This is a genomic window from Pseudomonas sp. S3_A03, from assembly GCF_054668275.1.
In genome coordinates this window covers 1,324,193-1,552,922 of sequence record NZ_CP162753.1, presented here as the reverse complement: position 1 = coordinate 1,552,922, position 228,730 = coordinate 1,324,193, and the positions used below count along the sequence as shown (strand labels likewise).

The 228,730-nt window shown below is 61.5% G+C and carries 194 protein-coding genes, 15 pseudogenes and 2 riboswitches (2 of these 211 cut by a window edge); of the genes and pseudogenes, 113 read left to right on the top strand and 96 right to left on the bottom strand.

Features of this window, described 5'->3' with window-relative positions; translation table 11 throughout:
- From AB4O25_RS06845 to AB4O25_RS06800, 10 genes are all read left to right on the top strand, one after another.
- Positions 1-331, top strand: partial view of a mannose-1-phosphate guanylyltransferase/mannose-6-phosphate isomerase gene (locus AB4O25_RS06845; protein WP_460150685.1) — the final stretch only. Its footprint begins 1,076 nt before the window's first position; only the last 331 of its 1,407 coding nucleotides appear in the window; the start codon falls outside the window, past its left edge; it ends in the stop codon at positions 329-331.
- 68 nt (positions 332-399) lie between these two features.
- Positions 400-1,467, top strand: a complete 1,068-nt coding sequence (rfbB, locus tag AB4O25_RS06840) for a dTDP-glucose 4,6-dehydratase (RefSeq protein WP_017527338.1) — start codon at positions 400-402, stop codon at positions 1,465-1,467.
- A 51-nt stretch (positions 1,468-1,518) separates the two neighbouring features.
- The gene (rfbA, locus tag AB4O25_RS06835) at positions 1,519-2,397 is read left to right on the top strand and encodes a glucose-1-phosphate thymidylyltransferase RfbA (protein ID WP_116077930.1); all 879 of its coding nucleotides are present in this window, start codon (positions 1,519-1,521) and stop codon (positions 2,395-2,397) included.
- Positions 2,394-2,933: a dTDP-4-dehydrorhamnose 3,5-epimerase gene (gene rfbC, locus AB4O25_RS06830; protein ID WP_003173486.1), complete on the top strand. Its 540-nt coding sequence runs from the start codon at positions 2,394-2,396 to the stop codon at positions 2,931-2,933. Before rfbA ends, rfbC begins: the two co-directional genes overlap by 4 nt.
- A gap of 2 nt (positions 2,934-2,935) precedes the next feature.
- Positions 2,936-3,829, top strand: coding sequence for a dTDP-4-dehydrorhamnose reductase (gene rfbD, locus AB4O25_RS06825; RefSeq protein ID WP_460150684.1), 894 nt, complete (start codon positions 2,936-2,938; stop codon positions 3,827-3,829).
- 430 nt (positions 3,830-4,259) lie between these two features.
- Entirely contained in the window at positions 4,260-4,493 is a 234-nt protein-coding gene (locus AB4O25_RS06820) for a hypothetical protein (RefSeq protein WP_042944548.1), read from the top strand.
- An 87-nt stretch (positions 4,494-4,580) separates the two neighbouring features.
- A complete protein-coding gene (locus AB4O25_RS06815; protein WP_017527342.1) occupies positions 4,581-5,693 on the top strand; it encodes a polysaccharide biosynthesis/export family protein in 1,113 nt (370 codons plus the stop codon).
- Positions 5,694-5,707: 14 nt separating this feature from the next.
- Entirely contained in the window at positions 5,708-6,367 is a 660-nt protein-coding gene (locus AB4O25_RS06810) for a YjbF family lipoprotein (RefSeq protein WP_460150683.1), read from the top strand.
- Between the two features lie 32 nt (positions 6,368-6,399).
- Positions 6,400-7,131, top strand: a complete 732-nt coding sequence (locus tag AB4O25_RS06805) for a capsule biosynthesis GfcC family protein (RefSeq protein ID WP_263290948.1) — start codon at positions 6,400-6,402, stop codon at positions 7,129-7,131.
- On the top strand, positions 7,128-9,218 hold the full coding sequence (locus AB4O25_RS06800) for a YjbH domain-containing protein (protein ID WP_460150682.1): 2,091 nt from the start codon (positions 7,128-7,130) through the stop codon (positions 9,216-9,218). Before AB4O25_RS06805 ends, AB4O25_RS06800 begins: the two co-directional genes overlap by 4 nt.
- 88 nt (positions 9,219-9,306) lie before the next feature.
- Here the strand turns inward: AB4O25_RS06800 and AB4O25_RS06795 are convergent, their stop codons facing one another.
- The 5 genes from AB4O25_RS06795 to AB4O25_RS06775 all read right to left on the bottom strand — a co-directional run bounded on the left by AB4O25_RS06795 (position 9,307) and on the right by AB4O25_RS06775 (position 13,819).
- Positions 9,307-10,698 carry an undecaprenyl-phosphate glucose phosphotransferase gene (locus AB4O25_RS06795; protein ID WP_065878784.1) on the bottom strand — a complete coding sequence of 464 codons (1,392 nt, stop codon included), beginning with the start codon at positions 10,696-10,698 and terminating at the stop codon, positions 9,307-9,309.
- Between the two features lie 244 nt (positions 10,699-10,942).
- Positions 10,943-11,512, bottom strand: a complete 570-nt coding sequence (locus AB4O25_RS06790) for a winged helix-turn-helix domain-containing protein (protein ID WP_065878786.1) — start codon at positions 11,510-11,512, stop codon at positions 10,943-10,945.
- Positions 11,513-11,545: 33 nt separating this feature from the next.
- The gene (locus AB4O25_RS06785) at positions 11,546-12,238 is read right to left on the bottom strand and encodes a YuxH family protein (protein WP_223271476.1); all 693 of its coding nucleotides are present in this window, start codon (positions 12,236-12,238) and stop codon (positions 11,546-11,548) included.
- Positions 12,231-12,959: a winged helix-turn-helix domain-containing protein gene (locus tag AB4O25_RS06780; protein ID WP_026067229.1), complete on the bottom strand. Its 729-nt coding sequence runs from the start codon at positions 12,957-12,959 to the stop codon at positions 12,231-12,233. The genes AB4O25_RS06785 and AB4O25_RS06780 overlap by 8 nt, the downstream gene beginning before the upstream one ends.
- 317 nt (positions 12,960-13,276) lie before the next feature.
- Positions 13,277-13,819, bottom strand: coding sequence for a thioesterase family protein (locus tag AB4O25_RS06775; protein WP_460150681.1), 543 nt, complete (start codon positions 13,817-13,819; stop codon positions 13,277-13,279).
- Positions 13,820-13,930: 111 nt separating this feature from the next.
- On the opposite strand from AB4O25_RS06775, the gene AB4O25_RS06770 reads away from it, so the two are divergent.
- Positions 13,931-14,890 carry a GlxA family transcriptional regulator gene (locus AB4O25_RS06770; protein WP_460150680.1) on the top strand — a complete coding sequence of 320 codons (960 nt, stop codon included), beginning with the start codon at positions 13,931-13,933 and terminating at the stop codon, positions 14,888-14,890.
- A 1-nt stretch (position 14,891) separates the two neighbouring features.
- On the opposite strand, the gene AB4O25_RS06765 is transcribed toward AB4O25_RS06770, so the two are convergent.
- The gene (locus tag AB4O25_RS06765) at positions 14,892-15,755 is read right to left on the bottom strand and encodes a LysR family transcriptional regulator (protein ID WP_017527352.1); all 864 of its coding nucleotides are present in this window, start codon (positions 15,753-15,755) and stop codon (positions 14,892-14,894) included.
- 103 nt (positions 15,756-15,858) lie between these two features.
- Here AB4O25_RS06765 and AB4O25_RS06760 point away from each other — a divergent pair, with 103 nt between their 5' ends.
- Complete coding sequence (locus AB4O25_RS06760; RefSeq protein ID WP_460150679.1) at positions 15,859-16,863, top strand: quinone oxidoreductase family protein; 1,005 nt, start codon at positions 15,859-15,861, stop codon at positions 16,861-16,863.
- A gap of 62 nt (positions 16,864-16,925) precedes the next feature.
- Here AB4O25_RS06760 and AB4O25_RS06755 read toward each other — a convergent pair whose 3' ends face one another.
- Together AB4O25_RS06755 and AB4O25_RS06750 are read right to left on the bottom strand one after the other, a co-directional pair.
- Positions 16,926-17,273: a hypothetical protein gene (locus AB4O25_RS06755; protein WP_324256285.1), complete on the bottom strand. Its 348-nt coding sequence runs from the start codon at positions 17,271-17,273 to the stop codon at positions 16,926-16,928.
- A 145-nt stretch (positions 17,274-17,418) separates the two neighbouring features.
- Entirely contained in the window at positions 17,419-18,141 is a 723-nt protein-coding gene (locus AB4O25_RS06750; protein WP_460150678.1) for a pirin family protein, read from the bottom strand.
- Between the two features lie 180 nt (positions 18,142-18,321).
- Here AB4O25_RS06750 and AB4O25_RS06745 point away from each other — a divergent pair.
- A pseudogene (locus AB4O25_RS06745) lies at positions 18,322-19,273 on the top strand (GlxA family transcriptional regulator).
- Between the two features lie 149 nt (positions 19,274-19,422).
- On the top strand, positions 19,423-20,892 hold the full coding sequence (locus tag AB4O25_RS06740) for a winged helix-turn-helix domain-containing protein (protein ID WP_217855118.1): 1,470 nt from the start codon (positions 19,423-19,425) through the stop codon (positions 20,890-20,892).
- Here the strand turns inward: AB4O25_RS06740 and AB4O25_RS06735 are convergent.
- Complete coding sequence (locus tag AB4O25_RS06735; protein ID WP_460150677.1) at positions 20,839-23,607, bottom strand: ATP-binding protein; 2,769 nt, start codon at positions 23,605-23,607, stop codon at positions 20,839-20,841. The genes AB4O25_RS06740 and AB4O25_RS06735 overlap by 54 nt on opposite strands.
- A gap of 58 nt (positions 23,608-23,665) precedes the next feature.
- Entirely contained in the window at positions 23,666-24,064 is a 399-nt protein-coding gene (locus AB4O25_RS06730) for a helix-turn-helix domain-containing protein (RefSeq protein ID WP_065878795.1), read from the bottom strand.
- A 204-nt stretch (positions 24,065-24,268) separates the two neighbouring features.
- Here AB4O25_RS06730 and AB4O25_RS06725 point away from each other — a divergent pair, with 204 nt between their 5' ends.
- Positions 24,269-25,186 carry a LysR family transcriptional regulator gene (locus AB4O25_RS06725; protein WP_460150676.1) on the top strand — a complete coding sequence of 306 codons (918 nt, stop codon included), beginning with the start codon at positions 24,269-24,271 and terminating at the stop codon, positions 25,184-25,186.
- Between the two features lie 132 nt (positions 25,187-25,318).
- Here AB4O25_RS06725 and narL read toward each other — a convergent pair whose 3' ends face one another.
- Both narL and AB4O25_RS06715 read right to left on the bottom strand, forming a co-directional pair.
- Positions 25,319-25,966: a two-component system response regulator NarL gene (gene narL, locus AB4O25_RS06720; protein ID WP_017527361.1), complete on the bottom strand. Its 648-nt coding sequence runs from the start codon at positions 25,964-25,966 to the stop codon at positions 25,319-25,321.
- Entirely contained in the window at positions 25,963-27,765 is a 1,803-nt protein-coding gene (locus AB4O25_RS06715; RefSeq protein WP_460150675.1) for a HAMP domain-containing protein, read from the bottom strand. The genes narL and AB4O25_RS06715 overlap by 4 nt, the downstream gene beginning before the upstream one ends.
- A gap of 325 nt (positions 27,766-28,090) precedes the next feature.
- Between AB4O25_RS06715 and AB4O25_RS06710 the strand changes: the two genes are divergently transcribed.
- The 12 genes and pseudogenes from AB4O25_RS06710 to AB4O25_RS06655 all read left to right on the top strand — a co-directional run bounded on the left by AB4O25_RS06710 (position 28,091) and on the right by AB4O25_RS06655 (position 44,549).
- The gene (locus AB4O25_RS06710; RefSeq protein WP_017527363.1) at positions 28,091-29,332 is read left to right on the top strand and encodes an MFS transporter; all 1,242 of its coding nucleotides are present in this window, start codon (positions 28,091-28,093) and stop codon (positions 29,330-29,332) included.
- Between the two features lie 2 nt (positions 29,333-29,334).
- Positions 29,335-30,731, top strand: a pseudogene (locus tag AB4O25_RS06705) (NarK family nitrate/nitrite MFS transporter).
- 57 nt (positions 30,732-30,788) lie between these two features.
- The gene (locus tag AB4O25_RS06700; protein ID WP_460150674.1) at positions 30,789-34,562 is read left to right on the top strand and encodes a nitrate reductase subunit alpha; all 3,774 of its coding nucleotides are present in this window, start codon (positions 30,789-30,791) and stop codon (positions 34,560-34,562) included.
- 1 nt (position 34,563) lies between these two features.
- Positions 34,564-36,102, top strand: a complete 1,539-nt coding sequence (narH, locus tag AB4O25_RS06695; RefSeq protein ID WP_017527366.1) for a nitrate reductase subunit beta — start codon at positions 34,564-34,566, stop codon at positions 36,100-36,102.
- A gap of 3 nt (positions 36,103-36,105) precedes the next feature.
- Positions 36,106-36,861, top strand: a complete 756-nt coding sequence (gene narJ, locus AB4O25_RS06690; RefSeq protein WP_460150673.1) for a nitrate reductase molybdenum cofactor assembly chaperone — start codon at positions 36,106-36,108, stop codon at positions 36,859-36,861.
- Positions 36,854-37,531 (top strand): respiratory nitrate reductase subunit gamma, encoded by a 678-nt coding sequence (narI, locus tag AB4O25_RS06685; RefSeq protein ID WP_116077954.1) that lies wholly within the window; start codon positions 36,854-36,856, stop codon positions 37,529-37,531. Before narJ ends, narI begins: the two co-directional genes overlap by 8 nt.
- A gap of 10 nt (positions 37,532-37,541) precedes the next feature.
- Positions 37,542-38,447, top strand: coding sequence for a peptidylprolyl isomerase (locus AB4O25_RS06680; protein WP_460150672.1), 906 nt, complete (start codon positions 37,542-37,544; stop codon positions 38,445-38,447).
- Between the two features lies 1 nt (position 38,448).
- Positions 38,449-39,435, top strand: coding sequence for a GTP 3',8-cyclase MoaA (moaA, locus tag AB4O25_RS06675; protein WP_068935825.1), 987 nt, complete (start codon positions 38,449-38,451; stop codon positions 39,433-39,435).
- A gap of 546 nt (positions 39,436-39,981) precedes the next feature.
- A pseudogene (locus tag AB4O25_RS06670) lies at positions 39,982-42,168 on the top strand (ribonucleoside triphosphate reductase).
- Positions 42,165-42,860, top strand: coding sequence for an anaerobic ribonucleoside-triphosphate reductase activating protein (locus tag AB4O25_RS06665; protein WP_217855112.1), 696 nt, complete (start codon positions 42,165-42,167; stop codon positions 42,858-42,860). The pseudogene AB4O25_RS06670 and the gene AB4O25_RS06665 overlap by 4 nt, the downstream one beginning before the upstream one ends.
- 68 nt (positions 42,861-42,928) lie before the next feature.
- Positions 42,929-43,471, top strand: a complete 543-nt coding sequence (locus AB4O25_RS06660; protein WP_460150671.1) for an MCP four helix bundle domain-containing protein — start codon at positions 42,929-42,931, stop codon at positions 43,469-43,471.
- Complete coding sequence (locus AB4O25_RS06655) at positions 43,371-44,549, top strand: methyl-accepting chemotaxis protein (RefSeq protein ID WP_460150670.1); 1,179 nt, start codon at positions 43,371-43,373, stop codon at positions 44,547-44,549. Before AB4O25_RS06660 ends, AB4O25_RS06655 begins: the two co-directional genes overlap by 101 nt.
- Before the next feature lie 221 nt (positions 44,550-44,770).
- Here the strand turns inward: AB4O25_RS06655 and AB4O25_RS06650 are convergent, their stop codons facing one another.
- Genes AB4O25_RS06650 through AB4O25_RS06635 form a run of 4 tightly spaced genes read right to left on the bottom strand, consistent with a single transcriptional unit; the run spans position 44,771 to position 47,804 of the window.
- The gene (locus AB4O25_RS06650) at positions 44,771-46,111 is read right to left on the bottom strand and encodes a 4Fe-4S binding protein (RefSeq protein WP_017527375.1); all 1,341 of its coding nucleotides are present in this window, start codon (positions 46,109-46,111) and stop codon (positions 44,771-44,773) included.
- Complete coding sequence (locus tag AB4O25_RS06645) at positions 46,108-46,941, bottom strand: FTR1 family iron permease (protein ID WP_017527376.1); 834 nt, start codon at positions 46,939-46,941, stop codon at positions 46,108-46,110. Before AB4O25_RS06645 ends, AB4O25_RS06650 begins: the two co-directional genes overlap by 4 nt.
- A gap of 9 nt (positions 46,942-46,950) precedes the next feature.
- On the bottom strand, positions 46,951-47,274 hold the full coding sequence (locus AB4O25_RS06640; protein ID WP_065878812.1) for a cupredoxin domain-containing protein: 324 nt from the start codon (positions 47,272-47,274) through the stop codon (positions 46,951-46,953).
- Positions 47,274-47,804: an iron transporter gene (locus tag AB4O25_RS06635; RefSeq protein WP_068935829.1), complete on the bottom strand. Its 531-nt coding sequence runs from the start codon at positions 47,802-47,804 to the stop codon at positions 47,274-47,276. Before AB4O25_RS06635 ends, AB4O25_RS06640 begins: the two co-directional genes overlap by 1 nt.
- A 179-nt stretch (positions 47,805-47,983) precedes the next feature.
- Between AB4O25_RS06635 and AB4O25_RS06630 the strand changes: the two genes are divergently transcribed.
- A complete protein-coding gene (locus AB4O25_RS06630) occupies positions 47,984-48,193 on the top strand; it encodes a DUF3079 domain-containing protein (RefSeq protein WP_065878814.1) in 210 nt (69 codons plus the stop codon).
- Here the strand turns inward: AB4O25_RS06630 and AB4O25_RS06625 are convergent.
- Entirely contained in the window at positions 48,182-48,454 is a 273-nt protein-coding gene (locus tag AB4O25_RS06625) for a hypothetical protein (protein WP_065878815.1), read from the bottom strand. The genes AB4O25_RS06630 and AB4O25_RS06625 overlap by 12 nt on opposite strands.
- 82 nt (positions 48,455-48,536) lie before the next feature.
- A complete protein-coding gene (locus AB4O25_RS06620; RefSeq protein WP_065878816.1) occupies positions 48,537-49,013 on the bottom strand; it encodes a hemerythrin domain-containing protein in 477 nt (158 codons plus the stop codon).
- Positions 49,014-49,306: 293 nt separating this feature from the next.
- Here AB4O25_RS06620 and AB4O25_RS06615 point away from each other — a divergent pair, with 293 nt between their 5' ends.
- A complete protein-coding gene (locus AB4O25_RS06615; RefSeq protein ID WP_017527382.1) occupies positions 49,307-49,513 on the top strand; it encodes a PLDc N-terminal domain-containing protein in 207 nt (68 codons plus the stop codon).
- Between the two features lie 64 nt (positions 49,514-49,577).
- On the opposite strand, the gene AB4O25_RS06610 is transcribed toward AB4O25_RS06615, so the two are convergent.
- The gene (locus AB4O25_RS06610; RefSeq protein ID WP_017527383.1) at positions 49,578-50,138 is read right to left on the bottom strand and encodes a type 1 glutamine amidotransferase domain-containing protein; all 561 of its coding nucleotides are present in this window, start codon (positions 50,136-50,138) and stop codon (positions 49,578-49,580) included.
- 24 nt (positions 50,139-50,162) lie between these two features.
- Positions 50,163-50,666 (bottom strand): DUF4142 domain-containing protein, encoded by a 504-nt coding sequence (locus AB4O25_RS06605; protein ID WP_065878820.1) that lies wholly within the window; start codon positions 50,664-50,666, stop codon positions 50,163-50,165.
- 184 nt (positions 50,667-50,850) lie between these two features.
- Between AB4O25_RS06605 and AB4O25_RS06600 the strand changes: the two genes are divergently transcribed.
- Complete coding sequence (locus tag AB4O25_RS06600; protein ID WP_065878822.1) at positions 50,851-51,075, top strand: hypothetical protein; 225 nt, start codon at positions 50,851-50,853, stop codon at positions 51,073-51,075.
- Positions 51,076-51,103: 28 nt separating this feature from the next.
- On the opposite strand, the gene AB4O25_RS06595 is transcribed toward AB4O25_RS06600, so the two are convergent.
- Complete coding sequence (locus tag AB4O25_RS06595; protein ID WP_017527386.1) at positions 51,104-51,889, bottom strand: DeoR/GlpR family DNA-binding transcription regulator; 786 nt, start codon at positions 51,887-51,889, stop codon at positions 51,104-51,106.
- A 121-nt stretch (positions 51,890-52,010) separates the two neighbouring features.
- Here AB4O25_RS06595 and AB4O25_RS06590 point away from each other — a divergent pair, with 121 nt between their 5' ends.
- Positions 52,011-53,171 carry an alpha-hydroxy acid oxidase gene (locus tag AB4O25_RS06590; protein ID WP_017527387.1) on the top strand — a complete coding sequence of 387 codons (1,161 nt, stop codon included), beginning with the start codon at positions 52,011-52,013 and terminating at the stop codon, positions 53,169-53,171.
- Between the two features lie 191 nt (positions 53,172-53,362).
- On the opposite strand, the gene AB4O25_RS06585 is transcribed toward AB4O25_RS06590, so the two are convergent.
- A complete protein-coding gene (locus AB4O25_RS06585) occupies positions 53,363-54,289 on the bottom strand; it encodes an alpha/beta hydrolase (protein WP_017527388.1) in 927 nt (308 codons plus the stop codon).
- 143 nt (positions 54,290-54,432) lie between these two features.
- Between AB4O25_RS06585 and AB4O25_RS06580 the strand changes: the two genes are divergently transcribed.
- Entirely contained in the window at positions 54,433-55,020 is a 588-nt protein-coding gene (locus AB4O25_RS06580) for an NUDIX domain-containing protein (RefSeq protein ID WP_017527389.1), read from the top strand.
- A gap of 266 nt (positions 55,021-55,286) precedes the next feature.
- Here AB4O25_RS06580 and AB4O25_RS06575 read toward each other — a convergent pair whose 3' ends face one another.
- Positions 55,287-55,586 (bottom strand): hypothetical protein, encoded by a 300-nt coding sequence (locus AB4O25_RS06575; protein WP_017527390.1) that lies wholly within the window; start codon positions 55,584-55,586, stop codon positions 55,287-55,289.
- A 96-nt stretch (positions 55,587-55,682) separates the two neighbouring features.
- Between AB4O25_RS06575 and AB4O25_RS06570 the strand changes: the two genes are divergently transcribed.
- From AB4O25_RS06570 to AB4O25_RS06555, 4 genes and pseudogenes are all read left to right on the top strand, one after another.
- Positions 55,683-55,988, top strand: a complete 306-nt coding sequence (locus AB4O25_RS06570) for a hypothetical protein (protein WP_460150669.1) — start codon at positions 55,683-55,685, stop codon at positions 55,986-55,988.
- A gap of 27 nt (positions 55,989-56,015) precedes the next feature.
- Complete coding sequence (locus tag AB4O25_RS06565; RefSeq protein WP_116077970.1) at positions 56,016-58,517, top strand: TonB-dependent siderophore receptor; 2,502 nt, start codon at positions 56,016-56,018, stop codon at positions 58,515-58,517.
- A 91-nt stretch (positions 58,518-58,608) separates the two neighbouring features.
- A complete protein-coding gene (locus AB4O25_RS06560) occupies positions 58,609-58,938 on the top strand; it encodes a hypothetical protein (RefSeq protein WP_026067479.1) in 330 nt (109 codons plus the stop codon).
- Between the two features lie 304 nt (positions 58,939-59,242).
- Positions 59,243-59,344: pseudogene (locus AB4O25_RS06555) on the top strand (DUF1652 domain-containing protein); the annotation flags it as partial.
- Here AB4O25_RS06555 and AB4O25_RS06550 read toward each other — a convergent pair.
- On the bottom strand, positions 59,341-59,481 hold the full coding sequence (locus AB4O25_RS06550; RefSeq protein WP_017530580.1) for a hypothetical protein: 141 nt from the start codon (positions 59,479-59,481) through the stop codon (positions 59,341-59,343). The pseudogene AB4O25_RS06555 and the gene AB4O25_RS06550 overlap by 4 nt on opposite strands.
- Positions 59,482-59,705: 224 nt before the next feature.
- Here AB4O25_RS06550 and AB4O25_RS06545 point away from each other — a divergent pair, with 224 nt between their 5' ends.
- The 7 genes and pseudogenes from AB4O25_RS06545 to AB4O25_RS06515 all read left to right on the top strand — a co-directional run bounded on the left by AB4O25_RS06545 (position 59,706) and on the right by AB4O25_RS06515 (position 66,172).
- Positions 59,706-60,017, top strand: coding sequence for a YXWGXW repeat-containing protein (locus tag AB4O25_RS06545; protein ID WP_017530581.1), 312 nt, complete (start codon positions 59,706-59,708; stop codon positions 60,015-60,017).
- 17 nt (positions 60,018-60,034) lie between these two features.
- A complete protein-coding gene (locus tag AB4O25_RS06540) occupies positions 60,035-60,613 on the top strand; it encodes an RNA polymerase sigma factor (RefSeq protein ID WP_065878829.1) in 579 nt (192 codons plus the stop codon).
- Positions 60,610-61,041 carry a hypothetical protein gene (locus AB4O25_RS06535; RefSeq protein ID WP_065878831.1) on the top strand — a complete coding sequence of 144 codons (432 nt, stop codon included), beginning with the start codon at positions 60,610-60,612 and terminating at the stop codon, positions 61,039-61,041. Before AB4O25_RS06540 ends, AB4O25_RS06535 begins: the two co-directional genes overlap by 4 nt.
- Positions 61,038-61,520, top strand: a complete 483-nt coding sequence (locus tag AB4O25_RS06530) for a periplasmic heavy metal sensor (RefSeq protein WP_017530584.1) — start codon at positions 61,038-61,040, stop codon at positions 61,518-61,520. The genes AB4O25_RS06535 and AB4O25_RS06530 overlap by 4 nt, the downstream gene beginning before the upstream one ends.
- Positions 61,521-61,628: 108 nt before the next feature.
- The gene (locus tag AB4O25_RS06525) at positions 61,629-62,069 is read left to right on the top strand and encodes a c-type cytochrome (RefSeq protein ID WP_017530585.1); all 441 of its coding nucleotides are present in this window, start codon (positions 61,629-61,631) and stop codon (positions 62,067-62,069) included.
- A gap of 3 nt (positions 62,070-62,072) precedes the next feature.
- A pseudogene (locus AB4O25_RS06520) lies at positions 62,073-63,493 on the top strand (cbb3-type cytochrome c oxidase subunit I).
- A gap of 837 nt (positions 63,494-64,330) precedes the next feature.
- Positions 64,331-66,172 (top strand): VWA domain-containing protein, encoded by a 1,842-nt coding sequence (locus AB4O25_RS06515; RefSeq protein WP_460150668.1) that lies wholly within the window; start codon positions 64,331-64,333, stop codon positions 66,170-66,172.
- Here the strand turns inward: AB4O25_RS06515 and AB4O25_RS06510 are convergent.
- On the bottom strand, positions 66,166-66,357 hold the full coding sequence (locus tag AB4O25_RS06510) for a hypothetical protein (RefSeq protein WP_017530698.1): 192 nt from the start codon (positions 66,355-66,357) through the stop codon (positions 66,166-66,168). The two genes, AB4O25_RS06515 and AB4O25_RS06510, sit on opposite strands and share 7 nt — an antisense overlap.
- Positions 66,354-67,037, bottom strand: coding sequence for a Crp/Fnr family transcriptional regulator (locus tag AB4O25_RS06505; RefSeq protein WP_065879140.1), 684 nt, complete (start codon positions 67,035-67,037; stop codon positions 66,354-66,356). Before AB4O25_RS06505 ends, AB4O25_RS06510 begins: the two co-directional genes overlap by 4 nt.
- 134 nt (positions 67,038-67,171) lie before the next feature.
- Between AB4O25_RS06505 and AB4O25_RS06500 the strand changes: the two genes are divergently transcribed.
- The 9 genes from AB4O25_RS06500 to AB4O25_RS06460 all read left to right on the top strand — a co-directional run bounded on the left by AB4O25_RS06500 (position 67,172) and on the right by AB4O25_RS06460 (position 74,564).
- A complete protein-coding gene (locus AB4O25_RS06500; RefSeq protein ID WP_460150667.1) occupies positions 67,172-68,362 on the top strand; it encodes an NnrS family protein in 1,191 nt (396 codons plus the stop codon).
- Positions 68,363-68,371: 9 nt separating this feature from the next.
- Positions 68,372-68,791, top strand: a complete 420-nt coding sequence (locus AB4O25_RS06495) for a membrane protein (RefSeq protein ID WP_017530695.1) — start codon at positions 68,372-68,374, stop codon at positions 68,789-68,791.
- 100 nt (positions 68,792-68,891) lie between these two features.
- Positions 68,892-69,539 carry a pyridoxamine 5'-phosphate oxidase gene (gene pdxH / locus AB4O25_RS06490; RefSeq protein WP_017530694.1) on the top strand — a complete coding sequence of 216 codons (648 nt, stop codon included), beginning with the start codon at positions 68,892-68,894 and terminating at the stop codon, positions 69,537-69,539.
- Between the two features lie 84 nt (positions 69,540-69,623).
- The gene (moaB, locus tag AB4O25_RS06485; protein ID WP_017530693.1) at positions 69,624-70,178 is read left to right on the top strand and encodes a molybdenum cofactor biosynthesis protein B; all 555 of its coding nucleotides are present in this window, start codon (positions 69,624-69,626) and stop codon (positions 70,176-70,178) included.
- Positions 70,175-71,401, top strand: coding sequence for a molybdopterin molybdotransferase MoeA (locus tag AB4O25_RS06480; protein ID WP_017530692.1), 1,227 nt, complete (start codon positions 70,175-70,177; stop codon positions 71,399-71,401). The genes moaB and AB4O25_RS06480 overlap by 4 nt, the downstream gene beginning before the upstream one ends.
- Positions 71,402-71,410: 9 nt before the next feature.
- Positions 71,411-72,406: a ubiquinone anaerobic biosynthesis protein UbiU gene (ubiU, locus tag AB4O25_RS06475; protein WP_017530691.1), complete on the top strand. Its 996-nt coding sequence runs from the start codon at positions 71,411-71,413 to the stop codon at positions 72,404-72,406.
- A 10-nt stretch (positions 72,407-72,416) separates the two neighbouring features.
- The gene (locus AB4O25_RS06470; protein WP_017530690.1) at positions 72,417-73,307 is read left to right on the top strand and encodes a U32 family peptidase; all 891 of its coding nucleotides are present in this window, start codon (positions 72,417-72,419) and stop codon (positions 73,305-73,307) included.
- Positions 73,301-73,768, top strand: a complete 468-nt coding sequence (ubiT, locus tag AB4O25_RS06465; RefSeq protein WP_017530689.1) for a ubiquinone anaerobic biosynthesis accessory factor UbiT — start codon at positions 73,301-73,303, stop codon at positions 73,766-73,768. Before AB4O25_RS06470 ends, ubiT begins: the two co-directional genes overlap by 7 nt.
- Positions 73,769-73,850: 82 nt before the next feature.
- On the top strand, positions 73,851-74,564 hold the full coding sequence (locus tag AB4O25_RS06460; protein WP_017530688.1) for a transporter substrate-binding domain-containing protein: 714 nt from the start codon (positions 73,851-73,853) through the stop codon (positions 74,562-74,564).
- Here the strand turns inward: AB4O25_RS06460 and AB4O25_RS06455 are convergent.
- The gene (locus AB4O25_RS06455; RefSeq protein ID WP_017530687.1) at positions 74,550-74,912 is read right to left on the bottom strand and encodes an NUDIX hydrolase; all 363 of its coding nucleotides are present in this window, start codon (positions 74,910-74,912) and stop codon (positions 74,550-74,552) included. The two genes, AB4O25_RS06460 and AB4O25_RS06455, sit on opposite strands and share 15 nt — an antisense overlap.
- A gap of 127 nt (positions 74,913-75,039) precedes the next feature.
- Here AB4O25_RS06455 and AB4O25_RS06450 point away from each other — a divergent pair, with 127 nt between their 5' ends.
- The 3 genes from AB4O25_RS06450 to AB4O25_RS06440 all read left to right on the top strand — a co-directional run bounded on the left by AB4O25_RS06450 (position 75,040) and on the right by AB4O25_RS06440 (position 78,276).
- Positions 75,040-76,020 (top strand): Gfo/Idh/MocA family protein, encoded by a 981-nt coding sequence (locus AB4O25_RS06450; protein ID WP_460150666.1) that lies wholly within the window; start codon positions 75,040-75,042, stop codon positions 76,018-76,020.
- Between the two features lie 37 nt (positions 76,021-76,057).
- Positions 76,058-76,687: a ribonuclease T2 family protein gene (locus AB4O25_RS06445; protein ID WP_017530685.1), complete on the top strand. Its 630-nt coding sequence runs from the start codon at positions 76,058-76,060 to the stop codon at positions 76,685-76,687.
- A gap of 1,001 nt (positions 76,688-77,688) precedes the next feature.
- Complete coding sequence (locus tag AB4O25_RS06440) at positions 77,689-78,276, top strand: LysE family translocator (RefSeq protein WP_017528584.1); 588 nt, start codon at positions 77,689-77,691, stop codon at positions 78,274-78,276.
- Here AB4O25_RS06440 and AB4O25_RS06435 read toward each other — a convergent pair.
- From AB4O25_RS06435 to gloB, 10 genes and pseudogenes are all read right to left on the bottom strand, one after another.
- A complete protein-coding gene (locus tag AB4O25_RS06435) occupies positions 78,218-79,093 on the bottom strand; it encodes an AraC family transcriptional regulator (protein ID WP_065878841.1) in 876 nt (291 codons plus the stop codon). The two genes, AB4O25_RS06440 and AB4O25_RS06435, sit on opposite strands and share 59 nt — an antisense overlap.
- A 64-nt stretch (positions 79,094-79,157) precedes the next feature.
- Positions 79,158-79,748 carry a hypothetical protein gene (locus AB4O25_RS06430; RefSeq protein WP_217855101.1) on the bottom strand — a complete coding sequence of 197 codons (591 nt, stop codon included), beginning with the start codon at positions 79,746-79,748 and terminating at the stop codon, positions 79,158-79,160.
- A complete protein-coding gene (locus AB4O25_RS06425) occupies positions 79,720-80,517 on the bottom strand; it encodes a hypothetical protein (RefSeq protein ID WP_460150665.1) in 798 nt (265 codons plus the stop codon). Before AB4O25_RS06425 ends, AB4O25_RS06430 begins: the two co-directional genes overlap by 29 nt.
- 28 nt (positions 80,518-80,545) lie before the next feature.
- A complete protein-coding gene (locus AB4O25_RS06420) occupies positions 80,546-82,150 on the bottom strand; it encodes an ABC transporter ATP-binding protein (protein ID WP_017528581.1) in 1,605 nt (534 codons plus the stop codon).
- Position 82,151: 1 nt separating this feature from the next.
- Positions 82,152-83,171, bottom strand: coding sequence for an ABC transporter permease (locus tag AB4O25_RS06415; protein ID WP_065878847.1), 1,020 nt, complete (start codon positions 83,169-83,171; stop codon positions 82,152-82,154).
- A gap of 1 nt (position 83,172) precedes the next feature.
- Positions 83,173-84,246 carry a microcin C ABC transporter permease YejB gene (locus tag AB4O25_RS06410; RefSeq protein ID WP_017528579.1) on the bottom strand — a complete coding sequence of 358 codons (1,074 nt, stop codon included), beginning with the start codon at positions 84,244-84,246 and terminating at the stop codon, positions 83,173-83,175.
- Complete coding sequence (locus AB4O25_RS06405; protein WP_065878849.1) at positions 84,247-86,085, bottom strand: extracellular solute-binding protein; 1,839 nt, start codon at positions 86,083-86,085, stop codon at positions 84,247-84,249.
- Positions 86,082-87,911, bottom strand: coding sequence for an extracellular solute-binding protein (locus AB4O25_RS06400; RefSeq protein ID WP_460150664.1), 1,830 nt, complete (start codon positions 87,909-87,911; stop codon positions 86,082-86,084). Before AB4O25_RS06400 ends, AB4O25_RS06405 begins: the two co-directional genes overlap by 4 nt.
- 201 nt (positions 87,912-88,112) lie before the next feature.
- Positions 88,113-89,519: pseudogene (locus tag AB4O25_RS06395) on the bottom strand (lytic transglycosylase domain-containing protein).
- A 98-nt stretch (positions 89,520-89,617) separates the two neighbouring features.
- A complete protein-coding gene (gloB, locus tag AB4O25_RS06390) occupies positions 89,618-90,385 on the bottom strand; it encodes a hydroxyacylglutathione hydrolase (RefSeq protein ID WP_017528575.1) in 768 nt (255 codons plus the stop codon).
- Between the two features lie 65 nt (positions 90,386-90,450).
- Between gloB and AB4O25_RS06385 the strand changes: the two genes are divergently transcribed.
- From AB4O25_RS06385 to AB4O25_RS06365, 5 genes and pseudogenes are all read left to right on the top strand, one after another.
- Positions 90,451-91,209 carry a class I SAM-dependent methyltransferase gene (locus AB4O25_RS06385; RefSeq protein ID WP_017528574.1) on the top strand — a complete coding sequence of 253 codons (759 nt, stop codon included), beginning with the start codon at positions 90,451-90,453 and terminating at the stop codon, positions 91,207-91,209.
- A gap of 45 nt (positions 91,210-91,254) precedes the next feature.
- Positions 91,255-91,707, top strand: coding sequence for a ribonuclease HI (rnhA, locus tag AB4O25_RS06380; RefSeq protein ID WP_017528573.1), 453 nt, complete (start codon positions 91,255-91,257; stop codon positions 91,705-91,707).
- A gap of 82 nt (positions 91,708-91,789) precedes the next feature.
- Positions 91,790-92,530 carry a DNA polymerase III subunit epsilon gene (gene dnaQ / locus AB4O25_RS06375; RefSeq protein ID WP_175404218.1) on the top strand — a complete coding sequence of 247 codons (741 nt, stop codon included), beginning with the start codon at positions 91,790-91,792 and terminating at the stop codon, positions 92,528-92,530.
- Positions 92,531-92,664: 134 nt separating this feature from the next.
- Positions 92,665-94,919 (top strand): annotated as a pseudogene (locus AB4O25_RS06370) (Orn/Lys/Arg family decarboxylase).
- A 20-nt stretch (positions 94,920-94,939) separates the two neighbouring features.
- A complete protein-coding gene (locus AB4O25_RS06365) occupies positions 94,940-95,509 on the top strand; it encodes a GNAT family N-acetyltransferase (protein WP_460150948.1) in 570 nt (189 codons plus the stop codon).
- On the opposite strand, the gene AB4O25_RS06360 is transcribed toward AB4O25_RS06365, so the two are convergent.
- On the bottom strand, positions 95,506-96,399 hold the full coding sequence (locus AB4O25_RS06360) for a LysR substrate-binding domain-containing protein (RefSeq protein ID WP_460150663.1): 894 nt from the start codon (positions 96,397-96,399) through the stop codon (positions 95,506-95,508). The genes AB4O25_RS06365 and AB4O25_RS06360 overlap by 4 nt on opposite strands.
- A 195-nt stretch (positions 96,400-96,594) precedes the next feature.
- Here AB4O25_RS06360 and AB4O25_RS06355 point away from each other — a divergent pair, with 195 nt between their 5' ends.
- Positions 96,595-96,933 (top strand): hypothetical protein, encoded by a 339-nt coding sequence (locus AB4O25_RS06355; RefSeq protein WP_017528568.1) that lies wholly within the window; start codon positions 96,595-96,597, stop codon positions 96,931-96,933.
- Between the two features lie 61 nt (positions 96,934-96,994).
- Here the strand turns inward: AB4O25_RS06355 and AB4O25_RS06350 are convergent, their stop codons facing one another.
- Positions 96,995-97,231 (bottom strand): hypothetical protein, encoded by a 237-nt coding sequence (locus AB4O25_RS06350; RefSeq protein ID WP_068937269.1) that lies wholly within the window; start codon positions 97,229-97,231, stop codon positions 96,995-96,997.
- A gap of 228 nt (positions 97,232-97,459) precedes the next feature.
- Here AB4O25_RS06350 and AB4O25_RS06345 point away from each other — a divergent pair, with 228 nt between their 5' ends.
- Positions 97,460-98,017, top strand: a complete 558-nt coding sequence (locus AB4O25_RS06345; RefSeq protein WP_017528567.1) for an NADPH-dependent FMN reductase — start codon at positions 97,460-97,462, stop codon at positions 98,015-98,017.
- 54 nt (positions 98,018-98,071) lie between these two features.
- On the opposite strand, the pseudogene poxB reads toward AB4O25_RS06345, so the two are convergent.
- Positions 98,072-99,797: pseudogene (gene poxB / locus AB4O25_RS06340) on the bottom strand (ubiquinone-dependent pyruvate dehydrogenase).
- Positions 99,798-99,874: 77 nt separating this feature from the next.
- Positions 99,875-101,108: pseudogene (locus tag AB4O25_RS06335) on the bottom strand (NADH:flavin oxidoreductase/NADH oxidase family protein).
- Positions 101,109-101,179: 71 nt separating this feature from the next.
- On the opposite strand from AB4O25_RS06335, the gene AB4O25_RS06330 reads away from it, so the two are divergent.
- Positions 101,180-101,590 (top strand): MerR family transcriptional regulator, encoded by a 411-nt coding sequence (locus AB4O25_RS06330; RefSeq protein WP_068937270.1) that lies wholly within the window; start codon positions 101,180-101,182, stop codon positions 101,588-101,590.
- A gap of 114 nt (positions 101,591-101,704) precedes the next feature.
- Here the strand turns inward: AB4O25_RS06330 and AB4O25_RS06325 are convergent, their stop codons facing one another.
- Together AB4O25_RS06325 and AB4O25_RS06320 are read right to left on the bottom strand one after the other, a co-directional pair.
- Positions 101,705-102,199, bottom strand: a complete 495-nt coding sequence (locus tag AB4O25_RS06325) for a DUF934 domain-containing protein (RefSeq protein WP_017528563.1) — start codon at positions 102,197-102,199, stop codon at positions 101,705-101,707.
- Positions 102,183-103,839 (bottom strand): annotated as a pseudogene (locus tag AB4O25_RS06320) (nitrite/sulfite reductase). Before AB4O25_RS06320 ends, AB4O25_RS06325 begins: the two are co-directional and overlap by 17 nt.
- Before the next feature lie 422 nt (positions 103,840-104,261).
- Here AB4O25_RS06320 and AB4O25_RS06315 point away from each other — a divergent pair.
- A complete protein-coding gene (locus AB4O25_RS06315) occupies positions 104,262-105,341 on the top strand; it encodes an ABC transporter substrate-binding protein (RefSeq protein ID WP_460150662.1) in 1,080 nt (359 codons plus the stop codon).
- A gap of 17 nt (positions 105,342-105,358) precedes the next feature.
- Here AB4O25_RS06315 and AB4O25_RS06310 read toward each other — a convergent pair whose 3' ends face one another.
- Both AB4O25_RS06310 and metH read right to left on the bottom strand, forming a co-directional pair.
- Complete coding sequence (locus AB4O25_RS06310; protein ID WP_065878864.1) at positions 105,359-105,577, bottom strand: DUF2970 domain-containing protein; 219 nt, start codon at positions 105,575-105,577, stop codon at positions 105,359-105,361.
- Positions 105,578-105,629: 52 nt separating this feature from the next.
- On the bottom strand, positions 105,630-109,340 hold the full coding sequence (metH, locus tag AB4O25_RS06305; RefSeq protein ID WP_460150661.1) for a methionine synthase: 3,711 nt from the start codon (positions 109,338-109,340) through the stop codon (positions 105,630-105,632).
- Positions 109,341-109,505: 165 nt separating this feature from the next.
- On the opposite strand from metH, the gene AB4O25_RS06300 reads away from it, so the two are divergent.
- The gene (locus tag AB4O25_RS06300; protein WP_460150660.1) at positions 109,506-111,797 is read left to right on the top strand and encodes a fatty acid cis/trans isomerase; all 2,292 of its coding nucleotides are present in this window, start codon (positions 109,506-109,508) and stop codon (positions 111,795-111,797) included.
- Positions 111,798-111,891: 94 nt separating this feature from the next.
- Positions 111,892-112,476: a Fe-S biogenesis protein NfuA gene (nfuA, locus tag AB4O25_RS06295; RefSeq protein WP_017528557.1), complete on the top strand. Its 585-nt coding sequence runs from the start codon at positions 111,892-111,894 to the stop codon at positions 112,474-112,476.
- A 178-nt stretch (positions 112,477-112,654) separates the two neighbouring features.
- On the opposite strand, the gene cobM is transcribed toward nfuA, so the two are convergent.
- From cobM to AB4O25_RS06275, 4 genes are all read right to left on the bottom strand, one after another.
- A complete protein-coding gene (gene cobM, locus AB4O25_RS06290; protein ID WP_460150659.1) occupies positions 112,655-113,401 on the bottom strand; it encodes a precorrin-4 C(11)-methyltransferase in 747 nt (248 codons plus the stop codon).
- 70 nt (positions 113,402-113,471) lie between these two features.
- Positions 113,472-113,864, bottom strand: a complete 393-nt coding sequence (locus AB4O25_RS06285; protein WP_460148965.1) for a cobalamin biosynthesis protein — start codon at positions 113,862-113,864, stop codon at positions 113,472-113,474.
- Positions 113,861-114,565: a CbtA family protein gene (locus AB4O25_RS06280; RefSeq protein WP_068936625.1), complete on the bottom strand. Its 705-nt coding sequence runs from the start codon at positions 114,563-114,565 to the stop codon at positions 113,861-113,863. Before AB4O25_RS06280 ends, AB4O25_RS06285 begins: the two co-directional genes overlap by 4 nt.
- 11 nt (positions 114,566-114,576) lie before the next feature.
- Positions 114,577-114,765, bottom strand: coding sequence for a CbtB domain-containing protein (locus tag AB4O25_RS06275; RefSeq protein WP_017528553.1), 189 nt, complete (start codon positions 114,763-114,765; stop codon positions 114,577-114,579).
- Between the two features lie 97 nt (positions 114,766-114,862).
- A riboswitch (cobalamin riboswitch) is annotated at positions 114,863-115,067 on the bottom strand.
- A gap of 42 nt (positions 115,068-115,109) precedes the next feature.
- Positions 115,110-115,308: riboswitch (cobalamin riboswitch) on the top strand.
- Between the two features lie 94 nt (positions 115,309-115,402).
- On the opposite strand from AB4O25_RS06275, the gene cobW reads away from it, so the two are divergent.
- From cobW to AB4O25_RS06255, 4 genes are read left to right on the top strand one after another with little or no spacing between them, the layout of a single operon-like run.
- On the top strand, positions 115,403-116,464 hold the full coding sequence (cobW, locus tag AB4O25_RS06270; RefSeq protein ID WP_017528552.1) for a cobalamin biosynthesis protein CobW: 1,062 nt from the start codon (positions 115,403-115,405) through the stop codon (positions 116,462-116,464).
- A 3-nt stretch (positions 116,465-116,467) separates the two neighbouring features.
- Entirely contained in the window at positions 116,468-120,235 is a 3,768-nt protein-coding gene (gene cobN, locus AB4O25_RS06265) for a cobaltochelatase subunit CobN (RefSeq protein WP_065878872.1), read from the top strand.
- Complete coding sequence (locus tag AB4O25_RS06260; RefSeq protein WP_017528550.1) at positions 120,235-121,233, top strand: ATP-binding protein; 999 nt, start codon at positions 120,235-120,237, stop codon at positions 121,231-121,233. The genes cobN and AB4O25_RS06260 overlap by 1 nt, the downstream gene beginning before the upstream one ends.
- A gap of 53 nt (positions 121,234-121,286) precedes the next feature.
- Positions 121,287-121,889, top strand: a complete 603-nt coding sequence (locus tag AB4O25_RS06255; protein WP_116078531.1) for a vWA domain-containing protein — start codon at positions 121,287-121,289, stop codon at positions 121,887-121,889.
- Positions 121,890-121,929: 40 nt separating this feature from the next.
- On the opposite strand, the gene AB4O25_RS06250 is transcribed toward AB4O25_RS06255, so the two are convergent.
- Complete coding sequence (locus AB4O25_RS06250; protein ID WP_460150658.1) at positions 121,930-122,877, bottom strand: DUF1853 family protein; 948 nt, start codon at positions 122,875-122,877, stop codon at positions 121,930-121,932.
- 156 nt (positions 122,878-123,033) lie between these two features.
- Between AB4O25_RS06250 and AB4O25_RS06245 the strand changes: the two genes are divergently transcribed.
- The 10 genes and pseudogenes from AB4O25_RS06245 to AB4O25_RS06200 all read left to right on the top strand — a co-directional run bounded on the left by AB4O25_RS06245 (position 123,034) and on the right by AB4O25_RS06200 (position 132,765).
- Entirely contained in the window at positions 123,034-123,942 is a 909-nt protein-coding gene (locus AB4O25_RS06245; protein ID WP_016972754.1) for an NAD(+) kinase, read from the top strand.
- Positions 123,920-124,894: a metallophosphoesterase gene (locus AB4O25_RS06240; RefSeq protein WP_161979896.1), complete on the top strand. Its 975-nt coding sequence runs from the start codon at positions 123,920-123,922 to the stop codon at positions 124,892-124,894. Before AB4O25_RS06245 ends, AB4O25_RS06240 begins: the two co-directional genes overlap by 23 nt.
- Positions 124,891-125,760, top strand: a complete 870-nt coding sequence (locus tag AB4O25_RS06235; protein ID WP_017528546.1) for a rhomboid family intramembrane serine protease — start codon at positions 124,891-124,893, stop codon at positions 125,758-125,760. Before AB4O25_RS06240 ends, AB4O25_RS06235 begins: the two co-directional genes overlap by 4 nt.
- A gap of 14 nt (positions 125,761-125,774) precedes the next feature.
- Complete coding sequence (locus tag AB4O25_RS06230; RefSeq protein ID WP_017528545.1) at positions 125,775-126,035, top strand: YeaC family protein; 261 nt, start codon at positions 125,775-125,777, stop codon at positions 126,033-126,035.
- Positions 126,032-126,862 (top strand): DUF2797 domain-containing protein, encoded by an 831-nt coding sequence (locus tag AB4O25_RS06225; RefSeq protein ID WP_017528544.1) that lies wholly within the window; start codon positions 126,032-126,034, stop codon positions 126,860-126,862. Before AB4O25_RS06230 ends, AB4O25_RS06225 begins: the two co-directional genes overlap by 4 nt.
- A 13-nt stretch (positions 126,863-126,875) precedes the next feature.
- Positions 126,876-129,533: an aminopeptidase N gene (gene pepN, locus AB4O25_RS06220; protein ID WP_065878884.1), complete on the top strand. Its 2,658-nt coding sequence runs from the start codon at positions 126,876-126,878 to the stop codon at positions 129,531-129,533.
- Between the two features lie 344 nt (positions 129,534-129,877).
- Positions 129,878-130,594, top strand: coding sequence for a helix-turn-helix transcriptional regulator (locus AB4O25_RS06215; protein ID WP_068936633.1), 717 nt, complete (start codon positions 129,878-129,880; stop codon positions 130,592-130,594).
- 51 nt (positions 130,595-130,645) lie between these two features.
- Positions 130,646-130,981: a nuclear transport factor 2 family protein gene (locus AB4O25_RS06210; protein WP_017528541.1), complete on the top strand. Its 336-nt coding sequence runs from the start codon at positions 130,646-130,648 to the stop codon at positions 130,979-130,981.
- A 15-nt stretch (positions 130,982-130,996) separates the two neighbouring features.
- Positions 130,997-132,101 (top strand): annotated as a pseudogene (gene zapE / locus AB4O25_RS06205) (cell division protein ZapE).
- Between the two features lie 169 nt (positions 132,102-132,270).
- Entirely contained in the window at positions 132,271-132,765 is a 495-nt protein-coding gene (locus AB4O25_RS06200) for a GNAT family N-acetyltransferase (protein ID WP_017528539.1), read from the top strand.
- 99 nt (positions 132,766-132,864) lie between these two features.
- Here AB4O25_RS06200 and AB4O25_RS06195 read toward each other — a convergent pair whose 3' ends face one another.
- From AB4O25_RS06195 to AB4O25_RS06180, 4 genes are all read right to left on the bottom strand, one after another.
- Positions 132,865-133,074, bottom strand: coding sequence for a hypothetical protein (locus AB4O25_RS06195; RefSeq protein WP_116078537.1), 210 nt, complete (start codon positions 133,072-133,074; stop codon positions 132,865-132,867).
- Between the two features lie 142 nt (positions 133,075-133,216).
- Positions 133,217-135,439, bottom strand: coding sequence for a TonB-dependent siderophore receptor (locus AB4O25_RS06190; RefSeq protein ID WP_460150657.1), 2,223 nt, complete (start codon positions 135,437-135,439; stop codon positions 133,217-133,219).
- A gap of 114 nt (positions 135,440-135,553) precedes the next feature.
- Positions 135,554-137,311, bottom strand: a complete 1,758-nt coding sequence (locus tag AB4O25_RS06185) for a phosphoethanolamine transferase CptA (protein WP_017528536.1) — start codon at positions 137,309-137,311, stop codon at positions 135,554-135,556.
- Positions 137,312-137,471: 160 nt separating this feature from the next.
- Complete coding sequence (locus AB4O25_RS06180) at positions 137,472-137,636, bottom strand: DUF6026 family protein (protein ID WP_017528535.1); 165 nt, start codon at positions 137,634-137,636, stop codon at positions 137,472-137,474.
- 286 nt (positions 137,637-137,922) lie between these two features.
- Here AB4O25_RS06180 and gnd point away from each other — a divergent pair.
- The 3 genes and pseudogenes from gnd to AB4O25_RS06165 all read left to right on the top strand — a co-directional run.
- Positions 137,923-138,840: pseudogene (gnd, locus tag AB4O25_RS06175) on the top strand (phosphogluconate dehydrogenase (NAD(+)-dependent, decarboxylating)); the annotation flags it as partial.
- 63 nt (positions 138,841-138,903) lie between these two features.
- Complete coding sequence (zwf, locus tag AB4O25_RS06170; protein WP_017528533.1) at positions 138,904-140,427, top strand: glucose-6-phosphate dehydrogenase; 1,524 nt, start codon at positions 138,904-138,906, stop codon at positions 140,425-140,427.
- Complete coding sequence (locus AB4O25_RS06165; RefSeq protein WP_017528532.1) at positions 140,424-141,257, top strand: Cof-type HAD-IIB family hydrolase; 834 nt, start codon at positions 140,424-140,426, stop codon at positions 141,255-141,257. The genes zwf and AB4O25_RS06165 overlap by 4 nt, the downstream gene beginning before the upstream one ends.
- 58 nt (positions 141,258-141,315) lie before the next feature.
- Here AB4O25_RS06165 and AB4O25_RS06160 read toward each other — a convergent pair whose 3' ends face one another.
- The gene (locus AB4O25_RS06160; RefSeq protein ID WP_017528531.1) at positions 141,316-141,576 is read right to left on the bottom strand and encodes a hypothetical protein; all 261 of its coding nucleotides are present in this window, start codon (positions 141,574-141,576) and stop codon (positions 141,316-141,318) included.
- Between the two features lie 343 nt (positions 141,577-141,919).
- Here AB4O25_RS06160 and AB4O25_RS06155 point away from each other — a divergent pair, with 343 nt between their 5' ends.
- The gene (locus tag AB4O25_RS06155; protein ID WP_460150656.1) at positions 141,920-143,242 is read left to right on the top strand and encodes a sigma-54 dependent transcriptional regulator; all 1,323 of its coding nucleotides are present in this window, start codon (positions 141,920-141,922) and stop codon (positions 143,240-143,242) included.
- 69 nt (positions 143,243-143,311) lie between these two features.
- On the opposite strand, the gene AB4O25_RS06150 is transcribed toward AB4O25_RS06155, so the two are convergent.
- The 8 genes from AB4O25_RS06150 to AB4O25_RS06115 form a co-directional block, all read right to left on the bottom strand.
- A complete protein-coding gene (locus AB4O25_RS06150) occupies positions 143,312-144,613 on the bottom strand; it encodes a coiled-coil domain-containing protein (RefSeq protein WP_068936613.1) in 1,302 nt (433 codons plus the stop codon).
- Between the two features lie 49 nt (positions 144,614-144,662).
- Positions 144,663-145,406 (bottom strand): hypothetical protein, encoded by a 744-nt coding sequence (locus AB4O25_RS06145; protein WP_017528528.1) that lies wholly within the window; start codon positions 145,404-145,406, stop codon positions 144,663-144,665.
- 38 nt (positions 145,407-145,444) lie between these two features.
- On the bottom strand, positions 145,445-146,125 hold the full coding sequence (locus tag AB4O25_RS06140) for a C39 family peptidase (protein ID WP_017528527.1): 681 nt from the start codon (positions 146,123-146,125) through the stop codon (positions 145,445-145,447).
- Between the two features lie 61 nt (positions 146,126-146,186).
- Positions 146,187-146,930 carry a hypothetical protein gene (locus AB4O25_RS06135; protein ID WP_065878893.1) on the bottom strand — a complete coding sequence of 248 codons (744 nt, stop codon included), beginning with the start codon at positions 146,928-146,930 and terminating at the stop codon, positions 146,187-146,189.
- Between the two features lie 67 nt (positions 146,931-146,997).
- On the bottom strand, positions 146,998-147,546 hold the full coding sequence (locus AB4O25_RS06130; protein ID WP_017528525.1) for a hypothetical protein: 549 nt from the start codon (positions 147,544-147,546) through the stop codon (positions 146,998-147,000).
- Positions 147,546-147,995: a hypothetical protein gene (locus AB4O25_RS06125; RefSeq protein WP_026067309.1), complete on the bottom strand. Its 450-nt coding sequence runs from the start codon at positions 147,993-147,995 to the stop codon at positions 147,546-147,548. Before AB4O25_RS06125 ends, AB4O25_RS06130 begins: the two co-directional genes overlap by 1 nt.
- Positions 147,996-148,323: 328 nt before the next feature.
- A complete protein-coding gene (locus tag AB4O25_RS06120; protein WP_017528523.1) occupies positions 148,324-149,319 on the bottom strand; it encodes a FecR family protein in 996 nt (331 codons plus the stop codon).
- A 192-nt stretch (positions 149,320-149,511) separates the two neighbouring features.
- On the bottom strand, positions 149,512-149,916 hold the full coding sequence (locus AB4O25_RS06115) for a hypothetical protein (protein WP_460150655.1): 405 nt from the start codon (positions 149,914-149,916) through the stop codon (positions 149,512-149,514).
- 20 nt (positions 149,917-149,936) lie between these two features.
- Here AB4O25_RS06115 and AB4O25_RS06110 point away from each other — a divergent pair, with 20 nt between their 5' ends.
- Positions 149,937-150,434: a hypothetical protein gene (locus AB4O25_RS06110; protein WP_460150654.1), complete on the top strand. Its 498-nt coding sequence runs from the start codon at positions 149,937-149,939 to the stop codon at positions 150,432-150,434.
- A 31-nt stretch (positions 150,435-150,465) separates the two neighbouring features.
- On the opposite strand, the gene AB4O25_RS06105 is transcribed toward AB4O25_RS06110, so the two are convergent.
- Entirely contained in the window at positions 150,466-150,657 is a 192-nt protein-coding gene (locus AB4O25_RS06105; protein WP_147303896.1) for a hypothetical protein, read from the bottom strand.
- Positions 150,658-150,820: 163 nt separating this feature from the next.
- Here AB4O25_RS06105 and AB4O25_RS06100 point away from each other — a divergent pair, with 163 nt between their 5' ends.
- A complete protein-coding gene (locus AB4O25_RS06100; protein WP_065878899.1) occupies positions 150,821-151,855 on the top strand; it encodes an Ldh family oxidoreductase in 1,035 nt (344 codons plus the stop codon).
- Positions 151,856-151,872: 17 nt separating this feature from the next.
- On the opposite strand, the gene AB4O25_RS06095 is transcribed toward AB4O25_RS06100, so the two are convergent.
- Complete coding sequence (locus tag AB4O25_RS06095; protein ID WP_017528517.1) at positions 151,873-152,193, bottom strand: ElaB/YgaM/YqjD family protein; 321 nt, start codon at positions 152,191-152,193, stop codon at positions 151,873-151,875.
- Between the two features lie 164 nt (positions 152,194-152,357).
- Between AB4O25_RS06095 and AB4O25_RS06090 the strand changes: the two genes are divergently transcribed.
- Positions 152,358-152,612 carry a hypothetical protein gene (locus tag AB4O25_RS06090; RefSeq protein WP_003190904.1) on the top strand — a complete coding sequence of 85 codons (255 nt, stop codon included), beginning with the start codon at positions 152,358-152,360 and terminating at the stop codon, positions 152,610-152,612.
- Here the strand turns inward: AB4O25_RS06090 and AB4O25_RS06085 are convergent.
- Positions 152,584-153,504, bottom strand: a complete 921-nt coding sequence (locus AB4O25_RS06085) for a LysR family transcriptional regulator (protein WP_065878901.1) — start codon at positions 153,502-153,504, stop codon at positions 152,584-152,586. The genes AB4O25_RS06090 and AB4O25_RS06085 overlap by 29 nt on opposite strands.
- 91 nt (positions 153,505-153,595) lie before the next feature.
- Between AB4O25_RS06085 and AB4O25_RS06080 the strand changes: the two genes are divergently transcribed.
- Positions 153,596-154,522 (top strand): carbon-nitrogen hydrolase family protein, encoded by a 927-nt coding sequence (locus tag AB4O25_RS06080; protein WP_065878903.1) that lies wholly within the window; start codon positions 153,596-153,598, stop codon positions 154,520-154,522.
- Between the two features lie 49 nt (positions 154,523-154,571).
- Here AB4O25_RS06080 and AB4O25_RS06075 read toward each other — a convergent pair whose 3' ends face one another.
- Together AB4O25_RS06075 and AB4O25_RS06070 are read right to left on the bottom strand one after the other, a co-directional pair.
- Entirely contained in the window at positions 154,572-155,033 is a 462-nt protein-coding gene (locus tag AB4O25_RS06075; protein ID WP_460150653.1) for an LEA/WHy family protein, read from the bottom strand.
- A 13-nt stretch (positions 155,034-155,046) separates the two neighbouring features.
- Positions 155,047-156,474: a nucleobase:cation symporter-2 family protein gene (locus AB4O25_RS06070; protein WP_017528513.1), complete on the bottom strand. Its 1,428-nt coding sequence runs from the start codon at positions 156,472-156,474 to the stop codon at positions 155,047-155,049.
- An 80-nt stretch (positions 156,475-156,554) separates the two neighbouring features.
- On the opposite strand from AB4O25_RS06070, the gene AB4O25_RS06065 reads away from it, so the two are divergent.
- The gene (locus AB4O25_RS06065; RefSeq protein ID WP_460150652.1) at positions 156,555-158,333 is read left to right on the top strand and encodes a methyl-accepting chemotaxis protein; all 1,779 of its coding nucleotides are present in this window, start codon (positions 156,555-156,557) and stop codon (positions 158,331-158,333) included.
- Positions 158,334-158,396: 63 nt separating this feature from the next.
- On the opposite strand, the gene AB4O25_RS06060 is transcribed toward AB4O25_RS06065, so the two are convergent.
- From AB4O25_RS06060 to AB4O25_RS06040, 5 genes are read right to left on the bottom strand one after another with little or no spacing between them, the layout of a single operon-like run.
- On the bottom strand, positions 158,397-159,374 hold the full coding sequence (locus AB4O25_RS06060; RefSeq protein ID WP_017528511.1) for a bifunctional glyoxylate/hydroxypyruvate reductase B: 978 nt from the start codon (positions 159,372-159,374) through the stop codon (positions 158,397-158,399).
- Complete coding sequence (locus AB4O25_RS06055) at positions 159,371-160,663, bottom strand: MFS transporter (RefSeq protein WP_017528510.1); 1,293 nt, start codon at positions 160,661-160,663, stop codon at positions 159,371-159,373. Before AB4O25_RS06055 ends, AB4O25_RS06060 begins: the two co-directional genes overlap by 4 nt.
- A gap of 45 nt (positions 160,664-160,708) precedes the next feature.
- Positions 160,709-161,650, bottom strand: a complete 942-nt coding sequence (locus tag AB4O25_RS06050; RefSeq protein ID WP_460150651.1) for a sugar kinase — start codon at positions 161,648-161,650, stop codon at positions 160,709-160,711.
- Positions 161,643-162,425, bottom strand: coding sequence for a sugar phosphate isomerase/epimerase family protein (locus AB4O25_RS06045; RefSeq protein ID WP_065878915.1), 783 nt, complete (start codon positions 162,423-162,425; stop codon positions 161,643-161,645). Before AB4O25_RS06045 ends, AB4O25_RS06050 begins: the two co-directional genes overlap by 8 nt.
- 43 nt (positions 162,426-162,468) lie before the next feature.
- Complete coding sequence (locus AB4O25_RS06040) at positions 162,469-163,482, bottom strand: LacI family DNA-binding transcriptional regulator (RefSeq protein ID WP_065878918.1); 1,014 nt, start codon at positions 163,480-163,482, stop codon at positions 162,469-162,471.
- 234 nt (positions 163,483-163,716) lie between these two features.
- On the opposite strand from AB4O25_RS06040, the gene AB4O25_RS06035 reads away from it, so the two are divergent.
- The 3 genes from AB4O25_RS06035 (at position 163,717) to AB4O25_RS06025 (ending at position 170,357) form a co-directional block, all read left to right on the top strand.
- Positions 163,717-165,645, top strand: a complete 1,929-nt coding sequence (locus AB4O25_RS06035) for a hypothetical protein (protein WP_460150650.1) — start codon at positions 163,717-163,719, stop codon at positions 165,643-165,645.
- A gap of 169 nt (positions 165,646-165,814) precedes the next feature.
- On the top strand, positions 165,815-167,860 hold the full coding sequence (locus tag AB4O25_RS06030) for a hypothetical protein (protein ID WP_116078552.1): 2,046 nt from the start codon (positions 165,815-165,817) through the stop codon (positions 167,858-167,860).
- Between the two features lie 235 nt (positions 167,861-168,095).
- Positions 168,096-170,357: an autotransporter outer membrane beta-barrel domain-containing protein gene (locus AB4O25_RS06025; protein ID WP_460150649.1), complete on the top strand. Its 2,262-nt coding sequence runs from the start codon at positions 168,096-168,098 to the stop codon at positions 170,355-170,357.
- A gap of 121 nt (positions 170,358-170,478) precedes the next feature.
- On the opposite strand, the gene AB4O25_RS06020 is transcribed toward AB4O25_RS06025, so the two are convergent.
- The 3 genes from AB4O25_RS06020 to AB4O25_RS06010 all read right to left on the bottom strand — a co-directional run bounded on the left by AB4O25_RS06020 (position 170,479) and on the right by AB4O25_RS06010 (position 175,506).
- Positions 170,479-171,120 carry a DUF1345 domain-containing protein gene (locus tag AB4O25_RS06020; protein ID WP_065878924.1) on the bottom strand — a complete coding sequence of 214 codons (642 nt, stop codon included), beginning with the start codon at positions 171,118-171,120 and terminating at the stop codon, positions 170,479-170,481.
- A 126-nt stretch (positions 171,121-171,246) separates the two neighbouring features.
- Positions 171,247-174,345: an efflux RND transporter permease subunit gene (locus AB4O25_RS06015; RefSeq protein WP_017528502.1), complete on the bottom strand. Its 3,099-nt coding sequence runs from the start codon at positions 174,343-174,345 to the stop codon at positions 171,247-171,249.
- A gap of 6 nt (positions 174,346-174,351) precedes the next feature.
- Positions 174,352-175,506, bottom strand: a complete 1,155-nt coding sequence (locus AB4O25_RS06010) for an efflux RND transporter periplasmic adaptor subunit (RefSeq protein ID WP_017528501.1) — start codon at positions 175,504-175,506, stop codon at positions 174,352-174,354.
- 206 nt (positions 175,507-175,712) lie between these two features.
- On the opposite strand from AB4O25_RS06010, the gene AB4O25_RS06005 reads away from it, so the two are divergent.
- From AB4O25_RS06005 to AB4O25_RS05995, 3 genes are all read left to right on the top strand, one after another.
- Positions 175,713-176,414, top strand: a complete 702-nt coding sequence (locus AB4O25_RS06005; protein WP_017528500.1) for a response regulator — start codon at positions 175,713-175,715, stop codon at positions 176,412-176,414.
- Positions 176,415-176,417: 3 nt separating this feature from the next.
- Positions 176,418-177,722, top strand: coding sequence for an ATP-binding protein (locus AB4O25_RS06000; protein ID WP_017528499.1), 1,305 nt, complete (start codon positions 176,418-176,420; stop codon positions 177,720-177,722).
- A gap of 246 nt (positions 177,723-177,968) precedes the next feature.
- A complete protein-coding gene (locus AB4O25_RS05995) occupies positions 177,969-178,754 on the top strand; it encodes a sulfite exporter TauE/SafE family protein (RefSeq protein ID WP_017528498.1) in 786 nt (261 codons plus the stop codon).
- 73 nt (positions 178,755-178,827) lie between these two features.
- Here the strand turns inward: AB4O25_RS05995 and AB4O25_RS05990 are convergent, their stop codons facing one another.
- The gene (locus AB4O25_RS05990) at positions 178,828-180,066 is read right to left on the bottom strand and encodes an acyl-CoA dehydrogenase family protein (protein WP_116078557.1); all 1,239 of its coding nucleotides are present in this window, start codon (positions 180,064-180,066) and stop codon (positions 178,828-178,830) included.
- A 266-nt stretch (positions 180,067-180,332) separates the two neighbouring features.
- Between AB4O25_RS05990 and sfnG the strand changes: the two genes are divergently transcribed.
- Together sfnG and AB4O25_RS05980 are read left to right on the top strand one after the other, a co-directional pair.
- Positions 180,333-181,418, top strand: a complete 1,086-nt coding sequence (gene sfnG / locus AB4O25_RS05985) for a dimethylsulfone monooxygenase SfnG (RefSeq protein ID WP_017528496.1) — start codon at positions 180,333-180,335, stop codon at positions 181,416-181,418.
- A gap of 285 nt (positions 181,419-181,703) precedes the next feature.
- Positions 181,704-182,723, top strand: a complete 1,020-nt coding sequence (locus AB4O25_RS05980; RefSeq protein ID WP_017528495.1) for a 2-oxoglutarate and iron-dependent oxygenase domain-containing protein — start codon at positions 181,704-181,706, stop codon at positions 182,721-182,723.
- A gap of 59 nt (positions 182,724-182,782) precedes the next feature.
- Here the strand turns inward: AB4O25_RS05980 and map are convergent, their stop codons facing one another.
- Both map and AB4O25_RS05970 read right to left on the bottom strand, forming a co-directional pair.
- On the bottom strand, positions 182,783-183,535 hold the full coding sequence (gene map / locus AB4O25_RS05975; protein ID WP_017528494.1) for a type I methionyl aminopeptidase: 753 nt from the start codon (positions 183,533-183,535) through the stop codon (positions 182,783-182,785).
- Complete coding sequence (locus AB4O25_RS05970) at positions 183,535-183,735, bottom strand: ParD-like family protein (RefSeq protein WP_003190946.1); 201 nt, start codon at positions 183,733-183,735, stop codon at positions 183,535-183,537. The genes map and AB4O25_RS05970 overlap by 1 nt, the downstream gene beginning before the upstream one ends.
- 271 nt (positions 183,736-184,006) lie before the next feature.
- Between AB4O25_RS05970 and ilvA the strand changes: the two genes are divergently transcribed.
- Together ilvA and AB4O25_RS05960 are read left to right on the top strand one after the other, a co-directional pair.
- The gene (ilvA, locus tag AB4O25_RS05965) at positions 184,007-185,017 is read left to right on the top strand and encodes a threonine ammonia-lyase, biosynthetic (RefSeq protein WP_017528493.1); all 1,011 of its coding nucleotides are present in this window, start codon (positions 184,007-184,009) and stop codon (positions 185,015-185,017) included.
- A gap of 246 nt (positions 185,018-185,263) precedes the next feature.
- Positions 185,264-185,536 (top strand): DUF1652 domain-containing protein, encoded by a 273-nt coding sequence (locus AB4O25_RS05960; RefSeq protein WP_026067307.1) that lies wholly within the window; start codon positions 185,264-185,266, stop codon positions 185,534-185,536.
- Positions 185,537-185,595: 59 nt separating this feature from the next.
- Here AB4O25_RS05960 and AB4O25_RS05955 read toward each other — a convergent pair whose 3' ends face one another.
- From AB4O25_RS05955 to AB4O25_RS05910, 10 genes are all read right to left on the bottom strand, one after another.
- Positions 185,596-185,853 (bottom strand): DUF2790 domain-containing protein, encoded by a 258-nt coding sequence (locus AB4O25_RS05955; protein WP_017528491.1) that lies wholly within the window; start codon positions 185,851-185,853, stop codon positions 185,596-185,598.
- Positions 185,854-185,953: 100 nt separating this feature from the next.
- A complete protein-coding gene (locus AB4O25_RS05950) occupies positions 185,954-186,892 on the bottom strand; it encodes a carbohydrate kinase family protein (protein WP_017528490.1) in 939 nt (312 codons plus the stop codon).
- A 12-nt stretch (positions 186,893-186,904) separates the two neighbouring features.
- Positions 186,905-188,386 carry a xylulokinase gene (gene xylB, locus AB4O25_RS05945; protein ID WP_017528489.1) on the bottom strand — a complete coding sequence of 494 codons (1,482 nt, stop codon included), beginning with the start codon at positions 188,384-188,386 and terminating at the stop codon, positions 186,905-186,907.
- 56 nt (positions 188,387-188,442) lie between these two features.
- A complete protein-coding gene (locus AB4O25_RS05940) occupies positions 188,443-189,924 on the bottom strand; it encodes a mannitol dehydrogenase family protein (protein WP_017528488.1) in 1,482 nt (493 codons plus the stop codon).
- Between the two features lie 18 nt (positions 189,925-189,942).
- Positions 189,943-191,046, bottom strand: coding sequence for an ABC transporter ATP-binding protein (locus tag AB4O25_RS05935; protein ID WP_017528487.1), 1,104 nt, complete (start codon positions 191,044-191,046; stop codon positions 189,943-189,945).
- Between the two features lie 23 nt (positions 191,047-191,069).
- Positions 191,070-191,900: a carbohydrate ABC transporter permease gene (locus tag AB4O25_RS05930; protein ID WP_017528486.1), complete on the bottom strand. Its 831-nt coding sequence runs from the start codon at positions 191,898-191,900 to the stop codon at positions 191,070-191,072.
- A gap of 10 nt (positions 191,901-191,910) precedes the next feature.
- Positions 191,911-192,801, bottom strand: a complete 891-nt coding sequence (locus AB4O25_RS05925) for a carbohydrate ABC transporter permease (protein ID WP_460150648.1) — start codon at positions 192,799-192,801, stop codon at positions 191,911-191,913.
- A 94-nt stretch (positions 192,802-192,895) separates the two neighbouring features.
- Entirely contained in the window at positions 192,896-194,179 is a 1,284-nt protein-coding gene (locus AB4O25_RS05920; protein ID WP_370737729.1) for an ABC transporter substrate-binding protein, read from the bottom strand.
- 218 nt (positions 194,180-194,397) lie between these two features.
- Entirely contained in the window at positions 194,398-195,303 is a 906-nt protein-coding gene (locus AB4O25_RS05915) for an AraC family transcriptional regulator (RefSeq protein WP_017528483.1), read from the bottom strand.
- A gap of 72 nt (positions 195,304-195,375) precedes the next feature.
- Positions 195,376-196,665, bottom strand: a complete 1,290-nt coding sequence (locus AB4O25_RS05910; RefSeq protein WP_460150647.1) for a glycosyltransferase — start codon at positions 196,663-196,665, stop codon at positions 195,376-195,378.
- A 159-nt stretch (positions 196,666-196,824) separates the two neighbouring features.
- Between AB4O25_RS05910 and tpx the strand changes: the two genes are divergently transcribed.
- The 7 genes from tpx (at position 196,825) to AB4O25_RS05875 (ending at position 209,620) form a co-directional block, all read left to right on the top strand.
- Complete coding sequence (gene tpx / locus AB4O25_RS05905; RefSeq protein ID WP_017528481.1) at positions 196,825-197,325, top strand: thiol peroxidase; 501 nt, start codon at positions 196,825-196,827, stop codon at positions 197,323-197,325.
- A 232-nt stretch (positions 197,326-197,557) separates the two neighbouring features.
- A complete protein-coding gene (locus AB4O25_RS05900) occupies positions 197,558-198,856 on the top strand; it encodes an MdtA/MuxA family multidrug efflux RND transporter periplasmic adaptor subunit (protein ID WP_017528480.1) in 1,299 nt (432 codons plus the stop codon).
- Entirely contained in the window at positions 198,853-201,954 is a 3,102-nt protein-coding gene (locus AB4O25_RS05895; protein ID WP_460150646.1) for an MdtB/MuxB family multidrug efflux RND transporter permease subunit, read from the top strand. The genes AB4O25_RS05900 and AB4O25_RS05895 overlap by 4 nt, the downstream gene beginning before the upstream one ends.
- Entirely contained in the window at positions 201,951-205,058 is a 3,108-nt protein-coding gene (locus AB4O25_RS05890; RefSeq protein WP_017528478.1) for an efflux RND transporter permease subunit, read from the top strand. The genes AB4O25_RS05895 and AB4O25_RS05890 overlap by 4 nt, the downstream gene beginning before the upstream one ends.
- Positions 205,055-206,527, top strand: coding sequence for an efflux transporter outer membrane subunit (locus AB4O25_RS05885; RefSeq protein ID WP_017528477.1), 1,473 nt, complete (start codon positions 205,055-205,057; stop codon positions 206,525-206,527). The genes AB4O25_RS05890 and AB4O25_RS05885 overlap by 4 nt, the downstream gene beginning before the upstream one ends.
- A 193-nt stretch (positions 206,528-206,720) precedes the next feature.
- Entirely contained in the window at positions 206,721-208,817 is a 2,097-nt protein-coding gene (locus AB4O25_RS05880) for a putative bifunctional diguanylate cyclase/phosphodiesterase (protein ID WP_017528476.1), read from the top strand.
- Between the two features lie 56 nt (positions 208,818-208,873).
- Positions 208,874-209,620, top strand: coding sequence for an SDR family oxidoreductase (locus AB4O25_RS05875; protein WP_065878936.1), 747 nt, complete (start codon positions 208,874-208,876; stop codon positions 209,618-209,620).
- A gap of 60 nt (positions 209,621-209,680) precedes the next feature.
- On the opposite strand, the gene mapR is transcribed toward AB4O25_RS05875, so the two are convergent.
- The 3 genes from mapR to AB4O25_RS05860 form a co-directional block, all read right to left on the bottom strand.
- On the bottom strand, positions 209,681-211,090 hold the full coding sequence (gene mapR / locus AB4O25_RS05870; RefSeq protein WP_017528474.1) for a GntR family transcriptional regulator MpaR: 1,410 nt from the start codon (positions 211,088-211,090) through the stop codon (positions 209,681-209,683).
- Between the two features lie 155 nt (positions 211,091-211,245).
- Positions 211,246-212,655 (bottom strand): cytochrome c oxidase accessory protein CcoG, encoded by a 1,410-nt coding sequence (ccoG, locus tag AB4O25_RS05865; protein WP_460150645.1) that lies wholly within the window; start codon positions 212,653-212,655, stop codon positions 211,246-211,248.
- A gap of 184 nt (positions 212,656-212,839) precedes the next feature.
- Positions 212,840-213,079, bottom strand: a complete 240-nt coding sequence (locus tag AB4O25_RS05860) for a DUF3203 family protein (RefSeq protein ID WP_017528473.1) — start codon at positions 213,077-213,079, stop codon at positions 212,840-212,842.
- 120 nt (positions 213,080-213,199) lie between these two features.
- Here AB4O25_RS05860 and AB4O25_RS05855 point away from each other — a divergent pair, with 120 nt between their 5' ends.
- Positions 213,200-213,694 carry an MgtC/SapB family protein gene (locus AB4O25_RS05855; protein WP_017528472.1) on the top strand — a complete coding sequence of 165 codons (495 nt, stop codon included), beginning with the start codon at positions 213,200-213,202 and terminating at the stop codon, positions 213,692-213,694.
- Here the strand turns inward: AB4O25_RS05855 and AB4O25_RS05850 are convergent.
- On the bottom strand, positions 213,672-213,848 hold the full coding sequence (locus AB4O25_RS05850) for a hypothetical protein (RefSeq protein WP_177412870.1): 177 nt from the start codon (positions 213,846-213,848) through the stop codon (positions 213,672-213,674). The genes AB4O25_RS05855 and AB4O25_RS05850 overlap by 23 nt on opposite strands.
- A 203-nt stretch (positions 213,849-214,051) precedes the next feature.
- Between AB4O25_RS05850 and AB4O25_RS05845 the strand changes: the two genes are divergently transcribed.
- The 4 genes and pseudogenes from AB4O25_RS05845 (at position 214,052) to AB4O25_RS05830 (ending at position 222,922) form a co-directional block, all read left to right on the top strand.
- Positions 214,052-216,040: an alpha-1,4-glucan--maltose-1-phosphate maltosyltransferase gene (locus tag AB4O25_RS05845; RefSeq protein WP_460150644.1), complete on the top strand. Its 1,989-nt coding sequence runs from the start codon at positions 214,052-214,054 to the stop codon at positions 216,038-216,040.
- Positions 216,041-216,123: 83 nt separating this feature from the next.
- Positions 216,124-219,470 (top strand): annotated as a pseudogene (treS, locus tag AB4O25_RS05840) (maltose alpha-D-glucosyltransferase).
- Positions 219,467-221,704, top strand: coding sequence for a 1,4-alpha-glucan branching protein GlgB (glgB, locus tag AB4O25_RS05835; RefSeq protein WP_460150643.1), 2,238 nt, complete (start codon positions 219,467-219,469; stop codon positions 221,702-221,704). The pseudogene treS and the gene glgB overlap by 4 nt, the downstream one beginning before the upstream one ends.
- Before the next feature lie 51 nt (positions 221,705-221,755).
- Positions 221,756-222,922, top strand: coding sequence for a GGDEF domain-containing protein (locus AB4O25_RS05830; RefSeq protein ID WP_460150642.1), 1,167 nt, complete (start codon positions 221,756-221,758; stop codon positions 222,920-222,922).
- An 8-nt stretch (positions 222,923-222,930) separates the two neighbouring features.
- Here AB4O25_RS05830 and AB4O25_RS05825 read toward each other — a convergent pair.
- The 3 genes and pseudogenes from AB4O25_RS05825 to AB4O25_RS05815 all read right to left on the bottom strand — a co-directional run bounded on the left by AB4O25_RS05825 (position 222,931) and on the right by AB4O25_RS05815 (position 227,430).
- Positions 222,931-225,116, bottom strand: a pseudogene (locus tag AB4O25_RS05825) (GAF domain-containing protein).
- A gap of 166 nt (positions 225,117-225,282) precedes the next feature.
- Entirely contained in the window at positions 225,283-226,134 is an 852-nt protein-coding gene (locus tag AB4O25_RS05820) for a CAP domain-containing protein (RefSeq protein ID WP_017528466.1), read from the bottom strand.
- Positions 226,135-226,215: 81 nt separating this feature from the next.
- Positions 226,216-227,430, bottom strand: a complete 1,215-nt coding sequence (locus tag AB4O25_RS05815) for an MFS transporter (protein WP_460150641.1) — start codon at positions 227,428-227,430, stop codon at positions 226,216-226,218.
- A gap of 113 nt (positions 227,431-227,543) precedes the next feature.
- On the opposite strand from AB4O25_RS05815, the gene AB4O25_RS05810 reads away from it, so the two are divergent.
- Entirely contained in the window at positions 227,544-228,425 is an 882-nt protein-coding gene (locus AB4O25_RS05810; RefSeq protein ID WP_017528465.1) for a LysR family transcriptional regulator, read from the top strand.
- Positions 228,426-228,480: 55 nt separating this feature from the next.
- Positions 228,481-228,730, top strand: a pseudogene (locus AB4O25_RS05805) (GNAT family N-acetyltransferase) (it continues 427 nt past the right edge of the window).

The window sequence follows — 228,730 nt, the reverse complement described above, 5'->3', positions numbered from 1 at the left end:
CTATCGCCCCTGGGGCATGTATGACTCGATAGACAAAGGCCACCGCTACCAAGTCAAACGTATCACTGTGCAACCCGGCGCCAAGCTTTCGGTACAGATGCATCATCACCGGGCGGAACATTGGATCGTCGTGAGCGGTACGGCCAAGGTGACCAATGGAGAGAAGACCTACTTGGTCACTGAAAACCAGTCCACTTACATCCCTATCGGTCAGGTGCATGCGCTTGAAAACCCGGGCGTGATCCCGCTTGAACTGATCGAAGTACAGTCCGGTTCCTATCTGGGTGAGAACGACATCGTGCGCTTTGAAGATAAATATGGCCGAGCGTGAGCGCCGGCGATCCGCTGATCAATAACGGGGCTCGATCGAGTTTTATTCCACCCTCAGGATCTTCACTCATGTTTAAAAAAATCCTCGTTACCGGTGGCGCCGGTTTCATTGGATCAGCCGTGGTCCGCCACCTGATAAATGAAAACCATAGCGTCGCGAACCTCGACTTACTGACCTATGCGGGCAATACCGATTCACTCGCCAGTGTCGAAAACTCGTCGCGCTATCAGTTCTTTAAAACCGATATAGGGGACGGCCCGGCGCTGGACCAGATTTTCATGACATTTCGCCCGGATGCGGTAATGCATCTGGCGGCGGAATCCCATGTCGATCGTTCTATCGATGGCCCCGCTGACTTTATCCGGACCAACATTGTCGGGACATATACGTTGCTTGAAGCGGCCCGGCGCTACTGGAGTGCGTTGGCGCCTGACGCAAAAAACCGGTTTCGCTTCCACCACGTTTCGACAGACGAGGTCTATGGCGACCTGGACGGCCCCGATAGCCTGTTCACGGAAACCACGCCTTATGCGCCCAGCTCGCCCTATTCAGCGTCCAAGGCCAGTTCGGATCATTTGGTTCGGGCCTGGCAGCGTACGTATGGCTTACCCGTGCTGGTGACCAATTGTTCAAATAACTACGGTCCTTATCACTTCCCCGAAAAGTTGATCCCCCATGTGATTCTGAATGCCATTCATGGCCGGCCGCTGCCGGTATATGGCGATGGTTTGCAGGTGCGGGACTGGCTGTTTGTTGAAGATCATGCGCGTGCGCTGTGTGAAGTCCTGTGCCGGGGCGCGGTCGGCGAAACCTACAATATTGGCGGCCACAACGAGAAAACCAATATTGAAGTCGTGGAAACACTTTGCGCGCTGCTCGAAGAGTTGGCGCCCGACAAACCGGCCGGCGTGGAACGTTATCGTGACTTGATCACTTTTGTTAAAGATCGGCCAGGTCACGATCTTCGTTACGCCATCGATGCCGGCAAGATTGCGCGTGAGCTGGGATGGCAGCCTCACGAAACGTTTGAAAGCGGTATACGCAAAACCGTTGAGTGGTATTTGCAAAACAAGACGTGGTGGCAACGCGTACTCAATGGTCAGTACCGGCCGGAGCGCCTGGGTCAGAACGCTTGAACTGGTTAAACACTGCCTCACCCATCGACATTCTCAAAAAGGAAGCACTCCATGAAAGGCATTGTTCTGGCGGGCGGTTCCGGCACGCGCTTGCATCCCATTACCCGCGGCGTCTCCAAACAGCTGCTGCCCATCTACGATAAGCCGATGATCTATTACCCGTTGTCGGTTTTAATGCTGGCCGGTATCCGCGAGATATTAATTATCTCGACGCCGCAAGACTTACCCAGTTTTCGAAGCCTGCTGGGCGATGGTTCTTCTTTCGGCATTGAGCTCAGTTATGCCGAACAGCCGTCCCCGGATGGTTTGGCGCAAGCGTTTATCATCGGCGAAGACTTTATCGGCGACAGCAATGTTGCGCTGATATTGGGCGACAATATTTTCTATGGCTACGGCTTCAGCGCGTTGCTGCATAAAGCGTCCCAGCGCAAGAGCGGCGCTACCGTCTTTGGCTACCGTGTCAGCGACCCCGAGCGTTTTGGCGTGGTCGACTTCGACAGCCACGGCAAGGCGATCAGCATCGAAGAGAAGCCTGAGCGTCCCAAGTCCAATTACGCGGTCACGGGCCTGTACTTTTACGATAACGACGTGGTGAACATTGCCAGGCAGGTCAAGCCCTCAACGCGTGGCGAGCTGGAAATCACCGACGTGAACAACGCTTACATGCAGCGTGGGGATTTGCACGTCAGCGTGCTGGGGCGTGGGTTCGCGTGGCTCGACACCGGCACCCATGACTCCTTGATGGAGGCCGGGCATTTCGTTCAGACCGTGGAAGCACGCCAAGGGCTGAAAGTGGCTTGCCTTGAGGAAGTGGGCTACCGCCAGGGCTGGTTGTCGGCGGCGCAACTGGATAGACAAGCCACGGATTTACGCAAAACCGGTTATGGCCAATACCTGGCACAGGTACTCGCTTCGGAGCCTGCGAAATGAATGTCATCAAAACCAGGTTGCCCGGTGTGCTGATTATCGAACCCCGCGTTTATGGTGATGCCCGCGGGTTCTTCCTGGAGAGTTACCAGCAGCAGCGTTATCGCGACATTGGGATTGAACAGCCGTTCGTGCAAGATAACCACTCGCGCTCCGCACAGGGCGTGTTACGTGGGCTGCATTTCCAACGCAGCCGTCCTCAAGGCAAGTTAGTGCGGGTGACCCGAGGCGCGGTCTACGATGTGGTCGTAGACATCGACCCGGCGTCTGCGACCTGTGGTGAACACGTGGCGGTTGAATTGACCGCCGAGGACCATCTCCAATTGTGGGTACCGCCGGGGTATGCCCACGGTTTCTGCGTGTTGAGCGATACCGCCGACTTTCAATACAAATGCACCGATCTGTATGACCCGAAAGACGAGGGTGGGCTTCTTTGGAATGACCCGGACCTGGGCATCGCCTGGCCTCTGGGTTCGCCGTTGTTATCGGAAAAAGATCAGCGCCACCCGCGCTTGCGCGCCTTGCTGAGCGGAGAATGACCATGCGTGTAATCGTCACCGGAGCACAGGGGCAGGTCGGGCGCGAGCTGCTGCTCAGGGCACCCTCCGGGTTCAGCGTGATTGGCTATGGTTCGGGTGAGCTGGATATCAGTGACTCGGTTCAGGTCGAGGAGGTCCTGGCGCGGATCAAGCCGCAACTGTTGATCAATGCGGCGGCTTATACCGCTGTAGACAAGGCTGAGAGCGATATCGAGCGGGCTTATGCGGTGAACCGCGATGGCGTTGCGCACCTGGCGCGCGCAGCGCAGGCACAGGGTATTGCCGTGCTGCATATTTCTACCGATTACGTATTCGATGGCAACCACACGCTCCCCTATACACCGGGTGACGTCACCGCACCTTCAGGTGTTTATGGTTCCAGCAAGCTGGCGGGTGAGCAGCAGCTGCAGCAGCATTGTTCGCGCCATGTGATTTTGCGAACGAGTTGGGTGTTCGGCGCGCATGGCAACAACTTTGTTAAAACCATGCTTCGCCTTGGACGTGAACGCGATGAGCTGGCCGTCGTCGCAGACCAGCGTGGTTGCCCGACTTCCGCCGGCAGTATTGCCGACACCCTGTGGGCGCTGGCGACGATTTTTCGCCGCGACGGCATGCTCAAATGGGGCGTGTACCACTACAGCGGTGCGCCTGCTTGCACCTGGTATGACTTTGCCGATGAGATTTTCAACCAGGCGCGGTCCGAGGCGCTGCTTGAAAAGAAACCTCGGTTGAAGGCGATTACCTCCGCCGAGTTCCCGACGCAAGCCAAACGTCCGGGCTGGTCCGTGCTGGATTGCCAGACCCTCGAACAGGATTATGGGGTGTCGACGCGCAGTTGGAAGGTAGAGCTGCAACAGGTATTGCAACAACTGGGAAGTGCATCACTCGTTATCTAAACTGCCCGGTCAGGGCAGTGATACTTGCGCCTGTTAATACTGGGTTTTCACGGGCGAATGTTATTTTCTGTCGCGGTACGCGTGAATATCATTATTTAACAGAACGCCGTTTCGGTAAGGCTGACGAATAATAACAGTGGGGCGGTTGGCTCGGACGCTGGCGGCTGCAACATTGTGCGTAACATCGCTGTTATGGCGCTGAATGTCCGCAAATATCCTTAAACGTGTTCAATGTTCGCAACGAGTTTTGCGGCCTGTGCGTGACACATGGAAAGTGCTGTTGTATGGCATGCAGCACTTATAAATGACATGCTCCAAACGAGACTGGCGCTTAGCCGAGTGTGTTCGGCTGATACGCCTAAGTCTATATACCTGCTGTTCCATCACCGTCTCTTAATATCAACTTGTTGATGTTGAGGAGGAGTCTGCTATGAAGAAACTGTTTACCGCCAGCTTGCTGGTTTTAATGAGCACCACCGTATGGGCGGCTGAAGAGCCCCTAAGCTTGAGCACCCCGGTGGTAGGCGCTGTCACGGTCGGTGAGACCGTGGTGGCGGCGGTGGTGGTCGCCGGCGCCGTGGCGGCGGCATCAAGCTCCGGAGGAAGCTCCAATGGCGGAACCACAGGGACCTCGGGCACCACCGGAACTACGGGTACCCGTTGAACCCCCTGCGAAGTGTGTTGTTCAAGATCACTCAGAACCTTCTGGGTGATCTTGTTTGGACTTGTCCCCGACTAGTGTAGTGCCATTATGACCCGAAGGCTTTTTGCTGTGACGCTGGCAAGTATTACCTTGCACGGCTGTATGTTTTCCCCTGGCCAACATATGGACACCAGTCAATTGACACGTGACGGCTCTCCCGAGAGTAGCCGGGTGGAGCTTATACCCATCACGCCGAAGCTGATTGCCATGGATGCCGCCCTGCATGTTCGCGAGACGGTTGCCCCCGAACTGCTGTCGTATATTCCGGGCGGTTATCGCGTCGGCGCCAATGACTTGTTGTTTATTACGGTGTGGGATCACCCCGAGTTGACGGCGCCTTCCGGCCCGCAACAACAACTGGATGCCAACGGCCGTCTGGTGCGGCCGGATGGCACGCTGTTTTACCCCTATATCGGCAATGTCCCGGCCGCCGGTAAAACCATCGAAGAACTACGGGCGTATATCGCCGAGCGACTGTCACAGTTTGTAGAAAGCCCTCAGGTGGATGTCAGTGTCTTGCGCTTTGCCAGCCAGGTAGTGGTGGTTTCCGGTGCCGTGGCAAAAGCGGGTCAACAGTCGATCACTACCAATGCGCTGAGCGTGGTGGAAGCTATCGGCGCCGCTGGGGTAGACCCGATGAATGCTGACCTTTCGGGGCTGACGCTGACGCGCGATGGTCGCGAGTACACGCTGGACCTGGACACCCTCAACCGCCGGGACTCGCCACTGCATAAGGTCTACCTCAAAGGCGGTGACCAGTTGTACTTGCCTTACAACGACCTCAAACGGATCTACGTGATGGGGGAGGTCAACCAACCCCGGGCGTTGAGCTTCAAGAGCAAGTCGATGAACTTGTCTGATGCGTTGGGCACCGTGGGCGGTTTGAACCAGACCACCTCCAATGGCAACGCGGTGTACGTGATCCGAGGCGCGGGCAATCTGGAAACCGAGCCGGCCCAGGTGTTCCAACTGAATGCCGAGTCGCCGTCCGCCCTGGTATTGGCCACTCGTTTCGACCTGCAACCGCAAGATATCGTGTATGTCGGCCCGGCCGGCGTGACCCGCTGGAACCGCCTGATCAGCCAGCTTCTGCCTACGGCCAGTGTCCTCGGGACCGGGGCCAGCTCGGTCAACAATCTCAGTGAAGCCAACAGCAGATAAGGCTTAGTCAATCCGTGAAAACTTTGCATACCGGTGCCGTTCTGACGACGGCGCTACTGCTGTGTGGGTGCAACCCCTTGATGAAGGCTTCATGGGACACGTTCAAAGCGTCCGCCCAGGGGCCTGCCTCGCTGGAGTTGACTCCGGCCCAGGTAGCGGCCGTGCCGTATCCGCAAATTCTGGTGACGACCGTTACCAACGAGGGCGTGATGGCCATGGCGCGTCGACGTGGCGACCTGCAGTTCTGGCTCGCATCCGGCAACCAGGTGTTGCTGATGCGCGATGGCCTGGTGGTGCGCACGGTCGGGCTGGGGGTGTCGCTCGATGGCACGCGCTTTGATGGAGAGTCGCCGTTCAAGCGCGGTCTGCAGCATCTGCACGACGGGCATACCAGCACGCGCTGGATCGATATCTACCAAGGCTACCGCGTCGGCCTTAGCGTCAATAGCCGTTTCAGCAGGCACGACATCGAACCTATCCGGATTCTGAACAGGGACTACGCCTTGCTGCGAATCGACGAGCAGGTGGCGATACCCGATCTGGATTTTCGCGCGACCAATCGTTACTGGGTGGACCCCCAGGACGGTTTCATCATGCAAAGCGAGCAGCACCTGACGCCGCAGATTTTTCTGAAAATAGTGCAATTGCGCCCTGATCGGGAGGCTGTCCGGTGAAGTATCCAAGCCTTTTATTGCTCGGCGCGTGCATGTTCGCCACGGGGCTAAGCCAGGCCGACATCACCGTCAGCGGCGATGTCCGAAGCCCCGGCAACCTCGCCATCCAACCCGGCACACGTCTGCGGGACGTGATCCTTGCAACCCAGCCCAACGCCGAAAGTTACTGGTTGGGCGCCGCGTGGCTGCACCGTTCCCTGGAAGGCCCGCAGGCCCGCTTGAAGGCCGGGGTGTTGTTCGATCTGAAATTGCTGCAGCAAGTCGCCTTGCTGGAGGGGCGTGACACTCGCGCTGCATTGAGCGCGCGTTTGTATAAGCAAGTGGAGCGGTTGCCGGTTACCGGGCGCCAGGTTGCGGTGCTTGATCCGATCGCCCTGGAGGTAGGGTTTGCGCTTGATAGCCCGCTCGATGAGGGCGACCGCCTGATCTATCCGGCCCGGCCGTCCACCGTCGAAGTGTTGGGAGCGGTGGAGCAGACCTGTCAGGTGCCCTATGCCGCAGCGCAAGAAGCCTGGGTGTACGCCCGGCGCTGCGCGATTCTCAGCGACGCCCAAAGCGATTATGTGTGGTTGATTCAGCCCGATGGCCACGTGAGGCGCCTGGGCGTGGCGCCATGGAACCATGAGCAAGGTGTTATGCCTGCCCCCGGCAGCCGGATCCTGGTGCCCATCCGAAGTGATGATCTGCAATCGCCGACACCTGAACTCAATGAACAGTTGGCCGAGTTTCTCGCCACTCAACCCTTGGCTGAGGTGGCCCCTTGAAGCTACGTTTTGCTGCTGCATTGCTCTTGCCGTGTGGGCTGGTTCATGGCGAACCGCGCTACACCCAAAATGACTTTGGCGGTGTCGGTCTGTTGCAGACACCCACCGCGCGCATGGCGCCTGTCGGGGAATTAAGCGCTACCGCCAGTCGTACAGACCCCTATTCGCGCTACAGTTTTTCCTTCCAGCCCTTTGATTGGCTGGAGGGTTCGTTCCGCTATACCGCGATCACTAACCGGCAGTACGGCCCGGAGGCGTTGAGCGGCAATCAAAGCTTCAAGGACAAGGCCATCGATGTGAAAGCGCGGCTTTGGGAGGAGAGCCACTGGGCTCCGCAAGTTGCAATCGGCGCCCGTGACATCGGCGGGACAGGCTTGTTCTCCAGCGAATATTTCGTCGCCAACAAGCGTTACGGCGACCTTGATTTCAGCCTGGGTCTTGCCTGGGGTTACTTGGGCAACCGGGGCGATTTCAGCAACCCGCTGGCGATAGTGGGCAGCCAATTCAACGACCGGCCGCAAAGCGATGCGGATGTGGCCAGGGCGGGCGAAGTGAACACCAACGCTTACTTCAGGGGCCACCCCTCGTTGTTTGGCGGGATTGCCTATCAGACCCCCTGGGAGCCGCTGAGCCTGAAGCTCGAATACGAAGGCAATGATTACAAGAATGAGCCGCTGGATAACCCGATCAAGCAAGACCTGCCGATCAACGTCGGCGTCGTCTACAAGTTGGCCGACAGCGTCGACCTGAGTGCTGCTTGGGAACGCGGCAATACTGCGATGTTCGGTATTACGTTGCACACCAACTTTGTCAGCCGCAAGGCCCCCGTCAAAACTTATGACCCTCCTGCCGAACCGCTGCCGCCGCAGGTGCCGTCGACCCCGTTGGATCAGGTGAACTGGGCGAATGTGTCCAGCCGGTTGCAGCAAAACGCCGGCTACCAGGTCAAGCGCATTGCCCAGCGTGGTCCGGAGTTGTTGGTGTATGGCGAACAGTCCCGTTACTTCAACCCGGCCAAGGCGGTAGGGCGGGCTAGCCGAATTCTCGACAACAGCGTTAACCAGGACGTCGAATGGTTCACCCTGGTTGATCAGCGTTACGACATGTCGATAGAAGAGACCAGTGTGCCGCGTGGCACCTTCCGCGCGGTGCTCAAGAATGATCGGCCGCTGCAGGATCTGCACCGCGCAACTGAAGTCAATCCGGCGCTCGCCCATCGGGAGACCACCCTCTATACCCAGGCCCTGGACCCGTTCACTTATGGCGTTGGCCTGGGCTACAAACAGAACATCGGCGGCCCTGACGGGCTGCTCTATCAGTTCACCGCCGATGCCGACGCGCAGTACCGTTTTACCCGCGATATCTGGTGGAGCGGCATGCTCAGCGCGAACCTGTACAACAACTATGACAAGTTCACCTACGATGCGCCGAGCGGGCTGCCGCGCGTGCGCACCGACCTGCGTAAGTACCTGACCACCTCCGACGTAACGATGCCGACGTTCCAGCTCAACCATGCCGTGCAGTTGGATCAGAACCTGTATGGCATGGTCTACGGCGGTTACCTGGAATCCATGTTCGCCGGGGTCGGCGGCGAAGTGCTTTATCGGCCCTTGGGGCAAGGCTGGTCAGTGGGCGCCGACGTGAACGTGGTGCGCCAGCGTGATTTCAACCAGGGGTTCGGGCTGCGTGACTATCAAACGCTGACCGGCCATGTCACCAGCTACACCGAGCTGCCGGGTGATGTGCAGGCGGCAGTCAGTGTCGGGCGTTATCTGGCGCGTGATTGGGGCTCCACCGTGGATCTGTCGCGCGAGTTCAAGAACGGCGTGAGGTTTGGCGCATGGGTCACACTCACGACCGCCTCGAAGGCGGACTACGGCGAGGGCAGTTTCGACAAAGGGATCTATATTTCCATCCCGTTCGACGAATTCATGAGTACCTCGACGATGCGTCGCGCCAATATAGTCTGGTCACCGCTGACCCGCGATGGCGGGGCACGCCTCAACCGTGCCTACTCATTGCACACGATGACAGAGGGGCGTGACAGCGGGCGGTTCTACAACAACTTCGAGAAGATCACCGAGTAGACAGGCTGAAGCGAGCAAGCCTGCCGCGCGGATAACGCGGATAAAAAAAGGTGGGAGGGAGCACGCTCCCTCCCACCTTTGGCCGTTATCAGTAGATGTCTTTTGAAAGCAGCGTAAACGGCGTCTTCACCAGGATCTTGATATCCAGCCATAGCGACCAGTTGTTGATGTAGTGCAGGTCGATGTCGACGCGCCGCTGCATCTTCTCCAGGGTCTCGGTTTCGCCCCGGCAGCCATTGACCTGGGCCAGGCCGGTGATGCCGGGCTTGATCCGATGGCGGGCCATGTAGGCAAGAATTTTCCCCGAGTAGTAGTCGTTGTGCGCAATAGCGTGGGGCCGTGGGCCGACCAGCGCCATATGCCCCTGCAGCACGTTGAACAACTGCGGCAGCTCATCAATGGAGGTGCGGCGGATAAACCGGCCTACCGGGGTGATCCGCGAGTCATTGCGGCTGGCCTGGCGCACTTCATGGTCGTCATGCACGCGCATCGAGCGAAACTTCCACACCTTGATCACCTCCCCATTCCAGCCATGACGTTCCTGCTTGAAAATCACAGGGCCTGGCGAGGTGAGCTTGATCAGCAGGGCGAACAGCAACAGCACCGGGCTCAGCACGATGATCGCCAGCAAGGCGATGCTCTTGTCCAGCAGCGACTTGCTCAGGGCGGCGGTGGGGCGGCTGGTCAACGGGCTTTCATTGAGGAAAATCGCCGGCAGCCCATCCACTTCGGCCACGCAATGGTTGAGTAGCAGCATGTTATTGAGGTCGGGTACCCAGATCACATCCACGCTGATGTCGAGCAGGTTGAGGTACAACGCTTCGATGTGCGTGGCTTCCTGCAGCGAGTGGGTGATATAGAGCCGACGAATGCCGTGTTGCCGGATCAATTGCGGCAAGTGCGGCAGCTCGCCGAGTATCTGCGGTTGCGCGCCTTCGACCGCTTCGGCGCGGCTGCCGACCAACCCCACCAATGGCGAGCGTTTCTGGCGCGAGAGTGTTCGGGCCAAGTCCACGGCGAGTTTGCCGGTACCCACGATTAATGACCTTTGCCGTTCATGGAGTTGGCGATGGTAATAGCGGGACAGGCTGTGCAGGGGGATATAACACAGTGCCAATAATGGATAACTCAACGCTGCCCATAGTAATAACGTTTCCAACGGGAACAGTGCGCCGGCGTCACACACCACCCCCACGGCAAACAATATGCCCACCGTTAACAGCCAGCCCATGAACAGCCGTCCCAAGCCCACGGCATAATCATCTTTCTTACTGTAGACATCGCACAGGCTATACGCCGGAAGAGAGGCCAGTATGGTAAAAGCGGCGAGCACTCGATAGGTATGCTCAAGTTGGCCCGTTTTTAAAAATACCAACATAAACAACACGGCAACGACCAAACTTGACGCCAGCGTCCATTGGCCCCAGAACGTTAGACCCTTGGGGGTCAGGTTGCGATGCATTCTAGTATTGTTCAGCATAGTTCTGCTCCCGGTGGCGACCACGCACGTAGTGGCAGGCTTTAATCAAGTCGCGGTATAAGCCGCACTAAACGACAGGCACGCGCAAGCGCGTACCCATGGATAGTAATGAACGGCCGGGGGCATTGGCTGACGACTTATAACAAGGTGTCGGCGATGTTGTTAGGGTGATGTTATAAAAGGGCAGGTATAAAAGGCTGGTAATAGGCAGGGTGTGTGATAAGGCCTGGAGCTTATTATTATATTAACGACGCGCGGGGGTCAGCTCTAACGGCTTCTTGATTTTCTGCGTGAGGCAATAACCACGGTTTCTGACGGCACGGAACAAGCGTTCGCCCTCATTGGCGCGCTTGAACTTTTCCTGCAAACGACTGAGGCACATTTCCAGGCCACGGTAGTGGTCAGGCTCGCGGCCTATATTACGGATCAACTCTTCCTTACTGACCACGCGTTCTTCGTGGTGCAGCATTTTTTGTATTAACGCCGACTCAATACTGGTCAGTGAAATACGCAGATCACCTTTGACCAGTATTCGATCATGTTGGGTCAGCAGCCAGACGTCCTGGGCAGACGGGTGGGGTGTTTCGAGTTGGTTATCCGTAGGGCGAGTGTGGTTATGCGGCGGGCTATCAGCGATCTTGGGCGAAGGCATTCTTGATTCCTGGCGCGCACTGTTAAACGGCTGCGAAAAGGTGAGCACGTGAGTGGCCAGTGCGTTCAAGTCGTAGTGGAACAGCTCTGCATTGGGCGTGAAGTCATGCAGGGCAATAGCGGGAGGCGCCGGGGTGAAGGCGTGTTTTTTAAGGGAGCTCATAGTGTCCACCGATATCAGGGAAGAGGCAGGGTTTTATAAACGGTCGGCAGGTGAGTAATAGCCGCCCTGAAAGTATTCGAATGGCAAGTTTTTAGCCAACATTGCGCTATCGGAAAACTCGATATTTTCGGCAATGAAGCGCACTCGGGCGGCATTGATCAATTCCAGCATGCGCTCGTAGAGCCGATCGAACAGACCGGAGCGCGTATTCAGGCTCAGGCGCAGGGCTGAGTCCGGGAAGGGCATCTTGATGTAGTCGTAGAGTTTCAGGTCGATTAACAGGTCACCGGGTTTTGTATCAAGTGTGTAGTGGTTGTAGGCCAACTTGATACCGCTCTGGTCTTTGAGTTTATACAGCTGGCGCACCATGGCCCTACGCTCTACGGGACCTGGCAGCGCGTCGAGCGGGTTATCAATGCTGAGCGTTAAGGTGTGGCCTTGTTTTTCCAGTGCGTGCGCCACCTGAACGATGTTTTGAATGAGGGTATCGTTCATTAACGCAGCCTGATCGACTTTGACAAACCTGTGAGCGATCACCTGAAGTGTTTTACGGCGCGGTAAAGTGCGACGCAGCGCTTCGCCGTAGGCCCAGTCAAGTTGCTCGCGATCACCGCTGCCCACCACGCTGATTTCACTGCCCCACAGGGCTTGACTGCGTTCGACGATGGCCTGCCGGGTCATCGTGAGTTCCATAACGTCGGCGGCGGATAGTTGTTCACTATTCACGGTTCGAACTCTCCTCGATGGCGTGGCAATGGTTGGCGTGAATAAACCCTCGGCTGAGTTTGTAGCCATAGCCACGAATGTTCTGAATGATGTTATCGCCGTAGTGCGCCTTGATCTTACTGCGCAGGCGACTGATAGACTTTTCTAGAGCCCGGGAGTCGTAATACTTGGTATTAAGGCCCATGACTTCAGCGATTTCATTGTGACTCAGGAGTCTGTTCTGGATCAGCGCTTCGAGTACTTTCATTTCAACGAAGGATATTTCCAACTTTTTGCCGGCGCCATACAGGCACATACGATCTTGGTCGAGCATCAAACCGCAGCAATTCAGGCGCGCGCTTTCGCTTAGGAACGCATCAAACAGGCTTAGTTTTTTGTCGGGGGAGGTTTCTACTACCTTGACGCAATAATCAGCACCGGCCAGGTAGTATTTTGTCTTGCTCAGGGTGGAGGCAAACGTCACAACAACGAATATCGTGCAGGCCGGGTTGTCGCTCCGGGTCTTTCTTATAATGTCCAGCGTTTGATTTATCGCAGAGGGCGTATCAATTTCTATAATGACGGCACGGTAGTGTGCGTGATTTTCATGAGCCTCGATTAGTTGCCCGTAGCAACGTGTATCGACTTTTAAATCATTCGGTACAGTGCGAACTATCAGCGCCCGAAAGTCCTCCGATTTCGATTGAGTCCGTGCAATAGCAAGCACATTGGAAAAATGCATAACCTACTCCCTTTTCTGGCATGCAAGGCCACCAGTTCAATCGCTGCTAGCATTTAGATACTAATCGAATTGAATACGGTAAAACGTGACAAATTTTAACATTCGTCACGTTATTTTTGAGGGCGCGGCGGGGGAGTTGGGGGATGTTGCGAGGTTCTTTAGCTGAACTTAGACATAGGCTAGTGCAAATTCGTAAGGCTCGGTAAGTATTTTAGCCCCAACGATTTTTTTGGTATTGGGGCAAGGTTTAAAGCCTTGCCTCATCGCGGTGCAGGAATGGGAAGGGCGTGATGATCGACGCGAGGGTGGTGGCGCTCTCAGGTCTGCTCCTCTTTGCGTAAGTGCGCACTCATGTCCTCGCAACTTTGCGCCCAGTCCTTGAGCCACTGCGGCATCGGCGGTGACGTCGGGTCCAAGCCCAGTGCCCGTACAAACTCAGCAGGGGGCAGGGTGCCCTTGGCCGAGCGGAACAGCCCGCGCATCACGACGACGCCGACGACGCGGCCGCGACTGACAAAACGGTGTTCCATCAGGCTCCACTTGGCATCCCAGCCGAGCATGCGGGTGTGCACTTCGAACGCTTCGAACAGCTTCAATTCCCGACGGAACTTGCCCCAGGTGTCACCGACGATGGGCAGTGCCTTGTGGCGTAGCGCAACGCGAAAGGCCCCGGTACGCAAGACGAAATCCATCCGTGCGACATCGGCCAGGGAAAAATAGCGGCCATTGGTGACATGCCGGTTGATGTCCAGGTCCAGGGGCCAGACCCGCATGCGCACCACGGTGGTGGCCAGGCCATGGGCGGGTGTGCGCCATGGGCGACGGCACAGCATAGAAAGCAGACGAAACCAGAGGTTCATAAGGGGAGCGCCAAATGGATGATGAATGGCAGCACTGTAAGGACCGGGAATCCGCTAAGGTAGGTGCGCAAATGACTTATTTCATGCGAAAAGCGCAATCGGGTTCCTTTCATGCACATCACGTTGCTTCTGGCTGATCAATGTTCTGCCGCCAGCGCCACCCTGGCGGTGGAAATGCTCAGCGCGGCCAACCAGTTTGCCGAGCGCCCGCCGTTCGAAATCGTGCTCGCCTCCCTGGACGGCCAAGCAGTGGTGACCTGGGGCGGGCAGCGCATGCAAGTGGACTGCGCAGTCACGCAGATCGCGCAGACCGACCTGGTGCTCATCCCCGGCTTTCTTTTTACGCTCAAAGACGCATTGCCGGCGTTTCCCGCCTACGGCCCCTGGCTGCGCGAGCAACATGGGCGCGGCGCGGTGCTGGCGTCGATGTGCACCGCCGCCTTCCTGCTGGCCGAAACCGGGGTGTTGCAAGGCCTGCGCGCCACCACCCACTGGGCGTTTGCCGACCTGTTTCGCCGACGTTATGCGCAGGTTCACCTGGACGACGCGCAGATACTCTGCGAGGAAAACCGCGTGATCACCTGCGGGGGCGCCAGCGCGGCGATGGATTTGATGCTGCACCTGATTCGCCGCTTTGGCTCAGCCGAACTGGCCCATACCTGTGGCAAATACCTGTTGGTCGACGGCGTGCGCAGCGAGCAGTCGGTGTATGCCATGTGGTCATTGCCCAGGCATCACGGCGACGGCGAGATACTGCGGGTGCAGTACTGGCTGGAGCAGCACTTTGCCCAGTCACTGGTGATCGACGACGTAGCCCGGCGTTTTGGTTTTGGCGTGCGCAACTTCAAGCGCCGTTTCAAGGAGGCGACCGACTGCACGCCAATCGGTTATCTGCAAACCCTGCGCCTGGAACGGGCCAAACACCTGCTTGAGTCCACCCGCATGACGTTGGAGAGCATCACGTATGCGGTGGGCTATGAAGACAGCAACTCGTTCCGCCGCCTGTTCCAGCAGCGGGTGGGGCTGCTGCCGGCGGCGTATCGCAAGCGCTTCCTCGCCACGTCCAGTTGAGTCAGCGGCGTAACTGCGCCTGGCTCTCAAGGCAGTCGACTAGAAACTCCATCACCACCTTGACCAATGGCGAGCGGCGCATGTCGGGGTACACCGTCAGCCAGATATCGCGCAAAGGGCCTTCGGTGGCGGTGGGGAGCCGCACCAGCAGCGGGTCGTGATCGCCCACCAGGGTCGGCAGCACCACCGCGCCCATGGCCGACCGCGCCGCCATTTGCTGGGTACTCAAGTCGCTGGCGGCGAATGCAATTTCTCGATGGCCGCGCACCTGATGCATCCAGGCCTGCTGGGGCAAGTGATCGCGGCTGCTGTCGTAGGCAATGAAGGCCCACTGTTCGGCGGGCAGGTGCAGGAACGTTGCCGGGCCATACAGCCCAAAGCGCACGACGCCGACTTTGCGGCGCACCAGCGCTTCATCGTCGGGGCGTACGGTGCGCAGGGCAATGTCGGCCTCGCCTTTGTCCAGCGCCGCCAGTTGAGTGGAGGGCAGCAGCACCAGGTTCACTTGCGGGAACCGGGCGCGCAGGCGTGCCACTTGGGGCGCCACGCAATAGTTGGCGATGGACGGCGGGCAACTGATGCGCACCGTGCCCGCCATTTCAATGCAGGCCACGCGCGACAGGCGCATCACCTGCGTGGCCATATCACCCATGCCCGCCGCCAATTCGGCCAGTGCCAGGCCTTGGGCGGTCAGCGGGCGGCTGCGCGGCAGACGGTCCACCAGCTTTACGCCGAGGGCTTTTTCCAGGGCATCTACGCGCCGGCCTACCGTGGCGTGTTCCACCTGCAGCTCGCGGGCGGCGGCCGACAGGGATTGGGTACGGGCCAGTACGGTGAAGTAATACAGATCCTGCCAATCGAACATCGGGTTATTTCCGCACGGAGGGTGTGAAGTATTGGGGAATTTTCCTACTGAGCCCATGCTTTTACCATGGCCGCTTCCCAGTGCAAACGGAGTTGTTCCCTCGATGAAAGCCATCACGCTGCAAACCTACGGCGGCCCTGAAGTGGTCCACGTGCGCCATGACGTTCCCACGCCTCAGGTCACGGCGGGTCACGTGTTGATCAAAGTCGCCTGCGCCGGCATCAACTTCATAGATGTGCATACCCGCCAGGGCAAGTACGCCCATTCGGCCACCTACCCGGTACGCTTGCCCTGTACCTTGGGCATGGAAGGCGCAGGCGTGGTGGTGGAGGTGGGGGCGGGGGTCAGCCATTTGGCCGTCGGCGATCGCGTGGCCTGGTGCATCGCGTGGGGCGCTTACGCCGAATATGCCTCGGTGCCCGCCGACAAGGTTGCGCAGATTCCCAATGCCATCGCCTTCGATCAAGCCGCTGCGGCGATGTTCCAGGGCTGCACCGCGCATTACTTGATTGAAGATGTGGCGCGGTTGCAGGCGGGTAGCACCTGCCTGGTCCACGCTGCGTCCGGCAGCATCGGCCAACTGTTGGTACAGATGGCCAGGCACATCGGCGTCACGGTATTGGCCACCGGCAGTTCAGCGCAAAAATGTGCGATTGCCCGTGAGCGTGGCGCTCATCAGGCCTGGGTGTACGACGACGGCCGGTTTGCCGACCGCGTGCTGGAGGCTACCGCCGGGCAGGGGGTGGACGTGGTGTTTGATTCGCTCGGCAAAAGCACCTTGCGTGACAGCTTTCGTGCCTGTCGCCAGCGCGGCTTGATCGTCAACTATGGCAATGTCTCGGGCTCGCTGACCGACCTTGACCCGATTGAATTGGGGGAGGCCGGCTCATTGTTCCTCACCCGGCCGCGCCTGGCGGATCATATGGCTGACGGCCCGACGGTGCAGCGACGTGCCAATGCAGTCTTTGCCGCGATGCTGGAAGGGGCATTGGTGGTGGATACGCAGGAGCACTACACCCTGGACGCCGTGCAACAGGTGCATGCGCGCATCGAAGCGCGACAACAGATCGGCAAGGCGGTGGTGTGGCTGGACCGCGACCTGCATTAAATCCGAGACGAAAAAAAACCGGCTGATCAGGCCGGTTTGGGGTGCCCCGCGAACAGGGCGGGTTATGCGTGGTTGTCCAACAGACGATCCGCACCGCCTTCAGCCAGACCACGTTCCTGCAAGCGATCCGCGCCGCCTTCAGCCAGACCACGTTCCTGCAAGCGATCCGCGCCACCTTCAGCCAGACCACGTTCCTGCAAGCGATCCGCGCCGCCTTCAGCCAGGCCACGTTCTTGCAGACGATCCGCACCGCCTTCAGCTATACGGTTGCCTTGCAGGCGATCAGCCCCGCCTTCGGCAACACGACTTTCGATCAGGCGATCCGCGCCACCTTCTGCAACGACAGGGTGGGCAAATGCGTTGGCAGCGAGTACCGAGAAAGCAAGGCTAAGCAAGATTTGGCGTTTCATGAGGGTGTGCTCCAAGTGTTTTAAGTAGGTGTTGCCGGGTATGGGTTTGATGTTACGCGTTGCATTTTTTAAGAGAACTTCATTGCGCTGATGGTGACTATCGACGTCAGCGATGACCCATTTCGCGGGGCCATCGCGGCGCACTTCATGGCATCTGCGGCAGTTCTTGAGGGCGCAGGTCGAACACCAGCACCTCGGCATCGTCGCCGTGGCTGAGGCGGACCTGTTGTTCATCGCGAATGCGCGCACCGTCGCCTTCCTGCAAGCGTTGGCCGTTGACTTCCACGCTGCCCCGGGCCACATGCAGGTACACATGGCGATTGGGCGGCAGGTCGAGCGTGGCGGCCTCGTCACCGTTGAACAGCCCGGCATACACCCGAGCGTCCTGGCGCACGCTCAAGGAACCGTCGGCACCGTCCGGCGAGATGATCAATTGCAGGCGCCCGCGTTTTTGCGCCTCGCTGAAGTGCTCCTGTTGATAGCGCGGCTCGGCGCCGGCCGCGGCGGGCACGATCCAGATTTGCAGGAAGTGCACGCCACGGCTTTGGCTGTGGTTGAACTCGCTGTGGGCCACGCCGCTGCCGGCACTCATCAGTTGCACGTCACCTGGGCGGATCACCGAGCCGGTGCCCAGGGTGTCCTTGTGTTCCAGCGCGCCTTCCAGCACGTAGGAGAAAATCTCCATGTCGCGGTGCGGGTGCTGGCCGAAGCCTTTGCCGGCGGCGACGCGGTCATCGTTGATCACCAGCAGGTCGGAAAAGCCCTGTTCGGCAGGGTTCCAGTAGTTGGCGAACGAGAAGGTGTGGAACGACTTCAACCAACCGTGATTGGCGGCGCCGCGTTCGGAAGCTTTGCGAAGGGTCAGCATGGTGGTGTCCTCAAGTGAGCGTGGGCTGCGAAATGCAGGGCGCTTGCGTTGAGAAGAAGGTTACTGGTTATCGGGGTGTTCATTAAGAAGTTGGAATTTGAATAACTGTCTCCTTGAAGTTGACAGTGCTGGACGTGTCATACTGCCCGCCGCCTTCTTCCTTCCGATGGACTTCCCGCTATGAAAACCGTGGCCATGGCGCTGTTTCCGGACTTCCTGCTGCTCGACATGGCCGGGCCGCTCGAAGTGTTTTCCATTGCCAACCGCTACCTGCCGGCTGCGGCGCATTACCAGATCCTCATCATCGGCACCGAGCCCGGCCCACTGCGCGCATCCAATGGCGTACTGGTGCAGGCCGACCTGCTGCTGGAACAGGCCGACGGCGCCTATGACCTGCTGCTGGTGCCTGGCGGCCCGGGGGCCTATAACGAGTGCCACCCCGATCTCGCTGCCCTGGCTCAAAGCGGCCGCCCAGCGCGCGCGGCGCTTCGGTTCGATCTGTACCGGGGCGTTTGTGCTGGGGCATGCCGGGTTGCTTGACGATCACCGCGTCACCACCCATTGGCACTACACCGAGCGGCTGATCAAGGCGTTCCCCAAGGCCATCGTCGAGACCGATCGCATCTACTTGCAGGACGGGCGCTTGATCACCTCGGGCGGGGTCACTGCCGGTATCGATCTGGCGTTGTCCGTCGTGGCCCAGGACCACGGCAAGCAAGTCGCGGTGGACGTGGCCAAGGTGCTGCTGGTGGTGATGAAGCGCCAGGGCGGCCAGGCCCAGTTCAGCCCGATGACTGCGGCGGTGGCGCCCCAGGAAACCCCGATCACCCGCGTACAGACCCATGTGCTGGCCCATCTGGAACAGTCGTTCACCATCGAGTCCATGGCTGAACTTGCCGGCATGAGCGCACGCCATTTCGCCCGGTTGTTCGCCCGCGAGGTGCGGATGACGCCCATGGCCTTTTTGCAAGGCGCGCGTATCGACCGTGCGCGGCAATTGCTGGAAAGCACCGACCTGCCGCTCAAGACAGTGGCCTTCCATGCCGGCTTCGGCAGCGTGCGGTATATGCGTGCCCTGTTCAGTGAAAAGCTCGGCCTGAACCCCACTCAATACCGACAACAGTTCAGTTAGCGACAGGATGTCCGTCTCGCGCACTCGATTGTCCGTGTCGCTCCCCGTGCCAGCATTGCCCTGTCTTTGGTAACTGGCAAGATAACGGCGAGCCCACGGAAAAGGATGCGCGGACGCCCAAGACCGGGTGTTTCAGCGCGATTGCAGCCATGAACAACCCCCAGGCAACTGACGCTGAAGGCACGCTGCGTTTCGGGGCGTATGCCTTTCACCGCCAACAACGGCTGGTCAGCAAGGCGGGCTGGCCGGTGCCCTTGGGGGGACGGGCGTTGGATATCCTGGCGGTGCTGCTCGAAGCACCGGGACAATTTGTCGGCAAGGCCACCCTGATCGAACGGGTTTGGCCGTGCAGCGTGGTGGAGGAAGGCAATCTGCGCGTGCACATTGCCGCCTTGCGCCGTGCCCTTGGCGGGCAACGCTTCATCATCAACGACCCCCAGCGAGGGTATTGCTTCGCCGCATCCGTACACGGGCAGGTGCCGGTCGTGATACCGCCACACAATCTGACCGCGCGCCTCAGCCCGGTGCTCGGCCGCGACGAGCTGCTGGGCGTGCTGGTACGGCGTCTGTCCGGGCAACGGCTGATGACGCTTACCGGTTGCGCCGGCGTGGGCAAGAGCAGCCTGGCCCAGGCGCTGGCCGAGCGCGTATTGCCGCGTTATCGCGACGGTGTGTGGTGGGTCGATCTGGCCACCGTACATGCGCCGATTGCGATGTTGCGGCACGTTGCAAGCGCGCTGCAGTTGGCGCCATGCACCGACGCCACCGAACTGTGCCGCCAATTGGCCCCGCGCCAACTGTTGTTGATACTCGACGGTGCCGACCTGCTGCTCGCGGCCTGCCGGCATCTGCTGCGCGTGCTGCGCGAAAACGCCCCCCAGGTCACGGTGTTGCTCAGTAGCCGCGAAATCTTGCATGCGCCTGGCGAATGGGTGCAACGCGTACCGCGTTTGGCAGTACCGGCACCGTCGGCGTTGGGCAGCGTCGAGCACGCGCTGGCGTGCCCGTCCGTGCAACTTTTCGTGGCGCGGGCGCGTGCCGGGCAGCAGGGCTTTGTGTTGCGGCCCCAGGAGCTGGCGCCGTTGCGCGATATCTGTCGACGGCTGGATGGCATCCCCTTGGCCCTTGAGCTGGCGGCCGCCCAAGTTCACGCCTTGGGCGTGCATGGTTTGCAGGCACAACTGCGCCGAGGCCTGCAAGTGTTGACGAGGGGGCGGCGCACGGCGGTGGAGCGTCATCAATCGTTCACGGCGGCGCTGGATTGGAGCTACGAGCGCCTGAGCCTGCCGCAGCGCTGGCTGTTCCTGCAACTGGGCTTGTTCAAGATGGCGGTGACGTTGCCCACCTTGAGCCAACTGGTGGCGGGCACCGAGCTTGAGCATGCCGACTTGGCGCATGTGCTCGGGCGGCTGGTCGACATGTCGTTGCTGGCGGTGGAGCCTGGCCTTGGCCCCGAACGTTATCGCTTGCTGCATTGCATGCGCAGCTACGCCCTGGCGCAACTGCGTGACCCCCGGCAAGTGGCGCGCCTGCAGCAGGGCGACGGGCATTACCCGGGGCCGTTTTCAGGCCGGCCGTTTGTCCTGCAGCTCATCGAGCAGGCTGCGTACGCGGACTAGATCGCGCGTGGCAAAACCCTCGGTGTATCGCGCATACACCGCACTCAGCAGATCGCGCGCCGCCTGCACGCGACCCTGGGTTTGCCATAGCCTTGCCAATGAGTCCGCGCAGCGCAGCTCCCAGGCCAGCGCGCCTTGCTGGCGTGCCAGGTCCAGCGCTTCGAGCAGCAGTGCCTGCGCGCCGCTGGGGTCGTCCGCCAGAGCGTGTTCGGCATACACCCGCAGGACTTCCGGGGCGCACCAGCCGGCGTCACCCTGGCGAGCGCGTTCGACCCCGGCCATGTCAACTTCATGCACGCCCAACGTGATCAGGATGTCCTGGACAATCCCCATGCCCTGCAAATCGCGGTGGCCGAGGATGCCTGCGTAATGCCCCGCCCACGTCTGGAACAACTGCACCGAATGTTTGTGGGCATGTTCGAGCAGCAGCGCTTGCAAGGTGTGGGCAGTGTTGGCGTCGTCGTTGTAACGCGCGATCACCACGCCGGCCAGGGCCAGGGTGTAGCAGATGGACGTGCCGTGATTGATTTGCAGCGCCAGTTCCAGCGCCTGGTTGGCGGTGCGCGAAGCCTGTTCGGGAAAGCCTTGCAGCCACAGGATCCGCGCCAGCACTGTCAGCGAAGCCACGCTCTGGTCGTATTGCACGCCGATGCTGTGGCCAAACCGGTTGAGGTGGCCGCTCTGGGCCATGCGCTGGATCACCTGCTCGGCGTTCTGCCGGGCCAGCGTCTGATTGCCGGTGAAGTGCTGGGCCAGTACGCGCAGGCGCTGGGCGCTCAGGTCCAGCAGCGGATCGGTGCGCGGGTCGAGGTGATCGAATTGCAGGCTCTGTTCCAGCGCCTGGCGATAGAGGCCGGCACACAGGTTCACCGCCATGTGCCCGGAGACTGCGCGCAATTGTCCGGAAAGATCCTGGCGCTCATCGGCCAGGCGCCGGGCGTCGACAAACGCCGCGATGGTCTGCGCCGCGCCACCCACGGCGTGATAAGACAGGCTGCCCAGCGCCAACTGCAGTTGCATGTTCAAGCGCGGGCACGGCGCGATCACCGTGCCTAGCAGTGCCAGCGCCTTGCCCACATACAACCCGTGCTCCCTGAGCAATGACAGTTCTTGCCACAAAGGCATTGCGCTGACGGTCAGGCGGATCGCCAACAGGTGCTCGCCACCTTCGGCGAGGCCCCAGTCGAGCGCGGCGCGCACGTCTTCGCGTAACGGGGCATAGCGGTCGATCCAGGCTTGGGTGGCGGTCTGGTGCCAATCCTCCTGGGCTTGCTCCATCAACGCCAGGCAGCGCGCCGCGTGGCGCTCGCGGGTGGCGTCCAGCTCATCGGCAACGCTGAGTTTTTCCAGGGCGTAGGTGCGGGTGATGTCCAGCAGGCGGTACACCATGTCGTCATCGGCGGCCTCCACATTAAGCAAGGACTTGGCCACCAGTTGGGTGATCGAGCCGAGTACCTCGGCGGGCGCGATCTGCTCGCCGGCGATCACCGCCGCGGCGCTGGCCAGGCTGAACCCGCCGCGAAACACCGCCAGGCGGCGCAGGCAGACCTGCTCGCAGCCGGTGAGCAGGTCGAAGCTCCAATCCAGCGTGGCGCGCAAGGTCTGGTGGCGGGGCAGGGCGCTGCGTCGGCCCCGCGTCAGCAGGCGGAAATTGTCTTCCATCTGCACCAGCAGCCCGGGCAGGCCGAAACGTTCGATCTGCGCCGCCACCAGTTCGATCGCCAGGGGTATGCCGTCCAGGCGCTGGCAGATGTCAATCGCCAGGGGCAGTTCGGCTTCGCCGAGGGCGAAACTGTCCTGATGGGACATCGCCCGTTCGATCAGCAATTGCAGGGCCGGGTAACCCAGGGCCTGGGCGCGGTTGCCGGTGGTGGGCGGGCAGGCCAGCGGTTCCAGGCGCTGCACGTATTCGCCTTCGGCCCGCAATGCTTCGCGGCTGGTGGTCAGGATATGCACGCTGGGCGCATGCCGCAGCAGGGTTTCGCAGATCAGCGCAATGTCGTCCAGCAGGTGCTCGCAGTTGTCGATCACCAGCAGCAACTGGCGCTCGTGCAGGCTGCGGGCAAAGGTCACCAGCGGTGCGTGTTCGGTGTGGGTCAGGTCGAGCAGGCTGGCGAGGTTGGGCAGGATCATCGACGGCGTGCTCAGCGGCGCCAGGTCCAACAGGCGAATACCATCGCGGTAATTGCCGATCAGCAATTCCGCCACGCGCAATGCGACGGTGGTCTTGCCGATGCCGCCGGCGCCGGTCAGGGTAATGAAGCGTTGCGCGGGCAACTGCTGCACCAGGCTGTCGATCAGGGCCTGGCGGCCGATCATGCGGGTGCGCCGCAACGGCAGGTTATGGCTCGGGCGTTGCGGCACGCCTTCGGTGGGTAGCGTCATCGGTTCGATGCTCAGTGGTGCAACAAAACTGTAGCCGCGCTGGGCCACCGTGACGATATAGCGCTGCCCGGCCTGGCCATCGCCCAATGCCTTGCGCAGCGCCGCCATGTGCACGCGCAGGTTGCCGTCTTCCACCACGCTTCTGGGCCAGACTCGGGCGATCAGGTCCTGCTTGCTCACCACATTGCCGGCCTGTTCCAGCAGGACCAGCAGGATATCCACCGCCCGCCGCCCCAGGCGCAACGGGCGCCCGGCCTCCAGCACCAGGCGCTGGCGCGGATGCACACGGTAGGGGCCGAAATGCACGGCTTGGTCGCTGAGGTCACTCATGGGTGGCCATGCTCCGGGGACAGTAGGCGGCCAGCATATGCCAGGCGCATGCAGACCACTAGGCGGCGATCACTTGGGGCTTGTTGCGTAATTGGTGATTTCGCCAGGTCATCGGGTTGACGCCTTCGCTGCGGGTGAACATGTGGCAAAAGTGCGCCTGGTCGCAGAATCCACACTCCAGGCTGATTTGCGTCAGGCTCAGTTCGGAACCGGTAATCAGCTCCTTGGCCCGCTGGATACGCTGCTGGCGAATCCACTCTTGGGGCGACAGCCCGGTGGTGCACTTGAACGCGCGGGAAAAATGGCTGCGCGACAGCGCGCAGGCTTGGGCCAGGTCGGCAATGGCCAGGCTTTCGCCGAGGTTGGCCAGGATCAATTGCTTGGCAATGCGTTCGCGTCGGGGGCACAGCCCGCCGGTGGTGGGCAAACGGGGGGCACAGTACTCAAGTCGGGCCATGACAGATATCCGCAGTCGATGGGAGCGTTCCCGGTGAATGGATCCAGTGTAGAGCGTGCTTATCTTGTTGCCCGACCGTCCGGCTGACGAGTTAATCGTTGTTAATTTCGCCAGGTGCGGTGCAGGAAAAGACAGCACAGGCGTGCAATCGCCGCCGCGTCATGCGTGCTTATCTGGCGGCTTGATAACCGTTTGGATACCGCCATGAACCGCAACGACCTGCGCCGCGTCGACATGAACCTGTTGGTGATTTTCGAAGCCTTGATGTTCGAGAAGAACCTGACCCGGGTCGCCGAAAAGCTGTTCATGGGCCAACCGGCGGTGAGTGCGGCGCTGGGGCGCCTGCGCGATCTGTTCGACGACCCGTTGCTGTTGCGCAACGGGCGGGGCATGGAGCCCACGCCGCGTGCCGTGGCGATACTCAAGGAGTTGCAGCCGGCGATGGACACCATTTCAGGCGCGGTCAGCCGCGCCAAGGATTTCGACCCTTCTACCAGCTGTGCGGTATTTCGCATCGGCCTGTCCGATGACGCCGAATTCGGTCTGTTCCCGCCGTTGCTCAGCCAACTGCGCGAAGAAGCACCGGGGATCGTCGTGGTGGTGCGCCGCGCCAACTACCTGCTGATGTCGGCGTTGCTGGCCAGCGGCGAGATCTCGGTGGGGGTGAGCTACACCACTGAGCTGCCGGCGAATGCCAAGCGCAAGAAGCTGCGGGACATCCCGTGCAAGGTCCTGCGTGGCGATGACGGCGTCGAACCGCTGAGCCTGGACGATTACTGCGCGAGGCCCCACGCGATGGTGTCGTTCTCGGGCGATTTGAGCGGCAATATCGACCTCGACCTGGCGCGCATCGGCCGTGCGCGGCGCGTGGTGCTGGCCGTGCCGCAGTTCAGCGGGTTGCGGGCGCTGCTGGCCGGCACGCAGATCATCGCGACGGTGCCGGATTACGCGGCGTGTGCCTTGACCGAGGGCACGGCGTTGCGTGCCGAGGACCCGCCGTTTGCAATTGATGCGGCGGAGTTGTCGATGGTGTGGAGCGGGGTGCATGACAACGACCCGGCGGAGCGCTGGTTACGGGCGCGGATTTCCGAGCATATGGCCGGCGCAGTCAGTCATCTGTGACCGCAAGGGCCTTATCGGGAGCAAGCCCCCTCCCACATTTGCCTGTATTCACAAATCAACTGTGGGAGGGGGCTTGCTCCCGATAGGGCCAGTTCAAACACCGCACAACCCCAGTGAAATTTGCAAAAAGCCTCACCCCACCTGCCGCAAATGCTCCATCGCCCAAACCGCCGCTTCCACCCGCGAGCGCAACCCCAGCTTGTGCAGCAGGTTCTTCACATGCACCTTCACGGTGCCCTCGGTAATGCCCAGCTTATGCCCGATCACCTTATTGCTGTACCCACTGGCGATCGTGCGTAACACCTGGCGCTCGCGCTCCGTCAATTCCACCGCCGCATGGGGTTGCGGCGAACGCAGGGCCTGCGCCAGTACGCGGGTCAGCCCTGGGCTGATCACCAGGGCGCCGTGCAGCGCATCACGGATGAACTCCACCACCAACTCGGGCTCCATGTCCTTGAGCAGGTAACCGTTGGCATCCAGGCGCAGCGCATCACGGATGTCGTCCTCGGCATCGGAGACGGTAAAGAGCAGCACCTTGCCGCCATAGTGCATGGCGCGCAGGCGGCGCAGGGTTTCCAGGCCGTTCATGTGCGGCATGTTGTTGTCCAGCAGTACCAGGTCCGGTTGCAGGGCGTCGATCCGGTCCAGGGCTTCCTGGCCGTTGCCGGCTTCGCCGACGACCTGAAGGTCGTCTTCCAGTTCGAGGATCTGGCGCATGCCGTGGCGCATCATCGGGTGATCATCGACCAGCAGGATACGGTGGCGCGGGGCGGTGTTCATGGGGCGGTGCCTTGTAAGGAGTGGCCGAGAAATTCCGGCTGGAAACGCAATTGCACGCGAGTGCCCTGGGGCGCTCGTGGGTTGATCTCGAGGTCGCCGTGCAGGCTGCGCGCGCGTTCGTCCATGATGGTCAAGCCGTGGTGTTCGCGGCGGTCGACGTCGCCGCAGAAGCCGCGACCATCGTCTTCGATGCAAAGGCTCACGGTTTCGCCGACCTGGCGCAGTTGCAGCCAGGCGTTCTGCGCATGGGCATGGCGCAGGCAGTTGGACAAGGCCTCGCGGGTGATCTGCAACACATGGATCTGTTCGCTGGCCGACAGCTGGAAGGCCAGCGCCTCCACGTGCAAGTGCACCTGGAATTCGCCGCGTCGGGAGAACTCTTCGGCGGTGTCCGACAGCTCGTGTACCAGCCCGGCGTCGTGAATCTGCAGACGGAACGTGGTGAGCAATTCGCGCAGTTGGCGATAGGCGTTGTTCAGGCCATCGCGCAGTTCGCCGGTGACGGTGGCCAGGGTCTCCACCGGTTCGCCACGGCGGATCAGGGTTTGCATGCGGCTCACTTGCAGCTTCATGTACGACAGCGCCTGGGCCAGGGAGTCATGCAGCTCGCGAGCAATGATGGTGCGTTCGTCGAGCAGCAGCAGGCGGTGATCCTGCTCGCGTTGGCGCTTGAGCGACAGCGAGGTGCCGATCAGGTTGGCCAGGGCCTGGATCAACTGTTGTTCCCAATCCTGGGGCGCGTGGCCGTCGAGGAAGTGCGCCTTGAGTTCGCCCAGTTCGGCGCCCTGGTTGCTGATGCTGAACACCTGCGGCGGCGCAACGTGGTGACGCTCGCACGTCGCGCAATCGCCAATCGCGCAGATATTGCGGCTGTGCTCGCCGTGCAGGGCGAGCATCTGCTGCGCCGGTGCCAGGAAGTGGCCTTGCAGGCACAGCGACAGGCGCAGGCCCGGCAGGCGTGTCTGGAAGCGCCGGATCAGTTCATCCAGGCCTTCGGCGTTGGCCAGGCGCGTGGCCAGGCTGCTGCTGCTCTGGTAGAGCAATTCGAGGGCGGCGTTGGCTTGTTGCAGGTTGAGGGTCTTGAGTTGCACCTGGCTTTCCAGGGTGCGGTGGGACGCCTCGATGGTCTCGGCCATGGCATTGAAGCTCAGTGCCAACTGCCCCAGCTCATCTTCGGAGCGGTGGTTGACCCGGGTCTTGAGGTCGCCGTCACGGAAGCGCCGGGTGGCGTGCACCAGTTCTTCCAGGGGGTTGACTACGCCGTACTGCAATTCGTACAGGCCCAGCAGCAGGATGATCAAGGTGCTGAACAGCGCCAGGCCCTGGATGCCTTGCTGCCAGCTTTGCTTTTGTTCGCTGTGTTGCTGCAACAGGCTGACGAACCGGTTGAGCTGTTCGACGAAGGCCGGTGCATTGGCCTGGAACAGCTCACGGTTACCGCTTGCCAAGGCCGGGCGCAGATCGTCGTGCCAGTGTTGCTGGATCTGCTGGTAGCTCTGCAACAGGGCACTGCGCGGGCCGTCTTCAAGCACCGCCTTGAGGGACTGGCTGTCCAGGCGCCCTTGCAGGCTCTGGGTGATGGTCTCGATTTCTCCGGGCGGTGCGCCGGCGGCGAGTTTCCAACTGAGGTGGTAGGTTTCCATGCGCACCGAACCTGCGGTGTTGATCGCGGCCGCGTCGCCCTGGCTGAACCACGCGATCAGGCCGGCGCTCAGGGAACTGGCCAGGGCGAGGACGGCGATCAGAATAACGGCCAGGCCGGCGCGGGCCGGCAGGGAGCTGCGCAGCCAGTCAAGCATGGCGGCGTAATCGAAGGGGGCAGGCGAGCAGCATGGTTGTACCGGGCATGGGAAAAAGGGCTGAACACGGCCTTCCCTGGCGTCCTACCTCTAAAGAGTTGCCGGCGCACCCTCCCACGGATAAAAGCCGGCACAAGAGACCAATCCATTGATAAATAAAGGCTTTCTCTTGTTGTTGCGGCTACCTCCTTGGAGGTAGACGGGGCCAGCATAGCCCCATACCCCCAGGGTCGACGTTGATCTGGGTCAAGTTCCACGGGGGTGTCGCCCCTAACCTGCGCTCATGGAATCACTTTCTGGAGCGCATACCGTGACTCAACCCCGTATGAGACAGGGCCTGGTGCTGGGCATGAGCACCCTGGCGTTCACCGTCTGCTTTATGGTGTGGATGATGTTCGCCGTGCTGGGCGTGCCGATCAAAGAACTCTTGCAACTGAACGAAACCCAGTTCGGCCTGCTGGCCGCCACGCCGGTGCTGACCGGCTCACTGGTGCGCCTGCCCCTGGGCCTGCTCACCGACCGCTTCGGCGGGCGCATCGTGTTCTTTTTGCTGATGCTCGCCTGCGTGCTGCCGCTGTACCTGATCACCTACGCCACCGCTTATTGGCAGTTCCTGGTGCTGGGGTTGTTTGTCGGCTTGGCCGGCGGCTCGTTCTCGGTGGGCATCGCCTATGTCGCCAAGTGGTTCGACAAGGGCAACCAGGGCTTTGCCATGGGCGTGTTCGGCGCCGGCAATGCCGGGGCCGCGGTGACCAAGTTTCTGGCCCCGGCGCTGATCGCCCTGGGCACCTGGCACCTGGTGCCCAAGGTGTTTGGCGCGATCCTGTTTATCACCGCGTTGTTGTTCTGGTTTCTCACCAGCGAAGACAAAACCCACCGCAGCGCCGGCGGGGCCACCCTGCGCCAGCAGTTGCTGTGCCTCAAGGACCCGGCGGTGTGGCGCTACTGCCAGTACTACTCGATTGTGTTCGGCGGCTATGTGGCCCTGGCGCTGTGGATGACCAAGTACTACGTGCAGGAATACGGCTTCAGCCTGCAAAGCGCCGCGCTGCTGGCCGCCTGTTTCTCCCTGCCCGGCGGCGTATTGCGCGCGGTAGGCGGCTGGATGTCCGACCGTTGGGGCGCCCAGAGCGTGACCTGGTGGGTGCTGTGGGTGAGCTGGATCTGCCTGTTCCTGCTCAGCTACCCGCAGACCCAACTGCAGGTCATGACGGTCAACGGCCCCCTCGATTTTCATATCGGCCTCAACGCCACGCTGTTCACCGTGCTGCTGTTTGTGATGGGCATCGCCTTCGCGTTCGGCAAGGCCTCGGTGTTCAAGTACATCGCCAATGACTACCCGCAAAACATGGGCGCGGTGTCCGGCATCGTCGGCCTGGCCGGTGGCCTGGGCGGCTTTGTGCTGCCGATCCTGTTCGGCGCCCTGGTGGACCTCACCGGCGTGCGCTCTTCCTGCTTCATGTTGATGTACGGCGTGGTCTGGGTGTCCCTGGCCTGGATGTACTTCAGCGAAGTTCGCAAGCAACCGCTTATGGGCAAGACCGCCCAACCTCTCCAAGGAGAATGAACATGTCCATCGCGCAAAAGCCCGACTCGGGCCCGGTGATCCACGACTGGCGCCCTGAAGACCCGGCGTTCTGGGGTGCCAGCGGTAAAAAGACCGCGACCCGCAACCTGTGGATTTCGATTCCCGCGCTGCTGCTGGCCTTCTCCGTGTGGATGGTCTGGAGCACGGTGATCGTGCGTCTCAACGCCATCGGCTTCAGCTTCACCACCGACCAACTGTTCTGGCTGGCCGCGCTGCCGGGTTTGTCCGGCGCGACCTTGCGAGTGTTCTACTCGTTCATGGTGCCGATCTTCGGCGGGCGTCGCTGGACCGCGCTGAGCACCGCCTCCTTGCTGCTGCCGTCGCTGTGGATGGGCTTCGCGGTGCAAGACCCCAACACCCCGTACAGCGTGTTCGTGCTCATCGCCTTGTTGTGCGGTTTCGGTGGCGGCAACTTCGCTTCGAGCATGTCCAACATCAGCTTTTTTACCCCAAGGCCCAACAGGGCACCGCGCTGGGCCTGAATGCCGGCCTGGGTAACCTGGGCGTGTCCGTGATGCAGTTCTGCGTGCCGCTGGTGATCACGTTCGGCGTGTTCGGCTTGATGGGCGGGCAACCGCAGACGCTGGCCGATGGCAGCCAGTTGTGGTTGCAGAACGCCGGGTTTATCTGGGTGCCGTTCATTCTCACCGTTACCGTGGCGGCCTGGTTCGGCATGAACGACCTGTCCAGTGCGCGTGCCTCGTTCAGCGAACAGGCGGTGATCTTCAAGCGCAAACACAACTGGCTGATGTGCTGGCTATACCTGGCGACCTTCGGTTCGTTCATCGGCTTCTCGGCGGCGTTTCCGCTGCTGATCAAAACCTCGTTCCCGGATGTGGTAGCACTCAAGTTCGCCTTCCTCGGCCCGCTGGTCGGTGCGCTGGTACGCCCGCTGGGCGGCTGGCTGGCAGACAAACTGGGCGGTGCGCGGGTGACCTTGTGGAACTTCGTGCTGATGATCGTGATGGTGTTCGGCGTGCTGCACTTTCTGCCGCAGAACGGGCAGGGCGGCAGCTTCTACGGCTTCCTCGGCATGTTCATGCTGCTGTTCATCACCACCGGGGTGGGCAACGGTTCGACCTTTCGCATGATCCCGGTGATCTTCCGTACCCAGCATGAACAAGCCAGCGCCGGCAAACCTGCGGCGGTGCGCGAGCAAGCCCTGAAAGACGCCGGCAAGGAATCGGCCGCCGTGCTGGGTTTCAGCTCGGCCATGGGCGCGTTCGGCGCGTTCTTCATTCCCAAGTCCTTCGGCACGTCCATGGCCGCCACCGGCAGCCCGGCCATGGCGTTCTACATGTTTGTCGGTTTCTACCTGAGCTGCATTGTCGTGACCTGGTGGTGGTACGCCCGCAAAGGCTGCGCCACACCCTGCTGATCGACCACGAATTCGCGGGGCAACGCACCCCACGGCACGCCTGATGAGGAAAGCACCATGAGTCACTTACTGGATCAACTGCGGTTCTTCAACCGCAAGCAAAATGAATTCTCCGACGGTCACGGCGAGACCCGCAAAGAGTCCCGCGACTGGGAAAACGTCTACCGTTCGCGCTGGCAGTACGACAAGATCGTGCGCTCCACCCACGGCGTGAACTGCACCGGCTCGTGCTCGTGGAAGATCTACGTGAAAAACGGCCTGATCACCTGGGAGACCCAGCAGACCGACTACCCGCGCACCCGCAACGACCTGCCCAACCACGAGCCCCGTGGCTGCCCGCGCGGCGCCAGCTACAGCTGGTACATCTACAGCGCCAACCGGCTCAAGTACCCCAAGATCCGCAAACCGCTGCTCAAGTTGTGGCGTGAAGCGCGCCTGACCCTGCCGCCGGTGGAAGCGTGGGCGAGCATTGTCGAGGACAAGGTCAAGGCTGAGTCGTACAAGAGCAAGCGCGGCATGGGCGGTTTTATCCGCTCCAACTGGGAGGAGGTGAATGAGATCATCGCCGCCTCCAACGTCTACACCATCAAGCAATACGGCCCGGACCGCATCGTCGGCTTCTCGCCGATCCCGGCCATGTCCATGGTCAGCTACGCGGCGGGCTCGCGTTACCTGTCGCTGCTGGGCGGTGTGTGCCTGAGCTTCTACGACTGGTACTGCGACCTGCCACCGGCCTCGCCGATGGTGTGGGGCGAGCAGACCGACGTGCCGGAATCGGCCGACTGGTACAACTCCAACTACATCATCGCCTGGGGCTCCAACGTCCCGCAGACCCGCACCCCCGACGCACACTTCTTCACCGAGGTGCGCTACAAGGGCACCAAGACCGTGGCCATCACCCCCGACTATTCGGAAGTGGCCAAGCTCACCGACCTGTGGCTCAACCCCAAGCAGGGCACCGACGCCGCGTTGGCCCAGGCCTTCAACCATGTGATCTTCAAAGAGTTTCACCTGGATAAACCGAGCGCGTATTTCACCGATTACGCCAAGCGCTTCACCGACCTGCCGGTGCTGGTGATGCTCAAGCCCATGAGCGGCTTCGCACCGGGCGCCGGTTTCCAGCCCGACCGCTTCCTGCGCGCCTCGGACCTCACCGGCAACCTCGGCCAGGACAACAACCCGGAATGGAAAACCATCGCCCTCGATGAGAGCGGCGCGTTGGTCTCGCCACAAGGCTCCATCGGCTACCGCTGGGGCGAGAAGGGCAAGTGGAACATCCTCGCCAAGGAGGGCGGTGAAGGCCGCGCCATCGACCTCAAACTCAGCCTGATCGGTGACGACGTCGCCGAAGTGGCCTTCCCGTATTTTGCCGGTGAAGCCCACGAGCATTTCCAGCATGTGGCCGGCGATGCGGTGCAGTTCCGCCGCGTGCCGGTACACAGCGTGACCCTGGCCGACGGCACGGTGGCCAAGGTCGCCACGGTGTTCGACTTGTCTGCCGCGAACCTGGCCATCGACCGTGGCCTGGGCGGCAGCAACGTGGCCAGAGACTACGACGACGCCAGCGTGCCGGGTACCCCGGCGTGGCAGGAAGCGATCACCGGCGTCAGCCGCGAAAAAGCCATCCAGATCGCCCGTGAGTTCGCCGACAACGCCGACAAAACCCGTGGCCGTTCGATGATCATCGTCGGCGCGGCGATGAACCACTGGTACCACATGGACATGAACTACCGTGGGCTGATCAACATGCTCATGCTCTGCGGTTGCGTGGGCCAGACCGGCGGCGGCTGGGCCCACTACGTCGGCCAGGAGAAACTGCGCCCGCAATGCGGCTGGCTGCCCCTGGCCTTCGGCCTGGACTGGAGCCGCCCACCCCGCCAGATGAACGGCACCAGCTTCTTCTACGGCCACAGCTCCCAGTGGCGCCACGAGAAGATGAACATGCACGACGTGCTCTCGCCCCTGGCCGACAAGTCGCAGTTCCCCACCCATGCGCTGGACTACAACATCCGCGCCGAACGCGCCGGCTGGTTGCCCAGCGCGCCGCAACTCAACACCAACCCGCTGCATATCTGCCGTGATGCGGCAGCGGCGGGCATGGACCCCAAAGACTACGTGGTCAAGTCGTGGCAGGACGGCAGCCTGCGTTTCGCCTGCGAACAGCCGGACAGCCCGGTGAACTTCCCGCGCAACATGTTTATCTGGCGCTCCAACCTGCTTGGCTCCTCGGGCAAGGGCCACGAGTACATGCTCAAGTACCTGCTGGGCACCAAGAACGGGGTGATGAACGAAGACATCGGCTTTGGCGGCGAAAGCAAGCCCACCGAAGCCGAATGGGTCGACGACGGCGCCATCGGCAAGCTCGACCTGGTGACTACCCTGGACTTCCGCATGTCCTCCACCTGCGTGTATTCCGACATCGTCTTGCCGACCGCCACCTGGTACGAAAAAGACGACATGAATACCTCGGACATGCACCCATTCATCCACCCGTTGTCGGCGGCCATCGACCCGGCGTGGGAGTCGCGTTCGGACTGGGAAATCTACAAGGGCATCGCCAAGGCGTTCTCGGCCATGTCGGTCGGCCACCTGGGCGTGGAGCAAGACCTGGTCACCGTACCGTTGATGCACGACAGCGTCGGCGAACTGGCCCAGCCGTTCGGCGGCACCGATTGGAAAAGCGCCGGTGTGGCGCCGGTACCGGGCAAGAACGCGCCGAACATGGCAGTGGTGGAGCGCGACTACCCGAACATCTACAAGAAATTCACCTCGCTGGGCCCGATGCTGGAAAAACTCGGCAACGGCGGCAAGGGCATCAACTGGAACACCGATGAAGAAGTCGAGTTCCTCGGCGAGCTCAACCATCAGGAAAACGCTGCGGGCATCAGCCACGGCCGGCCGAAAATCGACAGCGCCATCGACGCCGCCGAAGTGATCCTGTCCCTGGCCCCGGAAACCAACGGCAAGGTCGCCTTGAAAGCCTGGGCCGCGCTGTCGGAATTCACCGGCATTGACCACAGCCACCTGGCGATCTCCAAGGCCCACGAAGCGATTCGTTTCCGCGACATCCAGGCGCAGCCGCGCAAGATCATCTCCAGCCCCACCTGGTCGGGGCTTGAGGATGAACACGTGAGCTACAACGCCGGCTACACCAACGTCCATGAAAACATCCCGTGGCGCACCATCACCGGCCGCCAGCAGTTCTACCAGGACCACCCGTGGATGCAGGCGTTCGGCGAGCAGTTGATGAGCTACCGGCCACCGGTCAACACCCGCACCATCGAAGGCGTGAAGGGCAAACGCAGCAATGGCGAGACCGAGATCGTGCTGAACTGGATCACCCCGCACCAGAAGTGGGGCATCCACAGCACCTACAGCGACAACCTGTTGATGCTCACCTTGAGCCGTGGCGGGCCGATTGTGTGGCTCTCGGAAATCGACGCCAAGCGCGCCGGCATCGAGGACAACGACTGGATCGAATGCTTCAACGTCAACGGCGCGCTCACCGCCCGCGCGGTGGTCAGCCAGCGTGTCAAGGAAGGCATGGTGATGATGTACCACGCCCAGGAACGCATCGTGAACGTACCCGGTTCGGAAACCACCAAGACCCGTGGCGGCCACCACAACTCGGTGACCCGCGTGGTGCTCAAGCCCACCCACATGATTGGCGGCTACGCCCAGCAGGCCTACGGTTTCAACTACTACGGCACGGTCGGTTGCAACCGCGACGAATTCGTCGTGGTGCGCAAGATGGCCAAGGTCGACTGGCTCGATGGCTCCAGCGGCGATGACTTGCCGCGCCCATTGCCGACCGATATCGAGGAGAACTGAGATGAAGATTCGCTCACAGATCGGCATGGTGCTGAACCTGGACAAATGCATCGGCTGCCACACCTGCTCGATCACCTGCAAAAACGTGTGGACCAGCCGCGAAGGCATGGAATACGCCTGGTTCAACAACGTCGAGTCCAAGCCGGGCATCGGCTACCCCAAAGAGTGGGAAAACCAGGACAAGTGGAAGGGCGGCTGGGTGCGCAACGCCAACGGCTCGATCAACCCGCGCATCGGCGGCAAATTCCGCGTGTTGGCGAACATCTTCGCCAACCCCGACCTGCCGAGCCTGGACGACTACTATGAGCCGTTCGACTTCGACTACCAGCACCTGCACACCGCGCCCCTGGGCGAGCACCAACCCACCGCCCGCCCGCGTTCGGTGGTGTCGGGCAAGCGCATGCAGAAAATCGAATGGGGCCCCAACTGGGAAGAAATCCTCGGCACCGAGTTCGCCAAGCGGCGCAAGGACAAGAACTTCGACCAGATCCAGGCCGACATCTACGGCGAGTACGAAAACACCTTCATGATGTACCTGCCACGCCTGTGCGAGCACTGCCTGAACCCGGCGTGCGCGGCCTCGTGCCCCAGTGGCGCGATCTACAAGCGCGAAGAAGACGGCATCGTGCTGATCGACCAGGAAAAATGCCGTGGCTGGCGCATGTGCATCAGCGGCTGCCCGTACAAGAAAATCTACTTCAACTGGAAAAGCGGCAAGTCCGAGAAGTGCATCTTCTGCTACCCGCGCATCGAAGCCGGCATGCCTACCGTGTGCGCCGAAACCTGCGTGGGGCGTATTCGTTATCTGGGCGTGTTGCTGTACGACGCCGACCGCATCAGCGAGGTGGCCAGTACCGCCAGTGAGCAGGACCTGTACGAGAAACAGCTGGAAATCTTCCTCGACCCGAACGACCCGGCGGTGATCCGCCAGGCCCTGGCCGATGGCGTACCGCAGTCGGTGATCGACTCGGCCCAGCGTTCGCCCGTCTACAAGATGGCGGTGGACTGGAAACTCGCACTGCCGTTGCACCCGGAATACCGCACCTTGCCGATGGTCTGGTACGTGCCGCCGCTTTCGCCGATCCAGAACGCTGCGGCCGCCGGCACCGTGGGCATGAACGGGGTAATCCCGGATGTCGACAGCCTGCGCATTCCGCTGCGTTACCTGGCGAATATGCTCACCGCCGGCGATGAAAAACCGGTCAAGCGAGCGCTCAAGCGCCTGCTGGCGATGCGGGCCTTCAAGCGCTCCCAGCAAGTGGACGGCGTCGAAGACCTGCAAGTGCTCGAAGACGTCGGCCTGAGTGTAGAACAGGTGGAAGAGATGTACCGCTACCTGGCCATCGCCAACTACGAAGACCGTTTTGTGGTGCCCAGCGCCCACCGTGAAGACGCCATGAGCGACGCGTTCGCCGAGCGCTCCGGTTGTGGGTTCAGCTTCGGCAGCGGTTGCAGCGGCAGCTCCGACACCAACATGTTCGGCGCCAAGAAGGCCAACCGCCGCGACGTGCTCAAAACCGTACAGATCTGGGAGGACTGAGCCATGCGCATTCTCAAAGTGATTTCGCTGCTGCTGGATTACCCCACCGAGACCCTGGTGAACGGCCGCGACGAATTGGAACAGGCGATCATCGAATCGCGGGAAATCAGCCCCAAGCAGCGCGGCGCGTTGTTTGAGCTGCTGGAGCTGATCTGCGCCAACGACCTGATGGACGGCCAGGAACACTACGGCGCGCTGTTTGGCCGGGGGCGTTCGTTGTCGCTGTTGTTGTTCGAACACGTGCACGGTGAGTCCCGCGATCGTGGCCAGGCCATGGTCGACATGATGGCCCAGTACGAAGCGGCCGGCTTTGCCATCGGCGTCAAGGAGCTGCCGGACTATATCCCGCTGTATCTGGAGTTTTTGTCCACCCGCGAAGACATCGAGGCCCGCGAGGGCCTGGCGGATGTGGCGCACCTGCTGGCATTGCTCGCCGCGCGTCTGGAAGAGCGTGAGAGCGCTTATGCCGGTTGCTTGCGTGCGCTGTTGCAGATCGCCGGTGCCGAGCCGCACCAGGCCGTGGCTGAAGTGCGCGCCCAGGTCGCCGCCGAACCGCGCGACGACTCCCTCGAAGCCCTGGACAAAATCTGGGAAGAGGAAGCGGTGGACTTTATGCATGCCGAACAGCAGGACCGCTGCAGTTCGCTACCGAGCGCGCCGGGCAAGGCCCGCGAAGAAAGCGCGGTGCCGTTGCATTGGGTGGATTTTCAGCGAGAAGGCCAGGCCAGCGTGCCGGCCGGGGAGGTGGGTAATGTCTAAGTGGAATTTGCTGGTATTCGGGGTGTATCCGTATGTGGCCCTGGCCATTTGTTTGTTGGGCAGTTGGGCGCGGTTCGACCTGTCGCAGTACACCTGGAAGGCCGGCTCCAGCCAGATGCTCAACAACCGTGGCATGCGCGTGGCGAGCAACTTCTTCCACATCGGCGTGCTGTTCGTACTGGCCGGGCATTTTGTCGGCCTGCTCACCCCGGCGTCGGTCTACCACCATGTGATCAGTACCGAAAACAAGCAACTGCTCGCGATGGTTTCCGGCGGCTTCTTCGGCCTGCTGTGCCTGGTGGGCTTGCTGATGCTGGTCAAGCGGCGCCTGAGCGACCCACGGGTGCGCGCGACATCGAGCCCGTCGGACATCCTGATCCTGCTGGTGCTGCTGGCGCAATTGCTGCTGGGCTTGCTGACCATCGTGGCCTCCACCGGCCATATGGACGGCTCGGTGATGGTGATGCTCGCCGACTGGGCACAGAACGTGGTGCTGTTGCGGCCGGTGCAGGCGGCCGAGTCGATCGCGCCGGTGTCGCTGATCTACAAGGCCCATGTGGCGCTGGGACTGACCCTGTTCGTGCTGTTCCCGTTTACCCGCCTGGTGCACATGGTCAGCGCACCGATCTGGTACCTGGGGCGTCGTTATCAAATCGTGCGGCAAAAGTGAGGAGAACAGCATGAGCAGTGGATGCGGATGTGGTGGCGGCAATGGCGGCAGCGGCGGTTGCGGTTCGTCGGCCAAAGAGGCGGTGGTTGAAGTCGCAGTGCCGCTTGAGCCTGAGTTGATCGCCAGCAGTGAGCAGGAATGGCCGATCATCAGCGTCAACGGCGTGCCGGTCACGCCCGAGGCGATGGCCCTGGAGTTGCAGTATCACCCGGCCGAAAGCCGCGAGGCGGCGGTGTACCTGGCCGCCCGTGCGCTGGTGATCCGCGAGCTGTTGCAGCAGCGGATTGCCGAGCTGGGCCTGGCGGGGGACATTGCCCCCGGCGAAAACCAAGAAGAAGCGGCCACGCGTTTGTTGCTGGAGCGCGAGGTCACGGTGCCCGAGTGCGACGAGGCCACCTGCTTGCGTTACTTCGATAACAACCGTGGGCGCTTTCACAGTGCGCCGTTGTTGGCGGTGCGGCACATCCTGCTCGAATGCGCGCCGGACGACATCGAGGCGCGCGATCTGGCGCACAGCCAGGCAGAAGTCTTGCTGCTGAGCCTGGAAGAGCAGCCAGGCCAGTTTGCCGAACTGGCCCTCAAGTATTCGGCGTGCCCGTCCAAGGCCCAGGGCGGTTCGCTGGGCCAGGTGAGCAAAGGCCAGACCGTGCCGGAGCTGGAGCGCCAGTTGTTCACCCTGGCGCCGGGCCTGGCCGGCAAACCGTTGGAGAGCCGTTATGGCTGGCATGTGATCAGCGTCGACCAGCGCATCGAAGGCCAGCCGTTGCCCTATGAAGCGGTGGCGGTGGCCATTCGCACGCAACTGCAACAGGGCGTGTGGCAGAAGGCCTTGGTGCAGTACCTGCAAACCCTGATCGGCGCGGCGGACATTCGCGGCATCGCGCTGCAGGGCGCCGACTCGCCGCTGGTGCAGTGACATGAGCCTGGTGGATGGTGTGGGCCGCTCCATCGATTACCTGCGCTTGTCGGTGACCGACCGCTGTGATTTTCGCTGTGTGTACTGCATGGCGAAAAACATGACCTTCCTGCCGCGCCAGCAGGTGTTGACGCTGGAAGAGCTGCAGCGCCTGGCTGCGTTGTTCGTCGGCCAGGGCGTGCGCAAGATCCGCCTTACCGGCGGCGAACCGCTGATCCGCCCGGGCATTGTCGGCTTGTGCCGCAACATCGCCGCGTTGCCGGGGCTGCGTGAACTGGTGATGACCAGCAATGGCTCGCAGTTGGCGCGATTGGCCCGGCCGTTGGTGGAGGCGGGGGTCAAGCGCATGAATATCAGCCTCGACAGCCTGGACGCCTCACGCTTTCGCGCGATCACCCGCAACGGTGATCTGCGCCAGGTGCTGGCCGGTATCGAGGCGGCCCGGGAGGCGGGGTTCGAACGGGTCAAGCTCAACTGCGTGGTGATGAAGGGGCGCAATTTTGATGAGGTGCCGGGGTTGGTGCGGTATGCCATCGATCAAGGTATCGACATCAGCTTTATCGAGGAAATGCCCTTGGGCGATGTGGGGCGCTCGCGCGGGGAGACGTTTTGTTCCAGCGATGAAGTGCGCGCGGTGATTGCCCGTGAACATGGTTTGGTGGACAGCACCGAGAACAGCGGCGGACCGGCGCGGTATGTGCGCTTGGCAAAGCACCCTGCAACGCGCATCGGGTTTATTTCGCCCAATTCCCACAACTTCTGCGGCAGTTGCAACCGCGTGCGCATGACGGTGGAGGGGCAGTTGTTGTTGTGTCTGGGGCAGGAGCAGGCGGTGGATTTTCGAGGGTTGTTGCGCCGCTATCCGCTGGACGATGGGCCGTTGGTCGAGGCGTTGGTTCGTGGGTTGAAGGGCAAGCCGTTGCGGCATGACTTTACCGGGGCGGGGGAGGTGCAGGTGGTGCGGTTTATGAACATGAGTGGGGGGTAGGGCGGTGCCTCAATGTAGGAGGGGGCTTGCTCCCGGTGAGGGCGTGTCACTTGATGCATCGGTTGCTGACCCACTGCCATCGGGAGCAAGCCCCCTACCACATTTTTGATCTCCATACATCAGATAGGCCTCAGTCTGCTTTGGTTTTTGATCTGGCTTTTGATCGTGATCTCAGGCGCCCCATTAAACACGCTGGCCGAACGCAGGCTTGAATCCGTGGGTAACCCGGCAGTACGCCGGGTTAGCCGCCCCGCGCCATGGATGGCGCGGGGCGGCGGCCCACGGATTCAAGCCTGCGTTCGGCACACCGAGCCTAAGCGAGGTGCCGAGTGTTGGGGCAAGAGCGTTTTGCTTACTTTTGCGCTGTTCAAAAGTGAGCCGCCGTAAGGGCGGAACCATAGGCGGCCGTTACCTAAATAACGGATATACCCCAATCAAAAAACCTTGACCCCAATCAAGGGGCGCTCACCCCGTTTTCCGTAATCTCACTGCATCTTGTGTCTACTCATTAATAAATCACTATATGTGGTGCCTGGAGCCCTGAAAATGCAACCCACGCTCACCCCGCTGGTCAGCACCCGCCTACACAAACGCGACGGCAGCATAGCCCCCTTCAACCCCGAAAAAATCCGCCAGGCGCTGATCGCCGCCGGCACCGCCACCGGCGAATATCAACCCACCGACGTCGACCTGCTGCTGGGCGCCGTCCTCGCGCGCCTTAAGGGCATCGAGCAGTTGGACGTCGAACAGATCCAGGACAGCGTCGAACGCGTACTGATGGACGCCGGCTACTTCCTCTCCATGCGCGCCTACATCGTCTACCGCGAACAACACGGGCGCCTGCGTCGCGACCGCAAGACCCTGGTGGAAGTCGCCACCTCGATGAACGAATACCTCGACCGAGAAGACTGGCGCGTACAGGCCAATGCCAACCAGGGCTATTCCCTCGGCGGGTTGGTGCTCAATGTGTCGGGCAAGGTCACCGCCAATTATTGGCTCGATGAGGTCTACAGCCAGCAGATCGGCCGCGCGCACCGTGAGGCGGATTTGCATATTCACGACCTCGACATGCTCGCCGGTTACTGCGCCGGCTGGTCGCTGCGTTCGTTGTTGCACGAGGGCCTCAATGGCGTTGCCGGGCGCGTCGAAGCGGGGCCGCCCAAGCATCTGAGCAGCGCCCTGGGGCAGATGGTCAACTTCCTCGGCACCCTGCAAAACGAATGGGCCGGCGCCCAGGCGTTCAGTTCGTTCGACACTTACCTGGCGCCCTATGTGCGCAAGGACCAACTGAGCTACGCCCAGGTGCGTCAGGCGGTGCAGGAGTTCATCTACAACCTCAACGTGCCGTCGCGCTGGGGCACCCAAACGCCGTTTACCAACCTGACCTTTGACTGGGTCTGCCCGGAGGATCTGCGTGAGCAAATCCCGGTGATCGGTGGTGAGGAAATGCCGTTTGCCTACGGCGACCTGCAGGCCGAAATGGAGCTGATCAACCGCGCCTATATCGAAGTGATGCAGGCCGGCGATGCCAAGGGGCGGGTGTTCACCTTTCCGATTCCCACCTACAACATCACCCACGATTTCCCCTGGGACAGCGACAACGCCGACCGCCTGTTCGAGATGACCGCGCGCTATGGCTTGCCGTATTTCCAGAACTTCCTCAATTCCGATATGCAGCCCAACCAGGTGCGCTCGATGTGCTGTCGCCTGCAACTGGATGTGCGTGAGTTGCTCAAGCGCGGCGGCGGGCTGTTCGGGTCGGCGGAGCAGACCGGCAGTCTGGGGGTGGTGACGATCAACTGCGCGCGCCTGGGCTATCTGTTCAAGGGGGACACCTCGGGCCTGCTGCAACGCCTGGACAGCCTGATGGACATGGCCATGGAAAGCCTGGAGGTCAAGCGCAAGGTGATCCAGCACCATATGGACGCCGGCCTCTACCCCTACACCAAGCGGTACCTGGGCACCCTGCGCAATCACTTCTCCACCATTGGCCTCAATGGCATGCACGAGATGCTGCGCAATTTCAGCGGCGATGAGCAGGGCATGCACACCGAGCAGGGCCGCGCGTTTGCCCTCAAGCTGCTCGACCATGTGCGTGCCACGTTGCTGCGGTTCCAGGAAGAAACCGGCCACCTCTACAACCTCGAAGCCACGCCGGCCGAAGGCACCACTTACCGCTTCGCCAAGGAAGACCGCAAGCGCTACCCCGACATCCTGCAGGCCGGCAGCGATGTCGCGCCGTATTACACCAACTCCTCGCAATTGCCGGTGGGCTTCACCCAGGACCCATTCGAAGCGCTGGAGCTGCAAGATGAACTGCAATGCAAATACACCGGCGGCACCGTATTGCACCTGTACATGGCCGAGCGGATTTCCTCGACCCAGGCGTGCAAGCAGTTGGTGCGCAAAGCCCTGGGACGTTTCCGCCTGCCGTACCTGACGATCACCCCGACGTTCTCGATCTGCCCGGTGCACGGCTACCTGGCCGGTGAACATGAGTTCTGCCCCAAGTGCGACGAAGTGCTCGCCCTGGCCGCTGCGCGATAAAGCGTTTTTCAACCCTCAAGGAGCTACACCATGCAAACATCCCAGCCACAACGTCAGCGCTGCGAAGTCTGGACCCGGGTGATGGGTTACCACCGGCCGGTGTCGGCCTTCAACCCCGGCAAACAGTCCGAGCACAAGGAGCGTGTGCATTTCACTGAAGCGGCCGCCGTGGCCGGGCGCCAATGAGTCGAGCGCTACGGGTCGGGGGCCTGGTGCCCCTGACCACCCTCGACTATCCCGGCATGCTTGCCTGCGTGCTGTTTTGCCAGGGCTGTGCCTGGCGCTGCCGTTACTGCCACAACCCGGACCTGATCCCGCCGCGCGCAAGCACTGAGGTGGATTGGCGCCGGGTGTTGCTGTTTTTGCAACGGCGTCAGGATTTGCTCGACGCCGTGGTGTTCAGCGGCGGCGAACCGACCTTGCAGGAAGGCTTGCCGGCGGCCATGGATGAAGTGCGCGCGATGGGGTTTCGGGTCGGCCTGCACAGCGCGGGGATCAAACCGACCGGTTTTGCCAACGCGCTGCGCCATGCCGATTGGGTCGGTTTTGATGTGAAGGCGCTGGCCGAAGACTGCCGCTCGATCACCCAGGTCAAGGGCAGCGGCGCCGCCAACTGGCGCAGCCTGGAGGCCTTGCTGGCCAGTGGCGTGGACTACGAATGCCGCACCACGGTGCACTGGCACCTGATCGACCCCGCCCGCCTGCTACTGCTGGCCCAGCGTTTGCAAGCCAGTGGCGTAACGCGTTTCGCCGTGCAGCTGGTGCGCACGGCCAGCATGCTCGACCCGCACTTGGCGCGCGCGCCGGTACAGGCGGCACTGCCCGAGCTATGGGGCCGACTGCGGGCGTTATTCCCCGCGTTTGTACTGCGAGGGTGATGCACGCCCTCAACAGGATTTTTATAGATGCTGCCCATGTTGGGCAGGCTTTCATCAGGGATATCAGAATGAAGCAATTAACCACGGCTCAACGCATTGTCATCGGTTTCGCGATTGCGCCGTTGGCCCTGGTCGGCTTGGTGTTTTACGCCCTGCACGACCTGGCAACCCTCAAGCAGCAATCGGAACAGATCGTGCAACAGGACTGGCCGAAAATCGCGCCGATCATGGTGATTGCCACCGGTGTGCGCGATAACGGGCGCAACACCCGCGACCTGCTGATCGACCAGGACAACCCACAGGCCCAGGCCGCCATCGGCACTACGCGCCAGCGCATCACCGACGCTTTCGGCGCCCTCGAACCGCTGCTCGATACCGCTGAAGGCAAGGCCGCGTATGCCACCTTGAAAACCCATCGTGAAGCCTACGTGGCCGCGTTTACCCAGGTGCAGGCGCTGATCGAGACAGGGCGCCCGCGAGCAGGGGCTGGCGCAGCTCAAGCAACAGGTGATGCCGGCCGAACTGGAAGTGTTCAAGAGCCTGGATGCCCTGATGACCCTGCAGGGCCAGGTGTTCGCCGAGCGCCGGCAGGCGGCGCAGAGCCTGTATGACGAGGCGCGGCGCAACATGCTCGGGCTGTTCGTGCTGTGCCTGGCGCTGGTGATAACGGCTGCGGTGATGGTTACCCGCAGCGTGCTCCGGCCCTTGGGCGGCGAGCCGTCTGAAGCGGCGCGGGTGTTGAACCATATCGCCGAGGGCGACCTGACCATTGTGGTGCCCGTGGGCAACAGTGCCGAGGGCAGCGTGATGCGCAACCTGCACCGGATGCAGCAGAACCTGAACCAGATGGTGCGGCACATCGCGGCGTCGGTGGACGGCGTGGCCAGCTCCTCCGAGGAGCTGAGCGCGGTCAGCGGCCAGACCAGCAGCAGCTTGCAGGCCCAGGGCCAAGAGATCGAACAGGCCGCCACGGCGGTGAATCAAATGACCGCCGCGGTCGATGAAGTGGCGCGCAATGCCGTGAGCACCAGCGAGGCCTCGCGTCTGTCCGAGCAGACCGCCCAGCGCGGCCAGGCCCAGGTGCAGCAAACCGTGGCGTCGATCAACACCCTGGCCAACGGCGTGGTGGAAACCTGCGAACGCATCCAGCAACTGGCCGTGCGCGTGCAGGACATCAGCGGCGTGCTGGAGGTGATCCGCAGCATTGCCGACCAGACCAACCTGCTGGCCCTCAACGCCGCCATCGAAGCGGCCCGCGCCGGGGACGCCGGGCGCGGTTTTGCCGTGGTCGCCGATGAGGTACGTGCGCTGGCCCATCGCACTCAAACCTCGACCCAGGAGATCGAGCAGATGATCGGCAATATTCGCCATGACACCGAACACGCGGTGGCGGCGATGCACAGCAGCAGTGAGCGGGTGCAGACCACCTTGGGCGTGGCGCAGCGTTCGGGGGAAGCGTTGGAGGAGATCACTCGGTCTATTTCGCAGATCAACGAGCGCAACATGCTAATTGCCAGCGCCACCGAAGAGCAGGCGCTGGTGGCGCGGGAGGTGGATCGTAACCTGGTGGGGATTCGTAGTTTGTCCCAGCAGGTATTGCAGGGCGCATTGCATACAGAGACGGCAGGGCACGACTTGGCGGGGATGGCGGGGGCGCTGCATCAGATGGTGGCGCGGTTCAAGGTCTAGTAACCGACCGGTATTGTTCGTCGATCACAGTTCCACTGTGGGAGGGGGCTTGCTCCCGATGGGGGAGTGTCAGTGAGTGCATCGTTTGCTGACCCACTGCCATCGGGAGCAAGTCGAATCGTCGCACCGCCCCTCCCACAGGTGGATCTGCCTACATCGGGTGGACCTCAGTCTGTTGCGCCGTTCAAACGCGAGCCGTTACCCAAACAACGGATGGGTACTCATCCCCAAAACTGCAACCACCATCCAAATCCCACCACCCCGTTACTCACCAGAACACACAACCAAGCCGCCCACCGCGATTGCACCCCACCCAGCTGCCGCCACCCCAACCACAAACACCAGCCCATCGCGCCGAGCAAAATCGCCGCGCGAACCGGCTGCACCCAGCCCAACACCCACCCCTCATAGCGCAACAACTTCACCGTGGTCGCCGACAAGCCCAGGAACAACCCCGCACCACCCAAGGGCGTCAAGGTCAGGGCCAGGGGCCGAAACAGTGCGCGATCACCCGCTACGCGCGCGGCCAGGCGCAGCAGCAGCCAGCATCCGCCACCGAGCAGCAATGAGCTGCCCGCCAGATACAGCACGATGCAAACACCGTCGAGCCAACTGAAACTGTCATTGAGCTGCGGATAATGGGTCAGCAGCCACCACGGTGCATTGTCTTGCAGCGGCCATAGCCAATCATGGCTCACCAGCCATTCGGCCAGGCCCTGCTTGAGGGCGATGAACCACGGGCTGATGGTCCAGTGGAACGCGCCCATGGCCAAGCCGATCACGCCAAACAGCAGCAGCCGTGCATCCCACACCGAGCCGGGTTGGCGCGGTGCCTGGAGGATTTCCTGGTTGCACGAGCGCGCGATCAGTTGGACCGCCCCCCGTTGCCCGCTGCAGCGCCCGCACGCGTGGCACTCGCTGGCGCCTTGCAGGCGGCGGATGTCCAGCAGTGGCGCGCAGTTGGGTAATGGCAGGCGCGGGGCGCTATTGGCTTTCCAGCGTTGTTCATCCACCGCAAAGTGCACGGGCGCCAGGCGGGCGAGCAGGGCGAATACGCCGCTGACCGGGCACAGGTAGCGGCACCACACGCGTTTGCCGCGTACGAACAGCAGGCCGACGATCACCGCCGCCACGGTCGAGCCACCGAGGATCAGCAACGCAGCCTGAGCGTAGTCATACACGCTGATCAACTGGCCGTAGAGGGTGGTCAGACCAAAACCTACTGTGGGCCAGCCACCCCAGCGCAGCCAGTGTGGAATGCCCAGGCCACGGCCATGCCGGCTGGCCCATTCGCTCAATGAGCCTTCCGGGCAGAGCACGCCGCACCACAGGCGCCCGAATAACACCATCGACAGCAATACGAACGGCCACCAGACACCCCAGAACAGAAATTGTGCGAGCCGCGTCAGGTTGTCCAGCAGGCGCGCCTGGCTGTCCGGTAGCGGCAGCAGGGCGGGCACCACCAACAGCACGGCGTAGGCCAGCACCACCACCCATTGCACGGCGCGGATCAACCGGGCATGGCGGCGCATACCATCGCCCAGGGGCTGCAGCCAGTTCATGGCCGTGACCGGCGCAAGCCGTTGCCCACCGCCAACCAGTAGCCCAGCAGCACCAGCAAGGTGATCAGGCTGGGTGCGGCGCGGTAGCCGGCAAAGTCGGCGAGCAGCGCGCCCAGGCCATGGCTGTCACTGAGCAGGGCGCTGCTGTCCCAGCGGCTTTCGCCGACAGCGCTGTAGACCCAGTCGGGCATGTCCATGGCCAGCAGTTGCCCGCTGATGCGGTCCACGGCGGCGACCAGCAAGGCACCGCCCAACAGCAGCAACAGCGCTTCGCTGAGGGCAAAAAAGTGCGACCACGAGATAAAACGCCGACTGCTGCGCAACAACACCACCGTGAGACCGGCCAACACCAGGCCCAGCACGCCGCCGATGGCGAACAAGCCCAGCGCCGTATCGTGCAGCCGTGCGCCGGCACCGTACAGGAACACCACGGTTTCGCTGCCTTCGCGGCTCACCGCCAACAGCGCCAGCAGCATCAGCCCCCAACCGCCCTGATGGGCCAGGCGCTGGTCGGCTTCGCGTAGCAGGCTGTGCTTGAGCGTGGGCGCGTGGCGGTGCATCCAGAACACCATCTGCACCATCAACCCGCTGGCCAGCAGCGTCATCAGCGCTTGCAGCCATTCACCCTCGGCGCCGGTCATGGTGTCGCCGGCCCACAGCATCAACCCGGCCAGGCCCGCCGAACCCAGCAACCCCGCCAACACCCCGGCCCAAAGGAAACGGGCCAGGCGCGAATGGCCGCTCTGGCGGCTGATCCAGGCCTGCAAAATGCCGATCACCAACAGCGCTTCGACGCTTTCGCGCCACACAATAAACATCGCTTGATTCATCAACGGCTCCTAATCGGCGCGGATGCTGCCTTCGGGCAGTTGTGGGTTGAATTCATCGAAAAACGGGTACACGCCGGGTTGCAGGGGATGGATCACCACAAACGTGGTCACGCCGGGTGACAGCACTTTCTCCACGCGCAGCGGTGTGCTCTCGAATTCGGCAGGCCCAAGGCCCGTGTTCTTGAGCACGATCTTGAAGCGCTCGCCGGCCTTGACCACCAATTGCGGCGGGGTGAAATGACCGTCTTGCAGGCTCAGCTCATAGGTGGGCAGCGCTGCCGCCCACGCCGCGCCGTTCAGCAAAAAGCCGCCCAACAGCAGGGCGCGGCGCATCAGTAGCCGCCTTTTTTACCGATACCGGCATAGACGAATTCGTACTGCACCTCGCAGCGTTCGAACCAGGGCGCCACGCCGGTTTCCTTGTCGGTATGACGGCCCAGGGCGTGGTGACCGGTGGGCGGCAGCACGCTGAAGGTAAGGGTGTATTTGCCGGGGCCTTGCAGCTTGACGTTATCGCCATAGTGCGGCCCATCGTTGGCGACCATGGCGTGAAAGTCACCGCTGATTGGCGTATTGCTGCCCTGTTTTTTCAGCGAGAACGACAGGTTCAGATAGGGCACGAAACTGCCTTCCTGAAAGCCCTGGGCATTGTCCGCCGTGGCCCGCACATCGGCTTCCAGGTGCACGTCGGAGTCGGCGGTGGCGCGCATCATGCCGGCCGGGGCCATTTCAATCGGTTGCAGGTACACCGCGCCGATTTCCAGGCCGGGGCACTGTTGCGGTTCGCCGATGGGGTACTCCTTGGCGAGCGCCGCAGAGGTGGATAACAGCAGGGCGATGGGGAGCAGGGGGAGGGTACGCATAGGGGCTTCCAGACGGGTAAGTAAAGAGAGCCCGAGTCTAGGAAGGTCTGGCGTAAACAATAATGATTCTTGTCAAGTTCGCACGATATTTCATGCGTGCCAGGCTTGATATCGGTCAAGGCTGGGGGCGGGTATCAGGGCTAGGGTGGTGAGGTCGCCCTTCGGTAAGGAGCACTGCAATGGCCAAGCCTTTTCCGCTGCACCCCAAACACCCCGAACGCATCTGCTGGGGCTGTGATCGCTACTGCGGCGCCGCCGACCTGGCGTGCGGCAATGGCGCCGACCGCACCATGCACCCGGCCGAGATGCTCGGCGACGACTGGTACGAACACGGCGACTGGGGGCTGGCGCCCGAGCCGCCGAGTGCGGATGAGCCGTCAGCTGCCTGAGCGCGGTTTTTTCTGGGGTTCTTTATCGGAATCGGCAGGTTTGGAGGTCTTTTCCTGTTGTTTGTCGGTGTCCTGGGTTTTTTTGTCGCTGTCGGAAGGGCTGCTCGGGTAAGTCCCCGGCGGCAGGGCAGAACCGGCAGCGCTGTCGCCGGCCAAGGTGTTGGCCGCGCGTGTGGGGTTGTCACCAAACGCGGCGAGGGCGGGTGGACCGGACAGGGCTGTGAGGCAAAGAGCAAGCAGCATCCTTTGCACGTACTTCATGGTTCAATCCTCTTCCTCTTGATCAAGAACCGGAGCCTTTCCAACAACCGGCCCCGGTGGCGGAACCAGGCGACAAGCAGCGTCAGGCCGCTATCGACTTGGCGCTCATGGTTTTTTTATACGCAGCTTTCATGGCTTCCATTTCGGCACCCAGCTCTTCGAGTTGCGCTTTGCCCAGCAGTTTTTTCGCTTGAGGGAACATCTCGGTTTCCTCTTCTTCGATGTGATGCTCCAGCAACTCCTTGACCACCTTGACTCGGCCGGAAAACTCGGTGGTGGACGGTTCGGTTTGTTTAAGGTCAGGCAGTACCAGGGTGTCGACGGTGCGGTGCTCTTCCTTGGCTTCGTGGTACATGATGTCCTGTTCCTTGCCACCGGCTTTACGGAAGGCGGGGTAGAGAATCTCTTCTTCAAGCTTGGTGTGCAGGGTGATTTCCATCTCCAGCTTGGCCAGCAGCTCGGTGCGCTTTTTCACACCGCGCTCGGTGGACTCGCTCAGTTGGGTCAGCAGCGCTTTTACACGTTCGTGGTCGGCTTTGAGAAGGTCGATGGCATTCATGATGAAACCTCACAGACTGGGTTCGGGCGCGTCGAAGTGCGCGCCTCGTCTGGTAGAAGATTGCATCAGCTGTACCAACTTGAGCGATTACATAAATCGTATGCTTATCAATTGGTTAAGTAGGGGCGGTGCGGGTTGGGATCGTGCAGCTTGCATGGTCGTGGCCGCAGCGGATTGCATTACACCCTGAGCGCTTGATGCCCTCGGTGGGCAGCCACCACGCCCCTTGGTAAATCCGATGGAACCCTTGGCGCGGATGCTTGACTTAACCCATAGACCTCAGGAGGTGAATCATGCAATTGGAATATGTCTGGATCGGGTTGGCGGTGGTTCTGCTGCTGTTGGAATTGTGGGCGATCAATGTGGTACTGCGCAGTACCGGCGGCTGGGAGACCAAAGGGTTATGGTTGGTGATTCTGATTTTCGTGCCGTTGTTGGGGCTGATCGCCTGGGCGATGTTCGGGCCCAAGCGCGAGATGGCGCAACAGCGTAAAAGCTGAGGGTTGAAGCCTTTGGCAAACAGGCGCCCCATGGGGCGCCTGTTTGCGTTCAGGAGCGCCGCAATCAGCCGGCCAGCGCCTGGGCAATCGCCGTGTTGAACGCAGGCAGATCATCCGGCGTGCGCGAGGTGATCAAGGTCCAGCCATTGGCTTTGCATTCCTTGACCTGAGCGTCGACCCAACCGGCGGCGCCGGCGTTTTCCAGGTCGATGCGCACGCTTTTATACGAGGTCAGCGTCTTGCCCTGGACCACGCCCGCGTCGATCAATGTCCAGGGGCCGTGACAGATGGCCGCGATGGTCTTGCCGGCGTCGGCGAACTCTTTGATCAAGCGCAGCGCCGCAGCGTCCTGGCGCAGTGTGTCGGCGTTGACGGTACCGCCGGGAATGACCAGCGCGTCAAAATCGCTGCTCAGCACATCCGACAGTTGCACGTCGGATTCCACGGTCTTGTCTTTTTCGGTATCACCGACAAAGGTCTGGGTGGTACCGCCCTTGCTCGAACCGTGGGTCACGGTCGCGCCAAACTCGCGCAGTGCTTGCAGCGGCTTGACCAGCTCATCGCGCTCGATGCCGGTGTTGGAGGTGATGATGAGGATTTTCTTACCGTTGAGTTGCGAGCTCATGGTCGAGGGTCTCCTGGTCGGGGATTAATGGTCGTATTTGGCCTGCAGCTCCTTGGCCATTTTCAGATGGGCTTCAAGGGTGGGCAGGGTCTTGGTGGCGAATGCTTTCAGCTCGGCGTTATCCGAGGAAGCGGCTTCTTTCTTGAACAGCTCGACGGTTTTTTCATGAGCCGCCACCTGGTTGTTGGCGTAAGCCTTATCGAACGACTCGTCGCGCATTTCCAGGATGGCTTTCTTGGCCTTGTCGGTCAGGGCGGCATCATCCGGCACTTGGATATCGAGCTTTTTCGCCAGTGTCATCAGTTCCTGATTGGCCTTGGTGTGGTCGGTGACCATGTGTTGGGCGAAGGTCTTCACGTCGCCAGCGCTGCTTTTTTCCAGGGCCAGTTTGCCGGCCTCGATTTCGGTGATGCCACCTTCGGCCGCGTTGTCGACGAAGTCGTTGGAGGTGGCGGCCATGGCGGTGGACATTGCGCCGGCGACCAGTGCGAAGGTCAGGCCCATCTGTTTGATCAGCAGAGTAGTCATGGTGGTTCTCCTTGAACGTGGTGGGAGGCCGTTACCTGACTGTTGAGCGGATGCCTGGGCAAAAGGTTTAAATTTTTTTTGCGTTGATTTCGCGGCTGCAATTTCCTTGAACTATCGAAATACCCCAGGGCTCTGCTGCACAACGGTGCATGTTTTTTTGCGCCTCATTGCCTGGAGAGACTTCGTGACCGATCACAGAACTGCCGACAAAACATCCAACCCCATCAGCTCGGAACAAGCCCAGAAAGGCGCCGGCACCCCCGACAAGGACCAGGCGCTGGAGCGTCCAGATCCGAACACTGAAAGCGTCGACAAGGTGCTGACGCCCACGTCGATCAAGGACGCTGAGCGCCAGGCCGGTGCGATCAAAGAGCAAGCCGCCAAGGCTGAGCGCAAGCTGGGCCACTGAGGGGGATCGGCGCCACCGCCACGTCTAGCTACTCGACCTCAACCCGCAGCACTTCCAGCCCCAACTGCTCATACGCCTGCACGTTCGGCACATGCCACTCGGTAATCAACGTGTGAATACGGCTGCACGGCGCCACCACAAACGGCTCTACCGCGCCGAGTTTGTCCGCCATGGTTACCGCCACCACGTGGGAGGCGCTATCGAGCAAAGCTTGCTTGACCGCCACTTCATCAAAATGCAGCGAGCTCATGCCTACCTGCGGGTGCAGCGCGCACACGCCGGTAAACAGCAGGTCGGCCTTGATGCTCTGGATCAGGCGTATGGCGTCATGGCCGCCGGTGGAGAGGGTGGCCGGGTTGAGTTGGCCGCCAGCCAGAATCACCTTCACGTCACGATGATCAGCCAGGGCGATGGCGATCATCGGCGAAGCGGTGACCACGGTCAGGCGTATGGAGTGCGGCAGTGACTGGGCGATCTGCAGCGTAGTGGAACCGGAATCGAACAGCACAATCTGGCCGTCTTCGACTCGGTTTGCCGCCAGTTGCGCGAGGTGGCGCTTGGCAGCGTTGGTCTCGCCGACGCGGGTGAAGAAGTCCTTGCCGGTATCTTTGGGCCGAGGCAAAGCGCCCCCGTGGACCCGTTGCAACAGGCCGGCGGCGGCAAGCTCGCCAAGGTCACGGCGGATGGTGTCCTGGGACACGGCAAAGTGCTCGACCAATTGTGCAGCGGTGACTTTGCCGTCGCGTTCCAGCAGCAACAAGATCTTCTGTTTGCGCAGGGAAGGCAGGTCAATGGCTTGATGGGAGTTGTGCATGTTTATGCGCTATTTTGCGGGTTTGTGCGAGGTTAGTCTGCCGTCGCTATAAACGCAATGGCTGGTTGGGCGACCGTTGGCCGGTTACTCTCTGGGCTCAGTTCAGGGAGAGGTGACCTAGATGTCGTTGATCACAACCATCGAAGACTTACGCAGGCTGGCGCAAAAACGTGTTCCAAGGATGTTCTACGATTACGCCGATTCCGGTTCCTGGACTGAGAGTACCTACCGGGCTAATGAAAGCGATTTTGCCGCGATCAAATTCCGCCAGCGGGTGGCGCGCAATATTGATGAACGCTCGATCCGCGCCAGCATGCTCGGCCAGGACATGGCCATGCCGGTGGCGCTGGCGCCCACCGGCCTTGCGGGCATGCAGCATGCCGACGGCGAGATTCTCACCGCCCGCGCCGCCGCCGCGTTTGGCCTGCGCTACACCTTGTCGACCATGAGCATTTGCTCGCTTGAAGACATTGCCGAACACGTCGGCCAGCCGTTCTGGTTCCAGTTGTACGTGATGCGCGACCGCGCGTTTATCGAACAGTTGATCGAACGGGCCAAGGCCGCAGGCGTGGATGCCTTGGTGCTGACCCTGGATTTGCAGATCCTCGGGCAACGGCACAAGGACTTGATCAACGGCCTGTCGGCACCGCCCAGACTGACCCTGCCGAACATCCTCAACATGGCGACCAAACCGCGCTGGGTGATGGGCATGCTCGGTACCCGACGCCGTGGTTTCGGCAATATCGTCGGGCATGTGAAGGGCGTTGCGGACATGAGTTCGCTGTCGGCGTGGACCGCCCAGCAATTCGACCCGCGCCTGAGCTGGGACGATGTGGAATGGATCAAAAAATGCTGGGGCGGCAAGCTGATCATCAAGGGCATCCTTGATGTGGAAGACGCGCGCCTGGCCGCCAATTGCGGCGCGGATGCGTTGGTGGTGAGCAACCACGGTGGCCGTCAGCTGGATGGCGCGCCGTCGAGCATCAGCCAGTTGCCGGCGATTGTCGACGCGGTGGGCGAGCGTATTGAAGTGTGGCTTGACGGTGGCATCCGCTCCGGCCAGGACGTGCTCAAGGCGATGGCCTTGGGGGCCAAGGGCACCATGATCGGTCGGCCGCATTTGTACGGTTTGGGTGCCTTGGGCGAGGCGGGCGTGACGAAGGCCCTGGAGATCATCGCTCGGGAGTTGGACGTGTCGATGGCGCTCTGTGGGTATAACGATATACGCGATGTGAATCGCCAGATTTTGTTGCCGGGGACATATCCAGAAAGCAACGGATGAGCAAAAAAATCGTAAAAAAATAAAAAGAGTTGTCCACGAAAACCGTGGGTATCTCTGTGGATAACTTTGCGAACGCCCGGCTGGCTTGGCGATTTAACCTACGGTTAATATTTGATCAACTTTCGATTTGGGCCAGCATGGGCAGGGTTTGCGCTTGACAGCCAAGCGCGAAGCCAGTGCCGAAAAGCACTTTATGAGTCGCCTTTACGGCCTGTGGAGTGCGTGACAACCTGCGCCGGCATCCTGGCCTGCATCAGGTGGTCGAGTGCCTGGCGATAGCTGCGACCGGCCAGGCTCATGCTGTTGTTATGGCTGGCGCCGGGCACCAATAACAACCGCTTGGGTTCCTCGGCGGCTTCAAACAATTGCTGGCTGAAACGCGGCGGCACATAGCGGTCATCAAGACCGTGTACCACCAACAACGGCATATGGATGTCGGCAATCTTGTCGATGGAGTCGAATTTCTGCGACAGCAGCCAACGGACCGGCAACGAGGTGTTGGCCACCGCCGTGGCCACATCCGCCAGGGACGTGAAGGTGGATTCGATCACCAGCCCGCGCACCGGCAGCGGCGTCTGCTGGCCCAGTTCAACGGCCAGGTCGATGGCCACCGCGCCACCCAGCGAGTGCCCGTAGATCAGGCGCTTGCTCGGGTCCGGCTGCAGCAGCTTGAAGCGTTCCCAAGCGATGCGCGCGTCTTCGTATACCGTCGTTTCCGAAGGCAGGTCACCTTGGCTTTGGCCAAAGCCGCGATAATCGATGGCCAGCACCGAATAGCCGAGTGCATGCAATTGCTCGATGCGAAACAACTGCCCGGTAAGGTTCCAACGCACGCCGTGCAGATAGAGCACTGCCGGTGCATCTTTGTTGCCCGCCGGGTACCACCAGCCGTGAATGTTCTGCCCCGACTTGAAACTGGCGGGCTTGAGTTCGAATTCCTGCACGGCCTTGGGCAAACCGCTGTACCAACTGGCGGTGCCCGGCTCGATGCGGAACACCAGCTCACGCTCCTTTTGTTGCAACACGCTGCAACCCACCGGCAGGCCGACGATCAACAACGCCATGCACAGTAAGGGCAGCCAGCGCAGGCGCAGGCGCGGCAGAAAACGAGAAGACATGAAGGTACCCAGGTGAAGGTGAAGCAGGGGTTTTACCAGATGGCCTACACCCACAGGTATAAATTCGACAGCCGTTGAGGGTGATTGCTTGCAAAGTGTTACAGCGTTGACAATGCTCCCCACTTTGAACAAAAGGCCTGACCATGGACAACAGCCCCGTTCGCATCACCGCCGAACAAACCCTCTCGGACAACTGGTACCTCCTCAAGAAATACAGCTTCGACCTGCGCCGCCGCGACGGCAGCTGGCAGGCCCAGACCCGTGAGGTCTACGACCGTGGCAATGGCGCGACCATCCTGTTGTACAACCGCGAGCAGCGTACGGTGTTGCTGATTCGCCAATTCCGCATGCCCACGTTCGTCAATGACTACCCCGGCTACCTGATCGAGACAGCGGCCGGGTTGCTGGACAATGCCAGCCCCGAGGAACGTATTCGCCTGGAGGCGGAAGAAGAAACGGGCTACCGCGTGGGGCATGTGGAAAAAATCTATGCCGCGTTCATGAGCCCGGGCTCGGTGACTGAGCGAATTCATTTTTTTATCGGCGAGTATCAGCCGGCGGATCGAGTTGGCAGCGGTGGTGGGCTGGAAGAAGAGGGCGAGGATATCGAAGTGTTGGAGCTGGGGTTTGAGCAGGCGCTGGGCATGGTGCAGAGCGGGGAGATTGTGGATGGGAAGACGATTATGTTGTTGCAGCATTTGGAGTTGCGGATGTTGAAAGAGGGGTGGTGAATCGGCAAATTCGGTTGATCGGGTTGTTGGCTTGTGGAGAGCGGGTTTGCGCTGTGTGGGGCTGCGAAGCAGCCCTTGAGTGGGTGGTTGTTGTTTGCACTGACTTGAGTGGCGTTCACATATGTGTGGGATAGAGCTGGATTCTTATTGGGCTTATCTCAACAAAACCTGCCTTTACAGCCATCATCGTGGTGCTTTTAAGCTCTGGTGTTCAGGTCTCCTCAGGGTAGTTTAAGGGGAGCGTGGGCTATAATTTTGGCGTTTTTTTAGCGCTGCATTAATTGAGATTGTGTGAGCAGAAGCTGCTTAATCAGAGCCCTAATTGATTGCGCGGTAAACTTTAAAACAGGGGAGTCCCAGTCATGGTTTTTGACGACTTTTATTTGAAAGTGTCCTTTTACATCGAATGAAGGAAACCAGCCTACGTCAAGTAATAGTCCGTCTGGGTACACCACCTGAAGCATATCCTCCTTCAAGTTGTGTACTTGATCTTCAATCGCGGAGTCTTCCAGCAAAGAAAGATCATCGTAGGTGATGTTGCCTTGTATGAAGTCTAATGAAATCACTTGGTTAATCTCCGGAATTCTTGCTCTGAAATGGGGTGGCCGTGAATCGTTTTCGAGCTTAGTTCTACCCGGATCCAGCGACTTGGAGCCCCTCGCTTGCGCCTTGTAATGCAGCTCGCTTTTATAGTCGAAATGATAGAGGCAATGTGGGAGGCGTGTGTCATCCGTGACGTCTCGGCAGAGGGCAAGGCGTCGGAGTCTGCCGCAGCAAAAAGCGGCTGGATGAACGGTGGGAAAAATCAGAATGAGCTGACCGACGACGGGGAAAAAACGCCTGAACCCGCCTCAACGAGCTACACGAAAAAAACGACCCGACTGATTGCAGCAAGGGCTGAAAAAACACTCTCAAATAAAAATCGCTCTCATCCTTACCCGATTTTCCGACCTGGCCGTCATGGTTAATAGAACCTCCCTTACGCAGGATTTCCCATGTCGCGCCTCGCTCGTCCCTTGCATCCACTGGCCCTGTCAGTGGCGATGGCTTTTGCTGTTGTGCCGTTGCTGACTGTTCAGACTTCCGTCGCCGAAGAAAGCACCCAGGCTGTGCACAGCTTTCAGGTCCCGGCCGGTGACTTGAGCCAGGCGCTCAATAGCCTGGCCGAGCAGGCGGGGTTGGTGTTGGCATTTGATGCACGTTTGACCCGAGGCAAACGCAGCGATGGCCTGAGCGGGGAATACGCCATTGATGTGGCCCTGAACCAGTTGCTGGCCGGCAGTGGCCTGCAGGCTTTGAAGATCTCCGCCGACCGCTATCGCCTGGAGGCCATTGCGGATAACGGCGGCGCCATGGAGTTGCAGGCCACTACCATCAGCGGCGCCTACCAGGCCGAAAGCCCCACTGGGCCGGTGTCCGGTTATGTGGCGACGCGCAGCCTGTCGGGTACCAAGACCGACACCGCGTTGATCGAAACCCCGCAGTCGATCTCTATTGTCACCAAAGACCAGATGCGCGCGCAGAACGCCGAGAGCCTCAACCAGATCCTGCGCTACAGCGCTGCCGTGGTCCCGGAAACCCGTGGCGCGACGGCTTCGCGCCTGGACCAACTGACCATCCGTGGTTTCTCCCCGGCCACCTACCTCGATGGCCTGCGCATGCCATCGAGCCGTGACGCGTTGCCGCAAAAAGACGCCTTCGACCTGGAGCGCGTTGAAGTCCTGCGCGGCCCGGCGTCGGTGCTGTACGGGCAGGGCACGCCGAGCGGGGTGATCAACATGGTCACCAAGCGCCCGTTGGACACGCCGTTTCATGAAGTGGGCGTCGAATACGGCACCTTTGACAAAAAGCGCACCACCTTCGATTTGAGTGGGCCGATTGACGATCAGGGTGTTTATTCCTACCGGGTTGCCGGGCTTTTCGATGATGCGGACGGCCAGGTCGAGCACACGCAGACCCGCCGCCAGTCGCTGTCCACCGCTTTCACTTGGCGCCCTGATGACGCCACCTCGCTGACCTTGCTCGGGCATTTCCAAAAAGACCCCAAGGGTGCGTCCTACGGTTCGGTGCCGGCCTGGGGCTCGGTATTGCGCAGCCCGACGGGGCGCAGCATCGATGTGGACTTTTACGACGGCGAAAAGAGCTTCGAGAAGAGTGACCGCGAGTATTACTCCCTGGGCTATGCCTTCGAACATCACTTCGATGAGGTCTGGACGGTGCGCCAGAATGCGCGTTACCTGCGCAGCGAAGGCCAGTACCGCAGCCTCTACAACAACTACCTGATGGCGGATTATCGGACCATCCGCCGCTCGACCATCGCCACCGACGTGGACATGGACGCCTACACCCTCGACAACCAGGTGCAGGCCACATTCGACACCGGCCCGCTGCAGCACACTGTGTTGATGGGGCTCGATTATCAGAACACCCGCACCGACACCCTGTCGGGCTCAGGCACTTACACCGCCGGGCCGACCCTGGATATTTTCAACCCGGTCTACGGCGCGGCCGTTGCGGTACCGGCGTACACCACCGACGGCACGTCGCGCAGCGAACAGACCGGCGTGTACCTGCAAGAACAGCTCAAATGGGACAAATGGGTGCTGCTGCTGGGAGGGCGTTATGACTGGGCCAGCACCGATAGCAGCACCAAGACCCTGCGCACCGGGGCCAAGAGCCAGTCCTCCCTGGACAGCAAGGCCTTTACCGGCCGGGTCGGTCTGGTCTATCTGTTCGATAACGGCCTGGCGCCTTATGCCAGCTACTCGGAGTCGTTCAACCCGCAGTCGGGTACGGGGTATGGCGGTTCGGTATTCAAACCGACCGAAGGCAAGCAGTATGAGGTCGGTATCAAGTACCAGCCGCCGGGCAGCAATAGCTTTATTACTGCCGCGATCTTCGACCTGCGCCAGACCAACGTGCTCACCACCGACCCGGACCCCACCCACCTGTGCGGCACCGGGCGCTGCCAGAGCCAGGACGGCGAGGTGCAATCGCGTGGCTTTGAGCTGGAAGGCAAGGCCAGCCTCAACGACAACCTGGATATCACCGCGGCGTACGCTTACCTCGATAACCGCATCAGCCAATCCAACAGTACCGTGAGCTATGCGCCCATCAGCGACATCGGCGTAGGCCCGGCGATCAATGCCGAGGGCACCACCACTTACGCGGTGCCACGCCACACGGCCTCGGCGTGGGCGGATTACACCTTCCATGACGGCAACCTCAAGGGCTTCGGCATGGGCGCCGGTGCGCGTTATATCGGCTCCTCGTGGGGCGACACGGCCAATACCTTGAAAGTACCGGGTTACACCTTGTTCGATGCGGCGGTGCACTACGACATCAAGCACCTCCTCAACCTCAAGGACAACCTGCGCCTGGCGCTCAATGCCAGCAACCTGGCGAATAAAGAGTACGTCGCGTCGTGTTACTCGTACTCGTGGTGCTGGTATGGCTCCCAGCGCACGGTGCAGGCGAGCGCGACCTACCAATGGTAATGACGCGCCGATAAGGCAATTTAATGGCCCCTTTGTAACAAAATCCTCGCCAGAATCGCGTTCATTTTCAGGTGGTTAGGTGGGGATGCAAATGCGTAATGTTGGAATCATGCTGATCGCCTGCTCCCTGGCCGGCGGCGCGGCCGGTGTGCAGGCAAGGGAGCTGCGCGAGGGCGACAAGTACATGTGCAGTTGGGGCGCCGGCACCGCCGCCAGGGCCCAGGAACTCAAGCTGTCGGGGGTGTCGCTGTACGCCGCCCGGCAGAAGATCCAGACCCTTAAGTTCAATAAATCGTGGATGCGCATGATGGCCATGGGCATCACCGAGCAGACGTACGACAGCCGTTCAAGACTCAAGCCCGAAGCGATCCGCCAGAGCTTCTATCAAGATTGCGTGCGCTACAAAGTGGCGCGTAAATAGCGCCTGGTTATTGAGTTAATAACCCTCATATGTAAGCGGGTATATAAGCGGTAGTTGCACCAAAAAGTGGCATAAATAGGTTTCACTACCTTAAAAAACATGTGGTTATTGAAGGACTTACAGCGTTTAGAATCCGACGAAAGGATCAAAATAATCTTGTTACACGTTATTGCAGTGGTTACTATAGCTCCGCGTTCACCTCCCACGGTTTATGCATTTTTAAATCCCAAGTTTCCATCAGCTACTTGGGATTTTTTTTGCCTGCGATTTGCGCTCCGGCACTTTTGCCGCTGCTGACCATGCAGCCCCCGAGGGGTTGGACGGCATCCATGCCATATCGAACCTCATTGGCGAACTGCGCACCGAGATCAAGGCCGGGCGCCACGGGTTTGCGGTGCTGAGCTAGCCGTTGACGGTGCTGGTGGGGGCATCGGTTGCGCCGTAGTAACGCCAGCAGCAATGGCGATGCTCGGGCACGATCACGCAGCCGCTGAGGCTGACGATCAACAGGGCGGCAACCAGCATGGATAGACGACGGGACATGGTATTTCCTCTTGGTGTGCGCGGCGTTATTCCTTGAACGCCGCCACGGGGGAAAATCCGTCGCGATCCTTTCAAATATTTCATCAAGTCCCGCCAACACCCAGGCAATACTGCCCTCGACCCCCTGCCCGAAGAAAAATCCATGCCGCCGCGACGGATTTTTCGCTACCCGCCGTTCAACCCTACAGAGGCGTGTACGGGTACACGTCGATGAAGGAGTTGCCATGAAAGTCCTGACGCTATTGCGCTATGCCTTGCTTGCTCCACTGGCCTTTGCCGCGTTTGTCAGCACGCCGGCCTTTGCCCAGACCGAGATCATCATTCGCCAGGCACCGCCACCGCAGCGTGTGGAAGTGGTCCCGGTCGAGCGACCCGGTTACGCCTGGGACCGGGGGCACTGGCGCTGGGAAGGGCAGGGGTATGCGTGGGTGCCGGGCCACTGGCAGCCGGTGATGCGAAACGCACGCTGGGAGCCTGGCCACTGGGAAGCCCATGGCCCCAATTGGTATTGGCGTGAAGGGCATTGGGTCCGCTGATTTTTGGAACTGCCCGATTGAAAGACATTGATCCGGACGTTGAGCTGCTGGCGCGTATCGGCAACAACGAACCTGCCGCCGTCAACGAGATGGTCACGCGCAAGCTCCCGCGTTTGCTGGCGCTCGCCAGCCGGTTGCTGGGGGATGCCGACGAGGCCAAGGACGTGGCCCAGGAAAGTTTCCTGCGCATCTGGCGGCACGCCGCCGGTTGGCGCAGCGGCGAGGCGCGTTTCGATACGTGGTTGCACAGGGTGGCGCTCAACCTGTGCCACGACCGTTTGCGTCGGCGCAAAGAGCGACCTCTGCACGATAAAGACGTGCTTGAGTTGCCGGACAGCGCGCCATCGGCCGATGAGCAACTCGAAACCGCCGAGCGCAGCGCGCGCATGGCTGCCGCCTTGGCCGCGTTGCCCGAGCGCCAGCGCGAAGCCATTGTGTTGCAGTACTACCAGGAGCTGTCGAACATCGACGCCGCAGCCCTGATGAATATCAGCGTCGAGGCACTGGAAAGCCTGCTGTCGCGGGCCCGCCGCCAGTTGCGCAGCCAACTTGCCGACACACCCGGGCTTGCCCGCCCAGGAAGGGGAACCACATGACACTTGAACGCTTTGCCTACCTGGCCGATGCCTACGGCGCCGATCTGCGGCGCTGGCCTGCCGCTGAACAGGACGCGGCCCAAGCCCTGCTGGACAGCGGCAACCTTCACGCGCGCCAGACCCTGGCGACGGCGGGTTGGCTGGATCGGCAACTGGACAGCCATCAACCGGCATGCGCCGACCCGGCGCTGGCCCGGCGGATTCGTCAGTCGGCAACCGTACGCCGCTCTTTCTGGTCGCGCTATGCCGATTGGCTCTCGCCCGCGAGCCTTGTTGGCGCGGGCATCGCAGGCGTCGTCACCGGGATGTTGGTGGCGTCCTTGAGCATGCCGTTGCCCAGCCTGCCAGCCGAGATATTGCCCAGTGTCTTTGATCAGGGCGATGCGCAGGTCGTCTTCAACGTCAACGCGCAGGAAGCCGAACAATGACAGCCAGATCCCTTAAGCCTTGGTTGTTCGTGTCGGTGTTGCTCAACGTGTTTTTGATCGGTGGGGTAGGGGGCGGCCTTTATCACTGGATGACCGTTGCCGAGCCGGCTGAAGCGATGGTCAACCAACATGGGTTGCGCCAGGCCATGTTCAAGTTGCCGCCGCAGCGCCGCAAGGAATTGCGTCAACTGCTGCGGCACAACCGTGCCGACAGCCAGCCGCTGGTCATGGCCGGGCGTGAGGCGCGCATGGGCGTGATCAGGCAACTGCAGGCGCCGACCCTGGACCGCGACGTACTGGTGGCCGAACTGGCCAAGGCGCGCGAGGCGGATGCGGCGCTCAGGGCGTTGGTGGACACGACGTTGGCGCAGTTTGCCAGCGGGTTGCCTCAGGATGAGCGGCAAAAGCTGGTGGAGGCGTTGTATCTGCGCGGGCAGGCCAAAGGCAAGGCGCAGCAAGCGCTTGAAGCGGTGCATTGAGCGGCGAAAATATCCCAGCGCTTCGATCAACAATTCTTGATCGCCATCAAGCAGCTTTGCCTCCCCACCTTCCTATCATGGCCACCGCCAAGCCATGAGGAAGCGAGCATGTCAGAGACCTTCACCAAAGGCATGGCCAGGAATATTTACTTTGGAGGAAGCGTGTTCTTCTTCCTGATTTTCCTGGCCCTGACCTATCACACCGAACAAACCTTTCCCGCCCGCAGCAACGTTGACCAACTGACCGACGCGGTGGTGCGCGGCAAAGGCGTATGGGAGCGCAACAACTGCGTCGGCTGCCACACCTTACTGGGCGAAGGCGCGTACTTTGCGCCGGAGCTGGGCAATGTGTTCAAGCGCCGGGGCGGTGAAGAGGGCTTCAAACCGTTCCTGCATGCCTGGATGAAGATGCAGCCTCTGGGTGTGCCAGGACGCCGGGCCATGCCGCAATTCAACCTCAGCGACCAGGAGGTGGACGACATGGCGGAGTTCCTCAAGTGGAGCTCGAAGATCGATACCAATAACTGGCCACCGAACAAGGAGGGCTGAGCCATGCGCAGCGCCAATCCCTATCTGAAATTCCAATCCCAGGCCGTGGCCAAACCCTATTTTGTGTTTGCCTTGATGCTGTTTGTCGGCCAAGTGCTGTTCGGCCTGATCATGGGCCTGCAATACGTCGTGGGTGACTTCCTGTTCCCGCTGATCCCCTTCAACGTGGCGCGGATGGTTCATACCAACCTGCTGATCGTGTGGCTGTTGTTTGGCTTCATGGGCGCGGCTTATTACCTGGTGCCTGAAGAGGCCGACCGCGAACTGCATAGCCCCAAACTGGCGATCCTGTTGTTCTGGGTATTTGCGGTGGCGGGCGTATTGACCATCCTTGGCTACCTGCTGGTGCCCTATGCGGCGCTGGCCAAGCTGACCCACAACGAACTGCTGCCGACCATGGGGCGTGAGTTCCTGGAGCAGCCGACGCTCACCAAGATGGGCATTGTGGTGGTGTGCCTGGGCTTTTTGTACAACATCGGCATGACCCTGCTCAAAGGCCGCAAGACCACCGTGAGCATGGTGATGATGACCGGGCTGATCGGCCTCGCGGTGTTCTTCCTGTTCTCCTTCTACAACCCCGGCAACCTGGCGCGGGACAAGTTCTACTGGTGGTGGGTGGTGCACCTGTGGGTGGAAGGTGTGTGGGAATTGATCATGGGTTCGATGCTGGCGTTCGTGTTGATCAAGGTCACCGGCGTCGACCGCGAGGTGGTGGAGAAATGGCTGTACGTGATCATCGCCATGGCCTTGATCACCGGCATCATCGGCACCGGCCACCACTTCTTCTGGATCGGTGCACCGCAGGTGTGGCTGTGGGTCGGTTCGATCTTCTCGGCCCTCGAACCATTGCCGTTCCTGGCGATGGTGATGTTCGCCTTCACTATGGTCAAACGCCGCCGGCGCCAGCCCCCAACCGTGCGGCCACGTTGTGGGCCAAGGGCACCACCGTCACGGCATTCTTCGGCGCGGGGGTTTGGGGCTTTCTGCATACCTTGGCACCGGTCAACTTTTACACCCACGGCACCCAACTTACGGCGGCTCACGGGCATCTGGCGTTCTTCGGTGCCTACGCGATGATCGTGATGACCCTGATCAGCTACGCCATGCCGCGTCTGCGGGGGCTGGGTGAAGCGCCGGATGCGCGTGCGCAGGCGCTTGAGGTGTGGGGCTTCTGGATGATGGTGTTGTCGATGGTGATGATTACCCTGTTCCTCACCGCCGCGGGTGCCGTGCAGGTGTGGTTGCAACGCTGGCCGGTGGACGGTGTGGCGCTGCCGTTTATGGCCACGATGGATCATCTGAAGCTGTTGTTCTGGGCGCGGTTGGGCAGTGGTGTGGTGTTTTTGGTGGGGTTGCTTTGTTACCTGTATAGCTTTCGGCAGCGTGGTCGGGCGGCTGAAGCAGCGGTGCGGATCGTTTACTGAGGGTGCTGCGATTCAGATGGGGTTGAGGGGGGCCGTGGCGGCCTTAGGGCCGACCAGGTTCTTTGGGTGTGAGTACATATCCGTTGCTGCGGTAACGGCGGCTATGGGTTCCGCCCTTACGGCGGGTCACTTTTGGAAAGAGCCCAAAAGTAACCAAAAGGCTCTTGCCCCAACACTCGGCACCTCGCTTAGGCTCGGTGTGCCCTCACTCCGGCTTGAATCCGTGGGCCGCCGCCACGCGCCATCCATGGCGCGGGGCGGCTAACCCGGCGTCCTGCCGGGTTACCCACGGATTCAAGCCTGCGTTCGGCCAGCGTGTTTAACGGGGCGCCTAAGATCAAAAGCAAAAGCAAAAGCCAGATCAAAAGATTGCTGACTTCGTCAGCGGTTAAGGAAGTAGAAGCTGCACCGCGTACGCTTCACTGATCAGGTCGGCTCTAAGGCCGCCTCGCTTTGTTTTTGATTTGGAGCGCCCCGTTAACCACGCTGGCCGGAATTCGATAGTGATTTGGGGGGTAAACCGGCAGGGATGCCGGTTTAGCCGCCCCGCGCCATGGATGGCGCGTGGCGGCGGCCCCCCAAATCCTGTCGGATTACGGGCACACCGAGCCTGGGCGAGGTGCCGAGTGGTGGGGCGAAGCGTTTTTGGTTACTTTTGGCGCTTTTCCAAAAGTGACCCGCTGTAAGAGCGGAACCCTAAGCAGCCGTTACCGCAGCAACGGATATGTACTCACACCCAAAGAACCTGGTCGGCCCTAAGGCCGCCACGCCCCTCCCAAGCCACCTTTGAATCACCGCGTCCCTGTTGTCACCCTCCCAACAATCGGAGCACACCCAATGGCCTTTACCCTGGAACTGGAAGAGTGGGTCGGCAGCGCCTGGCACCGCTTCATCACGCGCCGCGCCAGTGTGGCCTTCCCCGAAGCGCAGGTTCAATTGGCCGACCACCAGCGCAGCCTCGCCCTGCTGTTTCGCGCCCTCGGCGGTGCCGCCGGTATCACCCTGGAAGCCGCCGCCGAGCGCGATCTGCTGCTGCGGCGCAATGTGCTGATGCGCATCGCCGGCACCTGCAAGCAAGCACCGTTGGCCAGCTGTGACGGCAGTCGTCTGCGCCTGCCGGCGAGCCTCGCGGTGTTCCCCCAGGCCGCGCTGAACCGCGAACTCTACCGGTGGCTGGCGCTGCTGGCGGCGCAGTCGGGGCCGATGACACAGTGGGCACGCGACAACCAGCGCTGGACCTGGCTGCTGTTGCAGCGTTACCCGGCACTGCGGCCCAGCTACCGGCGCCTGGTGGACGCGCACATTGCCCTGCGCCCTGAACCCGCCAGCTTGCCCCCCGACGAAGCGGCCGTGGAAAAAGCCTTGCGCAAGGCCCTGCGCGAGCCCGGCAGCGTGCGCCATGTGCCGCGCAGCGAGCGGGCCGCCTGGCCGTTGCCCCTGTGGTTGTACCCGCCCTTGCAACTGGACACGCCCCAGGGCGGCGCCCTGGATGACGACGGCGAAGACCTGGCGACCCCGCCAGGCCAACAAACCGGCGCCCCCAAGCGCGCCACGCGCCTGGACGACAACAGCCGCGACGGCGGCCTATTGGTGGTGCGCCTGGAAAACCTGTTCAGTTGGACCGAGCACATCGACCTTGATCGCTGGTCCGACGACAGCCAGGACCCGGACGCCGCACGCGTCGCCGAAGACCTCGACCAGTTGAGCCTGTCGCGCCAGCGCGTGCGCAAGAGTGGCGGCCTGAAACTGCACCTGGACCTGCCACCGGCCGACGTCGACGATATCCCTCTGGGCGAGGGCATCAAATTGCCCGAGTGGGACTACCGTCAACAACGCCTGCAAGACGGCTTCGTCAACCTGCAACTGATGCAACCGCGCGACGCGCAACCCCAGCCGTTGCCGCAGCGTCTGGTTGCCCAGGCCCGGCGGCTGCGCCGGCAATTCCAGCACTTGCGCACTGACCGCCAGTGGCAACGCCAGCAACCCCAGGGCACGGAGCTCGACGTGCAAGCCTGGCTGGATTTTCATGTGCAGCGTCAGCACGGTGCCTGTGCCGAGCGCGGCCTGTTCATGGAGCAGCGCCACACCCACCGCGACCTGGCATGCCTGCTGCTGGCGGATCTGTCGATGTCCACCGATGCGCACTTGAACGATACGCAAAAGGTCATCGACGTGATTCGCGACAGCCTGCTGCTGTTCGCTGAAAGCCTGGCGGGGGCGGGGGATCGGTTTGCGCTGTACGGCTTCTCATCATTGCGCCGGCACCAGGTGCGCCTGCAGGCGCTCAAGGCATTCCAGCAACCTTACGATGATCAAATACGCGGGGCGATCCAAGGGCTGAAACCGGGTTATTACACCCGCATGGGCGCGGCGATTCGCCAGGCCACGAACCTGCTGGGCGCATGCCGGCAGCGGCGCAAATTGCTGTTGCTGCTCACCGACGGAAAACCCAATGACCTGGACCTGTACGAAGGCCGCTATGGCGTGGAAGACACCCGCCAGGCGGTGCTGGAGGCGCGGCGCCAAGGCTTGGTGCCGTTTTGCATCACCATCGACAAACAGGCCGGCGACTATGTGCCGTACATGTTCGGCGCCCACGGTTTTACCTTGATCCGCCAGCCCGAACAGTTACCGCAGCGCTTGCCGCAGCTGTACCGCCAACTCACCGAACGTCAGTAGAAACTGCGCGGCAGCCAGAAGAACATGGCGATGCAAAACAGCGTGAGGCCCAGGCAAAACCATTGGAAGCGACTCAGCCGCCGCGCCTGGGTGACGGCTTCGGAGGCGGGCAGGGGCATCGCGCAGCGTTCGCAGGTGTCGCGCTGCTCGGCATTGCGCTGTTGGCAATACAGGCACTTTTTCACTCAAATTGCTCCAGGCGCGGGCGGTCGAGTATGGCGATGTGGCGACCGTCCTGAGTGATGATCCGTTCGTCGATCAAGCGTCGGATAATCCGTGAGAACGTTTCCGGCTGGATCGACAAGTGCCCGGCGATCAATTGCTTGGCCATGGGCAACTCGAAGCGCGTCGCGTCGGCGTGCAGGTGCATCAGTTGGGTCAACAGGTAGCGCACCACGCGGTGGGTGGCATTTTTCAGCGACAGGGTTTCGATCTCATTGACGCGCTGATGCAGGCGCACGGACAACTTGGCCAGCAGGGCAAACGTGAGGCGGCTGTTGCTCTGCAGCAGGCGCATGTACGTGGCGTTGGACAGGCGATACAGCTGGGTGGGGCACACCGCTTCGGCACACGCCACGTAGTTGGGGGTGTCCATCAGCATCATCGCTTCGGCGAAGGTCTGGCGCTCGCCGATGACCTCGAACACTTTCTCCTGGCCGTCCGGGGTCAGACGGTAGATCTTCACCGCGCCGGCAATCACAAAATAGAACGCGTCGGCGGGCTCGCCCTGGCGAAACAACGGCTCGCCTTTGTCGACGCTGAGCAATTGGCTGCTGCTCATCAGCTCATTGAGTTGGGCCTCGTCCATGGGCTCGAACAGGTGATGGCTGCGCAGGATCTGGTGATGGACACGATGGAGCACCATCATTACCTCGGTACACAAGGGGGGAAGGGGCTCAAGGTTAATCCAGGGCGCCTTGGCGCAGCTTGATCTGCGACAAGGGCAACGCCCGCGCACCGGCGCAAAATTCGCGTAATGATGAGTGGAGGAGCCGTGGCATGCACGTACTGGATCGGCGCAAGGCAATGTCGATTACCCCGTTGTTTCGCTTGGCCTTCCGGCCATTTTTCCTCGGCGCGTGCCTGTTGGCGGCGCTGGCGATTCCCTTGTGGTTGCTGGCCCTGGGTGGCGCCACCGGCGGTTGGCAGCCGGCCGGCGGCTGGCTGGCGTGGCATCGGCATGAGTTGCTGTTTGGCTTTGGCGTGGCAACGATCGCCGGGTTCCTGCTCACGGCCGTGCAGACCTGGACCGGTCGCCCCGGCCTCAGCGGCGGGCCGTTGGCGGCGCTGGCCGGGCTGTGGCTGGCGGCGCGGCTGGGCTGGTTGCTGAACCTGCCATGGCCGTTGCTGGCGCTGCTGGAACTGAGTTTCCCGCTGGCCGTGGCCGGGGTGATGGGGTGGACACTGTGGCAGGTACGGCAGAAGCGTAACTACCCGATTGTGCTGGTGCTGGTACTGCTGGCCGTGGCGGATGGGATTTCGCTGTACGGGCTGTTGCGCCAGGACGATGGCTGGCAGCGCCAGTCGGTGCTCACCGGGTTATGGCTGGTGGCGGCGATGATGGGCCTGATCGGCGGCCGCGTGATTCCGTTTTTTACCCAGCGCGGGCTGGGCCGGGTCGAGGCGGTAAAACCCTGGCCCTGGCTTGATCACCTGTTATTGGGCGGCGCGATCCTGGTGGCGCTGGCCTATGCCGCAGGTCTGGCGGCTGCGCCCGGAGTGTGGCTTGGCGGCTTGTTCGCCGTCCTGGGCCTTGGCCATCTGTTGCGCCTGGCGCGTTGGCATGATCGTGGCCTGTGGCGCGTGCCGCTGCTGTGGTCGTTGCACCTGGCGTATGCCTGGCTGGCACTGGCGTGCCTGGGCATGGCGCTGTGGCACTTGGGGGCGCCGCTCAACCCGAGCCTGGCGGTGCATGCGCTGACCGTAGGCGCCATGGGCGGTTTGATCCTGGCGATGATCGCGCGGGTCAGCCTGGGCCACACCGGCCGGCCCTTGCAGCCGCCAAGCGGAATGACCCTGGCCTTTGTGCTGCTGAACCTGGCGTGTGTCTGCCGGGTGTTGATGGTGCCGGTGTGGCCGGTGGCGGCGTTGTGGTTGGCCGGCCTGTGCTGGTCCGTCGGCCTGGGGTTGTACCTGTGGCGTTATGGGCCGATGTTGTGGCAGGCGCGCGTCGACGGGCACCCCGGTTAGGAGAACCCCATGCTGTATTCGTGGCTGTTGATTGTGCATCTGCTGGCGGCCGTCGCCTTTATCGGCACGCTGTTTTTTGAAGTGGTGATTTGGCATAGCGCCCGGGAAGAACTGGCCTGGTCGGCGCAGTTCACCGCCGAGCAGGCAATTGCCCGGCGTTCACGCCAGGTACTGCATGGCGTGGTGGTGCTGCTGTACGGCGCGGGCATCGGTTTGGCCTGGCACTATTGGGGCATGCCGTGGACCGGACGTTTTGCGCTGCTGTTGAGCCTGAAAATCACCCTGGCCCTGAGCATCATCGGCCATTACGTGTTGCTGGCGTACTGGCTGACCCACCAACGCCTGAGCCCCCGGCGCGCGGTGTGGATCCGGCGCAGCATCCTGCTGCATATGGTGTTGATCGTGATCCTGGCCAAGTCGTTGTGGTAGCGGTTGTGCGGCGTCATGCCGCGCACGAATGTTGATCGCGATCAAGGGATAACGCAGCGGCAGTTCCCACACTGTGGCGAACTTTCTGGAGGACCGCGCCATGCCCCTGTCTCTTGCACAATTGCGCCGCAACTACACCCTGTATGGCTTGAGGGACGACCTGGTACAGGACGATCCCGTGGCACTGTTTGGCCAGTGGCTCGATCAGGCGCGCAAGACCGAAGTGCCCCCGGCCGAGGCCAACAGCATGGCCCTGGCCACGGTCGACCGTGACGGGCATGCCCATTGCCGCATCCTGTTGCTTAAGGGCTTTCGCGCTGACGGTTTTTTCTTCTTTGGCCATTATCAGAGCGCCAAGGGCCAGGAGCTGGCGAGCAATCCCCACGCCGCCATGACGTTTTTCTGGCCGGGGCTTGAGCGCCAGGTGCGCGTCGAAGGCCCGGTGGTACGGGCGGATGCGCAGCTGTCGGACGACTATTTCGACGCCCGTCCCGCCGCCAGCCAGTTGGGCGCCTGGGCCTCGCCGCAAAGCCAGCCGCTTGGCCATCGCAGCGAACTGGAAAGCCGCTTGCGCGAGGTCACCGAGCGTTTCGCCGGCCATCGCCCGCCACGGCCCGAGCATTGGGGTGGCTACTGCCTGCAACCGCGGCGCATCGAGTTCTGGCAAGGCCGCCCCGACCGCCTGCATGACCGTCTCGACTATCGCCTGCACGATGGCGCATGGCAGCGCACACGCCTCGCCCCCTAACGGCATACCTCCTCCGAGGAATAGGCCCTGCGCCCATTGCGGTGCAGGCTGACGACTACTTTTCTGACGTTTGGAGCCTCCATCATGGCCCATTTGAAACAACGGCATTTCGTCCCCCTGAACATCGCCGTACTGACCATCAGCGACACCCGCACCCTCGACACGGATACCTCCGGCCAGACCCTGGTGGACCGCTTGCTGGGCGCCGGGCATGTGTTGGTGGACCGTGGTTTGGTGACGGACGATATCTACCAGATCCGCGCGCAGGTCTCCCTGTGGATCGCCGACCCGGAGGTGCAAGTGGTGCTGATGACCGGCGGCACCGGCTTCACGGCGCGCGACAACACGCCTCAAGCGGTACTGGCGTTATTGGATAAACAGGTCGACGGCTTTGGCGAGCTGTTCCGCCAGGTGTCGCTGGCCGAGATCGGCATGTCGACCCTGCAATCGCGTGCCCTGGCCGGCATGAGCAACGGCGTGTTGGTGTGTTGCCTGCCCGGCTCGCCTGGCGCCTGTCGCACCGCGTGGGACCAGATCCTGCTCAGCCAACTGGACAGTCGCACCGGCCCGTGCAATTTCGTGCCGCACCTTAAACCGCAGGCCGCTCAAGTACTCGGCGTCTGCGAGGCGCGGTCATGAGCGTGTGCGACAGCGGCGACTTGCTGGCGGTGGACGCCGCCATCGAGCAGTTGCTGGCCCAGGCGCCGCCGCCACCGTCCACCGAAGTCATTGCGTTGGGCCAGGCCCTTGGCCGGGTGACCGCCGAAGAGGTGTTCTCGCCTCTGGACCTGCCGGGCTGGGACAACAGCGCCATGGACGGCTACGCCCTGCGTGCCTTTGATGTGCCGGAGCAGGGCGGTTACCTGATGCTGGCCGGGCGGATCGCCGCCGGTCACAGCAGCGATGTGCCGTTGCAAGCCGGGCAAACCGTGCGGATCTTTACCGGTGCGCCACTGCCGCCTGGTGCTGACAGTGTCGTGCCCCAAGAGCGTTGCCGTGTGTATGGCCAGCGCATCTGGTGCCCGCCGTTGCGCCTGGGTGAACACGTGCGCAAGCGTGGCGAAGAACTGCAACGCGGCCAGCGCGTGTTGAGTGCCGGAAGGCGTCTGCGCGCCCAGGAAATCGGCTTGTTGGCGGCGGCGGGCATCGGGCGGGTCAAGGTCTACCGGCCGCTGCGGGTGTGCCTGCTCAGCAGCGGCGATGAACTACGCGAACCTGGCCAGCCGCTGGCGCCGGGGCAGATTTACAACAGCAACCGTCACCTGGTCGCTGCGTTACTGCGCGGTTGGGGCGTGGAGGTGCATGACTACGGCGTGATGGCCGACGCCCTGGCGGCCAGCCGCGACGCCTTGGTGCTGGCGTCGTCCGAGTGCGACCTGCTGCTGACCACGGGCGGCGTGTCGGTGGGCGAGGAGGACCATCTCAAACAGGCGATTCAGGCATTGGGCAATGTGGATTTCTGGCGCCTGGCGATCCAGCCCGGCAAGCCCCTGGCCTTTGGCCGCGTGGCCGGCAAACCCTGGATCGGCCTGCCCGGCAACCCCACCGCCGCGCTGGTTACCGCGCTGGTGGTGGTGCGTCCGTTTTTGCTGCGCGCCCAAGGCGCGGAGCGGGTGCTGCCGGTGCCGGTCAACGTGATGGCCGGCTTTGAATGGCTTAAGCCCAACAAGCGTCGCCAATACCTGCGTGCCCGCTTGAAACCAGGCGTGGATGGGCAATTGCGCGCCATCCTTCACCCCCAGCAAAGCTCGGCGATGCTCACGGCGGCGTGTTGGGCCGATGGCCTGGTGATAATCGAGTGCGAGCAACAAGTGCTCAAGGGCGCGCCGGTCGCGTTCGTGTCGTTTGCCGATTTTGAATAAGGAGCTGTGATGCAACTGGTCTGCCCGGCAGGCAACCTGCCCGCCCTCAAAGCCGCTGTGCGCCAAGGTGCCGACGCGGTGTACGTGGGGTTTCGCGATGACACCAATGCCCGACATTTTGCCGGATTGAACATGGACGACAAGCAGTTCGACGCCGCCGTCGCGCATATCCGCCAACACCAGCGCAAGCTCTACGTGGCGGTCAACACTTACCCGCAACCGAAGATCTGGCCGCGCTGGCAACGTGCGGTGGACCGCGCCGCCGACCATGGCGTGGATGCGCTGATCGCCGCCGACCCCGGCGTGCTCGGCTACGCGGCCGAGCGCCATCCGCAGATGGCGTTGCACCTGTCGGTGCAGGGTTCGGCCACCCATGCGGCGGCGCTCAAATTCTACGCCGAGCGCTACGGTATTCGCCGCGCGGTGTTGCCACGGGTGCTGTCGCTGGCGCAGGTCAAGCAAGTGGCGGCCAGCAGCACGGTGCCCATCGAAGTCTTCGGCTTTGGCAGCCTGTGCATCATGGCGGAAGGGCGTTGCCACCTGTCTTCTTACATCACCGGCGAGTCGCCCAACCTGTGCGGCGTATGCTCGCCGGCCAAGGCGGTGCGCTGGAGCGACGACGCCGAGGGCCTCAGCGCACGTCTGAGCGAAGTGCTGATCGACCGCTACACCCCCACCGAACCCGCCGGCTACCCGACCCTGTGCAAGGGCCGCTTCCTGGTTGGCGGCAAGCGCTTTCATGCGTTGGAAGAACCCACCAGCCTCGACACTCTGGACCTGTTGCCCGAGCTCAGTGCGATTGGCGTGGCAGCGATAAAAATCGAGGGCCGCCAACGCAGCCCGGCCTATGTGGAGCAAGTCACCCGCGTGTGGCGCGCGGCGCTCGACGCGTACCGCGGCGCCCCGGCCAACTTTGTGGTGCAGGAGCCGTGGCGACGCGCGCTCGCCGGGCTTTCCGAAGGCAGCCAGACCACTCTGGGGGCTTACCACCGTGCATGGCAATGAGGAAAAATCGATGAAACTCAGCCTCGGACCGGTGCTGTTTTATTGGGATAAGGACCACCTGGGGCGCTTTTATGCCGACATGGCCGGCTTGCCCCTGGACGTGATCTACCTGGGCGAAACCGTGTGCTCCAAGCGCCGTGCGTTTTCCCTGGACCATTGGCTGGGCCTGGGCCGTGAGCTGCAGGCGTGCAGCTCGGCGCAAATCGTGCTGTCGAGCCTGACCCTGATCGAAGCCGCCTCGGAACTCTCCAGCCTGCGCCGCCTGTGCGACAACGGCCAATTGTTGGTGGAGGCCAACGACATGGGCGCGGTGCAATTGCTGATCGAACGCAACCTGCCCTTTGTCGGTGGCCCGGCGCTCAACCTCTACAACGGCCACGCCCTGGTGCAACTGCTCGATGCCGGCATGCAGCGCTGGGTGCCGCCGGTGGAATGTTCCCAAGGCCTGATCGCCGATGTGCTGGCGCAAGTGCGCGAACTGGGCCGGCCGTTGCCCGAGGTGGAAATCTTCGCCTACGGCCATCTACCCCTGGCCTACTCGGCGCGCTGCTTTACCGCCCGTGCCGAAAACCGCCCCAAGGACGATTGCCAGTTCTGCTGCCTCAACTACCCCGACGGCATGGCCCTGACCAGTCAGGAGGGGCAGCCGTTGTTTACCCTGAACGGCATACAGACCCTGTCCGCCGACGTCACCAACTTGCTGGCTGATTATCCCGCGTTGGTGCATTGCGGCGCCGACCTGCTGCGCCTGAGCCCGCGGGCCGAAGGCATGATCGAGGTGGTACGCGCCTTCGACCAGGTGCGCCAGGGCGCCACGCCGCCATTGTTTGTCGAAGGCTGCAACGGCTACTGGCATGGCCAGGCCGGCATGCTGCGGGTCGAGGAGGTGGGGCTGTGCTAAGTCGCAAACAATGGCTGCTCAAGGGGGCGGACCGCGTGTTGCCGCTGATCCGCCGTGTGCCGTTCGGCATGCAGCGGCTGGCCTTGCAACAGGCCCTCAACCGCTGCCTGGCCGAGCCGTTGCGCGAGGGCGGCTTCGACCTGCTACGTGGGCGCTGGCTGTGTTTACGCATTCCGGACCTGGGGTTGTGCTGGTACCTGACCCTCGGGCGTGACGGGCTGCGCATCGCGCAACAGGCTGAGGCGCAGGTGACTATCCGTGGCAACTGGCGCGAGTTTTTGTTGCTGGCCAGCCGGCAGGAGGATCCGGATACGTTGTTTTTTCGGCGACGCTTGGTGATCGAAGGCGACACGGAGCTGGGGCTGGGGTTGAAGAACCTGATTGATAGTCTGGACCCCGACGTGCTGCCCGGCTGGCTGTGGCGGGGGTTGGAAAGGGCTGGGCGAGGCGTGGCGGTTTGATCGGCTGGGTAGACGCTGCGTTGCAGGGCATAATCGGCCCGATCACCCAATGCCGCGCCACGAACCTGACAAGGAAGCCCCGATGATTGATCCCCAAGTCCTACACCAACTGGCCCCCAATGGCGTGCTGCGTGCCGCCATCAATTTCGGTAACCCGGTACTCGCCCAACGCGGTCCACATGGCGAGCCCCAGGGTGTCAGCGTGGTGCTCGCCAATGCACTGGCCGAGGCGCTGGGTGTCACGCTGGAATTGATCACCTTCGAGGCGGCGGGCAAGGTCTTCGCCGCGTTGGCCGATGATGTGTGGCGCGTGGCGTTCCTCGCCATCGAGCCGGTGCGTGAACGGGAGATCGCCTTCAGCACGCCGTACGTAGCGATCAAGGGAACCTGCCTGGTGCCGGCCAATTCGCCGCTGACCCACGCTGCGCAGTTGGACGCACCGGGCACGCGTATCGCCGTGGGCCAGGGGGCCGCCTACGATTTGTACCTGAGCCGTACGCTGCAACACGCCGAACTGGTGCGTGCGCCGACGTCCGCGGCTGCGGTGGACTGGTTTATCGAACAGCGCCTGGAGGCGGCAGCCGGTGTGCGGGATTTCTTGCGTACCCGGGTTTCGGAGCAATGGCGCCTACTGGAGGATGACTTCATGACCATCCGCCAAGCCATGGCGGTACCGGTGGCTCATGCGGCGGCTGCCGCGTTCGTCAATTCCTTTGTCGAACGGCAAAAAGCCAACGGTGAGGTGAAACGAGGGTTGCTGGGCAGCGGGCAGAGCGCTGAACTACAGGCGTCGTAGAAAGGATTTGACGATGTGCCGGGTGGCGTCGGTGGTGTCCAGTTGCTCCAGGGCGTTATAGGCATGCCACTGGCAGTCGACGATTTCGTTGCAAGGCCGCGCTTCGTCGATATTGATTACCGAGGCTTCAAACACATGGTGCAGCGTGTCGCGCGCCTTCAGCTCTTGCAAGTACAGCAACCCGTCAACGTTCAGCCCGGTTTCTTCTTCCAACTCGCGCTCGGCGGCGCCCACCGGGCGTTCGTCGCGTTCGACCTTGCCGCCGGGCAAGGCCCATTTCGATCTGGCCTTGCGCACGAAGAGGATATGCCCCTCGTTTTCGCAAATAACCGTTGCCCTGATTTTCATCGTCTGTGCCCCCGCAGCGGGATGAGTGTCACAAAAGTGTAATGCAATTGTCATGCTAAGTGGTTATGGCGCGCGGGCGCCTGTATGTGGATACTGCCCGACGGACCAAAACGCACGAGGAAAACTGATGAGCACCGTACGCTGGGGCATGATCGGCTGTGGCAGTGTCACTGAGGTAAAGAGTGGACCCGCTTTCTACAAAGCGCCAGGTTCGGCCCTGGTAGCGGTGATGGGGCGCCGTGAGGCCGCAGTGCGCGATTATGCTGCACGCCATGGCATTGCCCGTTTCTATACCGACGCTCAGGCACTGATCAACGACCCCCAAGTGGACGCGGTGTACATCGCCACGCCGCCTGACAGCCACCTGGAATACAGCTTGATGGTGGCGGCCGCCGGCAAACATTGCTGCGTCGAGAAGCCGATGGCGCTGAATGCCGAACAGAGCGCATTGATGCAACGCACCTTTGAGCGCGCCGGCCTGCACCTGTTTGTGTCTTACTATCGCCGCTCGCTGCCACGTTTCCAGCAAGTGCGCGAGTGGCTGCGGAAAGGGCGCATCGGCGAGTTGCGCCACCTCACCTGGACCTTATGCAAACCGCTGGCTGCCGAGGATGCCAGCGCCGCCAACTGGCGCACCGACCCGCTGATTGCCGGGGGTGGCTACTTTGCCGACCTGGCCAGCCATGGCTTTGACCTGTTCCAGTACCTGGCCGGAGACATCATTGAAGTCTCGGGCTTTACCGCGCGCCAGGCCGGACGCTATGCCGCCGAAGACGCGGTGACGGCGTGCTGGACGTTCAGCTCCGGCGCGTTGGGCATGGGCTGCTGGAACTTTGTCGCGGATCGCCGTGAGGATTGGGTCGAGTTGGTCGGCAGTCGCGGGCGTATCCGCTTTTCGGTGTTCGAAGACCAACCGCTGCACCTGGAAGGCGAGACCCACGAAGTGCTGGAAGTGCCATGCCACGCCCATATCCAGTGGCACCATGTGGTGGCCATGAACGCGCATATTCGCGGTGAAGCCGAGCATCCGTCGCTGGCGATCGAAGCGCTGAAGACCGACCGGATCCTGGACAAGGTGCTGCAACGTAACCCCTATTTGCCTGGGTAGTCGTGGTTGGCTGGTTTTTTTTCAAGGAATTGGACGGATGAAATATTGGATCGCGTTGTGGCTCGTAGTTGCCACCAGCGCAATGGCTGCCCCGCGCAACCAGGGTGCGCCTGGGGAGTTTGATTTTTATGTGTTGTCGTTGTCATGGTCGCCGACGTTCTGCCTGACGCACCCCGACAACGAACAGTGTTCAGGCAAGGGTTACGGTTTCGTACTGCACGGGTTATGGCCGCAATACGCACGGGGCGGGTGGCCGGCCTCCTGTGATTCGCAGTCGCGCTTGTCGGGTGAGGCGATAGACAAGGGTGCCACGCTGTTCCCCACGCGTTCGCTGCTCAAGCACGAATGGGCCAAGCATGGCACCTGCAGTGGGCTTGAACCGCTGGCGTACCTGGAAAAAACCGACGCGGCACTGGGGGCGGTGGTCATTCCGCCGCAATTGCAGCCATTCAATACACCGCCTGCGTTGCCGGCCCGTGAGATCGAGGCGCTGTTTCGTCAGAGCAATCCGCGTATGGGCAACCATGGGCTGGCGGTGATTTGCAAAGGCAAGGTGTTGTCGGAAGTGCGGGTGTGTCTGACCAAGGACCTGGCCTTTGCTGGGTGCCCGCGCAGTGTGAAAACCCAATGCCGTGAGGGTGATATCCGCATTCCTGCGCAGCGTTAGGGCAGCATCGCCAGGCGATAGTGCTCATTAAAATCTTTGGCCAATTGCGCCAGTGTCATTGTGTTCAGGTGCTTCAACAGGGTGAGTTAGGCGAAGTGGGGTGGGGGCGTCGGTGGTCGATCAATGGCGGCGGATCAGCCTTGGTCTGAGTACATATCCGTTGCTGCGGTCGCGGCGGCTATGGGTTCCGCCCTTACGGCGGGTCACTTTTGGAAAAGAGCCCCAAAAGTAACCAAAAGGGCTCTTGCCCCAACACTCGGCACCTCGCTTAGGCTCGGTGTGCCCTCACTCCGGCTTGAATCCGTGGGCCGCCGCCACGCGCCATCCATGGCGCGGGGCGGCTAACCCGGCGTCCTGCCGGGTTACCCACGGATTCAAGCCTGCGTTCGGCCAGCGTGTTTAACGGGGCGCCTGAGATCAAGATCAAAAGCAAAAGCCAGATCAAAAGATTGCTGACTTCGTCAGCGGCTGAGGAAGTAGAAGCGGCACCGCGTACGCTTCACTGATCAGGTCGGCTCTAAGGCCGCCTCGCTTTGTTTTTGATCTGGAGCGCCCCGTTAACCACGCTGGCCGGAATTCGACAGTGATTTGGGGGGTAAACCGGCAGGGATGCCGGTTTAGCCGCCCCGCGCCATGGATGGCGCGTGGCGGCGGCCCCCCAAATCACTGTCGGATTACGGGCACACCGAGCCTAGGCGAGGTGCCGAGTGGTGGGGCGAAGCGTTTTTGGTTACTTTTGGCGCTTTTCCAAAAGTGACCCGCTGTAAGAGCGGAACCCCATAGCCGCCGTTACCGCAGCAACGGATATGTACTCACCCCAACCCAAGTACATGGTCGGCCCTAAAGCCGCCACGCAAACAAGCTCTCTCGCTCGAAAAACGCCCCGTACTCCGTCGACAGACTCGTCAACCTAACCCAGGGCAATTTTGTTCAATACCCTTCCAGCCTAGCCCTATACCGTGGTGACCTCTTTACGCTCCTCATAAAAAAAGGTAACCCCAATGAGCTTGATCATCTCCATGGCCGCCTTCGCACTGGCCACCTCCATCACCCCGGGACCGGTCAATGTGGTGGCGCTGAGTTCCGGCGCCCGCTTCGGTTTTGTCGCCAGCCAAAAACACGTATTCGGCGCCGCCGTCGGCTTTACCCTGCTGCTGGTGTTGATCGGCCTGGGCCTGCATGAAGTGCTGGTGCGCTGGCCCCTCCTGACCCAATTGATCCAGTGGGGCGGGGTCGCCTTTTTGCTGTATATGGCCTGGAAACTGGCCGCGGACAATGGCCAGTTGGATGCCGATGGCAGCGCCACCGCGCCGTCGATGCTCTATGGCGCGATCATGCAGTGGCTCAACCCCAAGGCGTGGCTGGCGTGTGTGGCGGGGATGGGCTTGTTTGTCGCCGATGGCGATGCGGCACAAGTCTGGTTGTTTGCTGGCCTCTACCTGGTGATCTGCTACTGGTCGGTGGCGTGCTGGGCCTACGCCGGGACCTTTCTGCGTCGTTACCTGAGCAACCCGAAGGGTGTGCGGTTGTTCAACCGTTCAATGGCCGCGTTGCTGGTGGCCAGTGTGGGGTATTTGCTGATGGCTTGAGCCGGTCGCGATATTGCCCCGGCGTGGCGGCGACGTGTTGTTTGAAGGTGCGCTGGAAGTGCGCCTGGTCGGCAAAGCCGGCGGCCAGCGCCACCTCGGCGATCAACTCGCCCTGGCGCAGTTGGCTGCGGGCAAACTGGATACGCTGGTTCACCAGGAAAGCATGGGGTGTAAGCCCGTAATACTGTTTGAAGGCGCGGATCAGGTAAGACGGCGACAGCTCGGCCGCCAGGCAGATGTCTTCCAGTTTCAGCGCCTGAGTGCAGTGCTCGCGGATGTAACAGGCGGCCCGCTCCAGCTTGTGGTTGACCTCCCGCACGGGCGCAGGCGACGGGTTCAGACGCTCCTGGAGCTCGCTGAAATAACTCACCAGCGCGCTCTGTTTTTGCAGGAGTTCAGCCTGCTCATCCACCAGCATCCGATAGAGCTCCAGCAAGCCGTTGTACAACAGCGGGTCGCGGGTATGGGGGGTGTTGAACGGGCGGTAGCCCTGCTCGGTGCTGAAACCCAGTTGGTATTGCAGGTCGGTCAGCCAGGCCGTGTCGAGATAGAGCATGTGGTAGGACCAATGCTCGTTTTCGATGGGGTTGCAGGCATGCACATCGCCTGGGTTCATCAATACCAGCGTGCCGGCGCTGATCTCGAACGTCTGGGTGCCATGGTGGTAATAGCTGCGCCCCCGAGTGATTGCCCCGATGGAAAAATGCTCATGGGCATGCCGGGTGTAAGTCACGTTGCGCCCGTCGGCAATGGTCCGTGCTTCGACAAAAGCCAGCGCAGGGTCACGCCAGAAAAGCGGTGCGGTGGCGGCGGTCATGAGCGGGGCGTCCAGGCGATGAGCGGACAGCCAGCCTTATATAAAAACCGTGATTGTTCAAGTATCAGTCGGGCTCAAGCGCTGCGTTGCGCAGGTAATCGGCCCAGGGGGCACTGCCGCTGACCGCTTCTTGCAGGGTGAGCGGTTGCTTGGCTTTTGCTTGTAAGGCCAGGCTGTCGAGCAACATATGCTGCTCCAAGATGACATTCGCCAGGGCATGGGAGCGCGGGGAGTCAAAGGTCCGTGGCACGCGTCGCCCTGCGGCATCCAGGGGTGGCGGGTCGGCGATTTCACCCAGTTCGTGGCCAAGGTTGTCGATCAACAGATCGGTTATCGCTGAAGTCTGCGCCCATTCGGCCGGCTCGGAGCCGAATGCATAGGCTGGCCAGTCGAAGCGCATCCACGGTTGGTTGGTGACGGTGTCGACGGCGTGCAGGAGTTGTGTGTAGTCGAGGTCGGCTCGTTTGCGGATCAATAGGCGTCTGGGGAAGAACTCATAGAAGGCGCTGTCGCTGTAATACGAGACGTACACCAGCACGCCATATCGGCCCACAGTGGAGGGATCGCCGGGCCCCGAGCCGCGCATTTTCAAGCGGAAAAACTGCACGTAACCGTATTCCAGCGCTTCACGCCAACGCAGGGGCAGGTGAGACATGCCCTGACAGAGGGATTCCCTGTAAGCGGCTTTCAACTGTTCGAGTTTCTGATTGAACGCGTTGGAAAACAGCGTATTGATCTGCCCCAACAAATGAAACCGCTTGGCCATTTCCCGGTATTTGATAGCCCTGTCCGAGGAGTGCCAGTGTTTGGAGGTGGCATCCAGTTCGCCGGCCATAACCGACATGCTGTCGATAGCGGTACAGCTCTTTAAACGAACGCGCGGTGGGCAGCACGACAGGCGTCGCCGGAGCTGGCCATTGGCGCAGGCGTTTGACCAGCGCGCGGATCTGCATCTGGCTGCGCGGGCGCTTGATGGCGTAGGCCTGCAATGCACTCAACACGCTGAGGCTTTGATCGGCGTAGATGTCGAGCGCCAGGTGTTCGCCGAGCAGCGCCAGCCGCGACCAGCGCGTATCGGAGGCGACAGGCATGAGGGTTTTGCGCCGGTATGCGTAGTCGGGCGCCATGACATAGATGACCTTCGGTTGATGGTCGAAATACCCGGTTGCCGGTGTGTTTGAAGACTCGGGGGTCGTTTTCATCCATAAGCGTCTGCACCAGATGCGCGCCTTGCTTGAGACGGGTGGCCAGCCTGGAGTTGGACACCAGACGCACATTCGCACGATAAAGCGCCAGGCTGTCTGGTTGATCGCTTTGCAGAAGGTGTCGGCCCATTGGCCCAGAAGTGACTGCGCGGCAATTTCTACCGGCTGAGTTGGCGCGGGCAATGCGCGGCCCGTCGGGAGCGAGAGCAGGCGGGTCAACAGCCAGGGCCAGGCTCCTCCCGCCGTTTCATCCGGTGGGTGCCAGAAACGCCGCCTCCAGCAATTGCCGCGTATACGCATGCTGTGGGTCAGCAAAAATGGTCCGCGCGTCGCCTTGCTCCACCACCTGCCCATGCTTGACCACCATCAACTGGTGACTCAGCGCCTTCACCACCGCCAGATCGTGGCTGATAAACAGATAGGTCAGGTTGTACTTGACCTGCAGGCTGCGCAGCAATTCGACCACCTGGCGTTGTACCGTGCGGTCCAGCGCCGAGGTGGGCTCGTCGAGCAGGATCAGGCGCGGCTTGAGCACCAACGCGCGGGCGATGGCGATGCGCTGGCGCTGGCCGCCGGAAAATTCATGCGGGTAACGGTGCCGGGATTGCGGGTCCAGGCCCACTTCCTTGAGCGCGGCAATGATCGCCGCTTCCTGTTCGGCCGGGGTGCCCATCTGGTGAATGCGCAGGCCCTCGCCGACGATCTCGCTGACGCACATGCGCGGGCTGAGGCTGCCGAACGGGTCCTGGAACACCACCTGCATTTCCCGGCGCAGGGGGCGTACCTGTTGCTGGGTCAGGCGGTCCAGTTGCTGACCTTCGAAGCGGATCCCGCCTTTACTGCCGATCAGGCGCAAGATCGCCAGGCCCAGGGTGGATTTGCCCGAGCCACTCTCGCCGACGATGCCCAGGGTCTGCCCCTGGGGCAGGCTGAAGTTGATGCCGTCCACCGCCTTGACGTAGTCGACGGTGCTGCGCAAAAAGCCCTTCTTGATCGGGAACCAGACTTTCAGGTCATCGACCTCCAGCACCGGCGGCCCGATCTGGGTATCGGCTGGGCCGCCGCTGGGTTCGGCCGCCAGCAGTTCCTGGGTGTAAGGGTGTTGCGGCGACTGGAACAACGTCTCGCAGTCGGCCTGCTCGACGATGCAGCCCTGTTGCATCACGCACACTCGATGGGCAACGCGCCGTACCAGGTTCAAGTCATGACTGATCAGCAGCAACGCCATGCCCAGCCGCGCCTGCAACTCCTTGAGCAGCTCCAGGATCTTCAGTTGTACGGTCACGTCGAGGGCGGTGGTCGGCTCGTCGGCGATCAGCAGCTCCGGCTCGTTGGCCAGCGCCATGGCAATCATCACTCGCTGGCGCTGGCCACCGGAAAGCTCATGGGGCAGGGCCTTGAGACGTTTGTGCGGTTCGGGAATACCCACCAGTTCCAGCAGTTCCAGGGTGCGCAGGGTCGCGACTTTGCCGGTGAGCCCCTTATGCAGGCCGAGCACTTCGTTGATCTGCTTTTCGATGGAGTGCAGCGGGTTCAGCGAGGTCATCGGCTCCTGGAAGATCATCGCGATGCGGTTACCGCGAATATGCCGCAGGGTCTTTTCCTTGAGCGTCAGCAGGTCTTGCCCAGCGTATGAGAGGGTGCCGCTGGGGTGGCGGGCCAGCGGGTAGGGCAGCAGGCGCAGGATCGAATGCGCGGTCACCGACTTGCCCGAGCCGCTTTCGCCGACCAGGGCCAGGGTTTCGCCGCGCTTGATATCGAAGCTGACGTTATTGACGACCCGGTGGACGTGCTCGCCGGTGACGAACTCGACGCTGAGGTCGCGGATTTCGATCAGATTGTCCTGATTCATCTCATTTCCTCGGGTCGAACGCATCGCGAGCGGACTCGCCGATAAACACCAGCAAACTCAACATGATCGCCAGTACGGCAAAGGCACTCATGCCCAGCCACGGCGCTTGCAGGTTGGATTTGCCCTGAGCCACCAGTTCGCCCAGTGACGGTGAACCGGCGGGCAAGCCAAAGCCTAAGAAGTCCAGGGCGGTGAGGGTGCCGATGGCGCCGGTGAGAATGAACGGCATGAAGGTCATGGTCGAGACCATGGCGTTGGGCAGGATATGGCGGAACATGATCGCGCCGTTCTGCATGCCCAGCGCCCGTGCCGCGCGCACGTATTCCAGGTTGCGCCCGCGCAGGAACTCGGCGCGCACCACGTCCACCAGGCTCATCCATGAGAACAGCAGCATGATCCCCAGCAGCCACCAGAAGTTGGGCTGCACAAAACTGGCGAGGATGATCAGCAGGTACAACACCGGCAAGCCGGACCAGATCTCCAGGAAGCGCTGCCCGGCGAGGTCGACCCAGCCGCCGTAAAAGCCCTGCAAGGCCCCGGCGATCACGCCGATGATCGAGCTGAGCACGGTCAAGGTCAGGGCAAACAACACCGACACGCGAAAGCCGTAGATGACCCGAGCCAGCACGTCGCGGCCTTGGTCATCGGTGCCCAGAAGGTTCACCGAAGAAGGTGGCGCCGGGGCCGGCACGCGCAAGTCGTAGTTGATGCTCTGGTAGCTGAACGGGATCGGCGCCCACAGGGTCCAGGCGTCCTTGGCCTTGAGCAGTTCGCGGATATACGGGCTCTTATAGTTGGCCTCCAACGGGAATTCGCCGCCGAAAGTGGTCTCTGGGTAGCGCTTGAGCGCCGGGAAATACCAGCCGCCGTCGTAGTGCACCACCAGCGGTTTGTCGTTGGCGATCAGCTCCGCGCCCAGGCTGAGTACGAACAGCGTCAGGAACAGCCACAGCGACCACCAGCCACGCTTGTTGGCTTTGAAACGTTCGAAGCGGCGACGATTGAGGGGGGACAGGTTCATCTCAATGCTCCCGGCTGGCGAAGTCGATGCGCGGATCGACCAGGGTGTAGGTGAGGTCGCCGATCAGTTTCACGATCAACCCCAGCAGGGTGAAGATAAACAGCGTGCCGAACACCACCGGGTAGTCGCGGTTGATCGCCGCTTCAAAGCTCATCAGGCCCAGGCCGTCGAGGGAAAAGATCACTTCCACCAGCAAGGAACCGGTGAAGAAAATACCGATAAAGGCCGAGGGGAAACCGGCGATCACCAGCAGCATCGCGTTACGGAATACATGGCCGTACAGCACGCGGTGGTTGGTCAGGCCTTTGGCCTTGGCAGTGACCACGTACTGCTTGTTGATCTCGTCGAGAAAGCTGTTTTTGGTGAGCAGCGTCATGGTTGCGAAATTGCCGATCACCAGCGCCGTGATGGGCAAGGCCAGGTGCCAGAAGTAGTCGAGGATCTTGGCGCCCCAACTCAGTTCGTCGAAGTTGTTGGACGTGAGCCCGCGCAGCGGGAACCAGTCGAAGTAACTGCCGCCGGCAAACACCACGATCAGCAGGATAGCGAACAGGAACGCCGGGATCGCATAGCCGACGATGATCGCCGAACTGGTCCACACATCGAAATGGCTGCCATGGCGCGTGGCCTTGGCGATGCCCAGGGGGATCGACACCAGGTACATGATCAGCGTGCTCCATAACCCGAGGGAGATGGACACCGGCATCTTTTCCTTGATCAGGTCGATCACCTTGGCGTCACGAAAGAAGCTGTCGCCAAAATCCAGCCGGGCGTAATTCTTGACCATGATCCATAAACGTTCCGGCGCCGATTTGTCGAAGCCGTACATTTTTTCGATTTCCTTGATCAGCGCCGGGTCCAGGCCCTGGGCGCCGCGGTAGCTGGAACCGGCCACCGCCACTTCGGCACCGCCTCCGGCGATGCGGCTGGTGGCGCCGTCAAAGCCTTCGAGCTTGGCGATCATCTGTTCCACCGGCCCGCCGGGGGCGGCCTGGATGATCACAAAGTTGATCAACAGGATCCCGAACAGCGTAGGGATGATCAGCAACAGGCGGCGAATAATATAGGCCAGCATTTAATCGCCTCCGCTCGCCGTGTCGGCGCTCGTCTGGGGTTCTGGGGCCACTGCGGGGGGCACGTCGGGCTTGCTCCACCACGTGGAGATGCCAACGTCGTACAGCGGTGACACTTTTGGATGACCGAGGTTGTTCCAATAGGCCACGCGGAAGGTCTTGATGTGCCAGTTGGGGATCACGTAGTAGCCAAATTGCAGCACGCGGTCCAGAGACTTGGCGTGGGCAATCAGGCTGGCGCGGGTGTCGGAATCGATCAATTGTTCCACCAGTTGATCGACGGCCGGGTCTTTGAGGCCCATGTAATTGCGGCTGCCGGGTTTGTCGGCGCTGGTGGATGTCCAGAATTCGCGCTGTTCGTTACCCGGCGACGAAGACTGCGGAAAGCTGCCCACGAGCATGTCGAAATCCCGCGACCGCAGGCGTGTGACGAATTGCGACACGTCCACCCGGCGGATCACCAGGTCGATGCCCAGGTCCGCCAGGTTGCGCTTGAACGGCAGCAGGATGCGCTCGAACTCGGTCTGGGCCAGCAGGAACTCGATGGTGACCGGTTTGCCGGTGGTGTCGACCATCTTGTCATCGACGATCTTCCAGCCGGCCTCTTGCAACAACTGGTACGCCTCGCGCTGCTGGGCGCGGATCATGCCGCTGCCGTCGGTCTTGGCCGGTTCGAACGCTTCGGTGAACACCTGCGGCGGGATTTTGTCGCGCAGCGGTTCGAGAATCTTCAGCTCGTCGGGGCCGGGCAAGCCCGTGGCGGCCATGTCCGAGTTTTCAAAATAGCTGCGAGTGCGAGTGTAGGCGCCGTTGAACAGCTGCTTGTTGCTCCATTCGAAGTCCAGCAACAGGCTGATGGCCTTGCGCACGCGCACATCCTGGAACATTGGCTTGCGCATGTTGAACACGAAGCCCTGCATGCCGGTGGGGTTGCCGTTGGGGATCTCTTCCTTGATCAGGCGGCCCTGCGTCACGGCGGGCACGTTGTAGGCATTCGCCCAGTTCTTCGCGCTGAATTCCGCCCAGTAATCGAACTGCCCGGCCTTGAGCGCTTCCAGGGCCACGGTCGCATCGCGATAGTAGTCGGTGATGCGCTGGTCGAAGTTGTACAGGCCTTTATTGATCGGCAGGTCTTTGCCCCAGTAATCCTTGACCCGTTCGTAGCGCACCGAGCGCCCGGCATGGACCTGCGCCACTTTATAAGGGCCGCTGCCGAGGGGGAACTCCAGGTTGCCCTTGGTGAAGTCGCGCGTGGCCCACCAATGTTTGGGCAGTACCGGCAGTTGGCCGAGGATCAGCGGCAATTCGCGGTTGTTGGTGCGCTTGAACTTGAACAGCACACGCAACGGGTCCTCGGCGACCACTTCGTCGACATCGGCGTAATAGGTGCGGTACAGCGGGGTGCCATCTTTGATCAAGGTCTGGAAGCTGAACACCACGTCGTCGGCGCGTATGGGGTGGCCGTCATGGAAGCGCGCCTCGGGGCGCAGGTAAAAGCGCACCCAGCTGTTGTCCGGGGCTTTTTCGATTTTGCCGGCCACCAGGCCGTATTCGGTGAAGGGTTCATCCAGGCTCTGGGTGGCCAGGGTGTCGTAGATCAGGCTGATATTGTCGGCAGGCACGCCTTTGCTGATAAACGGGTTGAAGCTGTCGAAGCCGGCCAGGCTCGATTCGCGAAACGTACCGCCCTTGGGGGCGTCTGGGTTGACGTAATCGGTGTGCTTGAAATTGGCCGGGTATTTGGGCGGTTCGTTGTATAGGGTCAGCGCATGCTGCGGGGCCGCTTGGGCCGCGCCGCACAGCAAGAGGGTGCTGATCAGAGCGTTGCGCACATACATCATTGGGCTTTCTCCGAAGCTTTCAGCCACCACGCGCTCAGGCCCAGGCTGTAGGGCGGCGTGGTGACAAAGGCGAACCGGTTGCGGTACGCCAGGCGATGATAGTTGAGGTACCAATTGGGAATGCTGTAGTGCTGCCACAGCAGCACCCGGTCCAGGGCGCGCCCGGCGGCCAGTTGTTGTTCGCGGGTCTGCGCCGCCAGCAGTTGTTCCAGCAGGTGATCGACGATGGGGTTGGCGATGCCTGCGTAGTTCTTGCTGCCTTTGATCGTGGCCTGGCTGGAGTGGAAGTACTGCCACTGCTCAAGGCCGGGGCTCAAGGTTTGGTTGAGGGTGATCAGGATCATGTCGAAGTCGAACTGATCCAGGCGTTGTTTGTACTGCGCACGGTCGACGGTGCGCAAGCGCGCGTCGATGCCGATGCTGATCAGGTTCTCGACGTAGGGCTGCAGGATGCGCTCCAGGTTCGGGTTGACCAGTAATATTTCGAAGCGCAGCGGCTGGCCTTCTTTATTGACCAGGCGCTGGCCCGACAGCTTCCAGCCTGCGTCGCCCAGTAGGGCTAGGGCACGGCGCATGGTTTCGCGAGGAATGCCGCGCCCATCGGTCTGGGGCAGGCTGAACGGCTGGGTGAACAGGTTGGCCGGCAGTTGCTCGCGGTAGGGCGAGAGCATCAGCCATTCATGGCCCACCGGCACGCCAGTCGCCGAGAACTCGCTGTTGGGGTAGTAGCTCAACGTGCGTTTGTAGGCATTGCTGAACAGGGTGCGGTTGGTCCACTCGAAGTCGAACATCATGCCCAGGGCTTCGCGCACCTGGGTCTGGCTGAAGGTGGGCCGCCGGGTGTTCATGAACAGGCCCTGGCTCTGGGTGGGGATCTGGTGCGCGATCTGCGCCTTGATCACTTCGCCACGGTTGACCGCAGGGAAGTTGTAGCCGTTGGCCCAGTTTTTGGCCTGGTGCTCAATGTAAATGTCGAACTCACCGGCCTTGAAGGCTTCGAAGGCCACGTCGCTGTCGCGGTAGAACTCGACTTCGACCTTGTCGTAATTGTAGAAGCCCTGGTTGACTGGCAGGTCCTTGCCCCAATAATCCTTGACCCGTTCGAACACCAGCTGCCGGCCGGGGGTGACTTTGCTGATGCGGTACGGCCCGCTGCCCAGCGGTGGCTCAAAGGTGGTGGCCTTGAAGTCGCGGTTTTTCCAGTAGTGCTGGGGTAGTACCGGCAACTCGCCCAGGCGCAGGATCAGCAGCGGGTTGCCGGCGCGCTTGAACACAAAGCGGATGCGGTGACGGTTGAGCACATCCACCCGCGCCACTTCCTGAAGGTTGGTGCGGTACTGCGGATGGCCTTCGGTGAGCAGGGTGCGATAGGAAAATGCCACGTCATCGGCGGTGATCGGCTTGCCGTCGTGAAAGCGTGCTTGCGGGCGCAGGTTGAACACCACCCAACTGCGGTCTTCGCTGTATTCCACCGACTGCGCGATCAGCCCGTAACTGGACGTCGGCTCATCGCCCGAGGGCGCGTATTGGCCGGTGCCGACCATCAGCGGTTCGTTCAGCTCATTCACGCCGTATTGCAGGAAATTGGGCGTGGAAACCGGGCTGGAGCCCTTGAATGTGTAAGGGTTGAGCGTATCGAAGGTGCCAAATGCCATGACCCGCAAAGTCCCGCCTTTCGGCGCCGCAGGGTTAACCCAATCGAAGTGGGTGAATTTGGCCGGGTACTTGAGCACGCCGAACTGCGTATAACCGTGGCTCTCGGTAATCGTCGCGTTCGCGCAAAAGCTCAAGGCCAGACTTATTAGTAGAAGGAGGGGACGCTTCAAGTCAGAGATCCGATCCAGGCGGCTTGGGCTTTGTGATCGGTACAGTAACAGCTTGTTCCGGTTGGAAAAAGCCGGTGGGACGATGTAGGTCCAATGTGGGGCTTGCTCCCGATAGCAGTTTGTCAGTCACCAGATTCGCTGGCTGATACACCGCTATCGGGGTGCCCCCTCCCACATTAGCTCGCCAGTGTTCTCGAAGTCTTAGCGCGGCCCGGAAACCACCAGCATCTGGCCCGGCTTCAATGCCTGGCCGGTACGCGGGTTCCAACGCTTGAGATGTTGCATCTCGACGTTGAAGCGCTTGGCGACGATGTACAGTGAATCGCCTTTCTTGACCTTGTACTGCACCGGTTTCTTGCTGCTGGCCGCGGCGCGGCGCGTGTCCTGCATCACCAGGGTCTGGCCGACCTTGAGTGCCTGGCCGTTGAGCTGGTTCCAGCGTTGCAGGTCATGCACGTCGACCTTGTTGGCCTTGGCGATCAGCGTGAGGTTGTCGCCGTTGCGCACTTTGTAGCTACGGGTACGCCCGGCCACACGTGCGGTCTCGGACTTCGTCGAACACCTGTTTTTTCGGGCGCATGGCCAGCAATTCTTCCGGCTTCATCGTCGACAGCGTGCTGGTGAGCAATTGTGCCTTGGAACTGGGTACCAACAGATGCTGCGGGCCATCCAGGGTGGTGCGTTGTTTCAGGGCCGGGTTGAGCTGGAACAGTTCGTCCTCATCGATTTCCGCCAGCGCGGCGACCCTGGACAAGTCCATGCTTTGCTTGACTTCAACCACTTCGAAGTACGGCGTGTTGGCAATCGGGTTCAGGTTGACGCCGTAGGCCTCGGGCGCCAACACCACTTGGGACAGCGCCAGGAACTTGGGCACGTAGTCCTTGGTTTCCTGGGGCAGGGGCAGGTTCCAGTAGTCGGTAGGCAGGCCGAGCTTTTCGTTGCGCTCGATGGCCCGGCTCACCGTACCCTCGCCGGCGTTATAGGCAGCCAGCGCCAGTAGCCAGTCACCGTTGAACATATCGTGCAGACGGGTCAGGTAGTCCAGGGCGGCGGTGGTGGAGGCGGTGATATCGCGGCGGCCGTCGTAGGCGCGGGTCTGGCGCAGGTTGAAGTAGCGCCCGGTGGACGGGATGAATTGCCACAGGCCGACCGCATCGCTGCGCGAATAGGCCATTGGGTTGTAGGCACTTTCGATCACCGGCAGCAGTGCCAGCTCCAGGGGCATGTTGCGTTCTTCAAGGCGTTCGACGATGTAATGGATGTAGAGACTGCCGCGTTCCCCTGCGTTTTCCAGGAACGACGGGTTGCTGGCGAACCACAGGCGCTGTTGCTCGATGCGTGGGTTGACGCCGAGGTTGTCCTGCAATTGAAAACCCCGGCGCATGCGTTCCCAGACATCCTGGGGCACTTCGGGGTGGGCTTCTCTGAGAGCCAGATGGGTTTTTGCTTGATCTTGGCGGCAAGATTCGGTTTGGGTTGCACGGTGGATTGTGCGGCGAAATTTGTCGATTGGCAGCCCGCCAGCGTTGCGCAGACGCCCACCGCCACAGCTTGAGCCAGGCGGGTCAATGCGTCTGAATGGTTGGATTTACGAATAGATGACGACATTGGCTGGAAGTAAGTTCCGGGCAAAAATGTCGGGCGATTCTAGAAAGCGCTTCGGTTCCGGTCAACCATTCAGAAATTACGTATCAGATTGCGTCCCGTTAGAACGTATCTTTCCATGCCCTCAAGCTAGCAAACACCTCGGCCCCAGCGCGGTTGTCGCGCCCATTCCGTTCGTCCGCTTTTTGTTTAACAGATGTTTCGGTGGTACGTAAAAAGGGGTTGGTACGCAATTCCAGGGCCAGTGTGGAGGGCAGCGTCATTTCGCCGCGAGCCCTTAATTGGCGCACGTTTTCGACGCGCTCGGCGATATCGGCATTGTGCGGTTCCACCGCTTGGGCAAACTTGAGGTTACTTTGTGTGTATTCGTGGGTGCAGTACACCAACGTGTCGGCGGGCAGCGCGGCCAGACGCTCAAGGGAGGTGTGCATCTGCTGCGGCGTGCCCTCGAACAGGCGGCCGCAGCCGGCGGCGAACAGGGTGTCGCCGCAAAACAGCACGCCCTGGTGATAGAAGGCGATATGACCGAGGGTGTGTCCGGGCACGCTATATACGTCGAAGTTCCAGCCGAGCACCGAGAGGCGATCGTTGTCCTGCAGGGCGACGTCCCGCGCCGGGATCTGTTCGTTGGCCGGGCCGTAGACCGTGGCGCCGGAGGCCTTTTTCAGCTGTTCGACACCGCCGACGTGGTCATGGTGGTGGTGAGTGATCAGGATGTCGCTGAGAGCCCACTCGGGGTTTTGTTTCAGCCAGGCAAGCACCGGCGCGGCATCGCCGGGGTCGACGACGGCGCAGCGTTGGGTGGCAGGGTTGCGTAACAACCAGATGTAGTTATCGGTGAAGGCGGGCAGGGCACTGATCTGTATCATTCTTCGATTCGCCAAGCTGAATACATTGGTGCATCTTAGAACGTCTAGGCGAGTTGGAGAATGCAATGACTGATAAAGCGTTCGCCCAGGCCGATCCTGAGTGGCTGGCCCTCATCGGTGCGGCCCGTGAATGGCTGTCCGGGCCTGTCGGGCAATTTCTGTTGGACGAAGAACGCCGCATGCTCGAAGACGAGCTGGAGCGTTTCTTTGGCGGTTACCTGGTGCATTACGGCCCTTCCGCGCAAACGCCGCCCTCTGCGCCGCAGGTGCAACGCAATGTGCGCCTGGGAGCGCCATTGCCGGGGGTGGAGATCGTCTGTGAAGAACAGGCCTGGCCTTTGAGCGAGCATGCGGCCGACGTGGTGGTGTTGCAGCATGGCCTGGACTTCTGCTTGTCGCCCCACGGTTTGCTGCGCGAAGCGGCGAGCAGCGTCCGGCCGGGTGGCCATTTGCTGATTGTTGGCATCAACCCCTGGAGTTCCTGGGGCCTGCGCCGCGTGTTCGCCCATGATGGCTTGCGTCGGGCGCGCTGCATCGCGCCGTCGCGGGTAGCGGACTGGTTGAACCTGCTGGGCTTCGCGCTGGAGAAACGCCGCTTCGGGTGCTATCGTCCGCCGCTTGCCTCGACCACGTGGCAGGGCCGCCTGGCCGGCTGGGAACGCCGCGCTGGCGCCTGGCAGCTGTCGGGCGGCGGCTTCTATCTGTTGGTGGCGCGCAAGATCGTGGTCGGGCTGCGGCCGGTGCGCCAGGTCGCGCGCCAGCCCATGGGCAAGCTGGTGCCGATGCCGATGGCCAAGGTCAACCGCAAGCAAAGCCAACCGTAAACCTCTTTCTGATTTCAGACCTGCCTGCTTTGATGGATGTAACCGATGACCGATAGCGTTGAACTCTTCACCGACGGCGCCTGCAAGGGCAACCCCGGCCCTGGCGGCTGGGGCGCCTTGCTGGTATGCAAGGGCGTCGAGAAGGAACTGTGGGGCGGCGAAGCCAATACCACCAACAACCGCATGGAGCTGATGGGCGCCATTCGCGGCCTGGAAGAACTCAAGCGTCGCTGTAGCGTACTGCTGGTGACCGACTCGCAATATGTGATGAAGGGCATCAACGAGTGGATGGTCAATTGGAAGAAGCGCGGCTGGAAAACCGCAGCCAAGGAACCGGTCAAAAATGCCGACCTGTGGCAGTTGCTCGATGAACAATGTAATCGCCATGACATCACCTGGAAGTGGGTGCGCGGCCACATCGGCCATCCCGGCAACGAACGCGCCGACCAACTCGCCAACCGTGGCGTGGACGAAGTGCGGGGCTACAAGCAGAGCTGACGTCGGCTGACGTGTTAACATCGCGCCCTTTGACGCACACCACACTGCACACCACACCGTTGAGAGCTGAACCCTGATGGCCATCCGATCTGTTGTACTCGATACCGAAACCACCGGCATGCCGGTGACCGACGGCCACCGGATCATTGAAATCGGCTGTGTTGAACTCATGGGTCGGCGCCTCACCGGGCGCCATTTCCACGTTTACCTGCAACCGGACCGCGACAGTGACGAAGGCGCGATCGGCGTCCACGGCATCACCGACGAATTCCTCAAGGGCAAGCCGCGTTTTGCCGAAGTGGCCGATGAGTTCTTCGAATTCATCAACGGCGCCCAGTTGATCATCCATAACGCGGCGTTCGACGTCGGCTTCATCAATAACGAATTTGCCCTGATGGGGCAGACCGATCGCGCGGATATCTCCAAGCACTGCTCGATCCTCGATACCTTGATGATGGCCCGTGAACGTCACCCAGGCCAACGCAACAGCCTCGATGCCTTGTGCAAGCGTTATGGCGTCGACAACTCCGGCCGTGAACTCCACGGCGCCTTGCTCGACTCCGAGATTCTCGCCGACGTTTACCTGACCATGACCGGCGGGCAGACCAGCCTGTCCCTGGCCGGTAATGCCTCCGACGGCGCGGGTTCGGCGGAAGGCTCGGGCAACCGTCCTTCGGAAATCCGTCGTTTGCCGGCCGATCGCAAGCCGACGCCCATCATTCGTGCCAGTGAGCAGGACCTGGCCGAGCACGCGGCACGGTTGGAAGCGATTGCAAAGTCGGCGGGTGCGCCGGCGCTCTGGACTCAACTGACCCAACACTGAGAGTGAGGTCAAGACGGTGGGAGGGAGCCTGCTTGCTCCCACAGTCGATCTCCCTTGCCGATGAAATCTTCATTCGCCACATCCGCGCCTAGCTTCTACCCTTGAGTGCATAGCCCTCAGGACTCCACGCCCTCATGTACAAAGATCTGAAGTTCCCTGTTCTTATTGTGCATCGCGACATCAAGGCCGACACCGTTGCCGGCGACCGGGTTCGAGGCATCGCCCGCGAGTTGGAACAAGAGGGCTTCAGTATTTTTTCCGCCGTGGACTACGCCGAAGGCCGGCTGGTGGCGTCCACCCATCATGGTTTGGCCTGCATGCTGATCGCCGCCGAAGGCGCCGGCGAAAATACCCACCTGCTGCAAAACATGGTTGAGCTGATCCGCCTTGCGCGGGTGCGGGCGCCGAACCTGCCGATCTTTGCCCTCGGCGAGCAAGTCACCCTGGAAAACGCTCCGGCCGATGCCATGAGCGAGCTCAACCAGTTGCGCGGTATTCTCTATTTGTTCGAAGACACCGTGCCGTTTCTAGCCCGGCAAGTGGCCCGCGCCGCACGCACCTACCTTGATGGCCTGCTGCCGCCATTCTTCAAGGCCTTGGTGCAGCACACCGCCGACTCCAATTATTCCTGGCACACCCCCGGCCATGGCGGCGGCGTGGCTTATCGCAAAGCCCGGTAGGGCAGGCGTTCCACCAGTTTTTTGGGGAAAACACCCTGCGTTCGGACTTATCCGTATCAGTGCCCGAACTGGGGTCGCTGTTGGACCACACCGGGCCTCTGGCCGAAGCCGAGGCGCGTGCCGCACGCAACTTCGGCGCCGACCACACCTTCTTCGTGATCAATGGCACATCGACCGCCAACAAGATCGTCTGGCACTCCATGGTCGGCCGCGATGATCTGGTGCTGGTCGACCGCAACTGTCACAAATCGGTGTTGCACTCGATCATCATGACCGGCGCCATACCGCTGTACCTATGCCCTGAGCGTAACGAATTGGGCATCATCGGCCCCATCCCCTTGAGCGAATTCAGCCCTGAGTCGATCCGCGCCAAGATCGACGCCAGCCCCCTGGCCCGTGGCCGTTCGTCGAAAGTGAAGCTGGCCGTGGTCACCAACTCCACCTACGACGGCCTGTGCTATAACGCCGAGCTGATCAAGCAGCAACTGGGCAACAGTGTCGAGGTATTACACTTTGACGAAGCCTGGTACGCCTATGCGGCGTTTCACGAATTTTTCGCCGGGCGCTACGGCATGGGCACTTCGCGTACCCCGGAGAGCCCGCTGGTGTTCACCACCCATTCCACGCACAAGCTGCTGGCGGCGTTCAGCCAGGCTTCGATGATCCACGTGCAGGACGGCGGCGCGCGCCAGCTGGACCGTGACCGTTTCAACGAAGCCTTCATGATGCATATTTCCACCTCGCCCCAATACAGCATCATCGCCTCGCTGGACGTGGCCTCGGCGATGATGGAGGGCCCGGCCGGCCGTTCGTTGCTGCAGGAAATGTTCGACGAAGCCCTGAGCTTTCGTCGCGCCCTGGCTAACCTGCGTCAGCATATCGCCGCCGAGGACTGGTGGTTTTCCATCTGGCAGCCGCCCTCGGTGGCGGGTGTCGACCGCGTTATTACGGCGGACTGGCTGTTGCAGCCGCAGGATGATTGGCATGGCTTTGGGGATGTGGTCGAAGACTATGTGCTGCTCGATCCGATCAAGGTCACCCTGGTGATGCCCGGCCTGAATGCCGGTGGTGCCTTGAGCGATTGCGGGATTCCCGCGGCGGTGGTCAGTAAATTCCTTTGGGAACGCGGGCTGGTGGTGGAAAAGACCGGGCTGTATTCCTTCCTCGTGCTGTTTTCCATGGGTATCACCAAAGGTAAATGGAGTACCTTGCTCACCGAGTTGCTGGAATTCAAGCGCAATTACGACGCAAATGTCAGCCTGGCCAGTTGTTTGCCTTCGGTGTTTGCCCAGGGCCCGACACGCTACCAGGGCCTGGGGTTGCGCGACCTCTGCGACCAGCTGCACAGCTGTTATCGCAGTAACGCCACCGCCAAACACCTCAAGCGCATGTACACGGTATTGCCGGACATTGCGATGAAACCGGCCGACGCCTACGACCAATTGGTCAGGGGCGAAGTGGAGGCAGTGTCCATTGATGCCTTGCCAGGGCGCATCGCAGCCGTGATGCTGGTGCCCTATCCGCCGGGCATCCCGTTGATCATGCCGGGCGAGCGCTTTACCGAGTCGACGCGCTCGATCATCGACTACCTGGCGTTTGCGCGCACGTTCGATAACAGTTTTCCCGGTTTTGTCGCAGACGTTCACGGGCTACAACACGAAGATGACGGCAGTGGTCGTTGTTACACCGTCGATTGCATCAAGGGTTAAGGATGTTTATGCAAGCTGTAATGAACCCGAAGTATCCAGGGCTCAGTGTGCGGGTCGCCGATGAGGGCTTCGACGCCTATGTGTGGGGCAATGATTTCAGTTTCGAGGTCAGCGCCTATGGAGTGCCGCAGATGGGCGCGCGCGTCGATAAGTGGCCAGTGGAACGCATCGTGCCGTACCGCAAGTGCTATGGGATTGACCCGGAGGAATTCGCCAGCTTTCGCAACGCCCCAGACAGTGCCATCTTCATGGCCTTCCTGGACGACTGCCCGGTGGGGCATATCGTGGTCAGCACCAATTGGAACGGTTTTGCCCATGTCGATGAACTGGCCGTGGCCTTGCCCGCGCGTCGCCACGGCGTCGCCAAGGCATTGCTGGACGTGGCGCAGTTCTGGAGCCGCAAGAAAAACCTGCCGGGCATGATGCTCGAAACCCAGAACAACAACCTTGGCGCCTGCCGTCTGTATGAACGTTGTGGCTATGTGATGGGCGGCATCGACCACTTGCGCTATCGCGGCATCGACCCGCAAACCCGTGAAGTGGCGATTTTCTGGTATCGCCTGTTCAAGACCGAAGCCGACCGGGGTTAGCTCACCAGCAGGCTTTCGGCCTTCTGGGTGACGATCTCCAGCAGCGCATTCAAGGCGGGTGAGGCTACGCCCTCCTTGAGCGTCAACGCATACAGGCTGACCATGATCGGCGGCGACACGGGGCACGCGTCCAGCCCGGCCTCGCGCGCGCCAAAGGCCGTAAACGGGTCGACAATCGCCAAGCCTTCTCCCGCCTCCACCATGCTGCGCATCATCTGGTAGGTCTGTACCCGTGTCTGCACCACCGGCAACGGTCGCAAGGCTTGCAGCTTGGCATCCAGCAGGCGGCTCAGCGGGTCGTGGCCCTCCAGCCCGATCATCGACTGCCCGGCCAGGTCCGGCAGCGCAATGTACTTCTGCTTGGGTTTGAGCCAGCCATGGGGCGCCAGCAATTGCAGTTTGCCCTGGGCCAGCACCGTGCTGTGGATTTGTGGATGTTCCGGATCATGCAGGCCCAGGCCCACATCGGCTTCGTGCAACAACAGGCTTCTGGCGATTTCCCGGGTCGGCTGGCTCGACAGGTTGCACGGAGTGTCCTGGAAACGCCGGCGCAGCACGGCGATGCTTTGCGGTAGCAGTTGATTGGCCAGCGGCGGGGTGCACAGGGCGCGCAAGGTGGGGGCGTGATGGTGTTTGAGGCGGCCGGCCAGGCGTTGCACCGGCTCCAGCGCTTCGTACACATGGGCGATTTCTGCCTGCAGCTCCAGGGTTTCCCGGGTCGCCTGCAAACGTCCGCGCACGCTGGCGAACAACATGAAGCCCAATTGCAGCTCAGCCTCCTTGAGCGCTGCGTCCACATCGCCCACGGAGAGTTGCAACCATTCGGCGGCCGTGCCGAGGTGTCCGGTCTGCAAGATGGCCTGAATCACTTCGATATGACGTAAACGCATGGCCGGAGTCTATGTGCAGCGCGGTGGGTATTCAATGGCGCGAACCCGCCTGTGAAAAAAAGTGTGCGTAAAAAAGACGGTGTGGGTCGCTCAAGCCTATGGCGTTCGGTCGCGACCCCACTAAAATGGCGGGTCTGATCATCAACGACCAATGCCGGGTACCGGCACATACAACAAAAACAGGTCTGGTCTCATATGCTGATTCCCTCGACGTTCTTCGGGGTAACGGCCAAGCAACTGATGGTCCTGGTGACCGTGGGATGCGTGGCTGCTTATCTCTTGCGTAATCAAGACGACACCCCGCCGGAAAACCTCGCGCTTGAAGCGTTTATCCGTTCCCAGGAACAGGTGAGCGAGCAGGTGGGGACAGTGTTGGGGCTCACGCTGCTCAGGCAGGTGCAGGCGTACCCCGCGTACAACACGTCGGGCTACACGCGTTCGATGTACGCCGTGGAAGGGGAGCGGGGGCATTTGACGGTGACGCTCAAGCAGGATGAGCAGGGCATTGAACTCACGCAGATCCGCAGTCCCTGATCACGCCAGCCCAGTCAATGCCATCAATGGCCAGGACTGAGCAGGTCGTTAAGGCGAGATCTTATGACGCGAGGGTGGTTTGCGACTCGCGGACAAGAATAGTGCCCGACTGAATCAGTTTGAATTCATCGCCTTCCAGTTTTTCTACACGATCGCCAATGGCCAGCTTGTAGGTAGTGGTGGGCGCCGAGCCAGCCACGTCGCCTTGCGCCGGGTTGGATTCCTGGAATTCATGCACGGAATACACGCGGCCTTCCGCGTCTCTGGCATGGAACTGTCCGACAAGTACTGCTGCCATCTGTTTAGAACCTCTGGAGATAAAACACTCGATATATGGTTGTGTAGACCGTCATAAAGAGGCGTAGTTTGCCTACGGAAAAAAAATACTATTCGTTGAGGTTTTTGGACTTTTCCTACAGGGCATAGCCTGAGCCAAACGTCTGAAAGGTTCTCAAAACCTGCTGGTGATCACGCCACGAAGCCTCTATAACTACAAGCTCCTTTAATCAGACGTCGGGAACCCCCAATGAGCAAGGTCTACACGATTGCCGTCCTGGTTGGCAGCTTGAGAAAACAGTCGATCAACCGCAAGGTCGCCCTGGCATTGGCCGAACTGGCCCCTGCCAATCTGAAATTGAATATTGTGGAAATTGGCGATTTGCCGCTCTACAACGAGGACATCGACGGTGATTCACCGCCGGCAGCCTACAGTACTTTCCGCCAGCAAGTGAGCTCATCCGACGCGGTGCTGTTCGTGACCCCGGAATACAACCGTTCGGTACCGGCCCCGTTGAAAAACGCAATCGATGTAGGCTCGCGCCCTTACGGGCAAAGTGCCTGGAGCGGCAAGCCGGGCGCTATCATCAGCGTGTCGCCGGGTGCGATTGGCGGTTTCGGCGCCAACCATCACCTGCGCCAGTCCCTGGTATTCCTGGACGTGTGGTGCATGCAGCAGCCCGAAGCCTACCTGGGTGGCGCGGGCAGTGTGTTTGATGAGTCGGGCAAGGTATCGGAAAAGACCAAGCCGTTTTTGCAGGCGTTCATCGATGCCTACGGCCAGTGGGTGGAAAAACACAAGGGCTGACAGACGCAGGCGCCAAATGTGGGAGGGGCCTCCCACATTTGAATCAGCTTTGAGTCAGCGCAGCCAGTTGGTGCGTGCCAGCTCGATCACTTCATCCCCGCGCCCACTCATCACCGCCTTGAGCATATACAGGCTGAACCCCTTGGCCTGTTCCAGCTTGATGCTCGGCGGCATCACCAGTTCCTGGGTGGCGGTCACCACGTCCACCAGCACCGGGCCGTCATGGGCCAGGGCGCGGCGCAAGGCCGGTTCCAGCTCTTCGGATTGCTCCACGCGGATACCGAGAATGCCCATGGCGTTGGACATGGCCGCAAAATCCGGGTTTTTCAGCTCGGTGCCGGCCTCCAGATAACCGGCGGCCCTTCATTTCCATGGCGACAAAACCCAGGGATGAGTTATCGAACACGATGACTTTTACCGGCAATTTCAACTGCGCCAGTGAGATGAAGTCGCCCATCAACATGGCGAAACCGCCGTCGCCCGACATCGAAATCACCTGCCGGCCCGGGAACGCAGCCTGCGCGCCAATGGCCTGGGGCATGGCGTTGGCCATGGACCCATGGTTGAACGAGCCGATCAGGCGGCGCTTGCCGTTCATTTTCAGATAGCGCGCCGCCCACACCGTGGGCGAACCGACGTCGGCGGTGAAGATTGCATCCTCGTCCGCCAGTTCGCTGAGCAACCGCGCCACATATTGCGGATGAATCGGCCGATTGGCCTTGGACGGTTGGGCCAGGTCATCCAAGCCCTGGCGGGCTTTTTCATAATGCTTCAAGGAGGTGTCGAGAAAGCGGCGATCCGTCTTGCGGGTCAGGCGCGGCAACAGGGCGTCGAGGGTTTCACCTACATCGGCGGCGATCCCTAGGTCCAGCGTGGCGCGACGGCCGAGGGCCTGCGGGTTGCGGTCGACCTGGATGATTTTCGCGGCGGTGGGGTAGAACTGGCGATAGGGGAAGTCAGTGCCGAGCATGATCAGCGTGTCGCAATTGAGCATGGCGTGATAGCCCGAGCTGAAGCCGATCAGGCCGGTCATGCCCACGTCGAACGGGTTGTCCCATTCCACATGCTCCTTGCCGCGCAGGGCATGCACCACCGGGGCGCCCAGCGTATCGGCCAGCGCCACCACTTGTGCATGGGCGCCGGCGCAACCGCTGCCGCACAGCAACGTGACTTTGTCACTGCCCTTGAGGATTTCGCTCAATTGCACCAGGTCGGCTTCGGCCGGCAACGTGCGCGGCGCGTTCAGTACCGGCCAAGGCTTGAGCGTGTCTTCGACTTCCAGCAACGACACGTCCCCCGGAATCACCACCACCGCCACGCCGCGATTGAGGATCGCCGAGCGCATGGCACGGTGCAGCACGTGGGGCATCTGTTCGGGGTTGGTCACCAGTTCGATAAAGTGGCTGCACTCCTTGAACAATTCCTGGGGATGGGTTTCCTGGAAATAGTTGAGACCAATCTCTGAGGAGGGGATCTGCGCGGCAATCGCCAGCACCGGCACATGGTTGCGATGACAGTCGAACAGGCCATTGATCAGGTGCAGGTTGCCCGGCCCACAACTGCCGGCGCATACCGTCAGCTCACCGGTGGCCGCGGCCTCGGCACCGGCGGCGAACGCGGCGACTTCTTCGTGGCGCACGTGCATCCATTCGATGCTGTCCATGCTGCGCAACGCATCGGTGAGGCCATTGAGGCTGTCGCCGGTCAGGCCCCAGATGCGCTTGATACCCGCCTGTTCAAGGGTGGTCGCCAGTTGCTGGGCCAGGTTGATTTTCGCCATGAGGCACTCCAATCGTCAGTGAGGTTAAGAACAGCTGATCAATAGGGGACAGTTCGATCACGGCGAATGCTGCGCCTTTAATGTGAAGATTGCTTCATGGCCGCACGATATTGCCGGGTGCGGCGCGCGGTAAACCACTGGTCGCACGCCAGGGCCAGCCAAGGGGGCGACGTTGGGGTTGGGGCGGCGGCCACGGCTCAAGCGGCGCATCTGGTCACGCACCACGGCCAGGGTGGCGAGTGAGGCGAGGGGCTTGCGCTTCCAGTCGATAGGCTTGAGTTGCGGGTCGAGGTCGCGACCTGCGCGCCACTGTTTGATCAACTGCGGTTCCAGGGTCAGGGCGGTGGCGATCCCGGCCATGGCGATGCCGCTATCGAGTACTTGCTGCACGATTGGTAGGCGTCGGATGCCGCCGGTGACCATCAGCGGCATGCGAGCGACACTGGCCATTTGCGCGGCAAATTCGAGGAAGTACGCTTCTCGGGCCAGCGTGCGGCCGTCCCGCGCTTCGCCTTGCATGGCCGGCGCTTCATAGCTGCCGCCGGACAATTCCAATAAATCGATGGGCAATGGATTGAGCATCTCTACCACCGCGCGCGCATCGGCCTCATCGAAGCCGCCGCGTTGGAAATCCGCCGAATTGAGTTTTACCGACACGCAAAACGCCGGGCTGACGCTAGCGCGCACGGCGTGGATCACTTCCAGCAACAGCCGCGCGCGGTTCTCCAGCGTGCCGCCCCAGCGGTCGGTGCGGTGGTTGCTCAGCGGGGAGAGGAACTGGCTCAGCAAGTAGCCGTGCGCCCCGTGGATCTGCACCCCGCTGAACCCGGCTTTCTCGGCCAGGCGCGCACTGGTGGCGAAGCGCTGGATCACGTCCTGGATCTCGTCTTCGCTCATGGCCTTGGGTGTGGCGAACATCTTGGAAAAACTGCCCAGGTCAAGGGCGAGGGCCGATGGCGCGAGGGCTTGTTGACCCAGGTTGGCCATGGTCTGGCGCCCTGGGTGGCTCAGCTGTACCCAGAAGTGCACGCCCTTGGCCCTGGCCACGTCGGCCCATTCGCGAAAGCTGCCCAAGTGTTGTTCGTTTTCCAGCGCAACGCCGCCGGGGCCGGTCATCGCACGCCGGTCGATCATCACGTTGCCGGTGATCAGCAGACCGGGTTCGCCGTCCGCCCAGGTCTTGTACAACTGCTTCAATTCGCGGGACGGTGCCTGATTGATATCGGCCATGTTTTCTTCCATCGCCGCCTTGGCGATGCGGTTGGAAATGATTTGGCCATTGGGCAGTTGCAGGGCTTCGAAGGGTGACATGGGTTGACTCCTTAGCGGGGGAGGCCTCAGGCTAAGCTTAAAGTTAACTTTAATGTCAAGCAGGTGTTGTGATGAATATTGGTGAGCTGGCAAAACAGAGCGGCTTGGCAGCATCGCGTATCCGCTTTTATGAAGCCGAAGGGCTGATCAGCCAGGTGGGCCGCCAGGCCAACGGTTATCGGCGCTATGCGCCCGAAGCCTTGCAGACGCTGCAATTGATCCAGAGCGCGCAACAGGCCGGGTTCACCTTGCAGGAACTCAAGGCGTTGATGCCGGCTCCCGGCGAGCACAAGCGCGAGGAATTGATTGAGGCATTGGAGCGCAAGGTGGCGCAGATCGAAGTGATGCAGACGCAGTTGGCGCACAACAAGGCGCAATTGCTGGGCGTGATCGAAGCGGTACGGGCGCAGCCGGAAGGCGTGCCGTGCTCCATGGGGCAGAAACAGGTGCTGGCGTCGATCAAGATCAACCCGCCATCCTGAACGTGAGGAGTTTGCACTGTGAGAGGGGGCTTGCTCCCGATGACGGAGTTTCAGTTACCGGATAAGTAGCTGAACCACCGCTATCGGGAGCAAGCCCCCTCGCACATTTGTTACTCAGCGTCGGCGAAAGAGTGGCAGCGGTTCGTCCGTTGCGGCCTGATAGGTCACCGAGAAGTCCTTGAGGCTTTCCAGCGCTTCGTACGGGTCTTTGTCGGCGCGCAGGGCGAAGGCATCGAACCCGCAGCGGCGCAGGTAAAACAGTTGGTCGCGCAGCACATCGCCAATCGCACGCAGCTCGCCTTTGTAACCGTAGCGGTCACGCAGCAGGCGTGCGTTGGAGTAGTTGCGCCCATCGGTAAAGGCCGGGAAGTTCAGGGCGATGACTTGGAAGTGCTGCACGTCATCACCGATTTCTTCGGCTTCTTCATCCGCGTCCAGCCACACACCCAGGCCACCGTCACGGGCCTTGAGGGCGTGGCCGTGTTCGCGCCACAGCGCCAACGGCACGATCAGGTCGTCGCAGTTGGAAATACCGTCGAAGCTCGCGTCCTTGGGCAGCAGGTGCCAGGTTTCGTCGACGACTTCGTTGTTCTTAATGATTCGCTGCATAGACGCGCTCCTTGAACAGGTCAATGCCGATGCGCTGGTAGGTATCGATGAAACGCTCATCTTCGGTGCGCTGTTCGATGTACACATCGATCAGTTTGCCGATCACCTCGGGCATGGCTTCCTGGGCGAAGGACGGGCCGAGGATCTTGCCCAGGCTCGCGTCGCGGCTGGCGCTGCCACCCAGGGACACTTGGTAGAATTCTTCGCCTTTCTTGTCCACGCCCAGGATGCCGATGTGGCCGACGTGGTGGTGACCACAGGCGTTCATGCAACCGGAGATGTTCAGGTCCAGCTCGCCGATGTCGAACAGGTAGTCCAAGTCGTCGAAACGGCGTTGGATCGATTCGGCGATCGGGATCGACTTGGCGTTGGCCAGGGAGCAGAAATCACCCCCGGGCAGCAGATGATGTCGGTCAGCAGGCCGATGTTCGGCGTGGCGAAGCCGCCTTCACGCAGTTCGCCCCACAGGGTGAACAGTTGGCTCTGCTCAACGTCTGCCAGGATGATGTTCTGCTCGTGGGAGGTGCGCAGTTGGCCGAAGCTGTAGCGTTCGGCCAGGTCGGCCACGGCGTCCAGTTGCTTGTCGGTGATATCGCCAGGGGCGACGCCGGTGGGCTTGAGCGACAGGGTCACGGCCACATAGCCCGGCTTTTGTGCGCCAGGGTGTTGCGCACACGCCAGCGGGCAAAGCCTGGGTGCTGTTGGTCGAGCGCGGCGAGTTCGGCGTCCTGGTTGCTCAGGGCCTTGTACTCGGGGTCGACGAAATGCTTGGCGACGCGATGCACTTCGGCTTCGGTCAGGGTGGTCTGGCCGCCGCGCAGGTGTTCCATCTCGGCGTCTACCTTCTGGGCGAACACCTCGGGGGTCAGCGCCTTGACCAGGATCTTGATCCGGGCCTTGTATTTGTTGTCGCGACGGCCGTAGCGGTTGTAGACCCGCAGGATCGCGTCGAGGTAGCTCAACAGGTCCGGCCATGGCAGAAACTCGTTGATGAACGCGCCGACCACTGGCGTACGGCCCAGGCCGCCACCCACCAGCACACGGAAGCCCAGTTCGCCTGCGGCGTTGTACACCGGCTCCAGGCCGATGTCGTGGACTTCGATGGCCGCACGGTCCGAGGTCGAGCCGTTGATGGCGATCTTGAACTTGCGCGGCAGGTAGGCGAATTCCGGGTGGAAGGTGGTCCATTGACGGACGATTTCGCACCACGGGCGCGGGTCGATCAGTTCGTCGGCGGCAACGCCGGCGAATTGGTCGGTGGTCACGTTACGCAGGCAGTTGCCGCTGGTCTGAATGGCGTGCATCTGCACGGTCGCCAGCTCAGCCAGGATGTCCGGCACATCTTCCAGTGCCGGCCAGTTGAACTGCACGTTCTGGCGGGTACTGATGTGGGCGTAGCCTTTGTCGAAGTCGCGGGCAATCTTGGCCATCATGCGTGTCTGGCGCGAAGTCAACTGGCCGTAGGGCACGGCCACCCGCAGCATCGGCGCAAAGCGCTGCACATAAAGGCCATTTTGCAGGCGCAGAGGGCGGAACTCTTCTTCGCTCAGTTCACCTGCCAGATAGCGTCGGGTCTGATCACGGAACTGCTTGACGCGGTCCTCGATGATGCGCTGATCGTATTCGTCGTATACGTACATATAGGTCCTGTTCTCGGCAAATCTGCGCGCACGGCCGCGCACTCCCAACGGAGCCGGCGCACGATACCAGTTTGCGTTTATGCGCAAAAGTGATGTTTGAGTATATGCACATAACCAAAATGACTAATGAGAAGGTTTATCGCGATACCCACATTTGTCATGCGGGCAATCCTGGACTTTACTGTGCTCGTGTCTTAGTGCAATCACCTATAAAACCGACAAGAGGCGATGCGATGAGCAATCCGACTAAAGCCCGTAAACCCGACAGTACCGTGGACGCCTGGGCCATCCTGTTCTTGATCATCCTGGTAGTGGGAACCGCTGTGTTCTGGGTCAGCCATCAATAAGCAGGGTTGACTGAACCTCGATTGACAGTCGCATTGCCACTATCATGGCGGCTTCTTTTGAAGGTTCAAGCCAGCATGTTGAAGGTTCTGATTGCGTCTGTGGGGTTGTGGGGAGCGACCTTCGGGTTGATGGCCCATGCGACATCGGTGGTGTTTCTCAACCCAGGCACGTCGACGGAAACCTTCTGGGTCGGCTACACGCAGTTCATGCAGGCCGCGGCCAAGGACCTCGGCCTGGATTTGCGTGTGCGTTATGCCGAGCGCGATAACCAGAACACCTTGAGCCAGGCGCGTGAAGCTCTTCAAGGCGGCCGGCGGCCCGATTACCTGGTGCTGGTCAATGAGCAATACGTGGCGCCCCAGGTCCTGCGCATGGCGCAGGGCAGCGGGGTGAAGTTGCTGATGGTCAACAGCACGCTGACGGCCGACCAGGCGCACCTGTTGGGCGCCCAAATCGGCATTGATGTGATCGGCAGCCTGGTCGCCGATGACGAACGGGCCGGCTACCTGATGCTCGTTGACCTGTTGCGTCAGCACGGCCCCATTGCACCGGGCGAATCCCTCGACCTGTTGGCGTTTTCCGGGGTCAAGACCACGCCGGGCGCGCAGCTGCGCGAGCAGGGCTTGCGCCGGGCGCTGGCCGAACATCCCCAGGTGCGACTGCGCCAGTTGGTTTACGGCGAGTGGACCCGCGAACGCGCCTTTGAGCAGGCCACGCAGCTGTTCAAGCGCTATCCGCAGACCACGCTGGTGTGGTCTGCCAATGACCAGATGGCGCTGGGTGCCATGCAAGCGCTTGAGGACAGCGGGCGATCGCCGGGCAAGGACGTCCTGTTCAGCGCGGTCAACAGCTCGCCGCAGATCCTGCAGGCGCGCCTGGACGGGCGCTTGTCGAGCCTGGTCGCCGGGCATTTCACCCTGGGCGGGTGGGCCATGGTGCTGATCAACGATGATGCCAAGGGCATAGATATCCGCCGTCATCGGGACCACGAACCGCAGGTGGCGCTGTTCGAACTGATAGACCCGGCCCAGGCGCGACAGCTGCTTGAACTCCAGGCCAAACACCACTATCGCGTGAACTTCAAGGCGCTTTCGGCGCAGGCCAAGCCCGAGGGTTATCGTTACCCGTTCGGCTTGGAATTGTTGATGCGTTAAGCGTGCGCCTGTGTGCCTTAAACCCCGGCCAGGTGCAGCACCAGTTTGACGATACCGAATAGCGTCAGGGCAAACACCCCCGTGAATAGAATGCCCAGCATCACAAAGTGGCTGGGCTTGCCGTGGGTAAAGTCGCGGGCGCGGTTCTTGCCGCTTTGCACGCCAAAGGCGGCGGCCACCACGCTGTGCAGCATCTGCCAGAAGGAAGGCGGTTTGTTATTGACTGGATCGTCCATAAGTCCCTCGACACCCGGTGTGTGAGGGACAGCATAGACAATCCTGGCGGGCTTAGTTGTCGTAGCCCAGGTTGGGCGCCAGCCAGCGCTCGGTCACGGCCAGGTCCTGGCCTTTGCGCGCGGTGTAGCTCGTGACTTGGTCCTTGTCGACTTTACCCACCGCAAAGTACTGCGCCTGCGGGTGGGCGAAGTACCAGCCGCTCACCGCCGCCGCCGGGAACATCGCGTAGTGTTCGGTCAAGAACACACCGCTGCGACCGGCCTGCATTTCGCGGGCCTCGGGGTCGAGCAATTGGAACAGCTGGGCCTTCTCGGTGTGATCCGGACACGCCGGGTAACCGGGGGCAGGGCGGATGCCGCTGTATTGCTCTTTGATCAGCGCCTCGTTATCCAGCTGCTCGTCTTTGGCGTAGCCCCAGTAATCTTTACGCACTTGCTGGTGCAACCATTCGGCGCAGGCTTCGGCCAGGCGGTCGGCAAGGGCCTTGACCATGATCGAGTTGTAGTCGTCGCCCGCGTCCTGGTAAGCCTTGGCCACTGCCTCGGCGCCGATGCCGGCGGTGGTAATGAAACCACCGATGTAGTCGGTGATGCCGCTGTCCTTGGGCGCGACGAAGTCGGCCAGGGAGAAGTTCGGTTTGCCGTCGGTCTTGATGATCTGTTGGCGCAGGTGGTGCAGCCTGGCAATCGGCTGGCCGTCGTCACCGTAGACTTCCAGGTCATCGTCCCGCACCTGGTTGGTCGGCCAGAAACCGAACACGGCACGTGCGCTGATCAGCTTTTCATCGATCAGCTTGCGCAGCATTTCGCGGGCGTCGGCATACAGCGCGGTGGCGGCTTCACCCACCACTTCGTCAGTGAGGATGCGCGGGAATTTACCGGCCAGGTCCCAGGAGATAAAGAACGGTGTCCAGTCGATGTACTCGGCCAGGACGTTGAGGTCGATGTTGTCCAGCACCTTGGCGCCGGTAAACGTCGGCACAACCGGGGTATAGCTGCTCCAGTCGAACTGCGGCTTTTTGGCGATGGCCGCCGGGTAACTCAGGCGTTCGGTGCGGGCGCTGCGGTTGGAGGTGCGCTCGCGTACGTCGATGTATTCCAGGCGGGTTTTCTCGACGAAGCCGGCCTTCAGTTCCTTGGACAGCAACTGCGTGGCCACGCCCACTGCGCGCGAGGCGTCGGTGACGTAGATCACCGCATCGTTGCTGTACTTGGGCTCGATCTTCACCGCCGTGTGCGCCTTGGAGGTGGTCGCGCCGCCGATCATCAGCGGCAGGTGGAAATCCTGGCGCTGCATCTCACGGGCCACGTGCACCATCTCGTCCAGGGACGGCGTAATCAGCCCGGACAGGCCGATAATGTCGCACTTCTGCTCTTTGGCGACTTGCAGGATCTTCTCTGCCGGTACCATCACGCCCAAATCGACGATGTCATAACCGTTGCAACCGAGCACCACGCCGACGATGTTCTTGCCGATGTCGTGTACGTCACCCTTTACCGTGGCCATCAGGATTTTGCCCTTGGCCTCCGGCTTGTCGCCTTTTTCCAGTTCGATGAACGGGATCAGATGGGCCACGGCCTGTTTCATGACACGGGCGGATTTGACCACCTGCGGCAGGAACATTTTGCCGGCGCCGAACAGGTCGCCGACGATGTTCATGCCGGACATCAGCGGACCTTCGATCACTTCGATCGGGCGCGCGAACGACAGCCGCGACTCCTCGGTGTCCTCGACGATATGCGTGGTGATGCCCTTGACCAGCGCGTGTTCCAGGCGCTTGTTCACCGGCCAGCCACGCCATTCTTCGGTTTCGGCTTCCTTGACGCTGCCGTCGCCCTTGTACTTGTCGGCGATGGCGAGCAGGGCGTCGGTGCCGTCCGGGGTGCGGTTGAGCACCACGTCTTCCACCGCGTCGCGCAGCTCGGCCGGGATCTGGTCGTAGATCTCCAGCTGGCCGGCGTTGACGATGCCCATGGTCAGGCCGTTGCGAATGGCGTACAGCAGGAACACCGAGTGGATCGCCTCGCGCACCGGGTTGTTGCCGCGGAACGAGAACGACACGTTGGACACGCCGCCCGAGGTCAGCGCGTACGGCAGTTCGTCACGGATATAGGCGCAAGCGTTGATGAAGTCGACGGCGTAGTTGTTGTGCTCCTCGATGCCTGTGGCGACCGCAAAGATGTTCGGGTCGAAGATGATGTCTTCCGGCGGGAAGCCGACTTCATTCACCAGGATGTCGTAGGAGCGTTTGCAGATCTCTTTCTTGCGTGCTTCGGTGTCGGCCTGGCCGGCTTCGTCGAAGGCCATCACCACCACCGCGGCGCCGTAGCGCTTGCACTGCTTGGCATGGTGAATGAACTGCTCCACGCCTTCCTTCATGCTGATGGAGTTGACGATGCCCTTGCCCTGGATGCACTTGAGGCCGGCTTCGATCACGTCCCACTTGGAGGAGTCGATCATGATCGGCACGCGGGAGATATCCGGCTCGCCGGCGATCAGATTGAGGAAGGTCACCATGGCCTTCTTCGAATCGAGCATGCCCTCGTCCATGTTGATGTCGATCACCTGGGCGCCGGCTTCAACCTGCTGCAGCGCGACTTCCAGGGCTTCGGTGTAGTTGTCCTCGCGAATCAGGCGGGCGAACTTGGCGGAACCGGTGATGTTGGTGCGCTCGCCGACGTTGACGAACAGCGAGCTGCGATCGATGGTGAACGGCTCCAGGCCCGACAGGCGGCAGGCCTTGGGAATGTCCGGGATCGGGCGCGGGGCATAACCGGCCACGGCCTTGGCGATGGCTTCGATGTGGCCTGGGGTGGTGCCGCAGCAGCCGCCGACAATGTTCAGGAAGCCGCTCTGGGCGAACTCTTCGATGACCTTGGCGGTTTGCGACGGCAGTTCGTCGTACTCGCCGAATTCGTTGGGCAGGCCGGCGTTGGGGTGCGCCGAGACGTGAGTGTTGGCCTTGTTGGACAGCTCTTCCAGATAAGGGCGCAGTTCGCTGGCGCCGAGTGCGCAGTTCAAACCGACCGAGATCGGCTTGGCGTGGGCCACGGAGTTCCAGAACGCTTCGGTGGTCTGGCCCGACAGCGTACGGCCGGAGGCGTCGGTGATGGTGCCGGAGATCATGATCGGCAGTTCGATGCCCAGTGCTTCAAACACCCCTTGCACGGCGAAGATCGCAGCCTTGGCATTGAGGGTGTCGAAGATGGTCTCGATCAGGATCAGGTCGGCGCCGCCTTCGATCAGGCCTTTGGTGGCTTCGGTGTAGTTTTCCACCAGCTCATCGAAGGTCACGTTGCGGTAGCCGGGGTTGTTCACATCCGGCGACAGCGAGCAGGTACGGCTGGTCGGGCCGAGCACGCCGGCGACGAAGCGTGGCTTGGCCGGGTTCTCGGCGGTCTTGGCGTCGGCGATCTTGCGTGCCAGGCGTGCGCCTTCGACGTTCAGCTCGTAGGCCAGCTCTTCCATGCCGTAGTCGGCCATGGAAATGCGCGTGGCATTGAAGGTGTTGGTTTCGAGGATGTCGGCGCCGGCATCCAGATAAGCCTTCTCGATGCCGCCGATCACGTCCGGACGGGTGATCACCAGCAGGTCGTTGTTACCCTTGACGTCGCTCGGCCAGTCGGCGAAGCGTTTGCCACGGTAATCGTGCTCTTCCAGTTTATAGCTCTGGATCATCGTGCCCATGCCGCCGTCGAGGATCAGGATGCGTTCCTTGAGGGCGTGGTGAAGGGCTTGCAGACGAGCGCTACGATCGGACATGGGACTACTCTGGTCAGGCATTACGGAGGGGGTGGATCATAGCAAACCTGTGCGGATTTGCGGCATGTGCGGGTTTTGCATGAATATCGCTCATGTTGGGCGGCGTCATGGCCCGGTAGAATCACCGCCACTTTTTTACCGCACGTATTGATCGGGACCGGATACATGTCACTTCGTCTTATCGTCAGCGCCTTCCTGGCCTTGATTGCCAGCGCTGCCCAGGCTGAAGGTCCCGCGCCGGCGATCTCCTACACCCGCGATATCCAACCGATCTTCACCGAAAAGTGCGTGGCCTGTCACGCCTGCTACGACTCCGCCTGCCAGCTCAACCTGGGCAGCGCCGAAGGGGCGGCGCGCGGCGCGAGCAAAGTCCCGGTGTACGACGGCGAGCGTAGCCAGGCCACGCCGACTACCCGTTTGTTCTATGACGCCTTCGGCAAACAGGCGTGGCGGCAGAAGGGCTTTTATTCGGTGCTCGACGCCCAGGGCAGCCAGGCCGCGCTGATGGCGCGCATGCTGGAGTTGGGCCGTAACGCGCCGTTGCAACCCAACGCCAAGCTGCCCGAAGACATCGTGCTGGGCTTGAATCGCGAAAACACGTGCGCCATGCCCGCCGAGTTCAACGCCTACGCCGGCAGCCATCCCAAAGAAGGCATGCCGTTGGCGGTCACCGGCCTGACTGACCAGCAATATCAAACCCTGCAACGCTGGCTGGCCTCCGGCGCGCCCATCGATGAACAGGGCCTGGCGCCGAGTGCCAGCGAAGCCTTGCAAGTGCAGCAGTGGGAAAACCTGTTCAACCAGCCAGGCGCCCGTGAAAGCCTGGTGGCGCGCTGGCTGTACGAGCATTTGTTTCTCGCCCATCTCTACTTTGAGGGCGGCGAGCCGGGGCATTTCTTCCAGTGGGTGCGCTCGCGTACGCCAAGCGGGCAGCCGATCGACTTGATCAATACCCGCCGTCCGAATGACGACCCCGGCACCCGCGTGTATTACCGCCTGTGGCCGGTGCAGGGCGTGATCGTGCATAAAACCCACATCACTTACCCGTTCAGTGCGCAGAAAATGGCGCGCATCAAGGCGCTGTTCTACGCCGGCAACTGGCAGGTCAGCGCCTTGCCGGGCTATGGGCCGGGGCGTCGGGCCAACCCGTTCGACACGTTCGAAGCTATCCCGGCCAAGGCCCGTTACCAGTTCATGCTGGATAACGCCGAATATTTCGTGCGCACCTTCATTCGCGGGCCGGTGTGCCGGGGGCAGATCGCCACGGACGTGATCCGCGACAATTTCTGGGCGCTGTTCCAAGACCCTGACCATGATTTGTATATCACCGATGCGCGGTATCGCGGCCAGGCGACGCCGTTGTTGGCCATGCCGGGGCAAAACGACGACGTGGGCAGCGTGCTGAGCCTGTGGCTGGCCTACCGCGACAAGCGCAACGAATATGAAGCGCTGCGCCGCGACAGTTACGCCGATTTGCCACCGCCGAGTTGGTCAAGCCTGTGGGCGGGTAACGACAGTGCCTTGCTGAGCATCTTCCGTCACTTTGACAGCGCGTCGGTGACCAAGGGCCTGATCGGCGAAGTGCCGCAGACGATGTGGTTATTCGATTACCCCCTGTTGGAGCGCACCTATTATCAGTTGGCGGTGAATTTCGATGTGTTCGGCAACGTCTCGCACCAGGCCCAGACCCGCCTGTACTTCGACCTGATCCGCAACGGCGCGGAGCAGAACTTCCTGCGCCTGATGCCTGCCGACACCCGCGACGGGTTTATGGACGACTGGTACCAGAACAGCGGCAAGATCAAACTCTGGCTGGACTACGAAGCCATCGACGACGACAAGCCGAGCGGTCTGCACCTGGATGAAAAAGACCCCAAGCGCGACTTTGCCAACCAGTTGCTCACCCGTTACGGCGATTTGAATGCCAGCCCGGACCCGATCAACCGTTGCGCGGGCGCCTATTGCTCACGCAACGGTATCTCCGCGACGTTGCAGGATGTGGAACAGGCCCTCAGTCGCCTGACCTCGCGCCCGGCGGCGGGGCTCAAGGTGATCGATCAATTGCCCGAAGCGACGATGTTGCGTATCGAGACCGCCAGCGGCCAGCGCATGGTCTACAGCCTGCTGCGCAACCGTGCCCACAGTAACGTGGCGTTCCTGCTGGGTGAGGCCTATCGCTATCAGTCGGGCCTGGATACCTTGACCGTTTACCCGGGCGTGCTCAGCAGCTACCCCAACTTCATGTTCAATATCCCGGCCCGGGAAGTGCCTGCATTCGTTGCGCAGATGGAACAGGCCAAGGACGCCAAGCAGTTCGAAGCCATCGTTGATCGTTGGGGCGTGCGCCGCAGCCATCCGCTGTTCTGGCAGTATTTCCATGATTTGTCGCAGTACATCCGCGAGACAACGCCTGTGGAAGAGGGGGTGTTGGACATGAATCGTTATGAAAACCTCTGACAGGCAGGTCGACGCTTTTCCGACAAAAATACTCGGACTTTGTACCTGCGTAATATTTTGGCGTAAACTGCCGGCAAGCCTGTGAGGAGTTTCCATGACTGCCATAACCATTACCGACGCCGCCCACGATTACCTGGCCGACCTGCTGTCCAAGCAGAACACCCCAGGAATCGGTATCCGCGTCTTCATCACCCAGCCCGGCACCCAGTACGCCGAGACCTGCATTGCCTACTGCAAGCCTGGTGAAGAGAAGCCTGAAGACACCGCCCTGGGGCTGAAAAGCTTCACCGCGTACATCGACAGCTTCAGCGAAGCCTTCCTTGATGACGCCGTGGTCGACTACGCCACCGACCGTATGGGCGGCCAGTTGACCATCAAGGCGCCCAACGCCAAGGTGCCGAATGTCAACGCCGACAGCCCGGTCAACGAGCGCATCAACTACTACCTGCAGACCGAGATCAACCCGGGGCTTGCCAGCCACGGCGGCCAGGTCAGCTTGATCGACGTCGTCGAAGACGGCATCGCTGTCCTCAAGTTCGGCGGCGGCTGCCAAGGCTGCGGCCAGGCCGACGTGACCTTGCGTGAAGGCATCGAGCGCACCTTGCTCGAGCGTATTCCGGAGCTCAAGGGTGTACGTGACGTGACCGACCATACGCAGAAAGAAAACGCCTACTACTGAGTAAGGCGTTCACTGCGAAAATAAAAAACGGCGCCCCGTGAGCGCCGTTTTTTTATACTTTTAATTCAGTGGGTTACGTTGTTTATCTCAGACGGAAGATTAGGTGTGGGGGCTTGCTTCCGATAGCGGTGCCTCAGTCGCCTCGACCGCTGGCTGATACACGCATCTGGTAAAAAAGCTAAGGTCGATAAAGATGCGCATGCCCAGCCCGATACAGCGATGACTCGCTGAAACTGTCATTGGCCAGCACCCGACCCACCACAATCAGCGCCGTGCGCCGAAAGCCCTTGGCGGCGACTTTGCCGGCGATATCAGCGAGCGTGCCGACCGCCCAATCCTGGTCCGGCCACGTCGCGCGGTGCACCACGGCAATCGGGCAATCCGCGCCGTAATGCGGCAACAGCTCGGTGACGATCTTTTCCAGATGATTGACCCCCAGGTGAATCGCCATGGTCGTGCCGTGGCGGGCCAGGCTGTCGAAGTCTTCGCCGACCGGCATGCTGGTTTTATCGGCGTAGCGCGTCAGGATCACGCTTTGGGCGATGTCCGGCAGGGTCAGTTCGGCCTCCAGCAACGCAGCGCAGGCCGCCACTGCGGTGACGCCGGGGATGATCTGGAAGGGAATGTCCCATTCGCGCAACTGGCGGATTTGCTCGCCAATCGCGCCGTACAGGCTCGGGTCGCCGGAATGCACACGTGCCACGTCCTGGCCTTTGGCATGGGCGGCCTTGATCAGGTCGATGATTTGCTCCAGGTGCAATTCGGCGCTGTTGACCACCTGTTCCGCCTGATGGCCGTCCAATACCGCTGCGGGCACCAGGGAGCCGGTGTAAATGATCACCGGGCAACTGCGGATCAACCGTTGGCCCTTGATGGTAATCAATTCCGGGTCGCCGGGGCCGGCGCCGATGAAGTAGACGGTCATGGAGAGTTCCTGTCGAAAAACGGGCGAGCATGAAGGATGCTCATGATCGGAAAGCGCGATTATCGGGATTTTAGCCGGCGCAGGCCAACGCAAAGGTGGCCTGGGCGGTTTTCCGGCGGGTGATCAACAAGCGGGCAGGGCCGCCGCAGAGCTGTTCGGCCAGGGCCAGGGCGGCGCTTTCGGCGATGCCGTAACAGCCGGTATGGGCGAAGGCAACTGCGGATTTATGGCTCAGCCGCGCTTCATAAACGGCCAGTTGCCCGGCGCTGAAGCACCGCAAGGGCAGGTCGAGCCATCGGGCCAGGGCGAGTAGCCCCGGCTCGTTTTGTTTACGGTCGATGCTGGCCAGTGCCATGACACGGTGACGCTCGACGCCGCCCTCGGCGAGGGCCGCATCAAACAGGCCCAACAGGGTGGCTGCATCACAACCGCGCTGGCAGCCCAGGCCGACCACGTAGGTCATGCCGAGTAGCGATCATCGCGGTTGCGACGGAACAGCCAGGCGCTGATCAGGCCCAGGGCCAGCCAGAACGCCATATTGGTCAGCTGCGAGGCGATCTTGAACTGCGCCTCCAGGGCTTGCGGCGCGAGCATTGAATGCACTAGCGGCTGCGGCGCGCCGAGTAGGTGCGGCACCGCGAGGATGGCTGCGCCCAGCACTTTGAGCAGCCCATTGCGGCCGAAAACGATCAGCGCAATACCGGCGGCAGTAGAGGCGGCGGTGCCGATCCACCATGCCTGGCGTAGCGCCAAGTCAGCGGCGGCAGTGCCCGGCAACTCCGGTGGCAGGCCGAGGGTTGGCGCCAGCACAAAGGTCGCGTAACCCGCCAAGCCCCACAGCAGGCCTTGGGCGGTGCGAGTCGGCGTGCGCAAGGTGTAAAGGCCAGCCAGCATCAGCGCAAAACCGACGGCTACCACCAGGTTGGCGCCCGTGGTCGAGAGCACGCGCTGCCAGCCGTCTTCCGGCTCCCAGGCTTCGGCGTCATGGGTGTGCGCGGCAGCGCCGGCGGCGTGCTCATGCACAACCTCTGTGGCGGCCGGGGCTTTTTCAAAGGTTTCCGCCTGCAGAATCAGCGGGGCAACCCAGAAGCTTTGCAGCAGGGTCAGCAGCAGGGCGGCCAACAGGCCGCTGAACCCTGCGGTTTGCGCAATACGCTTGATCATGTCGGCAGGTCTCAATGGCACGGGAACGCGGCGCTGTGGCGGGTATCGTGGGCAGCGTTGTGCACCGCCTCAATGTGCGAGAAACCGGCGAAATACACCAGGCACGCACCGAGGATCGACGCGCCGATAGCGGCGCTCAGGCGTTGGCTCAGGGTGGAGGTGCTGCTGGCGGTGTGCGAGGTGCTGCTGATGATCGACATGGCGCGTCCCTTTCAGGTGTCAGGGTGAAACGAGCGCATGAAAACCCCGCGAGCCAGGCCCACAGGGTTCTGAACAGCGCCCGCCCACCGCGGGTTTGTTATCTGAAGTTTTCGGGCCGGTCTCCGGGCTTGCGAGGGACACTGGGTCTATAAAGCATCGCCTTCCCATGCCGTACAGGCACAGTGGATCTGACGCTTCGCTCGCTTACCGTTGCGGGGGCAGCACCGGACTTGCCATACGGATATGACGTACCGGTTTCCCGTTTCACCCTGTGAAGGGCACCCGAAACAAGGCTTGTAGGAAAGCATGCAGAGCGGCGGTAGTCAAATTGACCGAGCCCCTGTAGCCTTGCACCCTTCGAGGTTCTTCGGCTCAGGCCGAAGCTAAGAAGGGAACGCGGTTCAAGCCGCGGCTGCCCCCGCAACTGTGAAGGGTTTACCGACTGCCATGCCACTGCCGATCAGGCGGGAAGGCGCAGCCGGCGCCGGTCGTACGGCCCGCAAGCCCCAAGCCAGGAGACCTGCCTCGCAACCGATTTTCCAATTCAACCGGGCGGGGTGATCCGGTGACGAAATCCGCTGCTGCGCGCTGTTGCAGGGCCAATCGTCCCGTATGCCCGCCCCAAAAGGGCATCCGATGAAAACACTGGCCAAACTTCCCGTCACCATCGTTACCGGCTTCCTCGGCTCGGGCAAAACCACCTTGCTGCGCCATATGCTCGACAACGCCCAGGGCCGTCGTATCGCGGTGATCGTCAACGAATTCGGCGAGCTGGGTATCGACGGTGAAATCCTCAAGCAGTGCTCCATCGGTTGCACCGAAGAAGAAGCCAACGGCCGTGTCTACGAATTGGCCAACGGCTGCCTGTGCTGCACGGTGCAGGAAGAGTTCTTCCCGGTGATGCGCGAACTGGTGGCCCGTCGTGGCGACCTCGACCATATCCTCATCGAAACCTCGGGCCTGGCCCTGCCAAAACCGCTGGTGCAAGCGTTCCAGTGGCCGGAAATCCGCAGCGCCTGCACGGTCGACGCGGTGATCACCGTGGTCGACAGCCCAGCCGTGGCCGCCGGCACCTTTGCCGCGTTCCCGGACCAGGTCGACGCCCAGCGCAAACTCGACCCGAACCTGGACCACGAGTCGCCGCTGCACGAGTTGTTCGCCGACCAACTGGCCAGCGCCGACCTGGTCATCCTCAACAAGTGCGATCTGATCAGCCCTGAAGACCTGGCCCGCGTACGCCTGGAAGTCGCCGAAGAGCTGCCGCCGGCCGTCAAGGTCATTGAAGCGAGCAGCGGTCGCCTGCCGCTCGACGTGCTGATCGGCCTGGGTGCCGGCTCCGAGGAGCACATCGATGGTCGCCACAGCCATCACGATCACCACCATGAAGGCGAAGACGATCACGACCACGATGCGTTTGATTCGATCTCCATCGACCTGCCGCAAGCCGACGAAGCGCTGCTGCTCGACGCCCTGACCCAACTGGTGGTGCAACACGGCATCCTGCGCATCAAAGGGTTCGCCGCGATCCCCAACAAGCCGATGCGCCTGCTGATCCAGGGCGTGGGCACGCGTTTTGACAAGCATTTCGACCGCGCCTGGGGCGCAGACGAAGCGCGCATTACGCGCCTGGTGCTGATCGGCCAGGAGCTGGATGCCGCTGCCCTTGAAGCGCAATTGCGCGCCGCGCTCAGCGCTTAACCCATGCACCTGCTCAGGACTCAGCCCGGTGGTTTCGTCGCGGACGACAATATTGCCGACCTTGGTCAAACCCCCGCCGAACTGGTGATCCTGTGTAGCGGCGATTCGAGCCTGGCGCTGCTGGCCGAAGCGGCGCAGCAACTGCCCGAGGATTACCCCAGCCTGCGCCTGGCCAACCCGATGCAGGTGCAGAACCACGCCTCGGTCGACCTCTACGTTGACGAAGTGCTGCGCCACGCCAAGGTCATCCTGATTTCGTTGCATGGCGGCATCGCTTATTGGCGTTACGGCATCGAACGTCTGGTGGCGTTGGCCGAGCGCGGCGTCACGCTGATCCTGGTGCCGGGCGATGATCGTCCCGACCCCGAGCTCAGTGGTCTCAGCACGGTCAACGCCGAGCAACGCGAGCGCCTGTGGCAATTCCTGCGTCAGGGCGGCTTGGGCAATGCGCTGGATTTCTATCGCTGCCTGGCCAGCGGTTATCTGGGCCGTGATTACCCGTGGGCCGAGCCGCAACCCCTGGCGCGCACCGCGATCTATCACCCGCGTAAAGCCAACGCCCGGCTCAATGACTGGCAGGCCGATTGGCATGCCGAACGGCCCGTGGTCGCGGTGTTGTTCTACCGTTCGCATTTGCAGGCGGCGAATACCGGTTTTATCGACGTGTTCTGCCAACGCTTGCAGGTGGCGGGCCTGAACCCGTTGCCGATGGCGGTGGCCAGCCTGAAAGAGCCCGGTTGCCTGACGGTGGTCGAGGACCTGCTGGACGAGGTCGGCGCGGCGCTGATTCTCAACACCACCGGCTTTGCTCAATCAAGCCCCGAAGCTCCGCACCTGCGCCCGTTTCGCCGCAATATCCCGGTGATCCAGGCCATTTGCGCCCAAGACAACAGGCCCGGCTGGCAGGCCAGCGAACAGGGCCTGGGCCCGCGCGATTTGGCCATGCACATCGCTTTGCCGGAGCTGGATGGGCGCATCATCAGCCGCCCCATCAGCTTCAAAGACCTGGCCTGGCGCAGCGAGCGCAGCCAGTCTGACGTGGTGTGCTACCGCGCAGCGCCCGAGCGCATGGATTTTGTCGCCGAACTGGCACGGCGCTGGGTCGAGTTGGCGCGGGTACCGAATGCAGACAAGCGCATCGCGCTGATCCTTGCCAATTACCCGACCCGCGACGGGCGCATCGGCAACGGTGTGGGCCTGGACACCCCGGCGGCGGCGCTGAATATCCTGCGGGCGCTGCAAGCCGAAGGGTATTCGCTGCCGGATGCATTGCCGGACAGCGGCACGGCATTGATCCATGAGCTGCTCGGTGGCGTCACCAATGATCTGGACAGCCTTGACCTGCGCCCTTGCCATCAAAGCCTGGGCCTGGATGACTACGAGGCGATGTTCCTGCGCTTGCCCGAGGCCAATCGCCAGGCCGTGCTGGAGCGCTGGGGTACGCCCCACAACGACCCGATGTTTCGGGATGGCCGCCTGATGATTGCCGGGCTGCGCCTGGGCCTGACTTTTGTCGGCATTCAACCGGCGCGGGGTTACCAGGTGGATGCCAGTGCGGTGTACCACGACCCGGACCTGGTGCCGCCGCATGGTTACCTGGCGTTCTATTTTTGGTTGCGCCACACCTACGGCGCCCATGGCGTGATTCACGTGGGCAAGCACGGTAACCTCGAGTGGCTGCCGGGCAAGGGCGTGGGCTTGTCGGAAAACTGCTGGCCCGACGCGCTGCTGGGGCCGCTGCCGAATATCTACCCGTTTATCGTCAACGATCCGGGCGAGGGCGCCCAGGCCAAGCGGCGCACCCAGGCGGTGATCATCGACCACCTGATGCCGCCGCTGACCCGCGCCGAAACCTATGGCCCGCTGCGTAACCTGGAGCTGTTGGCGGACGAGTACTACGAAGCTCAATTGCTCGACCCGCGCCGCGCCCGTGAGCTGCAAAAAGACATTCTCAAGCTGGTGCGCGAAACCCGTATCGACCAGGAGCTTGAACTGGACGGCGACGCCGATGCCGATGCCGCCATCTGGCTGCCGCGCCTGGACACCTACCTGTGTGACTTGAAGGAGTCGCAGATCCGCGACGGCCTGCATATCTTTGGCGAGTCGCCCCAAGGCCGTCTGCGCATTGATACCTTGCTGGCCTTGCTGCGTATTCCCCGTGGGGATGGCCGTGGCCCGCAATCGAGCGTGCTGCGGGTGTTGGCCAAGGCGTTCGAGCTGGGCTTTGACCCGCTGGACTGCGCCCTGGCCGAGCCCTGGACCGGACGCCGCCCGGGCGTGTTGCAAAAGATCGATACGCAACTGTGGCGTACCGCCGGTGATACTCGCGAGCGCCTGGAGTTGTACGCCGCGCGCTTGATCGAACAGGCGCTGGAAGGCCCGGTGGAGCAGTTGCAAGCGCCCGGTTGGGAGGATGTGAACGCGGTGATCGAAAGCCTGCGCAGCGTCGTGGCCCCGCGCCTGGATGCCTGCGGCCACGCCGAAATGCGCGGCCTGCTGGACGCCCTGGGCGGTCGTTTCGTACCCGCGGGGCCGAGCGGCGCGCCGAGTCGCGGGCGCCTGGATGTACTGCCCACGGGGCGCAATTTTTTCACGGTCGACGTGCGCAACCTGCCCACCACCACGGCATGGCGTATCGGTTTTCAGTCGGCCAACCTGGTTCTTGAGCGGCACTTGCAGGATCACGGCGACCACCTGCGCCAACTCGGCCTGTCGGTGTGGGGCACAGCCACCATGCGTACCGGCGGCGACGATATCGCTCAGGCCATGGCGCTGATGGGCGTGCGTCCGGTCTGGGCCACGGGCAGCCAGCGAGTGGACGATTTTGAAATCCTGCCGATCAGCCTGCTCGACCGCCCGCGTGTCGATGTGACGCTGCGCGTGTCCGGGTTTTTCCGCGATGCGTTCGCCAACCTGATCCGCCTGTTCGATGCGGCGGTGCAAGCGGTGGCTGCCCTGGATGAACCAGATGACATGAACCCGTTGGCCGCCAAGGTGCGCAGCGAGCGCGAAGCCTTGCGTTTGTCGGGCCTGGACGAAGACGCGGCCGCGAAACAGGCCGGCTGGCGTATTTTCGGCGCCAAGCCCGGTGCCTATGGCGCGGGCGTGCAAGGGGCGATTGACGGCCGCCTGTGGCAAAGCCGCGAGGATCTGGCCGAGGTCTATCTGAACTGGGGCGGTTACGCTTACGGTGGTTCCGATGAGGGCACCGCCGCCCGTGGGCAATTTGCCCAACGCCTGAGCCAGGTGCAGGCTGTGCTGCAAAATCAGGACAACCGCGAGCATGACCTGCTCGACTCCAACGATTACTACCAATTCCAGGGCGGCATGCTCGCCGCCGTGGAGACCCTGAGCGGCGACAAGGCCGCCAGCTACCATGGCGACCATAGCCAGCCGGACCTGCCGAAGATCCGCACCTTGAAGGAAGAGCTGAACCGGGTGATCCGTTCCCGCGCGGCGAACCCCAAGTGGATCGACGGCGTGAAGCGCCATGGTTATAAAGGCGCCTTCGAGATGGCGGCGACGGTGGACAACCTGTTCGCCTTCGATGCCACTACCGCGCTGATCGACGATCATCAATACGCCTTGCTCGCCGACGCCTACCTGCTCGACCCGGATACCCGGGCGTTTGTGCAACAGCACAACCCTGCGGCACTGCGCGACATGACCGAGCGCATGCTCGAAGCCCAGCAGCGCGGCCTGTGGCAGGAGCCGGGGGCGTACCGTGAGGCCTTGGAAAACCTGTTGCTGGATATAGAAGAAGACAGCTGATGACTGACATTCCCCATTTTCCGCTGTCCGCCGTGGTCGGCGCCGATGACCTGAAGCTGGCGCTGTGCCTGACTGCCATCGACCCGAAGATCGGCGGTGTGCTGATCGAAGGGCCGCGCGGCATGGCCAAGTCGACCCTGGCCCGTGGGCTGGCCGACCTGTTGGCCAGCGGCCAGTTCGTGACATTGCCCTTGGGCGCCACCGAGGAGCGCCTGGTGGGCACCCTTGATCTCGACGCGGCACTCGGCGAAGGCCGCGCACAGTTTTCCCCCGGTGTATTGGCCAAGGCCGATGGCGGCGTGTTGTATGTCGATGAGGTCAACTTGCTGGCTGATCACCTGGTCGACCTGCTGCTGGATGTCGCTGCCAGCGGCACCAACCTGATCGAGCGTGACGGTATTTCCCACCGGCACGCGGCGCGCTTTGTGCTGATCGGCACCATGAACCCGGAGGAGGGTGAGTTGCGCCCGCAACTGCTCGACCGCTTCGGTTTCAATGTGGCGCTGGGCGGGCAGACCTTGCCGGCCGAGCGCGGGCAAATTATCCGCCGTCGCCTGGATTTCGACAGCGACCCGGTGGCGTTCTGCGCGCAATGGGCCGCGCCGCAGGCAGCCTTGCGTGAACGGTGCACGGCCGCGCGGGCACGCTTGGGCGGCATCGCGATGGACGACCAGGCCCTGGCGCGGATTACCGAGCGCTGCTTTGCCGCCGGTGTCGACGGGTTGCGCGCCGACCTGGTCTGGTTGCGCGGCGCCAGGGCTCACGCGGCATGGCGTGGCGCAGATGAAATTGGCGAAGAGGATATCGAAGCCGTGGCCGAATTTGCCCTGCGCCATCGCCGCCAGGAGCACTCGCCACCGGCCAGCCCGCCAGAACAAGGGCAATCACCCAAGCCGTCGGACACCTCTCCCGGCCAGGGCCAATGGGGCGATATGCCCGCACCGGCCTTGCCCACCGGCGCCCGCCGCAATGTGCCCACCTGGCCAAAAAAGCCCTAGGCATCCGCCCCCGGCCTGACACGGGGGCGGATGCCCGTCCCAAGGCGGGGCGCTTGAATGCTGGCAGGCAGGGCAAGGCCCGCAGCGCACAACAGGGGGCGGTCAACTGGCCAGGCACCTTGCTTGGCGGTCGGCCGCAGGCCCGTGAAGACCTGTTGTTTCACCTGCGCAGTCGTTCGGCCCAGGCGTTGTGGCTGGTGATTGTCGATGCGTCGGCCTCGACTCGCCGGCACCGCGCATTGACCGATGCCAAGGGCTTGCTGGCCCAACTGTTTGATGATGCCTACCGCCAACGCGCGCGCATGGCGTTGCTGACGGCCAGCGGGCCGTCGCCGAAATGGCAGGTGCAGGGGCTCAAAGCCGCGAAAAGCTTGACCGGCTGGCTGGATCAGCTGGGTGCCGGCGGCGGTACGCCGTTGCTGGCGGCGTTGAGCGAGGCGCAGCAGTGGTTGGCGGCGCGGCGCAAGCGCTATCCCACCGAGCAGCAACAGCTGTTGGTGATTACCGACGGGCGACTCAAGGACATCAGCGGGTTGCCGTCGCTGGCGTGTGCGGGGGTGCTGGTGGATATCGAGCGTGGGCCGATCAGGTTGGGGCGGGCCCAGGCGTTGGCGGCGGGGTTGCAGTTGGATTATCGGCATATCGATGAGATGTAGTGCCTGTACCGCCGCCATCGGGGCAAGCACTGCAAGACCATCAGCCCGCCCCCGGCACATTCGGCCAAAGATCCGCTACCAGGAACAAGCGCTCCGCTTCCTGCCAATCCTCGCCGGTGCGCACCATCCGTACCAGCAACTGCGCGGGTGCCATCGGGTCGAGATCGGTCAGCCATGCCTGCATGCGCTCTTCGCTCCACACCTCATCCGCCAGGTAATGCGCCGGCGCCAGCCATGCATGCCGGGGCAGGGGTTGCCAGCGCCCGGGCGGGCTGGCACTGACAAAGGCCTTCCGGTCCCGTTGATGCAACCAGCGCCCGCGCAAATGCTGCGGGTGGGCGCCGTGAGGCGAGGTGGCAAGGCCCGGCCAGGGGTAGAGCAAATACCCGCCCAGCCACAAGTGCGCATCGAACTGCTGGATATCCAGCGCCGCCAGCACTTCGCGGCTCTCCGGGCGGGCCGAAATCGGCAGTTGGTGCTGCGCCAGGTGCGCCAGTTTACGGTCGAGCCGGTCATGGCAGCCGGGGCCCAGCCACTGGGCGGTATCCAGGCCGTCGCCGTTCTGCGGCCCGAGGTAGAGTTTGATCGCCAGTTCCAGGTGGTGCACGCCATCACGGTCCCGCAGCAGCATGTCCAACTCGCCCAGGGTGTGCCCGGCGCGGCGGATCGGCAGGTTGGCGGCCAGCAACTCCACACCCGGCGCATGCTGCACCGCGAACTGCCACAAACGCTCGTAATACAGGCCCAGGCGGCGCGTGCGTGACAGGCTCAGCCACTGCTGCAAGGCGCGGCTGTCCTGGTCCAATTGTCGCAGCCAGTGCTCGAGCCGGTCGGGCGCCTGCACCCAGTCGCTGCCGGCCAGCGGGTGGCGCTGCGGCCAGGGCGTGTGCGCGAGCATCGGCGGGGCGAGCATCACCCACGCCAGGTCGCGCACTTCGGGGTGGCGCAATTGGCGGGGCAAGGTGTGCAGATCGGGGAATAGAGTCATGGTCCGAGCATAGCCTTTCAAGCCGGGAGCGGAGGCCGCAGAACCCCTGAGAACCATTGTCATCAAGGCTTCACGGCGACAAAGGATTTTGCCTCAAGCGGCCTTTCGCCCATAATCGTTTCTTTTTTGCCACACCCCACATCCCGCAGGAGCCCCATGGAGCAATTTCGCAATATCGGCATTATCGGTCGCTTGGGCAGTACCCAGGTGCTGGACACCGTCCGCCGGCTGAAAAAATTCCTGCTGGAACGCCACCTGCATGTGATCCTCGAAGACACCATCGCCGAGATTCTCCCCGGCCACGGCCTGCAAACCTCGTCGCGCAAGATGCTCGGTGAAGTCTGTGACATGGTCATCGTGGTGGGCGGTGACGGCAGCCTGCTCGGCGCGGCGCGGGCGTTGGCGCGGCATAACGTGCCGGTGCTGGGGATCAACCGGGGCAGCCTGGGGTTTCTGACCGATATCCGCCCCGATGAGCTGGAAGTGGAAGTGGCCAAGGTGCTTGACGGCCATTACCTGGTGGAAAACCGCTTCCTGTTGCAGGCCGAAGTGCGCCGTCATGGTGAAGCCATCGGCCAGGGCGATGCGCTCAATGACGTGGTGCTGCACCCCGGTAAATCCACGCGCATGATCGAGTTCGAGCTGTATATCGACGGCCAGTTCGTGTGCAGCCAGAAGGCCGATGGCCTGATCGTCGCCACGCCCACCGGGTCGACTGCCTATGCGCTGTCGGCCGGTGGCCCGATCATGCATCCCAAGCTCGATGCCATTGTGATTGTGCCGATGTATCCCCATATGTTGTCCAGCCGGCCAATTGTGGTCGACGGCAACAGTGAGCTGAAAATCGTGGTGTCCAAAGACATGCAAATCTACCCGCAAGTCTCCTGCGACGGGCAAAACCATTTCACCTGCGCCCCCGGTGACACCATCACCGTGAGCAAAAAAGCGCAGAAACTGCGGTTGATCCACCCACTGGATCACAACTACTACGAAGTGTGCCGCACCAAGCTTGGCTGGGGCAGCCGCTTGGGGGTGGAGGCGACTGATGCTCGATCCCGCGCGTAGCTACGACCTGATTGGTGACGTGCACGGATGCGCCCATACCCTTGAGCACCTGCTCGACCAGATGGGTTATCACAAGCAGGGCGGCACCTGGCGCCATCCGTCGCGCATGGCGGTGTTCCTCGGCGATATCATCGACCGTGGCCCGCGCATCCGCGAGGCGCTGCACATCGTGCATGACATGGCCGAAGCCGGCCAGGCGCTGTGCATCATGGGTAACCACGAGTTCAACGCCCTGGGCTGGGTCACACCCGCACCGCCCGGCAGCGGCCGCCAGTTCGTGCGTGAGCACACGCCGCGGCATGAACGGTTGATCCACGAGACCCTGACGCAGTTCGAGCACCACCCGACTGACTGGCATGACTTCCTTGGCTGGTTCTACGACATGCCGCTGTTTGTCGACGCCGGGCGTTTTCGCGTGGTGCACGCGTGCTGGGATGAGGGCTTCATCCAACCGCTGCGCGCGACCTTCCCGGATGGCTGCATCGACCAGCACTTCCTGCAAGCCGCCGCCGTGCCGGGCAGTTTTGCCTGTAACGCATTCGACCGCCTGCTGCGCGGCACGGATATGCGCCTGCCCGATGGGCTCACACTCACCGGCGGCGATGGCCTGACGCGTTCGTTTTTTCGCACCAAGTTCTGGGAAGACGACCCGAAAACCTACGGCGACATTGTGTTCCAGCCCGATGCATTGCCGGAGCCGGTGGCGCGTACGCCGTTGTCATCGACGCAAAAAAATTCCCTGCTGCGCTACGGCGTCGACGAGCCCTTGTTGTTCGTCGGCCACTACTGGCGCAGCGGCACACCGGCGCCGATCCGCCCGAACCTGGCCTGCCTGGATTACAGCGCGGTGCTGTACGGCAAGCTGGTGGCGTATCGACTGGACCAGGAAACCCGCCTGGACCCGCGTAAATTCGTATGGGTCGACGTTGAGCGGCCTGAGGTCATTAAATGAGCACCGTGGCTGTATTGCGCTTGCCCCTGAGCGTTGACCTGGGTGGTTTCGTCAACCTGCTGCAACGCATGCAAGTGCCCCACCGCGTCAGTGAGGAGGCGGGGGAACAAGTGTTGTGGGTGCCCGAGAGCATCAGCGATGACGTGCGCGTGTTGTACCAGCGGTTTCCCGCCGGTGATCCGGACCGGCAATTGGACATTCCCGAACAGGCGCCGTCGACTCGACCCGGCTTTGCCCAACAGGTGCGGCACAGCCCGGTGACGGCGCTGGTGCTGCTGGCCAGCCTTATCGTCGGCGCGGTGACCCTGCTCGGCGAGAACCTGCAAGCCATGGCCTGGCTGACGTTCCTGCCATTCCGGGTGATGGGGGAGTACATCCAGTTCACGCCGTTCGCCGACATGTTGGCGTCGGGGCAGTGGTGGCGGTTGGTCACGCCGATGCTGATCCACTTCGGCATCCTGCACCTGGCCATGAACGGCATGTGGTACTGGGAATTGGGCCGGCGCATCGAAAGTCGCCAGGGTGGTATCAACCTGCTGGGCCTGACGCTGTTGTTCAGTCTGGTCTCCAACTACGCTCAATACGCCTATGGCGGCCCTGGCCTGTTCGGCGGTTTGTCCGGCGTGTTGTATGGCCTGCTCGGGCATTGCTGGATTTTTCAATGGTTGTCGCCCAACCCGGCTTACCGCCTGCCCCGTGGGGTGCTGGTGATGATGCTGGTGTGGCTGGTGCTGTGCCTGTCGGGGCTGGTCTCGATGATCGGCTTCGGTGAAATCGCCAACGCGGCCCATGTGGGCGGCTTGGCTATCGGTTGCCTGACCGGTTTGCTCGGCGGTGTGTACAACCGTCGCAAGTCGTCTATTTGATAAGGAAGAGCCGCATGTCCTCTTTTGCTGAAATGATCGAAAACATCACGCCCGACATCTATGAGAGCCTCAAGCTCGCCGTGGAAATCGGCAAGTGGTCCGATGGGCGCAAGCTCACCGCCGAACAGCGCGAGCTGTCGCTGCAAGCGGTGATCGCCTGGGAAATCCAGAACCTGCCGGAAGACCAGCGCACCGGCTACATGGGGCCGCAGGAGTGCCAGTCCAAATCGACCACCGTGCCGAACATCCTGTTCAAGTCGGATGCGATCCATTGATTGAGATCGGTCGCGGTGCAGTCAGCAAAATGTCGGCGCAACTCGGTGAGCCGACCGTTCAATACGCGTTTCGTCTGGGCGATACCGAGGTGCCGGTCAACCCGCTGATCGGTACCCATATACGCCTGGAGTACCTCGGTGCCATCCATTGCAGCCATTGCGGCCGCAAGACCAAGACCAGCTTCAGCCAGGGTTATTGCTACCCGTGCATGACCAAGCTGGCCCAGTGCGACCTATGCATCATGAGCCCCGAGCGTTGCCATTACGACGCTGGCACCTGCCGCGATCCAGGCTGGGGCGAGCAATTTTGCATGACCGACCACGTGGTGTACCTGGCCAACTCGTCAGGCATCAAAGTCGGTATCACCCGCGCTACCCAGTTGCCCACGCGCTGGCTGGACCAGGGCGCGAGCCAGGCGTTGCCGATCATGCGTGTGGCCACGCGCCAGCAATCGGGCTTCGTCGAAGACGTGCTGCGCAGCCAGGTGGCCGACAAGACCAACTGGCGCGCACTGCTCAAGGGCGATGCCGCGACGGTGGACCTCAAACAGGTGCGCGATGAACTGTTCGCGTCCTGTGCCGATGGCCTGTTGCAATTGCAGGAACGCTTTGGCCTGCAGGCCATCCAACCGGTTACCGACATCGAGCCGCTGGAAATCCGCTACCCGGTGGAGCAGTATCCGGCCAAGATCGTCAGCTTCAACCTGGACAAGAACCCGATTGCCGAAGGCACGCTGCTGGGGATCAAGGGCCAATACCTGATCTTCGACACCGGCGTAATCAATATTCGTAAGTACACGGCCTACCAGCTCGCCGTGCATCAGTAAAAGGATGCCACCCATGCGCACCGAACAACCGAAGATGATTTACCTGAAGGACTATCAGGCGCCGGACTACCTGATCGACGAGACGCACCTGACCTTCGAGTTGTTCGAGGACCACAGCCTGGTCCACGCGCAGCTGGTGATGCGCCGTAACCCCGAGCGCGGCGCCGGTTTGCCGCCGCTGGTGCTGGACGGTCAGCAACTGGAGCTGTTGAGCGTCAATTTGGCCGATCTGGAATTGACCGACGCTGACTATCAGTTGACCGACAGCCACCTGACCGTGCACCCAAAAAGCGCCACCTTTACCCTCGACACCACGGTCAAGATCCACCCGGAAAGCAACACCGCACTGGAAGGCCTGTACAAGTCCGGCAGCATGTTCTGCACCCAGTGCGAGGCCGAAGGCTTTCGCAAGATCACCTATTACCTCGACCGCCCGGACGTGATGAGCACCTTCACCACCACGGTGATCGCCGAACAGCACCGCTATCCGGTGCTGCTGTCCAACGGCAACCCGATCGCCAGCGGCCCCGGCGAAGACGGCCGCCACTGGGCGACCTGGGAAGACCCGTTCAAGAAGCCGGCCTACCTGTTCGCGCTGGTCGCCGGTGACCTGTGGTGCGTCGAAGACAGCTTCACCACCATGACCAATCGTGAGGTGGCGCTGCGCATCTACGTCGAGCCGGAAAACATCGACAAGTGCCAGCACGCCATGACCAGCCTGAAAAAATCCATGCGCTGGGACGAAGAAACCTACGGCCGCGAGTACGACCTCGACATCTTCATGATCGTCGCGGTCAATGACTTCAACATGGGCGCCATGGAGAACAAGGGCCTCAATATCTTCAACTCCAGCGCCGTGCTGGCCCGCGCCGAAACCGCCACCGATGCCGCGCACCAGCGCGTCGAGGCGATTGTTGCCCACGAATACTTCCATAACTGGTCGGGCAACCGCGTGACCTGCCGCGACTGGTTCCAGCTGTCGCTCAAGGAAGGCTTTACCGTGTTCCGTGATTCGGGCTTCTCGGCCGATATGAACTCAGCGACGGTCAAGCGCATCCAGGATGTGGCGTACCTGCGTACCCACCAGTTCGCCGAAGACGCCGGCCCCATGGCCCACGCCGTGCGCCCGGACAGCTTTATCGAAATCTCCAACTTCTACACCCTCACCGTGTACGAAAAGGGCTCGGAAGTGGTCGGCATGATCCACACCTTGCTCGGTGCCGAAGGCTTCCGTAAAGGCAGCGACCTGTACTTCGAGCGCCACGACGGCCAGGCCGTGACCTGCGACGATTTCATCAAGGCCATGGAAGATGCCAACGGCGCTGACCTGAGCCAGTTCAAGCGCTGGTACAGCCAGGCCGGCACCCCACGCTTGGCGGTGAGCGAGTCCTACGACGCCGTGGCCAAGACCTACAGCCTGACCTTCCGCCAGAGCTGCCCGGCAACCCCGGACAAGGTGGAAAAACTGCCGTTCGTGATCCCGGTGGAATTGGGCCTGCTGGACGGGAAGGGCGCGGGCATTGCCTTGCGCCTGGCCGGTGAAGCCGCCGCCGCTGGCACCTCGCGGGTGCTTTCGGTGACCGAAGCCGAGCAGACCTTCACCTTTGTCGATATCGCTGAACAGCCGCTGCCTTCGCTGCTGCGCGGTTTCTCGGCACCTGTGAAACTGAGCTTTGCGTACAGCCGCGATCAACTGATGTTCCTGATGCAGCACGACAGCGATGGCTTCAACCGCTGGGATGCCGGCCAGCAACTGGCGGTGCAGGTGTTGCAGGAGTTGATTGGCCAGCATCAGGCCGGCCAGCCGCTGAAGCTTGACCAACGCTTGATCGACGCGCTGCGCACGGTGTTGAGCGATGAGCGCCTGGATCAGGCGATGGTCGCGGAAATGCTGTCGTTGCCCGGCGAAGCCTACCTGACGGAAATCAGCGAAGTGGCGGATGTCGACGCCATCCACGCCGCCCGCGAGTTTGCCCGCCAGCAACTGGCAGAGCACCTGTTCGAAGCGCTGTGGCTGCGTTATCAAGCCAATCGTGAACTGTCCAAGCAGACGCCTTATGTCGCAGCGGCCGAACACTTTGCCCGGCGCGCGTTGCAGAACATCGCGCTGTCGTACCTGATGCTCAGCGGCAAGCCTGAAGTGTTGGCGGCCACCCTGGACCAGTTCGACACCAGCGACAACATGACCGAACGCCTGACCGCGCTGGCGGTGTTGGTGAACTCGCCGTTCGAAGCGGAAAAGGCCAAGGCACTGGCGGTATTCGCCGAGAACTTCAAGGACAACCCGCTGGTCATGGACCAATGGTTCAGCGTGCAGGCCGCCAGCACCCTGCCGGGCGGCTTGGCGCGGGTGCAGGCGTTGATGGAGCACCCGGCGTTCACCCTCAAGAACCCGAACAAAGTGCGCGCATTGATCGGCGCGTTTGCCGGGCAGAACCTGATCAACTTCCATGCGGCCGATGGTTCGGGCTATCGCTTCCTGGCCGACCTGGTTATCCAACTGAACGGCTTCAACCCGCAGATCGCATCGCGCCAATTGGCGCCACTGACCCGCTGGCGCAAATACGACAGCGCGCGCCAGGCGCTGATGAAGGCCGAGTTGGAGCGCATTCGTGCTTCGGGCGAGCTGTCGAGTGATGTGTTCGAAGTGGTCAGCAAGAGCCTTGCGTAAGCATGCGTAAATGCACTTGAACTTGTGGTGAGGGCGCTTGCTCGCGTGACGGCCGGGCAGGCGATCAAGTTGCAAGACAAGTAAGCGGTTCAAATGTGGGAGCGGTGCATCAGGTCAGTACCGGGGCGCCAGTCAACTCGTCACGGGAGCAAGTGCCCTCGCCACAGGCTCAACCTGGCACCTGAGATACGTAGATACCCATGCTTGCATGAGCGTAGCTATTGAAAAAACGGTCATGACAGGCCGTTTTGTTCTTTAACCGAAAGGCCTACCTTGCTGCTGACACTTTCTGTCAGGGCGCTCTGCTAAGCTGCGGCACTTTTGGCTTTTTCGGTGGGATCAACGTGTCGCGTACCGCTCGCTTACTGACCTTGCTGCAGGCCCTGCGGGGTAAGAAACGTCCTGTCACCGCCGCCGCGCTGGCGGCGCAGTTGGAGGTGTCCGAACGTACGCTGTACCGCGATATCGCCGAGTTGACCGCCCTGGGAGCGCCTATCTTCGGGGAGGCCGGCGTAGGTTATGTGTTGCGCAATGGCCTGTTTTTACCGCCGCTGATGCTCAATGCCGAGGAAACCGAAGCCGTGGTGCTGGGCTTGCGTTATGTGGACCAACGTGGGGACGAGGTGCTCAGTCGCGCGGCTGCCAACGCGTTGGCCAAGATTGCCGATGTACTTGACCCCGCCGCCCAGGAGGCCTTGCGCAACCCGACGCTGTTGCCCGGCCCGCCGGGGTTTGGTTACCCGGAAAACCGCGTGCCGCTCAATGTGTTTCGCGAGGCCATTCGCACTCAGGCCAAGCTGCATATCGATTATGCGGACGCCAGCCAGACCCAGAGCCAGCGACTGATCTGGCCGCTGGCCCTGGGCTTTCTCAATGAAGTGCGGGTGATCGTGGCGTGGTGTGAGTTGCGCGGCGCTTATCGCACCTTTCGCACCGACCGTGTGGCGAGTGCGCAGGCTCAGGGCGAGCGTTATCCGGGGCGGCGTAGCGACTGGTTGCGAGCCTGGCGCAAGCTGATGGAGCAGAACGAATCCGCGCCGTTCACTCCTGACAAAAACTGACACACCCTTGGCATAGCATGGCGCTATAAATCACCAACAAGGAGTTGTGCCATGTCCCTTCCCGAATTGGCCCCCGCCATCGCGGCCTATCTCGTGGCGACCAATACCCATGACACCTCGGCCGTCGCCCAGTGTTTTGCCGACGACGCCAATGTGTTCGATGAAGGCCAGCATCAGGTCGGAACCGCCGCCATTGCGCGCTGGATGGAAGACACCGCGCGGCGCTACCAGCCCCGGGTGGAGGTGCTCAAAGTGCAGCATCGCACCGGCAAGGTGTTGGTCAGCAACGTGGTCTCCGGCAATTTCCCTGGCAGCCCTTTGGAGCTACGCTACACCTTCCGTCTCAACGAGCAGGGCAAGATTTCACGGCTGGATATCTCGCTGTAGGTCATAATCGCGGGCATGACTTTCGACTCGCCCCTCGCCGCCTATCAACACGCCATCGCCCAACAGGGCTTCGTCGCCGACGCTGCCCAGCGCCGGGCGGTGGACGCCCTGCAAAGCTGTCATCAGGCCCTGCATCAAGGTCATGCGCCGATCACCGGTGTTTACCTGTGGGGGCCGGTGGGGCGCGGCAAAACCTGGTTGATGGACCAGTTCTACCAAAGCCTGCGGGTACCCGCGCGTCGTCAACACTTCCACCACTTCATGGCGTGGGTGCATCAGCGCTCGTTCCAACTGACCGGCACCCCCGACCCGTTGCAGGCCCTGGCGCGTGAACTGAGCCAGGCTGTGCGTGTGCTGTGTTTTGACGAATTGTTCGTCAATGACATTGGCGACGCGATCATCCTTGGTCGCCTGTTCCAGGAGATGTTCGCGCAAGGCGTGGTGATGGTCTGCACGTCCAACCAGCCGCCGGACCAGCTGTACGCCGGAGGTTTCAACCGTGAGCGGTTTTTGCCGGGTATCGCGGCGATCACGCGGCACATGCAGGTGGTGGCGGTGGATGGAGCTGAAGACCACCGGTTGCATCCAGGGCATCGGCCTGCAGCGCTATTGGGTGAATCAGCCTGACGCGCTGGCCGGCGTATTCAAGCAATTGGCCGCAGGGCAGGGGGGCGGCAGCGGGCCGGTGGTCGTCGGCCATCGTTGCATCACTGCCGTGCACGCCAGTGACAGCGTGCTGTGGTGCCGCTATGCCGACCTGTGCGAGCAGCCCTTGGCGGCGATGGACTTTATGCTGCTGTGTGATCGCTTCAAGGCGATTTTGCTGGGTGAAGTGCCCGACCTGAGTGCGCAACAGCGCCCGGGCCGAATTGCCCGTGGTACCGAAGATGGCGTTCAGCGTGTAGCGGCGGGCGACCGCGAATTGCCGCAATTGTCGGTGCACGATGACAGTGTGCGCCGGTTCATTGCCTTGGTGGATGAGTGCTACGACCGCAAGGTGCCCTTGTTTATCGAAGCGCGGGTACCGTTGGAGCGCCTCTATACCGAGGGCTACCTGGCGTTTCCTTTCCGACGCACCCTGAGCCGCTTGCAGGAAATGCAGCTACAGCGTTTCGGCTGAGTGCTGTGCGAAAAACACCGGGCGTGTGCAGCCGGCGCGTTTTTATCGGCGTATCTTTCGTGCTTTCGGGCCGACATTTGTAGTTAATCTCCTTCATCCGCTGCCGACTCCGCGCTTACAATCGAGGCCCCAAAGGGAGACGATTCCCTTGTTGTGATCGAGGAAGGCAATGGAAACCCCAGATATCCTGGTGCTGCAAGCCAGCTACACCAACCCTGTGCATGCCGAGGCGATTGGCCGCGTGCTCAATAACTACGCTGAAGACCCGATGGGCGGTGGCCATAGCCTGCCCGCTGATTTATTGGCGCAACTGCCCGGCGAACTGGCCAAGCGCCCCCATGCCTTCAGTGTCCTGGCGTTTGTGGGTGGTGAGCCGGCGGGGCTGGTGAATTGCTTCGAAGGGTTTTCCACGTTCGCCTGTCGGCCGTTGGTCAATATCCACGATGTGGCGGTAATGGATGAGTTTCGTGGCCTGGGCTTGAGCCAGAAGATGTTGCAGAAAGTCGAAGAGATTGCTCGCCAGCGCGGCTGCTGCAAGATCACTCTGGAAGTACTTGAAGGTAACGCTGTGGCTCAGTCTGCGTACAAAAAGTTTGGTTTTGATGATTCAAGATTTGATCCGGCGTACGGGCGTATGTTGTTCTGGAATAAATCGCTTTTATAAATAACCGGCAAAAAAAGGGCGCCACTTAATGGCGCCCAGAGGTACCGATGCCAAAGGAGCGGAATGGCAAAGGGGAGTGCGGATTAACTAAGTATTAAATTAACTTTTCGGTTGTGCCTGATCAGCGGTGTCGCTCTTCAGTGTTTTGCCGTCGGCGGATGCCGTTTGTTCGGCGGTGCCATGAAGTTCTTGCTGGACGAAGGCGAAGTCGTTATAGAACGCCTTGGAACGCTCCGAGCCGCCCTCGGCAAACGCTGCGGCAGAGGTCAGGGTGATCAGGCTGGCAAGCATCAAGGTCGACAGTTTCATAGCAATGTTCCCATTAAGAGTGATAGGTATCCGGTCACGTCGTGATCAGATTCATGGCGCGACTATGGGGCTATCTTATTAAGTGGGAGTTAACCCCGGGATGACCCGACGTTAACTATTTTGTTAGCGGTGCCGAGCGTGTTTACAGTGTCCAGTCCAACGCGAGCGTGAGGGTGCGCGGTGCTCCCCAATAAACGCCGTTATAAAAACCGACACGCTCGTAATATTTTTTATCCAGTAGATTATTAATAGTCAGCGAAGTGGAAAGATGCTCGTCGAATTGGTAGCGGGACATCAGGTTGACCACCGTATAAGCCTGTTGAGTGATCTTTGTCGATTGCGTGTTCAGATTGCCGTCGGCGTCTCGCCCACCGGTAGGGCGTTGGGCAAATTCAAAGAAATCGCTCTGCCAATTCACGCCGCCACCCACCGTCAACCCGCGCCATGTACCCGGCAGGCGATAGGTGGTCGAGGCCTTCAGCATATTCAGGGGCAAGTTGGTGTTGTTGCGTTGCTTCTCGCCGTTGAGTGAATGGGTATAGGTGTAACCCGCCGTGAGGTTCCAGTCCGGCATGACCTCGCCGGATATCTCCATTTCAAAACCCTGCACCTTGTTGCCCTTGCCGCCGGTTTTATAGAACTGCTCGCCGGTTTTGGGATCCGGCGGGGCGGTGTTGTCGAGTTCCGCCACGTTATCCTGGGTGCTCCAGAAAAACGCGGTGGCCAGGTTCAAGCGCTCGTTCAGCAGGCTGCCCTTAAGGCCTATTTCGTAATTGCTGCCCACCACCGGTTCCAGGTATTTCTTGCCGGCGTCGCGTTCGTCCTGCGGGTTGAAGATGTCGGTGTAGCTGGCGTACACCGTGTATTCGGGCGTCAGGTCGTAGAGCACACCCGCATAAGGGGTCCACATATCATTGTGGGTCTGGCTGGTTTTGCTGGAGGAGGTCAGTTGGTTTGCGAGGTTGTAGTCCGGGGAAGTGCTTTGGATCTCCCAACTGCCATATCGGCTGCCCAGCACCGCGTGCAGTTTGTCTGTAAGGCTCAGGCGTGTGGCCAGGTAGCCTGCCTTCTGTTTTTTGCTGCTGTGTTCGCCCTTGAGGCCGGTGGTGCGATCGGCAAATTTGCCGATGCCGCCCATGTGTTTCCAGTCTTGAATTGTTTCATAGCCTGCCGGCGTCGAAAAACGCTGGAAGGGCGACGAGTCCCGTTGCGCGGACTCACCATAACCCACCATTAACTCGTGCTCGCGCCCCAACAATGAATAGGCGCCGGCAAGGTTGAAATCGAGCGCATCCATTTTAGAGGTGCCGACCATCTGGCTGGTCCAGGCGGTCATGCCGCTGCCGTCCGCGTTTGGAAACCCCGAGCCGCCGTAATACACCTTGCCGTCGCTGTCGCTTTGTCGGTGGGTATAGGCCGCTTTGAGGCGCCAGTTCGCGGTGAGTTTGTGGTCAATCGAGGCGAAGGTGGTTTGGTCTTTCAGCGGCCAGGAACTCCACGTTGTCGCCAGGTTCGCCGAGCGCGATAGCCGAGCCTTGCTGCCGTCACTGTTCCAGTACGGTAGCGTGCCCCAGGAGGAGCCCTGGACGTGCTTGTTCTGGTAATCGAAGCCGACGGCCACCACGGTATCGTCCGTCATGTCGGCTTCAAGAATGCCGTAACCCACCTCGCGTTGTTGTGCGTAATTGTCGCGGTAGGACTGGCTGTCGCGGTAGGCGAACACCGTGCGCCCGCGCAGGCGTCCGTCAAAGGCCAGGGGGCCGCCCACATCCAGGTAGCTGTAGTAATTGTCATGGCTGGCGCCGCTGACGCCGGCCTTGGCCTGCCACTGTGAGGTGGGGCGTTTGCGGATCATGTTGACCGTGGCGGATGGATCGCCCGCGCCGGTGGTCAAGCCCGTGGCCCCACGCACCACCTCGATACGGTCGTAAATAATGGTGTCGGAGTCGGACTTCATGCGCCCGAACGTATTGAGCATGCCGTCGACCTGGAAGTTATTGATTGAATAACCTCGGGCGGAATAACCCGCGCGGTCCGAATCCATATGTTGCACGGTCACGCCGGTGGTCTGGCGCAGCACGTCGGTCAGGGTATTGAGGTTGAAATCATCCATCTGCTGGCGAGTGATCACCGAGATCGATTGTGGGGTTTCCTTGACGGACAGGTTCAAGCGCGTGGCGGTGCTCATCGAGCCGGTGGTGTATGCCCCGGTGTGCTCGGTAGTGGCGCCCAACCCTTCGGCGGTGATGCTGGTGGCATCGAGTTCAAGGGCTTTGGTGGTGGCTTCAGCCAGCAGAACCGGGCTCAGGGCTACGCTGAAGAGGCCAAATGTGAAGCGCATGGTACGGGTGGAAGGCACGAACATCGCGGGAGACTCCTTGTCGTCTTTGCGGCCTTCCCGGTAGGGAAAGGCCATGGTTCAAAGACGAAAGGAGTGGTGGAACTTTAGGCTTAAACGAGAATGATTGTTATCTTTGTGTTACGGAGCGGGTTTTTCCTGGAGCACCACATCAGTTGGATTGGGCTTTTTCGGCTTGATCAGGCTGAAATCAATCAAGGCTTTCTGCTGACGCTGGTAAGGGTCGCCGATCAGCAGCGGGCGTGGCTTGAAGCTGTCACTTACCAGGCTTTTGCTACGGTCCAGTTCGTTGAAACTCAGCCCGGCCAGGTCGGCCCAGGTGTGTATCAGTTGCGAGCTGCTGTAGGGGCGCTGCAGGTCGCCGGCAAAATTCCAACTGTGGCTTTCGCGCCATTTGGGCGAGGCATAGGCCATGAACGGAATGGTGTACATCGGTGCCGTCGGTTTGCCTTCGTTACGGCCCAGCGTGGTATGACCGGCCGAGTCGAATACGTCTTCGCCGTGGTCCGACAGGTACAGAAGAAAACCGTTGGGGTCAGTCTTGGCGTAGTCCTTGATCAGGCTTGACACCACGAAGTCGTTGTATAGCACCGCATTGTCGTAGCTGTTGTAGACCGGCAGTTGATCGTCGCTGATCCCGGCCGGTACGCCTTGGCGGTCGGTGAACGTGTCGAAGGTCGGCGGGTAGCGGTACTGGTAGCTCATGTGGGTGCCCAGCAGATGCACCACGATGAACTTGCGCTCAGCCGGATCGGCCAGGGCCTTGGCAAACGGTGCGAGCACGTCGCCATCGTATTGGCGGGCGTTCTGGTTGCGGTTGTTGTTCAGGTACACCTGCTCATCGGCTTGTTCGGAGAACGTGGTGAGCATGGTGTTGCGCTTGGTCATGGTCTGCTGGTTGGTGATCCAGTACGTCTTGTAGCCGGCCTGCTTCATTACGCTGACAATCGACGGCGTTTTGAGGTACAGGTCCGGGTTCTCCTCGTCGGCGAACGTCAGTACCTGTTGCAGCGCTTCGATGGTGTAGGGGCGCGGGGTGATGACGTTGTCGAACACCGCCAGTTGGTCGCGCAGTTTGTCCAGTTCCGGCGTGGTGTTGCGCGGGTAACCGTAGAGGCTCATGCGCTGGCGATTGGTGGACTCGCCGATCACCAACACCAGGGTCGAAGGCTGGTCTGCCATGCTGTCTTTAAAACCAGTCAAAGGCGGGATCTGGCTGGCGCTGTCGAGCATGCCCTGCATGTTGTCCAGTTGCTCGGTGTAGCGGCGATACGCAACGATCATCTGCCAAGGCACGGCGGGCTCGATACGGGTTTCGAAACCGTCGATGGCGTGTTCCAGGTTGTCGTTGGTGGCGATCTGCTTGACCAGCGGGTAACCGACCACCGCGAGCACGATTGCCGCCGCTGCCAGCATGGCCTGGCCACGGGGCAAGTACACCGGGCGCAGGCGGGTCCACAGGAAAATCGCCATGGCGGTGTGGGCAATAAAGGCCAATACGATCCACCAGGCGAAGTACTGGGTGGCGTATTCACCGGCTTCAGAGATGTTCGACTCGAACATGATGAAAATGACGCTTTGCGAAAATTCCTGCTGGTAGATGAAGAAATAACCCAGGCTGGCCATTGAGCAGGCCCACAGGACTACGCCGATCAGTGCCGCGAGCAAGCGCGTGCGGCGCGGGAACAGCAACATGGGGGCGAGCCAAAGTGCGCTCATGAAGAAGGCTTGGCGAAAGCCACTGAAGCCGGAAGTGCCGCTGAGCTGGATCAGCAGTTGGGTGATACCCGAGAAATACCAGAAAAACAGGAATAGCCAGCCAAGACCGGCCCAATCAAAGCCTTTCGCAGACGTGGTGCTGCGTTCGAACATCGCCATCCAGCGCTCCAACCCGATAATTTGTCAGTTGACGCGCAGGTGTGCACGCAACAGAGGCCATCCTGCGTGGGATGGCCCTTGGGGGCGGGAGTATCGAGAACAGCGTGTGAAAACTTTGTGAGATTTTTGTAGCCGTTATCTTACAAAGTGATGACGGGACTCAGCAGAGCGCTGGCTGCACACCGGCGGGCTGGTCCAGTTGGGCCTGGATGATATGCGCGCGCAGGCGCAGGATTTCCTGCTGCAGGTGATCGCGTTCGTCTTTCAACTGGCGCAACTCATCGCGACGGATAGAGACGTAGAGAGTCTGTGGGGGGCGGGTCATCTGTGCTGTGCTCATTGCTTGCCTCGCAAATAGGCGGTGTGTCGCGGCGTGCCAGAACGCTTGAGTCGAGGTTCTCGGCAACAGTCGGAAGCAATTCTGAATTCTTTTTCGCGGCAATGGAACTTTTTTATTTTTGGCGGTCGTGTGACTTTGGTGGCAGTGATGGTGAAACGATGGCAACTTTTTTGCCATGAAACTACACGGATCTGGCCCTGACTAACCCTCATTAGCCTCATTGCGCTATAAACTATGTCACACATTTTTTAGTAGTTAGGAGCATCAGCACATGCAACTGGGGATTATCGGACTAGGCCGCATGGGCGGGAATATTGCACGGCGCCTGATGCTCAATGGGCATACCACCGTTGTCTACGACCGTAACGAAGCATTTGTCAAAGGCTTGAGCGAGGAGGGCGCCACCGGCGTCGCCAACTTGCAGGCCCTGGTTGCCGGGCTGCAAAAGCCTCGCGCCGTCTGGGTGATGTTGCCGGCAGGCGACCCCACCGAAAGCACCATTAATGAACTGAGTGAGCTGCTGGAGCCCGGTGACGTGATCATCGACGGCGGCAACACCAACTACAAGGACGACGTGCGTCGCGGAAAAGCACTCGCCGAGAAGGGCCTGCATTACGTGGATGTCGGCACCTCCGGCGGCGTCTGGGGCCTGGAGCGTGGCTACTGCATGATGATCGGTGGCGACACCGAGACCGTGCAACGCCTGGACCCGATCTTCAAAAGCCTGGCCCCTGGCCTGGGCAGCATCCCGCGTACCAAAGACCGTTCGGCCGCTGCCGACCCGCGTGCCGAGCAGGGCTACATCCACGCCGGCCCTGCAGGCTCAGGGCATTTCGTCAAGATGATCCATAACGGCATCGAGTACGGGATGATGCAGGCGTTTGCCGAAGGCTTTGACATCCTCAAGACCAAGAACTCGGACAACCTGCCGGAAGATCAACGCTTTGACCTGAACGTTGCCGACATTGCCGAAGTCTGGCGCCGTGGCAGCGTGGTCTCGTCCTGGCTGCTGGACCTGACCGCCGACGCCTTGGCCACCGACCCTAAACTGGACGGCTACTCCGGTTCCGTGGCCGACAGTGGCGAAGGCCGCTGGACCATCGAGGCTGCGATGGAGCAGGCCGTGCCGGTGCCGGTGTTGTCCACGTCGTTGTTCGCGCGTTTCCGCTCGCGCCAGCAGAGCACGTACGGTGACAAGATGCTGTCTGCCATGCGCTTCGGCTTTGGTGGTCATGTGGAGACCTCCAAAAAAATGACCGCCAACGGCAAGAAACCCAAGGCCGAACCTGCTCCACCCACCACCTTGTTTCTGTTTGGCGCCCATGGCGACCTGGTCAAACGCCTGCTCATGCCGGCGCTGTACAACCTCAGTCGTGACGGTTTGCTGGGCGATGGCCTGCGTATTGTCGGCGTCGATCACAACGCGATCAGCGATGCCGACTTCGCCGCCAAGCTCGAGGCGTTTATCCGCACCGAGGCCGCGAGCAAGGTCAAGGGCAATGCCGATAACGCCCTTGACCCGGCTTTGTGGGCGCAACTGGCAAAGGGCATCAGCTATGTCGAGGGCGACTTCCTCGACGACCGCACCTATGCCGACATCGGCAACAAGATCGCCCAAAGCGGCACCGGCAACGCGGTGTTCTACCTGGCCACCGCACCGCGTTTCTTCAGTGACGTGGTGCAGCGCCTGGGCAGTGCGGGCCTGTTGACCGAGACCGATGACAGTTTCCGTCGCGTGGTCATCGAAAAACCGTTCGGTTCAGACTTGGCCACCGCTGAAGCCTTGAACGCCTGCCTGCTCAAGGTAATGAGCGAGAAGCAGATCTATCGCATCGACCATTACCTGGGCAAGGAAACGGTGCAGAACATCCTCATCAGCCGTTTCTCCAACGTGCTGTTCGAGGCGTTCTGGAACAACCACTACATCGACCACGTGCAAATCACCGCCGCCGAAACCGTCGGCGTGGAGACCCGGGGCAATTTCTTCGAAAAAACCGGCACCCTGCGCGACATGGTGCCTAACCACCTGTTCCAGTTGCTGGCGATGGTGGCCATGGAACCGCCGGCGGCGTTTGGCGCCGATGCGGTGCGGGGTGAAAAGGCCAAGGTCATCGGCGCGGTACGCCCCTGGTCGCTGGAGGATGCGCGGGCCAACTCGGTACGGGGCCAGTACACTGCGGGTGAAATCGCCGGCAAGCCCTTGCCGGGCTATCGCGAAGAGGCCAACGTCGCGCCTGACAGCAGCACCGAGACCTTCGTGGCGCTCAAGGTGATGATCGACAACTGGCGCTGGGTTGGCGTGCCGTTTTACCTGCGCACCGGCAAGCGCATGAGCGTGCGCGACACCGAGATCGTGATCTGCTTTAAACCGGCACCGTATGCGCAGTTTCGCGACACCGAAGTCGATGAGCTCAAGCCTACCTACCTGAAGATCCAGATCCAGCCCAATGAAGGCATGTGGTTCGACCTGTTGGCGAAAAAGCCCGGGCCGACCCTGGACATGGCCAACATCCAACTGGGGTTCGCCTATAAGGACTTCTTCCAGATGCAGCCTTCGACCGGGTACGAAACCCTGATTTACGACTGCATGACCGGTGACCAGACCTTGTTTCAGCGCGCCGACAACATCGAGAACGGCTGGCGTGCGGTGCAGCCGTTCCTGGATGCGTGGAAGCAAGACGATGGGATCCAGGCCTACAAGGCCGGTGAAGATGGCCCGGCGGCGGCCGATGCGTTGCTGGCCCGCGATGGCCGTACCTGGCACACGCTCGGATGAGTGACGCCGCGATCCATCCCATCCGTTTTATCCTGAGTGACGTGGACGGCACTTTGCTGCATCCCGATCACCGCTTCAGCCCACGTACGTTGGATGCGGTACACCAGCTGCGCGAGGCTGGGGTGTTTTTCAGCCTGGCCAGCGGGCGCCCGCCCAAGGCCATGCTGCACTTGGTCGAGGCGTTCGGCATCGATATTCCGGTGGCGGGCTTCAATGGCGGCACACTGATCAACCCGGATGGCAGCATCCTGGTTGCCCACCATCTGCCGGCCGAGGCGGCGCTGATTACGCTGGCGCTGTTTTCGGCCGAGCCGGAGGTGGAAGTCTGGGTGTTTGCTGACGGTGACTGGTTGCGCCGTGATCCACCGGGGCCGATGGTGCAGCGCGAAGCCGACGGCCTGGGGTACGGGCCGGTGGTGGTGGAGAGTTTCGAGCCCTACCTGGACCGGGTCGACAAAATTGTCGCGGCCAGCAACAACGCCCAATTGCTGGTGGAGCTCGAAGCACGGCTGCAGCCCAAGGTGCAGGGGCTGGCCCAGGTGTCGCGTTCGCAACCGGTGTATCTGGATGTCACCGCCATGTTGGCCAACAAGGGCGAAGCCTTGAAGACCTTGGCACACCATCTTGGCGTACCACTGGAGCAAACGGCGGCGATCGGCGATGGCGGCAATGACCCGGCGATGTTTCACGTGGCCGGGTTGTCGATTGCCATGGGGCAGGCCGAAGAAACGGTCAAGCGCCAAGCACGCGTGGTCACCGGCAGTAATGTCGACGATGGCGCGGCCGAGGCGATTGAACGGTTTATTCTGGCGGCGCGACGAGCACCATAAGTGATACGACGCAACTTTCGATCACTGTTTTGCAGTGATCGAAAGTGTGCACGTTGACTTACTTGGGCATTGCCCAGGACTGCAACTGGTGGCCATCTTTGTCGAGCTCGGCGCGGGCTTGCAACAGCAAGTTTTCCAATTGCGCCGGGTCGCTATAAGTATGCGACGACAGTTGTTTGCGCCCGATACGGGTATTGGTACGGTCGATGACGCTCAGGCTGAGGGCGCCGTTGCCATCGTGCCAGGCCACGCACTGAAAGGGTTGGAAAGCACGGTCTGCGATCAAAAGAGCTTCGTTGATGCGGAGCGGGGCGTTCATGTGGGTCTCTCTCTAAATGCCCATTCAAGTGAGTACCGGCGGTTGGGCGGACCGTGCGGTGGGTTACTTGTACTGATGCACGATGGCGGGGTACGGGTCACATGTTAGCGCCACAATTTTCAACTTTCTGTGATTGGCGTCAGGTAAGCGGCTGTTTTAAAAGCTGAATGAAAGTTTCCAGGGCCTGCAACTTTTTTGTCTGAAGTCTGCGCAAGTGGCTTTTTGCCAACTCTTATAGCAAAACGGTACAAGCCCCGCGTCAATAGCTTGCTAGTGTTAGCGCCAGGCATCACAAACCGTTGTTTCTAAATACTTTTAACAATTTTGACGCCAAGGAACAGTCATGGGTGTGCCCGCCGTCCAACGCCGTTTGCTCGTGGTCGACCCCTGCGACGATTGCCATGGCTTATTGCCCGGCTTGCGCACCGCCGGCTGGGAAGTCGATAGCTGTGCGTTGGAAGCGGTAGGTGACCGATCCTGCGATATCGGCCTGCTGCGCCTGCAGCCCTATCACCTGGAACGACCCGAAGCCGTCAAGGAACTGATTGGCCGCAGCGGCACCGAGTGGATCGCCGTGCTCAGCCAGGATGTGCTGCGCTTGCAAAACGTCGGTGACTTTGTGTGCGAATGGTTTTTCGACTTCCATACCTTGCCCTTCGACGTTGCCCGCGTGCAGGTCACCCTGGGCCGCGCTTTCGGCATGGCGCGCCTACGCGGCAAGGGCCATACCCCGGTGGACGAGGGCCATGAACTACTGGGTGACAGCCGGCCCATCCGCGAACTGCGCAAGTTGTTGTCCAAGCTGGCACCGACGGAGTCCCCCGTGTTGATCCGGGGTGACAGCGGTACCGGCAAGGAATTGGTGGCCAAGACCCTGCATCGCCAATCCCAGCGTCACGCCAAGCCCTTTGTGGCGATCAACTGCGGGGCGATCCTCGAACATTTGATCCAATCGGAATTGTTCGGCCATGAAAAGGGCGCGTTTACCGGTGCCCACCAGCGCAAGGTCGGGCGTATCGAAGCGGCCCACGGCGGTACCTTATTCCTCGATGAGATCGGCGATCTGCCGATGGAACTGCAAGCCAACCTGCTGCGTTTCCTGCAGGAAAAACACATCGAGCGCGTGGGCGGCAGCCAACCCATTCCGGTGGATGTGCGCGTGCTGGCGGCCACCCACGTCGACCTTGAGGCTGCGGTGGCCAAGGGCCGATTCCGCGAAGACTTGTATTACCGGCTCAACGTGTTGCAAGTGGTCACTGCGCCCTTGCGGGAGCGCCATGGTGACGTGGCGATGCTGGCCAACCACTTTTCACGTTTCTACAGTCAGGAAACCGGCCGTCGGCCCCGCAGCTTCAGCGAAACCGCGCTGGTGGCCATGGGGCAACACCCGTGGCCCGGCAATGTGCGTGAGCTGGCCAACCGTGTGCGCCGTGGCTTGGTGCTCGCCGAAGGGCGCCAGATAGAAGCCGTTGATCTGGGCTTGCAAGGCGAGCAGGCAATTTCACCCCCGATGGCTACACTGGAAGACTACAAGCACCGCGCCGAACGCCAGGCGCTGTGCGATGTGCTCAACCGGCACAGCGACAACCTGAGTGTCGCGGCCCGCGTGCTGGGAATTTCCCGGCCCACGTTCTACCGGTTGCTGCACAAACACCAGATCCGCTAGGGCGGGTAAACCGAAAAGCCCCGCAACGACCCTTATCGTTGCGGGGCTTTTTCCTTGTGTGAACCTCAGTTAGAAGTAGTAAGGGAATTTCAGGCTGAACGTAAAGTCCGGCGCATCGTCGGTCATGCCGATCGCCAGGTTCGGCACGATCGTCAGGTTATCCGAGGCCGCAATCGTCATCCCTACGTTGAAATACCCGGCGTTGGCATCGCTGGATACCACCGACTGCCAGTCGCCGCCATCGGGCTTGAGTTTGCTTTTGCGCTGCACCAGGTCGGACACCGAGAACGACATACTCATCTTCTCGTTGAGGGCAAAGGCTACGCCGACGCCGAACTGGAAGCTGTCGCCCAGCCTGACTTTGCCGCCGACTTTCTGGTTGACGTCACTGCTGATGTCATCGAACGAGTCTTCGAAGTTGTGGGTGTAGGACACCGAACCAAACAACACCGCCGGGTCGAAGGTCTTGACCAGCGAGATCCCCGGGGTGACCGACCAGACGCCGTTGCCCGTGGGCAGGCTTTCCGGCACGTACAGGTTGTCGTTGCCCGGCTTGTTGACCAGCTTGATGCCAAACGGCTCTTTACCTGTGGGCGCCTTGACCCGCACCGACACCACGGCATCGGGCAGGGTAGGGGTTTCGTCGAGGAACTTGTAGGCCACGCCGAAGTTGACGTCGCCAATGGTCGGGTCGCGGGTGACCGACTGCTCCGAGGTGGCGGTGCCGTTGTTACCCGCGCCGGCAGACTGGTAGGTAGAGTCGCGGTAGACCACCGGCACGTTCACGTCGAACTGCCAGCGGTTATCGACGTTGTAGCGGCCGGTGAGGTCCAGGGTCCAGTTGTCGGACTTGATGCGGTCCAGGTTGATATTGCCGAGGAAGATCGAGTCCAGCGCCAGGAAACCGTTGAGCGTCAACTGGCGAGCGTCGTAGCGGGCGTAAGTGATGCCGGTTTCAAAGCTGAACTTGCCGTTGCCGAAAAAGCCGCTGGCTTCGTTATACAAGTTGCTCACACTTTGCGCGGGGGCCGAATCGTCCTTGAGGGACTGGCCATAGGAACTGCCGCCGCCGGCGCCGCCGGATGCCGCCGCGGCGCCCGTGCCCGCCACCGTGGTGCCGTTGGCTTTTTGAAAGTCTGCCGGGGATTTGGCCAGGCGCCGTGGCGCGGGAGTCGCCGGCTGGTCTTCGACTTGACGCACCCGTTGTTCCAGCACGGCCAGGGCTTTTTGCTGCACTTCGTACCGCTGCTTGAGTTCCAGGAGTTCCTGTTTGAGGGTTTCGATATCGGCATCCGGCGCGGCATACAAAACGGATGCGGGCAAGAGCGTACTTAAACAGACCACCGCACGGAGCGATAACGATCGATGCATGAAATAAGCCGTCCTTTTCTAATGCGTAAGTGTCGAGGGTCAGCGTAGTTCAATAACCGAGGGTGCGTAGGCCTTTGAGTTGATCCAAATTGCAGTTCAATGCGCCGTTGTTCAAACCGTTATTGTTCATTACCACGTTGAGTTGGGTCATGTTGTTGACGAAGTTGGTGTTGCCGGTCAAAACCGTGCCTTGCAGCACGTTTCCACCGCCGATCTGTTGCAGGCTGTTGCCCTGGTTATGGTTGGCCTGGATCGCCATCTGTAACCCGCCGTTATTGGCCGACACGCTTACACGGCCAGCCGCGCTGTCGCCGGTCACCGTACCGCCGGCCACCAGCACCTGCCCCGATTGCGCGAGGTTGGCGGGGGCAAGGCCGTTCTCGACGGTGATCCCCACGTTGTTGTAGGCGGTGTTGCCGTCGCCGGCGGTGCGCACGCTTTGCGTCACCCCCTGGCCGCTGCCCAGGCCGGCGCCGCCGGTGACAGTGCCGGTACCGGTGTTCGGGTTCGTACCGTTGCCGGTCGAACCGGTGGTTTGCACATAAAATTGCGGAGTGAGGGTGGACGAGTCGACCTGCATGCTCGCCTTGCCGGTGATGCTGTCGCCCACGGCATTGGTCCAGGTGCTGCTCATGACAATGCCGAAACTGATGATGCGCCCCGGCATGACATAACGGCCGCGCAGGTCGGCCATTTCCGAATCCTTGAGTTCGATCGGTTTGAATGCCGATGAAGCATAAGCGGGCATCGAGGCTGCCAGACACATGACCGTCAGCCAACGGGAAGTGTTCATCTTCTGCTCCTGGAGCGTCCTGCCCCTTATTGCGCTTCTTAAAAGAAGTCGCTCTGTATGAAACCGAAATCCATCAGCTCGGCATCGCCTACGGGCCTGAACTCATTCAACTGGTTCTTGGCGGTCAGCGGCGCAGGTGGGTCGAGCAAGACATTGGCCTTGTCGTAACCCTCACCCAGCACGGCGAAGACGATGCCATTCCAGCCCTTGACGAAATCATCGTGGGAATAGCGCTTATGGCCCAGCACCGGGTCGCCGATATAGACCCAGTCCTTGTCGGCTCGCTGCAGCACCACGAAGTGCTTGTAGCCACGAATTTCCAGCAGCACCACCACGGGGATCTTCACGGTAACCAGAGTGTCTGGCGCAATTTTGTAGCCCCGGGCACGCATGCCGATACTTTCGAGGTAGCGCTTCATGTCCAGCATGGAAAAACCCTGGGTACGCACCAGGTTCTGGTCGGCGGTGACCAGCATGCCTTTGATGATGTGATCTTCGTCGACGTCCAGCCAGTAGGCTTGGCGCAGGATGGTGGCGAGTGCCGCGGCACCGCAGCTGAAATCGGTTTTCTGTTCCACCAGGTTGGCGAACCGGCGTTCACGAATACTCTCGACCTTCTTGAAAATCACTGCACCGCCAGGCATGGCGGAGATCGCCATGGTGCCTGCCCACGTGGGGCCGGTGAGCAACATCAGGAGGGTGAGGGTCGCGAGGCGCATGATCGTATGACCTGCTGGACACGGGAATAAAGAAGGGCCTTGTCGCCAAGGCCCCGTTGGATCAGAAGCGCACGCCGCTGGCGCAGACGGTGCAACCTTGACCGATCGACAGGCTGTTGCTGCCTTGGTTGCCCGAGCCCGATTGCAGGTTCACACCCACGTTGCCGGAGTTGCGGTTAACCGAGTTGTCGAGGCTGGAGTTGTTGGACACGTATTGGGCCTTGCCGCCATGGCCATAGCCGTGGCTGGTAGCGGCCGTGTTGAGGTAGCTGTTGGCGAGCGAGTTTTGCTCGGTGTTGGCGGCCGCGGCGATGTTTTTGCCGTCGGCGGTCACGATTGCCAGGTTGTTTTTACCCTGGTTGCCTTGACCGGCCTGGCCGTTGTAACCCAGGTTGCCGGAGTTACCGTTAACCGAGTTATCCAGCGAAGCGTTGTTTTGGGTGCCTTTGTTGACGAAGCTGTTCGCCGCGCTGTTTTGGTTCACATCGACCACGCCGAAGACGGTGGCGGCATCACCTTTGGCGCTGGAGATGGCGGCTGAGTTGTCTGCCTGGTTGCCACTGCCTGACTGGACGTTGACCCCAACGTTACCGCTGTTGCCGTTTACCGAACCATCGGCCGAGGCGTTGTTTTCGGTTTTGGTGTCGTCAAACTTGTTGATCGCGCTGTTTTGTACATCCGTCACGACAGCGGCGATGGTGCCGGTAGGTTGAGGCGCAGGGTGCCAGCCACCTGCTTGAGCTGCGGCAGCCATGAGTGCGGCGAGAGCGAAAACCAGTGGTTTCAGAGCCATTTGAGGTTTCATGGTGTTTCTCCTTGCTTCTAATTAGTGAGTTAAGTGTTGGTACGGTCCAGCCAGTGCTACCAAGCGATTACTTGATAGTGATACCCAGGGTGTTAGCCACTCGGTTCCCCACCCCGGCACTCTGGTTCACCTGAATCACTCCTCGGCTGCCTGTGAAGGCCTGGTCGCTGGTAACGACAAGGCGGCTGCCAGTGGTGGGGGTGAGCCCTGAGTCGGTCAACTGCGTCGTGTTCTGTTGCAACAGGACGCTGTCATCGATGCTTTGCGGGCCAGGGTTGATGCTGATCCGCACGGCGTTGATGGATTGGTTATTGGCCCCGGCCGACTGGTTGATGCCCAGTACACCGTTGCCGCTGGTAAAGGCGTGGCCCTGGATCGCCGCCTTGGCGTTCAGGGACGGGTCGACGCTGCCGTCCATACGCTGGATGTTCACGTTGGTGGCCTGGCCACCAACGGCAATGGCGCGACTGTTGGACGTTTGGTTCTGGTTGCCGGCGGCCTGGTTGATCGACAGAACACCGCCGTACTGTGTGCCGCTGTTGTTGATCACGGCGCTGTCGTCGGCGAATGCGGGGGCGCCGGCCAGCAAGGCGAGGATGAGCAGGGAGCGATTCATTACTTGCCCCCCATCATGCTGCCGATGTTATTCAGGGGCGCCATGCCGCGTTGGATCGAGTCGCTGATCTGCCCGCCCATATTGCTGCCGCTGCCATGACCGGCGGCTGAGCCGGCCCCCAGGGTCGACAGGCTGCTTTGGGTGGCATGCGGGCCGGTCAGGCTGCCGCTGGTCTGTATGGCGCGCACGATGCTTGAGCCGCTGCTGACACCGCCGATATCGCGGTCACTGAGTTCGCCGGTGGCGGCCATGATTTCTTGGCTGGGATTGGCGTTGGCGGTGGTGGGGTAGGGGTCCTTGCCAAAGGCGGCGCGGCCGTACATATGCGCCTGCACGTTGCGGCCGGTCACGATCACGCCGTCACCGGCAACGCTCGGCGCACTGATGCCGACGCTGAGTACACAGCTGATCAGCAGTACGTTCATCGAACCTTGAGTGAGTGTGGTCACGGCGGCATTCCTTATTGTTCGCGCTGACCCTAAACAGCGCTGTAAGGGACAGAGCAGAAGCCGTGCCGTTTTTTATTTATTGTTGTTATTCAAAGGCTTGTGATTTTTTGCGTAGCGCGTGATGTTGCGGCTGTTTCATGGCTGATACAGCTTGTCGTTCAGGCGCTCTTATACCGTCACACCCCAAACGATTCACCCGTCTGTATCAGCGCTGTAACACTGCACATGACAAAACGATGAATCCGCTCACGGCGTGCGGTTCAGGGCGGGGAGGTGTTTCAAAAATGGACACAACAGGCACGCGTAAACCCCGGCCTGCGGGCAAGGCTCAGCCTTTTGGGGTTTTACGCGGGATGGAGTTGAGTACGGGGTTGCCGTCCTGGTTCTGGGTCAGGTACACCGGCAGAACCTTGGGCAGGGAGGGGATGAGGTTGTTGACCTCATGGGTGTTGTAGATGCCGCCAATCCGAATGGCCCCGGTGGTGGCGTCCGCCAGCATCACCGGTTTGCTCAGGTAGCGGTTGATCAATGGCAACGCATCGGCCAGGGCCAGGTTGTCGAGGATCAGCTTGCCCTGGCGCCAGGCCAGCGCGCTGTCATTGGGGTTGATCGTTTTTACCCGTGGCGTGGCGTCGCCCAATTGATAGCTGGCCTGCATGCCGGGGGTCAGGGGCACACTGCCGTGTACGGGGTCGCTGGCAATTTGCACCGAGCCTTCTAGCAACGTCACCCGCACTTGGTCGCCATATTTCCAGACGTTGAATTGCGTGCCGGTGACCCGTACCTGGCCTTCGCCGGCACGCACGATAAACGGATGCGCGCTGTCATGACTGACGTTGAAAAAGGCTTCGCCTTTTTTCAGCGTGACGCGGCGTTGGTCCTTGTAATTGCTATAGACCAGCTGCGTGCCCAGGTTGAGTTCCACCTGGCTGCCATCACCCAACGTCACCTGGCGCAAACCGGTGGTCGCTTCGAAGCGTTGATAGGAACTCGGGAGCCAGCCCGCTTCCCAGCCGGTAAAGGCGGCCAACGGCAACGCAGCGAGGCAGATCGCCGCCGCTACGGCGTAAGTGCGCAGCCGGCTGCGGGGTTTGAACGGCACCACCACCGCCACAGGTGCAGTGCGTGGCAGGTGGTCGGCGACGTCCCAGATTTCCAGCATGGCCGCGTATTCAAAGGCGTGCAGCGGATGCGAGTCGTGCCATTGCTCAAAAGCCAAACGTTCATCGCGGGTGCAGTCACTCGCATGCAAGCGCATGCACCAATGCGCGGCGGCGTCGGTGATGGCGTCATATTCGGCTTCTAAAAGGGGCTTTTCGCTCATTGACTCATCCTGATTTCGCACATTCTAACCCCCACAGGACTACGACGAGAACAGCCGTCATGGCGATTGCACATCAATTGGAAGCTATTCTCGTTTGGACGCGCCTTGAAGTTTCAGCACATTCGCGCCATGGCATGCGAAAAATCTGCGGAAACCCCCGGTTGCCCTGAGCCACCAGCGCGCGGCTCAGGCTCACGGGTCCAGCGCGCGACCCGCTTGGCTAATCATGTAGGCCACCGAATCGGCATTGGCCAGGAGGGTGTCGATGCGCTTGTCGCTGTTGCTCATGAAGATCGCGCGGGCATCCTCCAGGGTCTTGGCACCGGTGGTCGTCAGCACTGTTTTTTCTGCGTTGAGGTTGAACTGTCGGAGCCGAAATCCTCCCATTCCTGAGTGAACGAGTCCCACGTTCTGAACAGCATGCTCGCCGGGGTAGAGAGCGACAACGCGCTTTTTCAAGCAGTTTTGATAGATGTCTATCGGGGGGGGGGCGAAAAAACGGTCCAGCAGGTAGATTTTATGCTCTGCATCCTTGAGCAGGATGAACGCAATGGTGTCCTGTTGGGTTTCGCGAGCGGTGCCGCTGACAAAACGCATTGAGTCAGGCCCGACAGCGTGTGGTTGATCAACTCTTCCAGCACTTCGTCCACCCGCCGCTCGACTCGTTGTACCTGCTCGGGCGTCAGTGCGATAACGCCGAAGAGTTCGCTGAAAAAGCGCCCCAGACGACTGTCTGGCCCGCGCAGTGTCGCAAAGTTTTCAAGATGGCGTTTGGCGGTCACCGCATAGTACGTCGCGACATTGAGTGCTTCATTGATACATTGGGCTTTCCAACTCGACATCGCGGTAATTGCGCGCATGCCCACCGCCTCTACATTGATGGCGTCTCTTTCATCAAGCCACGTAGACACCTGACCCATATAGCGACTCAAGATTTTGCCGTAGCGCGGGTGATGCGTGTCGAGGTCCAGCGTCCATTGGCCCTGCGCATTGCGCAGCAGATAGCGGCCGTGCTGCTTACCTTTGCTCAGGCGCCAGTGCTCACCGGTTTTTTTACCGAGTACACCTTGCCCGCCAAGGGCACAACGTTCTGGGCGCCGCTCTTGTCCCGGTAAATATGACTCAGCGTGCTGTGCTCCAGGTCGTTCAGGGCAACCTCGTGGTTTCGAAGATGTGCAGTTGCGTGCGTTCAGGCGCCGTCAGGTCCAGCTCCGCCAGCGTGATAGTGGCCGGCTGGCGCGGCTTGAGCCATTGCTCCAATGAAACCGGCATTTTGTCGGGCCGGGCTTGTGGAAAGGGTTGTTGCAGTTCGCGGCGCAGTGAAGCCAACTCGGCCACGCGGTTTGGAGTCGAGCCAGCGGCGCTCGTCCCCAATCGAAGCAACACCGCGCGCAAGGCGGTAGATAACTGAAGCGGGCGTTGACAGGTGGCAGGTGAAGCATTGTTTAATCAGCGGTCTGGATGCTTGTTGTCTCTTCCAATTACAAAATCGGAGCTACAGATGTCTGCCCAGTCTTCCCTCATTGACCACGCAACGGCGCTTATTGGTTTCGACGAACTGGTGGGACTGCTGCACGCGGTGTTTGTAAAGCACGGAACATCCCCGGAGGCGGCGGCGATCCTGGCGCACAATTGCGCCAGCGCCGAGCGCGACGGCGCCCATAGCCACGGCATCTTCCGCATTCCTGGTTACCTCAGCACGCTGGCCAGCGGCTGGGTTGACGGCAACGCCACGCCGGTTGTCACGGATGTGGCATCGGGCTTCGTGCGGGTAGATGCATGCAACGGTTTTGCTCAACCGGCATTGGCGGCGGCGCGGGCACTGCTGATTGAAAAGGCACGCAGCGCCGGCATTGCGCTGCTGGCCATTCATAACTCCCATCACTTTGCCGCCCTGTGGCCCGACGTCGAACCCTTCGCCGAAGAAGGGCTGGTGGCGCTGAGCGTGGTCAATAGCATGACCTGCGTAGTGCCCCACGGCGCCGACCGCCCCTTGTTCGGGACCAACCCCATCGCCTTCGCCGCGCCGCGTGCCGATGGCGCACCGATCGTATTTGACCTGGCCACCAGCGCCATTGCCCATGGCGACGTGCAGATCGCCGCGCGCAAGGGCGAGCGGTTGCCGCCGGGGATGGGCGTCGACAGCCTCGGCCAACCCACCACCGACCCGAAAGCCGTGTTGGAGGGCGGTGCGTTGCTGCCGTTCGGCGGCCACAAGGGTTCGGCGTTGTCGATGATGGTGGAGTTGCTGGCGGCGGCCCTGACCGGGGGCAACTTTTCCTTCGAGTTCAACTGGGCCGACCATCCGGGAGCGCGTACGCCCTGGACCGGGCAGTTGCTGATCGTGATCGACCCGAGCAAAACCGCCGGGCAAAGCTTTGCCGAGCGCAGCCAGGAGCTGGTGCGGCAGATGCATGCGGCGGGTTTACGGCGCTTGCCGGGGGATCGACGTCATCGCACGCGGGCGAAGTCGTTGGAGGAGGGGATCACGGTGGAGGCGCAAGCGCTGGCGCAGTTACGCGACTGGGCGCTCTGAGCCCCCACCGCTGTCAATCAGTTGCGGCGGCCCAGCAACAAGCCGACCACCAGGCCGAAGCCTGCGGAAATCGCCACCGTCTGCCACGGATGACCGCCGATATAGGTTTCGGTGGCATCCACCACCGGCTTGCTGCGCTCGCGCACATTGGACACCGAGTCCAGGGCTTGCTTGAGTTTGATCGCCACCTGCTCGCGCAGGGTTTCGCCTTCTTCACCGACCAGGGAAGCACTGCTCTTGAGCAATTTGTCTGATTCTTCGATCAACGCCGTGAGTTCGCTGAAGGCTTGATCCTTGATTTGTTCTTCGACGGCTTGGGCAGCGGTTTTGCGGGCCATTGTGTGACTCCTTGCGGGTGAATGTGGCAGTGAACAATGGAGTATCGGGCGTGCGCAAAAGTTGCAGTTTTTTTGCGCAAGCGTGGCCTTGAGCCAAATCCGAATCTGGAAATTTCGACCTACAGTGTAAGATGTCGCCTATTTGTGCAGCAGGTAATTCAACCATGAGCTTCAATCTCGCCAACAAGACCCTCGCCGAACGCGCCGAGCTGGAAGATGAAAAGTCGCGCCTCTACGACCTGTGGCAAACCAACCTGGGCAAGGCCAAGGGCGAAGCTGCCCGGTTGTTCGGTGAGCGCGCCAAGCGCAAGGGCAAGTGGGCCGAATGGGTTCGCGCTGAACTCGACGGCATGTCGCCGCCGGAGTTTTCCAACATGGTGCGCAGCGAAGTCAACAAACTGATGGCGGCGGCGAAGTAAAGCTCGCCACAATCGCCTCGCGCACTTTGAGCAACATCGGGTCCAACTGGGCCTGGGTGCGCCAACCCAGCTCGACCGGGTAACGCGGCAGCGCCAGCGGGCAAGCCAATACACGCAGGCCGGTCATGTGCGCGATGGCCTGCGCCGCGTGCCCGGGAATGGTCGCCACTGCCTGGCTGCCCGTGAGCAAAAAAGGCAGGGCGGCAAAATGGCTGGTCGAGGCGCACACCTGCCGGCTCAGCCCTTGGGCCGCCAAACCTTCGTCGGTAATCCCGATAAAACCGCCGGATGACACCAGTACATGCTCGCGGGCGACGAATTCTTGCAGGCTGATGCCGTGCTGATCCGGGGCCAGGCTGGCGGGGTCTACCAGGCAGCGGTAATCGCCTTCGGCCAGCACCTGTCGACTCAAGCGGCTCTGTGCAAAGCCCCCGGCGGTAATCGCCAGGTCCAGCGTGCGGTCGAGCAGGGCGCCCGCCACGATCTGGCTGTGGGTCTGGCGGAAAATCACCCGCAGTTTCGGCAAGCGCTGTGCGATTTCGAGCATCAGCCGACGGCCATAGGCAATTTCAAAATCATCGGACAGCCCCACCACCACGGAGCGCCCCTGATAATCCGGGTGATCGGGGTTGACCATGGCCAGGCTCTGGCGGCAGCGCTCCAGCGCTTCACTGATCACCGGCTTCAACTGATTGGCCCGCAACGTCGGCGCCAGGCCTCGGCCGGTGCGCACGAACAACGGGTCGCCATACACCTGGCGCAAACGTCGCAAGCCCGCGCTGATGGCCGATTGGGTGACGCCCAGGCGCACTGCCGCGCGGCTGGCGCTGGACTCGTCATGCAGGGCTTCGAAGGTTTTCAGCAGGTTCAGGTCGACCTGGGCGATATTCATTGGGTTCATATCATTCAGTACTGAGGTGGGCTTTATTCATGATCCGGGCTGGCGCGAGAATGGGCAACCCCCCTTACTCGGAGTGATCGTGATGCCTGTTTCTACTGTGGCGGCGTTGCAAATTGGCGCATTGCCGGGCGGCAAGGCTGAGACTTTGGCGCAAATCCTCGGCTATGAGGACGACATCAAGCGCAGTGGCGCGCAATTGGTGGTCATGCCTGAAGCGTTGCTCGGCGGCTATCCCAAAGGTGAAGCGTTCGGCACGCAGCTGGGCTACCGCCTGCCGGAAGGCCGTGAAGCCTTTGCCCGTTACTTCGCCAATGCCATCGACGTGCCGGGCACCGAGACCGAGGCGTTGGCCGGCCTGTCGGCGCGCACCGGGGCCAGCCTGGTGCTCGGTGTGATCGAGCGCAGTGGCAGCACCTTGTACTGCACTGTGTTGTATTTCGAGCCGGCGGGCGGCCTGGTCGCCAAACACCGCAAACTGATGCCTACCGGCACCGAGCGGCTGATCTGGGGCAAGGGCGACGGTTCCACCTTGCCGGTGATCGACGCGGCGGTGGGGCGTATCGGCGGCGCCGTGTGCTGGGAAAACATGATGCCGCTGCTGCGCACCGCCCTGTATGCCAAAGGCGTCGAGGTGTGGTGCGCACCTACCGTGGACGAGCGCGAAATGTGGCAAGTGAGCATGCGCCATGTGGCCCACGAGGGGCGCTGTTTTGTGGTGAGTGCCTGCCAGGTACAGGCCTCGCCCGAGGCGTTGGGTTTGGCGATTGCCAATTGGCCTTCAGACCGCCCATTGATCGCCGGCGGCAGCGTGATTGTCGGGCCCATGGGCGACATCCTCGCCGGGCCGCTGCTGGGGGAAGCGGGGTTGCTGACCGCGCGGATCAATACCGATGACCTGGTACGGGCCAGGTATGACTACGACGTGGTGGGCCACTATGCCCGGCCGGATGTGTTTGAGTTGGTGGTGGACGAGCGCGAGAAGCCCGGTGTGCGCTTCATCACTGACTGACCGCACGCGCTCTAAAGGCGCAGCATTCGCCGTAGTGTGAACAAGGTGCTCACCAGGTTGCAGTGTTCGGCAGGTCCAACGTGCCACGGTCGACAAAGCGCATCGTGCCGAACAGGCCGCCCGCCAGTTTGCCCCGCAGCAGATAGGGCAGGTTGTTCAAGCTCTGGGTCTGGCTCAGGCCCAGGGTTTGGCGCAACACCGAAAACGCCGAAACGCTGACCGGTACCACCAGCACGGTCTCGGAAAAGCGCGGGATGCTTCCGGCCTGGTCGCTCACGCCCGCCGCCAACGGCCGGCCGTTGACCTCCAGGTCCAGAGCCACGCCGTTGTAGTCGATCGCCGTTTCATTCGGGTTCTGTATCCGCAGTTTCACCGCGAAGCGCACTTCCAGGTCCTGGCTTTGCAGCGGCTCGATGCCGACCACGTTGATGTTGACCGGGTCACGGTTGGGGAACAGCGCGCAGCTGCTCAAGGTCAGCAGCAACAGCGATAGAACCATGAGCGTGCGCATACACAAGGTGCTCCTATTTCGTGACGTCCGGGTCTTGCATGACTTTGAGGGTAGAGGACTCCGGATCAAATTCATCTTCCTCCAGCTCTATGAACGCCTCCGGCAGGAAAATGTTCAGCAAGATTGCACAGAACGCGCCCACGGTGATCGGCGACTCGAAGATGTTGTGCAGCGCCTTGGGCAATTCACGCAGCACTTCGGGCACGGCGGCAACGCCCAGGCCCATGCCAAGGGAAATCGCCACAATCAGCACATTGCGCCGGTGCAGCCCGGCTTCGGCGAGGATCTTGATGCCGGCCACGGCCACCGTGCCGAACATGATCAGCGTCGCGCCGCCCAGCACCGGCTTGGGCATCAGTTGCAGCACCGCGCCGATCATCGGGAACAGGCCCAGCAACACCAGGAGCCCGGCGATAAAGTACGCCACATAGCGGCTGGCCACGCCGGTCAACTGGATCACGCCGTTGTTCTGGGCGAAGGTCACCATCGGCAGGCTGTTGAACGTGGCGGCCATCGCCGAGTTGAGGCCGTCGGCCAGCAGCCCGGATTTGATGCGCTTGATGTACAACGGGCCCTTGACCGGCTGTTGGGAAATCATCGAGTTGGCGGTCAGATCACCGGCCGCTTCCAAGGGTGAAATCAGGAAGATCACCGCCACCGGCACAAACGCCACCCAGTCGAACGAAAAACCGTACTTGAACGGCACCGGCACGCTGATCAGCGGTACCTGCGGCAATGTCGCCAGGTCCACGCGCCCCAACAGCCAGGCCACCACAAAGCCCAGGGTCAGGCCGATTACGATCGAACCCAGGCGCAGGAACGGGTTGTTGAAGCGGTTGAGCACCACGATGGTCAGCAGCACCAGGCCCGCCAGGCCCATGTTGCCGGCTGCGCCGAGGTCGCTGGCGCCAAAGCCGCCGGCCATGTCGGTGACCGCTACCTTGATCAGCGACAAACCCATCAGGGTAATGATGGTGCCGGTCACCACCGGGGTGATCAGTTTGCGCAGCTTGCCAATGAACTGGCTGAGCACCACTTCGATAAACGCCGCGAAAAAGCAGATGCCGAATATCGTCGAGAGGATCTCATCGGTACCGCCGCCCCGGGCCTTGACCATGAAGCCGGCGCTGAGGATCACGCTGATAAACGAAAAACTGGTGCCCTGCAGGCACAGCAATCCCGAGCCGATCGGGCCGAATTTGCGCGCCTGCACAAAGGTACCGAGCCCCGACACGAACAGCGCCATGCTCACCAGGTACGGCACTTCGCTTTGCAGGCCAAGTACGCCGCCGACAATCAGGGTAGGCGTGATGATCCCGACGAAACTGGCCAGCACATGCTGCAACGCGGCAAAGATCGCCGCGCTGAAGTGCGGGCGGTCTTCAAGGCCGTAGATCAGCTCGGATTTATAGCGGGGGCGCGGGGCTTGAGCGTCAGACAAGGTGAGGGCTCGGGTCAGAAAAGGGAGGCGCAGGATGCCAGAAACCGCCTATCGTCAGAAGTGTAAAAAAATATTTATGAATGCCCTGCATAAACCCCCTGAGCCAGCCGATAGCTCTTACAGGCCCACCGATCAGCAATCACAGTGGTGACCAAGGTCTGAGCGGTGCGTTGACACCGATTGATCGTTTCGCGGCAGGGATGCACGCAAACATTACTTTTGAGAATTCTCTTATGTCACTTCGCCATCTGAATATTGCTCCGCGCGCTTCTCTCGGTTTCGCATTTATTGCGTTGTTAGTGGTGGTGCTGGGGGTGTTTGCGGTCAACCGCATGACGTTGATTCGCGAGGCGTCGATGGCGATGAGCGCCAACCAACTGCCCAGCGTGACGAACCTGGGCACGATGATGGAGAACGTGCTGCGCATGCGCATCCTGTCGTTTCGCGTACTGGTCAACCGCGAACCGGCCGGGTTGCAGGAGGCTGAAACCCGCATAGGCGTGCTGACTGACAAGGTGAAGACCGCCCAGGCCGCGTACTCCGCGCTGCCTGCCGGGCCGGAAGAAGCGGCGCTGTTCAAGGTCTTTGGCGTCACGCTGGAGAACTATTTGAAGGCTCAGAGTGAGATGCTCGCCCTGTCCAGGCAAGGCAAGGTCGATGAGATGCGTGCGCTGATCAACAGCCGCATCAAGGAAGGCACCGACCAGATGGGCGAGCAATTGAACAAGCTGATCGCCATCAACGCTGCCGGCGCCAAGGCAGCCGACGCCGATGCCGGCCATGGGTACGACAGCGCGATCACCGGCGTAATCATCGTATCGGTGGCTGCCGCGTTGCTCACCGTGTTGCTGGCCTGGTTGCTGACCCGCAGCATCGTCACGCCGTTGCGCAAAGCGGTGGCAGTGGCTGAAACCATCGCCGCCGGCAACCTCAGCAACGTCATTGAAGATGATGGCAAGGATGAGCCCGCGCGCTTGATCGGTGCCTTGGCCGCGATGCAGGCCAACCTGCGCCAGACCATCCGGCACATCGCCGGTTCGGCCACGCAACTGGCCTCTGCCGCCGAAGAGCTGAGCGCGGTCACCGAAGAAGCCTCCAAAGGCTTGCAGCAGCAGAACAATGAAATCGACCAGGCCGCCACGGCGGTCAACGAGATGACCGCGGCGGTGGAAGAAGTGGCGCGCAATGCGGTGTCCACCTCCGAGGCGTCGGGCCAATCGAACCTGGCGGCGCGCGAAGGCCGTGATCGGGTGGTGGAAACGGTCGGCGCGATCCAGACCATGACCCAGGATGTGCAAAATACCGCCGCGATGATCGAGGGCCTGGCCACGCAAGGTCGTGACATCGGCAAGGTGCTGGATGTGATCCGCGCGATTGCCGAGCAGACCAACCTGCTGGCCCTTAACGCCGCCATCGAAGCGGCCCGCGCCGGTGAGGCCGGACGCGGTTTCGCGGTGGTGGCGGACGAAGTACGCGCCCTGGCCCACCGTACCGCGCAGTCGACCCAGGAGATCGAAAAAATGGTCGCCGGCATTCAGAACGGCACCGGTGAAGCCGTGCAATCGATGCAGCAGAGCAACCAGCGCACCCAGAACACCCTGGAAATGGCCCGCGCCGCTGGCGTGGCGCTGGAGCAGATCACCCAGTCGATCAGCCTGATCAACGAACGCAACCTGGTGATCGCCAGCGCTTCGGAAGAACAGGCCCAGGTGTCTCGCGAAGTGGACCGCAACCTGGTCAACATCCGCGACCTGGCCACGCAGTCGGCGGCGGGCGCCAACCAGACCAGCGCGGCCAGCCATGAGCTGTCGCGCCTCGCGGTGGACTTGAATGCGATGGTGGCCAGGTTTGTGATCTGACCCTTTGCAATGCAGCCAAAGGTGGGAGGGGCAAACCCCTCCCACATTGTGGTGGTTCAGGTATTACGGTTTCCAGGCTGCGGGGTTCACCAGGTTTTTCGGTTTTTCGCCGGCTAACGCCGCCAGCAGATTATCCACCGCGCACCGGGCCATCGCTTCTCGGGTCTCATGGGTCGCCGAACCGATATGCGGCGTCGCCACCACGTTGTTCAAACGCAGCAACGGCGAGCCGTGATCCAGCGGTTCCTTCTCGAACACATCCAGCCCCGCTGCGCGAATTACGCGGTGTTGCAACGCCTCGACCAGCGCGGCTTCATCCACCACTTTGCCGCGCGAGATATTGATAAAGATCGTCTCCGGGCCCATCCGCGCGAATTCCTCGGCGCCAATCAGCTTCTCGGTTTCAGCGGTGAGCGGCAGGGTCAGGCAGACAAAATCGGCTTCTTCAAGCAATGCCTGCAAGCTGCGGTACTGCGCGCCAAAGCGTTGTTCTACCTGTGGCTTGGGCGAATGGCTGTGGTAGATCACCGGCATGCCGAAGCCAAAGTGCCCGCGCTGGGCCAGGGCTTCGCCGATGCGGCCCATGCCGATGATGCCCAGGGTCTTGCCATGCACATCGCTGCCGAAGTGCGCCGGGCCGATGTTCTTGTTCCATTGGCCGGCGCGCACCATGTCGGCCAGCTCGACCACGCGTCGAGCGGTGGCCAGGATCAGCGCAAAACCGGTGTCGGCGGTGGTTTCGGTGAGCACGTCCGGGGTATTGCTGAGCAGGATGCCGCGCCCGGTCAGGTAGTCGATGTCGTAGTTGTCGACGCCCACGGATACGCTGGCCACCGCCTCCAACTGCGGCGCCAGGTCAAGTAATTGCGCATCCAGGCGCAGGCTGGCGCCCAACAAACCATGGGCGCCGGGCAGGGCGTCGCGCAGTTTGGCCAGGCCGCCGGCATCGAGTGCCTCGATCAGCGTGACCTCGGCGTGTTCGTGCAGGCGGGCCATCAGCGGCGCGGAGAGCGTTTTGTACAACACCACAGACTTTTTCATGAGGTCTTTACCTTCAACTCCAGAGTGGGGGCCGGCGAGCGGTCGCTGGCGCCGGGCTTGAGGAACATCGTCAGCACCACCGACAGCATCAACGCGCCGCTCATCAGCAGGTACGAAGCGCCGGGTGAGCCGGTGCTGCTGTTGAGGTAACCCACCAGGTACGAGCCGCCGAACGAGCCGAGCGCGCCCATGCTGTTGATCAGCGCCATGGCGCCACCGGCGACGTTGGCCGGCAGGATTTCCGGCACGATCGCGAAGAACGGCCCATAAGGCGCGTACATGCACGCCCCGGCAATCACCAGCAGGGTGTAGGACCACCAGAAATGTTCAGCACCGAGCACGTAGGACGCGTAGAACGCAATCGAGGCGATCAGCAGCGGCGGCCACACAAAGCGTTTGCGCTTTTGCAGCTTGTCCGAACCCCAGCTCACCACCAGCATGCCGATCACGGCCGCCAGGTAAGGCAGCGCCGAGAGCCAGCCGGCTTCGACCATGTCCATCTTCAAGCCGGCCTTGAGAATCGACGGCAGCCACAATACAAAGCCGTACACGCCGATGCTCCAGCAGAAAAATTGCAAGGCCAGGATGATCACCTTGGGCGAGCGGAACGCTTCGCCATAGTTCTTGACTGCCTTGATGCCTACCTGTTCGGCGGCGAGGGCGGTTTCCAGTGACTGTTTCTCGGCGTCGCTCAACCATTTGGCGTCTTTTGGCCGCTCATCGGCCAGGCGCCACCAGATAAACGCCCACAACACCGCGGGCAAACCTTCGATGATAAACATCCAGCGCCAGCTGTAATGCTGCACCAGGTAGCCCGACACCACCGACATCCACAGCATGGTCACCGGGTTGCCGAGGATCAGGAAGGTGTTGGCGCGCGAACGTTCGGCACGGGTGAACCAGTGGCACAGGTACACCAGCATCGCCGGCATCACCGCCGCCTCGACCACCCCGAGCATGAAGCGAATGGCGATCAGCATGTAGGCGTTGGACACCACGCCGGTCAGGGTGGCCAGGCTGCCCCAGAGGATCAGGCTGACGAAAATCAGCTTTTTGACGCTGCGCTTTTGCGCGTAGATCGCCCCCGGCACCTGGAAGAAAAAGTAGCCGAGAAAGAACAGCGCGCCGAGCAACGAGGACATGCCCGGCGTGATCATCAGGTCTTCGGCCATCCCGGAGGCGGCGGCAAACCCGTAGTTGGCACGGTCCAGGTACGCCAGGCTGTAAGTGATAAACACGATGGGCATGATGTACCACCAGCGGCGGGTGGCGAGTTTCACGGTTTCCATAAGAGTGCTCCTGAGCTTGTTGTAGTTGTGGCAACAGGGAATCGGTTATGCGACGGATCGGGTGGTCAGTTCGGCGCGGGTCGGCAGGCCTTCCATATCGCCACGGCTTTGCACGGCGCGGCTGCCGATCCAATTGCCGCGCCGCACCGCCTCGGGGAAGCTTGAGTTTTCCAGCAGGGCGCTGATCATGCCCACGGCAAACCCATCGCCGGCGCCGACGGTGTCCACCACCTTGTCTACGCGCACGGCGGCGACGAAGCCCTGGTCGAGGTGAGTGCGGTAGTAGGCGCCGTCGGCGCCGAGCTTGATGGCCACGGCTTCGGCGCCCTGGTCAAGGTAGAACGCGGCGATGTCGGCCGGGTCGTCAAAACCCGTGAGCAAACGGCCTTCGCCCAGGCCCGGCAATACCCAGTCGGCCAGGCCGGCGAGGGCGTTGATTTCGCGGATCATCTGCTGCTCGTTGGCCCACAGCGAAGGGCGCAGGTTGGGGTCGAACGAGACGCTGCGCCCGGCCTTGCGCATCTGCGTCATCAGCTCGCGGGACAGCTCCTGGGTGGTGGCGGACAAGGCTGGCGGAATGCCGGTGGCGTGCAGGTGGCGCGCTTGCAGCAGTGCAGGGCTGATGGCCGCGACAGACAAATGGCTGGCGGCGGAGCCTTTGCGAAAGTACTCCACTTGCGGGTCGGCGCCGGCTTCTTCGCGGGACTTGAGCTGAAAACCCGTGGGGTGCAGCGGGTCGACGGCCACGTGGCGGCAATCCAGCCCTTCTTGCGTGAGCGTATCGACCACAAAGCGCCCCAGGGAATCATTGCCCACCCGGCTCAGCCAGGCGACCTTGAAACCCAGGCGCGACAAACCAATCGCAACGTTGCTGTCGGCGCCGGCAATGCGTTTATCAAACTGCGCCACGTGGGCCAGGTCGCCGGTCTGCTCGGCCACGAACATCGCCATGGTTTCGCCAAACGAAAGGATATCGATCTCAGACATGGGCATTCTCCCCATGGGGTTGGCCAAGGCGGGCGAGGGTGGCGACCTGTCGCGCGGTGACGTCGACCAGGTCGTCGCCTTGCAGTGGGAATTCCACCGCGCGGGTAATCCCTTGGGCCATGTGCTTGAGCAGTTGTTCCCACAGATGCAGGTCGGTGGCGCCGGGCGGCAGCGCCACCAGCTTGCCGTCCGGGCGGCGCGCCACGGCCTTGCAGTGCAGGTAGTCGACATGCCGGCCCAACAGGCGCGCAGCGGTGAGGGCGGACTGGTCCTGCCACTGCCAGTTGCCGATATCGAAGGTCATTTTTACCGGCAGGCCCAGGCGTTCGACTTCGCTGAAGAAACGCTGCATCGGTTCGATGCGCCCGCCGTGCAGGGTCTGGTCGTTTTCCACCAGCAACTGCACCGGGTGGCGGTTGAGCAACGCGTGCAGGCTGCCCAGGTCGTTGGTGTCGGTGAAGTAACCCAGGGAGACTTTCAGCCAGCGCGCGCCGAAGGCCCCGGCGCGATCCAGGGTGGCGGCGAGCTCGGCGTTCGGCTGGGCACGGCCGGCCACCCACAGCTCCAGCGGTGATGAGAACACGGCTTCCAGGCCCTGATCGGCCGCAGCCTGGGCCAGCTCAGTGGGTTGCTCGACGGTCAATAGCTCCTCACGCCATTCGATGCGCTGGGCACCGGCGCTGGCGAGCAACGGGACAAAACTCAACTGGCCTTGCTGGCGAACCAACTCGGCGCCGTAGCTGGAAAGGCTGATGGAGACGGGGTATTTGTGCATTGTTGTTTACCTCTGAAACCGGTTTCATTTTTGTGCAAAAAATTTAAATGGGCTGAGTCGAGCCGCGAATCATCAGCTCCGGTAAAAAATCCAGGGTGCGTGTCGGCGCAGTGTCGCCGCGCAAGCGCTTGAGCAGGCAGTCGAAGGCGCTGGCGCCAATCGCCTCGGTGGGCTGGGCGAGGGCGGTGATGCCGGTGCCCACCAGCGGGTACCAATCCAGGTCATCCAGGGCGATCAGGCCGACGTCGGCAAACAGCTCAACGCCCAAGGCTTTGAGCGCGCGGGTGCAGGCCAGGGCGGCGACGCCGTTGGCGCAGAACAACGCCTTGGCGCCGGGTTTTGCGAGAAAAGCCTGCAGATGAATAGGCAGCGCGTCATCCAGTTCCAACACCGCGCCGCTCAAGCCTTGGCGCGCGGCGATTTCAGCCTTGAAGCTGGCCAGGCGCTCCAGGCGTGAGCTGGTGCCATCGGTGGCTTCGCTCACCAGTAACACCTCGCGATAACCTTGTTGCTCAAGATGTTCCACCGCCATGCGCACCGCCGCCGGGTTGTCCAGCCCCACCAGGTCGCTGTGCAGTGGCTCGACCTTGCGGTCCACCAGCACCAGCGGCATTTCCCGTTGCAGTTCCAGCAATTGGTCGAGGTGGTGGCCGAGCGTGTTCACGATCAGCCCTTCGATGTTGTACGACCGCAGCGCGGCGAGGTGCTGGGACTCCTGCGCGTCATCGCGGTCGGTGTTGCACACCACCAGGCTGTAGCCGTGCTGGCGGCAGGCGGTTTCGACGCCGTGCATCACGGCAATGGAATAGGGGTTGCGGATGTCGGCCACGAGCATGCCGATCAGGCGGGTGCGCCCGCGTTTCAAACCACGGGCCATCTGGTTGGGGCGGTAGCCAAGTTCGCTGATGGCCTGTTCGATGCGCAGGGCGATGGCGTCAGAGAGCAATGCACGGTCATCCCCGATGAAGCGCGACACGCTGGCCTTGGATACGCCGGCGCGCTCGGCCACATCAAGCATCGTCACACGGCTGCGCTGGGCGGCAGAAAAAGTGGTCACGTTGGCAGGCCTTTCTTATTGGAAGTTGTGAAGCGTTGAAACCGGTTTCAGGAAACCGCAACAACCTGAAAACGTCAAGTGTATTTGCGTGAAAACGTGGAAATCGCCGGTGCCCTCGCCCGACGAACGGCAGCGTCACCTGTCAACTTTGACAGTATCGGTAGAGCGGCATTGGGTATTCACTCTGTTCTAACGCAGTTCGTAATAGTGACTCACCGACGCGGCGGGAAAACCATGGACACGACTTCAACGGGTAATGCGATTAACACTAACGACACACCGACGCTTCCGGCACTTGAAGTTGTCAACTTGCCGCCAGACGGATTGCTTCCCGTAAAATATTTGTTTTCGGACTTGGAGATTCAAATAACGACTCCTTGGTCGCAGCTGCCTCCTAGTGGTACGAGTGATTGGATTACGTTCGTTTGGGACGTTAAGGGAGCCGCCGGTGATGAATTTCTAACCGTGGAGTTGAAGGGGCCGATTACGGACGCTGATTTTCCTTACTCAATATTCATTTCTTCAGATTACTTTCAAACTAGCGCGACAGTTGAGATTTTTTATCGTATCAGAAACGAGTTTTCAGACAGCCAAGTGTACGAGACTTCATTTGCCCGCACTATCATTATCGATAAAAACCCACCGGGTGCTGGTCAGGTCCTGAATCCCGCAAAATTTCTGCTTAATCCGATTACCGAGTCCGCCTTAAGCAACCAACTGTCGGTGGAAGTGGAAGTGCCGGGCGATTACCTTGATCGCAAGACGGGAGACACCGTGTTATGTTTTTTGAGAGGCAGTGACACGCCACCCACAGGACTGGACATTCACAGGCAAGCCTTTGCCCCCATCAGTGGGCCAATGATTGTGAATATTCCAGTAGCGGAGATTCGGAAGTTTGCCGGCTTCCCCATACTTTATTTATTTTATAAGTTACGGGACCGCGCCGGTAATACTTCTGGCAATTCGCTAGTTGGCTATGTGCCAATTGATTTGACCGCGCCGCCAGCCAATTTGTCGATACCTGAGGTGCCAGCGTATGACTCGGATCTGCTGGTTAATCGGGCAGATGCACGCGCTGTTGTTTCGGTCAGGGTGCGTCAGTATGACAACGCCATGCCTGATGACCAGTGTGTGGTTGAGTGGGACGGTAGCTTGCTTCCTGCCGTGCCTGTCAACACGTTGCCTCTCACGGTTCCCGTGCCGTGGAGTGTATTAATTGCCAAGGGCGCGAACCTGCGCCGGATCATTGACTTACCGGTGCGTTACTACATTCGCCGTGCAGGGGATACGGGCCAAGGCGTGCGTTCCCGACCTAAACAGGTGACGGTGGACATGACGATCGCAGGCCAGGAAAACCCGCTGGCGCCCGCATTGCTGAACAGTCAATTGGCCTTGGTTAACATACAGGGCCCGGTTTCCAACGTTCCCAATGTCCTGGATAGCCGCGATTCCGTTGGGCCGGTGAGAGCTTACTTCACGTTGTTCGATAAACCGGTTGAGGGTCAGAAAGTAAATCTTTTCTGGCCAGGCCAGGCGGCACCCGTTGCGACTTATACCGTGAAGCTCAATGATCAAGCAGGGGCGGTTGTTGAATTTGATAATCCGATTCCCTGGCCGGTGATCCAAGCCGCCGGCAGCAATTCGACAACGTTGGTGTATTACCAAACAGATAATGGCGTCAATCAACAGTCGTCGCCTGACCAAATAGTTGCGGTCAACCTTATTACGCCTGTTGTTTACTCAAAACCGAGTTTTCCTCAGTCGTTTCCACACCCAAGCAGATTTCTTAATTGTGATACTCAACCACCTATTTGGCAGGTGGTGAACGTGGTGGTCAATCCGGCGCCGAATGTATTGAAGCCAGGGGATCTGGTGGTGCTGACATGGCAGGGGTTTCGGAGATATCTAAATGAAGATGCCATTCTCTCGACGGCTCATACCATGAGTCATGTATGGCAAGCAGGTGAAACATCTCATACGTTCCAGATAACGGACTATGAAAACCTGATCAAGCCGTTACGTGATTATTCCGCAGGGTCGGCAAAATACTCTGTGGTGCGAAATGGTGTTGAGATAGGGTATTCAGATACCAAATATGTGCCAATTGACCGCAAGAATGGAGCAGGGGGCTTTTGTGGGCCATCGGGTACCGGGTCTGAATAAAAGTATTCCTCGGTGTCTTGAACGCCCGGGCGGTAACCGGAGTTGTGTGTGTTATGCGTGTCGTATGTAAATGCGTTGACAAGTAGTTTGTATGAAAAAACCGAACTCTCTTTGAATGTATGTATTTGCTCGATGAGCAGAGCATGCCGGTGATAATGGAGAACATGAAATGATAGATAAAATTTCTACAAAGGCGGTAATTATTGGCGGCTCGCCTACCTTGGAAGTTATCGAGGTCCAAGATGTAATTGATACTGCCACAGGCCTTGTTTCAAGGGCGGCGGCGACTAGCAGCCTGAGGCTGTTATGCCCTTCCGGCGACTTTTCAGAGGACGGTGATTGGATCGAAATTTTCTCGCGAGACCCGGACAGTTCACTACCCGACGCCTGGACCAGAATATTTGGTCCCGAACAGTTTTTCGGTGCGACCGCAGGCGGCAATATTTCTGTAGTGATTGATGCACCGGCAGGCTCGGGCGGATTTCCGCATGGTAAAAGACGGCTCCGTCATCAATTGTTTGTTAACGACTTTGCGGACCCGAGCATTCCAGGCAGCGTGGACAGACCCTCTGACGTGGGGGAGTACTCGCCAGAAGTGAAGGTGGAGTTCGACCAATATACTGCCTATGAAAGCATCGGCAATAAGGTGCGGCCACCCGCACCGCAATACACGGGGTCATTGCCGGCGGGTGCTCCGGTTACGGCTGCTCACCTCGCCACGGCGGGCGGTCTGCCATTTAGCATTCCCGACAACGCTTATGCGATTGAAAGCGGGAAGTGGCATCCGGGCGATGTCATCCGCTTTTACTGGACCAAAGGCGATACGGCGCTGGACGCGGAAGAAGTTGGAGGGCTCGTTCCACCACGGCCGATGCTGCAAACCGGTAACGTCTTTACATTGCCTGCAAGTGCTATCACCCAAAGTGGTGAATACAAGCTTATTTATACAATCAGTGACCGGATGGACCGGCCCGGCTTGCCATCAGTGGCTTCCAGGCCTTTCACCGTAGCGTTGGCGCCGGCACCAGAGAATCTACAGCCGATCATTATTGACCAGGCCCCGGACCTTATTGATAACTTGCTCAATATTGCCGACCTTACCCCAGGCCCTACGGGAAGCCTTGCAGCCTACACAAACTTCGACCTGACCAAAGACCAATATCAGATCATATGGGGCGGGCAGCCAGCGAGCCAGTGGTTCCCTGTTACCCAGTTCCCCATCACGCTCAATCAAGCCCTCCTGACCCCACTGGCCCTGGCTGACTACGGGACGACAAAAGGGCCGAAACCGACCGCTGTGAAATATAACCTGCGCCGAGACGGTGAGGTTATCGACGGCCCGACCACAACGATCAATGTGGATTTCAGTGTCACAGGGCCGGACAACCCCGGAACACCCGGCAGCCCGAACACCAGACTGCTCCCTGTGAAGATTTTTGGTCAGGGGTCGACTGAGCTCAACACGCTGAGATTTCCGCACGCCGGCAACCCTGTCACTGCTGAGGTTGAGTTATGGGTCGGCGCTGACGTGCCGGCACCTGGCATGTGGATTCACCTGGTATGGAGCGACGGCAGTTTAGTGGCTCCTCCCTTTGAAATTACCACTCAAGCAGAAGGCGCAATCGTCAGGTGGGAATTCCCTTGGAGCTATGTAGCTGCGGCAGGGAACGGCATTCAAAATGTCCATTATTTCATTGCATCAACGCCTGTCCCAACGGCGGCCGATAACCGCAATCGTTCGCCGGATACACCGGTCGAGGTTATAGACGCCGTGACGTCTACGCTGGTAGCGCCTCGATATTTGGGGGTCCGGGGAACAGGGCTAACTGAACAATGGAACTGCGATTCGTTAAGGGTCCTTCCGTTGACGACGCCAAACACGTTTGTAGGACAGATCTTTGTGCCGGCGGATACGAGGATGGCCGAGGGTCAACAATTGAAGCTGGAGCTGCGGTTGTTCCGACCTCGTACCGGCACTCCGATTGACGACCGCAAGCAGACTTACAGCGTGACTGTCACAAGAGTCATCAAGGACAACGGTCATACCTTCAATATACCGTTCAGTTTTCTTAAAGAAGCTCGCCTCGGGCGCGCGGAGGCGGTTGTCACGGTGGCGTTGGACGACGGCACTACCGGGCGCGGTGAGGCCGCCGTCAACATACGTACGACGCTGTCGACGAGTTATTGCGACTTGTCTCCAGTTGTCGGTCCTTAGGGCTTGTTAGTCAGATAGCGGCAGGTTCCCCCTTTCTTTCGTGGGAGGGGGAACATTCTGATCATATTGCATTTGATAGATCACTCCGCTCACAGCGGTTTAACCGTGGGAGTGCAGATTTTTCCTACATAAAAGAAAACGTTTAATTTTTATTCTGGCGCCGCAGAGGTAAGGCCCTATTCGCAGGTAGCGAGCCGAACCGATTTTGTTGGCCTCATATTAAGAGTGATTGACCATGTCGGCACTGAATACGTTCGAGCTCAAGCCATTGAGTGCGATGATGAAAATCCCCACCGTTACGTTCTGTTTGTTTGCCGCGCTGCAGGGTCAGGCACAGGCGGTGCAGGTGGGTAACGGTGAGCAAAGAACCATTGATGACACTACGCAGTCAACGGATTGGCAATTGTCGGGCCAGTCGACGCTGAATATGAATCGCGCGACAGCAACAGACATTGGCCTGACAACCTCCACGTTAAACATGAACAGTGGCAGCGTGGCGAACAGTATTCGTGCTGAACGCGGTTCTACCGTCAATATCAACTCAGCACAGGTTTCTTCGAGCGACCCTATTCTGGGCGCCGTGCGTCTTGAAAGCAGTAACGCTTTTATCAACGACAGTACGATTACCAATAGTCGCGGCGTAGCCTTGCAGGCGTTTGGTGTATTGGGTACGTCAAATGGTTCATCGGTGCAGGTCGCCAACAGTACGATCAGCGGAGCTATTGGCGGCGCGGAAGCCAGCAGCGGCAGCGAGTTGCACTTCGAACGGGGCACTGTGGTGCAGGGTACGGGAACCGGGGCATTCGGGCTAGCACTGTCCGGGGGCACGGCGACAGCCAGCCAAAGCACCATCCTCGGCGCCGGTCATGGGGTATCGTTCACCCGCGGTCGTGCAGATACAACAGATGGCAAACTGGTTCTGGACAACTCCATGGTCGAGGGAGCTATTGGTTCGGCTATCTCCGTCAGGGGTACGCCAAACCGAGTTCCGGTGGTAACCATCGATGTGTTGAATGGCTCCACATTGAAGGGCGGCAATGGCAATCTGCTGAGCGTTTCTGGCGGTGCCACGGCGACGATGAATGTGGATAACAGCCGGAATCTGGTCGGCAATGTGGTTGCCGACGCCACCAGCACTGTCCATTTGAGCCTGCAGAACAACGCCGAGCTGACAGGCCAATTGCAGAATGTCTCCAGCTTGAACGTGGGCGCCGCTTCCAACTGGAACATGACCGGTGACAGTCAGGTGGGTGCGCTTAACATGGCCGGTGGCACCGTGACCATGGGCGCGCCGAATGAGTTTTATCAACTGAACCTCTCGACACTGTCCGGCGACGGCACGTTCGTCATGGGCACCGACTTTGACCAAGGCAAGACGGACTTCATCAATGTGACCGGCCAAGCTACGGGCAATCACAGCCTGGCGCTGTCGGCCAGTGGTGCCGAATTGGTCAAAACCCAGGTTGTGCACACCGGTGGCGGTGATGCGGCCTTTGCCCTCAAGGACGGTCCGGTTGACATGGGCGCCTATGCCTACAACCTGAAAAAGGAAGGCAATGACTGGTTCCTGGATACCCAAACCCGAGTCATGAGCCGCAGCGCCCGCGTGGTGACGGCATTGTTCAACACCCCGGTGACCATCATGACCGCGGAAGAGGGCTCGTTGCGCGCGCGGATGGGCGAATTGCGCTACTCCCCGAAGAGCACAGGCCTGTGGATCCGTGGTTTCGGCAGCAAATATGAGGTATCCCAGAGCTCAGGGACCGGCTACACGCAGAACTTGCAAGGTTTCTCCCTGGGTGCCGATATGCCGCTGGGCGATAGCCAATGGAAGGTAGGTGTATTTGGTGGTCACAGTAATTCCGACGTGAACCCGGTTCGCGGCTCCTCCGGTACGGTCAAGAGTTACTTCCTGGGTACTTATGCAACCTGGATGGATGAAGAAAGCGGTTTCTACTTTGATGCGGTTGCCAAAGCCAACCGGTTCCAGAATGAAGTCAAGGCAACCCTCAGTGATAACACCTCCACCAAGGGCAACTACAGCAATGTGGGCGGTGGTCTGTCGGCGGAGTTCGGCCGTCATATCACATTCGGGGAAAGTTCCTATATTGAACCTTACGGCCGACTGTCGACCATCGTGGTTCAGGGCGGAACATACAGCCTGAAAAATGGTTTGCAAGTGGAAGGTGAGCGTACCCGCTCAAGGACAGCCGAGGCCGGTGCGACCGCTGGGCATGAGTTCCAGCTCGACGACGGCACACTTATTAAACCTTACTTGCGTATGGCCGTGGTCCACGAGTTTGCCGACAACAACAAGGTCCTGATCAATAATCAGGCGTTTAACAATGATTTGTCGGGCTCGCGTACCAAGTATGGTGCCGGTGTGGCGGTGAAGTTTACGCAGGATCTGCAAATGCACGCCGACGTTGAAACCAGTACCAGTGACAAAATCAAGCAGAAAGCGGCAGTGAACGTTGGCCTGCGTTATGCCTTCTAAATAAACAAGTTGTACAAAAAGCTCTGATCGAAAGATCAGGGCTTTTTTTGTAGGCGCTGTTCAACAGTTTCCCTGCTTATAAGATGATGTTCGCCCGCTGCCGGCGAAACAACATGCAGCTTTAACTGAACAGCCCGGCGGCTATATTGATCGAGAAACCCAGGATCGCCGTATTGAACAAAAAGCCAATCAGCGACTGCCCCAGCACTACCTTGCGCATACTGCGCGTGGCCACCCCCACATCGGCCGTTTGCACCGCCACGCCGATGGTGAACGAGAAGTACAGGAAGTCCCAATAGTTGGGGGTGCGCAACCCTTCGGCAAAACGCAGCGCAGGTTCGTCACCGTCCCAGGTGTAGAACAGGCGGGCATAGTGCACGCTGAAGATCACCCCGATCAGCAGCCAAGAACCGATTACCGTCAGTGCGGTGAAACCGTAGTGAAGCAGGCGTGCGGAGCGGTCGAGGTCTTTGATGCCTATCAGGTTGAGCGTGATGGCCGCCAGGCTGGCGATCGCCGCGATGCACACCATGAACAGCACCAGGCCGGCGTTCTCATCCTCGATCTCGGCGATGCGCTTTACATCGTCGGCGCGCGAGCGGCTGGTGAGCCACAACATCAGCAGCAGGTAGGTCCAGACGCCGGCATTCCAGCCGATGAGGATTTTGCTGATCAGCGTATCGGCTGGGGCCAGGATACCCACGGCAAGGCCGAGCACGGCGGCGGTCGAAAGGCGAGGGTGGGTGCGGGCGAGCAAGGGCATGGTGGTTCACGACTGGGTAGTTCAGAGCACCATAGCTTATACGGTTGTACCCAATGATGAAGGTGACCGATAACGCGTGGCGAGGGCGCTTGCTCCCTCGCCACAACTGCATCGTGTTCCGCCGGGTCAGCCTGTCTTGTGACGCTTGCGCACCAGCTTCATCACCACCACAAAGAACACCGGCACAAACACCACCGCCAGTGTCGCGGTGATCATCCCGCCGATCACGCCGGTGCCGATCGCCTGCTGGCTGGCCGAGCTGGCCCCGGTGGCAATCGCCAACGGCACCACGCCGAGGATAAACGCCAGTGAGGTCATGATGATCGGCCGCAGGCGCAACCGCGCCGCTTTCAAGGTGGCGTCGATCAGGTCTTCGCCCTGGTCATACAGGTCCTTGGCGAACTCGATGATCAGGATCGCGTTCTTGGCCGACAGCCCGATGATGGTAATCAAGCCCACCTTGAAGAACACATCGTTGGGCATGCCGCGCAAGCTCACGGCCAACACCGCGCCAAGCACGCCCAGGGGTACCACCAGCAGCACCGAGGTCGGGATCGACCAGCTTTCATACAGCGCGGCCAGGCACAGGAACACAATCAGCAGCGACAGCCCCAGCAGCAACGGCGCCTGGGCACCCGACAAACGCTCCTGCAGCGACAGGCCGGTCCATTCCTGGCCCAGGCCGGCCGGCAGTTGGCCAACCAGGCGCTGAATCTCTTCCATCGCCTCACCGGTGCTGTGTCCGGGGGCGGCTTCACCACTGATGGCAATCGCCGGGTAACCGTTGTAACGGGTCAACTGCGCCGGGCCCTGGGTCCATTTGGCTTTGACGAACGCCGACAGCGGCACCATGTTGCCGGCCTTGTTGCGCACGTTGATCTTCATCAAGTCCGCCACCTGGCTGCGCTGATCGCCTTCGGCCTGCACCACCACGCGCTGCATGCGACCCTGGTTGGGGAAGTCATTGACATAGGCCGAGCCAACCGCCGAAGACAGCACGCTGCCCACGTCTGCGAACGACACACCCAGTGCGTTGGCTTGCTTGCGGTCCACTTCCAGCTGCACCTGCGGCGCTTCGGCCAGCGCGCTTTCGCGCACATTGGCCAGCACTGGGCTCTTCGCGGCGGCTGCCAGTAACTCGGTACGCGCCGCCATCAAGGCCGCATGGCCGACGCCGCCGCGATCCTGCAGGCGAAATTCAAACCCGCTGGAGGTGCCCAGGCCGTCCACCGGCGGCGGCAGCACCGCGTAGGCCATCGCGTCCTTGAGTTCGCTGAAGGCCATGTTGGCGCGCTCGGCAATGGCCGCCGCGGAATCGTCGCTGCCGCGTTGCGACCAGTCCTTGAGCGTGGTAAACGCCAGCGCGGCGTTTTGCCCCGAGCCGGAGAAACTGAAGCCCATGATCATGGTGGTATCGCCCACCCCCGGCTCACCCGCGTTGTGCGCTTCGATCTGCTCGGCGACCTGCACCGTGCGGTTCTTGCTCGCGCCCGGCGGCAACTGGATATCGGTGATGGTGTAGCCCTGGTCTTCCACCGGCAGGAACGAGGCGGGCAGGCGCGTGAACAACCAGCCCAGCCCTGCCAGCAGCACCAGATAGATCAGCAGGTAACGGCCGCTGCGTTTGAGCGCATAGGCCACCCAGCCTTCGTAACGGTTGGTCAGTTGCTCGAAGCGCTGGTTGAACCAGCCGAAGAAACCGCCCTTGGCATGGTGCTCGCCCTGGGCGATGGGCTTGAGCAAGGTGGCGCACAGGGCCGGCGTGAGGGTCAGGGCGAGGAACGCCGAGAACAGGATCGAGGTAGCCATCGACAGTGAGAACTGCTGGTAGATCACCCCCACCGAACCCGGCATGAACGCCATCGGCAAAAACACCGCCACCAGCACCAGGGTAATCCCGATGATGGCGCCGGTGATCTGGCCCATGGCTTTGCGCGTGGCGTCCTTGGGCGACAGGCCCTCGGTCGCCATGATGCGCTCGACGTTCTCTACCACCACAATCGCATCGTCCACCAGAATGCCGATGGCCAGCACCATGCCGAACATGGTCAGCACGTTGATCGAGAAGCCCAGCAACAGCAGGGTGGCGAAGGTGCCCATCAGCGCAATCGGCACCACCAGGGTGGGGATCAAGGTGTAGCGCACGTTCTGCAGGAACAGGAACATCACCGCAAACACCAGCGCCATGGCCTCAAGCAAGGTGTAGACCACTTTGGTGATCGAGACTTTGACGAACGGCGAGGTGTCGTACGGGATCTTGTATTCCACATTGGCCGGGAAATAGCGCGACAGCTCATCCATCTTCGCGCGCACCAGGGTCGCCGTGTTCAGCGCGTTGGCCCCCGGCGCCAGTTGTACGCTGACGGCGGTGGACGGCTTGCCGTTCAGGCGCGTGGAGAACTGGTATTCCTGGCTGCCGATTTCCACCCGCGCCACATCGCCGATACGCACCGTGGAGCCGTCCGGGTTGGCCTTGAGTACGATGTCGGCGAATTCCGCCGGCGTCGACAGTTGCCCCTTGACCAGGATCGCGGCGGTGATTTCCTGGGTCTGGGGGCCCGGCAAGTCACCGATGCTGCCCGCCGACACCTGGGCGTTTTGCGCACTGATCGCGGCGTTGACATCGGCCGGGGTCAGGTTGAAACCGATCAGTTTCTGCGGGTCGATCCAGATGCGCATGGCACGTTCGGCGCCATACAACTGGGCCTTGCCCACACCGTCCAGGCGCTTGAGTTCGTTCATCACGTTACGCGCCAGGTAATCGCTGAGCGCCACGTCGTCGAGCTTGCCGTCGTTGGAGGTGAGGGTCACCAGCAGCAGGAAACCGGCGGAGACTTTTTCCACCTGCAAGCCTTGCTGGGTCACGGCCTGGGGCAGGCGCGGCTCCACCGCTTTGAGGCGGTTTTGCACGTCCACCTGGGCCATTTCCGGGTTGGTGCCCGGCTGGAACGTCGCGGTGATGGTGGCCGAGCCGAGGCTGCTCTGGGATTCGAAATACAGCAAGTGATCGGCACCGTTGAGCTCCTGCTCGATCAGACTCACCACGCTTTCATCCAGGGTCTGCGCCGACGCGCCGGGGTACACCGCGTAAACTTCCACTTTCGGCGGCGCGACGTCGGGGTATTGCGCCACAGGCAACTGCGGAATGGCGAGGAAGCCGGCCAGCAGGATAAACAGGGCAACCACCCAGGCGAAGACCGGGCGGTCAATAAAGAACTGCGGCATGGCGGGTTATTCCTTTACGGGCTGGCCGGAGGCGGGGCTGTCGTCCACTTCGACTTTGTCACCGGGGCGCGCGTGTTGCAGGCCTTCGACGACGATGCGGTCACCGGCCTTGAGGCCATGGCTGACCACCCAGCGATCATTGATCACCGGGCCCAGTTCGACCGGTTGCAGGCTGACGGTCTGCTCGGCGTCCAGTAGCAGCACCATCGGGATGCCGGCGCTGTCACGCGTAATGGCACGTTGCGGCACGCTGAGGCCTTGCTTGTCGACCGCTTGCTCCAGGCGCACGCGCACGAAACTGCCGGGCAACAGGTCCAGGTCCGGGTTGGGGAACTCGCTGCGCAGGATGATCTGCCCGGTGCCGGGGTCGACGCTGATCTCGGCGAACAGCAATTTGCCCGGCAATGGATACAGGCTGCCATCGTCCTGGATCAAGGTGGCCTTGGCCTGATCCTGGCCCACCTGCTTCAAGCTGCCGGCACGGAAGGCGCGGCGCAGGTCATTCAGCTCGCGGGTGGACTGGGTGAGGTCGGCGTGGATCGGGTCCAGTTGCTGGATGATCGCCAACGGTGTGGCTTCGTTCTGTCCGACCAGCGCGCCTTCGGTCACCAGCGCGCGGCCGATGCGCCCGGAAATCGGCGCGGTGACCGTGGCGTAGCCCAGGTTCAACCTGGCGCGCTCGACGGCGGCTTTATTGGCGGCGACTTCGGCGTTGGTCTGGCGCAGGTTGGCGCGCGCATTGTCGTAGTCCTGGCCGCTGATCGCGTTGCCTTCCACCAACTGGCTGTAGCGCTGCTCCTGCAGGCGCGCCTGGAATGCATTGGCCTGGGCCTTGCTCAGGTTGGCCAGCGCGCTGTCCAGGTCCGCCTTGAAGGGCGCCGGGTCAATGCGAAACAGCACGTCGCCCTGTTTCACATCGTGGCCTTCCTTGAACACCCGTTGCATCACCACCCCGGCCACCCGTGCGCGCACTTCGGCGATGCGCGGCGCGGCGATGCGCCCACTCAGTTCACTGGTGATGGACAGCGGTTTGGCTTGCAGGGTCTCGACCCGCACCTTGGCCAGGGGCACTTGCGGCGTTTGCTCGGTGGACGGGCCACACGCGCTCAGCGCCAGCGTGAGGGCCAACAGGCCAAACGGCGCCAACAGATTCTTCGACATGCTCTTATCCCAATAATGACTGGCGCATCCTAAGGGCACCTGCGCCGTGGTGCTGTGAAGCTGTGTAGCTCGTGTGTGAAGAAATGTAAGGCGGCACCTATCGTCCGCCCGGGACGTATATCCTTACAAAATCGCGTAAACACCAAAGACCCCCTGTGGGAGGGGGTTTATGCACTACTCATAACTGTATTTCATGGAACACCTTAATGCCCAACATCCTCCTGGTGGAAGACGACGCCGCACTCTCCGAGCTGATTGCCAGCTACCTGGAGCGCAATGGCTACCACGTCAGTGTGCTCAGTCGGGGTGACCAGGTACGTGAACGTGCCCGCCTCAACCCGCCGGACCTGGTGATCCTCGACCTGATGCTGCCGGGACTGGACGGCCTGCAAGTGTGCCGTCTGTTGCGCGACGATTCGGCCGGCCTGCCGATCCTGATGCTCACCGCCCGCGATGACAGCCACGACCAGGTGCTGGGCCTGGAGATGGGCGCCGACGACTACGTGACCAAACCCTGCGAGCCCCGTGTACTGCTTGCCCGCGTCCGTACCTTGCTGCGCCGCAGCAGTCTGTCCGAGCCGCAGGTGGCCAACGACCAGATCATCATGGGCAACCTGTGCATCGACCTGTCGGAACGCACCGTGACCTGGCGCGACCAGGCGGTGGAGCTGTCCAGCGGTGAATACAACCTGCTGGTGGTACTGGCGCGTCACGCCGGTGAAGTGCTCAGCCGCGACCAGATCCTGCAACGCTTGCGTGGCATCGAGTTCAACGGTACCGATCGCTCGGTGGACGTGGCCATCTCCAAGCTGCGCCGCAAGTTCGACGACCATGCGGGCGAGGCGCGCAAAATCAAGACCGTGTGGGGCAAGGGCTACCTGTTCAGCCGTTCCGAGTGGGAATGCTGAGCCATGTTTCGAGTGCTGCTGCGTCTCTACCTGATCACCATCGTCACCTACAGCGCGGCGATCTATCTGATTCCCAAGCTGGTGATCCAGCTGTTCGAACACCGTTACCTGAACTACAACGTCGAGCAGTCCCGCGGCCAGCAAACGCTCATCGTCAAGCAATACCTGCGGGCACCGGTGGAGCGTTGGTCCCAGGTCACCGAACAACTGGGCCGCGAGTTTGCGCCGCAAAAGGTGCAATTGCTGTTGCGCCAGGACGCCAGCTTCACCCCTGAAGAAGAACACCTGCTGGAGCAAGGCAAGCCCGTGGTGCGCCTGGGGGAGTGGGGCTGGATGGAGGAAATCAGCTCGCCGATCAACGACCAGTTCGTGGTCAAGCTGACGATACCGCCCGACCCGATGGACATGAACGTACTCTACTGGGCCATCAACGTGCTGATCGGCGCGGCGCTGCTGGCTTGCTTGCTGGTTTGGCTGCGCCCGCACTGGCGAGACCTGGAACGCTTGAAAAGCACCGCCGGGCAACTGGGCCGGGGCAACCTGGCTGAACGCACGCATATTCCCGCCAACTCCAGCATCGGCAGCCTGGCCTCGGTATTCGACACCATGGCCGACGACATCGAGCACCTGCTCAACCAACAGCGCGACTTGCTCAATGCGGTTTCCCACGAACTGCGCACCCCGCTGACACGCCTGGATTTTGGCCTGGCCCTGGCGCTGTCCGAAGACTTGCCCGAGGCCAGCCGCGAGCGCCTGCACGGTCTGGTGGCGCACATCCGTGAGCTGGATGAGCTGGTGCTGGAACTGCTGTCTTACAGCCGCCTGCAAAATCCGGCGCAACTGCCGGAACGGGTCGATGTGGTGCTCAACGAGTTTATCGACAGCGTGCTGGGCAGCGTCGACGATGAACTGGAAAACCCCGAAATCGTCATTGATGTGGTGCTCGATTGCGCCGTGGAGCGCTTCAATCTCGACCCACGTCTCACCGCCCGCGCCTTGCAGAACCTGTTGCGCAACGCCACGCGTTACTGTGACGCGCGTATCCAGGTGGGGGTCAAGGTATGCCCGCAGGGCTGTGAGATCTGGGTGGATGACGATGGTATCGGCATTCCGCTGGACCAGCGCGAGCGTATCTTCGAACCGTTCTACCGTCTCGACCGCAGTCGCGACCGCAGCACCGGCGGGTTTGGCCTGGGCCTGGCCATCAGCCGCCGTGCCCTGCAAGCCCAGGGCGGGACCTTGACCGCGCTGGCGTCACCGCTGGGCGGTGCACGGTTCCGGGTGTGGTTGCCGACGGCAGCCGATTAGAAAACCGCTGCGCGAAGGCGCGCACTGTGCCCCCGTTTTGTCCGAAGAGAGATTGGCCATGACCGCTATGCACGCATCCGCTCAGGCCGGCACTTACGTCCAAAGCGGCTTTTCCCTACCAGACTCAAGCCTAGTGCTGCCATCGACTGACGTAAAAGGCATAAAGTCAGATCATATTGGTATAAGTCGTTATAAGAAAAATCGCTATCCTGCCGCCAGAATTTTATAAGGCCGCGGGTAGCGTTAATGGAAGTGGGTAATTTTGGTTTTGTGATCGCCGGCCTGATCGTAGGTTTTATCGTCGGCATGACCGGTGTCGGCGGGGGCTCGCTGATGACCCCGATTCTGCTGTGGTTCGGCATCAACCCGGCCACCGCCGTGGGCACCGACCTGTTGTACGCCGCGATCACCAAGTCCGGTGGCGTGCTGGTGCATAGCAAGAACAAGAACATCGACTGGACCATCACCGGCTGGCTGACCCTCGGCAGTGTGCCTGCGGTGCTGCTGACCCTGTGGTTCCTCGCCAGCCTGCATACCGACCCCAGCGCGATGAACGCGGTGATCAAGCAGGCCCTCGGCGTGGTGCTGCTGTTGACCGCCCTGGCGATCCTGTTCAAGAAAACCCTGTTGGCCTTTGCCCAGCGGCATGCGGGCGACAGCTACCACATGAACCCGCGCAACCTGAACGCGCTGACGGTGCTCACCGGCGCCATCCTCGGCACCATGGTCGCCCTGACCTCCATCGGCGCCGGCGCCCTCGGCACCGTGGCGCTGTTTATCCTCTATCCGTTCCTGGCCACGCGCCGCCTGGTGGGCACCGAAATCGCCCACGCCGTGCCCTTGACCCTGGTGGCGGGCCTTGGCCATGCGGGCATGGGCAATATGGACTGGCAACTGTTGGGCTTTCTGTTGATGGGCTCGCTGCCGGGCATCTACATCGGCAGCCACATGACCGGCAAAATCCCGGACGGCGTATTGCGCCCGTGCCTGGCGGTCATGTTGATGGCGGTCGGGTACAAACTCGCGTTTTGAGCCGTTCGCGGTCCAAACCTGAAATCCCAGCCTTGAAATGCCGCCAATGTGGGAGGGAGCAAGCCCCACCTGTTCAGTCTTTGCCCGGGCCATTGCCGATCTGCCATACAAACGGCGGCTCGGTCCCATTGATCACCCAATCGCCGACAATGCGCGCCTTGTAGATCACCGGGTTGTGCGACGACACGGTACGCGCGTTGCGCCAATGCCGGTCGAGCGCCTTGCCCTGGCGGACATCCGACGCCCCCAGCGCATTGAACAACTGGCTGGTGGCGCGCTGGATCAAGTCCGACACCACCCCCTGCGCCGTCGCCGATTCAATCTCGGCCGCCACATTGGCTTCGCGCTCTGCGGCATCGTCGCCGCCAAACCGCGCCACGTAGGCCTGTTGGGCCGGTAGCGTCGCCCGCAACGCACTGGCCTCGGCGGCGTACACCAGCGCCGCCACTTCGCCCACCACCTGTTGCACCTGTGCATCCTGGCTCACATGCGACGCATTGCCGTGGCTGTAGATGCGCTTGCGGCTGCGCACTTGATGGGCCACATCGCGCAACGCCGCGCGGCCGATGCCGGCCAGGCTGGCCAGCAGCACCAACTGGTAAAACGCGGTCTGGTATTTGAAGCGGGTGGCAAAGTCGATCACGTTATCCGCCTCTACCACCGCATCGGTAAAGCGCGACGTGCCGCTGCCGGTGGTGCGCTGGCCAAACCCGTCCCAGTCGTCGCTGTGTACCACCCCAGGCTGACGCGCGCGGGTGGCGGCAATCACGTCGGCGCCGGTGTCGCTGCGTTGGGCGTACACGTCGATCCAATCGGCGAAAATGCTGCCGGTGCTGTAGAACTTTTCACCGTTGAGCTTCCACTGATCGCCGTCGGGGCTGACCTGAGTCACCACGTCGCCGATGGCCACGTTGCCGATTTCGGTCCAGGCGCAGCCGACGATGTCGCCCTCGACAAAGCGCTTGAACCACAGGTCACGCCCGGCGCTCGGCGGTGCATTCAGGCGGTCCTCGGCAAAAGCAAAATGCCCGCGCAGGGCCTGGGGCACGTTGGAGTCGGCCTCGGCCAGTTCGATCAGCAACTGGAACAGTTGCGGCAGGGACGCGCCGCCGCCGCCGTATTCCACCGGCACGCGCACCGCGCCGAAACCGGCTTGCTTGAGCCATTGGATCGGCTCATGGGGCAGGGTGCGGCTGAGTTCGCGCTGCACCGCGCCGTCGGCGATGCGCTGGAAGATCGGCCGGAAACGCGCGGCCAGCGTGGGGTAGTCGACGCCGATGGACAGCGGGTTGATGACGTGGTGTTCGGTCATGGGCAAGGCTCCGGGGGCAAGGGTGAATGTACAGGGGGTTGCACAGTCCGTGCCGGGTACCAGGGCCAATGTTTACAGGGGGTTCAACGCGCTTGCTGTTGCTGCAGCAACAGCGATTCGACAAACCGGCCCGATCCTGACATTGACCTTTACCTGCGCCAGGGGCGGTTTTTTCGCCGCAGCGCCCATGGCACGGGCGTTTGCCCATGGCTGGCACGCTTGCTGCTCAAGTGCTGGGTACATCCCTGTACATGAGGTAGCGTTCGATGAGTCAGCAAGCCGTGAAATTTGCCTATTGGGTGCCCAACGTCAGCGGTGGGCTGGTGGTCAGCAAGATCGAGCAACGCACCCACTGGGGCATCGACTACAACCGCAAACTGGCGCAACTGGCCGAAGCCGCCGGCTTTGAATATGGCCTGACCCAGATCCGGTTCACCGCCGGCTACGGTGCCGACAACCAGCATGAGTCGGTGGCGTTCAGTCACGCGCTGCTGGCCGCGACCACCACGCTTAAAGTGATCGCCGCGATCCTGCCGGGCCCCTGGCAACCTGCGCTGGCGGCCAAGCAACTGGCGACCATCGACCAGCTCACCAACGGCCGCATCGCCGTGAATATCGTCAGCGGCTGGTTCAAGGGCGAATTCCAGGCCATCGGCGAACACTGGTTGGAACACGATGAGCGGTATCGCCGCTCCGAAGAATTCATCCGCGCCCTCAAAGGCATCTGGACCCAGGACGATTTCACCTTCAAGGGCGACTTCTACCGCTTCAACAACTACACCCTCAAACCCAAACCCCTGGGCCGGCCGGAAGTGTTCCAGGGCGGCAGCTCACGGGCCGCGCGGGACATGGCGGCACGCGTTTCGGACTGGTACTTCACCAACGGCAACACGCCGGAGGGCATCAAGGCCCAGGTCGACGATATTCGCGCCAAGGCGGCGGCGAATAACCATTCGGTCAAAGTCGGCGTGAATGCCTTTGTGATCGCCCGCGACACCGAAGAAGAAGCCCGCGCCGTGCTGGCCGAGATCATCGACAAGGCCGACCCGGAAGCGGTCAACGCCTTTGGCGACGCGGCTAAACAGGCCGGCAAGGCTTCACCTGAAGGCGAGGGCAATTGGGCCAAATCGAGCTTTGAAGACCTGGTGCAGTACAACGACGGCTTCAAGACCAACCTGATCGGCACCCCGCAGCAGATCGCCGAACGCATCGTTGCGCTCAAGGCGGTGGGCGTGGACTTGGTGCTGGCGGGGTTCCTGCATTTTCAGGAAGAAGTGGAGTACTTCGGCAAGCGCGTGCTGCCGCTGGTGCGTGAGTTGGAGGCCAAGGCGGGGATCAGGCAAGTGGCCTGATCCATCGGTTGCCGCCCCGCAGCGCCTGGTTCAAATCATCGTGTGGGCAGGGAGGCCTGCCGCTGTCCCCAGTTATCGGGCCATTGACGCGCCCCGAGTAAAGTCGACAGCTGGTTATTTTCAGGCCCGCTGCCGGGGTCTATAAGGACTGTTCCCGCACGGGAACATACACGACGTACATGATCCAGGCCTGCAATGCCGGGCCTGGAGCAGTTCCGTTGATGGAGCAGTTCAGCGTCACATCCGTGAATGCACGTCTCTTTAATGGATTTAAGGAGACACGACATGACTGAGTTAACCACCTTCACCCTGCCTGAAGCCGTAACCGGCAGCCACGCCGATCACCAACTGGGCCGCAAGCTCATTGAGGCATGGCGCACTGACGGTATTTTCCAGGTCGGCACCCATGACGAACAGGACCAGAAGGTCCAGAGGGCCATGGCCGCCAGCAAGGCCTTTTTCAAGCAGCCCAGACAAGACAAGTCGCGCTGGGTCAGCGAACTGACCTATGCCGGGTATGTCGCCTCTGGCGAAGAGGTCACCGCCGGTGAGCAGGATCAATCGGAAATCTTCACCCTCTGCAAAGACCTGCCGCTGGATGATCAACGCGTCAAGGACGGCTGGCCGTGCCACGGTCCTGTGCCATGGCCCAACGACGAGTACCGCGACAGCATGAAAGCGTTACTGGCGGAACTGGATGTGACCGGCGAGAAGTTGCTCAAGTTGGTGGCGCTGGGCCTGGAATTGGAGATAAACGCGTTAACAGCCCTGAGTCGGGATGGCTGGCATCATATGCGCGTGCTGCGCTTCCCTGCCAGCTCGGCACATACCCACCGTGGGATTGGCGCCCATACCGACTATGGCATGTTGGTCATTGCGACACAGGATGAGGTGGGTGGTTTATACATTCGCCCCCCGGTCGAAGGCGAGCAGCGCAAGCGCAACTGGCTGCCTGGCGAAAGTACCGCGGGGTTATTCGAAAATGACGAACCCTGGACATTCGTCAAACCGGTGCCACGCGTATTCACCGTATTTCCCGGTGATATTTTGCAGTTCATGACCCACGGTTATCTGCTATCGACGCCGCACAAGGTAACGCTCAACACCCGCGAACGCTTCGCCATGGCCTATTTTCACGAGCCCGCTTTCAACGCTTCGGCCCGGCCCTTGTTGGATCCGCTCAACGGTGAGCGCATTCATTACGGCACGCACTTTACCAATATGTTCATGCGCTGTTACCCGGAGCGGGTAACCACCGAGCGTATCAAGCGTCAGGACCGCCTGCGTCACCTCGAAAAAGGCTGACTCCACACGCTTGACGGTGCCCCGACCTGGTGATGCCGGGGCGGGGCGCCGGGCATGCGTCAGCCCCGTTGCAGGGTCAACACCTCAAACCCGTCCGCCGTCACCGCCACGGTATGTTCCCACTGCGCCGACAGGCTGTTGTCCTGGGTCACCACCGTCCAGCCGTCCTTGAGGCTGCGTGTTTTGGCCCCGCCCTGGTTGAGCATGGGCTCTACGGTAAACACCATGCCTTCGCGCAGTACGAGCCCGGTGCCGGGGCGGCCGAAGTGCAGGACCTGCGGCTCTTCATGCATCTGTTTGCCGATGCCATGGCCGCAGTATTCACGCACCACGCTGTAGCCGTTGGCCTGGGCGTGGCTCTGGATCGCGTGGCCGATGTCGCCCAACCGCGCGCCGGGCTTGACCTGGCGGATACCGGCCCACATCGCTTCAAACGTCATCTCGACCAGGCGCCTGGCCTTGGGGGCGACATTGCCGACCATGTACATCTTGCTGGAGTCGGCGATGTAGCCGCCTTTTTCCAGGGTGATGTCGATGTTGATGATGTCGCCGTCCTTGAGGATGTCCTTGGCGCTGGGCATGCCGTGGCACACCACCTCGTTGATCGAAGTGTTGATGCAGAACGGGTAGTCATATTGCCCGAGGCTGGCCGGGCGGGCTTTCAACTCGTTGCGGATAAAGGCTTCGACAGCAGCGTCCAGCTCAAGGGTGGAACGGCCGGCGGCGACAAAACCGTCGAGCATCGTAAAGACCTGGGCCAGCAGGCGCCCGGATTCGCGCATGATTGCCAGTTGTGCGGGCGTCTTGATCATCAACTGCGCCCCCGGATCAAGTCGGGTTTATCGAGCAACAGTTTGTTGATCAGTTCGTTGTAGGGCAGGTGGGGATTGAGTTCGGCGAGCAGGCCGATCTTGATCCAGAACTCGGCCTGGGCGTTGATGGAACGGTCCATCGCGGCGCTGGCCAGGCGCAGTTGTTCGTGTAATTGGTCGGTGATCTTGACGATGCCCATGGGGTTCACTGTGATAATGGAATATACAAAGCGTATATGTTTCGTATGCTCTCCGTAAACCCCGCGCCGCTAAATGGCGGTTTGCCATTGACTTGCCGCGTCGCCGCCGGTTAATTTCGTGACATGACATTTCAAGCCTTCCGCAGCCAGCCGAGCATTATTACCGCCATTCCTTATTTGGCGGGATAGCGCTCGGCTGTACCCAAACCCGCCCTAGAGGCGGGTTTTGTTTTTCCGTCTCCAGGGCTCTGTACACAGCCAGGAGACACCGATGAGCGCCCAACCCCACGACACGGGACTGCTTGAACATTACGTAAAAAAGATCCTCGCCGCCCCGGTCTACGACCTGGCGGTGCGCACGCCGCTGCAAGCGGCACCGGCGTTGTCGGTGTTGCTTGGTAACAAGGTGCTGCTCAAGCGCGAAGACCTGCAACCGACGTTCTCCTTCAAGATCCGTGGCGCCTACAACAAGTTGATGCAACTCACCGCCGAGCAAAAGGCCCGGGGCGTGGTAACGGCGTCGGCGGGTAATCATGCGCAAGGCGTGGCGCTGGCGGCGCGAGAGTTGGGGATTCGCGCGCGCATCGTCATGCCGTGCAGCACGCCGGAACTCAAAGTGCTGGGCGTGCGCTCCCGAGGGGCCGACGCGGTGTTGCATGGCGAGAGCTTTCCGTTTGCCTTGGCCCATGCGCTGCAGTTGGCCGATACATCGGGCTGCACCTTCGTTTCGCCGTTCGACGACCCGGACGTCATCGCCGGCCAAGGCACCGTGGCCATGGAAATCCTGCGCCAGCAGCAAGGTGCGCTGGACGCGATCTTCGTGCCGGTGGGCGGGGGCGGCCTGATCGCCGGGATTGCGGCGTATGTCAAATACCTGCGCCCTGAAGTGCGCATCGTCGGCGTCGAATCCGAAGGCTCCAGTTGCCTGCTGGCTGCGCTGCGCGCCGGGGAGCGCGTGGTGTTGCCCGGTGTCGACGGTTTTGCCGATGGCACGGCGGTCGCGCAGATCGGCGCCCATGGCTTTGAGATCTGCCGGCACTGGGTGGACGAGGTCATCACCGTGAGCAACGACGAACTGTGCAGCGCCATCAAGCTGATCTACGACGATACCCGCTCCATCACCGAACCTTCCGGTGCACTGGCGGTGGCGGGCATCCGCAAATATGTGGCTGAACGCGGCGTGCGCGAACAGACCCTGGTGGCGGTTAATTCCGGGGCGAATATCAACTTCGATAGTTTGCGACATGTTGCTGAAAGAGTGGCGGCCCGCGCAGCTGTTTAACCGCAAGCGCTGGATTAAACGTTTAATCGCCGCCGTTCGCCGATGTTTTAAACGGCGCTGTTAAGTTCAAATTTAGTGTCTATAAAACACTGGGTTGCTTATGAGGAAAAGTTACAACACAAGGCGGTTTTGCCGAGTACGCTTGGGTGCTGAAGGTGTCTTCCAAGGTCGGTAAGACGGCGCAGGCACGCGCCTGTCAGGCACATGAAAATCTGTTGGCAGTCTCAAAAAAAGGAGAGGTTGACCATGCTTTCGGAACTGGAACTACGCAGCATTATTGAAGGAAGTTTCCTGCCCAAACGGTGCGAATGCACCAAAGCCGAAGATGCTTCGCTGACGATCAAAGTTTATGACGACCGCGACCGTGACCGGGTGGATTTGGAAGTCAAGGGTATCAACGCGGACAAACTCGACAGCAGTCGAGCCATTTGCAACCTGATTACCGGGTTGCGTGAAGACCTTAAACAAACGCACACGCCAGTCCTGCAACGAGCAGGAGGGCGCGCTTACTACTCGTGAGTTGACCGTGCGACCCGATGGGCCTGGCATATGCCGGGCCCAGTGTTTTGCACGAGCCCTCAATTCTGCAAGCTGCACGCCTCGGACAGTTTTCGATAACCCACATCTTCGATTTTCCCGGCCTTGTCCACGAACTTGATATCGGCATCGATGACCTTGCATTCGTCTGTCGGCGTTTCGTTCATGGCAATTACATGCTTGATATTCATCGGCATGCCGTACTGGTACGGCACCGGTTTCTGATCGTCGGCCTGGGCCAGGCCGCAGGTTGCCGCCAGCGCCAGGGCGCCGGCGAGCATCAAAGTGCGCAATTTCATGGCAGTGCTCCGCAAGTGGGTTCGACTTCACTGTCGACTTGCGCGATTAACCATCGATTAATGATGGCGAGCCTGACAAAACCTTCATCAAACGCGGCGTTCAGCCCAACTGCCGACGGTACGGCAAGTCCGGCCCGGTCTTGGTGCAGGTCAAGGCCGCGGCACGGATGGCGAAGCCCAGCATGGCGTCGATCTGCGCGCGCGTGAGCTGTTGCAGACCCTCTACCGAATCCAACCGTTGCTCGGTCAGCCAGGCAATCAACGCGGCCTGGAAGGTATCCCCGGCGCCCACCGTATCCGCCATCTGCACCTTGACCGCCGGTGCGGACCAGTTGCCATGCTGGCGGCTGAACACGCTGGCGCCATCGCCGCCACGGGTCAGGAACACCAATTGGCAACGGTGCTGCAGCCAGCCTTGCAGCACGCTTTCCGGCGCCTGGCCGGGGTAGAGCAGGTGCAAGTCTTCGTCGCTGACTTTGATCAGGTCGGCATGCTGGACCAGTTCCGCGACGCGGTCGCGCCACCGCTGGATGTCCGGTTGCGGGTTGAGCCGCACATTGGGGTCGAGGCTGATCAGGCGCTTGCCGCTTTCACGCTTGACCAAGTTGAGCAGCGTATCGCCGATCGGCTGCACCACCAGCGAGAATGAGCCGATATGCACACCGCGAACGTCATCGCCCAGCGTGGGCAGATGCGCCACTTGCAGTTGCCGGTCGGCGCAGCCTTCGCCGCGAAAGCTGTATTGCGGCGAACCATTGGCGCCCACGGCGACCATCGCCAGGGTGGTCGGCGCGGCGAACTCCACCAGGAACTGCTCGCTCACCCCTTCGTCCTTGAGCACCTGCAACAGCCGACGCCCCAGGTAATCGTTGGAGATACCGGCGAAAAATCCGGCCTCGATGCCCAGGCGGCGCAGGCCCACCGCCACGTTGAACGGCGAGCCGCCGGCAATCGCCTTGTAATTGAGCTTGGATGCCAGCCCGCTGGCGTCCTCCTCGCTGAAGAAATCAAACAGCGCTTCACCACACACCAGATACATAGTCGTTCGCTCTTAAAGGGTTGCCACTAGCTGTTGATAACGTTCGTAAGCCTGTTGATAGGCGCTGACATTGGCCGCCACCGGCAGGGTGCGGCTGGTGGGGTCCACGCTCACGCATTTGTCGCACAGGCTGCTCAGGGGCTCGCCGGACTGGCTCCACGCCGCCTGGATCGCCGCGCCCAGGGCGGCGGCTTCGCTTTGTTCGGTGCAGATCACTTCGGTGTTCATGATATCGGCGACCATCTGCCGCCATACCGGGCTTTTCGAGCCGCCGCCGATCAGGCGGATGCGCAGGCTTTGCAGGCCGGTCTGGCGCAGCAGGTCGAGGCCGTAGCGCAGGCCGAACGTGGTGCCTTCGACCACGGCGCGGCACAGGTTGGCGCGGGTCAGGTTGGTCATGGTCAGGCCATGCAGGCTGCCGGTGGCGTGGGGCAGGGCGGGTACGCGCTCGCCGTTGAGAAACGGCAGCATGCTGACGCCGTCTGCGCCAATCGGCGCTTGCTCGACCAAAGCGTTGAAGGTGTTCAGGTCGAGTTCGAACAACTCGCGGATAACGCTGGTGGCATTGGTCAGGTTCATGGTGCAGATCAACGGCAACCAACCGCCGCTGGAGGAGCAGAACGTCGCCACCGACGCCTGGGGGCTCACGTTGGGTTGGTCGGCGAACGCGTAGACCGTGCCGGACGACCCCAGGCTCATGGTGATCACGCCCGGCGCGATATTGCCGGTGCCGATGGCGCCCATCATGTTGTCGCCGCCGCCGCTGGCGACCCTGGCGTTGGGGTTGATGCCCAGGCGTTCGGCGATGGCCGGTAGGATGGTACCCACGGCCTGATCGGCTTCGATCAGCTCGGGTAACGCCGCCTCCAGGCGACCGCTCGGGTCGATGTGCCGGAGCAACGCCACATCCCATTCACGGCTGCGCACATTGAAATAGCCGGTGCCCGACGCATCGCCGTATTCGGCGACAGCGCGGCCGGTCAGCCAATAGTTGAGGTAGTCGTGGGGCAGCAGCACATGGGCGATGCGCGCGAAGAGGTCCGGGTGCTGTTCGCGGGTCCACAGCAGTTTGGACACGGTGTAGCCCGGCGCGATGGCCACGCCGAGGCGCTCCAGGGAACCGCTTTCGCCGCCCAGGTGTTGCAGCAGCCGCTCGTTCTCGGGCGTGGTTTCGGTGTCGCACCACAGTTTGGCCGGGCGCAGCACCTGGCCCTGCTCATCAAGCAGAACCAGCCCGTGCTGCTGGCCGGAAACGCCGATGCCGAGAATATCCTGGCCATCCACGCCGGCCTGTTGCAGGGCGCGATGGGTGGCCTCGGTGAACGCGTCCAGCCACTCATGGGCATGCTGTTCACGCCGCCCATTGGCGCCGCTGATCAATGTATGCGCGGCGGCGCCCAGGCCAAGCACCTTGCCGCTGGAAGCATCGAGGACGATGGCCTTGGTGCCCTGGGTGCCGCAGTCGATGCCGAGGAACAGGTTTTGCTGGGTCATGATGATTTGCTCAGCAGAATTATTTTTAGGATTGGCAACCCGCCCCTCCCGCATTTCTAAACCGGTTTCTTCAGGAGGTTTTGCAGGGTCGCTGTGACCCCGTTATCACGCAAGCTCACAAAACACCGCTCGAAAGCTGCCACAAACGCAGGCGAGTTGGGAATAGCCGTGCCGAAAATCTCTTCCACGCCCAACAGGCGTTTGCTGATCAACGCATCATCGCTCACCAGCCCCTGGCAGAACTCGGCACGCGGGTCGGGAATCGTGTAGGTCACGCCATTCTCATCCACACCCTTGAGGTACAACGCCCAGGCAGCCACCACCAACGCCGCGCGCTCAGTCTCACGCCCATCCGCAATCAAGCGGTTAATGGTCGGTACGGTGAATTTGGGAAACTTCGACGAGCCATCCGAACACACGCGCTCCAACTGGTCGGCAATCGCCTGGTTGGAGAAGCGCTCCACCAGCGTCTGCTTGTACGTCGTCAGGTCGATGCCGGGTACCGGCGCCAGGTTCGGCGTGACGTCCAGGTCCATGTAGGCACGCATATAGGCGACGAAGACCGGATCGTTCATGGTCTCGTGCACAAACCGGTAACCCTTGAGAAACCCCAGGTAGGTCAGCGCCAGATGGCTGCCGTTGAGCAACCCGATTTTCATCTCTTCGTAGGGCGTCACGTCGTCGGTGAATTGCACGCCGACCTTTTCCCAGGCCGGGCGGCCGTTGACGAATTTGTCTTCCAGCACCCACTGCACGAAAGGCTCGCACACCACCGGCCAGGCATCATCGATGCCGTGCTGGTCGTGCAGTTGCAGGCGGTGCGCGGTGCTGGTCATTGGCGTGATGCGGTCGACCATGGCATTCGGGAAACTCACGTTGGCCTTGATCCAATCGTGCAGCCCGGCGTCGTGCAGGGCGGCGAACGCCAGCAGGGCCTTGCGCGTGACGGCGCCATTGTGCGGCAGGTTATCGCAGGACATCACGGTGAACGCCGGAGTGCCGGCGGCGCGGCGCCTGGTGAGGGCGGCGCAGATAAACCCGAACACGGTTTTCGGCGCGCCGGGGTGCGCCAGGTCGTGCTGGATCTGCGGCAGGTGGGCCATGAACTCGCCGTTACTGTCGTCGATGCAGTAGCCGCCTTCGGTGATGGTCAGCGAGACGATGCGAATCGCCGGGTCAGCCAGTTTATCGATCAGCGCCTGGGCGCCGTCCTCGGCCAGCAGCATGTCGCTGATCGCGCCGATCACACGCACTTCGGTGTCATCGGTGTCGCCCAGTTCATACAGGGTGAACAGGTAGTCCTGGCCGGCCAGGTCGTCGCGGGCCTTGCGGTCCTCGGCGCGCAGGCCGACGCCGCAGATGCTCCAATCCAGGCCTTCGCCGGTGTTCATCAAGGCATCGGTGTAATACGCCTGGTGCGCGCGGTGGAAACCACCGACGCCGATATGGGCGATGCCCTGGGAGGTGCTGGCAAGGGTGTAGGCCGGGATTTTTACCAGCGGCGCCAGTTGGGTCAGGTTCTGTGCAGTGAGCTTCATAACGTAGTACTCGCGAAATCAGGCGGCAGCGCGCAGTGGGCGGGCTACGGCCACGCCGTCGGTGTCGAACAGATGGCAGTGCGCCGGGTCCAGGTGCAGATGCAGCGTTTCGCCGTATTGGCTGGCCATGTCGCCACGGATACGCAGGGTCAACGGCTCGCCGTTGCGGGTGTTGACGTGGCAGAAGGTGTCGCTGCCCAGGCGTTCGCCGACGTCGGCGGTCACGGTCAGGGTGGTCTGGCCGGGCGTGGCGATTTCCAGGTGTTCCGGGCGAATGCCCAGGGTCACGGCGCTGCCCACGCTCAAGGTCGGGCCACTGAGCGGCAGGTTGATCAAGGTACCGGCGTCCAGTTGCACGTCGCAGCTCTGTGACTCGACCCGTGTGACCTTGCCCTTGAGGAAACCCATTTTTGGCGTGCCGAGGAAGCCCGCGACAAACAGGTTGGCCGGCTGATGGTACAGCTCCAGTGGTGAGCCGACCTGTTCGATGCGGCCGCTGTTGAGCACCACGACTTTGTCGGCCAGGGTCATGGCTTCGACCTGGTCATGGGTGACGTAGATCATGGTCGCCTGCAGTTCCTTGTGCAGGCGCGCCAGTTCCAGGCGCATCTGCACGCGCAGGGCGGCGTCGAGGTTGGACAGTGGTTCGTCGAACAGGAAGATCTTCGGGTTGCGCACAATCGCCCGGCCGATCGCCACGCGCTGGCGCTGGCCGCCGGAGAGTTGCTTGGGCTTGCGCTCCAGCAACGGGCCCAGCTCCAGGATGCGCGCGGCTTCGCTGACTTTGCTGTCCACCAGCTTTTTATCGACCCCGGCCAGGTCCAGGGCAAACGACATGTTCTTGCGCACGCTCATGTGCGGGTACAGCGCGTAGGTCTGGAACACCATCGCCAGGTCGCGCTTGGCTGGGGTGACTTCGGTGATGTCGCGGCCATCGAGTTCGATCGTGCCGTCGCTGACTTCCTCCAGGCCGGCGATCAGGCGCAGCAGGGTGGATTTGCCGCAGCCCGACGGGCCGACAAACACCACGAACTCTTTGTCGTTCACCTCCAGGTCGATGCCCTTGATGATCGAGAAACCTTCGAAGCCTTTTTGCAGATTCTTGATTTTCAGGTTGGCCATGATGGGCCCTCCGCTAGGAATTTTTATTTAACGGCGCCGAAGGACAACCCGCGCACCAACTGTTTCTGGCTGATCCAGCCAAAGATCAGGATCGGCGCGCAGGCCAGGGTCGAGACGGCGGACAATTTGGCCCAGAACAAGCCTTCGGGGCTGGAGTAAGAGGCGATCAGCGCGGTGAGCGGCGCGGCGGCGGACGAGGTCAGGTTCAACGACCAGAACGCCTCGTTCCAGCACAGGATCAGCGACAGCAACACCGTGGAGGCCAGGCCGCCCTTGGCGATCGGCAGCAGCACGCGGACCATTTCCTGCCACAGGGTGGCGCCGTCCAGGCGCGCGGCTTCGAGGATGTCCTTGGGGATGTCCTTGAAGTAGGTGTAAACCATCCAGACCACGATCGGCAGGTTGATCAGCGTGTAGATAATGATCAGCGCAATGCGCGTATCCAGCAGGCCAAAGCTCTTGGCCAGCAGGTAGATCGGCATCAGCACGCCCACCGGCGGCAGCATCTTGGTGGACAGCATCCACAGCAGCGTGCCCTTGGTGCGCTGGGTTTCGTAGAACGCCATGGAGTAGGCGGCCGGCACCGAGATCAGCAGGCACAGCGCGGTGGCGCTGAACGAAATCAGCACCGAGTTCCACGCATAGGCAAAGTAGTTGCTGCGTTCGTTGATGTGCAGGTAGTTCTCCAGCGTCGGCGTGAAGATGAACTGCGGCGGCGTGGCGAACGCATCGATTTCGGTCTTGAAGCTGGTCAGCACCATCCAGAAGATCGGGAAGAAGATCAGGATCGCGATGGCCCAGGCCAGTGTGCCGAGCAACAGGCTCTGCAGGCGGCGGGATTGTTGAAGCGTCATGGCGCGGCCCTCAAGGCTTGTCAGTCAGGTTTTTGCCGATCATCCGCACCAGGATGATCGCCGCGATATTGGCGATGACCACGGCAATCAAGCCGCCGGCCGAGGCCATGCCCACGTCGAACTGCACCAGTGCCTGGTTGTAGATCAGGTAGGCGAGGTTGGTCGAGGCGTAGCCGGGGCCACCGTTGGTGGTGGTGAAGATTTCGGCGAACACCGAGAGCAAAAAGATCGTTTCGATCATCACCACCACGGCAATCGGGCGGGCCAGGTGGGGCAGGGTCAGGTGCCAGAAAATCGCGATGGCGCCGGCACCGTCCAGGCGCGCGGCTTCCTTTTGTTCCTGGTCCAGGGACTGCATGGCGGTCATCAGCAACAGGATCGCGAAGGGCAGCCATTGCCATGACACGATGATGATGATCGACAGCAACGGGTAGTGCGCCAGCCAGTCCACCGGCTCGGCGCCGAACAGCTTCCACACGGCGGCGAGAATCCCCGACACCGGGTGGAAGATCAGGTTCTTCCAGATCAGCGCGCCCACGGTGGGCATGATGAAGAACGGTGAAATCAACAACACCCGCACGATGCCGCGACCCAAAAACTCACTGGCCTCCAGCAGGGCACTGATCAACACGCCGAACACCACGCTGATCAGCAGCACGCTGCCCACCAGCAACAGGGTATTGGTGGCGCCGGGCAGGAAGCCCGAGTCGGTGATGAAATAGGTGAAGTTCTCCAGCCCCACGAATTGGTTTTCGCCGGGGTAGAGCAGGTTGTAGCGGATAAGCGAAAAGTACAGGGTCATGCCCAGCGGCACGATCATCCAGACCAGCAGCATGGCGACCGAGGGCGTGACAAGGAACCAGCCGGGGTTGGCCAGGCGGTTTTTGCGGGGTGTATTCATGATAATCAAGGCCAGTGCGGAGCAAGGATCGGAGTGGGGTCAATGTGGGAGGGGGGCAAGCCCCCTCCCACATTGAACTGCGGTGAGGCCCCGGTTATTTGGGGTAACCGGCCCGCTTCATTTCCCGCTCGGTGGTGGTCTGCGCCGCCGTCAATGCCGCATCGACCGTCTGCTGGCCGGTTAGCGCACCGGAGAAGAACTTGCCGACCTGGGTACCGATCGCCTGGAACTCAGGAATGGTCACCAGCTGGATACCGATATACGGCACTGGCTCAAGCGTCGGTTTGGTCGGGTCGGCGACTTTCAGCGATTCCAGGGTCACCTTGGCGAACGGCGCGGCTTTCATGTAGTCGTCGCTGTAGGTCGAGGTGCGGGTGCCCGGCGGTACGTTGGCGATGCCGTCGGTCTTGGCGACCAGGGCGCCGTATTCCTTGGAAGTCGCCCAGGTGGTGAACACCTTGGCGGCGTCCTTGGCCTTGGAGCTGGTCGGGATCGCCAGGCTCCAGGAGTACAGCCATGAGGTGCCCTTGTCGGTTTTCTCGTGCGGTGCAAACGTAAAGCCGACGTGGTCCGCTACCTTGCTTTGGGTCTTGTCGGTGACGAAGGAGCCCGCCACGCTGGCATCCACCCAGATCGCGCATTTGCCGCTGTTGAACAGCGCCAGGTTTTCGTTGAAACCGTTGCTGGAAGCACCTGGCGGGCCGGATTTTTTCATGTTGTCGACGTAGAAGTTCAGCGCATCCTTCCACTCAGGGCCGTTGAATTGCGGCTGCCATTTCTCATCGAACCAGCGCGCTCCGTAGCCGTTGGCCAGGGTAGTGATCAGCGCCATGTTCTCGCCCCAACCGGCTTTGCCACGCAGGCACAGGCCGTATTGCTCTTTGGACTTGTCGGTGAGTTTGCCGGCGAATTCGCCGATCTGGCTCCAGGTCGGGTGCTCGGGCATGCTCAGCCCGGCGTTTTTGAACAGGTCGGTGCGGTAGTAAGTGATCGAGCTTTCGGCGTAGAACGGGAGGGCATACAGCGAACCCTTGACCGACAAACCATCACGTACCGAAGGGAACACATCATCGAGGTCGTAGGACGCCGGCAGGTCCTTCATTGGCTCCAGCCAGCCCTTGGCACCCCAGAGTGCGGCTTCGTACATGCCGATGGTCAACACATCGAACTGCCCGCCCTGGGTGGCGATGTCGGTGGTCAGGCGCTGGCGCAGCACGTTTTCTTCGAGCACCACCCAATTCAACTTGATCTCCGGGTGCTCGGCCTCGAAGGTTTTCGAGAGCTTTTGCATGCGGATCATGTCGCTGTTGTTGACGGTGGCAATGGTCAGTGTTTGCGCGCCAAAGCTGACGGCGCTGAGGGTCATGCAGGTAGTCATGCAGGTGGAGACAAGCAGTGCTTTTGCTGTGAACTTCATCGCGCACTCCATTTCCGCGCCCAGGGGGCTACAGAAGGACAGTTATTGTTGTTGTGTCTTCCTACAGAGAGTCAGGAAGAGTGTGCGTTGATTACAGCCTTCTACAGACCGGGTGACAAATCCTTGGGAACACTTGGACTGATACTTTTTTGCACTCGGTCACTGGGGCGCTGGAAGCGTTAAGCCAGGTTCTGCTCAGTGAGCCGCTGTACCGCCAGGCGTCGGTAGTGCGAAGGCGTCATGCCTTTGAGCTGCTGGAAGCGTCGGTTGAAGTTGGAGATGTTATTGAAGCCTGACTCAAAGCACACATCCGTCACGGCCTTATCGCCATCGGCGAGCAACTCGCAGGACTTGCTGATGCGCAGCCGATTGACGAACTCGATAAACGTGCGCCCGGTGGCCTGTTTGAACACCCGCGAAAAGTACGTCGGCTTCATGCCCAGGTGCTCGGCCACTTCTTCGAGCGAAAGCTCCCGCGCATAGTGGGCAAAAATGTAATCGACCGCGCGGTTGGTACGGTCGATGCTGTGTTCATCGGCCAGTTGCGGCGTCGTCACGCCGGACAACAGTTGGTAATCCTCGCAGGCACTGAGCACCTCCAGCAGGATAAAAAAGTGCCCCAGGCGCGCCATGCCTTGGGCGTCCTCGATGCGTTGCATCAAGGTCATGGCCTGGGCGATGGTTTTTTTACAGCGAAATTCGATGCCGTATGGCGCGCGTTCAAGCAACGGCGCCAGGCTTTTGAGTTCGGTGAAGATCTGGCTGCCACCTTCGAGCAGTTCCTCGGTGAAGTTCACCAACATGTCGCGCTTGGGCACCACTTCGTCCTCCTCCACCTGGCTGATCCAGTTATGGGGCAGGTTGGGGCCGGTGAGGAACAGGCTTTCGGGGTAGAAGTTGCCGATGTAGTCGCCGATGAACACCTTGCCGGAACTGGCGACGATCAAGTGCAGTTCGTATTCCTTGTGGAAATGCCAGCGCACCAGGGGGCAGGGGAAGCCGTGCTGGCGATAGATGATGGACAGACCGTTGTGATCGTCCATTAGCTCGTAGGAAGGGTCGGTGATTCGCGTTGCTCGGGTCATGCTGCCGTCGCTTTATTGTTGGTTGCGCCCCGAATAATGCCCCCTTGCGGGCGGCCCTGCCAGCCTCGGTGTTCAGAGGGTGCGGTTTTTGGCTTCGATCCACTGCGACATGTACTGGGTACTTTTATGGGCATGGTGGCGCAGCATGCTGCCGGTGAAGTTGGTACGTCGATGGGCGGCAAGGTTGCGCCGGCAGTGCTCCAGGCACGCCAGCAGGGCCGGGCCGTGGGCCGACTGGTCGTAGCGTCGGGCAAGCAAGTGGCGCCCGTGTTCCTGGGCCTGGTTCCAGCGTTCGCGATCCTGGTACAAGGCCACCGCAGCCGCCGCCAGGGCAGGGGCACTCTGTTCGATTGCGCCCGGCCATGGCTGTGCATCGCCCATGGCTTCGGCGCCAATCGGTGTGGTGATGTTGGGCGTGCCACACAGCATCGCGTCCGCCAGCTTGCCCTTGATGCCGGCACCAAAGCGCAGGGGTGCGAGGCAGATACGGGCGGCCGTCATCACCTGCAGCGCGTCTTCGGCCCAATTCATCACGTGAAAACCCTGGGCCGGGTTGTGTAGGGCGGTGGCTTTGGGTGGGGTGTAGGCGCCATAGACATGCAACTGCGCACCCGGCAGTTGCTGGCGAATCAGCGGCCACAGGCTGCTTTTCATCCATAGCACCGCATCCCAGTTGGGCGCATGGCGGAAATTACCGATACTGAGAAAGTGCGCGCGGTCTTCATAAGGCGCGAACGCCGTGGTCGGCGGCACCATCATCAAAGGGCACCAGTGGAGCAGGGCGGCCGGCACCTTGAACTGCTCAGTGAGCAGGCGGATTTCCACGTCGGAGATCATCAGGCTGATGTCGCAGCGGTAAATCGCGGCGATTTCGCGCTTGGCCAGGTCGGTCTCGGCCATCAACTGGAACTCTTGCTCCAGGGCGGGCGCGAACAGCGTGCCGAAGTCGTCGCTGCCCGGGTGTGCCTTGACGTGGTCCTTGAGGCGTTGATGGCGTGCGTCGCGCAGGCTTTGCAGGTCGCTGGTTTCCAGCACGCGCAGGGCATCGGGGCAGTGCTTTTCCACGCGCCAGCCGAATTGCTCTTCCATCATGAAACGGTCGAACAACACAATATCCGGGGCGAGTTCACGGATAAAATCGTCGAAACTGCTGTTATTGAGTTCGATGGCGCATTCGGCGATACCCAGGCTGAGCAGGTCAGCCTTGTGCTCGCCGAGTGCGGCGGGACTGCTGAAGGTAATGTCCCAGCCTTGCGTGAGAAAGGTCTCAAGGATTTGTATCATATGCCCGCCCGCCGCCGAGGAACGGGGTTCCGGCCAGACGTAACCAATGACCAGGACTTTGGTGGCGCGCGGCTTCATCAACAATGGCTTCCTTTAAGGAGAGGCGAAAAGCGCGCAATTAAACCACAACCGGCCGGCATGACAATTTGCGTCCGGCGGTAGGTAGCTCCCTTGGTTTGTGGTTAACTTCCGCCTCTCGAATTCGTTTAACCAAAACCCAGCATAAGGATTCCGTTCATGGCTCAAGTCACTCTTAAAGGCAACCCTGTCCAGGTTGAAGGCCAATTGCCGAAAGTCGGCGACAAAGCTGCAGACTTCACCCTGACCGCCGGCGATCTGTCCAACGCCACCCTGGCCACTTTCGCCGGCAAGCGCAAAGTGCTGAACATCTTCCCAAGCGTCGACACCCCAACCTGCGCGACTTCGGTACGCAAGTTCAACGCCCAGGCCAACGATGTGGAAAACACCGTGGTGCTGTGCATCTCCACCGACCTGCCATTCGCCCAGGCGCGTTTCTGCGGCTCCGAAGGCCTGGAAAACGTGAAGAACCTGTCGGATTTCCGTGATCCGGATTTCGCCGTTGACTACGGTGTTGCGATTGCCGACGGCGCGCTCAAAGGCCTGACCGCTCGTGCCGTTGTAGTGCTGGACGAAAACGACAACGTGCTGCACAGCGAGTTGGTCAAGGAAATCGCCGAAGAGCCGAACTACGCAGCGGCCCTGGCTGTTCTGAAGTAACTGTTTCGGCGCATTACTGTCGTTTTGCAGTAACACGCGTGATACATGATTGCGGCCTGGCCTAGTCCAGGCCGTTTTCATTTACAGCTCAAATGCTTAGCGAAATAGCCGGTGGACTAAGCCGCCGCGGTTAAAAGTTGTAAGCCCAAGGTAAATAGCCGGTAAAGGCGCTTTTCTTAATGCGCTCCAGTGCTTATCTTTCAGCCTCCCCAAGTAGAAGCTTTCGCGCCCAATGGTTGATCACTCCATGCAATCCTCCCCCCGCAACTCCCGTCGCTGGCTGTTCGGCCTGCTTGTGCTGCTGGTTATCGCCGGCCTGTGCTGGAAATTCTGGCCAAGCGGCGCGGCCCACAAAGACGCACCGGCCGGCCATGCCAGCAAGACCGGCATGGCGCGCCCAGGGTTTGGCGGCTCGACCGGCCCGGTGCCCGTGCGCGTAGCCCCTGCGGTACTCGGCGAGTTTGCGGTGTACTACAAGGCGTTGGGGACGGTCACTGCACTGAACACCATCAATGTGCGCAGCCGGGTGGGCGGCGAGCTGGTGAAGATCGCCTTTGAAGAAGGGCAGATGGTCAAGGCCGGCGACCTGTTGGCGGAGATCGACCCGCGCAGCTACCAGAACGCCTTGCTCCAGGCCCAGGGCACCTTGTTGCAGAACCAGGCCCAGCTGAAAAACGCCCAGGTCGACGTCGAGCGCTATCGTGGCCTCTACGCCCAGGACAGCATCGCCAAGCAAACCCTGGACACCGCCGAAGCACTGGTTTTGCAATACCAGGGCACGGTCAAGACCAACCAGGGCGCCGTGGACGACGCCAAGCTCAACCTTGAATTCACCAAGATCCGCGCGCCCATCAGCGGCCGCGTAGGCCTGCGTCAGGTCGACGTGGGCAACCTGGTGGCGGCCAACGACACCACCTTCCTTGCCGTTATCACCCAGACCCAACCCATCAGCGTGGCCTTTACCCTGCCGGAAAACACCCTGGACACCGTGCTTGCCCGTTATCGGGCCGGCAACAAGTTGCCCGTCGAAGCCTGGGACCGTGGCGACGTGAAGAAACAGGCGGTTGGCGTATTGCAAAGCCTCGACAACCAGATCGACGTCACCACCGGCACCCTGAAATTCAAGGCGCGCTTCGATAACAAGGATCAGGCGCTGTTCCCCAACCAGTTCGTCAACGTGCATCTGCTGGCCGACACCCTGCACAACGTGGTGCTGGTGCCGTCCGCTGCGATCCAGTTCGGCAACGCCGGCACCTTTGTCTACAAACTCGACGGTGACAAGAAGGTCAAGGTCCAGCCCCTGGTCGTCGGCGACACCGATGGCGATAACACCGTGATCAAGGAGGGCCTGGTCGCCGGCGACCGCGTCGTACTCGAAGGTACCGACCGCCTCAAAGACGGCAGTGAAATCGAAGTGGTCAACGACAGCAGCGAAGTCCCGACTACCCCGACCGAACACTTGCAAGGCAAGCCCGCCGCTAAAGGGGAGACCGGCGCCAGCGCCGGCAAGGCGCAAAAGGTCGGTTCATGAACCTGTCGCGGCTGTTTATTCTTCGTCCGGTCGCCACCACGCTGAGCATGCTGGCCATCGTGCTGGCCGGGATCATCGCGTACCGCCTGTTGCCGGTGTCGGCCTTGCCCCAGGTGGATTACCCGACCATCCGGGTGATGACCCTGTACCCCGGCGCCAGCCCCGACGTAATGACCAGCGCGGTCACCGCACCTCTTGAGCGCCAGTTCGGGCAAATGCCCGGCCTCACCCAGATGGCGTCCACCAGCTCCGGCGGGGCGTCGGTGTTGACCCTGCGGTTCAACCTCGACATCAACATGGATGTCGCCGAGCAACAGGTGCAGGCCGCGATCAACGCCGCCACCAACCTGTTGCCCAAGGATTTGCCGGCGCCGCCGGTGTACAACAAGGTCAACCCCGCGGATACCCCGGTGCTGACCCTGGCCATCACCTCCAAGACCATGCTGCTGCCCAAGCTCAATGACTTGGTGGACACGCGCATGGCGCAAAAAATTGCCCAGATCAGCGGGGTCGGCATGGTCAGCATCGCCGGTGGTCAGCGCCAGGCCGTGCGTATCAAGGTCAACCCCGAGGCCCTGGCGTCCAACGGCTTGAACCTGTCGGATGTGCGCACCCTGATCGCCGCCTCCAACGTCAACCAGCCCAAGGGCAACTTCGACGGCCCCACCCGGGTGTCGATGCTCGATGCCAACGACCAGTTGGTCTCGCCCCAGCAATATGCCGAACTGATCCTCGCCTACAACAACGGCGCGCCTTTGCGCCTCAAGGATGTCGCGCAAATCGTCGACGGCGCCGAAAACGAACGCCTTGCCGCCTGGGCCAACGAAAACCAGGCCGTGCTGCTCAATATCCAGCGCCAGCCGGGCGCCAACGTGATCGAGGTGGTGGACCGCATCAAGGCGCTGCTGCCGAGCATCACCGACAACCTGCCGGCCGGCCTCGATGTCACCGTGCTGACCGACCGTACCCAGACCATCCGCGCCTCGGTGAAAGACGTGCAGCACGAATTGCTGATCGCCATTGCCCTGGTGGTGATGGTCACTTTCCTGTTCCTGCGCCGGGTCAGCGCCACGATCATTCCGTCGATTGCCGTGCCGCTGTCGCTGGTGGGCACCTTTGGCGTGATGTACCTGGCCGGGTTTTCCATCAACAACCTGACGTTGATGGCCTTGACCATCGCCACCGGCTTCGTGGTGGACGATGCCATCGTGATGCTGGAGAACATCTCCCGCTATATCGAAGAAGGCGAGACGCCGCTGGCCGCTGCCCTCAAGGGCGCCAAGCAGATCGGCTTTACCCTGGTTTCCCTGACCCTGTCGCTGATCGCGGTATTGATCCCGCTGCTGTTCATGGCTGATGTGGTGGGGCGTCTGTTCCGCGAGTTCGCCATCACCCTGGCGGTGGCGATCCTGATTTCCCTGGTGGTATCCCTGACGCTGACGCCGATGATGTGCGCGCGGTTGCTCAAGCGTGAACCCAAGGAAGAACAACAAAGCCGCTTTTACAAGGCCAGCGGCGCCTGGATCGACTGGATGATCGAAGCCTATGGGCGCAAGTTGCAGTGGGTGCTCAAGCATCAGCCGCTGACCCTGCTGGTGGCCATCGCCACCCTGGGCCTTACGGTGGTGTTGTACCTGGTGGTGCCCAAGGGGTTTTTCCCGGTGCAGGACACCGGGGTGATCCAGGGCATTTCCGAAGCGCCGCAGTCGATTTCGTTTGCCGCCATGAGCCAGCGCCAGCAGGAACTGGCCACAATCATCCTGGCCGACCCGGCGGTGGAGAGCCTGTCGTCCTACATCGGCGTGGACGGCGACAACGCCACCCTCAACAGTGGCCGCTTGCTGATCAACCTCAAGCCCCACGGCCAGCGCGACTTGAGCGCGGCCCAGGTGATTACCCGCTTGCAGCCGCAAATCGACAGGCTGGTGGGTATCCGCCTGTTCATGCAGCCGGTGCAGGACCTGACCATCGAAGACCGCGTGAGCCGCACCCAGTACCAGTTCAGCATGTCGTCACCGGACGCCGAGCTGCTGGCGCTGTGGAGCGAAAAACTGGTGCACACCCTGAGCCAGGTGCCGGAGCTTACCGACGTCGCCAGCGACTTGCAGGACAAGGGCCTGCAGGTGTACCTGGTGATCGACCGCGATGCGGCCTCGCGCCTGGGCGTCAGCGTGTCGACCATCACCGATGCGCTGTACGACGCGTTCGGCCAGCGCCAGATCTCGACGATCTACACCCAGGCCAGCCAATACCGCGTGGTGTTGCAGGCCCAGTCCGGCGAAACCCTTGGGCCCCAGGCCCTGAACCAGATCCATGTGAAAACCACCGATGGCGGCCAGGTGCGCCTGTCGAGTCTGGCCCGTGTCGAGCAACGCCAGGCGCAGTTGGCCGTCGCGCATATCGGCCAGTTCCCGGCGGTGATGATGTCGTTCAACCTGGCCCCCGGCGTGGCGCTGGGCAAAGGCGTGGAACTGATCAACCAGGCGCAGAAAGACATCGGCATGCCGCTGGGCGTGCAGACCCAGTTCCAGGGCGCGGCCCAAGCGTTCGAAGCCTCGCTGTCGAGTACCTTGCTGTTGATCCTGGCGGCGGTGGTCACCATGTATATCGTGCTGGGTGTGCTGTACGAGAGCTATATCCACCCGATCACCATTCTGTCGACATTGCCGTCGGCGGCGGTGGGCGCCCTGCTGGCGTTGCTGCTCAGCGGCAATGACCTGGGCATGATCGCGATCATCGGCATCATCCTGCTGATCGGCATCGTGAAAAAGAACGCGATCATGATGATCGACTTCGCCCTGGACGCCGAACGCAACCAGGGCCTCGACCCGCAGACCGCGATCTACCAGGCGGCGTTGCTGCGTTTCCGGCCGATCCTCATGACCACCCTGGCGGCCTTGTTCGGCGCGGTGCCGTTGATGCTGGCCACCGGCTCCGGCGCGGAATTGCGTCAGCCCCTGGGCCTGGTAATGGTCGGTGGCCTGCTGGTGAGCCAGGTGTTGACCCTGTTCACCACCCCGGTGATCTACCTGTACTTCGATCGCCTTGGCCGCCGCTGGCGCAAAGAGCCGCAACGCCTGGAGCCGCTTGAGTCATGAACCTGTCCGGACCTTTCATTCGCCGGCCGGTCGCCACGCTGCTGTTGAGTCTGGCGATCATGTTGCTGGGCGGGGTCAGCTTCAACCTGCTGCCGGTGTCGCCATTGCCGCAGATCGACTTCCCGGTGATCGTGGTCTCGGCGAATTTACCGGGAGCGAGCCCTGAGGTAATGGCCTCGACGGTGGCCACGCCGCTGGAGCGTTCCTTCGGCTCGATTGCCGGCATCACCACCATGAGCAGTTCGTCGAGCCAGGGCTCCACCCGAGTGATCCTGGCGTTCGACGCCGACCGTGATATCAACGGCGCGGCGCGGGAAGTACAAGCGGCCATCAACGCTTCGCGCAGCCTGTTGCCCAGCGGCATGCGCAGCATGCCCACCTACAAGAAGATCAACCCGTCCCAGGCGCCGATCATGGTGCTGTCGCTGACCTCGGACGTGTTGCCAAAGGGCCAGCTCTACGACCTGGCCTCCACCATCCTTTCGCAAAGCCTGTCCCAGGTGCCTGGTGTCGGCGAGGTGCAGATCGGCGGCAGCTCGCTGCCGGCGGTGCGTATCGAGCTGCAACCCAAGGCCCTCGACCAGTACGGCGTGGCCCTGGACGATGTCCGCAACACCATCGCCAATGCCAACCAGCGCCGGCCCAAGGGCTCGCTGGAAGACGGCGAGCGCAACTGGCAGATTCAGGCCAACGACCAGCTGGAAAAAGCCAAGGACTACGAGCCGTTGCTGATTCGCTACCAGAATGGCGCGGCCCTGCGCCTGTCGGATGTGGCGAAGATCAGCGATGGTGTCGAAGACCGCTACAACAGCGGTTTTTTCAACAACGATTCGGCGGTCCTGTTGGTGATCAACCGCCAGTCCGGCGCCAACATCATCGAGACCGTCCGGCAGATCAAGGCCCAGCTGCCGGCGTTGCAGGCGGTGTTGCCGTCCAGCGTCAAGCTGAGCCTGGCCATGGACCGTTCGCCCGTGATCACCGCGACCTTGCATGAAGCCGAGATGACGCTGTTGATCGCGGTAGGGTTGGTGGTCCTGGTGGTCTACCTGTTCCTCGGCAACTTTCGCGCCTCGTTGATTCCCACCCTGGCGGTGCCAGTGTCACTGGTGGGCACGTTTGCCGTGATGTACCTGTACGGGTTTTCGTTGAACAACTTCTCGCTGATGGCGCTGATCCTGGCCACCGGCCTGGTGGTGGATGATGCCATTGTGGTGCTGGAGAACATTTCCCGGCACATCGACGAGGGCGTGCCGCCGATGAAGGCCGCGTACCTGGGGGCGCAGGAAGTCGGCTTCACCTTGTTGTCGATGAACGTGTCGCTGGTGGCGGTGTTCCTGTCCATCCTGTTCATGGGCGGCATCGTCACCAGCCTGTTCCGCGAATTTTCCATCACCTTGTCGGCCGCGATCATTGTGTCGTTGATCGTCTCGCTGACCTTGACCCCGATGCTCTGCGCCCGTTGGCTCAAGCCCCATGTCAAAGGGCGCATGACCGGTTTGCAGCGCTGGAGCCAGAAGATCAACGACCGCATGGTCGCGGGCTACGCCACCAGCCTGGACTGGGTACTGCGCCATAAGCGCCTGACCTTGCTCAGCCTGTTGCTGACCATCGGCATGAACGTGGCGTTGTACGTGGTGGTGCCCAAGACCTTTATGCCCCAGCAGGACACCGGCCAGTTGATCGGCTTTGTGCGCGGTGACGATGGCCTGTCGTTCAGCGTGATGCAGCCGAAGATGGAGACGTTTCGCAAGGCTGTGCTCAAGGACCCCGCGGTGCTCAGCGTGGCCGGTTTTATCGGCGGCAACAACGGCACCAACAATGCGGTGATGCTGGTACGCCTCAAACCCATCAGTGAACGCAAGGTCTCGGCCCAGGCGGTGATCGAGCGGCTGCGCAAGGACGTGCCACTGGTGCCGGGCGGGCGCCTGTTCCTGATGGCCGACCAGGACCTGCAATTTGGTGGCGGCCGAGACCAGACCAGCGCGCAATATTCCTACATCCTGCAAAGCGGTGACTTGGCCGCGCTGCGCCTGTGGTACCCCAAGGTGGTGGCTGCCCTGCGCGAGCTGCCGGAACTCACCGCCATCGACGCCCGCGAAGGTCACGGTGCGGCCCAGGTGACCTTGATTGTCGACCGCGACCAGGCCAAGCGCCTGGGCATCGACATGGACATGGTCACGGCGGTGCTCAACAACGCCTACAGCCAGCGGCAGATTTCGACGATCTACGACAGCCTCAATCAGTACCAAGTGGTGATGGAGGTCAACCCCAGGTACGCCCAGGACCCGATCACCCTCAACCAGATGCAGGTCATCACCGCCGATGGCGCGCGGGTGCCGTTGTCGACCATTGCCCACTATGAGAACAGCCTGGCCGATGACCGGGTCAGCCATGAAGGCCAGTTCGCCTCGGAAAACATCGCCTTCGACATGGCGCCGGGCGTAACCGTAGAGCAGGGCACCGCCGCCATCGAGCGGGCAATTGCCAAGGTCGGCTTGCCCGAAGACGTGATCGCCAAGATGGCCGGCACCGCCGATGCCTTCGCCGCCACGCAGAAAGGCCAGCCGTTCATGATCCTCGGCGCGCTGGTGGCGGTGTATCTGGTGTTGGGCATTCTGTATGAGAGCTACATTCACCCGCTGACGATCCTTTCGACCCTGCCTTCGGCCGGTGTCGGCGCCATGCTTGCCATCTACCTGACCGGCGGCGAGTTCAGCCTGATCTCCCTGCTGGGCCTGTTCCTGTTGATCGGCGTGGTAAAGAAGAACGCGATCCTGATGATCGACCTGGCCTTGCAACTGGAACGCAATGACGGCCTCGGCCCCTTGGAGTCGATTCGCAGCGCGTGCCTGCTGCGGTTGCGACCGATCCTGATGACCACCTTGGCGGCCATCCTCGGCGCCTTGCCCTTGCTGCTCGGCGCTGGCGACGGCGCGGAAATGCGTCGCCCCCTCGGCCTGACTATCATTGGTGGCCTGGTGTTCAGCCAGGTCCTGACGCTTTACACCACCCCGGTGGTTTACCTTTATCTCGACCGCGCGCGCCATCGCTTCAACGCCTGGCGCGGTGTGCGTACCGACGCTGCCCTGGACACTGCGCTATGACCGATTCAACCTTTGCTCGATTGGCCATGTCTCGTGGTTCTCGCATGGCGAGCCTGCTGTTCTGCGGCGTGTTACTCAGCGCCTGCGCTGTCGGCCCCGACTACAAGCGCCCCGACGTTGTCGAACCGGCGCAATTCAAGGAGGCCCAGGGGTGGCGCCAGGCCACGCCGAGTGATTCCCTGGCCCGTGGCGCCTGGTGGGAGTTGTACGGTGACCGTCAGCTCAATGACCTGGTGGTGCGCCTGAACAACGCCAACCAAACCGTGGCCCAGGCCGAAGCGCGTTTTCGCCAGGCCCAGGCATTGGTGCGCAGCTCGCGCGGGGCGTTCTACCCCACCGTCGACCTGAGCGCCGGAAAAACCCGCGCCAGCCAGGGCACCGGCAGCAGCAGCGCCAGCTTGAGCAGTTCCAGCAGCGGCATCCGTGACACCCTCAACGCGCAGTTGGGTGTGAGCTGGGAGGCCGATATCTGGGGTAAATTGCGCCGCGGCCTGGAAGCCAACGAGGCCAGCGCCGAAGCCAGCTCGGCGGACCTCGCGGCCATGCGCCTGAGCCAGCAGTCGGAGCTGGTGCAAAGCTACCTGCAATTGCGGGTGATGGACGAGCAGACCCGTCTGTTGCAAGCCACGCTGGACACTTATCAGCGCTCCCTGCAAATGACCGAAAACCAGTACCGTGCCGGTGTCTCCGGCAAGGACGCGGTAGCCCAGGCGCAAACCCAGCTCAAGACCACCCAGGCCAGCCTGATCGACCTGATCTGGCAGCGCGCCCAACTCGAAAACGCCATCGCCGTGCTGATCGGCGAGGCGCCGGCCAACTTCAACCTGGCCGTCAGCAAGGACATTCCGGCGTTGCCGCAGATCCCGGTGAGCCTGCCGTCGCAACTGCTGGAGCGCCGCCCGGACATCGCCTCGGCCGAGCGCTCGGTGATCGCCGCCAACGCCAATATCGGCGTGGCCAAGGCTGCGTATTACCCGGACCTGAGCCTGAGTCTGGCCGGGGGTTATTCCAGCAGCACCTATGCCGATTGGATCAGCCTGCCGAATCGGTTCTGGTCGGTAGGGCCGAAACTGGCGATGACCCTGTTCGACGGCGGCCAGCGGTCGGCGGAGGTCGACCGCACCGTTGCCAGCTATGACGAGACGGTGGCCAAGTACCGCCAGACCGTGCTGGATGGCTTTCGCGAAGTGGAAAACTACATGGTGCAGCTCAAGGTGCTGGAAGACGAGGCGGTGGTCAGCAACCAAGCGCTGGAAGCGGCGCGTGAATCGCTGCGCTTGACCCAGAACCAGTACAAGGCCGGGTTGATCGCCTACCTGGATGTGGTGACCGTGCAGGCGACCGCGCTGAGTAATGAACGCACCGTATTGACCTTGCTGCAGTCGCGGTTGGTGGCCAGCGTGCAACTGATCGCCGCATTGGGCGGCGGCTGGGACGGGCAAACCCAGGTCAGCGCCAAAGAAGATTAGCGGGGGCGGACAGCGACTCCCTTGACCCTGTCCAGCCGCCTGCACGCGGCTTTTGAAGCCAGCGGATTGACGTCAAAGACACCGGTGATGGCCCTCTGATAATTAATCAACTGTCGAAGAATTATTCTCGCTACAATCCGCGGCTTTTCCACTTGGCACGGGTGTTTTCAAGCCCGTTGCCCGCGAGAATCCCATGCTTATCGGCAGCTATTCAACCTCCCTCGTCGTGATCTCCCTGTTCGTCGCGATCCTGGCGTCCTATACCGCGCTGGACCTCGCCGGGCGCATCGCGACCGCCACGGGCCGTGCCGTTTACCTGTGGATGGCCGGCGGCGCGTTGGCGATGGGGGTTGGCGTGTGGTCCATGCATTTCATCGGCATGTTGGCGCTGCGCCTGCCGTTTGCCCTGGGCTTTGACATGGGGATAACCGCGCTGTCGTTGTTGATCGCGGTGATTTCCTGCGGCTTTGCACTCTGGCTGGTCAGCCAGCCACGCTTGCCGGCCTGGCAGTTGGCACTTGGCGCCTTGATCATGGGCACCGGCATCGCCAGCATGCACTACACCGGCATGGCCGCGATGCGCATGACGCCGGGCATCGACTACGACCCCACCTTGTTTGGCGCCTCGTTGCTAATCGCGGTGGTGGCGTCGGGTGCCGCGTTGTTGATCGCGTTCAACCTGCGCCGCAACACGCCCTATGTGCGCCTGGCGCGCGGCGGGGCGGCGGTGGTGATGGGGTTTGCCATCGTCGGCATGCATTACACCGGTATGGCGGCGGCACGCTTTGCCGATGAAAGCTATTGCGCCGCCGCGCTGGATGGCTTGACCGGCAAGGGCCTGGATAACCTGGTGCTGGTGACGACCCTGGCGGTGCTCGCCATTGCCTTGTTGACATCGCTGCTCGACGCACGCCTGGAGGCCCGCACCGCAGTGCTCGCCGACTCCCTGAGCCAAGCCAACCAGGAACTGACCCACTTGGCGCTGCACGACATGCTCACCGGCCTGCCCAACCGCACCTTGCTCGCCGACCGAATTCAACAGGCCATACAGGCGGTCAAGGAGCAGGGCGGTTGCTTTGCGCTGATGTTCATCGACCTGGACGGCTTCAAACCGGTCAACGATGCCTTTGGTCACCATTTGGGCGACCAGTTGCTACGCGAAGTCGGCCTGCGCCTGCGCGAAGACCTGCGCAGCCACGACACACTGGCCCGTATCGGCGGTGATGAGTTTGTGCTGCTGGTGCAACTCACGCAGCCGGACGATGCCCTGGGTCTTGCCGAGCGTCAGGTGGTGTTGATCAACCGGGTGTTCCAGGTGGCTGAGCATGAGTTGAAAATCTCCGCGAGCGTCGGCATCGCGATGTTCCCGGGCAACGGTAATAGCCCGCAGGAACTGCTGATGAACGCCGACGCCGCGATGTACCACGCCAAGGGCATGGGCAAAAACGGCTACAGCTTCTTCGATGTCTCGATGAACACTAACGCGCGCAAGCAATTGCAGTTGTTGCAGGACCTGCGCACGGCGGTTGAGCAGCAACAGTTTCGCCTGTACTACCAACCCAAGTTCGACGCAGTCAGCGGTCTCCCGGTGGGGGCCGAAGCGTTGCTGCGTTGGGAGCACCCGCTGCAAGGCCTGTTGTTGCCAGCGGTATTTATCGAGCTGGCGGAAAAGACCGGTTTGATCATTCCCATCGGTGAATGGGTGCTCAATGAAGCCTGTCGCCAAATGAGCCTGTGGTACGCCCAGGGCTATGAAAACTGGCGCATCGCCGTGAACTTGTCGGCGCTGCAGTTTTGTCACGCCGAGCTGGTCAACAGCGTGGCCACGGCTTTGGGTCGCCACCGGTTACCGGCCAACAACCTGACGCTGGAGATCACCGAGACCACCGCCATGAGCGATGCCGATGCAAGCATGATGGTGTTGCAACAGCTCTCGGACATGGGCGTCGACCTGTCCATCGATGATTTCGGCACCGGTTATTCCAGCCTGATGTACCTCAAGCGCCTGCCGGCCAATGAACTGAAGATCGACCGTGGTTTTGTGCGTGACCTGGAGCACGACAGCGACGACGCGGCAATCGTCTCGGCCATCGTCGCCCTCGGCCAGGCCCTTGGGCTACGCATTGTTGCCGAGGGGGTGGAAACCGATATGCAGCAGCGTTTCCTTACGCGCCTGGGGTGTAACTCGTTGCAAGGTTACCTGTTGGGCCACCCGTTGCCGGCCGAAGGCTTCATGGCGGATATTCGGCGCGCCGAAGCGACGCAGGAGCCTGACAAACGCGATACATGACGGGTATTCTTGGATCCGATCCTATACACACCAGGTTGAATCAGGAGATCGCACGCATGGACAAAGTCGTCATCATCACCGGGGGCAGTCGGGGGATTGGCGCCGAGACGGCGTTACTGGCCGCTCGCCAAGGCTATCGCATCTGTATCAACTTCCAATCGGACGAAGACGCCGCCCATCGTGTGCTCGAACAGGTTCGTGCGCTTGGCGCCCAGGCGATTGCCGTGCGCGCCGATGTGAGCATCGAGGATGAAGTGATTGCGTTGTTCCATCGTGTCGACGCCGAATTGGGCCGCGTCACGGCATTGGTCAACAATGCCGGCACCGTGGGCCACAAATCGCGGGTTGATGAGATGTCTGAATTCCGCATCCTTAAAATCATGAAGACCAACGTGCTGGGGCCGATCCTGTGTGCCAAGCACGCGGTACTGCGCATGTCGCCCAGGCATGGCGGGCAGGGCGGTAGCATTGTCAACGTGTCTTCGGTGGCGGCGCGCCTCGGTTCGCCGGGTGAATACGTCGACTATGCGGCCTCCAAGGGCGCACTCGATACCTTCACCATCGGTTTGTCCAAGGAAGTCGCGGGCGAGGGCATTCGCGTGAATGCGGTGCGCCCCGGCTATATCTTTACCGACTTCCATGCCCTGAGCGGTGACCCCGACCGCGTCAGCAAACTGGAGTCCGGTATCCCCATGGCCCGTGGCGGGCGACCGGATGAAGTGGCGGAGGCGATTATCTGGTTGTTGTCGGACAAGGCTTCTTATGCCACCGGTACTTTTCTGGACCTGGGCGGCGGCCGTTGAGTCGATAGCCAACGCTGTGCAAGGGCATGCCGCCTGGCTTTTGCCCTGCACCGGTGGCCATTAGAACGAACGCACAATCCGTCCCAGCGTCTCCATCGCCTTCTCCGACGCCTCGGTCCATGGGCTGCCATAGTTCAAACGAATGCAATTGCGAAAGCGCCGGGTCGCCGAAAAGATCGGGCCCGGCGCAATGCTGATGCCTTGGGCCAGGGCCATCTGGAATAACTTCAGCGAGTCGGTCTGTTCCGGCAATTCCAACCATAGGAAATAGCCGCCGGCCGGTTGGCTGACGCGGGTCTGCGCCGGGAAGTACCGGGCGATGGCGGCGAGCATGGCGCTTTGTTGTTCTTCCAGGGCATAGCGCAGTTTGCGCAAGTGCCGGTCATAGCCGCCATGTTGCAGGTAGTCGGCGATCGCCGCCTGGGCCGGCATCGAGGGGCATAACGAGGTCATCAACTTCAGGCGCTCGACCTTTTGCGCGTAACGCCCGGCCGCCACCCAGCCGACGCGATAACCCGGCGCGAGGCTCTTGGCAAACGAGCCGCAGTGCATCACCAGGCCCTCGGTATCAAAGGCCTTGGCCGGCTTGGGTGCCTGTTGCCCGTAATACAGCTCGGCGTACACATCGTCCTCGATCAGCGGTACCTGATGGCTGCGCAGCAGTTCCACCAATGCCTGTTTCTTGGCTTCCGGCAAGGTGGCGCCCATGGGGTTCTGGAAACTGGTCATGGTCCAGCAGGCCTTGATCGGGTAGCGTTCCAGGGTTTGTGCCAAGGCGTTAAGGTCGATGCCGTCGCGCGGGTGCACGGGGATCTCCACCGCCTTGAGCTTCAAGCGTTCCAGTACTTGCAGGCAGGCGTAGAACGCCGGGGCTTCGATGGCCACCAGGTCGCCGGGTTCGGTGACGGCTTGCAGGCACAGGTTCAGCGCTTCCAGGGCACCGTTGGTGATCAGCAGCTCTTCCATCGGCAGCATCAGGCCACCGACCATATAGCGCAGGGCAATTTGCCGACGCAGCTGCGGGTTGCCGGGCGACATGTCGGTGACCACCAGCCGTGGGTCCATTTCACGGCTCGCGCTGGCCAGGGAGCGGGCCAGGCGTGGCAGTGGGAACAGCATGGGGCTGGGAAACGCCGAGCCGAACGGCACGGTGTTGGGGTCTTTGATAGAGTCGAGTACCGAGAACACCAACTCGCTCACATCCACCTCGGTGGACTCATGCACCTGCTCGCTCACCACCGGCTCGGAAAACGGGCTTGGTGCATGGGTGTTGACGAAGTAGCCGGAACGCGGACGCGCACGGATCAGGCCTCGGCGCTCCAGCAGGTAATACGCCTGGAACACCGTGGACGGGCTGACGCCGTAGGTCTGGCTGGCATAACGCACCGACGGCACGCGCTGGCCGGGCCCGAGGACGCCGGAGCGGATCAGTTCTGCGATGTCGTCGGCGAATTTTTCGTAGCGTTTCATGAGTGGCCTTGAACAGATTTTTCAGTCGGTACACAGGGTGAAGTGTGGGAGGGGCTTGCCCCCGATAGGGTGTAACCGTCAGCAGAATCGGTGCTGACCCACCGCTATCGGGAGCAAGCCCCTCCCACATGAGTCTGCCTTTCTCCAGATAAATTTCAGCGGTTCAGCGGTGCGACAAACCGGCTTTCGGCTGCCGTATGGATCCACGGTTCATCCACATCCGTCACCTTGAACCGCAGAGTCTGCGAACTGCTCGCCGGTGTATCCGCCAGCAACGCCACCGACACCGGCACATCCACGATTTCCCCCGGCGCCAGGCTGATCTGGGTGTTGCCTTGCAGTTGGAACCCTTCGGCCTCCACCAGCGCCAAGCGGTAGTCCTGGCGTTGTTGGGTCTTGTTGATGACCTTGAGGCTGTAGATGTTCTCGGTCAGGCCCCGGGCGTTCTCCCGGAACAGACCCCGGTCCTTGGTCACGTCCAGCGACACCATCGGCCGCTCCACCAACGCCACGACCAGCGCGGCAATCATCACCAGCAGCACGGCACTGTAGCCGATCAGGCGCGGTCGCAGCAGCTGGGTCTTGCCCCCTTGCAACTGATGCTCGCTGGTATAGCTCACCAGGCCGCGGGCGTAGCCCATTTTGTCCATGATCGAATCACAGGCATCGATGCACGCCGCGCAACCGATGCATTCCATTTGCAGGCCGTCGCGGATGTCGATGCCGGTGGGGCACACCTGTACGCACAATTGGCAGTCGATGCAATCACCCAGGCCGACCTCGGACGGCATCACTTCACGTTTGCGCGGGCCACGGCGCTCGCCTCGGGCGCTGTCGTAGGAGATGGTGAGGGTGTCTTTATCGAACATCACGCTCTGGAACCGCGCATACGGGCACATGTGCATGCACACCGCTTCACGCAGCCAGCCGGCATTGATGTAGGTGGCCGCGGTAAAAAACAGCACCCAAAACAAGCTGACGCCGCCCAACTGCCAGGTCAGCAATTCGCCCGCCAGCGGGCGAATCGGTGTGAAGTAGCCGACGAACGTCAGCCCGGTCAGCACGCTGATGCCCAGCCATAAGATGTGTTTGGCCGAGCGCCGCGCCAGCTTGTTCAGGCTCCAGGGCGCGGCGTGCAGTTTGATGCGTTGGTTGCGTTCGCCTTCGGTGACTTTCTCGCACCACATGAACAGCCACGTGAACGAGCTTTGCGGGCAGGTGTAGCCGCACCAGACACGGCCGGCAAACACCGTGATCGCAAACAGGCCGAACGCGCAGATGATCAGCAGCGCCGACAGCAGGATGAAATCCTGGGGCCAGAACGTGGCCCCAAAAATGTGGAATTTACTCTCGGCCAAGTCCCACAGCACGGCCTGGCGTCCCCCCCAGTTCAGCCACACGGTGCCGAAAAACGCCAGGAACAGCAGGCCCGCACCCGCCACGCGCAAGGTGCGGAACAGGCCGGTGAAGCTGCGGGTATGGATCAAGTTGTCGCCGGGTTTGGCCTTCACCTTCTTTGGGTGCAGGGGCTCAAAGGTTTCCACGGTTGGGATTCGTTCGCTCATGGTCGTTCGCTCATCAGCCTCCATCAGGCCAATCAACTATGAGCGCCGGTCTGTTTGCAGAACAGACTCAGGTATGGCGATTAAAAGCGGATCAGATGCGCCGGTGGGCACCCTCTGTGACAACTTGCTGCACCCCAGGCCGCCTGCGGTACAGCAATAGTGAACATAGGCTGATACAGGTCAGCTAAATCGCCGAACCAGGCTCGGTGGCTTTCTTATGCCGGCGCCCATCGGTGGCACCGGCCACTGTCAGGGCATCGGCTTGCTGCTCAGTGATGTAAACCTTGTCACCGTTCACGTCGACATAGGACATGGCCTTGGCGATGTCCGTATTCACCGTCACCGCGGTCGCCGGCAGGCGCTGTTCCTGGCCGTCGTCGTTGACCGTGAAATAGCACGTTTGATTTTCGATACGTACGGGCATGGTGATCTCCTTTTCATGGGGTGGTGATGCTTAGGCCCCGGCCCAGGCCGGGTGTTCCAGGCAACTGACTGGCGGTCGCGGTTGTCCATGCTTTACCAACAATGACAAAGGACGATGCTGATGGACGCTTGGTGGCATGAAGTGTGGCTGACGCTGCAGGCCGAATTTGCCGACCTTGGCGACGCCCGGCAGCTCACGCAAATCACCGTACGCTTGCTGATCGCCGCCTTGCTGGGTGGCATTCTTGGCTTTGAACGCGAGCACAAGGGCAAGGCCGCCGGCGTGCGCACCCATATGCTGGTGGCAATGGGCGCCGCATTGTTTGTGATGGTGCCGCAGATGTCGGGCAACCAGGCGGATGCCATGAGCCGAGTCGTACAGGGGGTGATTGCCGGGATCGGCTTTCTGGGCGCCGGCACCATTCTTAAAGGCAAGGAAGATGAAGAAGGTCAACACGTAAAGGGGCTGACCACTGCCGCCGGCTTATGGATGACCGCCGCCATTGGTGTGGCGGCGGGGTTGGGCCGTGAATCGACGGCGGTGCTCAGCACCTTGTTGGCGCTTGCGGTGTTCAGCGTGATGCCGATGATCGTCAAGCGGCTGGACAAGGACTGACGATCACTGGCGGCATGGTCGTCGGCGGCTCTTGCACCGGTGGCGGCGGGTTTTCCGGAGGTTCTTTCTCGGGGATCGGCTCGGGTTCGGTGGGCGGCAGTGTCGGGTTATCGATATTCGGGTCAGGCGTCTCAGCCGGGATCGGGATATTCATCGGTGTGGCCTCCTTTGTGCTTTGCTCTAGCGGTGGACAACCACGGGGCAGGTTTGATTCCCGCTCAGTGGCGGCACATTCACCTGAACTTTTGACTGGCGCTCGCGCTCGGACCTATAGCGGCCCGTTCAGGGAAAACGCGGCCGGTTGAACAATTCGGATCAAGCAAAGAGCGTCCATAGGGCGTAAGGGGAAGATGCTCGATGACTGCTGAAACACAGGTTCCAGACGACGCCTTGTTACCGCTGTCCCAGGCGCTGTTGCTGCCCAGGATCGCAATCGAAAGCACCATGCCGGTGATCGACGGCGGCGAATTTGCCGTCAAGGCCGTGGTTGGCCAACGGGTCAACGTCACCAGCAAGGTGTTCGCCGACGGCCACGACAAGCTCGCCGTACTGGTCCGCTGGCGTGCGCTCAAGGACGAGAGCTGGCACAGCGTGGTGATGACTGACGTGGGTAACAATGGCTGGGAGGGTGCGTTTACCGTCACCGCCGTTGGGCCGCACGAGTATTGCATCGAAGCCTGGATCGATACCTTCGCCAGCTTTTGCTATGAACTGCGCAAAAAGCATGAGGCCGGCGTGCCGGTCAGCCTGGAGTTGCAGGAAGGCCGCAGCCTGGTATTGCAGGCCGCCGAGCGCAGTGACAATGAACTGCGCGACCGCCTGATGTTGCTGCACCATGAACTCTCCGGCCTGCTGGAAACCGAGCAGGTCGCGCTGTTCCTGCACGAAGACAGTGCACACCTGATGACCCAGGCCGACCACCGCGCTTACTTGAGTGTCAGCACCCTGTACCCGGTGGATGTGGAGCGCGAACGCGCGCAATTCGCCAGCTGGTACGAGCTGTTTCCGCGCTCGATCACCGACGATCCCGCGCGCCACGGCACCTTCAACGATGTGCATGCGCGCCTGCCGATGATCCACGACATGGGCTTTGACGTGCTGTACTTCCCGCCGATCCACCCCATCGGCCGCAGCCATCGCAAGGGCAAGAACAACGCGCTGACCGCAGGCCCCGACGATCCCGGCAGCCCTTACGCGATTGGCAGCGAGGAGGGCGGCCACGAGGCCATCCACCCGCAACTGGGCAGCCGCGATGACTTCCGTCGACTGGTCAAAGCCGCCGCCGAGCATGGCCTGGAAATCGCCCTGGACTTCGCCATCCAGTGCTCCCAGGACCATCCATGGCTCAAGCAGCACCCGGGCTGGTTCAACTGGCGTCCGGACGGCACGATCAAATACGCGGAAAACCCACCCAAGAAGTATCAGGACATCGTCAACGTCGATTTCTACGCGGCCGATGCCATTCCGGGCTTATGGACAGAACTGCGCGACATCGTAGTGGGCTGGGTGGAAGAGGGCGTGACGACCTTTCGCGTCGACAACCCTCACACCAAGCCGCTGCCGTTCTGGCAATGGTTGATCAGCGACGTGCGCGCCAAGCACCCGGAGGTGATCTTCCTCGCCGAGGCCTTCACTACCCCGGCGATGATGGCGCGTCTGGGCAAGGTCGGTTATTCCCAGAGCTACACCTATTTCACCTGGCGCAACACCAAGGCTGAGTTGAGCGAGTATTTCACCCAGTTGAACCAGTCGCCGTGGCGTGAGTGCTACCGCCCGAACTTCTTCGTCAATACACCGGATATCAACCCCGGCTTCCTGCACGAGTCCGGGCGCGCGGGCTTTTTGATCCGCGCCGCGCTGGCCACCCTGGGCTCGGGCCTGTGGGGCATGTATTCAGGGTTCGAATTGTGCGAAGCCGCGCCGGTACCGGGCAAAGAGGAATACCTGGACTCGGAGAAATACGAGATCCGCCCACGGGACTTCACCGCGCCGGGCAACATCATTGCCGAAATCGCCCAGCTCAACCGCATCCGCCGGCAGAACCCGGCATTGCACACGCACCTGGGGCTCAAGCTGTACAACGCGTGGAACGACAACATCCTGTACTTCGGCAAGCGCAGCGAGGACGGCAGCAACTTCATCCTGGTGGCGGTCAACCTGGACCCGTTCAATGCCCAGGAGGCGCATTTTGAATTGCCGCTGTGGGAGATGGGCCTGCCGGACGATGCCCACACCCAGGGCGAGGACCTGATGAACGGCCATCGCTGGACGTGGTATGGCAAGACCCAGTGGACGCGGCTGGAGCCGCAAATGCCGTTTGGGGTTTGGCGCATCACTGCTTCCTGAGTCTTGCGCACATCACATGTGGGCGGGAGCAAGCCCCTTCCCACATTGACTGCATTCTGCCTGCTGAATTTCAGGAGTTTCCAATGGCGAAGAAACCCAAGGCTGCCACCTTTATCAAAGACCCGCTCTGGTACAAGGACGCGGTGATCTACCAGGTTCACGTCAAATCCTATTTCGACTCCAACAACGACGGCATCGGCGACTTTCCCGGCCTGATCGCCAAGCTCGACTACATCGCCGACCTGGGCGTGAACACCATCTGGCTGCTGCCGTTCTACCCCTCGCCCCGTCGCGATGACGGCTACGACATTGCCGAATATCGCGGCGTGCACAGCGACTACGGGACCCTCGCCGATGCCAAGCGCTTTATTGCCGAAGCCCACAAACGCGGGCTGCGGGTGATCACCGAGCTGGTGATCAACCACACGTCCGACCAGCACCCCTGGTTCCAGCGCGCGCGCAAGGCCAAGCCCGGCTCGGCCGCGCGGGACTTCTACGTGTGGTCCGATGACGACCAGAAATACGACGGCACCCGCATCATCTTCCTCGATACCGAAAAGTCCAACTGGACCTGGGACCCGGTCGCCGGCCAGTACTTCTGGCACCGTTTCTATTCCCACCAGCCCGACCTCAATTTCGATAACCCGCAAGTCATGAAGGCCGTGCTGTCGGTGATGCGCTACTGGTTGGACATGGGCATTGACGGCCTGCGCCTGGACGCCATTCCGTACCTGATCGAGCGCGACGGCACCAACAACGAAAACCTGGCCGAAACCCACGACGTGCTCAAGCAGATCCGTGCCGAGATCGACGCCAATTACCCGGACCGCATGCTGCTCGCCGAAGCCAACCAGTGGCCCGAAGACACGCAGCTGTATTTCGGTGATCGCAAGGGCGACGACGGCGACGAATGCCACATGGCCTTCCACTTCCCGCTGATGCCGCGCATGTACATGGCGCTGGCCCAGGAAGATCGCTTCCCGATCACCGATATCCTGCGGCAAACGCCGGAGATCCCCGCTAACTGTCAATGGGCGATTTTCCTGCGCAACCACGATGAACTGACCCTGGAAATGGTCACCGACAAAGAGCGCGATTACCTGTGGAATTACTACGCCGCCGACCGCCGCGCGCGGATCAACCTGGGGATTCGCCGGCGCCTGGCGCCCTTGCTGGAGCGCGACCGCCGCCGCGTGGAGTTGCTCAACAGCCTGCTGCTGTCGATGCCGGGCACGCCGACCCTGTATTACGGCGATGAAATCGGCATGGGCGACAATATCTACCTGGGCGACCGTGATGGCGTGCGCACGCCCATGCAGTGGTCCATCGACCGCAACGGCGGGTTCTCCCGCGCCGACCCGGCCAGCCTGGTGCTGCCGCCGATCATGGACCCGCTCTACGGCTACCTGTCGGTCAACGTCGAGACCCAGACCCAAGACCCACATTCGCTGCTCAACTGGAACCGACGCATGCTGGCGGTGCGCAAGCAATCCAAGGCATTCGGCCGTGGCAGCTTGAAAATGCTCTCGCCGACCAACCGCCGCATCCTGGCGTATACCCGTGAGTACACCGGCGAGGATGGGCACACCGAGATCATCCTGTGCGTGGCCAACGTGTCCCGCAGTGCCCAGGCGGCTGAGTTGGACCTGTCGGCGTTCGCCGGCATGGTGCCGGTGGAGATGCTCGGCGGTAACGCCTTCCCACCGATCGGCCAACTGAATTTCCTGCTGACCCTGGCGCCGTACGGCTTCTACTGGTTTGTACTGGCGGCGGAAAACCGTATGCCCAGCTGGCATGTGGAGCCGGCGCAAAGCATTCCCGATTTCACCACTCTGGTATTGAAAAAACGCATGGAAGAACTGCTTGAAGAACCTGGCCGCACCACCCTTGAGCAAACGTCGTTGCCGGCCTGGCTGCCCAAGCGGCGTTGGTTTGCCGGCAAGGACGTGGCCATCGACAGCGTCCGCATTGTCTACGGCGTACGGTTTGGCGACCCGCAGCATCCGGTGTTGCTCAGCGAGCTGGAGGTGAGCGCCGCCGGGCAGGTCAGTCGTTACCAGTTGCCGTTCGGTTTCCTGGCTGAAGACCAGTTCACCAGCGCCTTGCCCCAACAACTGGCCCTGGCCCGCGTGCGGCGTACGCGCCAGGTAGGGCTGGTGACCGACGCCTTCAGCCTGGAGCACTTTGTGCGCGCGGTGATCCAGGGCCTGCAAGCCGGCACGGTGTTGAATTCCAGCGACGGCGACCTGCGCTTTGAGGCCACGCCCCACTTGGCCGCGCTGCCACTGAGCGACGAAACGCCGGTGCGCTATTTGTCGGCCGAGCAGTCCAACAGCTCGGTGGTGGTGGGGAGTGCCTGGTACTCAAGTTGATCCGCAAGGTCAGTGCCGGCGTACACCCGGAGCTGGAGATGAGCGCCTACCTGACCGCCGCCGATTACCCGAATATCTCGCCGCTGATGGGCGCCGTGATCCGTCGCGATGGCAATGGCGAAGACAACCTGCTGATGATCGCCCAGGGCTACCTGAGCAACCAGGGCGACGCCTGGAGCTGGACCCAGAACAACCTCGAACGCGCGATTCGCGACGAACTGGCCGAGGCCATTTCCGAGCAGGAACAGCACTACAACGCGCTGGGCGAACTGGCGGACTTTGCCGGCCTGCTCGGCCGGCGCCTGGGCGAGATGCACCTGGTGCTCGGGGCGAAAACCGCCAACAAGGACTTCCAGCCTGAGGTCACGACCGCCAAGGACACCCAAGCCTGGAGCAAGGATGTCGGTGCCCAGATCGACCGCGCCCTGCATCTGCTCAAGCTGCAGCAAAACCAATTGAACCCGGCGGATCAGGCGTTGGTCACTGATTTGTTGGCGCACAAAAAAGCCATCCGCGAGCACGTCCAGGCGTTGGCCAAGGCCACTTTGGGCGGGCTGCGTATTCGCGTTCACGGTGATTTGCATCTGGGCCAGGTGTTGGTGGTGAAGGGTGATGCTTACCTGATCGACTTCGAAGGCGAGCCGGCCAGGCCGCTGCATGAGCGTCGCGGCAAGCACAGCCCGTACAAAGACGTGAGCGGTGTACTGCGCTCGTTCGATTACGCGGCGGCCATGGCCCTCAATGAGCAGGGCGCGGATCACTCCGAACAGGCCGACCAGGCACGCAAGCGCGTGACTGATCGCTACCTGAAAGAAGCACGCCTGGCATTTATCCAGGCTTATCAGGCGGCTACGTCTACACTGGCGCATGACTGGCAGGATGCCAAAGGCCAGGACGCCGCGCTGACGTTGTTTGGCCTGGAGAAGGCCGCGTACGAAGTGGCCTACGAGGCGGAAAATCGCCCGACCTGGTTGCCGGTGCCGTTACAGGGCCTGCATAACCTGTTGAGCGAGTTGTTACCTAAATCCAAGCATGCACGCGGTGGGGAGACGTCATGAGTTTTACATATAAAGAACCGCTGCAGCCCAAGCTGACGGCAATGCCGGCGTCCAGGGACGTCGATGCGCTGGTGCGCGCCGAGCACCATGACCCGTTCTCTATTCTCGGGCCACACGATGATGAGCAGGGCGGGCAATTTATCCGCGCGTTCCTGCCGGAGGCCCTGAGCGTTCACGTACTGGCGCGCGACAGTGGTGAGCCGATCGGCAGCCTGGATGCCACCCAGGTGCCGGGTTTGTTTGTCGGGCACTTCAACCATCGCCAGGCGTACCTGCTGAAGATCCAGTGGGCCGGTGGCGAGCAGATCACCGAAGACCCGTACAGTTTCAGTCAGTTGCTGCTGGGCGAGATGGACCTGTACCTGTTTGCCGAAGGCAACCATCGCGACCTCAGCAGTTGCCTGGGCGCCCAGGTGGCTAACGTCGATGGTGTGGACGGGGTGCGTTTTGCCGTGTGGGCACCGAATGCGCGGCGCGTGTCGGTGGTGGGCGACTTCAATATCTGGGACGGTCGCCGCCACCCGATGCGCCTGCGCCATCCCTCCGGCGTGTGGGAAATCTTTATCCCGCGCCTGCAACCGGGTGCGGCTTACAAATACGAGATCCTCGGCGCCAACGGCATCCTGCCGCTCAAGGCCGACCCCATGGCGCTGGCCACCCAGCTGCCGCCGGACACCGCGTCGAAAGTCGCGCCGCCTTTGCGGGTGGACTGGCAAGACCACGAATGGATGCAGTCACGCGGCGAAAAACAGAAGTCCACGGCGCCGCTGTCGATCTATGAATTGCACGTCGGTTCCTGGCAGTGCGAGCTGGATGAGGCCGGTGAAGTGGCCCGGCAATATGGCTGGCGCGAGCTGGCCGAACGGCTTGTTCCCTATGTGCAGCAACTGGGCTTCACCCATATCGAACTGATGCCGATCATGGAGCACCCGTTTGGCGGCTCGTGGGGCTATCAAGCGTTGTCGCAGTTTGCCCCGAGCGCGCGTTTTGGCTCGCCGGAAGATTTCGCGTATTTCGTCAACGCGCTGCACCAGGCCGATATCGGCGTGATCCTCGACTGGGTGCCGGCGCATTTCCCTACCGATACCCACGGCCTGGCGCAGTTCGACGGCACCGCGCTGTACGAATACGCCAACCCGCTGGAAGGCTTTCACCAGGACTGGGACACGCTGATCTACAACCTGGGCCGCACCGAGGTGCACGGCTTTATGCTGGCTTCGGCGTTGCACTGGCTCAAGCACTTCCACGTCGACGGCCTGCGCGTTGATGCGGTGGCCTCGATGCTGTATCGCGACTATTCGCGCAAGGCCGGCGAATGGGTGCCCAACCGTCATGGCGGGCGCGAGAATCTGGAAGCCATCGATTTTCTGCGGCACTTGAACGACGTCGTGGCGCTGGAGGCCCCCGGTGCGCTGGTGATCGCCGAGGAGTCCACGGCCTGGCCCGGCGTGAGCCAGCCCACCCAACAGGGCGGCCTGGGGTTCAATTACAAATGGAACATGGGCTGGATGCACGACTCCCTGCATTACATCCAGCAAGACCCGGTGTACCGCTCCCATCACCATAACGAGCTGAGCTTCGGCCTGGTCTATGCCTGGTCCGAGCGCTTTATCCTGCCGATCTCCCACGATGAAGTGGTGCACGGCAAGCACTCGCTGATCGACAAGATGCCGGGCGACCGCTGGCAGAAGTTTGCCAACCTGCGTGCCTACCTGGCGTTCATGTGGATGCACCCCGGCAAGAAGCTGCTGTTCATGGGCTGCGAGTTCGGCCAGTGGCGCGAGTGGAACCACGACCAGCAGCTGGATTGGTACCTGTTGCAGTACCAGGAACACCAGGGCGTGCAAAAACTGGTGGGGGACTTGAACCGCCTGTACCGCGAGGAGCCTGCGTTGCACGAACAGGACGATGCGCCCCAGGGCTTCCAGTGGCTGATCGGCGATGACGCGATCAACAGCGTCTATGCCTGGCTGCGCTGGAGCAAGGACGGCAAGCCGGTACTGGTGGTGGCCAACTTCACCCCGGTGCCGCGCGAAGCCTACGCCGTGGGTGTGCCGTTTGCCGGGCGCTGGAGCGAGGTGATCAACAGTGATGCGGACACCTACGCCGGCTCCAATTTCGGCAACGGTGGCGAAGTGTTCACCCAGGACGAGCCGCGCCATGGTCAGCCGGTGTCGTTGTCGCTGAACTTGCCGCCGCTGGGGGTATTGATTCTGCGGCCTGAAGCGCGTTGAAGGCTCTGCTGTGAGGGATTCGGTTGTCCGCGGTGCTGGCAGGGTGCCACAATGGCACCTTTGTCGCGGCAGTCGAATCAGGCGAATTTCATGAATGGCCTTGGGCGTGAGCAGGACCAGGATTGCTTTATAGAAGAGCAGGTGCGCACCGACCGTCTGCACCAACTGTTTCGGCAGTCATTTGCGGCCATTTTCGGCAGTTATCTGGCGGCAGCGATGCTCTGCTGGCTGTGCTGGGATCGCTTCGACCACACCGTCATGCTGGGCTGGTTGGTGCTGCTGACGGCCTCGTCGATGCTGCGGATCAAGATGTTCATGGACTGGTTTCGCTGCCCCAACAGCGAACGCACGCCGGACCGCTGGGAGCGCCGCTACTGGATCACCCTGACGCTCTCGGCCAGTATCTGGGGCGCCGGCGCGTTTGCGGTGATGCCCGCCGATGACCGTTTGTCCCAAGTGCTGGTGATGCTGTTCACCGTGGGCATGTCGGTGAGCGCGGTCTCGTGCTATTCGGCCTATCGCAACATGACGCTGTTGTCGATTGCGCTGGTGCTGCTGCCCTGTACGGTGTGGCTGCTGTTCCAGCCGTCCTCAATGCAGGTGGGGGTAGCGATCGCGGTGTTGGTGTTCAGCACGTTTGTGGTCAGCGCTACACGCAAACTCTCCGATGCCCTGGAAAAAGCCTTTCGCCTGACCCGGCAAATGGAGCGTGCCCACAATATTTCCACGCGTGCGGCCCAAACCGACGAGCTGACCGGCTTGATGAATCGCCGCGCGTTTTTCGAACATGCGCACCTGTTGTACGCACAGTGCCGCCATCACCAGCAACCCTTGTGTGCGTTGATGATGGACATGGACCATTTCAAGCAGATCAACGATACCTACGGGCACCAGGCCGGTGACCGGGTGCTGCGCCAGATTGGCGGGGTGATCAGCGCATCGTTCCGCAAGGCCGATGTGTACGGCCGCCTGGGGGGCGAAGAGTTTGCCGTGCTGTTGCCCAACACCACCTTGGAAACCGCGCGGGAGATTGCCGAACAACTGGTCAAGGCCATCTCCGGCCTGGCCTGCGACCCGGTGCATGGGCTCAGCGCCAGTTTGGGAGTGGCCTTCGCCAATGCGTTGGATCAAGACCTGCACGGCTTGATGAATACGGCGGACAAGGCGCTGTACCGGGCCAAGGCCCAAGGCCGCAACCAAGTGGCACTGGCGGAGTAGGGCGCCGTTCAGTCCTTGCAGATGGCCTTGGTCAACACCCGCGAGACCTGCTCGGCGGAGTACGGTTTGGCGAGAAACTCGAACCCTTCGTAGCCGCTGTCGGCCAGCTCTTCGCTGTAGCCCGAGGTGAGCACCACGGGCAGGTCGGCACGGCGCCGGCGCAGCAGTTTGGCCATGGCCACGCCGGTGATGCCGGGCATTACCACATCCGAGAAGACCACATCGAACGCCATGGCATCCTGGCCCGCGAGGGTCAGCGCCTGCTCGCCATCGGTGGCCCAGGTGGTCTGGTAGCCCAGGTCTTGCAGAATCTGGGTGGCAAACCGCCCGACTTCGAGGTTGTCCTCCACGATCAACACGCGGCACTGGGCGGTATTGTGGGCGGGCGCCGGGGGTTCCTGCGGGATGGCATGCCGCGATGCCAGCGCTTCTACCTGCGGCAGGTACAACGTGAACACGCTGCCTTCGCCGAGAGTGCTGGCCACGTCGATATTGCCGCCGGACTGCTTGGCAAAGCCGAACACCTGGGACAGGCCCAGCCCGGTACCTTTGCCCACGGCCTTGGTGGTAAAGAACGGCTCGAATATGCGCTCGATGGTTTGCGGCGCAATGCCTTGGCCGGTATCGGCCAGCGAGACGGCGATATACGGCTGGCCGGCCCCCGCATCGCCACGGATGCTCGGCAGCGGCTGCCCGCCGACGACCCGCAACGTCAGCGTGCCCTGGCCGCCCATGGCATCGCGGGCATTGAGGGCCATGTTGATCAGCGCGGTTTCAAATTGGCTGGAATCGACCCGTGCGAAGCAGGCATGCGAGGGCAGCTCGACCTGTACGTGAATGCGCGCCCCGGTGACGCTTTCGAGCATCTCGCCGATATTGCGCACCTGCTGGCCCACGTCGAAGACTTCCGGGTTGAGCGGTTGGCGGCGGGCAAAGGCGAGCAGTTGGCTGGTCAATTTACTGGCCCGCTCCACCGTGTCGGACACCGCACTCATGTAGCGTTGGCGCCGATCTTCGGGCAGGCCCGGCTGGCGCAAAAAGTCCACCGATGAGCGAATGATTGTCAGCAGGTTGTTGAAGTCATGGGCCACGCCACCGGTCAATTGACCGATGGCTTCAAGTTTCTGCGACTGGCGCAACGCGGCTTCGGCCTGGGCCAACGCAACGGTGCGCTCTTGCACGCGCTGTTCCAGGGTCCTGTTCAGTTCGGCAAAGGCGGCCAGGCCTTGGCGCACGTCGGCGTCAGCGCGCACCCGCTCGATATGCGCCCAGGAACGCTCGGTGACCTCGCGCAGCAAGGCCAGGTCGTAAGGTGACCAGGTCCGAGGTGAGTGGTTGTGTACAGCCATCAAGGCGGTCAGGCGGCCGTTTTTGATCAGCGGCATGCAGAGGGTGGCGCTGACGCCCAGGGCCCGGAAGCTGGCAGATTCCGCGGCAGGCAATTCGCGCAGGTTGTCCTGGATCACCAGCGGTTCGCCGGCCTTCAGGCTGGTCACGGCGCGTTCCCGAACGCTGCCAGGCTGTAGCGCCCGATGATGTTCGGCGAGCCTGGGGCAGCCCAATTGTCGCGGATGGTGAAGCCGTCCTCGTCGGCGTCCATGTCGGCGTAGGCGCAGTTGCTCACGCGCAGGTGTTCGGCCAGCAGACGGGTGGTGCTGGCCATGATGGCTTCGGCATCGGCGGCATTGACCACGGCGTGACCGATGGCATCGAGCACCGCCAGGCGCCGGGTGAGGAATACGGTGGCGGTGGTTTCGGTCACCGTATCAAGCATGCCCACCACGGCGCCCTGTGGGTCGCGGATCGGGCTGTAGCAGAAGGTGAAGTACGCCTGCTCCTGCGCCTGGCCGCGTTCGATCACCAGGGGGAAATTCTCGATATACGTGGCGTGGCCTTGGAAGGCAGCGTCGCAAATGGGGCTGATCTCAGCCCATGCCTCGCTCCACACTTCGCTGAAGGGGCGCCCGAGTGCGTAGGGTTTGTTACCGAGGATTGGCGTAAAGGCGTCGTTGTACAGCGTGATCAACTGCGGCCCCCAGACAATCGCCTGGGGAAAGCTCGAAGCGAAACACAGTGCCACGGTGGTTTTGAGCACATCCGGCCACTGCTCCAGCGGCCCCAGGGGCGTACCGGCCCAATCATGCTGACGCACGCGTTCAGCCATTTCGCTGCTGCTTTGCAGCCAATTCATCATTGGGAGAACACCTTTAACCAGAATCCACAGCGCGCTTGAATGCCCGGCGCAAAGCTGCAGACCCGTGCCGACGCTGTCAGTTCAGCGCGAATATCCGCGAGCGGGCGGCTGGCTGCTCTATGCGTTTGAGCAGGCCGGGCCGCCCGCCGGGTGTTGGCCCAGCCCGTTACTGCGTGCCGAACAGACCGGTCCAGTAGATGCCCGCATCGCTCTTGGGGTCCATCGCATACGCGGCGCCCAGTTCGCGAAATTGCGGGTTCATCAGGTTGGCGCAGTGACCGGGGCTGGCGAGCCAGCCATCGACGACTTTGCGTGGGGTATCCAGGCCGGCGGCGATATTTTCGCCGATGTTCTTCGCGATGTACCCGGCCAGTTCGGCGCGGTCGCCAGGGGTGCGGCCGTCGTGGTCCAGGTGGTCGAAGAAGTTGCCGTTGGCCATGTTTCGGGTATGGCTGTTGGCGGCGCTGGCCAGGGTGTCGTTCCACGACAGCGGCGTGGTGGCGCTGAATGCCTGGGCGCCGCATTGGCGGGGTTGGACGCGGGCGGTGTTGATCAGGTCCAGCAGTTTCCTGCCTTCGGTTTGCCAGTCGCCCAGGCCGCTCGATAGCAGCGGGCGGGCCAGCACGATGCGCCAGTCCTGGCCGCTGTTGCTCACGCCGATGTCGACGAATTGCGGGTCCAGCACCACCCGGCAGAAGCTTTCGCGCACGGCCTTCATGGCGGCCTGGGCATCCTTGGGGCCGGACAGGCTGATGGCCTGCACATTCACCATCGGGTAAGCGGCGCGGGCCAGGGCCTGCTGCAAATCGCCGACGTTGTTGGCCGGGAGCACCAGCCGCGTGTCGCTGGCCAACGGTGGCAGTTCCTGGGAACCCTGGTCACCGCAGCGCTGCACCTGGCTGCGGTATTGGTTGATCTGTTGTACCAACTGACTTTCTTCATTCGCCATCGCGCTGGCGCAGAACACCGTACTGGCGGCCAGCGTCGTGAGGCCCATCATCAATGACAGAACGCGCATGGACGTTACCCTTGAGCTTGAAAGTGCCCATGATGCGCGATGTAACCCGGTCTGGCGCAACGCCTTTTTTGTTTTTTTGCCTCAACGGGTGTTCTGCACGCCGTTCGCCGCACGGGTGTGGCCCCATGCCATCGCCATGGCGACCAGGATCAAGCCGACGGCCACGGCGAAGGTGGCGTGCAAGCCATGCGTCACCGCCTGCGGCGCGGCGCGGGTGACGTTGGGGGTGACCCAGGCGAACACCGCGCCCAGGGCCGAGGTGCCGACAATCAGGCCCAGATTGCGCGACAGGTTGAGCAAACCGGAGATTGTCCCCCGGCGTGCGGCCTCTACATCGCTCATGACGCCTGTGTTATTGGCGGCCTGGAACAGGCTGTAACCCGTGGTCAGGATCATCAGCGCGGCCAGGTAGGCAATCAACCCCGAAGTCAACGACAGCAGCAGCGCGCCACACGCCAGAATGCCCAGCCCGGCGCGTGTCATGCGCTGGCTGCCGAGGCGGTCGGTGAGGCGGCCGGCGGGTACGCCGGTGAGCGCCGCGACGCACGGCCCGACGGCCAGCGCCAGGCCCATCCACTCAGGGCCCAGGCCCAGGCCGCGGGACAGGTAAAACGGCCCGACCACAAAGGTGGCCATGATCACGGCGGCGATCAACGTGCTCATTGCCAGGCCTGTGCGCAGCGCTGCATCGTTGAGCGGCGCCCAGAGGCTCAACCGCGCGGCTGACTGCGTGCCGTGCCGATCCGGCGGCAGGCAGCGCCACGCCAGCGCCACCGCCAGCAGCCCCAGGGGCATGCCCGCCAGGAATAACGCGCGCCAGCTCCACAGGCTGAGCAGCATCCCACCCACGCTGGGCCCCATGGCGGTGCCCACGGCCGACACGGTGCCGAGCAAGCCCATCGCCCGGCCGGTGCGCTCTTTGGTGACGGTATCGCCGACCATGCCCAGGGCCATCGCCATCATGCTCGCCGCGCCCAGCCCTTGCAGGACCCGCGCGGCGATCAACGCATTCAGCGACGGCGCCACGGCGCATACGCCGCAGGCGAAAGTAAACAACAGCAACCCGCCCAGCAGCAGGCGGCGGCGCCCGAGGCGATCACCCAGGCGGCCGGCATTGACGATGACGGCCGTGATCGCCAGCAGGTAGGCCAACACCACCCACTGCACCGCGTGAAACGACGCATCGAACGCCAGCGCGAGGCTGGGAAGGCCGACATTGGCGATGCTGGTGCCGAGGGACGCCAGCAACATGGACAACGACAGGCTGACGAGACCGCCGCGTGGGGAGGAGGGCATGGGAGATTCCTTGAGTGACTGCAACTGTCACAACTCTACGGCGTGGCCTAACATGGCGGAAGGCGCATGGTTTGCACTCAATACCTGCATATGACGCCTGCCAAGGAGCGCTGATGCCCGATCTGAATCTGCTGATCACCCTGGATGTGCTGCTCGCCGAAGGCAGCGTTGCCGGCGCAGCCAAGCGCCTGGGCCTGAGTGCCTCGGCCATGAGCCGTGCGCTGGCGCGTCTGCGCGACACCACCGGCGACCCGCTGCTGGTGCGTGCCGGTCGTGGCCTGGTGCCAACCCCGCGAGCGCTGGAGTTGCGCGAACAGGTCAGCCGTCTGGTGCAGGACGCACACGCCGTGTTGCGCCCGACGTTGAGCCTGGATATGCATCAGGTAGAGCGCACCTTCACCCTGCGCACCAGTGAAGAGTTCGTCGAGCACGTGGGCCCGGCGTTGCTCGCGCGTATCGCCCAAGAGGCGCCTGGGGTGCGCCTGCGCTTCGTCAACAAGACCGACAAGGACAGCGCCTTGCTGCGCGATGGCCGGGTGGATCTGGAAACGGGTGTGGTCGACCCCGCCGCCAGCCCCGAAGTGTTGACCCAGGCGCTGTTTCGCGACCGCTTGATCGGCGTGGTGCGCAAGGGCCATCCCCTTAGCCGGGGCGCCATCAGCGCACAGCGTTTTGCCGAGGGCCGGCACGTCTACGTCTCGCGTCGCGGGCAGGACCGTGGTCAGATCGACGCTGCGCTCGAGCGCTTGGGCTTCACGCGACAGATCACCAGCATCGTTGCCGGCTTCTCCACGGCCATGGCCCTGGCACGCGACAGCGACTTGATCGCCAGCGTGCCCGAGCGCTACACCGCCCACCGCCACGACCTGTTCTGCTTTGCACTGCCGGTCAGCTTGCCGACCTTCACCGTGGCGATGCTCTGGCACCCACGGCTGGACGCGGACCTCGCCCATCGTTGGCTGCGTGGCTGCTTGCGTGAGGTGTGTGGGCAATAACCCCTGCGCAACAGGTACAATCGCCGCCGCCTTGACGCGAAACCCAGGAATTTGCATGTTCAGCCTTACCCGCTACACCACGCCGTGCCCCGAGACCATCAATGGCCAGATCCTGCAACTGGTGGTGGACAACCTCACCGACATCAGTAGCGTGGCGCTGCCGCCGAGCAACCTGCTCTACAACATCTACCAGTATGCGATTGGCTTTGAAGTGCACCTGTACCTGGAGGCGCTGAAGGGCGACAAGGGCATTGCAGTGGAACTGATCGTCGCCACCGATGCGCAGGATGCCGAGCGGGTTCTCG

What these genes read in the sequence shown, in the direction of transcription:
- AB4O25_RS06820 (WP_042944548.1), top strand. Translation starts at nt 4,260, where the DNA reads ATGAAGAAACTGTTTACCGCCAGCTTGCTGGTTTTAATGAGCACCACC.
- AB4O25_RS06060 (WP_017528511.1), bottom strand. Translation starts at nt 159,374, where the DNA reads ATGAAAAAGTCTGTGGTGTTGTACAAAACGCTCTCCGCGCCGCTGATG.
- map (WP_017528494.1), bottom strand. Translation starts at nt 183,535, where the DNA reads ATGATCAAGACGCCCGCACAACTGGCAATCATGCGCGAATCCGGGCGC.
- AB4O25_RS06050 (WP_460150651.1), bottom strand. Translation starts at nt 161,650, where the DNA reads ATGTCTGAGATCGATATCCTTTCGTTTGGCGAAACCATGGCGATGTTC.
- AB4O25_RS05830 (WP_460150642.1), top strand. Translation starts at nt 221,756, where the DNA reads ATGGCACCTTTGTCGCGGCAGTCGAATCAGGCGAATTTCATGAATGGC.
- mapR (WP_017528474.1), bottom strand. Translation starts at nt 211,090, where the DNA reads ATGAAACGCTACGAAAAATTCGCCGACGACATCGCAGAACTGATCCGC.
- AB4O25_RS06065 (WP_460150652.1), top strand. Translation starts at nt 156,555, where the DNA reads ATGCCCTGCATAAACCCCCTGAGCCAGCCGATAGCTCTTACAGGCCCA.
- AB4O25_RS05920 (WP_370737729.1), bottom strand. Translation starts at nt 194,179, where the DNA reads ATGACTACCTGCATGACCCTCAGCGCCGTCAGCTTTGGCGCGCAAACA.
- AB4O25_RS06715 (WP_460150675.1), bottom strand. Translation starts at nt 27,765, where the DNA reads ATGCTTGACTGGCTGCGCAGCTCCCTGCCGGCCCGCGCCGGCCTGGCC.
- AB4O25_RS06455 (WP_017530687.1), bottom strand. Translation starts at nt 74,912, where the DNA reads ATGAAAATCAGGGCAACGGTTATTTGCGAAAACGAGGGGCATATCCTC.
- xylB (WP_017528489.1), bottom strand. Translation starts at nt 188,386, where the DNA reads ATGACCCAGCAAAACCTGTTCCTCGGCATCGACTGCGGCACCCAGGGC.
- AB4O25_RS06735 (WP_460150677.1), bottom strand. Translation starts at nt 23,607, where the DNA reads ATGAGTGACCTCAGCGACCAAGCCGTGCATTTCGGCCCCTACCGTGTG.
- AB4O25_RS06470 (WP_017530690.1), top strand. Translation starts at nt 72,417, where the DNA reads ATGAAACTCAGCCTCGGACCGGTGCTGTTTTATTGGGATAAGGACCAC.
- AB4O25_RS05930 (WP_017528486.1), bottom strand. Translation starts at nt 191,900, where the DNA reads ATGACGCTTCAACAATCCCGCCGCCTGCAGAGCCTGTTGCTCGGCACA.
- AB4O25_RS06530 (WP_017530584.1), top strand. Translation starts at nt 61,038, where the DNA reads ATGACAGCCAGATCCCTTAAGCCTTGGTTGTTCGTGTCGGTGTTGCTC.
- AB4O25_RS06635 (WP_068935829.1), bottom strand. Translation starts at nt 47,804, where the DNA reads ATGCGTACCCTCCCCCTGCTCCCCATCGCCCTGCTGTTATCCACCTCT.
- AB4O25_RS06545 (WP_017530581.1), top strand. Translation starts at nt 59,706, where the DNA reads ATGAAAGTCCTGACGCTATTGCGCTATGCCTTGCTTGCTCCACTGGCC.
- AB4O25_RS06315 (WP_460150662.1), top strand. Translation starts at nt 104,262, where the DNA reads ATGTTGAAGGTTCTGATTGCGTCTGTGGGGTTGTGGGGAGCGACCTTC.
- AB4O25_RS06460 (WP_017530688.1), top strand. Translation starts at nt 73,851, where the DNA reads ATGATTGATCCCCAAGTCCTACACCAACTGGCCCCCAATGGCGTGCTG.
- AB4O25_RS06615 (WP_017527382.1), top strand. Translation starts at nt 49,307, where the DNA reads ATGCAATTGGAATATGTCTGGATCGGGTTGGCGGTGGTTCTGCTGCTG.
- AB4O25_RS06725 (WP_460150676.1), top strand. Translation starts at nt 24,269, where the DNA reads ATGAACCGCAACGACCTGCGCCGCGTCGACATGAACCTGTTGGTGATT.
- cobN (WP_065878872.1), top strand. Translation starts at nt 116,468, where the DNA reads ATGCACCTGCTCAGGACTCAGCCCGGTGGTTTCGTCGCGGACGACAAT.
- AB4O25_RS06075 (WP_460150653.1), bottom strand. Translation starts at nt 155,033, where the DNA reads ATGCGCACGCTCATGGTTCTATCGCTGTTGCTGCTGACCTTGAGCAGC.
- AB4O25_RS06005 (WP_017528500.1), top strand. Translation starts at nt 175,713, where the DNA reads ATGCCCAACATCCTCCTGGTGGAAGACGACGCCGCACTCTCCGAGCTG.
- narL (WP_017527361.1), bottom strand. Translation starts at nt 25,966, where the DNA reads ATGAACACCGCCCCGCGCCACCGTATCCTGCTGGTCGATGATCACCCG.
- AB4O25_RS06200 (WP_017528539.1), top strand. Translation starts at nt 132,271, where the DNA reads ATGGAAACCCCAGATATCCTGGTGCTGCAAGCCAGCTACACCAACCCT.
- AB4O25_RS06435 (WP_065878841.1), bottom strand. Translation starts at nt 79,093, where the DNA reads ATGACCGCCGCCACCGCACCGCTTTTCTGGCGTGACCCTGCGCTGGCT.
- AB4O25_RS06230 (WP_017528545.1), top strand. Translation starts at nt 125,775, where the DNA reads ATGTCCTCTTTTGCTGAAATGATCGAAAACATCACGCCCGACATCTAT.
- AB4O25_RS06350 (WP_068937269.1), bottom strand. Translation starts at nt 97,231, where the DNA reads ATGGCAGCAGTACTTGTCGGACAGTTCCATGCCAGAGACGCGGAAGGC.
- AB4O25_RS06300 (WP_460150660.1), top strand. Translation starts at nt 109,506, where the DNA reads ATGTCACTTCGTCTTATCGTCAGCGCCTTCCTGGCCTTGATTGCCAGC.
- AB4O25_RS06710 (WP_017527363.1), top strand. Translation starts at nt 28,091, where the DNA reads ATGAGACAGGGCCTGGTGCTGGGCATGAGCACCCTGGCGTTCACCGTC.
- AB4O25_RS06500 (WP_460150667.1), top strand. Translation starts at nt 67,172, where the DNA reads ATGCACGTACTGGATCGGCGCAAGGCAATGTCGATTACCCCGTTGTTT.
- AB4O25_RS06760 (WP_460150679.1), top strand. Translation starts at nt 15,859, where the DNA reads ATGAAAGCCATCACGCTGCAAACCTACGGCGGCCCTGAAGTGGTCCAC.
- AB4O25_RS06605 (WP_065878820.1), bottom strand. Translation starts at nt 50,666, where the DNA reads ATGACTACTCTGCTGATCAAACAGATGGGCCTGACCTTCGCACTGGTC.
- AB4O25_RS06585 (WP_017527388.1), bottom strand. Translation starts at nt 54,289, where the DNA reads ATGTCTTCTCGTTTTCTGCCGCGCCTGCGCCTGCGCTGGCTGCCCTTA.
- AB4O25_RS06565 (WP_116077970.1), top strand. Translation starts at nt 56,016, where the DNA reads ATGTCGCGCCTCGCTCGTCCCTTGCATCCACTGGCCCTGTCAGTGGCG.
- AB4O25_RS06625 (WP_065878815.1), bottom strand. Translation starts at nt 48,454, where the DNA reads ATGAAGTACGTGCAAAGGATGCTGCTTGCTCTTTGCCTCACAGCCCTG.
- AB4O25_RS06360 (WP_460150663.1), bottom strand. Translation starts at nt 96,399, where the DNA reads ATGCGTTTACGTCATATCGAAGTGATTCAGGCCATCTTGCAGACCGGA.
- rfbB (WP_017527338.1), top strand. Translation starts at nt 400, where the DNA reads ATGTTTAAAAAAATCCTCGTTACCGGTGGCGCCGGTTTCATTGGATCA.
- AB4O25_RS06505 (WP_065879140.1), bottom strand. Translation starts at nt 67,037, where the DNA reads ATGGTGCTCCATCGTGTCCATCACCAGATCCTGCGCAGCCATCACCTG.
- AB4O25_RS06285 (WP_460148965.1), bottom strand. Translation starts at nt 113,864, where the DNA reads ATGACCTACGTGGTCGGCCTGGGCTGCCAGCGCGGTTGTGATGCAGCC.
- AB4O25_RS06480 (WP_017530692.1), top strand. Translation starts at nt 70,175, where the DNA reads ATGAGCGTGTGCGACAGCGGCGACTTGCTGGCGGTGGACGCCGCCATC.
- AB4O25_RS06430 (WP_217855101.1), bottom strand. Translation starts at nt 79,748, where the DNA reads ATGTCTCACCTGCCCCTGCGTTGGCGTGAAGCGCTGGAATACGGTTAC.
- AB4O25_RS06035 (WP_460150650.1), top strand. Translation starts at nt 163,717, where the DNA reads ATGGACACGACTTCAACGGGTAATGCGATTAACACTAACGACACACCG.
- AB4O25_RS05940 (WP_017528488.1), bottom strand. Translation starts at nt 189,924, where the DNA reads ATGAAGCTCACTGCACAGAACCTGACCCAACTGGCGCCGCTGGTAAAA.
- AB4O25_RS06345 (WP_017528567.1), top strand. Translation starts at nt 97,460, where the DNA reads ATGAGCAAGGTCTACACGATTGCCGTCCTGGTTGGCAGCTTGAGAAAA.
- AB4O25_RS06515 (WP_460150668.1), top strand. Translation starts at nt 64,331, where the DNA reads ATGGCCTTTACCCTGGAACTGGAAGAGTGGGTCGGCAGCGCCTGGCAC.
- AB4O25_RS06120 (WP_017528523.1), bottom strand. Translation starts at nt 149,319, where the DNA reads ATGAGCGAAAAGCCCCTTTTAGAAGCCGAATATGACGCCATCACCGAC.
- pdxH (WP_017530694.1), top strand. Translation starts at nt 68,892, where the DNA reads ATGCCCCTGTCTCTTGCACAATTGCGCCGCAACTACACCCTGTATGGC.
- AB4O25_RS06450 (WP_460150666.1), top strand. Translation starts at nt 75,040, where the DNA reads ATGAGCACCGTACGCTGGGGCATGATCGGCTGTGGCAGTGTCACTGAG.
- AB4O25_RS06550 (WP_017530580.1), bottom strand. Translation starts at nt 59,481, where the DNA reads ATGTCCCGTCGTCTATCCATGCTGGTTGCCGCCCTGTTGATCGTCAGC.
- zwf (WP_017528533.1), top strand. Translation starts at nt 138,904, where the DNA reads ATGACCGCCAACGGCAAGAAACCCAAGGCCGAACCTGCTCCACCCACC.
- ubiU (WP_017530691.1), top strand. Translation starts at nt 71,411, where the DNA reads ATGCAACTGGTCTGCCCGGCAGGCAACCTGCCCGCCCTCAAAGCCGCT.
- AB4O25_RS06765 (WP_017527352.1), bottom strand. Translation starts at nt 15,755, where the DNA reads ATGTTCGATTGGCAGGATCTGTATTACTTCACCGTACTGGCCCGTACC.
- AB4O25_RS06535 (WP_065878831.1), top strand. Translation starts at nt 60,610, where the DNA reads ATGACACTTGAACGCTTTGCCTACCTGGCCGATGCCTACGGCGCCGAT.
- AB4O25_RS05880 (WP_017528476.1), top strand. Translation starts at nt 206,721, where the DNA reads ATGCTTATCGGCAGCTATTCAACCTCCCTCGTCGTGATCTCCCTGTTC.
- AB4O25_RS06650 (WP_017527375.1), bottom strand. Translation starts at nt 46,111, where the DNA reads ATGAACTGGCTGCAGCCCCTGGGCGATGGTATGCGCCGCCATGCCCGG.
- narH (WP_017527366.1), top strand. Translation starts at nt 34,564, where the DNA reads ATGAAGATTCGCTCACAGATCGGCATGGTGCTGAACCTGGACAAATGC.
- AB4O25_RS06310 (WP_065878864.1), bottom strand. Translation starts at nt 105,577, where the DNA reads ATGGACGATCCAGTCAATAACAAACCGCCTTCCTTCTGGCAGATGCTG.
- AB4O25_RS06780 (WP_026067229.1), bottom strand. Translation starts at nt 12,959, where the DNA reads ATGCATTTTTCCAATGTGCTTGCTATTGCACGGACTCAATCGAAATCG.
- AB4O25_RS06250 (WP_460150658.1), bottom strand. Translation starts at nt 122,877, where the DNA reads ATGACTCTATTCCCCGATCTGCACACCTTGCCCCGCCAATTGCGCCAC.
- AB4O25_RS05970 (WP_003190946.1), bottom strand. Translation starts at nt 183,735, where the DNA reads ATGGGCATCGTCAAGATCACCGACCAATTACACGAACAACTGCGCCTG.
- AB4O25_RS06045 (WP_065878915.1), bottom strand. Translation starts at nt 162,425, where the DNA reads ATGCACAAATACCCCGTCTCCATCAGCCTTTCCAGCTACGGCGCCGAG.
- AB4O25_RS06525 (WP_017530585.1), top strand. Translation starts at nt 61,629, where the DNA reads ATGTCAGAGACCTTCACCAAAGGCATGGCCAGGAATATTTACTTTGGA.
- AB4O25_RS06165 (WP_017528532.1), top strand. Translation starts at nt 140,424, where the DNA reads ATGAGTGACGCCGCGATCCATCCCATCCGTTTTATCCTGAGTGACGTG.
- AB4O25_RS05890 (WP_017528478.1), top strand. Translation starts at nt 201,951, where the DNA reads ATGAACCTGTCCGGACCTTTCATTCGCCGGCCGGTCGCCACGCTGCTG.
- AB4O25_RS05855 (WP_017528472.1), top strand. Translation starts at nt 213,200, where the DNA reads ATGGACGCTTGGTGGCATGAAGTGTGGCTGACGCTGCAGGCCGAATTT.
- AB4O25_RS06030 (WP_116078552.1), top strand. Translation starts at nt 165,815, where the DNA reads ATGATAGATAAAATTTCTACAAAGGCGGTAATTATTGGCGGCTCGCCT.
- AB4O25_RS05900 (WP_017528480.1), top strand. Translation starts at nt 197,558, where the DNA reads ATGGTTGATCACTCCATGCAATCCTCCCCCCGCAACTCCCGTCGCTGG.
- AB4O25_RS06805 (WP_263290948.1), top strand. Translation starts at nt 6,400, where the DNA reads ATGTTCGCCACGGGGCTAAGCCAGGCCGACATCACCGTCAGCGGCGAT.
- AB4O25_RS05910 (WP_460150647.1), bottom strand. Translation starts at nt 196,665, where the DNA reads ATGAAGCCGCGCGCCACCAAAGTCCTGGTCATTGGTTACGTCTGGCCG.
- AB4O25_RS06440 (WP_017528584.1), top strand. Translation starts at nt 77,689, where the DNA reads ATGAGCTTGATCATCTCCATGGCCGCCTTCGCACTGGCCACCTCCATC.
- AB4O25_RS05875 (WP_065878936.1), top strand. Translation starts at nt 208,874, where the DNA reads ATGGACAAAGTCGTCATCATCACCGGGGGCAGTCGGGGGATTGGCGCC.
- AB4O25_RS06560 (WP_026067479.1), top strand. Translation starts at nt 58,609, where the DNA reads ATGCGTAATGTTGGAATCATGCTGATCGCCTGCTCCCTGGCCGGCGGC.
- AB4O25_RS06140 (WP_017528527.1), bottom strand. Translation starts at nt 146,125, where the DNA reads ATGCGCCTCGCGACCCTCACCCTCCTGATGTTGCTCACCGGCCCCACG.
- AB4O25_RS06130 (WP_017528525.1), bottom strand. Translation starts at nt 147,546, where the DNA reads ATGAATCGCTCCCTGCTCATCCTCGCCTTGCTGGCCGGCGCCCCCGCA.
- AB4O25_RS06020 (WP_065878924.1), bottom strand. Translation starts at nt 171,120, where the DNA reads ATGCCCTTGCTCGCCCGCACCCACCCTCGCCTTTCGACCGCCGCCGTG.
- AB4O25_RS06610 (WP_017527383.1), bottom strand. Translation starts at nt 50,138, where the DNA reads ATGAGCTCGCAACTCAACGGTAAGAAAATCCTCATCATCACCTCCAAC.
- metH (WP_460150661.1), bottom strand. Translation starts at nt 109,340, where the DNA reads ATGTCCGATCGTAGCGCTCGTCTGCAAGCCCTTCACCACGCCCTCAAG.
- moaB (WP_017530693.1), top strand. Translation starts at nt 69,624, where the DNA reads ATGGCCCATTTGAAACAACGGCATTTCGTCCCCCTGAACATCGCCGTA.
- AB4O25_RS06795 (WP_065878784.1), bottom strand. Translation starts at nt 10,698, where the DNA reads ATGCTGAACAATACTAGAATGCATCGCAACCTGACCCCCAAGGGTCTA.
- AB4O25_RS05935 (WP_017528487.1), bottom strand. Translation starts at nt 191,046, where the DNA reads ATGGCCAACCTGAAAATCAAGAATCTGCAAAAAGGCTTCGAAGGTTTC.
- AB4O25_RS05845 (WP_460150644.1), top strand. Translation starts at nt 214,052, where the DNA reads ATGACTGCTGAAACACAGGTTCCAGACGACGCCTTGTTACCGCTGTCC.
- AB4O25_RS06420 (WP_017528581.1), bottom strand. Translation starts at nt 82,150, where the DNA reads ATGAATCAGGACAATCTGATCGAAATCCGCGACCTCAGCGTCGAGTTC.
- moaA (WP_068935825.1), top strand. Translation starts at nt 38,449, where the DNA reads ATGAGCCTGGTGGATGGTGTGGGCCGCTCCATCGATTACCTGCGCTTG.
- AB4O25_RS06000 (WP_017528499.1), top strand. Translation starts at nt 176,418, where the DNA reads ATGTTTCGAGTGCTGCTGCGTCTCTACCTGATCACCATCGTCACCTAC.
- AB4O25_RS06410 (WP_017528579.1), bottom strand. Translation starts at nt 84,246, where the DNA reads ATGCTGGCCTATATTATTCGCCGCCTGTTGCTGATCATCCCTACGCTG.
- AB4O25_RS06015 (WP_017528502.1), bottom strand. Translation starts at nt 174,345, where the DNA reads ATGCCGCAGTTCTTTATTGACCGCCCGGTCTTCGCCTGGGTGGTTGCC.
- AB4O25_RS06590 (WP_017527387.1), top strand. Translation starts at nt 52,011, where the DNA reads ATGTCGTTGATCACAACCATCGAAGACTTACGCAGGCTGGCGCAAAAA.
- rfbD (WP_460150684.1), top strand. Translation starts at nt 2,936, where the DNA reads ATGCGTGTAATCGTCACCGGAGCACAGGGGCAGGTCGGGCGCGAGCTG.
- AB4O25_RS06595 (WP_017527386.1), bottom strand. Translation starts at nt 51,889, where the DNA reads ATGCACAACTCCCATCAAGCCATTGACCTGCCTTCCCTGCGCAAACAG.
- AB4O25_RS06385 (WP_017528574.1), top strand. Translation starts at nt 90,451, where the DNA reads ATGACTGATAAAGCGTTCGCCCAGGCCGATCCTGAGTGGCTGGCCCTC.
- AB4O25_RS06660 (WP_460150671.1), top strand. Translation starts at nt 42,929, where the DNA reads ATGAAGCAATTAACCACGGCTCAACGCATTGTCATCGGTTTCGCGATT.
- AB4O25_RS06155 (WP_460150656.1), top strand. Translation starts at nt 141,920, where the DNA reads ATGGGTGTGCCCGCCGTCCAACGCCGTTTGCTCGTGGTCGACCCCTGC.
- AB4O25_RS06445 (WP_017530685.1), top strand. Translation starts at nt 76,058, where the DNA reads ATGAAATATTGGATCGCGTTGTGGCTCGTAGTTGCCACCAGCGCAATG.
- AB4O25_RS06770 (WP_460150680.1), top strand. Translation starts at nt 13,931, where the DNA reads ATGCACATCACGTTGCTTCTGGCTGATCAATGTTCTGCCGCCAGCGCC.
- sfnG (WP_017528496.1), top strand. Translation starts at nt 180,333, where the DNA reads ATGAGTCAGCAAGCCGTGAAATTTGCCTATTGGGTGCCCAACGTCAGC.
- AB4O25_RS06100 (WP_065878899.1), top strand. Translation starts at nt 150,821, where the DNA reads ATGTCTGCCCAGTCTTCCCTCATTGACCACGCAACGGCGCTTATTGGT.
- tpx (WP_017528481.1), top strand. Translation starts at nt 196,825, where the DNA reads ATGGCTCAAGTCACTCTTAAAGGCAACCCTGTCCAGGTTGAAGGCCAA.
- AB4O25_RS06630 (WP_065878814.1), top strand. Translation starts at nt 47,984, where the DNA reads ATGGCCAAGCCTTTTCCGCTGCACCCCAAACACCCCGAACGCATCTGC.
- AB4O25_RS06260 (WP_017528550.1), top strand. Translation starts at nt 120,235, where the DNA reads ATGACTGACATTCCCCATTTTCCGCTGTCCGCCGTGGTCGGCGCCGAT.
- rnhA (WP_017528573.1), top strand. Translation starts at nt 91,255, where the DNA reads ATGACCGATAGCGTTGAACTCTTCACCGACGGCGCCTGCAAGGGCAAC.
- AB4O25_RS06025 (WP_460150649.1), top strand. Translation starts at nt 168,096, where the DNA reads ATGTCGGCACTGAATACGTTCGAGCTCAAGCCATTGAGTGCGATGATG.
- AB4O25_RS06655 (WP_460150670.1), top strand. Translation starts at nt 43,371, where the DNA reads ATGCCGGCCGAACTGGAAGTGTTCAAGAGCCTGGATGCCCTGATGACC.
- AB4O25_RS05895 (WP_460150646.1), top strand. Translation starts at nt 198,853, where the DNA reads ATGAACCTGTCGCGGCTGTTTATTCTTCGTCCGGTCGCCACCACGCTG.
- AB4O25_RS06135 (WP_065878893.1), bottom strand. Translation starts at nt 146,930, where the DNA reads ATGAAACCTCAAATGGCTCTGAAACCACTGGTTTTCGCTCTCGCCGCA.
- AB4O25_RS06755 (WP_324256285.1), bottom strand. Translation starts at nt 17,273, where the DNA reads ATGAAACGCCAAATCTTGCTTAGCCTTGCTTTCTCGGTACTCGCTGCC.
- AB4O25_RS06750 (WP_460150678.1), bottom strand. Translation starts at nt 18,141, where the DNA reads ATGCTGACCCTTCGCAAAGCTTCCGAACGCGGCGCCGCCAATCACGGT.
- nfuA (WP_017528557.1), top strand. Translation starts at nt 111,892, where the DNA reads ATGACTGCCATAACCATTACCGACGCCGCCCACGATTACCTGGCCGAC.
- AB4O25_RS06665 (WP_217855112.1), top strand. Translation starts at nt 42,165, where the DNA reads ATGAGTCGAGCGCTACGGGTCGGGGGCCTGGTGCCCCTGACCACCCTC.
- AB4O25_RS06640 (WP_065878812.1), bottom strand. Translation starts at nt 47,274, where the DNA reads ATGCGCCGCGCCCTGCTGTTGGGCGGCTTTTTGCTGAACGGCGCGGCG.
- AB4O25_RS06185 (WP_017528536.1), bottom strand. Translation starts at nt 137,311, where the DNA reads ATGGCGATGTTCGAACGCAGCACCACGTCTGCGAAAGGCTTTGATTGG.
- AB4O25_RS06275 (WP_017528553.1), bottom strand. Translation starts at nt 114,765, where the DNA reads ATGTCGATCATCAGCAGCACCTCGCACACCGCCAGCAGCACCTCCACC.
- AB4O25_RS06115 (WP_460150655.1), bottom strand. Translation starts at nt 149,916, where the DNA reads ATGCGTTTTGTCAGCGGCACCGCTCGCGAAACCCAACAGGACACCATT.
- AB4O25_RS06180 (WP_017528535.1), bottom strand. Translation starts at nt 137,636, where the DNA reads ATGACCCGCCCCCCACAGACTCTCTACGTCTCTATCCGTCGCGATGAG.
- AB4O25_RS06680 (WP_460150672.1), top strand. Translation starts at nt 37,542, where the DNA reads ATGAGCAGTGGATGCGGATGTGGTGGCGGCAATGGCGGCAGCGGCGGT.
- AB4O25_RS06095 (WP_017528517.1), bottom strand. Translation starts at nt 152,193, where the DNA reads ATGGCCCGCAAAACCGCTGCCCAAGCCGTCGAAGAACAAATCAAGGAT.
- pepN (WP_065878884.1), top strand. Translation starts at nt 126,876, where the DNA reads ATGCGCACCGAACAACCGAAGATGATTTACCTGAAGGACTATCAGGCG.
- AB4O25_RS06195 (WP_116078537.1), bottom strand. Translation starts at nt 133,074, where the DNA reads ATGAAACTGTCGACCTTGATGCTTGCCAGCCTGATCACCCTGACCTCT.
- AB4O25_RS06815 (WP_017527342.1), top strand. Translation starts at nt 4,581, where the DNA reads ATGACCCGAAGGCTTTTTGCTGTGACGCTGGCAAGTATTACCTTGCAC.
- AB4O25_RS05810 (WP_017528465.1), top strand. Translation starts at nt 227,544, where the DNA reads ATGCCCGATCTGAATCTGCTGATCACCCTGGATGTGCTGCTCGCCGAA.
- AB4O25_RS05820 (WP_017528466.1), bottom strand. Translation starts at nt 226,134, where the DNA reads ATGCGCGTTCTGTCATTGATGATGGGCCTCACGACGCTGGCCGCCAGT.
- AB4O25_RS06700 (WP_460150674.1), top strand. Translation starts at nt 30,789, where the DNA reads ATGAGTCACTTACTGGATCAACTGCGGTTCTTCAACCGCAAGCAAAAT.
- AB4O25_RS05950 (WP_017528490.1), bottom strand. Translation starts at nt 186,892, where the DNA reads ATGTATCTGGTGTGTGGTGAAGCGCTGTTTGATTTCTTCAGCGAGGAG.
- AB4O25_RS06080 (WP_065878903.1), top strand. Translation starts at nt 153,596, where the DNA reads ATGCCTGTTTCTACTGTGGCGGCGTTGCAAATTGGCGCATTGCCGGGC.
- ccoG (WP_460150645.1), bottom strand. Translation starts at nt 212,655, where the DNA reads ATGAGCGAACGAATCCCAACCGTGGAAACCTTTGAGCCCCTGCACCCA.
- AB4O25_RS06330 (WP_068937270.1), top strand. Translation starts at nt 101,180, where the DNA reads ATGAATATTGGTGAGCTGGCAAAACAGAGCGGCTTGGCAGCATCGCGT.
- AB4O25_RS06010 (WP_017528501.1), bottom strand. Translation starts at nt 175,506, where the DNA reads ATGTCGAAGAATCTGTTGGCGCCGTTTGGCCTGTTGGCCCTCACGCTG.
- AB4O25_RS06280 (WP_068936625.1), bottom strand. Translation starts at nt 114,565, where the DNA reads ATGATCAAGCGTATTGCGCAAACCGCAGGGTTCAGCGGCCTGTTGGCC.
- narI (WP_116077954.1), top strand. Translation starts at nt 36,854, where the DNA reads ATGTCTAAGTGGAATTTGCTGGTATTCGGGGTGTATCCGTATGTGGCC.
- cobM (WP_460150659.1), bottom strand. Translation starts at nt 113,401, where the DNA reads ATGACCGTCTACTTCATCGGCGCCGGCCCCGGCGACCCGGAATTGATT.
- glgB (WP_460150643.1), top strand. Translation starts at nt 219,467, where the DNA reads ATGAGTTTTACATATAAAGAACCGCTGCAGCCCAAGCTGACGGCAATG.
- AB4O25_RS06405 (WP_065878849.1), bottom strand. Translation starts at nt 86,085, where the DNA reads ATGATGTATGTGCGCAACGCTCTGATCAGCACCCTCTTGCTGTGCGGC.
- AB4O25_RS06150 (WP_068936613.1), bottom strand. Translation starts at nt 144,613, where the DNA reads ATGCATCGATCGTTATCGCTCCGTGCGGTGGTCTGTTTAAGTACGCTC.
- rfbA (WP_116077930.1), top strand. Translation starts at nt 1,519, where the DNA reads ATGAAAGGCATTGTTCTGGCGGGCGGTTCCGGCACGCGCTTGCATCCC.
- AB4O25_RS06245 (WP_016972754.1), top strand. Translation starts at nt 123,034, where the DNA reads ATGGAGCAATTTCGCAATATCGGCATTATCGGTCGCTTGGGCAGTACC.
- AB4O25_RS05980 (WP_017528495.1), top strand. Translation starts at nt 181,704, where the DNA reads ATGACTGAGTTAACCACCTTCACCCTGCCTGAAGCCGTAACCGGCAGC.
- AB4O25_RS05955 (WP_017528491.1), bottom strand. Translation starts at nt 185,853, where the DNA reads ATGAAATTGCGCACTTTGATGCTCGCCGGCGCCCTGGCGCTGGCGGCA.
- AB4O25_RS05885 (WP_017528477.1), top strand. Translation starts at nt 205,055, where the DNA reads ATGACCGATTCAACCTTTGCTCGATTGGCCATGTCTCGTGGTTCTCGC.
- ilvA (WP_017528493.1), top strand. Translation starts at nt 184,007, where the DNA reads ATGAGCGCCCAACCCCACGACACGGGACTGCTTGAACATTACGTAAAA.
- gloB (WP_017528575.1), bottom strand. Translation starts at nt 90,385, where the DNA reads ATGATACAGATCAGTGCCCTGCCCGCCTTCACCGATAACTACATCTGG.
- AB4O25_RS05850 (WP_177412870.1), bottom strand. Translation starts at nt 213,848, where the DNA reads ATGAATATCCCGATCCCGGCTGAGACGCCTGACCCGAATATCGATAAC.
- AB4O25_RS06365 (WP_460150948.1), top strand. Translation starts at nt 94,940, where the DNA reads ATGAACCCGAAGTATCCAGGGCTCAGTGTGCGGGTCGCCGATGAGGGC.
- AB4O25_RS06415 (WP_065878847.1), bottom strand. Translation starts at nt 83,171, where the DNA reads ATGAACCTGTCCCCCCTCAATCGTCGCCGCTTCGAACGTTTCAAAGCC.
- AB4O25_RS05860 (WP_017528473.1), bottom strand. Translation starts at nt 213,079, where the DNA reads ATGCCCGTACGTATCGAAAATCAAACGTGCTATTTCACGGTCAACGAC.
- AB4O25_RS05960 (WP_026067307.1), top strand. Translation starts at nt 185,264, where the DNA reads ATGCTTTCGGAACTGGAACTACGCAGCATTATTGAAGGAAGTTTCCTG.
- AB4O25_RS06580 (WP_017527389.1), top strand. Translation starts at nt 54,433, where the DNA reads ATGGACAACAGCCCCGTTCGCATCACCGCCGAACAAACCCTCTCGGAC.
- AB4O25_RS06145 (WP_017528528.1), bottom strand. Translation starts at nt 145,406, where the DNA reads ATGAACACTTCCCGTTGGCTGACGGTCATGTGTCTGGCAGCCTCGATG.
- AB4O25_RS06740 (WP_217855118.1), top strand. Translation starts at nt 19,423, where the DNA reads ATGAACAACCCCCAGGCAACTGACGCTGAAGGCACGCTGCGTTTCGGG.
- AB4O25_RS06055 (WP_017528510.1), bottom strand. Translation starts at nt 160,663, where the DNA reads ATGGAAACCGTGAAACTCGCCACCCGCCGCTGGTGGTACATCATGCCC.
- AB4O25_RS06495 (WP_017530695.1), top strand. Translation starts at nt 68,372, where the DNA reads ATGCTGTATTCGTGGCTGTTGATTGTGCATCTGCTGGCGGCCGTCGCC.
- AB4O25_RS06355 (WP_017528568.1), top strand. Translation starts at nt 96,595, where the DNA reads ATGCTGATTCCCTCGACGTTCTTCGGGGTAACGGCCAAGCAACTGATG.
- AB4O25_RS06645 (WP_017527376.1), bottom strand. Translation starts at nt 46,941, where the DNA reads ATGAATCAAGCGATGTTTATTGTGTGGCGCGAAAGCGTCGAAGCGCTG.
- AB4O25_RS06620 (WP_065878816.1), bottom strand. Translation starts at nt 49,013, where the DNA reads ATGAATGCCATCGACCTTCTCAAAGCCGACCACGAACGTGTAAAAGCG.
- AB4O25_RS06190 (WP_460150657.1), bottom strand. Translation starts at nt 135,439, where the DNA reads ATGTTCGTGCCTTCCACCCGTACCATGCGCTTCACATTTGGCCTCTTC.
- AB4O25_RS06160 (WP_017528531.1), bottom strand. Translation starts at nt 141,576, where the DNA reads ATGAACGCCCCGCTCCGCATCAACGAAGCTCTTTTGATCGCAGACCGT.
- AB4O25_RS06085 (WP_065878901.1), bottom strand. Translation starts at nt 153,504, where the DNA reads ATGAATATCGCCCAGGTCGACCTGAACCTGCTGAAAACCTTCGAAGCC.
- AB4O25_RS06090 (WP_003190904.1), top strand. Translation starts at nt 152,358, where the DNA reads ATGAGCTTCAATCTCGCCAACAAGACCCTCGCCGAACGCGCCGAGCTG.
- AB4O25_RS06325 (WP_017528563.1), bottom strand. Translation starts at nt 102,199, where the DNA reads ATGCAGCGAATCATTAAGAACAACGAAGTCGTCGACGAAACCTGGCAC.
- AB4O25_RS06730 (WP_065878795.1), bottom strand. Translation starts at nt 24,064, where the DNA reads ATGGCCCGACTTGAGTACTGTGCCCCCCGTTTGCCCACCACCGGCGGG.
- AB4O25_RS05990 (WP_116078557.1), bottom strand. Translation starts at nt 180,066, where the DNA reads ATGACCGAACACCACGTCATCAACCCGCTGTCCATCGGCGTCGACTAC.
- cobW (WP_017528552.1), top strand. Translation starts at nt 115,403, where the DNA reads ATGAAAACACTGGCCAAACTTCCCGTCACCATCGTTACCGGCTTCCTC.
- AB4O25_RS05915 (WP_017528483.1), bottom strand. Translation starts at nt 195,303, where the DNA reads ATGACCCGAGCAACGCGAATCACCGACCCTTCCTACGAGCTAATGGAC.
- AB4O25_RS06775 (WP_460150681.1), bottom strand. Translation starts at nt 13,819, where the DNA reads ATGAACCTCTGGTTTCGTCTGCTTTCTATGCTGTGCCGTCGCCCATGG.
- AB4O25_RS05925 (WP_460150648.1), bottom strand. Translation starts at nt 192,801, where the DNA reads ATGAATACACCCCGCAAAAACCGCCTGGCCAACCCCGGCTGGTTCCTT.
- AB4O25_RS06235 (WP_017528546.1), top strand. Translation starts at nt 124,891, where the DNA reads ATGAGCACCGTGGCTGTATTGCGCTTGCCCCTGAGCGTTGACCTGGGT.
- AB4O25_RS06790 (WP_065878786.1), bottom strand. Translation starts at nt 11,512, where the DNA reads ATGAGCTCCCTTAAAAAACACGCCTTCACCCCGGCGCCTCCCGCTATT.
- AB4O25_RS05995 (WP_017528498.1), top strand. Translation starts at nt 177,969, where the DNA reads ATGGAAGTGGGTAATTTTGGTTTTGTGATCGCCGGCCTGATCGTAGGT.
- AB4O25_RS06210 (WP_017528541.1), top strand. Translation starts at nt 130,646, where the DNA reads ATGTCCCTTCCCGAATTGGCCCCCGCCATCGCGGCCTATCTCGTGGCG.
- AB4O25_RS05815 (WP_460150641.1), bottom strand. Translation starts at nt 227,430, where the DNA reads ATGCCCTCCTCCCCACGCGGCGGTCTCGTCAGCCTGTCGTTGTCCATG.
- rfbC (WP_003173486.1), top strand. Translation starts at nt 2,394, where the DNA reads ATGAATGTCATCAAAACCAGGTTGCCCGGTGTGCTGATTATCGAACCC.
- narJ (WP_460150673.1), top strand. Translation starts at nt 36,106, where the DNA reads ATGCGCATTCTCAAAGTGATTTCGCTGCTGCTGGATTACCCCACCGAG.